The 230,686-nt window shown below is 51.3% G+C and carries 194 protein-coding genes, 1 pseudogene, 1 riboswitch and 1 other annotated feature (1 of these 197 running past the window's edge); of the genes and pseudogenes, 123 read left to right on the top strand and 72 right to left on the bottom strand.

Annotation, left to right across the window (positions count from 1 at the left end; all coding sequences use genetic code 11):
• Nucleotides 1-759: 759 nt before the first annotated feature.
• From ACFQ88_RS25725 to ACFQ88_RS25735, 3 genes are all read left to right on the top strand, one after another.
• A complete protein-coding gene (locus ACFQ88_RS25725) occupies nt 760-1,746 on the top strand; it encodes a LacI family DNA-binding transcriptional regulator (RefSeq protein WP_239628972.1) in 987 nt (328 codons plus the stop codon).
• 77 nt (nt 1,747-1,823) lie between these two features.
• Nucleotides 1,824-2,708 (top strand): glycerophosphodiester phosphodiesterase family protein, encoded by an 885-nt coding sequence (locus ACFQ88_RS25730; protein ID WP_379458476.1) that lies wholly within the window; start codon nt 1,824-1,826, stop codon nt 2,706-2,708.
• A 19-nt stretch (nt 2,709-2,727) separates the two neighbouring features.
• Nucleotides 2,728-4,050, top strand: a complete 1,323-nt coding sequence (locus ACFQ88_RS25735; protein WP_239628970.1) for an ABC transporter substrate-binding protein — start codon at nt 2,728-2,730, stop codon at nt 4,048-4,050.
• A gap of 37 nt (nt 4,051-4,087) precedes the next feature.
• Here the strand turns inward: ACFQ88_RS25735 and ACFQ88_RS25740 are convergent, their stop codons facing one another.
• The gene (locus ACFQ88_RS25740; protein WP_239628969.1) at nt 4,088-5,344 is read right to left on the bottom strand and encodes an ATP-binding protein; all 1,257 of its coding nucleotides are present in this window, start codon (nt 5,342-5,344) and stop codon (nt 4,088-4,090) included.
• Nucleotides 5,345-5,622: 278 nt separating this feature from the next.
• Between ACFQ88_RS25740 and ACFQ88_RS25745 the strand changes: the two genes are divergently transcribed.
• The 3 genes from ACFQ88_RS25745 (at nt 5,623) to ACFQ88_RS25755 (ending at nt 9,439) form a co-directional block, all read left to right on the top strand.
• Nucleotides 5,623-7,302 carry an RNA polymerase sigma factor gene (locus ACFQ88_RS25745; RefSeq protein ID WP_379458479.1) on the top strand — a complete coding sequence of 560 codons (1,680 nt, stop codon included), beginning with the start codon at nt 5,623-5,625 and terminating at the stop codon, nt 7,300-7,302.
• Between the two features lie 31 nt (nt 7,303-7,333).
• The gene (locus tag ACFQ88_RS25750; protein WP_379458482.1) at nt 7,334-8,359 is read left to right on the top strand and encodes a hypothetical protein; all 1,026 of its coding nucleotides are present in this window, start codon (nt 7,334-7,336) and stop codon (nt 8,357-8,359) included.
• A 141-nt stretch (nt 8,360-8,500) separates the two neighbouring features.
• A complete protein-coding gene (locus tag ACFQ88_RS25755; protein ID WP_379458484.1) occupies nt 8,501-9,439 on the top strand; it encodes a hypothetical protein in 939 nt (312 codons plus the stop codon).
• Nucleotides 9,440-9,498: 59 nt separating this feature from the next.
• Here the strand turns inward: ACFQ88_RS25755 and ACFQ88_RS25760 are convergent, their stop codons facing one another.
• Nucleotides 9,499-9,909: a cytochrome-c oxidase gene (locus ACFQ88_RS25760; RefSeq protein ID WP_239628968.1), complete on the bottom strand. Its 411-nt coding sequence runs from the start codon at nt 9,907-9,909 to the stop codon at nt 9,499-9,501.
• A gap of 170 nt (nt 9,910-10,079) precedes the next feature.
• Here ACFQ88_RS25760 and ACFQ88_RS25765 point away from each other — a divergent pair, with 170 nt between their 5' ends.
• The 3 genes from ACFQ88_RS25765 to ACFQ88_RS25775 are packed head-to-tail and all read left to right on the top strand — an operon-like array spanning nt 10,080 to nt 13,241.
• Nucleotides 10,080-12,149, top strand: coding sequence for a LuxR C-terminal-related transcriptional regulator (locus tag ACFQ88_RS25765; protein WP_379458486.1), 2,070 nt, complete (start codon nt 10,080-10,082; stop codon nt 12,147-12,149).
• A 48-nt stretch (nt 12,150-12,197) separates the two neighbouring features.
• Nucleotides 12,198-12,686 (top strand): hypothetical protein, encoded by a 489-nt coding sequence (locus ACFQ88_RS25770; RefSeq protein WP_379458488.1) that lies wholly within the window; start codon nt 12,198-12,200, stop codon nt 12,684-12,686.
• Between the two features lie 21 nt (nt 12,687-12,707).
• Nucleotides 12,708-13,241, top strand: coding sequence for an NUDIX hydrolase (locus ACFQ88_RS25775; protein ID WP_239635544.1), 534 nt, complete (start codon nt 12,708-12,710; stop codon nt 13,239-13,241).
• 81 nt (nt 13,242-13,322) lie between these two features.
• Here the strand turns inward: ACFQ88_RS25775 and ACFQ88_RS25780 are convergent, their stop codons facing one another.
• A complete protein-coding gene (locus ACFQ88_RS25780; RefSeq protein WP_379458490.1) occupies nt 13,323-14,234 on the bottom strand; it encodes a LysR family transcriptional regulator in 912 nt (303 codons plus the stop codon).
• 200 nt (nt 14,235-14,434) lie between these two features.
• Here ACFQ88_RS25780 and ACFQ88_RS25785 point away from each other — a divergent pair, with 200 nt between their 5' ends.
• The 4 genes from ACFQ88_RS25785 to ACFQ88_RS25800 all read left to right on the top strand — a co-directional run bounded on the left by ACFQ88_RS25785 (nt 14,435) and on the right by ACFQ88_RS25800 (nt 17,598).
• Nucleotides 14,435-14,896, top strand: a complete 462-nt coding sequence (locus ACFQ88_RS25785; protein ID WP_379458492.1) for a DinB family protein — start codon at nt 14,435-14,437, stop codon at nt 14,894-14,896.
• 44 nt (nt 14,897-14,940) lie between these two features.
• Nucleotides 14,941-15,333: a nuclear transport factor 2 family protein gene (locus ACFQ88_RS25790; RefSeq protein ID WP_239628963.1), complete on the top strand. Its 393-nt coding sequence runs from the start codon at nt 14,941-14,943 to the stop codon at nt 15,331-15,333.
• Nucleotides 15,334-15,649: 316 nt separating this feature from the next.
• Nucleotides 15,650-16,663, top strand: a complete 1,014-nt coding sequence (locus tag ACFQ88_RS25795) for an AraC family transcriptional regulator (protein ID WP_379458495.1) — start codon at nt 15,650-15,652, stop codon at nt 16,661-16,663.
• Nucleotides 16,664-16,803: 140 nt separating this feature from the next.
• Nucleotides 16,804-17,598 (top strand): SDR family NAD(P)-dependent oxidoreductase, encoded by a 795-nt coding sequence (locus ACFQ88_RS25800; protein ID WP_379458497.1) that lies wholly within the window; start codon nt 16,804-16,806, stop codon nt 17,596-17,598.
• Between the two features lie 78 nt (nt 17,599-17,676).
• On the opposite strand, the gene ACFQ88_RS25805 is transcribed toward ACFQ88_RS25800, so the two are convergent.
• Nucleotides 17,677-19,467: a cache domain-containing sensor histidine kinase gene (locus ACFQ88_RS25805; protein ID WP_239628959.1), complete on the bottom strand. Its 1,791-nt coding sequence runs from the start codon at nt 19,465-19,467 to the stop codon at nt 17,677-17,679.
• 153 nt (nt 19,468-19,620) lie between these two features.
• On the opposite strand from ACFQ88_RS25805, the gene ACFQ88_RS25810 reads away from it, so the two are divergent.
• The 9 genes from ACFQ88_RS25810 (at nt 19,621) to ACFQ88_RS25850 (ending at nt 27,553) form a co-directional block, all read left to right on the top strand.
• The gene (locus ACFQ88_RS25810; RefSeq protein ID WP_379458499.1) at nt 19,621-21,000 is read left to right on the top strand and encodes a response regulator transcription factor; all 1,380 of its coding nucleotides are present in this window, start codon (nt 19,621-19,623) and stop codon (nt 20,998-21,000) included.
• 104 nt (nt 21,001-21,104) lie between these two features.
• Nucleotides 21,105-22,601, top strand: coding sequence for an ABC transporter substrate-binding protein (locus tag ACFQ88_RS25815; protein ID WP_239628955.1), 1,497 nt, complete (start codon nt 21,105-21,107; stop codon nt 22,599-22,601).
• 40 nt (nt 22,602-22,641) lie between these two features.
• Nucleotides 22,642-23,643: a carbohydrate ABC transporter permease gene (locus tag ACFQ88_RS25820; protein ID WP_379458502.1), complete on the top strand. Its 1,002-nt coding sequence runs from the start codon at nt 22,642-22,644 to the stop codon at nt 23,641-23,643.
• The gene (locus ACFQ88_RS25825; RefSeq protein ID WP_379458504.1) at nt 23,640-24,470 is read left to right on the top strand and encodes a carbohydrate ABC transporter permease; all 831 of its coding nucleotides are present in this window, start codon (nt 23,640-23,642) and stop codon (nt 24,468-24,470) included. Before ACFQ88_RS25820 ends, ACFQ88_RS25825 begins: the two co-directional genes overlap by 4 nt.
• 25 nt (nt 24,471-24,495) lie before the next feature.
• Nucleotides 24,496-25,833 carry a sulfatase family protein gene (locus ACFQ88_RS25830; protein WP_379458506.1) on the top strand — a complete coding sequence of 446 codons (1,338 nt, stop codon included), beginning with the start codon at nt 24,496-24,498 and terminating at the stop codon, nt 25,831-25,833.
• Complete coding sequence (locus ACFQ88_RS25835; RefSeq protein ID WP_379458508.1) at nt 25,794-25,973, top strand: hypothetical protein; 180 nt, start codon at nt 25,794-25,796, stop codon at nt 25,971-25,973. The genes ACFQ88_RS25830 and ACFQ88_RS25835 overlap by 40 nt, the downstream gene beginning before the upstream one ends.
• 325 nt (nt 25,974-26,298) lie before the next feature.
• Nucleotides 26,299-26,721, top strand: coding sequence for a DoxX family protein (locus tag ACFQ88_RS25840; protein ID WP_239628945.1), 423 nt, complete (start codon nt 26,299-26,301; stop codon nt 26,719-26,721).
• Between the two features lie 80 nt (nt 26,722-26,801).
• Nucleotides 26,802-27,137, top strand: a complete 336-nt coding sequence (locus ACFQ88_RS25845) for an ArsR/SmtB family transcription factor (protein WP_379458510.1) — start codon at nt 26,802-26,804, stop codon at nt 27,135-27,137.
• Nucleotides 27,134-27,553, top strand: coding sequence for an SRPBCC family protein (locus ACFQ88_RS25850; protein ID WP_379458512.1), 420 nt, complete (start codon nt 27,134-27,136; stop codon nt 27,551-27,553). The genes ACFQ88_RS25845 and ACFQ88_RS25850 overlap by 4 nt, the downstream gene beginning before the upstream one ends.
• 78 nt (nt 27,554-27,631) lie before the next feature.
• Here the strand turns inward: ACFQ88_RS25850 and gap are convergent, their stop codons facing one another.
• On the bottom strand, nt 27,632-28,642 hold the full coding sequence (gene gap / locus ACFQ88_RS25855) for a type I glyceraldehyde-3-phosphate dehydrogenase (RefSeq protein ID WP_379458514.1): 1,011 nt from the start codon (nt 28,640-28,642) through the stop codon (nt 27,632-27,634).
• Nucleotides 28,643-29,073: 431 nt separating this feature from the next.
• Here gap and ACFQ88_RS25860 point away from each other — a divergent pair, with 431 nt between their 5' ends.
• Nucleotides 29,074-29,856 (top strand): alpha/beta fold hydrolase, encoded by a 783-nt coding sequence (locus tag ACFQ88_RS25860; RefSeq protein WP_379458516.1) that lies wholly within the window; start codon nt 29,074-29,076, stop codon nt 29,854-29,856.
• Nucleotides 29,857-30,311: 455 nt separating this feature from the next.
• A complete protein-coding gene (locus ACFQ88_RS25865; protein WP_379458518.1) occupies nt 30,312-31,619 on the top strand; it encodes an ABC transporter substrate-binding protein in 1,308 nt (435 codons plus the stop codon).
• Between the two features lie 69 nt (nt 31,620-31,688).
• Here ACFQ88_RS25865 and ACFQ88_RS25870 read toward each other — a convergent pair whose 3' ends face one another.
• A complete protein-coding gene (locus tag ACFQ88_RS25870; RefSeq protein ID WP_379458520.1) occupies nt 31,689-32,408 on the bottom strand; it encodes an SDR family NAD(P)-dependent oxidoreductase in 720 nt (239 codons plus the stop codon).
• A 314-nt stretch (nt 32,409-32,722) separates the two neighbouring features.
• Between ACFQ88_RS25870 and ACFQ88_RS25875 the strand changes: the two genes are divergently transcribed.
• Both ACFQ88_RS25875 and ACFQ88_RS25880 read left to right on the top strand, forming a co-directional pair.
• Nucleotides 32,723-33,013, top strand: a complete 291-nt coding sequence (locus tag ACFQ88_RS25875; protein ID WP_379458522.1) for a hypothetical protein — start codon at nt 32,723-32,725, stop codon at nt 33,011-33,013.
• Between the two features lie 62 nt (nt 33,014-33,075).
• On the top strand, nt 33,076-33,597 hold the full coding sequence (locus tag ACFQ88_RS25880) for a hypothetical protein (protein WP_379458524.1): 522 nt from the start codon (nt 33,076-33,078) through the stop codon (nt 33,595-33,597).
• A 94-nt stretch (nt 33,598-33,691) separates the two neighbouring features.
• Here the strand turns inward: ACFQ88_RS25880 and ACFQ88_RS25885 are convergent, their stop codons facing one another.
• Both ACFQ88_RS25885 and ACFQ88_RS25890 read right to left on the bottom strand, forming a co-directional pair.
• Entirely contained in the window at nt 33,692-34,504 is an 813-nt protein-coding gene (locus ACFQ88_RS25885) for an Ig-like domain-containing domain (RefSeq protein WP_379458526.1), read from the bottom strand.
• 657 nt (nt 34,505-35,161) lie between these two features.
• Nucleotides 35,162-36,019, bottom strand: coding sequence for a helix-turn-helix transcriptional regulator (locus ACFQ88_RS25890; protein ID WP_379458528.1), 858 nt, complete (start codon nt 36,017-36,019; stop codon nt 35,162-35,164).
• Nucleotides 36,020-36,144: 125 nt separating this feature from the next.
• On the opposite strand from ACFQ88_RS25890, the gene ACFQ88_RS25895 reads away from it, so the two are divergent.
• From ACFQ88_RS25895 to ACFQ88_RS25910, 4 genes are all read left to right on the top strand, one after another.
• Nucleotides 36,145-37,440 carry an ABC transporter substrate-binding protein gene (locus tag ACFQ88_RS25895; protein WP_379458530.1) on the top strand — a complete coding sequence of 432 codons (1,296 nt, stop codon included), beginning with the start codon at nt 36,145-36,147 and terminating at the stop codon, nt 37,438-37,440.
• Nucleotides 37,441-37,484: 44 nt separating this feature from the next.
• A complete protein-coding gene (locus ACFQ88_RS25900; RefSeq protein ID WP_379458532.1) occupies nt 37,485-40,070 on the top strand; it encodes a glycoside hydrolase domain-containing protein in 2,586 nt (861 codons plus the stop codon).
• Complete coding sequence (locus ACFQ88_RS25905) at nt 40,067-42,190, top strand: alpha-N-acetylglucosaminidase (RefSeq protein ID WP_379458534.1); 2,124 nt, start codon at nt 40,067-40,069, stop codon at nt 42,188-42,190. Before ACFQ88_RS25900 ends, ACFQ88_RS25905 begins: the two co-directional genes overlap by 4 nt.
• Before the next feature lie 415 nt (nt 42,191-42,605).
• Nucleotides 42,606-43,928: a PASTA domain-containing protein gene (locus tag ACFQ88_RS25910; protein WP_379458536.1), complete on the top strand. Its 1,323-nt coding sequence runs from the start codon at nt 42,606-42,608 to the stop codon at nt 43,926-43,928.
• A gap of 160 nt (nt 43,929-44,088) precedes the next feature.
• Here the strand turns inward: ACFQ88_RS25910 and ACFQ88_RS25915 are convergent, their stop codons facing one another.
• The 4 genes from ACFQ88_RS25915 to ACFQ88_RS25930 all read right to left on the bottom strand — a co-directional run bounded on the left by ACFQ88_RS25915 (nt 44,089) and on the right by ACFQ88_RS25930 (nt 48,562).
• The gene (locus ACFQ88_RS25915) at nt 44,089-44,553 is read right to left on the bottom strand and encodes a RidA family protein (RefSeq protein WP_239628900.1); all 465 of its coding nucleotides are present in this window, start codon (nt 44,551-44,553) and stop codon (nt 44,089-44,091) included.
• Nucleotides 44,554-44,899: 346 nt separating this feature from the next.
• On the bottom strand, nt 44,900-46,507 hold the full coding sequence (locus ACFQ88_RS25920) for an N-acyl-D-amino-acid deacylase family protein (protein WP_379458539.1): 1,608 nt from the start codon (nt 46,505-46,507) through the stop codon (nt 44,900-44,902).
• Nucleotides 46,508-46,774: 267 nt separating this feature from the next.
• Nucleotides 46,775-47,899: an alanine racemase gene (locus ACFQ88_RS25925; RefSeq protein WP_379458541.1), complete on the bottom strand. Its 1,125-nt coding sequence runs from the start codon at nt 47,897-47,899 to the stop codon at nt 46,775-46,777.
• Nucleotides 47,900-48,562, bottom strand: a complete 663-nt coding sequence (locus ACFQ88_RS25930) for a helix-turn-helix transcriptional regulator (protein ID WP_379458544.1) — start codon at nt 48,560-48,562, stop codon at nt 47,900-47,902.
• Between the two features lie 155 nt (nt 48,563-48,717).
• On the opposite strand from ACFQ88_RS25930, the gene ACFQ88_RS25935 reads away from it, so the two are divergent.
• From ACFQ88_RS25935 to ACFQ88_RS25970, 8 genes are all read left to right on the top strand, one after another.
• Nucleotides 48,718-50,487 (top strand): cache domain-containing sensor histidine kinase, encoded by a 1,770-nt coding sequence (locus ACFQ88_RS25935; RefSeq protein WP_379458546.1) that lies wholly within the window; start codon nt 48,718-48,720, stop codon nt 50,485-50,487.
• Nucleotides 50,484-52,058 (top strand): response regulator, encoded by a 1,575-nt coding sequence (locus ACFQ88_RS25940; protein ID WP_379458548.1) that lies wholly within the window; start codon nt 50,484-50,486, stop codon nt 52,056-52,058. The genes ACFQ88_RS25935 and ACFQ88_RS25940 overlap by 4 nt, the downstream gene beginning before the upstream one ends.
• A 105-nt stretch (nt 52,059-52,163) precedes the next feature.
• Nucleotides 52,164-53,504 (top strand): extracellular solute-binding protein, encoded by a 1,341-nt coding sequence (locus ACFQ88_RS25945; protein ID WP_379458550.1) that lies wholly within the window; start codon nt 52,164-52,166, stop codon nt 53,502-53,504.
• Between the two features lie 171 nt (nt 53,505-53,675).
• Complete coding sequence (locus ACFQ88_RS25950; RefSeq protein ID WP_239628886.1) at nt 53,676-54,551, top strand: carbohydrate ABC transporter permease; 876 nt, start codon at nt 53,676-53,678, stop codon at nt 54,549-54,551.
• 18 nt (nt 54,552-54,569) lie between these two features.
• Nucleotides 54,570-55,442, top strand: a complete 873-nt coding sequence (locus tag ACFQ88_RS25955; protein WP_379458553.1) for a carbohydrate ABC transporter permease — start codon at nt 54,570-54,572, stop codon at nt 55,440-55,442.
• 107 nt (nt 55,443-55,549) lie between these two features.
• Nucleotides 55,550-56,425, top strand: coding sequence for a sugar phosphate isomerase/epimerase family protein (locus tag ACFQ88_RS25960; protein WP_239628882.1), 876 nt, complete (start codon nt 55,550-55,552; stop codon nt 56,423-56,425).
• A 441-nt stretch (nt 56,426-56,866) separates the two neighbouring features.
• Complete coding sequence (locus ACFQ88_RS25965; protein WP_239628879.1) at nt 56,867-57,667, top strand: polysaccharide deacetylase family protein; 801 nt, start codon at nt 56,867-56,869, stop codon at nt 57,665-57,667.
• Nucleotides 57,668-57,747: 80 nt separating this feature from the next.
• On the top strand, nt 57,748-58,818 hold the full coding sequence (locus tag ACFQ88_RS25970) for a lactonase family protein (RefSeq protein ID WP_379458555.1): 1,071 nt from the start codon (nt 57,748-57,750) through the stop codon (nt 58,816-58,818).
• A 316-nt stretch (nt 58,819-59,134) separates the two neighbouring features.
• Here ACFQ88_RS25970 and ACFQ88_RS25975 read toward each other — a convergent pair whose 3' ends face one another.
• Entirely contained in the window at nt 59,135-59,299 is a 165-nt protein-coding gene (locus tag ACFQ88_RS25975) for a hypothetical protein (RefSeq protein WP_239628876.1), read from the bottom strand.
• Between the two features lie 80 nt (nt 59,300-59,379).
• A complete protein-coding gene (locus tag ACFQ88_RS25980; protein WP_379458558.1) occupies nt 59,380-59,700 on the bottom strand; it encodes an SPW repeat domain-containing protein in 321 nt (106 codons plus the stop codon).
• Nucleotides 59,701-59,944: 244 nt separating this feature from the next.
• Between ACFQ88_RS25980 and ACFQ88_RS25985 the strand changes: the two genes are divergently transcribed.
• The 3 genes from ACFQ88_RS25985 (at nt 59,945) to ACFQ88_RS25995 (ending at nt 63,166) form a co-directional block, all read left to right on the top strand.
• Nucleotides 59,945-60,718 carry an MgtC/SapB family protein gene (locus ACFQ88_RS25985; RefSeq protein ID WP_379458560.1) on the top strand — a complete coding sequence of 258 codons (774 nt, stop codon included), beginning with the start codon at nt 59,945-59,947 and terminating at the stop codon, nt 60,716-60,718.
• 186 nt (nt 60,719-60,904) lie between these two features.
• Nucleotides 60,905-61,007, top strand: a riboswitch (purine riboswitch).
• A gap of 259 nt (nt 61,008-61,266) precedes the next feature.
• Nucleotides 61,267-61,878, top strand: coding sequence for a xanthine phosphoribosyltransferase (locus ACFQ88_RS25990; RefSeq protein WP_379458562.1), 612 nt, complete (start codon nt 61,267-61,269; stop codon nt 61,876-61,878).
• A 1-nt stretch (nt 61,879) separates the two neighbouring features.
• Nucleotides 61,880-63,166: a nucleobase:cation symporter-2 family protein gene (locus tag ACFQ88_RS25995; protein WP_379458564.1), complete on the top strand. Its 1,287-nt coding sequence runs from the start codon at nt 61,880-61,882 to the stop codon at nt 63,164-63,166.
• 95 nt (nt 63,167-63,261) lie between these two features.
• On the opposite strand, the gene ACFQ88_RS26000 is transcribed toward ACFQ88_RS25995, so the two are convergent.
• On the bottom strand, nt 63,262-65,256 hold the full coding sequence (locus ACFQ88_RS26000; RefSeq protein WP_379458566.1) for a beta-galactosidase: 1,995 nt from the start codon (nt 65,254-65,256) through the stop codon (nt 63,262-63,264).
• Between the two features lie 1,269 nt (nt 65,257-66,525).
• Between ACFQ88_RS26000 and ACFQ88_RS26005 the strand changes: the two are divergent.
• From ACFQ88_RS26005 to yunB, 5 genes and pseudogenes are all read left to right on the top strand, one after another.
• Nucleotides 66,526-66,888: pseudogene (locus ACFQ88_RS26005) on the top strand (helix-turn-helix transcriptional regulator); the annotation flags it as partial.
• A 727-nt stretch (nt 66,889-67,615) separates the two neighbouring features.
• Nucleotides 67,616-69,928, top strand: coding sequence for a helix-turn-helix domain-containing protein (locus ACFQ88_RS26010; protein ID WP_379458568.1), 2,313 nt, complete (start codon nt 67,616-67,618; stop codon nt 69,926-69,928).
• A gap of 97 nt (nt 69,929-70,025) precedes the next feature.
• Nucleotides 70,026-71,534, top strand: coding sequence for an extracellular solute-binding protein (locus ACFQ88_RS26015; RefSeq protein ID WP_379458570.1), 1,509 nt, complete (start codon nt 70,026-70,028; stop codon nt 71,532-71,534).
• A 132-nt stretch (nt 71,535-71,666) separates the two neighbouring features.
• On the top strand, nt 71,667-72,485 hold the full coding sequence (locus tag ACFQ88_RS26020) for a sugar phosphate isomerase/epimerase family protein (RefSeq protein WP_379458572.1): 819 nt from the start codon (nt 71,667-71,669) through the stop codon (nt 72,483-72,485).
• 184 nt (nt 72,486-72,669) lie between these two features.
• Nucleotides 72,670-73,461 carry a sporulation protein YunB gene (gene yunB, locus ACFQ88_RS26025; RefSeq protein ID WP_239628858.1) on the top strand — a complete coding sequence of 264 codons (792 nt, stop codon included), beginning with the start codon at nt 72,670-72,672 and terminating at the stop codon, nt 73,459-73,461.
• Here yunB and ACFQ88_RS26030 read toward each other — a convergent pair.
• Nucleotides 73,381-73,650: a hypothetical protein gene (locus ACFQ88_RS26030; protein WP_379458575.1), complete on the bottom strand. Its 270-nt coding sequence runs from the start codon at nt 73,648-73,650 to the stop codon at nt 73,381-73,383. The genes yunB and ACFQ88_RS26030 overlap by 81 nt on opposite strands.
• 458 nt (nt 73,651-74,108) lie before the next feature.
• Nucleotides 74,109-76,403, bottom strand: a complete 2,295-nt coding sequence (locus ACFQ88_RS26035; protein WP_379458577.1) for a helix-turn-helix domain-containing protein — start codon at nt 76,401-76,403, stop codon at nt 74,109-74,111.
• A 290-nt stretch (nt 76,404-76,693) separates the two neighbouring features.
• Between ACFQ88_RS26035 and ACFQ88_RS26040 the strand changes: the two genes are divergently transcribed.
• The 4 genes from ACFQ88_RS26040 (at nt 76,694) to ACFQ88_RS26055 (ending at nt 81,195) form a co-directional block, all read left to right on the top strand.
• Complete coding sequence (locus ACFQ88_RS26040; RefSeq protein ID WP_379458579.1) at nt 76,694-77,656, top strand: ABC transporter permease; 963 nt, start codon at nt 76,694-76,696, stop codon at nt 77,654-77,656.
• A 48-nt stretch (nt 77,657-77,704) separates the two neighbouring features.
• Complete coding sequence (locus ACFQ88_RS26045) at nt 77,705-78,580, top strand: carbohydrate ABC transporter permease (RefSeq protein WP_379458581.1); 876 nt, start codon at nt 77,705-77,707, stop codon at nt 78,578-78,580.
• Nucleotides 78,581-78,614: 34 nt separating this feature from the next.
• Nucleotides 78,615-80,141 carry an extracellular solute-binding protein gene (locus ACFQ88_RS26050; RefSeq protein WP_379458583.1) on the top strand — a complete coding sequence of 509 codons (1,527 nt, stop codon included), beginning with the start codon at nt 78,615-78,617 and terminating at the stop codon, nt 80,139-80,141.
• A gap of 280 nt (nt 80,142-80,421) precedes the next feature.
• Entirely contained in the window at nt 80,422-81,195 is a 774-nt protein-coding gene (locus tag ACFQ88_RS26055; protein WP_239628851.1) for a transporter substrate-binding domain-containing protein, read from the top strand.
• A gap of 66 nt (nt 81,196-81,261) precedes the next feature.
• Here ACFQ88_RS26055 and ACFQ88_RS26060 read toward each other — a convergent pair whose 3' ends face one another.
• Complete coding sequence (locus ACFQ88_RS26060) at nt 81,262-82,296, bottom strand: M23 family metallopeptidase (RefSeq protein WP_379458585.1); 1,035 nt, start codon at nt 82,294-82,296, stop codon at nt 81,262-81,264.
• Nucleotides 82,297-82,484: 188 nt separating this feature from the next.
• Here ACFQ88_RS26060 and larC2 point away from each other — a divergent pair, with 188 nt between their 5' ends.
• Entirely contained in the window at nt 82,485-82,973 is a 489-nt protein-coding gene (gene larC2, locus ACFQ88_RS26065; protein ID WP_379458587.1) for a nickel pincer cofactor biosynthesis protein LarC2, read from the top strand.
• Between the two features lie 39 nt (nt 82,974-83,012).
• Here the strand turns inward: larC2 and larC are convergent, their stop codons facing one another.
• The gene (gene larC, locus ACFQ88_RS26070) at nt 83,013-84,173 is read right to left on the bottom strand and encodes a nickel pincer cofactor biosynthesis protein LarC (protein WP_379458589.1); all 1,161 of its coding nucleotides are present in this window, start codon (nt 84,171-84,173) and stop codon (nt 83,013-83,015) included.
• Nucleotides 84,174-84,175: 2 nt separating this feature from the next.
• On the bottom strand, nt 84,176-84,967 hold the full coding sequence (larB, locus tag ACFQ88_RS26075; protein ID WP_239628841.1) for a nickel pincer cofactor biosynthesis protein LarB: 792 nt from the start codon (nt 84,965-84,967) through the stop codon (nt 84,176-84,178).
• Nucleotides 84,968-85,133: 166 nt separating this feature from the next.
• Here larB and lipA point away from each other — a divergent pair, with 166 nt between their 5' ends.
• The gene (lipA, locus tag ACFQ88_RS26080) at nt 85,134-86,009 is read left to right on the top strand and encodes a lipoyl synthase (RefSeq protein WP_379458601.1); all 876 of its coding nucleotides are present in this window, start codon (nt 85,134-85,136) and stop codon (nt 86,007-86,009) included.
• Between the two features lie 100 nt (nt 86,010-86,109).
• Nucleotides 86,110-86,721 (top strand): YutD family protein, encoded by a 612-nt coding sequence (locus ACFQ88_RS26085; protein WP_379458603.1) that lies wholly within the window; start codon nt 86,110-86,112, stop codon nt 86,719-86,721.
• A gap of 130 nt (nt 86,722-86,851) precedes the next feature.
• Here the strand turns inward: ACFQ88_RS26085 and ACFQ88_RS26090 are convergent, their stop codons facing one another.
• The 4 genes from ACFQ88_RS26090 to ylbJ all read right to left on the bottom strand — a co-directional run bounded on the left by ACFQ88_RS26090 (nt 86,852) and on the right by ylbJ (nt 92,478).
• Entirely contained in the window at nt 86,852-87,679 is an 828-nt protein-coding gene (locus ACFQ88_RS26090) for an NAD kinase (protein WP_239628834.1), read from the bottom strand.
• Nucleotides 87,680-87,771: 92 nt separating this feature from the next.
• Nucleotides 87,772-88,446, bottom strand: a complete 675-nt coding sequence (locus ACFQ88_RS26095) for a flagellar brake protein (RefSeq protein WP_239628832.1) — start codon at nt 88,444-88,446, stop codon at nt 87,772-87,774.
• A 172-nt stretch (nt 88,447-88,618) separates the two neighbouring features.
• Nucleotides 88,619-91,180 (bottom strand): alpha-glucan family phosphorylase, encoded by a 2,562-nt coding sequence (glgP, locus tag ACFQ88_RS26100; protein WP_379458605.1) that lies wholly within the window; start codon nt 91,178-91,180, stop codon nt 88,619-88,621.
• 50 nt (nt 91,181-91,230) lie between these two features.
• Entirely contained in the window at nt 91,231-92,478 is a 1,248-nt protein-coding gene (gene ylbJ, locus ACFQ88_RS26105) for a sporulation integral membrane protein YlbJ (RefSeq protein WP_379458607.1), read from the bottom strand.
• Nucleotides 92,479-92,922: 444 nt separating this feature from the next.
• Between ylbJ and ACFQ88_RS26110 the strand changes: the two genes are divergently transcribed.
• Together ACFQ88_RS26110 and ACFQ88_RS26115 are read left to right on the top strand one after the other, a co-directional pair.
• Nucleotides 92,923-93,318 (top strand): globin domain-containing protein, encoded by a 396-nt coding sequence (locus ACFQ88_RS26110; RefSeq protein WP_239628826.1) that lies wholly within the window; start codon nt 92,923-92,925, stop codon nt 93,316-93,318.
• 18 nt (nt 93,319-93,336) lie between these two features.
• The gene (locus tag ACFQ88_RS26115; protein ID WP_379458610.1) at nt 93,337-94,038 is read left to right on the top strand and encodes a DUF2225 domain-containing protein; all 702 of its coding nucleotides are present in this window, start codon (nt 93,337-93,339) and stop codon (nt 94,036-94,038) included.
• Nucleotides 94,039-94,090: 52 nt separating this feature from the next.
• On the opposite strand, the gene ACFQ88_RS26120 is transcribed toward ACFQ88_RS26115, so the two are convergent.
• The 3 genes from ACFQ88_RS26120 to ACFQ88_RS26130 are packed head-to-tail and all read right to left on the bottom strand — an operon-like array spanning nt 94,091 to nt 95,662.
• Nucleotides 94,091-95,185, bottom strand: a complete 1,095-nt coding sequence (locus tag ACFQ88_RS26120; RefSeq protein ID WP_379458612.1) for a GGDEF domain-containing protein — start codon at nt 95,183-95,185, stop codon at nt 94,091-94,093.
• A 54-nt stretch (nt 95,186-95,239) separates the two neighbouring features.
• Nucleotides 95,240-95,479, bottom strand: a complete 240-nt coding sequence (locus ACFQ88_RS26125) for a hypothetical protein (protein WP_239628818.1) — start codon at nt 95,477-95,479, stop codon at nt 95,240-95,242.
• A gap of 3 nt (nt 95,480-95,482) precedes the next feature.
• Nucleotides 95,483-95,662: a YycC family protein gene (locus tag ACFQ88_RS26130; RefSeq protein WP_239628816.1), complete on the bottom strand. Its 180-nt coding sequence runs from the start codon at nt 95,660-95,662 to the stop codon at nt 95,483-95,485.
• Between the two features lie 157 nt (nt 95,663-95,819).
• On the opposite strand from ACFQ88_RS26130, the gene ACFQ88_RS26135 reads away from it, so the two are divergent.
• A complete protein-coding gene (locus ACFQ88_RS26135) occupies nt 95,820-97,607 on the top strand; it encodes a M3 family oligoendopeptidase (RefSeq protein WP_379458615.1) in 1,788 nt (595 codons plus the stop codon).
• Nucleotides 97,608-97,920: 313 nt separating this feature from the next.
• On the opposite strand, the gene ACFQ88_RS26140 is transcribed toward ACFQ88_RS26135, so the two are convergent.
• Entirely contained in the window at nt 97,921-99,180 is a 1,260-nt protein-coding gene (locus ACFQ88_RS26140; protein WP_379458617.1) for a methyl-accepting chemotaxis protein, read from the bottom strand.
• Nucleotides 99,181-99,387: 207 nt separating this feature from the next.
• Here ACFQ88_RS26140 and ACFQ88_RS26145 point away from each other — a divergent pair, with 207 nt between their 5' ends.
• Together ACFQ88_RS26145 and ACFQ88_RS26150 are read left to right on the top strand one after the other, a co-directional pair.
• Nucleotides 99,388-99,780: a VOC family protein gene (locus ACFQ88_RS26145; protein WP_379458619.1), complete on the top strand. Its 393-nt coding sequence runs from the start codon at nt 99,388-99,390 to the stop codon at nt 99,778-99,780.
• Nucleotides 99,781-99,991: 211 nt separating this feature from the next.
• Complete coding sequence (locus ACFQ88_RS26150; RefSeq protein ID WP_239628810.1) at nt 99,992-100,372, top strand: O-methyltransferase; 381 nt, start codon at nt 99,992-99,994, stop codon at nt 100,370-100,372.
• 191 nt (nt 100,373-100,563) lie between these two features.
• Here ACFQ88_RS26150 and ACFQ88_RS26155 read toward each other — a convergent pair whose 3' ends face one another.
• Nucleotides 100,564-100,791: an alpha/beta-type small acid-soluble spore protein gene (locus tag ACFQ88_RS26155; protein ID WP_239628808.1), complete on the bottom strand. Its 228-nt coding sequence runs from the start codon at nt 100,789-100,791 to the stop codon at nt 100,564-100,566.
• 180 nt (nt 100,792-100,971) lie between these two features.
• Here ACFQ88_RS26155 and ACFQ88_RS26160 point away from each other — a divergent pair, with 180 nt between their 5' ends.
• Complete coding sequence (locus ACFQ88_RS26160) at nt 100,972-101,448, top strand: hypothetical protein (RefSeq protein ID WP_379458622.1); 477 nt, start codon at nt 100,972-100,974, stop codon at nt 101,446-101,448.
• Between the two features lie 201 nt (nt 101,449-101,649).
• On the top strand, nt 101,650-102,900 hold the full coding sequence (locus tag ACFQ88_RS26165; RefSeq protein ID WP_379458624.1) for a hypothetical protein: 1,251 nt from the start codon (nt 101,650-101,652) through the stop codon (nt 102,898-102,900).
• Nucleotides 102,901-103,050: 150 nt separating this feature from the next.
• On the opposite strand, the gene ACFQ88_RS26170 is transcribed toward ACFQ88_RS26165, so the two are convergent.
• Nucleotides 103,051-103,908, bottom strand: a complete 858-nt coding sequence (locus tag ACFQ88_RS26170; RefSeq protein ID WP_379458626.1) for a helix-turn-helix domain-containing protein — start codon at nt 103,906-103,908, stop codon at nt 103,051-103,053.
• A 254-nt stretch (nt 103,909-104,162) separates the two neighbouring features.
• On the opposite strand from ACFQ88_RS26170, the gene ACFQ88_RS26175 reads away from it, so the two are divergent.
• Complete coding sequence (locus tag ACFQ88_RS26175) at nt 104,163-104,993, top strand: alkaline phosphatase family protein (RefSeq protein ID WP_379458628.1); 831 nt, start codon at nt 104,163-104,165, stop codon at nt 104,991-104,993.
• A 93-nt stretch (nt 104,994-105,086) separates the two neighbouring features.
• On the opposite strand, the gene ACFQ88_RS26180 is transcribed toward ACFQ88_RS26175, so the two are convergent.
• The gene (locus ACFQ88_RS26180; RefSeq protein WP_379458630.1) at nt 105,087-105,872 is read right to left on the bottom strand and encodes an AraC family transcriptional regulator; all 786 of its coding nucleotides are present in this window, start codon (nt 105,870-105,872) and stop codon (nt 105,087-105,089) included.
• 183 nt (nt 105,873-106,055) lie between these two features.
• On the opposite strand from ACFQ88_RS26180, the gene ACFQ88_RS26185 reads away from it, so the two are divergent.
• Complete coding sequence (locus ACFQ88_RS26185; protein ID WP_379458632.1) at nt 106,056-107,372, top strand: ABC transporter substrate-binding protein; 1,317 nt, start codon at nt 106,056-106,058, stop codon at nt 107,370-107,372.
• 14 nt (nt 107,373-107,386) lie between these two features.
• Here the strand turns inward: ACFQ88_RS26185 and ACFQ88_RS26190 are convergent, their stop codons facing one another.
• Nucleotides 107,387-108,277: an AraC family transcriptional regulator gene (locus tag ACFQ88_RS26190; RefSeq protein ID WP_239628783.1), complete on the bottom strand. Its 891-nt coding sequence runs from the start codon at nt 108,275-108,277 to the stop codon at nt 107,387-107,389.
• Nucleotides 108,278-108,513: 236 nt separating this feature from the next.
• On the opposite strand from ACFQ88_RS26190, the gene ACFQ88_RS26195 reads away from it, so the two are divergent.
• Entirely contained in the window at nt 108,514-109,410 is an 897-nt protein-coding gene (locus ACFQ88_RS26195) for a phytanoyl-CoA dioxygenase family protein (protein ID WP_379458634.1), read from the top strand.
• Nucleotides 109,411-109,492: 82 nt separating this feature from the next.
• Here ACFQ88_RS26195 and ACFQ88_RS26200 read toward each other — a convergent pair whose 3' ends face one another.
• From ACFQ88_RS26200 to ACFQ88_RS26210, 3 genes are all read right to left on the bottom strand, one after another.
• A complete protein-coding gene (locus ACFQ88_RS26200; protein WP_379458636.1) occupies nt 109,493-110,440 on the bottom strand; it encodes an aldose 1-epimerase in 948 nt (315 codons plus the stop codon).
• Between the two features lie 187 nt (nt 110,441-110,627).
• Nucleotides 110,628-111,557 carry a TIGR03943 family putative permease subunit gene (locus ACFQ88_RS26205; protein ID WP_379458638.1) on the bottom strand — a complete coding sequence of 310 codons (930 nt, stop codon included), beginning with the start codon at nt 111,555-111,557 and terminating at the stop codon, nt 110,628-110,630.
• Between the two features lie 19 nt (nt 111,558-111,576).
• Entirely contained in the window at nt 111,577-112,698 is a 1,122-nt protein-coding gene (locus ACFQ88_RS26210; protein WP_379458640.1) for a permease, read from the bottom strand.
• Between the two features lie 187 nt (nt 112,699-112,885).
• Nucleotides 112,886-113,159 (top strand) — a binding site (T-box leader).
• A gap of 187 nt (nt 113,160-113,346) precedes the next feature.
• Here ACFQ88_RS26210 and trpS point away from each other — a divergent pair.
• Complete coding sequence (gene trpS, locus ACFQ88_RS26215) at nt 113,347-114,330, top strand: tryptophan--tRNA ligase (RefSeq protein ID WP_379458642.1); 984 nt, start codon at nt 113,347-113,349, stop codon at nt 114,328-114,330.
• Here the strand turns inward: trpS and ACFQ88_RS26220 are convergent.
• Nucleotides 114,327-114,512: a DUF5325 family protein gene (locus ACFQ88_RS26220; RefSeq protein ID WP_379458644.1), complete on the bottom strand. Its 186-nt coding sequence runs from the start codon at nt 114,510-114,512 to the stop codon at nt 114,327-114,329. The two genes, trpS and ACFQ88_RS26220, sit on opposite strands and share 4 nt — an antisense overlap.
• Before the next feature lie 151 nt (nt 114,513-114,663).
• Between ACFQ88_RS26220 and ACFQ88_RS26225 the strand changes: the two genes are divergently transcribed.
• A complete protein-coding gene (locus ACFQ88_RS26225; RefSeq protein ID WP_239628766.1) occupies nt 114,664-114,888 on the top strand; it encodes an alpha/beta-type small acid-soluble spore protein in 225 nt (74 codons plus the stop codon).
• Nucleotides 114,889-115,088: 200 nt separating this feature from the next.
• Here ACFQ88_RS26225 and ACFQ88_RS26230 read toward each other — a convergent pair whose 3' ends face one another.
• On the bottom strand, nt 115,089-116,069 hold the full coding sequence (locus ACFQ88_RS26230; RefSeq protein ID WP_239628764.1) for a metal-dependent hydrolase: 981 nt from the start codon (nt 116,067-116,069) through the stop codon (nt 115,089-115,091).
• Nucleotides 116,070-116,325: 256 nt separating this feature from the next.
• Here ACFQ88_RS26230 and ACFQ88_RS26235 point away from each other — a divergent pair, with 256 nt between their 5' ends.
• From ACFQ88_RS26235 to ACFQ88_RS26275, 9 genes are all read left to right on the top strand, one after another.
• Nucleotides 116,326-116,652: a hypothetical protein gene (locus tag ACFQ88_RS26235; protein ID WP_379458647.1), complete on the top strand. Its 327-nt coding sequence runs from the start codon at nt 116,326-116,328 to the stop codon at nt 116,650-116,652.
• A 134-nt stretch (nt 116,653-116,786) separates the two neighbouring features.
• Complete coding sequence (locus ACFQ88_RS26240) at nt 116,787-118,595, top strand: ABC transporter ATP-binding protein (protein WP_379458649.1); 1,809 nt, start codon at nt 116,787-116,789, stop codon at nt 118,593-118,595.
• Nucleotides 118,592-120,706, top strand: coding sequence for an ABC transporter ATP-binding protein (locus tag ACFQ88_RS26245; protein ID WP_379458651.1), 2,115 nt, complete (start codon nt 118,592-118,594; stop codon nt 120,704-120,706). The genes ACFQ88_RS26240 and ACFQ88_RS26245 overlap by 4 nt, the downstream gene beginning before the upstream one ends.
• Before the next feature lie 264 nt (nt 120,707-120,970).
• Nucleotides 120,971-122,425 (top strand): PTS mannitol transporter subunit IIBC, encoded by a 1,455-nt coding sequence (locus ACFQ88_RS26250; RefSeq protein WP_379458653.1) that lies wholly within the window; start codon nt 120,971-120,973, stop codon nt 122,423-122,425.
• A 64-nt stretch (nt 122,426-122,489) separates the two neighbouring features.
• A complete protein-coding gene (locus tag ACFQ88_RS26255) occupies nt 122,490-124,532 on the top strand; it encodes a BglG family transcription antiterminator (protein ID WP_379458655.1) in 2,043 nt (680 codons plus the stop codon).
• 23 nt (nt 124,533-124,555) lie between these two features.
• Complete coding sequence (locus ACFQ88_RS26260; RefSeq protein WP_379458657.1) at nt 124,556-124,993, top strand: PTS mannitol transporter subunit IIA; 438 nt, start codon at nt 124,556-124,558, stop codon at nt 124,991-124,993.
• Nucleotides 124,990-126,144, top strand: a complete 1,155-nt coding sequence (locus ACFQ88_RS26265; protein ID WP_379458659.1) for a mannitol-1-phosphate 5-dehydrogenase — start codon at nt 124,990-124,992, stop codon at nt 126,142-126,144. The genes ACFQ88_RS26260 and ACFQ88_RS26265 overlap by 4 nt, the downstream gene beginning before the upstream one ends.
• Nucleotides 126,145-126,168: 24 nt before the next feature.
• Nucleotides 126,169-127,899, top strand: a complete 1,731-nt coding sequence (ptsP, locus tag ACFQ88_RS26270; protein WP_379458661.1) for a phosphoenolpyruvate--protein phosphotransferase — start codon at nt 126,169-126,171, stop codon at nt 127,897-127,899.
• Nucleotides 127,900-127,905: 6 nt separating this feature from the next.
• Nucleotides 127,906-128,169 carry an HPr family phosphocarrier protein gene (locus ACFQ88_RS26275; protein WP_379458663.1) on the top strand — a complete coding sequence of 88 codons (264 nt, stop codon included), beginning with the start codon at nt 127,906-127,908 and terminating at the stop codon, nt 128,167-128,169.
• Between the two features lie 430 nt (nt 128,170-128,599).
• On the opposite strand, the gene shc is transcribed toward ACFQ88_RS26275, so the two are convergent.
• The 6 genes from shc to ACFQ88_RS26305 all read right to left on the bottom strand — a co-directional run bounded on the left by shc (nt 128,600) and on the right by ACFQ88_RS26305 (nt 133,426).
• Complete coding sequence (gene shc / locus ACFQ88_RS26280) at nt 128,600-130,507, bottom strand: squalene--hopene cyclase (protein ID WP_379458665.1); 1,908 nt, start codon at nt 130,505-130,507, stop codon at nt 128,600-128,602.
• Nucleotides 130,508-130,615: 108 nt separating this feature from the next.
• Nucleotides 130,616-130,747 carry a hypothetical protein gene (locus ACFQ88_RS26285; protein ID WP_379458667.1) on the bottom strand — a complete coding sequence of 44 codons (132 nt, stop codon included), beginning with the start codon at nt 130,745-130,747 and terminating at the stop codon, nt 130,616-130,618.
• Nucleotides 130,748-130,818: 71 nt separating this feature from the next.
• Nucleotides 130,819-131,469 (bottom strand): DUF2306 domain-containing protein, encoded by a 651-nt coding sequence (locus ACFQ88_RS26290; protein ID WP_379458669.1) that lies wholly within the window; start codon nt 131,467-131,469, stop codon nt 130,819-130,821.
• 21 nt (nt 131,470-131,490) lie between these two features.
• Nucleotides 131,491-132,126 carry an NAD(P)-dependent oxidoreductase gene (locus tag ACFQ88_RS26295; RefSeq protein WP_379458671.1) on the bottom strand — a complete coding sequence of 212 codons (636 nt, stop codon included), beginning with the start codon at nt 132,124-132,126 and terminating at the stop codon, nt 131,491-131,493.
• Nucleotides 132,123-132,962, bottom strand: a complete 840-nt coding sequence (locus ACFQ88_RS26300) for an SGNH/GDSL hydrolase family protein (protein WP_379458673.1) — start codon at nt 132,960-132,962, stop codon at nt 132,123-132,125. The genes ACFQ88_RS26295 and ACFQ88_RS26300 overlap by 4 nt, the downstream gene beginning before the upstream one ends.
• 113 nt (nt 132,963-133,075) lie before the next feature.
• Nucleotides 133,076-133,426 carry a DUF6220 domain-containing protein gene (locus ACFQ88_RS26305; protein WP_379458675.1) on the bottom strand — a complete coding sequence of 117 codons (351 nt, stop codon included), beginning with the start codon at nt 133,424-133,426 and terminating at the stop codon, nt 133,076-133,078.
• Between the two features lie 193 nt (nt 133,427-133,619).
• On the opposite strand from ACFQ88_RS26305, the gene ACFQ88_RS26310 reads away from it, so the two are divergent.
• Entirely contained in the window at nt 133,620-134,312 is a 693-nt protein-coding gene (locus ACFQ88_RS26310; protein ID WP_379458867.1) for a response regulator transcription factor, read from the top strand.
• Nucleotides 134,309-135,646, top strand: coding sequence for a sensor histidine kinase (locus ACFQ88_RS26315; protein ID WP_379458677.1), 1,338 nt, complete (start codon nt 134,309-134,311; stop codon nt 135,644-135,646). Before ACFQ88_RS26310 ends, ACFQ88_RS26315 begins: the two co-directional genes overlap by 4 nt.
• A gap of 76 nt (nt 135,647-135,722) precedes the next feature.
• Here the strand turns inward: ACFQ88_RS26315 and ACFQ88_RS26320 are convergent, their stop codons facing one another.
• Both ACFQ88_RS26320 and ACFQ88_RS26325 read right to left on the bottom strand, forming a co-directional pair.
• On the bottom strand, nt 135,723-136,724 hold the full coding sequence (locus tag ACFQ88_RS26320; protein ID WP_379458679.1) for a pectinesterase family protein: 1,002 nt from the start codon (nt 136,722-136,724) through the stop codon (nt 135,723-135,725).
• A gap of 35 nt (nt 136,725-136,759) precedes the next feature.
• Nucleotides 136,760-137,194, bottom strand: coding sequence for an Lrp/AsnC family transcriptional regulator (locus ACFQ88_RS26325; RefSeq protein ID WP_379458681.1), 435 nt, complete (start codon nt 137,192-137,194; stop codon nt 136,760-136,762).
• Between the two features lie 160 nt (nt 137,195-137,354).
• On the opposite strand from ACFQ88_RS26325, the gene ACFQ88_RS26330 reads away from it, so the two are divergent.
• Both ACFQ88_RS26330 and ACFQ88_RS26335 read left to right on the top strand, forming a co-directional pair.
• Complete coding sequence (locus tag ACFQ88_RS26330) at nt 137,355-137,843, top strand: VOC family protein (protein ID WP_379458683.1); 489 nt, start codon at nt 137,355-137,357, stop codon at nt 137,841-137,843.
• Nucleotides 137,821-138,333 (top strand): GrpB family protein, encoded by a 513-nt coding sequence (locus ACFQ88_RS26335; protein ID WP_239628727.1) that lies wholly within the window; start codon nt 137,821-137,823, stop codon nt 138,331-138,333. The genes ACFQ88_RS26330 and ACFQ88_RS26335 overlap by 23 nt, the downstream gene beginning before the upstream one ends.
• A 138-nt stretch (nt 138,334-138,471) precedes the next feature.
• Here ACFQ88_RS26335 and ACFQ88_RS26340 read toward each other — a convergent pair whose 3' ends face one another.
• Entirely contained in the window at nt 138,472-139,854 is a 1,383-nt protein-coding gene (locus tag ACFQ88_RS26340; RefSeq protein ID WP_379458686.1) for an MFS transporter, read from the bottom strand.
• Nucleotides 139,855-139,967: 113 nt separating this feature from the next.
• Here ACFQ88_RS26340 and ACFQ88_RS26345 point away from each other — a divergent pair, with 113 nt between their 5' ends.
• The 3 genes from ACFQ88_RS26345 to ACFQ88_RS26355 all read left to right on the top strand — a co-directional run bounded on the left by ACFQ88_RS26345 (nt 139,968) and on the right by ACFQ88_RS26355 (nt 141,513).
• The gene (locus ACFQ88_RS26345) at nt 139,968-140,855 is read left to right on the top strand and encodes a LysR family transcriptional regulator (protein WP_379458688.1); all 888 of its coding nucleotides are present in this window, start codon (nt 139,968-139,970) and stop codon (nt 140,853-140,855) included.
• Entirely contained in the window at nt 140,822-141,022 is a 201-nt protein-coding gene (locus ACFQ88_RS26350) for a YciI family protein (RefSeq protein WP_379458869.1), read from the top strand. The genes ACFQ88_RS26345 and ACFQ88_RS26350 overlap by 34 nt, the downstream gene beginning before the upstream one ends.
• Before the next feature lie 137 nt (nt 141,023-141,159).
• Nucleotides 141,160-141,513: a nucleotidyltransferase domain-containing protein gene (locus ACFQ88_RS26355; protein ID WP_379458690.1), complete on the top strand. Its 354-nt coding sequence runs from the start codon at nt 141,160-141,162 to the stop codon at nt 141,511-141,513.
• Nucleotides 141,514-141,627: 114 nt separating this feature from the next.
• Here ACFQ88_RS26355 and ACFQ88_RS26360 read toward each other — a convergent pair whose 3' ends face one another.
• Nucleotides 141,628-142,779 (bottom strand): hypothetical protein, encoded by a 1,152-nt coding sequence (locus ACFQ88_RS26360; RefSeq protein ID WP_379458692.1) that lies wholly within the window; start codon nt 142,777-142,779, stop codon nt 141,628-141,630.
• Nucleotides 142,780-142,970: 191 nt separating this feature from the next.
• Between ACFQ88_RS26360 and ACFQ88_RS26365 the strand changes: the two genes are divergently transcribed.
• The 3 genes from ACFQ88_RS26365 (at nt 142,971) to ACFQ88_RS26375 (ending at nt 144,633) form a co-directional block, all read left to right on the top strand.
• Nucleotides 142,971-143,429 (top strand): GNAT family N-acetyltransferase, encoded by a 459-nt coding sequence (locus tag ACFQ88_RS26365; RefSeq protein WP_379458694.1) that lies wholly within the window; start codon nt 142,971-142,973, stop codon nt 143,427-143,429.
• A gap of 56 nt (nt 143,430-143,485) precedes the next feature.
• Nucleotides 143,486-143,935, top strand: a complete 450-nt coding sequence (locus ACFQ88_RS26370; RefSeq protein WP_379458696.1) for a hypothetical protein — start codon at nt 143,486-143,488, stop codon at nt 143,933-143,935.
• 188 nt (nt 143,936-144,123) lie between these two features.
• A complete protein-coding gene (locus ACFQ88_RS26375; RefSeq protein WP_379458698.1) occupies nt 144,124-144,633 on the top strand; it encodes a GNAT family N-acetyltransferase in 510 nt (169 codons plus the stop codon).
• A gap of 167 nt (nt 144,634-144,800) precedes the next feature.
• Here ACFQ88_RS26375 and ACFQ88_RS26380 read toward each other — a convergent pair whose 3' ends face one another.
• Entirely contained in the window at nt 144,801-145,241 is a 441-nt protein-coding gene (locus ACFQ88_RS26380) for a hypothetical protein (RefSeq protein WP_239628718.1), read from the bottom strand.
• A gap of 160 nt (nt 145,242-145,401) precedes the next feature.
• Here ACFQ88_RS26380 and ACFQ88_RS26385 point away from each other — a divergent pair, with 160 nt between their 5' ends.
• The 5 genes from ACFQ88_RS26385 (at nt 145,402) to ACFQ88_RS26405 (ending at nt 151,509) form a co-directional block, all read left to right on the top strand.
• Nucleotides 145,402-145,758 (top strand): VOC family protein, encoded by a 357-nt coding sequence (locus ACFQ88_RS26385; RefSeq protein ID WP_379458701.1) that lies wholly within the window; start codon nt 145,402-145,404, stop codon nt 145,756-145,758.
• A 658-nt stretch (nt 145,759-146,416) separates the two neighbouring features.
• Nucleotides 146,417-148,105, top strand: a complete 1,689-nt coding sequence (locus ACFQ88_RS26390) for a pectate lyase family protein (RefSeq protein ID WP_379458703.1) — start codon at nt 146,417-146,419, stop codon at nt 148,103-148,105.
• 181 nt (nt 148,106-148,286) lie between these two features.
• Nucleotides 148,287-149,264, top strand: coding sequence for a hypothetical protein (locus ACFQ88_RS26395; RefSeq protein ID WP_379458737.1), 978 nt, complete (start codon nt 148,287-148,289; stop codon nt 149,262-149,264).
• A gap of 231 nt (nt 149,265-149,495) precedes the next feature.
• On the top strand, nt 149,496-150,410 hold the full coding sequence (locus tag ACFQ88_RS26400; RefSeq protein ID WP_379458739.1) for a DMT family transporter: 915 nt from the start codon (nt 149,496-149,498) through the stop codon (nt 150,408-150,410).
• 229 nt (nt 150,411-150,639) lie between these two features.
• Nucleotides 150,640-151,509 (top strand): YitT family protein, encoded by an 870-nt coding sequence (locus ACFQ88_RS26405; RefSeq protein ID WP_239628705.1) that lies wholly within the window; start codon nt 150,640-150,642, stop codon nt 151,507-151,509.
• Between the two features lie 295 nt (nt 151,510-151,804).
• Here the strand turns inward: ACFQ88_RS26405 and ACFQ88_RS26410 are convergent, their stop codons facing one another.
• Nucleotides 151,805-152,677, bottom strand: a complete 873-nt coding sequence (locus ACFQ88_RS26410) for an aminoglycoside phosphotransferase family protein (RefSeq protein WP_379458742.1) — start codon at nt 152,675-152,677, stop codon at nt 151,805-151,807.
• Nucleotides 152,678-153,270: 593 nt separating this feature from the next.
• Here ACFQ88_RS26410 and ACFQ88_RS26415 point away from each other — a divergent pair.
• Nucleotides 153,271-153,963, top strand: coding sequence for an aspartate/glutamate racemase family protein (locus ACFQ88_RS26415; RefSeq protein WP_379458744.1), 693 nt, complete (start codon nt 153,271-153,273; stop codon nt 153,961-153,963).
• A 292-nt stretch (nt 153,964-154,255) separates the two neighbouring features.
• On the opposite strand, the gene ACFQ88_RS26420 is transcribed toward ACFQ88_RS26415, so the two are convergent.
• A complete protein-coding gene (locus ACFQ88_RS26420; protein WP_379458746.1) occupies nt 154,256-155,224 on the bottom strand; it encodes an AraC family transcriptional regulator N-terminal domain-containing protein in 969 nt (322 codons plus the stop codon).
• 192 nt (nt 155,225-155,416) lie between these two features.
• Here ACFQ88_RS26420 and ACFQ88_RS26425 point away from each other — a divergent pair, with 192 nt between their 5' ends.
• The 6 genes from ACFQ88_RS26425 to ACFQ88_RS26450 all read left to right on the top strand — a co-directional run bounded on the left by ACFQ88_RS26425 (nt 155,417) and on the right by ACFQ88_RS26450 (nt 160,411).
• Complete coding sequence (locus ACFQ88_RS26425; protein WP_379458748.1) at nt 155,417-156,823, top strand: MFS transporter; 1,407 nt, start codon at nt 155,417-155,419, stop codon at nt 156,821-156,823.
• A gap of 54 nt (nt 156,824-156,877) precedes the next feature.
• Nucleotides 156,878-157,039, top strand: coding sequence for a hypothetical protein (locus ACFQ88_RS26430; protein WP_239628694.1), 162 nt, complete (start codon nt 156,878-156,880; stop codon nt 157,037-157,039).
• Between the two features lie 111 nt (nt 157,040-157,150).
• Nucleotides 157,151-157,489 (top strand): antibiotic biosynthesis monooxygenase family protein, encoded by a 339-nt coding sequence (locus ACFQ88_RS26435; RefSeq protein WP_379458751.1) that lies wholly within the window; start codon nt 157,151-157,153, stop codon nt 157,487-157,489.
• Nucleotides 157,490-157,772: 283 nt separating this feature from the next.
• Nucleotides 157,773-158,375: a nucleotidyltransferase domain-containing protein gene (locus ACFQ88_RS26440; protein WP_379458753.1), complete on the top strand. Its 603-nt coding sequence runs from the start codon at nt 157,773-157,775 to the stop codon at nt 158,373-158,375.
• 175 nt (nt 158,376-158,550) lie between these two features.
• Nucleotides 158,551-159,456 carry an AraC family transcriptional regulator gene (locus ACFQ88_RS26445; RefSeq protein WP_379458755.1) on the top strand — a complete coding sequence of 302 codons (906 nt, stop codon included), beginning with the start codon at nt 158,551-158,553 and terminating at the stop codon, nt 159,454-159,456.
• 157 nt (nt 159,457-159,613) lie between these two features.
• Nucleotides 159,614-160,411 (top strand): phytanoyl-CoA dioxygenase family protein, encoded by a 798-nt coding sequence (locus ACFQ88_RS26450; RefSeq protein WP_379458757.1) that lies wholly within the window; start codon nt 159,614-159,616, stop codon nt 160,409-160,411.
• Nucleotides 160,412-160,518: 107 nt separating this feature from the next.
• On the opposite strand, the gene ACFQ88_RS26455 is transcribed toward ACFQ88_RS26450, so the two are convergent.
• Together ACFQ88_RS26455 and ACFQ88_RS26460 are read right to left on the bottom strand one after the other, a co-directional pair.
• Nucleotides 160,519-161,136 (bottom strand): TVP38/TMEM64 family protein, encoded by a 618-nt coding sequence (locus tag ACFQ88_RS26455; RefSeq protein WP_379458759.1) that lies wholly within the window; start codon nt 161,134-161,136, stop codon nt 160,519-160,521.
• 215 nt (nt 161,137-161,351) lie between these two features.
• A complete protein-coding gene (locus tag ACFQ88_RS26460; protein ID WP_239628688.1) occupies nt 161,352-162,125 on the bottom strand; it encodes a DUF817 domain-containing protein in 774 nt (257 codons plus the stop codon).
• Nucleotides 162,126-162,267: 142 nt separating this feature from the next.
• Here ACFQ88_RS26460 and ACFQ88_RS26465 point away from each other — a divergent pair, with 142 nt between their 5' ends.
• The 4 genes from ACFQ88_RS26465 (at nt 162,268) to nudK (ending at nt 166,531) form a co-directional block, all read left to right on the top strand.
• Nucleotides 162,268-163,608: a hypothetical protein gene (locus ACFQ88_RS26465; RefSeq protein WP_379458762.1), complete on the top strand. Its 1,341-nt coding sequence runs from the start codon at nt 162,268-162,270 to the stop codon at nt 163,606-163,608.
• A gap of 156 nt (nt 163,609-163,764) precedes the next feature.
• Nucleotides 163,765-164,229: a phage tail protein gene (locus ACFQ88_RS26470; protein WP_239628686.1), complete on the top strand. Its 465-nt coding sequence runs from the start codon at nt 163,765-163,767 to the stop codon at nt 164,227-164,229.
• Between the two features lie 143 nt (nt 164,230-164,372).
• The gene (locus ACFQ88_RS26475; RefSeq protein WP_379458764.1) at nt 164,373-165,560 is read left to right on the top strand and encodes a MerR family transcriptional regulator; all 1,188 of its coding nucleotides are present in this window, start codon (nt 164,373-164,375) and stop codon (nt 165,558-165,560) included.
• A 2-nt stretch (nt 165,561-165,562) separates the two neighbouring features.
• On the top strand, nt 165,563-166,531 hold the full coding sequence (nudK, locus tag ACFQ88_RS26480; protein ID WP_379458766.1) for a GDP-mannose pyrophosphatase NudK: 969 nt from the start codon (nt 165,563-165,565) through the stop codon (nt 166,529-166,531).
• A gap of 80 nt (nt 166,532-166,611) precedes the next feature.
• Here the strand turns inward: nudK and ACFQ88_RS26485 are convergent, their stop codons facing one another.
• The 3 genes from ACFQ88_RS26485 to ACFQ88_RS26495 all read right to left on the bottom strand — a co-directional run bounded on the left by ACFQ88_RS26485 (nt 166,612) and on the right by ACFQ88_RS26495 (nt 170,125).
• Nucleotides 166,612-167,397, bottom strand: a complete 786-nt coding sequence (locus ACFQ88_RS26485; protein WP_379458768.1) for a YheC/YheD family protein — start codon at nt 167,395-167,397, stop codon at nt 166,612-166,614.
• 283 nt (nt 167,398-167,680) lie between these two features.
• Complete coding sequence (locus ACFQ88_RS26490; protein WP_239628681.1) at nt 167,681-168,916, bottom strand: MFS transporter; 1,236 nt, start codon at nt 168,914-168,916, stop codon at nt 167,681-167,683.
• 252 nt (nt 168,917-169,168) lie between these two features.
• On the bottom strand, nt 169,169-170,125 hold the full coding sequence (locus ACFQ88_RS26495) for a helix-turn-helix transcriptional regulator (RefSeq protein WP_379458771.1): 957 nt from the start codon (nt 170,123-170,125) through the stop codon (nt 169,169-169,171).
• 135 nt (nt 170,126-170,260) lie between these two features.
• Between ACFQ88_RS26495 and ACFQ88_RS26500 the strand changes: the two genes are divergently transcribed.
• From ACFQ88_RS26500 to ACFQ88_RS26515, 4 genes are all read left to right on the top strand, one after another.
• Complete coding sequence (locus ACFQ88_RS26500; RefSeq protein WP_379458773.1) at nt 170,261-170,806, top strand: dihydrofolate reductase family protein; 546 nt, start codon at nt 170,261-170,263, stop codon at nt 170,804-170,806.
• A gap of 11 nt (nt 170,807-170,817) precedes the next feature.
• A complete protein-coding gene (gene uvrA, locus ACFQ88_RS26505) occupies nt 170,818-173,370 on the top strand; it encodes an excinuclease ABC subunit UvrA (protein WP_379458775.1) in 2,553 nt (850 codons plus the stop codon).
• 129 nt (nt 173,371-173,499) lie between these two features.
• Nucleotides 173,500-175,599 (top strand): ABC transporter transmembrane domain-containing protein, encoded by a 2,100-nt coding sequence (locus ACFQ88_RS26510; RefSeq protein WP_379458777.1) that lies wholly within the window; start codon nt 173,500-173,502, stop codon nt 175,597-175,599.
• A 304-nt stretch (nt 175,600-175,903) separates the two neighbouring features.
• Nucleotides 175,904-176,569 (top strand): pectate lyase, encoded by a 666-nt coding sequence (locus ACFQ88_RS26515; protein ID WP_379458779.1) that lies wholly within the window; start codon nt 175,904-175,906, stop codon nt 176,567-176,569.
• Between the two features lie 201 nt (nt 176,570-176,770).
• Here ACFQ88_RS26515 and ACFQ88_RS26520 read toward each other — a convergent pair whose 3' ends face one another.
• From ACFQ88_RS26520 to ACFQ88_RS26550, 7 genes are all read right to left on the bottom strand, one after another.
• Nucleotides 176,771-177,118 (bottom strand): hypothetical protein, encoded by a 348-nt coding sequence (locus tag ACFQ88_RS26520; RefSeq protein WP_379458781.1) that lies wholly within the window; start codon nt 177,116-177,118, stop codon nt 176,771-176,773.
• Between the two features lie 10 nt (nt 177,119-177,128).
• Nucleotides 177,129-178,334, bottom strand: a complete 1,206-nt coding sequence (locus tag ACFQ88_RS26525) for a conjugal transfer protein TrbL family protein (protein ID WP_239628667.1) — start codon at nt 178,332-178,334, stop codon at nt 177,129-177,131.
• Between the two features lie 26 nt (nt 178,335-178,360).
• A complete protein-coding gene (locus ACFQ88_RS26530; protein ID WP_379458783.1) occupies nt 178,361-178,918 on the bottom strand; it encodes a hypothetical protein in 558 nt (185 codons plus the stop codon).
• An 81-nt stretch (nt 178,919-178,999) separates the two neighbouring features.
• Complete coding sequence (locus tag ACFQ88_RS26535) at nt 179,000-180,079, bottom strand: bifunctional lytic transglycosylase/C40 family peptidase (RefSeq protein ID WP_239628664.1); 1,080 nt, start codon at nt 180,077-180,079, stop codon at nt 179,000-179,002.
• A complete protein-coding gene (locus ACFQ88_RS26540) occupies nt 180,079-182,010 on the bottom strand; it encodes a VirB4 family type IV secretion system protein (protein WP_379458786.1) in 1,932 nt (643 codons plus the stop codon). The genes ACFQ88_RS26535 and ACFQ88_RS26540 overlap by 1 nt, the downstream gene beginning before the upstream one ends.
• A gap of 160 nt (nt 182,011-182,170) precedes the next feature.
• Nucleotides 182,171-183,190 (bottom strand): hypothetical protein, encoded by a 1,020-nt coding sequence (locus ACFQ88_RS26545; protein ID WP_379458788.1) that lies wholly within the window; start codon nt 183,188-183,190, stop codon nt 182,171-182,173.
• A 19-nt stretch (nt 183,191-183,209) separates the two neighbouring features.
• On the bottom strand, nt 183,210-183,476 hold the full coding sequence (locus ACFQ88_RS26550; RefSeq protein WP_239628661.1) for a hypothetical protein: 267 nt from the start codon (nt 183,474-183,476) through the stop codon (nt 183,210-183,212).
• A gap of 277 nt (nt 183,477-183,753) precedes the next feature.
• Here ACFQ88_RS26550 and ACFQ88_RS26555 point away from each other — a divergent pair, with 277 nt between their 5' ends.
• From ACFQ88_RS26555 to ACFQ88_RS26575, 5 genes are all read left to right on the top strand, one after another.
• Nucleotides 183,754-185,592: a VirD4-like conjugal transfer protein, CD1115 family gene (locus tag ACFQ88_RS26555; protein ID WP_379458790.1), complete on the top strand. Its 1,839-nt coding sequence runs from the start codon at nt 183,754-183,756 to the stop codon at nt 185,590-185,592.
• A gap of 4 nt (nt 185,593-185,596) precedes the next feature.
• Complete coding sequence (locus tag ACFQ88_RS26560) at nt 185,597-187,189, top strand: type VII secretion protein EssB/YukC (protein WP_379458792.1); 1,593 nt, start codon at nt 185,597-185,599, stop codon at nt 187,187-187,189.
• Between the two features lie 24 nt (nt 187,190-187,213).
• Nucleotides 187,214-187,450: an antitoxin VbhA family protein gene (locus ACFQ88_RS26565; RefSeq protein ID WP_379458794.1), complete on the top strand. Its 237-nt coding sequence runs from the start codon at nt 187,214-187,216 to the stop codon at nt 187,448-187,450.
• Nucleotides 187,450-188,115, top strand: a complete 666-nt coding sequence (locus tag ACFQ88_RS26570) for a Fic/DOC family protein (protein ID WP_379458796.1) — start codon at nt 187,450-187,452, stop codon at nt 188,113-188,115. Before ACFQ88_RS26565 ends, ACFQ88_RS26570 begins: the two co-directional genes overlap by 1 nt.
• Before the next feature lie 181 nt (nt 188,116-188,296).
• On the top strand, nt 188,297-189,565 hold the full coding sequence (locus tag ACFQ88_RS26575) for an MFS transporter (protein WP_379458798.1): 1,269 nt from the start codon (nt 188,297-188,299) through the stop codon (nt 189,563-189,565).
• Between the two features lie 49 nt (nt 189,566-189,614).
• Here the strand turns inward: ACFQ88_RS26575 and ACFQ88_RS26580 are convergent, their stop codons facing one another.
• Nucleotides 189,615-190,154, bottom strand: coding sequence for a DUF2269 family protein (locus tag ACFQ88_RS26580; RefSeq protein WP_239628648.1), 540 nt, complete (start codon nt 190,152-190,154; stop codon nt 189,615-189,617).
• A 168-nt stretch (nt 190,155-190,322) separates the two neighbouring features.
• On the opposite strand from ACFQ88_RS26580, the gene ACFQ88_RS26585 reads away from it, so the two are divergent.
• The 3 genes from ACFQ88_RS26585 (at nt 190,323) to ACFQ88_RS26595 (ending at nt 194,905) form a co-directional block, all read left to right on the top strand.
• The gene (locus tag ACFQ88_RS26585; RefSeq protein ID WP_239635539.1) at nt 190,323-191,021 is read left to right on the top strand and encodes a response regulator; all 699 of its coding nucleotides are present in this window, start codon (nt 190,323-190,325) and stop codon (nt 191,019-191,021) included.
• A complete protein-coding gene (locus tag ACFQ88_RS26590; RefSeq protein WP_379458801.1) occupies nt 191,011-192,408 on the top strand; it encodes a sensor histidine kinase in 1,398 nt (465 codons plus the stop codon). The genes ACFQ88_RS26585 and ACFQ88_RS26590 overlap by 11 nt, the downstream gene beginning before the upstream one ends.
• 787 nt (nt 192,409-193,195) lie before the next feature.
• Complete coding sequence (locus tag ACFQ88_RS26595) at nt 193,196-194,905, top strand: arylsulfatase (RefSeq protein ID WP_379458803.1); 1,710 nt, start codon at nt 193,196-193,198, stop codon at nt 194,903-194,905.
• 149 nt (nt 194,906-195,054) lie between these two features.
• Here ACFQ88_RS26595 and ACFQ88_RS26600 read toward each other — a convergent pair whose 3' ends face one another.
• Entirely contained in the window at nt 195,055-195,960 is a 906-nt protein-coding gene (locus ACFQ88_RS26600) for a helix-turn-helix domain-containing protein (RefSeq protein ID WP_379458805.1), read from the bottom strand.
• Nucleotides 195,961-196,121: 161 nt separating this feature from the next.
• Between ACFQ88_RS26600 and ACFQ88_RS26605 the strand changes: the two genes are divergently transcribed.
• The 3 genes from ACFQ88_RS26605 to ACFQ88_RS26615 all read left to right on the top strand — a co-directional run bounded on the left by ACFQ88_RS26605 (nt 196,122) and on the right by ACFQ88_RS26615 (nt 199,898).
• Nucleotides 196,122-197,459, top strand: a complete 1,338-nt coding sequence (locus tag ACFQ88_RS26605) for an ABC transporter substrate-binding protein (protein ID WP_379458807.1) — start codon at nt 196,122-196,124, stop codon at nt 197,457-197,459.
• Nucleotides 197,460-197,483: 24 nt separating this feature from the next.
• Entirely contained in the window at nt 197,484-199,013 is a 1,530-nt protein-coding gene (locus ACFQ88_RS26610; RefSeq protein WP_379458809.1) for a sulfatase-like hydrolase/transferase, read from the top strand.
• A gap of 474 nt (nt 199,014-199,487) precedes the next feature.
• Complete coding sequence (locus ACFQ88_RS26615; protein ID WP_379458811.1) at nt 199,488-199,898, top strand: DUF2188 domain-containing protein; 411 nt, start codon at nt 199,488-199,490, stop codon at nt 199,896-199,898.
• 166 nt (nt 199,899-200,064) lie between these two features.
• On the opposite strand, the gene ACFQ88_RS26620 is transcribed toward ACFQ88_RS26615, so the two are convergent.
• Together ACFQ88_RS26620 and ACFQ88_RS26625 are read right to left on the bottom strand one after the other, a co-directional pair.
• The gene (locus ACFQ88_RS26620; RefSeq protein ID WP_379458813.1) at nt 200,065-200,379 is read right to left on the bottom strand and encodes a DMT family transporter; all 315 of its coding nucleotides are present in this window, start codon (nt 200,377-200,379) and stop codon (nt 200,065-200,067) included.
• Between the two features lie 5 nt (nt 200,380-200,384).
• The gene (locus ACFQ88_RS26625) at nt 200,385-200,723 is read right to left on the bottom strand and encodes a DMT family transporter (protein WP_379458815.1); all 339 of its coding nucleotides are present in this window, start codon (nt 200,721-200,723) and stop codon (nt 200,385-200,387) included.
• An 885-nt stretch (nt 200,724-201,608) separates the two neighbouring features.
• Between ACFQ88_RS26625 and ACFQ88_RS26630 the strand changes: the two genes are divergently transcribed.
• The gene (locus tag ACFQ88_RS26630; protein ID WP_379458817.1) at nt 201,609-201,878 is read left to right on the top strand and encodes a hypothetical protein; all 270 of its coding nucleotides are present in this window, start codon (nt 201,609-201,611) and stop codon (nt 201,876-201,878) included.
• Between the two features lie 206 nt (nt 201,879-202,084).
• Here ACFQ88_RS26630 and ACFQ88_RS26635 read toward each other — a convergent pair whose 3' ends face one another.
• The 4 genes from ACFQ88_RS26635 to ACFQ88_RS26650 all read right to left on the bottom strand — a co-directional run bounded on the left by ACFQ88_RS26635 (nt 202,085) and on the right by ACFQ88_RS26650 (nt 206,567).
• Nucleotides 202,085-203,173 carry a hypothetical protein gene (locus ACFQ88_RS26635; RefSeq protein WP_379458819.1) on the bottom strand — a complete coding sequence of 363 codons (1,089 nt, stop codon included), beginning with the start codon at nt 203,171-203,173 and terminating at the stop codon, nt 202,085-202,087.
• The gene (locus ACFQ88_RS26640; protein WP_379458821.1) at nt 203,170-204,633 is read right to left on the bottom strand and encodes a sensor histidine kinase; all 1,464 of its coding nucleotides are present in this window, start codon (nt 204,631-204,633) and stop codon (nt 203,170-203,172) included. The genes ACFQ88_RS26635 and ACFQ88_RS26640 overlap by 4 nt, the downstream gene beginning before the upstream one ends.
• Complete coding sequence (locus ACFQ88_RS26645; RefSeq protein WP_379458823.1) at nt 204,630-205,334, bottom strand: response regulator; 705 nt, start codon at nt 205,332-205,334, stop codon at nt 204,630-204,632. Before ACFQ88_RS26645 ends, ACFQ88_RS26640 begins: the two co-directional genes overlap by 4 nt.
• A 66-nt stretch (nt 205,335-205,400) precedes the next feature.
• Nucleotides 205,401-206,567, bottom strand: a complete 1,167-nt coding sequence (locus ACFQ88_RS26650; protein WP_379458825.1) for an MFS transporter — start codon at nt 206,565-206,567, stop codon at nt 205,401-205,403.
• 149 nt (nt 206,568-206,716) lie between these two features.
• On the opposite strand from ACFQ88_RS26650, the gene ACFQ88_RS26655 reads away from it, so the two are divergent.
• Nucleotides 206,717-207,064: a winged helix-turn-helix transcriptional regulator gene (locus ACFQ88_RS26655; RefSeq protein WP_379458827.1), complete on the top strand. Its 348-nt coding sequence runs from the start codon at nt 206,717-206,719 to the stop codon at nt 207,062-207,064.
• Nucleotides 207,065-207,200: 136 nt separating this feature from the next.
• Here the strand turns inward: ACFQ88_RS26655 and ACFQ88_RS26660 are convergent, their stop codons facing one another.
• Nucleotides 207,201-208,094: an AraC family transcriptional regulator gene (locus ACFQ88_RS26660; RefSeq protein WP_379458829.1), complete on the bottom strand. Its 894-nt coding sequence runs from the start codon at nt 208,092-208,094 to the stop codon at nt 207,201-207,203.
• Between the two features lie 250 nt (nt 208,095-208,344).
• Here ACFQ88_RS26660 and ACFQ88_RS26665 point away from each other — a divergent pair, with 250 nt between their 5' ends.
• Nucleotides 208,345-209,418 (top strand): glycoside hydrolase family 88/105 protein, encoded by a 1,074-nt coding sequence (locus tag ACFQ88_RS26665; protein ID WP_379458831.1) that lies wholly within the window; start codon nt 208,345-208,347, stop codon nt 209,416-209,418.
• A gap of 149 nt (nt 209,419-209,567) precedes the next feature.
• A complete protein-coding gene (locus ACFQ88_RS26670) occupies nt 209,568-212,144 on the top strand; it encodes a hypothetical protein (protein ID WP_379458833.1) in 2,577 nt (858 codons plus the stop codon).
• A 416-nt stretch (nt 212,145-212,560) separates the two neighbouring features.
• Here the strand turns inward: ACFQ88_RS26670 and ACFQ88_RS26675 are convergent, their stop codons facing one another.
• Entirely contained in the window at nt 212,561-214,021 is a 1,461-nt protein-coding gene (locus ACFQ88_RS26675; RefSeq protein WP_379458835.1) for an amidase, read from the bottom strand.
• Nucleotides 214,022-214,224: 203 nt separating this feature from the next.
• Here ACFQ88_RS26675 and ACFQ88_RS26680 point away from each other — a divergent pair, with 203 nt between their 5' ends.
• The 4 genes from ACFQ88_RS26680 to ACFQ88_RS26695 all read left to right on the top strand — a co-directional run.
• Nucleotides 214,225-217,263, top strand: coding sequence for a hybrid sensor histidine kinase/response regulator (locus ACFQ88_RS26680; RefSeq protein WP_379458837.1), 3,039 nt, complete (start codon nt 214,225-214,227; stop codon nt 217,261-217,263).
• On the top strand, nt 217,256-218,365 hold the full coding sequence (locus ACFQ88_RS26685; protein WP_379458839.1) for a response regulator: 1,110 nt from the start codon (nt 217,256-217,258) through the stop codon (nt 218,363-218,365). Before ACFQ88_RS26680 ends, ACFQ88_RS26685 begins: the two co-directional genes overlap by 8 nt.
• Before the next feature lie 284 nt (nt 218,366-218,649).
• Nucleotides 218,650-224,049, top strand: a complete 5,400-nt coding sequence (locus tag ACFQ88_RS26690; protein WP_379458841.1) for a hypothetical protein — start codon at nt 218,650-218,652, stop codon at nt 224,047-224,049.
• A gap of 72 nt (nt 224,050-224,121) precedes the next feature.
• Nucleotides 224,122-230,686: the 5' portion of an S-layer homology domain-containing protein gene (locus ACFQ88_RS26695; RefSeq protein ID WP_379458843.1), read on the top strand. It continues 1,052 nt past the right edge of the window; only the first 6,565 of its 7,617 coding nucleotides appear in the window; it begins with the start codon at nt 224,122-224,124; its stop codon lies beyond the right edge, outside the window.

The raw sequence follows: 230,686 nt of genomic DNA on the forward strand, positions 1-230,686 counted from the left end.
ACGGAGAGTGAGGTGAGAAGCGAGTAGGATTGTGTCCGGTTGGTGAGTTGAGTTGTAGAGCCGGAGGGATTGTGCGGTGGATAGCTGGGTGGAGACTGATATTGGAGGGGCAGGAGGGAGGTAAGTTGGATTGTTCGCGATTTATCGAGGTATAGCAGGAGTGAATTGCTGCGTTGTGTATTCAAGTAGAGAGCTGAGTGATGAGTGCCGGACAGTTTAGTGAAAACGAGCTAGGCATTGTCCACGTTGAGCCTAGTTGAAACACTTTGATATAGAAAATATCCTAACCTCGAGCTGATCTCCATACCGCCCTCACCAATTTCAATGATCTTGCGGACACCAGATCCGTTATACCCTAGAAAAAGTGTTAAAATGCCGATCTATCGGACACAGGATCCGTTATTGCTCTCTCCAGCACCCCAAAATCCCCAAATTTGAGCGAATAAGGGATTCTCTGTCCGAAAGGAAACAAAAAAGGCCCTGATTTGGCGAAATAGCGGAAGCTGTGTCCGATCAGCTAGTGATCAAGCTGCATGCTATTCCTGGAGCCCCGAAAAACGCAAAATGAGAATCAAGGGAGCTGCCGTACAAAATCCTGTGATAGTTTTACTAAACGGAGGAGCATCCGCAAGTGTAGCGGAAAATTAAAAAAAGATTTACAAGCGGTTGACGTTCCGATAACAATGTCCATTTAATCTAAAACTAGTTCACCGTATGCTTCATTTTGTAATCGATTATTTTTTTGTGAGGATGTCGCCTATGAGTTCAGTAAAAGAAGTCGCCCAGAGAGCCGACGTGTCCGTGGCTACCGTATCGAGGGTGTTAAACAACGATCCGACGGTCAAGACATTGAACCGCAACAAGGTGCTGAAGGCTATCGAGGAGCTGAATTACAAGCCCAACATGCTGGCCAAAAGCTTAAGGAAAAAAGCCAGCTTCACAATCGTGCTGGTTATGTCTTCGATGTCCAACCCTTTTTATGCAGGTATTGTGAAAGGGGCGAACGAAGCCGTACGCAACAGCGGCTATAAAGTCATCATCGGGACAACGGATGCCAACGAGCGGGAGTGGGAAACGTACGAAACGATGCTCAGCACGAGCCAAGCGGACGGAATTGTCATTATTTCATCCTGTGCCAATAAGAAGATCGTCAGCCAGCTGAACGACCGGTACCCCGTCGTCATGTGCAACGAGTATTTTGACGGCCTTAACCTTACCTATGTCTCTATAGATAACAAAAAGGCGGGCTACGATGCGGCCAAGGAGCTGCTGAGCCGGGGCTGCAGGCATATCGTTTACGTAGCGGGCTCAAAGGACTCAAGCTCGGTCAAGGACCGGATGGCGGGCTATAAAGAGGCGCTCGGCGAAGCGGGCATCCCGTTTCAGGACAAGCTTGTCCTGCAGCCGAAAAAAGGCTATGGACAAATGAAGGACATGATCAACGAGCTTGTTCAAGCAGGGGTACCCGTCGACGGGATTATCACTCATTCCGACATGCATGCGTCCTATATTTTAAAAGGAATCAAGGACGGCGCGGTTCTGCTCGACGAGAAGGTCGGGATCATCAGCTTCGACGGCACGTACGTCGCGGAAATTACGAATCCTGCTCTGACTTCAATTACCCAACCGGCCTATGAGCTCGGACATTCTGCGGTTCAGCTGCTGCTGCAAAAAATACAGCAGCAGGAAATCAACCAGAGCAAAAGACTCATAGTTGAGCATCGGCTGGTCAAAAGGGAAACCTGAGTTTCCTTTTTATATAAAAAGTAATCGATTACTTTTTTCGGTGAACCATTAAAAGAGAGAAATCGGAGATGGAGTTTATGACACAAAGCTCGTTTTTGGAGGAAGAATCATCGTGTTGCGATGCCCGCTGTTTTGATGATATTTATGCCGAGTTCAACGATCCGAACGGACGTACCTTAATCGTTGCCCACAGGGGCGATTGGCGCCGCTATCCCGAGAACTCGGTCGCCGCTGTTCAATCCTGCATCGAGATGGGGATCGACATGGTTGAGATCGATGTGCGCCAAACGAAGGACGGACATTTGGTGCTGATGCACGACAAAACCGTCGACCGGATGACGAACGGCAGCGGGAAGGTGGCTGAACTCACACTGGCCGAAATACAAACGTTCTATTTGCGCGACGGGAAAGGAGGCGGGGAATCCGGTCTGACGAGCATGAGAGTGGCGAGGCTGGAGGAAGTGATGATTCTGGCCAAAGGGAGCATCATGATCAATTTGGACAAATGCTGGGATGTTCGCGAAGCGGTCTACGAAGTTCTGGTGAAGACGGACACGCTTGCGCACGGTTTATTCAAAAGCAGCGCGCATTACGAAGAGGTGGCGGCCTTTTTACAGTCCAAAACGAACCCTCCCGAGTACATGCATGTGGTGGAGGAAGAGAACTTCCATGAGCTTCCGATGGTATTGAGCCAAGCTCAGCCCAAGGCGATAGAGCTCGTCTTTCCAGCGTTGGGAAGCCCGATGCTGACCGAAGAAAGCTTCGAACCGATGAGAGGGAAGCAGCGAATTTGGTGCAATTCCATCCAGGCGTCATTGTGCGGAGGGCACCCTGATGAGGAGCCGGGCTGGGAGTGGATGACCGGATACGGATTCAATATGATTCAGACGGATTGTCCGGAGCGTTTGAAGAGCTTTTTGGAGCTGCAGCACAGCATGCGAATCGTGAAACAAACCATATAGAAACAAGGAGTGGAGAGCGATGAATACAAGAAAACATACATATTGGAAAACCGCAGGACTGGCCGTTTGTGTAATGGTGACGTTATTAAGCGGCTGTTCATCGAAGACCGATTCTGCAGGCCAAGCGGATGCGGGGGAGAAGCCTGCCGAGCAGAAGCCCGTTACGATTCGCGTCGGCATCAAGAGCCAAGGCTATTTGACGGAAGACGAGTTCAAACGCTATATTACCGAGCCGGTAAAGAAGAAATACCCGTGGATTACGGTCGAAATGTCCATCTACAACGCCAAAGGCTCCAAGCTGTCCGAGCTGGTCGCGGCCGGCAACGTCCCGGATATCGTCATTACCAACAATGTCAACGGAATGCCGGAGTTTCTCGATCTGGACTTGGTGACCCCGCTCGATGAGCTGATTCAAAAGCACCGTCTCGATCTGTCGAGATTGGAGCCCCAGGCCGTTGAGGCCGTAAAGGCGGCGACGCAAAGGCAGGATATTACCGCCTTGCCTTATGCCAGAAATTTCCATGCGCTGTATTACAACAAAGATATTTTCGATAAATTCGCGGTACCCTATCCGAAGGACGGCATGACCTGGGATCAGGTGACGGAGCTGGCCAAGAAGCTGACGCGCGACGACAACGGAACGGCCTACCGCGGCCTCATGCCGAATGTGCCTGAAAGACTGGCGGCGCAGCTGTCCGCCCCGTTCGTCAATCCGGCCACGAATAAAGCGGGAATCGAGACGCCCGAGTGGAAGCGGGTGCTGGATATGACGACCGCGATCCATTCCATTCCGGGGAACAGTCCTATTTTGTTCAATAAAGAGGCCAGCGATCTGTTTTATAAAGAGCGTACGCTCGCGATGCTCGCGGATATCAACCTGTTGGGCGACTTGAGCGCGTTCCAGGACTTCCATTGGGACATGGTGTCTTTCCCGGTATGGCCGGAGCTGCCGGGCACGAGTCCCGGGATCGATGCACATCTCATGGTGCTGTCCAAAACAAGCAGCAACAAGGATGATGCGTTTCGGGTCATCTCCGCCGTGCTGTCCGACGAGGTGCAGATGGATATGTCCCGGCAAGGAAGGTACAGCGTATTGAAGGATTCGAAAATAAAAGATGCCTTCGGCTTGGACTTGACCTGGATGGCTGGAAAAAACCTGAAGGCGGTCAATATGACGCCGGCCAAGCCTTATGCCCAGACCGTGTACGACAAGGAGGGAATTACGGCGGTGCGCAATGCTTTGAAGGCTTCCGTCAAAGACGGGAAGGACACGAATACAGCCTTACGGGAAGCTGCGGAAGCGTTCAACAAAAAAATCGATGAAATCAATGCAGGCAAATAGCTTGTGCCTTTGCCCCCACACAAACGCAAACCCTGCACTAGTTCGGGGCTCCAAAGGGGATTGCAATCTTGAAGGTCGTCCCTGCCTTCGGCTTGCTCGATACGGTAATCATGCCGCCTAGAGCGTGTATGACATGATAGGAATACGTAAGCCCGAGTCCGGTTCCATTCGTTTTGTTGGAAAAATAAATCGATCCGAGCCTGTCGATCTGCTCTTGATTCATGCCGATGCCATTGTCTCTGATGAGGAGGATGGCATTTTTCTCTTCCGCCCTCAGCGTCAGGGTAACTTTGCCGTCCGATATGTCCGTGCAAGCTTCAACGGCATTTTTAATGAAGTTGACCAGCACCTGCTTGATTTCATCGGGATTGGCGGTGAGGCGTACGAGCGTATCGGCCGGCTGTACTTCCAGCTCCACATTATGCATAGTGGCGAACGGGGTCATGACATTGGAGACCAAATACAGCTGCTCCGAAAAATTGATCAGCTCGTGCCGGTTGGCCGGAGGCTTCGTAATGGACAAATATTCGGACAAGATGGCTTCCGTCCGCAGGATTTCATCCATGCAAATATCGATATACTGGCGTACCTTATGGTATTCCTTCGGGCTTTCCCGGATCAGCTTCAGGAACCCTTTGACAGCGGTTAACGGGTTTCGGACCTCATGGGCAAGGGAAGCGGCTACGTGGCTCATGGCTTCCATTTTTTCCATACGGGCGTGCTGAATGAACAGCTCCTTGTCCGATACGGATTTGCTGAATAGAGACATTAGCAGTACAAGGCCAAGGCAGTTCTGAGCTGGAATGATCAATAGATGAAAGGTCAGATGCTGTTTGACATAGTCGAGGAAAAAGATGCAGGTAAAGGTTAAGGGAATAATAGAGATGACGATCCCGGTAAGGACGGTCATCCATTTTTTGCGATGGCTTTTCCGGTACATAGTGCTTAACGGGATGGAGGCCAGGAACGAACACGCAACAATGATCATGGCAACCCAAGTGCCTTCCCCGCCAAGGTAAAAGCGGTATGCTACCAGCTCGGCAAGCAGAAGCAGTCCGATCCGGAACCCTCCGAATACTATTGCGAAAAACAAGATGACATACCGGATGTCAAAAATAATGCCTTCCACCACGCTGGCAGAAAAGGTCATGGAGGTCAACATGCAAATGGAGCTTGTAATGGCGATAAAAATGCGGCTGAAATTTTTCGTTTTTTTCTGATAATAAATATTGAAAATTATGAAAGGAATGATTGAAAAAAATAATTGCAGCATTAAATCTTTCAACAAATTCATCAATTCAACCCCACATTGATCAGGATCTATAGGACACACCTAGTTATTTCGACATCATCCTGCATTCCCCTCTTTAAATTTTGGGTGAAATAATAACCTTTTCTATGCCCGTTTCTCCCATCTTTCGCACTACTCTTTCATTCCGATATCTCGTCGCCATGTGCACCATCCATCCCCCGATACCGCATGATATAATGGAAAAAAATGAATATCCGCCGGATTTTACCATCAATTTGACACTTTTCATGCATCTTACTATATAGGGGAGGGGAAAAAGGATGGATAACCGGGGAACGGACGGCAATCTGATCGTACGCGCACGCAGCGGAGACCGCGACGCATTCGGCGAGCTGGTGCGGCGCCATCGGGCCACAGCGTTCGGATGGGCGAGACGTGTTGCGCGGGATCCTCATTTGGCGGAGGATATCGTCCAGGAGGCGCTGCTGCGCGCATTTATGCATCTGGGCACGCTGGCAGACATGGACCGCTTCCTGCCGTGGCTGCATCGGATTGTACGCAACGAAGCTCTGATGAAGCTGAGAAAAAGCGAGCATTCCGGGCGGGAACGAACCTTTACGTCGTTTGAGAGAGAGACGCGTATGACAGGCGGGATGGACTGGTCGGATCTGGACCGGATTTTGCATTACATGAGCGATGGCCGGGAAGCAACCTGCGAGAAGGGAGATCCGTCGGTCCGGCTTGCGGGCAAAGAGTTTCTCGAGACGATGCGACAGCTGCTCCGGTGCTTGACGGCCAAGGAGCGGGCCGTGTTTGAGGCACACTTCTTCAGGCAGCTGTCGCCCCACGAAATTGCCGGCTTGTTTCGCACGTCGACGGCCAGCGTCTATCAATCGCTAGCCCGAGCCAAGGATAAGGTGAAGGAGGAGCGCTTGCGGGTTCGGCTGACCGATTATGTCCGGGATCACAGGGATAACAGCAGCATGGTTAAAGCGGTGCTTCCGCTGCCGCAAGGGCCGGGATCGGCGAAGTGGAAACGCTGCAAAACGTCGTTTGCCGGTGCGGTATTCGCGGTGCTTCCTCATGTTAATAGGGGGCATTACTCCTTGACCGAAGTAATGGGTCTAACCGGGCAGGCGTTCCGGCTGACGGTGGAAGAGGAGACGATCGATGCGACGGGTCCGTCGATGTACTTCTGGGAATCGAAGTTTCGCGACGGATTGCTGAACCTGGGCCTTGTAAGCGAGCATGCCGGAGATGGCGGAGCTCCGCCGACGCCGTTCATGCTGAACAAAGGAATCGCGCTGATACGAAGCTCCATTGCGAACGGCAAGCCGGCGATAGCCTGGGATTTGTTCGCCCCGGAGTTCGGAGTCGTTTACGGCTACGACGATGAGGAGCTGCTGCTGTATGCGGAGGATGCGCAAGCGCGAAGGTCGATCCCGTATGACCGGTTCGGACGCGGGGAGTCGGGCGGTTTGTTCGTATTGGCCGTGACGGGGGAAGCGGAGACCGGCGAGTGGGAGGCGGTCCGCCATGCATTGAACATGGCGGTGCGTCATGCATACGGCGAATGGACATTCGTCGGCTATGTGTGCGGCTTGGCCGCTTACGACGCATGGCAGTCGGCCATGCTGCTGCGCAGAGCGGATCCGCTTGGCAACGCCTACACGGCCGAAGTAGCCGCCGATGCGAGAGGGCATGCCGCAGGCTTCCTCCGCGGGCTGGAACGGAAGCTCGCGGACGCGGGGCGGGCGGAAGCCGGAGCGGTGGCGGGAGAGGCTGCGGCGCATTATGAGTCGGGCGCAGAGGCGCTTGAGGAGCTGAGTGCGCTATTTCCGTTTCCGGCAGGCGGCTCACCGGACGATCCTGTTCTGCCGGAAGCGGCGATTGCACTGCTCGAGAGGGCGAAGGGCTCGGAGGAAGCCGGCGTGCTCGTTCTGGAGCGGCTGATCCGCTGCCTGGATGGGATAGAAGTTCCTCCTGCTATGGAATTGTGAGGTACATATTAAATGATTCGGAGGCCACGAGATGAATACCAATAATACGGATATGAATACAGGTATGAGTGAGACTGCACAAATGGCAAAAGTCATTGAAGGCTATAAGTACGACGGGAGCCGAAGCAACCTATCGATCATCAACGCTTACAGTGCAAGCTTCAAGTATTGGGGCCGCAGCTATTCACATTCTCCGTGGCTGTACGGGGCCATCGGGCTGCCGTTTCTGTTCCGCGTTGGGGATGAAGTGAACAGTGCTCCGGTGCTGAACGAGCTGCCGTACAGCCGGATGGTTGCGCTGCTGAACAATCTGGGCGTCCGCGTGCAGGGCATCAGCGAGACGGCGGAGGGCGCGAAGCTGCAGCAGCTTCGCGGGCAGGCCTGGGAAGCGGCGAAGCGGGCTATTGCTGCGGGCTATCCTTGCTTCGGCCGCGGCTTCGACTTCAACTACGGCGAAACCAGCGTCGTGCAAGGATACGATGAATCGGCCGCATGCTATATTATCAGCTGCTGGCATGATACCAAATCGGTCCCGGCGCAAATGCTAGGCGAGCGAGACGGCTTGATCGATCTGCATTGGATGATGCCGGACGGCGAGCCGGAGGATGACGTGCGCACGGTCAGGGAAGCGCTGCAGCTTGCCGTCGAGTTCGCCGACGGGCGGCTGACGGGGCCAGGGACCCGGGCAGGGTCGGCCGCTTACGAGCATTGGACTGCCAAGCTGCGGCAAGGAGCGGTGGACGGCTGGTTCTTTGCCTATCACACGCATGAATGGGATACATGCCGTACGAATGGGCTCAAGTTCCTTCAGAAAGCGAAGGAACGGCTCGGTGAAGCGGCGGAGGATGCAATTGATGATGCGATCCTGCGTTTTGGCCGTGTACGCGATCTGTTCCATCAAGTGTATGAGCTGTTTCCATGGGAGCAGCCCAGAGGACTCATAGAAGATACGGAGCGGCGGCTGCAGGCGGCCGGACTGCTGGACGAGGCGAAGCAAGCGGATGCGGCTGCAATCGAGTCTTTCCGGAACGTTGCGAATGTTTTACAGATTGATTGAAACTGAAGGGAGGGGACTACGATTCCAACGGCAGCTTTAACATCATACCGGTTTAGCGGTTTTCATAAATCCCATATCGGAGCGCTCAAGTCGTGCGCCGATTATTTGAGTCTGAACTGTTCGCCGGCCTGGGTGTACGGCATGACCGGAAATGCATTCACGGCCGTTATTGATGATACCATGACCGCTCCCAACATCGGGGAGCCGGAAGAAGATATGTTCCGGCTCGCCCGGCATTTGGGGCTGGATATTCAAGGCTTTCACACATTTGGGGATGCGGCGGAATTTCCGCAGCTTCAGCGCGAAGCCTGGGATGCGGCCCGTACGGCGCTCGACCGCGGGCTGCCGGTGTTCGCCAAGGAGCTCGACCTCGGCAACGAAACGTCGCTAATTTACGCGTATGACGCCGATGGCTATTATACGCACTCGTGGCACGGCGGCAAAGGACACGAAGGCTCGGATGCGGTCATTCCATGGACGGAATTGGGCCGCAACTATTGCCCGTGCTCCTCTTGCCGGGCTCGTGCAAGCAGTGGGGATCGGCCTAGCGATGGCGTGTATACCGGAGACCCTGGCTATGGCGGCTTCGTTTCCTTGCATTGGGCGTCCGCAGCGGAGCCATCTGATGCAAGACGGGCTCTTGGCGCAGCTTTGGACTTTGCCCTCTCTTTTTCACGGAGAGGGGCTTACGGGTGGGGAGGCCGCACGTTCTACTCCGGCCCCGCCGCCTACGGCAAATGGATCGGTTTGCTGCGCAGCAACGCGATCCAGAGCTTTTATATGGGCTATTTCATCGATTTGTTTCATGAAAGCCGTCTTTATGCTTATCGGTTTTTGCTGGAAGCAAGCGAGCATTTCGACGGCAGGCCGGGTGATGAGCTGCGTACTGCCGCCGAGCATTATGGCGTAATCGCGAAGAACTTTCAGTCGCTGAACAAGCTGTTTCCATGGATGCAGCCGCATGCGCCAATCGATGACCCTGACCGCCGCCGGGAAGCGGTGGAGCTATTGACCGGTATCCGGCAGCTCGAGGAAGAGGGGTGGGGGCTGCTGGAGCGGCTATTGACTTGGGTTAGGTAGCCGCACTGTACCGCAACATGCGGCATCAGTACAGAACAGGGATTTGTTCTAGGCGGGTTTTAACCTACCGTGTGATTCGCAGCCGATGGATCGGCCTGCACCTCTTTGACGGTATGCACATTTTTCACCATGTTGATGAAAAATACCAGAGTGCCAAGCACGATCAGAATGCCCCCGACAGGGATTAGCGGGGCGAGGGCGGCGAAGCCGAGAATGTATGCGGCAAGACCGCCCATCATAAGCGGGACGCCGACATTATGCATCCAGAAATGCACCTTGCCCAAGGTACGGGCCGCTGAAGGGAAACGGTCATATACGAGGCCGCCTATAGCCATAGATACCCAACCGATCAGGTTCAAATGGACGTGGACCGGGCTGAGGCCGTAGCTTTCGGTCATGGACATGCCCATCCCCATCACGACTCCGATCAGAAAATAAAACGATGCGATTTGTAACATACGAACTCCCATTTCATTCATCCTTTCTCGTTTCATCTGCAATATGCTTCTTTTGCACTAACCTTACCTTACCATCCGGTATGCGGGGCATGGTACTATCCCACCGTATAATTTGGTTGTATACTTTAGTTGAATTCAAGTTCGGAGAATCATTTTATTTGACAAATATGGGAGGATCTGAAATGAAAGGAGACGTTTTGCGATTCGAGGGGGGAAAAGCGAATACCGTGCAGCATGCTACTCCAAGCATAGACGAGCGCGAGGGGCAATTCCTGGTTGGCCGCGAGCAGGAGAGAGCGCTGTTTGAGAGGTTTTTGGCCGGCGAGCCGATGAGCAAGCACATTTGGAATCTATATGGAACAGGCGGCGTAGGCAAAAGTACATTGCTTGATGCGTTCCGCAGGCAAGCCAGAAGGAGCGACGCGGTGTTTCTACTGGTCGATAGCCGAGAGCTGGGAAGAACGGGTGACGATTTGTGCAGACAACTGCTCCATCAGCTTCCATCTCTTAAAGGAAAGGACAACGAAGATGAGGATCTGCCTGCTGTCTTACAAGGGAGACTGAACCGGCTGGCGCAGGAACGTCGAGTCATTGTGGCGCTGGATACCTTTGAGGATATGGCCGGTATGGAAGGGTGGCTTAGAGAGCGCTTATTGAGAGGGCTGGATTCAAGAATCCTGGTTCTTCTGGCGGGCAGGTACCCGCTTAAGGGGCAGTGGCTCGTATCGCCGGCTTGGAGAGAGAGGACACTTTGGCTTGCCATCGATCATTTGACCCGGACGGACGTCTTGGCCTATGCACGCAAATGCGGTTTAACGGAAGGGTCTCAAGGAGAACGGCTGTGGGAGCGTACGAGAGGACACGGGCTGTCGTTGTCGCTGGCCGTATCGACGGAGCTTCTTGAAGGGAGCGGTCCGCTGTATGACAAGGGATGGTCCTCGGAGCTCGCTTCATCGTGGCTTATTGAAGTGCCGGACGAAGAGCTCGGGCAGCTTGTCGAGGCGGCTTCGATGCTAAGGCAGTTCAATCAGGAGCTGCTCGCCTATGTCGTGGAGCGGGAAATAAGCGCAGATGCGTTCGGTAAGCTCACAGCGCTTTCTTTTGTGCGTAAGATCGACAGAGGGTGGATTCTGCATGACCTGATGCGGGAAAGCACGCGAAGCTATCTAAGGGAGCGACTCCCGGTTCAATACGGTAAGCTGATGGAGAGGTGCGTCCTCTATTATTCGTCTATTGTCAAAGCGGCGCATGGCAAACGGGACGTGTCCTGGGAAGTAGGGGAGCTGTTTCGTTATATTGGCGATGCGATGATTAGGGCGCATATGAACACCTCATGGAACAATGAATTAATTTGGGAGCCGTTGTCTGCATCTAATCTTGGGGAAGGGCAGCAGTACCTGCAGCAGCGCCGTAATGAGGCAAGAACCATTACTCAACGCGGCGTAGATCCTGAGACAGGCCATCTGCTGGAGCTGACGCTTTCCAAGGAGGAGATGCTGTACGCCATCGAGGGGCTGGATCTAGAGGAGCTGCTTGGCTTAGGACAGCCGTCGGTTATGCTGATGAAGTCGCGGGACGGAGCGGTGCTCGGGCTGTCAGCCATCATACCGATTAACCGGGGGACATTGGAGTATTTGGAGCACAATCCGTTCTCCGGCCCTTATATCCGAAGTATGACGGCAGCAGAGCGTAAGGCACTTGGCGTGCCTGAATCGGAGGCGGCCGGCTGGTTTATTAAAAGCATCGATGTCCTGGATTGGACCGATTCCGCACTTCTACTGGAAGCAAGCTCACAAATGTACAGCTACATGTGCTCAGGCAAACTGTTCTTTACTTCTCCGCCTCCGCTTCCGATGTTCTACGATTCACATATCGGTCTCGGCTTCGAAGCGGCTCCGGATGTGTTCCATTGCAGCTACGACGGCAAGACGCCTACGCCTACTTTTGTGCTGGATACGAGAGGGGATAAGCTGGACGCTTTTCTTGCGGCTCTGCTCCGTCGGATCGGTATTGTGCCGAAGTCTGAGGAAGCCGCCGAGGTGAGCCGGGTGAAAGAGGACCCGCTGGTCAAATTCGGGCTAACGGAACGCGAACGGGAAGTCGCCTTATGTGTCATTGAAGGTCATACCAACATCGAAATAGCGTCAAGGTTGTTTATAAGCGAGATTACGGTGAAGAAGCATTTGAGCTCTATTTATACGAAAATGCAGGTGAAGAAACGCAGTCAGCTGATCAAGCTGGTGCTCCAGTAAAAAAGACGGGGCGTGAGGGCCTGTTCGTGGAGAAGAAGGAGTACATAAATGAAGGAAATGACTTATTTTAGTTTAAAAGTAGTATCGATTTTACTTTTTGGTCAAGGATTGTTTCTCCTTGAAGAACTATATCACGGGGTTATGGCCACATATTTCGATACAAGTGAATTAGTTAGAATGACTTATCCATCCATAGTTTACATATTATCTAGCATCATATTATGGTTTTCGGCAAGATCGCTAACCTTTATTTTTAGTATTCCTCGGTTTAATGAACTGGAAGAAATCGGGCTCAACAGTGAAGAGCTTAAAAGTATGGTAATCCACGTTGTAGGAATATTTTATTTAATATTTATTATCCCGGATTTTGTTTTGTTTGTTGCTCAAAGCGTGGTTTATATAGATTTTATGGGTCTGGGCTATATGAGTAAAACGGACTTGGCAATAGTTCTGGCGGAGCTTGCAATCGGATTTACTATGGTGAAGAAAAGCGATCTGGTTTTAAAGGCTATTGCCAAGGTTATTAAACCATTGTGACAACGAGGCCACATGAATAAAATGAGATATCCATTCTGTCCTAAATGCGGGGGCAGGCTGCGTCTTAACGAAAACAACGAGACATCAAAGCCACCGATTTGTACCTCGTGCGGCTTTATTTTTTATAAGAATCCTACGGCAGGCGTTGCAGTACTTGTACTAAGGGACGGTAAAGTTTTGCTAGGTAAGAGGCGGAGAGGGTACAGCTATGAAGGGCTCTGGTGCGTTCCATGCGGCCACGTAGAGTGGGAGGAAGATGTGAACGATGCAGCTACAAGAGAGTTCAAGGAAGAAACAGGCTTAACCGTAGATATTACATCGGTTTATACGGTTACTTCCAACTATGGTGAACGGTTTATTGGCACCGGTTTTCACAAACCCGCAGCACAGAGTGTACTTATCTGGTATTTCGGCAAAATAATCGGTGGCCAGCTGGCTGCGGGAGACGATTTGGAGGAAGTGAAATTTTTTTCTTACAGCGAACTTCCGGTATTGGCATTTCCAACGCACGAATTCGTTTTGAACAAATTAAGAGACGACCATTTCCTCGAATGAAAATTTTCACAATAAAAAACGGTAGTCGGCAAACGCGGCTACCGTTTTGATTTTTTATATGCCGGGGCACAAAATTTATCCTTATCCTAACGAACGACTGTTATGATTCACGACACTCTGAAGGAAAGACTGCAATTCCTCGATAAACAGCTTCGCTGCTTGCCCCATAAACTTGTCCTTGCGATACAAGATACAAATGTCTTGACTGGGTGTCGGGTGAAGCAATTTTACGGAAACAATATTCTCATGGTCTATATAATCCAGCAGCATCTGGGGAAGAATGGAGGCTCCGATTCCTTGATCCACCAAAGACAGAAGCGTCGATAAGGTTGAGGTTACTATCGGATTGTCAATCGCAATTCCTTTGTCATGACAGCACGACTGGATGATCTTAGTAATCTGATGCTCAGAGCCGAACATGACCAGTTTTAGCTGCTGAAGCTGCTCGAACGGAATAGCCTTTAGCTTTGCCAGAGGGTGATCCGACCGGATGGCCAGTGCGAACTCCTCATGGAACATGGGAATAATCGCAATGCTTTCATCAGGCTTGAGAGGTACCGTAGTCACTCCGAGATCTCTGGTGCCGTTAAGGACCTGTTCATAGACATCCGTAGTCTCCGTAACGCTGATCGACAATTTGGGATAGGTCTTATGGAAATCGATAAGTAACGCATTAAACAGCAAATCCCCGTCACCCGGTAAAATGCCGATGTCCAGCCTGCCGCCTTCCATTCTCTTCAGATCCGATATCGCCCTTTTGGCGTAGTCAACGTGCTCAAAGATGTTCTGGCTTTGCTCGAGGAGAATCTTTCCTGCTTCCGTCAGCGTGATCCGCTTTCCAATACGATCGAAAAGAGGGAGTCCAAGCTCGTTCTCCAAAAACTTGATTTGCTGGCTTAGGTTCGACTGGGTGGTACAGAGGTTTTCGGCCGCCCTGGAGAAATGCATCTCCTTACAAATGGCAGCAAAGTATTCAAGCTGTCGAAGTTCCAATGCTCAATTCCCCTTTCGATGATCGATCTTTCTTCGTCATTATAATCGCTAACCCCCACTCCCATCAATTTCTAAAGAGAATCATTACTGAAACCGATCGATTGCATCGGAATTACGTGATTGTTGCGTTGCGGTGTGCAAAGGTAAGATAAGGGTGTGAAAGGGAACAACCACTAATGACTAATGAGGAGGATTCAATCATGGCACAATCGATCATCAATACAGGGAAAGTGTTGCGTCAAATCGTCATCGGCCAGCTGCAAGGGATATCGGAGGCACAGATGGACATCCAGCCGGAGGGCTTCCATAATACGATACGCTGGAATATCGGTCATATGGTTTATTGGTTGGATAAATACGCTACGCTAAGCTTCGGCTCCCCATCCGCGGTTCCGGCTCATTATGAAGCATTGTTCAACTCCGGTACGAAGCCTGCGGATTGGACGGTAACGCCTCCGTCGAAGGAGGAGCTGATAGGGATGTTAGCGGCACAGCTAACCCGTCTGTCCGAGCTGACACCGGAAATGCTTACGCAAAAGCTGCCGTCGCCGTTTGAAATGGGTCCGTTCCAGTTTGTTACAGCCGGAGAATTGTTTAATTTCGCTTTGCTGCATGAAGCAATTCACCTTGGAGTTATATCGAGCCAGCTTAAGCTCGTCTAATAAAGCTAACCTCATAATAAAAGCCAAATCAGGAGGCATTTACTATGACACAATCGATTTCCCGGATCCGTGAAGTATTTGATGCTTTTAAGAGGTCTTTTGAAACAGGGCATACGGCAGATTTCCTTAATAAGGTTACGGAGGACTTTCATTTCTTCGTCCCACTCCCGTTGGAGGGCTGGAATTACGAGCAGCAAGGCAGAGAACGGTTCGAGCAATTGATCCGGTTCGAGCGCTCCGTATTGCAGGTGCGGCTGACTCCGCTTATCGAGCTTGAGAATGATAGCTACGGGATGGTAGTATTTCGTGCGGAAGGAACTCTGAGCGGTTTGCCATACCGCAATGAGTTAACGGTTGTCTTCGAATTCGAAGCGGATAGGATCCGTTCCTTCCGCGAATATGTAGGCATGCCGCTCAAAAACTACGAGACCCCTTAAAGGGAGCTGCTGCCGCTGCATTAGCCTCTATAGTCTCTGGCCGTATTCCCAATAAAGGTATTCTGAAAAAATTGGTGTATCGCTGTCGATTCGGCTGCGGTACACCTTTGCTTTGCTGTTGAAGCCTTCGTAAAGCCTTGGTCTCCAGCTACCGGATCTCCGCGAGGCAGTCGGTTCGTCCGGAAGTAAAAATAATGTAATCTAATTCCAGTTACAGAGCAGTGGTGGTGAGGTACTATAGTACCTATCCCGGTTACAAAAGGACATCAAACAACTAACAGTTTTATATATAAGCAGCTGGAGGAGGCTGATGCAGTTGAAGTCTCACACCACAGACCGGATTAAAATTCCGCCGGGATTTTGGGAAGGATTGCGTCAGCTGGGGATTGCCCCCCACGATGTAGCGCGCAAAGCTCGACTTCCGCTCACCGTAATTACGGAACCGGCAGTGACTACCGCCCAATATTTCGCGATCTGGCAGGCTTATTCCGATCTCATTGGCGATACGGCTGAAGGAGTCATCCAGCTTGTGACTGCCTTTGAAACGGCAAAGTACCCGCCGACCGTCTTAGCGACTTATCACGCTCGTGACTACCGCGACGCATTGAACCGAATGGCGCGGTACAAGCAGCTGTGCCCGCCCGAGAGCTTACTTATCGCCGAAGAGGGTGAGAACTGCACCATCGAGTTGGAATGGCTCGATAGCGAGCAAGCCGGTCCCCCGCTGCTGGTTGGCATCACACTGGCATGTCTGCTGGAGCTGGGACGCCGGGGCACAGGTCAGGCTTTGACGGCGCGGCTCGTTGAATTCACACAATCCATGGGCGATGTGCAGGCCCTCGAAGCTTACTTCGGCTGCCCTGTCCGGATTGGTGCTGTAAGGAACCGGCTGACGCTGAAGCGAGCCGATTTGGACCGACCCTTCGTATCGTACAACGAAGAGCTGCTGGACATTCTGACCCCTGCTCTGGACCGGTCGCTGGATGAACAGCGGCAGCGCAGCCGCTCGATTGCCGATACGGTCAAATGGATCGTGAAACGCAGCCTCACAGGAGGGTGCCCCGACATCCAGGCTGTCGCAAAGGAACTGGGTATGAGCGACCGCACCTTGCAGCGCCGGCTTACTGACGAGAACACGAGCTTCAAGCATCTGTTGACACAAGCTAGACATGAGCAGGCACGAGAGTATTTGGCAGACCCTTCGCTTGATATTAAAGAAGTGGCATTCTTGATTGGCTATGAAGACCAGAATTCGTTCTACCGCGCATTCCGCCTTTGGGAAGGCGCTACCCCGTCCAATTGGCGAACGGAGCATTTAGGCACACGATAGAGAGCCGGTATTTTCGCAGCTGAAGGATTTGGCGTGTTATGCAAGAATTTTGGCACCGTGCGCTAGTTACCAATCCATCCGGACAAAGTAAGATAATCCTATGTTATTGGACAAATCGACTTTGTAAGGAGACACGTACTATGGATATGGGATTATATAATAAAACGGCTCTAGTCACAGGATCAACGAAAGGCATAGGTAAAGCCATTGCTATTGAGCTTGCCAAAGAAGGCGTTCATGTACTAATTAACGGAAGAAATGATGAAGAGGCAGAACGAACCGTAAATGAAATAAAGGAAGCTTTTCCGAATACCTCTCCTCAAAATGCTGCCGCCGATTTAGTGGATATTCAACAAAGAGAAGCGTTGTTTGAAAAATACCCTGAGGTGGATATTTTAGTTAACAGCATGGGAATCTATGAAATGATGCGATATGAGGATGTTGACGATGAGGTGTGGGAAACCTATTTCCGCACTAATGTTCTTGCTGCCAATGGATTATGTAAATTTTATTTGCCTAAAATGGTAAACAATAACTACGGCCGCATTATCTTCATTGCAAGTGAAGAAGCGGTGATGCCTTCAGGGCAGATGCCTCAATATTGTATGACCAAGTCCATGCTGTTATCTTTGTCCAAAAGCTTATCAAAATTAACAGCAGGAACCGAAGTTACAGTCAATACAATCATGCCGGGACCTACCCTCACTGAAAAGGTTTATCAAATCATTGACGGAATGTACCCTAACGAAGATATGACTTTTTCCGAAAAAGAAAAAACATTCATGACTGCCAACCTGCCTCAATCTGAAATTCAGCGATTTATTAAGCCTTTTGAAATCGGCAGACTGGCTGCGTTTGTATGCAGTCCCTATGCATCCGCATTGAAAGGCTCTCCGATCCGCATGGATGGGGGAATGGTACCGACGATTTTTTAACGTTGTAACGGCGGCAGCCCGGGACTTCATCATAACGTCCAGGGCTGCTGATTTCTTTTTACCGGACAATCTCACTCTCTACATCTTCCCGTAAGGCAGCCTGATTACAACCCTTGTGCCTTGCCCCTCCTTATCGTTGCGTTCAAGCTTCATGGAGAATTGATCACCATAAGCTAGCGCGTAGCGCCTGTATACATTCATAATCCCCGTGTGCTGCATGAAGTATGGATCGGAGCTCTCGCCGTCGCTTTCCGTGAGCGTCCTCAGCTTGTGCAGAATTTCATCCGGTATGCCGCGTCCGTTATCCGAAACAATAACTAACCATTGGTTATTATCTACCTGCACAGACAGGCGCAGAACGAAATCGGCATTGCCGCGAGCAGGGCTCCAGCCGTATTTCAAGGAGTTTTCCACAAATGGCTGCAGGCTAAGCTTCATGATCGGAGTATCCAGCAGCTCCGGCTCGATTTCAAATTCAGCCTGCACTTTCTCCCCGTAACGATAGGAATGGATATGCAAAAAGTCACGGATATATTTGATTTCCTCCGCTAGAGGAGCCAATCCGCGGTCTTGGCGCACGTTGTATCTCATCATCCGCGATACGCATCGGAGCATGTCGCTGACCGCCTCGCCATGGTTATGAAGCGAATACGATTCAATCGTCTCCAGCGTATTGAACAGGAAGTGCGGATTGATCTGGGCTTGAAGCTGCAGCAGCTCCTTTTCCTTTTCGCTAAGCCTGGTCCGAATCACTTCCTGCCTCAATATGTCCAGATCATCGAGCATCCGATTATACGTACGGATCAAAAATCCGATCTCATCCTGCACCGAATGATCGATCGGGACGGAAGTGCCGCGCCCAAGCATCTGCATGCCTGATTTCAGCCGGTATAACGGTCTCAGGACGACCCCCATAAAAGGAAAAGCTATCAGCAGCGCAATGATAAAGCTGATCGATGCAACGATAAAGGTAAGCGTCTGAGCCTGACGGATGCCTTGATTCATTTCACCCAGATCCGAGATACCGACCAATGTCCAATTGCCTAACGGAATCGGACTGTACATAACCTGGTAGCGTGTTCCTTCCACATTCATCAGAAACTGATCCGTACCGTCAGGCCGGAGCATTAGCTGCTCACGAAGCCCGTCTATCGTCGAGGAAGGCTGCCCGAAATGGATGAGCTCTCCCGATTCTCTGCTAAACAGCAGCATATGGCCGTTATGTCCCAGCCGTGTGTGGTCCATCAGCTTCTGGAACCATTCTGCGTCGATCTCGATGAGGATCCATCCGCCGATGGTTTGTTGTCTTAGATCAATGACAGGCTTGACGAAAGTGAGGACCTGCTGATTTTGTGCAGGGGAGATGGCATAGTTCATCGGATGGGGGACAAGCAGTCCTTCCTTCTCCATGGTGTACACTTTGCTTAGGACAGGATCTTGTTGAAACGGATATTCGAACTGGATATGCACTTTTTGAGATTCGGAATATACTTTACCCAAGTTATCCAAATAGAGCACGCTGAGAATTTCTTTCTTGGACTGGATGATCAGCTGAAGGAGCGGTCTGAAATTGATCGAATAATTCGCTTGCGCAGGTACATTATCTTTGGAAACCGATAGAAACTTTTGAAATTCGGAATGAATAACAACCGGATTGAGAGTTTCGTTAATCCCAATCAAGTAATTGTTGATTTCGGTAGCCATATACTCTACCAATTGGGAGGAGAGGGTTGCGGTGTAGTCGGTGCTGGAACGAACCAGGACAAACTGGGATATGAAGCTGACCGTCAAGGTAGGGACGAGGGAGATGGCAATCAGCAGCACAAACAGCTTGCTCTTCAGAGATAAGTTGCGGAATTTGCGATCCATCGTCATTACTCCTCGAAGCATTAGGCGCACCATCCTTAAGAACCAAATTATTCGCTCGCCAATCAGCCTGGTCTTGTGATTAACTAAGGTCAGGACCTTTCAAGAGAGTATTCGATTCATTGCAACCGATTTCCTTTCAGGGGAGTGGTAGGGGTGAGAATTTGCATCATTGACGATGAAAGCGCTGTCAGATCGGGGATCATTTTTAAATTGAACAGCTTAAACAAATCAATTGAAGTATTCGATGCAGGCTTCGGGCATGACGCATTGGACAAAGTGCGCAGTATCCGGCCCGAAATTATCATTACGGACATTATGATGCCGGGGCTCGACGGATTGGAGCTGCTCCAGATTGTTAAAGCGGAGCTGCCCGCAGCCCGCGTATACTTGCTGACTGGATACAGCGAATTTGAATACGCGCGGAAAGCCATACATCTTGGCGCGATGGGCTATTTGCTCAAGCCGGCCGATCCGGAGGAGCTGTTGAAGCTGGTGACCGCCGCTCAGCAGGAAGAGATGGCGAGAATACGGTCGGACTTTCTACGAATGAATGAGCTGTTGAAGGAGCGATCGATTCAATTGGAGCTTATTGAGCTGGTTGCACCGGGTGCCTGGTACGATGAGTCGGTTCCGAAGCGTATTGAATTCGTGAGCGATCCCGCCGCTGCGCCGCTTGAACATTCCGTACTTGTCTTCAAGTACAAGCGGAATTTATATGGCGTTGTCGTTCAAACCGGCTGGAACGAGAGCCGCTGCTTTAGCAGGGGAGACCAGTTTGTTTCTTATTTCCTTCGCGATGCGGAGCAGTGGGAGTCGGAGCAATTTTTTGCAGCATCCGAAATAAGAACCCGCAAAGCCGGCGAATGGCAGCTCAAGCAGTCCGCCGAACTACGGCTATCGATCCTGCAAGCGGTCAAGGATCAGCATATTCAGATGCTGGAGCAGCAGGTGAGCAGGTTCCTGCAGCATATCGGCTCCTTCGAGCTGAAACAGCTGCGCAAGGAATGCGCCTATCTCATGGCGGCGCTGGATGAAACGATGACGGCCAAACACGACATCGCTATTGTCGAGGAAGACAAGCTGGTGTACTGGACCTCATGGGTCACGAGCCATACAAGCTGGGCCGAGCTTAATAACCGGCTGGAGAGATTCGTACTTGGGGGGATCAAGGCGCTGGCGGAGCTGGAAGCGCACCAGCCCCCTTCAGATCTTGTAGAGAGGGCTATGCAGCTCGTACACCGCTATAAAGCTGCGGACATCAACCTGGAATCGGTAGCGGCCGCCTTGTCGATTCATTCCGTCACCTTAAGCCGCATATTCAAACAGCAGACGGGAGAGAACTTTGTACGTTACGCAGTCCGTCATAGATTGAAGCTGGCGGAACGTCTCCTTTTACAGAGTGACAAGAAGGTAGGAGATATAGCCGAGGAGGTCGGGTATACGGATTATCGTTATTTTAGCCATCTGTTCAAACAAGTGCATGGGGTAAGTCCAATGGAATTCCGGAAACGCCACAGCCGGTCCGAACATTAAAAAGTTCCTACCTGCTGTTAATTTATTCGCCTGTTTTCCCCGAAAAGCTTTGACTATACTTTGCTTGTAAGCGAAATCCGCATAATTGACAAGGGGGATACGGAATGAGGAAAGCAAGCTCGATCGGTCTATTATCTGTTCTTGCCATCAGCTCCATCGTTTCCGGCTGCAGCGGTGCAAATGACTCCGGGCAGGGGGACGAATCCAAAACAGGCGATAAGAAGCAGGTGACCCTTACCTTCTGGCATCGTTGGCCGGAATCTCAGCCGGTGTTTCAGAAAGCAATACAAGAATTTCAGCAGAAATACCCGCATATTAAAGTGGAGATGCCGCCAATTGCCTCAGCGCAATATTCGGCACAGCTTCAGGCGGCTGTGGCAAGCAACGATTTGCCCGACATCTTTTCCAACCAAAGCGCGGTGCCGACCGATCAATTGTATCAGCTTGGTTTGATTCACGATCTGGAGGATCTGTTTCCGCAGAAGAAAAAGGACGAGTTTTATGAGGGGACCTGGACGGACGGCTTCACAACCATGGATGGCAAAGTTTATGCGATGCCGCATTTTACCCCTCGCCGGTTTGCACACGTCATGTACTACAATCTGGACGTGCTGAAGAACGCCGGCTTGTCCGAGAAGGACGTTCCGAAATCATGGGACGAACTCATTGCCGTAGGCAAGAAGATCAGGGAGAAGAGCAGCGATGTATACCCTCTTATTCTGGGAGTGAAGACCGATTGGCTGATGGGCGGCTTCATAGGGCAGATGGCTTCCGCTATTTATCCCGATGTATTACCTAACGACGGCGCTTATGCCGGCTTTAATTACAAAAAAGGCGAGTATGAGCATAGTTCACCCGGCATTGTACAGACCATGAAATTTATCAAGCAGCTGCAGGACGATAAGCTGCTGCATCCCAACAGCCTGGTTATCGATTACCGCGAAGCATCGACGCTGTTTGCAGGCGGCAAGGCGGCTTTCGTGATTGACGGTACCTTCCTCACCTCCGAGCTGCAGACGAATAACAAATTCAATAACTTTGGTGTCGCTCCGCTTCCGACCAAGGACGGCAAGCCCCAGTACTACGCGTTCCAAGGGGAAACGAAAGCTTCCGTTCACGTGAGCAAGAATACGAAGCATTATGAGGAAGTGAAGCTGTTCCTGCAGTTTTATATGGACCGCATTTATCAAATGGAGCTGGAGATGGGAGTCGAGGGCTCGCCTATAATCGCTCACAATCAGAACACGAAGGTGGACAACGCGCAATTTATGCAGGCGCAAAAAATCCAGGATCAAACTTTCGTGCTGTCGCCGCACCAATATATCCGGAATTTGGCGGCAATCAAGGTCAATACCGAGCTCAACGGCAAGAAGCCTAAAGAAACCATCGGCAAGCTCCTTGAAGGCTATATGGCCGGCCAAATCAAGGATTTGGAGGGAAGCCTGCAAAAGCTGAGCGCAGATTACAACGCCGCTCTTCAGGACTCGATTAAGAAGGTGCAGGGAAGCGGGGGCAAAGTGACCCTAAACGACTACAAGTTCCCTAACTGGACGCCATTCCAGCCTTATTCCAAAAATCGGTACGAAGAGCTAGGGAAATAGAGGTTCATTCCCTTCATCACGCGCAAAGGGGTTGTATGTATTGAGCGCACCGACGTCCTCCATACAAGCTGGGCAGACCGTCACCGCCTCTTCCGCCAAACGAGAGCGGATCCGCTATGGCTGGGCCTACCTGTTCATTCTGCCTCAGCTTTTGTTCTTTATCGTATTCACGATTTATCCGATCATCATGAGCTATGTGTACGCCTTCTTTGACTGGAGCGGGTTCGGCCCGCTCACGAACTTTGTCGGTTGGGATAATGTCAAGAAGCTGCTGAAGGATGATCAGTTTTGGAATGCATTTCGCAACAGTCTGATTTTTATGAGCGCCAAAACCGTTATTTTAATGCCTGCCACGCTGATCATGGCGCTTATTCTGAACCAGGCGGCCTTCAAGGGCAAGGTGTTCTACCGGACTCTATACTTCCTGCCGGTCGTTACGACCACATCCATCGTCGGGATCATTATGAAATTCATCTTCGGCAACGACAAGGCTCTGGTCAACGAGCTATTAATACGCATAGGAATCTTGTCCGAACCCGTCCCATGGCTAGGTCAGGCAGATACGGCGATGATAGTGCTCATTCTTATTGGCTCGTGGAAATTTTTCGGGATGATGATGGTGTACTGGCTTGCAGGACTGCAGTCGCTGCCGGGTGATGTTTATGAAGCAGCGAAGGTAGACGGCGCCAGCTACTGGCAGACGTTCAGAAGCATTACCTTGCCATTGTTAACGCCGGTTGCTGCGGTCATTCTGCTTCTAACCGTCGTCAACAGCATGCATGTATTCGATCTTGTCAAAACGCTAACGAACGGCGGGCCCTTCTTCGCTACGGAAACCGTAGACTTGTACATCTATAACTATGCGTTCAGCACCAGCGGATTTCCGCAAATCGGCTACGCCTCGGCCGCAGGCATCGTTTTCGGGCTCACGATCTTCATTATAACTTTATTGCTCGGGTGGTTGGCTAAGCGGGCTAAAGACGGCAACGACGCCAAGAATGCGAATGCCCATAGCGCCAAAGGAGGGATCGGCAGCGTATGATCAAGCACAATACGATCAACGGTTTTCTTCATCTTCTTCTGCTCGCGTTCGGCGTCGTCTGGGTCTATCCGTTCGTCTGGATGCTGTTCTCATCGCTCAAGACCAATACCGAGTATATTAATGCCGGCTTCAAGCTGCTGCCGGACGTCGCGCAATGGGAGAACTACGCCAGAGCCTGGAAGGTAGGCCACTTCTCCACTTATTTCACCAATTCCGTCATCATCACATGCACGACGGTCGCCATTGTCATTGTGATGTGCGCATTGACCGGGTATGCGCTTGGGCGTGTTGCCTTTCCGGGACGCAAAGTGTTTGTTCTGGCGATCACAGCGACGATGTTCATTCCGAAAGGGTATACGATTATCCCGATTTATCAGATCATCAAAAGCTTGGGGCTGCTGAACACGCTGCCCGGTATTATTTTGGCCGAATCCTCGGGTGCGCACGTCTTGTTTATCCTGCTCTATATGACGTATTTTCACAACTTACCCAAAGAGCTCGAGGAGGCTTCGGAAATGGACGGCTGCGGATTTATCCGCACGTTCGTGCAGGTCATGCTTCCTTTATCCAAGCCGATCATTGCCACAACCGCGATTATGCAGTTCATATGGACATGGAACTCGTTCTTTGTTCCGCTCATTTTTAGCATCAATAAACCCGACCTTCGGACACTGGCTGTCGGGATGTATTCCTTCGTCGGCGAGCATACCGTCGATTGGTCGGGCATGGCTGCGGGGGCTTCCATCTCGCTAATTCCGGTCATTATTGTGTTTATCGTGTTTCAGCGGTTTTTTATCGAGGGCATTTCAGGATCCGTCAAAGGATAATTCCGAAAAAGGAGGCATTATTGCTATGGCTAAACAACCGCATATTATTATCTTTAATCCGGATCAATGGCGCAGCGATGTGATGGGACATATGGGCAATCCGGCAGCTGTTACACCGCATTTGGATCGGATGACGCAAACCGACGGGGTCTCGTTCCGCAATGCGTTCTGCCAAAATACGGTGTGTACGCCGAGCCGATGCTCATTCATGAGCGGCTGGTATCCGCATGTGCGGGGACATCGAACGATGTATCATATGATGCAGCCGGATGAACCGGTGCTGCTCAAGACGTTGAAGGACGCCGGCTATTTCGTCTGGTGGGGCGGCAAAAACGACCTCATCCCTGCCGAAACCGGATTCGACGATTACTGCGACGTAAAATTCAAACCGCCCGTGCAGCCGCGCCGGGAAACGAATTTGCATGCTCACGACGCTTGGCGCGGTGAACCGGACGGGGACAATTACTTTTCCTTCTACGCCGGCAAACTGGAGAAGGGAGCTCATGAGGAAGCCTATTATGACGGAGACTGGGCGAACGTTCTCGGAGCGATCGACATGATCCGCAATGCTCCGGCTGATAAGCCGCTGTGCATCTATTTGCCGCTGCTGTACCCCCATCCGCCGTATGGAGTCGAGGAGCCTTACTTCAGCATGATCGATCGTTCCAAGCTGCCGCCTCGGATTCCGGCTCCTGCCGATTGGGATGGCAAGCCCAGCCTGTTGAAAGGAATCTGCGAGAAGCAGAACTTACAGGGCTGGACGGAGGAACGCTGGGACGAGCTGCGCGCCACGTATTACGGCATGTGCGCCCGGGTCGACAAGCAGTTCGGGATGGTCATGGATGCGCTGCGTGAAGCAGGAATGTACGATGATACGGCAGTGTTCTTTTTCTCTGATCACGGGGATTTCACAGGCGATTACGGTCTCGTGGAAAAAACGCAGAATACGTTCGAGGATTGCTTGTCGAGAGTCCCGTTCGTCGTCAAGCCGCCGAAGGGCGTTCCCGTAAATCCGCGAGTATCCGATGCGATGGTGGAACTGATCGATTTTCCCGCTACGGTGGAGGCACTGCTCGGCATGACTCCTGGGCACAGCCACTTCGGCCGTTCGCTACTTCCGGTCATCGCAGGAGAAACGGATGATCATCGGGATCTGTATTTTGTGAAGGGGGACGTCTGCACGGAGAGGAGCAGTGCATGGAACGGGAGAGCACCTCGGTCGGCAGCGCTTCGGGACTGTACTGGCCCCGCATCCAGTGGCAGCTGCAGGAAGGACCCGAGCATACGAAAGCCGTTATGTGCCGGACGAAGGAGTATAAATATGTGCGGCGGATGTATGAGCAGGATGAGCTGTACGATATGACCCGTGACCCGGGGGAGACCGTGAATCGTATAGATGATCCGGCTCTTGCCGGTAGATTGGCGGAATTAAAAGACAGGCTGCTTACGTTTTATCAGGAAACCTGCGATAGCGTGCCGCATAAGACGAACCGTCGCATGTAAAAGTGGAGAGATCCTTTTGCGAAAGCTGTGATAAGGAAGCTTTTTTAAATAAGGAAAAGACGGTTGGTCAGCTGCGCAAAGAGCTTGATCTTCCAGTAAATTGAAAAAGCAGCTTCAATAAAACAGCGGCAATCCAGGACTTGTGTTCAGGTCCGGAACCGCTGCTTTTTTATTTTTAAGACGGTTCAATGGAAAATAGCTATTGACACGACACTAAATGGTGTCCTATAATCTAAATGACACCGAATAGTGTCCGATTAATCGATTGAATTAATCCAAAACCTGAATAAGGTTCTTTTAAAACAAATCATGAGGAGGTAACAAAATGAGTAGGATGATCGGCGCGGGATCAACCGCGATTGTAGAAACTCGAACCCGAGGGAAACTGATTGCTTACTGGTCAGTCACAATACTGCTCGCAGCTTCTGTAACGATGAGCGGGATCGGGCAGCTGATGCAATTGGGAGGAAACCTCGAGTTGGTGACGAAGCTTGGTTACCCGGTATACATCTTGACCATTCTCGGAATATGGAAAGTGCTCGGGGCCATCGCTCTCGTCATGCCAGGCTTTCCCCGGCTTAAAGAATGGGCTCACGCGGGGATCTTCTTTTTAATGACAGGTGCTGCTATATCTCACGTGTTTGCCAATGATTATGGAGATTCCGGGTTCTCTATTCTTCTTCCGCTCTTCTATGCTGCACTCAATATAGCCTCATGGGCGCTGCGTCCAATGAACCGTAAACTTTAAGGAGGTGGTGAATTAACGGCTGTCCCTTCGTACCGGCAATAGATTATAACTTTAGAAAATCTTATTTTGGAGGGGGCGTTGTGAACGAGAACAACCAACTGCGCGATGTGTTTGACGCGATTGCAGACCCGACCAGGCGCCGGCTGATTCGTCTATTGGCAGAGGCAAAGGAGAAGGAGGTACCGCTCCATGAATTGACGGAACAATTCCGAATGGGCCGGACAGCGGTATCCAAGCATTTGACAATCCTTAAAGAGGCCGGACTTGTCCTTGACCGAAAAGTCGGCAGAGAAACGCGATATAGGCTGAATGCCGCTCCACTCAGAGAAGTTCTGGATTGGGTGGCTTTTTACAGCGGCTTCTGGAATGCGAATATGCTGCGCTTAAACCAACTATTAGAGGAGGAAGAAGAATGAGTTTAACCTTATCCTTGGATTTTCAATATACGACATCGATCGAGAAGCTTTGGTCCGCTTTAACCGATTCAAGCAAGCTTGCCAAGTGGGTGGGCAACATCCACTCCGGCCAGGCGATGGATAATGATTTTAAAGCTGTCGTAGGACACCAATTTCAGTTTCGCACCCAGCCGACCGAATGGTGGGATGGAATTGTTGACGGAGAAGTGCTTATCGTAGAGGAGCCCAACCGGTTGTCCTATACATGGGGCAGCGGCGGGGAGACGCACACGGTCACCTGGACGCTGCAGGATCTAGGAGAAGGGAAGGTTAACCTTCATCTCGAGCAAACCGGAATCTCAAATGCACAAGCGCTCAATGGAGCAAAGTATGGCTGGAGTAAATGGTGCGGCGAGCTAGAAAAGGTTCTGAGTTAATAAAAAGTTTATGATGAAGCAGCAGCGAGACTAAGATGTACTTTCTTCTTAGTCCGCTTCCGCTTCATTTTTTGTGAGTTAGATGCCTTTTTGGGCGATGTATTGAGCTAGATCCACCACCCGGTTAGAAAAGCCCCATTCATTGTCATACCAAGAGAGGACTTTTACCATCGTGCCGTCAATGACGATCGTAGATAGTGCATCGACGATAGAGGAACGGTTATCTCCTTGGTAATCAACCGAAACCAATGGAAGCTCACTGTAACCGAGAATTCCCTTCATTGGACCTTCAGATGCTTCCCATAGCGCACGATTTACTTCTTCGACAGTAACTTCTCTGGATACTTCCACGTTCAAGTCAACGATACACACAACCGGAGTAGGTACACGCAGAGAGTAGCCGTTGAGCTTACCTCTGAGCTCTGGCAGTACGGAGCCGATAGCTTTAGCTGCACCCGTAGAAGTAGGGATCATGGAAACGGCTGCCGCGCGTGCGCGTCTTAAGTCTGAGTGGGGCTGATCCTGAACCTGCTGATCGTTCGTGTAGGCATGGACGGTTGTCATCAGACCGTGTTTAATTCCGAATTGATCTTGGAGCACTTTAGCGAGCGGAGCCAAGGCATTTGTCGTGCAAGACGCATTGGCAATGACATGATGCTGCTCGGGGATATACTTTTCTTCGTTTACACCCATGACAATGGTAATATCTTCGTTCGATGCAGGCGCCGAAATAATAACCTTTTTAGCCCCTCCCCCCGTAATATGCCCTTCTGCCTTTGCTTTATCAGTAAATCTTCCCGTCGATTCAATAACTAATTCAACACCGAGATCTTTCCAGGGGAGCTGCGAAGGTTCTCGTTCTGCCAATACCGTGATTTTGCGGCCATTTACATAAATATGACCATCCACAGCAGTTACCTGTGCCGCCAATTCACCCTGGTTGGAATCAAATTTCAGCAAGTGTGCCAAGGTTTCGGCGTTGGTCAAATCGTTTACGGCTACAACCTCTATTTCCGGATGATTTAATGCTGCTCGAAACACATTACGTCCAATACGGCCAAAACCATTAATACCTACTTTGATTGTCATGAGATTACCTCCACTTTTTTTATTTTATTTCAAGGCAAATGCAGGTGATTTACCGAGAAAACAATAAATTGGGACTTTTAATGTCCAATAGATGCAAAAAATGTCCCACAATGACATGAAGCATGGTTCTGTTTTATAACTTAGATGGATGGTAGTCGGTTTGTGTTAATGGGACCAATATTGTCCCTGTGAGACAATTTTTGTCCCAATTAGTCAAACGAAGTGAATGAATCATTTGCTTTACACAAATGTAACTCAAAAAATCCCTATTGTCTACTCCCATCTGCACTATTTTAAGTTCCTAGACCACTTTCTGGAGAACTTTCATTGGCATCAGAAGCCGAAACTCCATACCTGATCTATAGGTATTCACCCATGATTACTTAAGTGAATATCTTATTGCTGAAGACTTTTCAAAAGGGGGAAATGACGTGGGATACTTTGTTAGCGTAGAACCTGGCGTAAATTTATACGTTGAAGATATAAATCCCAAGGGCAGCAAGACGATTGTGTTTTTGCACGGCTGGCCGCTGAGCAGTAAACAGTTTGAGTACCAGTTTAATGTGCTTCCCGCAATGGGATACCGGGTTATAGGAATTGATTGGAGAGGCTTCGGAAAGTCGGATAAACCGTTCCATGGTTATAATTTCGACCGTTTGGCCGACGATATCCGAGCTGTCATTGGGGCGCTGCAGCTAGACAATGTCACCCTTGCTGGGCATTCCACTGGCGGAGCCATCGCTATTCGCTACATGACCAGGCATAACGGATACGGAGTATCCAAGCTTGTCCTTATTGATGCTGCGGCTCCTACCGGTTTTACTAAAGAAACGGCGGAGCATTTTCTAACCGTGGCGCAGAACGATCGGCCCAAGATGATGAGGGAAGTCATGGATACGTTTTTCTTTCAATACATTTCCGGCCCCTTCGCGGACTGGTTCATGCAAACGGGACTCGAGGCGGCGGGCTGGTCCACCTCAGCGATCATCGTCACGCTAAGAGATGAGAGGCTGGATGCCGATTTGCCCAAAATAGGGGTACCGACCTTAATCGTTCACGGCATTCATGACAAGGTGATCCCCTTTGCACAAGCGCAGGAAATGAACCGGCAAATCCGGAATTCACAGCTGGTTCCGTTCCATTACAGCGGTCATGGATCTTACTGGGAAGAACGTGACAAGTTTAATCATCTGCTAACGCAATTTATTGGCTGATCCTCCTCTTATGTAGGTAAAAGGAACGCGACTGCCCTTCATCATTCGGCGGCCGCGTTTTTTAATGAGAGCTGCCATCAAAAAGAGATTCGCTGTCGGTAAAGTAAAATCAATTGATTGTTTTAGTTATTTTATAGTGATTTTTAACTAAACTTTAGATTGACAGTCAAATCATCTCATTATAATATGGTGATGGAAGGGAAATGAAAGCGATTACTACATAAATATGAGTAAAGTGTTTTAGTTAAATTACTCGGAAATTTTAGTATCATTCACACGGCTTGGAATAATTGAACGCGCGTACTGTTCTGTATTTTCGTGTTATGAAAAGCTAACTGCATGTTGCACACAGCCAGAACCCTGCACCTTGAAGCCCTGCGACCTGTTTTACTAGGAGCATCCATCCATATCCGGACCGGATCAAATTCAAATGCATAAGGGGAGTGTCGATGTCAATGAAAATGAAAGCATGGTCAGCCATTGCAAGTGCAGCGGCAATCGTCTCGTTACTGGCGGGCTGCAGTCAGCAGCAGTCAAGCGGGACCGGAGGTACGGCGGAGGTTAACAATGAGCGTACGGAGCTGTTTTTTTACTCGGGTGGCGGGGATACTACGGAGGCATTCGATGCAAGATTCGGGGACGCGCTCCGCAAAAAGTTTCCGAACTACGATATTAAGTACATCGCGGTTGACCCGAATAACCGGCTGCAGCAGCTGGTAACGGCGGGACAGCGCATTGATTTTTATTACGGCTCCATCGGGGCGTACCCCGAGTTTACCCAAGTCGGGCTTCAATTAGACATTACGGAATTGGCCAAGAAGCACAACGTTGACCTGTCCAGCATTGAACCGACACTGATCGACGCTGCGAAAATGATATCGGACGGAAAGCTGTACGGCTTACCTGTCTTTAACAACATTATGGTGACGTATTATAATAAGGCTTTGTTCCAAAAGTTCGGGGTTGCCCTTCCAAAAGACGGTATGACCTGGGACGAGATGCACGAGCTTGCTCGAAAAATGACCCGTAACGACGCAGGAAAGCAATATCTCGGTCTCGTTGTGTCGCCGACCCACGTGCTCCGATTGAATCAGTTTTCTCAGCCCTATGTGGATGTGAAGGCGGAGACGTCTACGATTAACAGCGATGTTTGGAAGAAAATGTACGAAACCTATTATACGATCCCCGCACAAGATCAAGGCTACAAAGAGCGGATAGTCGCGCTAAATAACAAGCTGCCGTATAAGGACGACTTTCTGAAGGATCAGAATCTGGCGATGTTCGTGTATTTGTCGGATCTGCAATCGATTTTATCCAAAGAAATGTCAACCCTCGACTGGGATATCGTCTCCATGCCGACGTTTAAGGAGCTGCCCGGCATCGGTTCGCAGGCGTATCCGACCCTAATGAGCATCACTAATCAAGCCGTTAACAAAGATGCCGCAATGGAAGTGTTGAAATACTTGGTTTCGGAAGAATACCAAACCTTGGCGGCGAAGAAATCGACCATACCCGTGTTGAAGAGCACGTCGGTACAAAATGCGATTGGGGAAAGCGCGGAGTTCAAGGACAAGAACCTGAAAGCGATATTTTACAACAAGCTGGCGCCTATTTCGCCGAAGAGCAAATACGACGGTATCGCAGAGAAATCGTATACCAAGCCGCAGGTTGATCTTTCCCTGGGCAAAATCGATATCAATACCGCACTGCGGATGGCAGAAGAAGAGGCGAATAAGGCCATCGAACAGGAAAAACGGAAGTAGCTATACTGCTTCTTATATTGAAAAAAACGAGGCTGCCAGCGGCAGTCTCGTTTTTATGTAAGCGACGAATTACCATTCCATCGCTTCCCCTTTATAGTTCAGAAAAGCAGGACGATCCCCCATAAATTCCTTGTGTCTGCCCACCAAGCCCAAAATTTGGCCGGCAGATTCAGCAGGTGTCAAGCTGCCTTTCTCATCAAGAGCCCCTTGCATATAGCTTCGTACATGGCCGGGATGGACCACCATCACTTGACCGCCCAGCTTCTTCAGTTCGTTGTGGATTAACGCCGACTGCATGTTGAGGGCAGCCTTGGACATGCAATAAGCGAACCAGCTTTCCCTCCAGCAGGTGGCGATACTTCCGGCTTCCGATGAGATATTGACGATCAGCTTCGTCTCGCTCTGAAGTATCAAGGGAGTTAAGGCATTCGTTACTCGAAGCGTACCGAGAGTGTTAACATTAAACACTTCCTGGATCTCCTCGATATCCAGCGGCTCCGTCACCTTGGCTCGAATATCCCCCAGGATTGCAGCATTGTTGATCAGCAAATCCAAGCGGTCCGTCAATCCACGAGCCTTCTCAACCGCCGCCGTGACACTGTCACTGCTCGAAATATCCAGAGGAACAAGAGTCAACTGATCGGGATACTTTTCACCTAATTGTTCTAGATTACCCTTGTCAGCTAAGTATTTACCTGCAAAAACGGAATATCCCCGCTCCAGCAGCCCTTCCGCGAAGGCGTAGCCCAAACCGTGATCGGCTCCGGTCACAAATGCGAATCGATTCATCGTATTAGTCCTCTCTATCTGCATCAGTCTTTATGGTTCTGAGTCCCATTGTACCTTCCCTATCAACAGGAGAACAATATTATATAGTCATTTGCTTATGGTATGATGTCTGAAATTCGTTGATATATCAGGCAGGATAATTTAACCAGTAAACGAATATTTAGTTATGATTTATCGAGCTTGTAAGCTTTATGGAGGGGCAGATCGCGGAATTTAAAATACGGCAAACGCGGAAGACAGAAACTGCTTTTATGATCAAGGTGAATTGATAAACGGTCAGATGGTTGAAGGTATGGAGATTCATGTGTCTAGAATTGAGCAAGAATGGAGCGTGGCAAATCGTGCATGGTGAGTTTATATGGGGAATTTTTGTTGCTGATAATACGGGTCGATTTCCAAATTTCTTCCCAATAGCTCTATACACTACTCGTGATGAGGCGTTAGAAGATATTTATACATTGCCAAAAGATACAAATTATCAATTACTTAAACTTCCCCTGAACCGTAATTTCGCTTATTATCACAAAAAAAGTGGGAAATTGGTTGGTATGGATAATGTCTATCATGAGCACTTTCAATTTGAAAGCGATGAGAATGAAAAGTAATTTATCCAAGGATCGCCGATGAATGCACAGTAAAAATGGGTCTAAATGGAGTGATTGGTTTTATGATAGCTACTGCGTGGGATCTAGAAATAAAAATGATTGTACCCTACGATTCCATTATTTTTTATCCAGATGAATATAAAGATGAATATATAGAAGAACCTGCGTTCAAGAAACTGAGAGAATTTTTAAGTATTGAGATAAATGTTTCAGAAATAGTTGAGGATTTGAATAATAATAGATTAAGAAATTCACCGGTTTTCATTTATTATTCTGAAAGATCATTTGATAATTTCATTATTTTGGATACTGAAAGAGATCCCACGGATCAACTGGATCTTATAACTATATGTATAAGGTGTACAGCAAAGTCAGGGGGAGTTGTAAGACGTTACGCGCATGAATTTTATACTAGTCGATGCAACTACAATATTATTTATTATGAGGGTAATAATTTAATTAAAAGCTTATACAAGATAGACTTTAGTTTATATAATCAGTTCAATGAAGCTGAATATAAAGATGTATTAGCAAGGAGATATTTTAAGTTATTTAAGTCCGGTGAACCGTTAGTACATCAATGATCACCATTGGCCAGGCGGCGCATTAACGAATCCGCGGCTGTCGTGTAAGATCGGCAGCCGCTTTGTTGTATGCCGTTCACATCCTTTACACCCGTCACTGCTGCGCTGTCGTAAAGGCGAACGTATGGGAGCGCCTGCCCGCTTCAACCGTAACGACTACTTTGCGACCCGGCAAATAAGGCTGTTCTGGCGTGAAGCTAATGCCGTATTGCGAGCCGGCGGTTGTGCCCGGGGTGGGGAGATGCGGATCGTCCGCATAATCTATTTTCATACCCATGCTGTCATAGCTTCCTTTCCATGTCACAGACACCACCGCGTTGAGAGGCACATTCACCGCCTCGTCAGCAGGGCTTATCGATGCGATCCAGTGGCGGTTTTGATACACCTCCCAGCCCCATAGTGCTCCGAGCACCAGCAGCAGCACGCCGGCGAAGGAGAGCCATCCTCTGCGGCTTAGCTTAAATCCCGGCTCTATCCCACCGCGAAGTGCCTTACCGGCAGATACCATAGTGGTGAGAGCGGCAAGGCCGAGCCAAACATGCAGCGCCATGCCTATGGCCGTGCCAAGCACTGGCCAAGGCATCCAGTGGCGGGTGAATACTCCCCCGTAAAAGAGCCAACTAAACAATGCGGGTACTTGCGCTAAAATCAATAGAGCCAAGCCGACAAAGGACAAGAGGAGCAAAGCTTTTTGCACCCGGACAGAGGCCAAGTTAATGGCAGTGGCTCCGACAATGGATGCCGCTCCGCCGACCATGGATAGGAACCCCCAGCTCCCGATTTCCGATTCCTTCACATCACCGAGTATGTACCAGGGGAACACCGGATAGTACAGGCAGCCTATAAGGAAGCTGCTGATTCCAACAAGGTAAAACATGAAAATCGGCTTGTTAACGAATGATGGCAACACGGCACCCCTTTTCCACATATAGCAATTCATACCATATAGACGCGGTGTGCTGAGGGAAGGTTACGGTCAGTCGCGGGATTATCAGTATCCTATCATTACTGCATGAGTTTCTCCCAGGTCAGCCGGAGTAGCAAGCCGGCGCTGGGGAAGTGATCGGCTGATCCATCGATCGGACCGTAGATCCGTTATTTCATCAAAAAAGAGCCAAAATCAAGGTGTTTCGGACCGTAGTTCCGTTATTGAGTGCAAAATCAGTGAAAAACATGGATTTTATAACCAATAATGGATCCTGTGTCCGATAGCAGCAAAATTAGGGTGTTTTTTCCAAAATAACGTATCCTGTGTCCGATCGCATCGTTATCGGCAGGGCATCACAAGAGCATGATTTTTTCGGAGTACTTCAATGGGAAGCGTTCGGATTAATCGGGCCAAACGGGGCGACTGGAACAACAGCGCGATATGGACGCATGTCATCTCCAGGTCCTTCGGCAACGATCCGATCCCGAATCAACAAAGAAACCGTCTCCTTATGTATTGGCAGAGTGATACCTCCTCCCTTTACCGAAGAACGGTTTCTTTTACATTACAAAGAGGGCATTCCGCAGCCGTATTCGAGGCTTCAGGAATACCCTCTTTTTTATGCAGCCGACCGATTCAGGTCAGGTTCTCTTTCTTGGCAGGCGTGCCGGACATCATGCGAAACTGCAGGGGAGAGAAGCCATACTGGTTTTTGAACAGCCGGCTGAAATAGTGAAGCTGGATCCCTACGGCGGAAGCGATGTCCGTTACCGACAAGGAGGTGGTGGTCAGCAGTTTTTTGGCCTTCTGCATCCTGAGCTCGTGAATGTACTGGACCGGCGACAAGCCGAGCATCGACTTGAACAATTGGCTGAAGTATTGGGGGTTCATGTGAACCAGCGATACAAGCTCCTTCATCGTTATAGGCTCGGACAGATGCTCCTCGATATATTTCACCACAATCTCCATCTTCTCGTGGGACAGCGCCCCCGTCAAATTCACCTTCTCAATCCCCGCATGCCCGATAAAATAATGCAGCAGCTCGAACAGGATCGACTTTACTTTCCAGACGGCGATGAGATCGGGACTTTTAAAATAATCCATCAGGTCCTGGAACAGCTTTTTCACACGGTCCATGTCATCGTCGACTTCTATGAAATAAGGGGTCTGGAGGATGTCCAGCAGGCTCATATCGCCGACGGAGGCCGTGAAGTGGCAAAAATATTTTACATACGTATGATCGCTGATCGTTCCATGCCCTTGAGGAACACCGGCAGGAATCAAAAATAATTGACCGGGTCTGGGGCTGAATTCGTGACCGTTAATGTTGAGCCAGCCTTCTCCATCCAAAATAAAATAAAATTTATGAAGCTCGGGAACAAAGCTCATGTTGCCCCAGCTGCGCGGAACTTTCACAAAACTGGCGGAGGTCACCGTCGTTTGCATATTGGACAAATAGTGCTTCAGAAGCCGGTTTTGATGGATCAGACTCATAAGCCCCTCCAGAAAATGGGAAATTTGCGGGAACTTTGTTTAGTTTATGTAAAGCCATTATACAACAGAATCCTTAGAATGGGATTGCAAGGAGATGGAATTCGAACTAAAAGGGGAGATGGAGCATGATTCGATCGTTCAGGCTGTTAATGATTATGGCGGTTATGGCTGTACTAACGGTTGCAGGATGTACTTCAACAGGAGGCAAGGGGGACACGGAGAAAAGCGCCGGTGAGGACAGCCCCCCTAAACCCGTCACTTTGAAGGTGCTAGGCGTTATTACGTTTTCCGATGAGCAGTGGGACAACATCTTCGTCAAGCCGATCCAAAAGAAGTTCCCTCACGTAACCTTGGAACGATTGAACGAAAAAAAATACCAGGAACGGCTGACCTCAGGATATGTTCCGGATCTTATTGTGACCTCTTACTCTTCCATCCCGAGCTTGATCGATCTGAAGGTAGTCGGCGATATCGGGCCCATGATGCAAAAGGAAAAGTTCGATGAAACGAAATTCGATAAGCCGATTATGGATATGTTCAAAAGCTTCCCTTCTCTCCAATTCGCCGGTTTGCCGATGTACAAAAACCCGAAGGTGCTGTTTTATAACAAGGATGTGTTCGACCGGTTCGGCGTTCCTTACCCTAAGGACGATATGACTTGGGAGCAGGCGGTGGAATTGTCCCGCAAGCTGACGATTTCTAACGACGGAGTGCAGTATATGGGGCTTCAGCCGGGATCGCTGGGACATCTGGCAGGGCAATTATCCTTGCTGCAGGTCGATCCGAAAACGAACAAAGCGGCGGTGAACTCCGACGGGTACCAGCGGCTGTTTCAGTTTTTGAAGCAGATTCAGACCATTCCGGGCATGGATTTGACGAAGGCGAATTCGGATGCTTTTTTCAAAAACCGCTCGCTCGCCATGTACGACTATTGGACGACGGACGGCTTGATTCCGCTGGAGGAAGCGCATAAGGCGGGCAATCCGATGAACTGGGATCTCGTTACTTCGCCCGTATTCGCTGACAAGCCGGGTGTTCATTCGATGCCGGATGTTCACGTCATGGTCATGTCCGACATGAGCGAGCACAAGGATTTGGTGTACCAAATTATGTCCTATGTCGCCTCTTCCGAGGAAGTCCAATCCGAATTCGCCAAAATCGGCAGAGCGCCGGTCTTACGCAGCGATAAAGTGTTTCAGCACTTCGGAGAAAGCTTCGAGAGTGTAAAAGGGAAGCATCTGGAAGCTATTTTCAAGACCGGCTTTGCCCAAAGACCCGCCCCTTCGGCTAACGAAGGATTGGCAAGCAAGCCGGTGAATGATGCTCTGACGCGCGTTCTGTCCGAAAGCGAAGACATCAACACCGCATTGAGGAAGGCTGAGGAGGAAGCCAACAAAGCTATCGAATCAGCCTCCAAATAAAATGGCGCTGCAAAGAATGACTCAGGTTAGGAGTGAATATTCAAGTGGTACAAAAGGAAAACGGCTTAGGAGATCAGCAGCTTATCGGGCAAGAAGCACAAGCCGATTTGTATTGGGTTGCGGTGGAGAGCGACCGGCCTGTACTGACACTCCAGGATATGCCGGAGGATTGGATGGAGCGTTCCGGCCGGAAAGAGTTTGCCGCCACTGCTCGGCCGGGCGAGTGCTACGCGCTGCAACTGGTGCTGTACGCGGCCCGTTGTTCCGTGGACTGCGTACAGGCTGACTTTTCGGACCTGGTGTCCGGACAAGGAACGCGTATTGACGCTTCGGGGGTTGAATGCTACGCGCTGGAAGGAAGAGATGCCTATGGACAGCCGTTCAAGAAGACGGTTGCCGTCGGGCAGGGCGGCGTGCAGTCATTGTGGATCGGCATCACCGTCCCGATTGATGCGTCTGCGGACCGATACACCGGAGAATGGACTTTTACGGCAGGCGGCATAAGCAAGCGGCTTACCGTTAAGCTCACTGTGGCAGGGGAGCCGTTGGACGATGCAGGGGACAGCGAGATGTGGAGACATTCCCGTCTGCGGTGGCTGAACTCGGATGCAGCGATAGACGAGGAGGTTACGGTGCCGTATACTCCGGTAACTTGGGAAGGGCGGACGGCAGGGTGTCTCGGCAGGGAAATGACGCTTGACGAGCAAGGCTTTCCCGAATCGATCGTAAGCCGGTTCAACAGCGCTGTAGACGGGCTCGTAGAAGCCGGGCGCCCGGTTCTCGCGGAGCGGATCCGGCTTGTAGTCGAAAGCGATGACGGGGAGGCCGGTTGGAGCGGCAATGAATTTCGAATCGAACGGCAAACGGACAGCCGTGTCGGATGGGCTGCGCAAAGCGGCAGCGAGTTGTGGGAGATGAGCTGCCGTGGCGAGCTCGATTTCGACGGATTCGCCCGCTTTGAAGTGACCCTGAAGGCGAAAGAGGACGTTCGTGTCCGTGATATTCGCCTTGACATCCCTTTCGCTCCGAAAACGGCCCGCTACGGGATGGGATTGGGGCACAAGGGCGGATTCCTTCCGGAAGCGTTCGATTGGAAATGGGACGCTTCCAAGCATCAGCATGCCATGTGGATCGGCGACGTCAATGCCGGACTTCGCTGCCGCCTCCTCGATCCGGAGGGACGCAGGCCGTTCGTCAATATTTATTATAAGCACCGCCCGCTCACGGTCCCGGACAGCTGGCATAATCAGGGCAAAGGGGGCGTCAGGCTCCTCCGCCAAGACGGCGCCGTACTATTCCGGGCGTATAGCGGAGAACGGACGGTCGGGAAGGGAGAAGAGCTCCGCTTTCACTTCGACCTGATGATCACGCCGCTGAAGCCGATCGATATGTCCGCTCATTGGAGCAACCGGTATTACCATCGGCTGGAGGGCAAGGCGTTAATGAACGCCTGGCAGGAGGAAGCGCTGGCGAGCGGAGCCAATATCATCAACGTTCATCATGGAGCGGATGCTCATCCTTTCATTAATTATCCGTTCCTGGAGACGGAGAGCCTTACCCGCTTCGTTGAGGAAGCGCATGATAAAGAGCTTAAAGTAAAGCTGTATTACACGGTTCGGGAAATGAGCGATCATATGACCGAATTAAAAGCTCTCCGGAGCTTAGGCGACGAAGTGTTCCCGCGTCCGAATCCGGATGTGACCACTTCCTTATGGCAGGGCGACGCCGCTGAATGGGTTCGAAAGCATCTGGGCGACGATGTCATTCCCGCATGGAAGCACGAATTTAAGGTAGGAAAGCATGCCGGAATCATCGATGCGGCTATTCTTACGGACGGTACTTCCCGGCTGGCCAATTACTACGTGGAAGGTCTCAAATGGCTGACGGAGCATGTCGGAATCGACGGTATATACATCGACGATACCGCATACGACCGCTTCACCATGCGCCGCGCCCGCAAAGTGCTGGATCGGGCGAAGCCCGGCTCCCTTATCGATTTCCACACATGGAACCATATGAACGAACGGGCGGGCTTTGTCAACAACGCCAATTTGTATATGGAGCTGTTTCCTTATCTCGACAGCCTGTGGATCGGAGAGGGCTTCAAATACAACGAGGTTAGCCCCGATTACTGGCTCGTGGAAATCAGCGGCATTCCATTCGGCTTAATGGGAGAAATGCTCGGTCAGGGCAATCCGTGGCGCGGTATGGTATTCGGCATGTCGAACCGGCTCGGCTGGATCGGCCAAAGTCCGGAGTATCTCTGGAAGCTGTGGGATCAGCTAGGGATTGCGGAAGCGCAAATGCTCGGCTACTGGCATCCGGACAATCCGGTGCACCCGGATCGGGACGATGTAGCGGCCACGGTATACCGCAAGCCGGAGCAAATGCTAGTCGCGCTGGCGAGCTGGGCGGAGGAGCCCGTCGAATGCTCGCTGCAAATCGATTGGGAGCAGCTCGGCTGGAGCCGCGAGCTGGTATCGTTCGAAGCGCCGGCGATTCAACATATTCAAGAGTCATTGCCGCTTGAATCGCTGCAAGCGATACCGCTGCAGCCGAAGCAAGGATTATTGATCGTATTGCGGTCTAATCGCTCTAATGCAAACCAACAGGAGGAGAAACGTTCATGACGGAAGCTGTAACAAAGAATTCATTCCATAAAGAGGTTGTAAGCGGACTGGTCAGCCGGCTGCTCGGGCCGGCGTACCGGGAGCAGTTCGATTTGGAGGAGATCGGCCAGGAACAAGGACGCGATGTGTTTGAAATCGAAAACAGGGGCAAGCGGATTGTTCTTAGAGGCTCTAACGGCATCAGCCTTGCCTCCGCGCTCCACTGGTATTTGAAATACAGCTGCAACGCGCACATATCGTGGTCGGGCGATCAGTTGTCGCTGCCTGACCGGCTGCCGCAGGCGGAAGCGGTTCGGAAAGCGACGCCTTACCGCCACCGCTATATGTACAATTTTTGCACATTTAATTACTCGATGACTTGGTGGGACTGGAAGCGGTGGGAGCGCGAGATCGACTGGATGGCTCTGCACGGGATCAATATGCCTCTTGCCGTAACCGGACAGGAAGCGGTCTGGATGGCGGCCGGGAACAGAATGGGGCTGTCGGATGAGGAAATGCTCAAGCATTTGACAGGACCTGCTTATTTGGCCTGGCATTATATGGGGAACGTAGACGGTATGGCAGGCCCGCTTCCGCAAAGCTGGATCGACGGGCAGAAGGAGCTCCAGCTCCAGATTCTTGAACGCGAGCGGGAATTCGGCATGACGCCGGTGCTCGCCGGGTTCTACGGTCATGTTCCGGCGGCCTTGCGGCAGAAGCGTCCCGAAGCGAACATTATGCAGCTGAAGTCGTGGTTCGGCATGAGGGGCGTCCATTTCCTCGATCCGCGCGATCCGTTGTTTGACGAAGCTGCATCAATATTTTACGAGGAACAGGAAAAGCTCTACGGCACGGATCATTTGTATGCGATGGACCTGTTCCATGAGGGCAGCTCTCCCGACTCTTCGACGGAATATGTGACGGAGTCTGCAAAGGCAGTCTGCCAATCGATGCTGAACCACGATCCGGACGGGGTCTGGGTTATGCAGAGCTGGTCGATGTCCGAGCCGATTGTGACCTCGCTCCCTAGGGAGCATCTCCTGATGCTGGACTTATATGCTGAGAATAACGCCAAGTGGAAGCAGACCCATGCCTTCTACGGCAAGCCGTGGGTATGGTGCATGCTGCATAATTTCGGCGGCCGCAACGGGATGTTCGGCGATTTGGAGATGGTGGCGCAAGGTCCGGCGCAGGCGCTTCACGATCCGGGGAAGGGCGATATGGCAGGGATCGGATTTGCTCCCGAAGCGATTGAGGAAAACCCGGTATTTTACGATTTGTTGAGCGAAATGGTATGGCGGACGGAAGCGCCTGACCTGGATGAGTGGGTGGAGGACTATTTGCTGCGCCGTTATGGAAACGGCAGTGAATCGGCAGTGGAAGCGTGGCAGCTGCTCCGGCGGTCGGTCTACTCCAAAAATTCGAACTATGAAACCGTCGTGTGCGCCAGACCGAAGCTGGAAATCCGGCGGACGTGCAACGGAACGGTAGTCCCTTTTTACGATGTGCGGGTGCTGCTTCGTGCGTGGGAGCGGTTGTTGGCAGGCGGAGATGAATTGGCGGAATCCAAAAATTACCAGTACGACCTGGTAAACGTGGGCCGTCAGGTGCTGTCCGACATCTCGAGGCCGCTGCACTTGAACATGATCAAGTCGTTCCGCGCTGGCGACCGCGAGCAGTTCAACGAGTATTGGAGCGCATTCGAAGCGCTGATGATCGATATGGAGGAGCTGCTCGCGACGAACGTTCATTTTCTTACCGGGCCATGGGTGAACCGGGCGAAGAAGTGGGGAACCAATAAGGAGGAGACGGCGCTGCATGAATTCAACGCCCGTACGATCATCTCCACCTGGTGGCCGGAGGTTACTTTTGACGATTACGCGCACAAGCAGTGGTCCGGTATCATGACAAGCTACTATCTGGAACGGTGGAGACAATTCGCCGCCAAGCTGGAGGCCGCTATCGATAATCCGGATACGTTCAGCCAAAAGGATTTTGACAGCGATATCCGCAAATGGGAGTTCAGCTGGATGAAAGGAACGGAGGATTTCTCCCTGGACCCTTCAGGGGATGCCGCAGCCGTATCGCGCAAAATGTATGAGAAATACGCGCCTATGGTTGACCGTTTCTGGAACCTGTAAAATTAGTTAAATAGTGCAAGCCGATGGTCGCTTTTCGCGAAAATCGGCTTTTTTGCCGTTTCGTATTATAATGATAAGGGTAAATATTTAAGATGACCTTCTTTGCAAGGGCGTGTTGAAAGGGGGGGAATGGGGAATAAAGGAGATAACGGGAGCCCCGCCGACTGTTGAGTCTAGCCCCTAACGGGATGCATCCGAAGCTGGAAACGTTTGTTGTGATTCAGGTAGAGCGGGCTGGCGGAGTATTATTTTTTGGATGATTTCACCCTATATCAGCAAAAATCCGGACTAAAGTCCGAACTATATGAGTAAGAATGGTTAGGGTTGGCCTGAATGCCGCGGTGTCGATCGGTATGGATTCGATTTGACCGGTATTGCAAAGCATTCGGGATAGAGATACAAGGGGGAAGGCTTGATGGAAGACCGTATGGAGCAGAGATATTTGCCGGAGAAACCGATTTTGCCGCTGGCAAGCGGAATGGTTTATATGGGGAAGGATTTGTCGCTGAATCGCAAAGTGATCCTGTACGCCGTGGATAGCCAGGATGACGCGTTCACTAAGGCGTATACGGAAATGCTGGGAGAGGCATCCCAGTTCACCGACCGGAGCTTCATTCATATATTGGACATGGGGTTTAATCATTCGTCGAACCGGCTGGTCGCTGTGTTGAAGCCGTGCAACGGCACGCTGTTATATGAGGTCATAGCAGGCGGAATGCTCTCTTTCCAGGAGAAGCTGACCATCGTCTATAAGCTTGCTTTGGGGATGCAGAAGGCGTTGGAGGAAGGTATCGTCGGATTCTCCATCAGCGCGGACAACATATGGATCGATCCGGAAGGGCATCCGGTCATTATGAATTATTGGGAGCAAGGACAAGCGGCGCAGCGCGGAACAAAGGGGCTCGTCGGCCTGCTGCTGCAGCTGATCGCCGGTAAAAGTACGGGGCCGGTAGTAACAATGGACGATCCGGCCGCGCAGGAAGCGCTGCGGCAAATTCCAGGCGAGCAAAGAGATGTGCTCGTCTCCCTGATCCGTCAAGTAGCGGCAGAAGATGTGCCGCTCAAATTGTTTATCGCACAGCTCGCACGCATTGTGATCGTACGGGGCACGAGGGAGCCTGTACGGGTACAGGAGCCGGAAGCGGTGAGAAGGCCTGTCTCCGCTATGACGAAATCCGCTCCTTCCTTTTCGGAGGAACCCGTGCAGCCGAGGAAGCAGGCGGCGCCTCCGCCTCCGCCAGAGCCGGACGAAGAGGATGAGGAGGAAGAAGACGAGCCGAGACGGTTTACGGTCGGGGGCATGATGAAAAGGCTGCTGCTGATCGGCGGTGCCGTCGTCGTCATCGGGGTATGCTCCGTGCTCATTCTCATGGGGCTGTTCGAGGTGCTAAGGCCGGATAAAGGGTATGTTCCGAGCGCTCCGGCTACGGAGACCAGTCCGCCAGTTGCCGATGCCAAGCCGACACCGAGTGCTACGCCTGTGCCGGATAAGCCGAAGGAAACGCCGAAGCCGGATAACGGAGCGGCCACCGATCAGGGGCCGACTCAGGTTCCGAACCTGATCGGTATGACGCAGGCCGAGGCGGATAAAGCAGCGCGTGCGGCCGGATTGCGATACGACTTTTTTCTGGAACCCAACGAGATGGAGCAAGGCAAAGTGTTCAAGCAGGATCTTCAGCCGAATGCGACGGCCGAGAGAGGCTCGCGTATTACGTTCTGGATAAGCAAAGGGCAGTAAAAGAAGAGCCCGGCTAGCCGTTAAATAGACGGCTGGCCGGGCTTTTTTGCCAATTAGGTAAGTTAAACCACGGTATCGGTAAAGCGAAAAGATAAGCATATCGAAGCTATTCCTTTTGGCGGTTCTCATGCTGAGGCATGCAGCGGCGCAGGGGGATAGATTAATCGCGGATTTCAGCGATAATTTCGATTTCCACCGGCGTGTGGAACGGCAGGTCGCTTGTTCCGATGGCGGAACGGGCATGCTTGCCGTTCTCGCCGAATACCTGCACAAGCAGGTCGGAGGCGCCGTTCATCACGTAAGGCTGGTCGCCGAATCCCGGCGCGCTGTTGACGAAGCCGAGCAGCTTGACGATTTTGACCACGCGGTCCAGATCGCCCAAGTATCCCTTCATGACGGCCAGACAGTTAATAATGACTTGCCGAGCGGCTTCTTGTCCCTGCTCGATCGTAAGGTCGCTGCCTACTTTGCCTTCGTACATAAGCTCTCCGTTAATGCGGCAGTCCTGACCGGACAAATAAATCAGATTGCCGGTACGGTTGCACGGAATATAAGTGAAGCGCGGCTCCGGCGATGGGGGAAGGACGATGCCCAGCTCTTGCAGTCTTTGCTCGATTTTGCTCATGGTTTATTACCTCCGTATACATATAGGATTAAGCAGGGATAAAGTTATAGTAATGGTTAAGGTTAGGATCGAATCTGCCGTGCGGTTTGTGAATGTATATGTTGCGAAAAAGCTTTCGGTCGACTGTTCAGACGGTTAAGACGTTCCAATGGCAGGGCAATGCTTGAGTTTGATAACATCGGCAGGGCAGGCATAGATCGAATGATGTGACTACACACGTCTACGCGAGCGAATCCCAAGCGAACGCTGCGCGCGCTGCGTGGCGATCGATCAATTCCAAGCAAGTTCTTCCCGGCTGGCGGCAACCCGCCGGATCGGAACCATTGCAAGGTGCCAGCCTGGCGCCTTATCCGTGGCTGCAGCAATGATGCGCGCGGATCAGGCTGCCTTCGCGCGCCTGCGTATGGCGTTCACCGGCCAGGGTCGACTTGCCTCCGACCCATACATGCAGCATCCCGGAAGGATATTGCCGAGGGTTCTCGAAGGTGGCGTGATCCCGGATCGTATCCGGATCGAACACGGCAATATCCGCCGCATACCCCGGCACAAGCAGGCCGCGCTTGCCGAGCTTGAACCGCTGCACGGGGAACGAGGTCAGCTTGCGCACGGCCTGTTCCAGCGTGAGCACCTTGTCTTCGCGCACATATTTGGCGAAGACGCGGGGGAAGGTGCCGTACAAGCGCGGGTGCGGCTTGCCGGTTTCGCACGTCAGGCTGTCGGATGCGATCAGCGATCGCTCGTAGCCGACAACCTGCTTCACGTCATCGTCGGACATATGGAAGTAGACGATGGAGATGCGTCCCTGCTCCTCCAGAAGCAGGTCCATCATGCAGTCCGCCGGATGCTGACCGCGCTCCTCGCTGATCTCGGCGAGATGCTTGCCTTCCAAATGGCGGTTCGCTTCATTATGCACGGCGGAAATGTAGACGCTCTGCCAGCCGGTGGAGCAGACGAGGTTGTCCCAATCCTTCTGCTCCTGCCCGAGCTCCTCGCGGATCCGTTTGCGCAAGCCTGCATCCCGGAACCGCTCCAGCACGGCTTCGATGCCGCCTTCCAGCGCCCATGGCGGCAGCACTGTTGTAAGCGTCGTCGACCCGGCGTTGTACGGGTAGACGTCGCACGTCACATCGAGTCCGCGCGAACGGGCTTCCTCGATGAGCTCCATCGCCTCGAGCACTTTGCCCCAGTTGATTTTGCCCGCCGCCTTCAAGTGGCTGATGTGCAGCGAGACGCCGGCTTTCTCGGCGATCCAGATCACTTCCTTAACGGAAGGGATCAGGTTGTTGCCCTCGCCGCGAATATGGGTGGAGAACAGCCCGTTGTACTTGGGCAGCACGGAGCTCAGCTCGGCGATCTCTTCCTTGGAAGTGTAGCTCCCCGGAGCGTACAGCAGACCAATGGAGAAGCCGATCGCTCCGGCTTTGAGCCCTTGATCGAGCAAATGCTTCATCCGGATCAACTCCTGAGACGTCGCAGGACGGTTGGCGAAGCCCATGACCGCGATGCGCAGCGCGCCGTGGGCCACATAAGTGGCGATGTTCTCTGAAGGGCGGGAGCTGGCGAGCGAGTCCATATACTGCTCCACCGTCTCCCACGGCCATTCCCACGAGGTTTTGCCCAGCACCGGCTGGACGTAGCTTTGCAGCAGCTCCGCTTTTTCTTTGACAAAAGGCGCGGGAGCCAGGCCGCAGTTGCCGACCACCTCGGTGGTGACCCCTTGGCGCAGTTTAATCTCGCTCAGCGGATGGTCGAAGATCATCAGATCGGAATGACAATGACCGTCGATAAAGCCGGGGGAAATGACCTGATGATGGACGTCCAGCGTTTCGCGGGCTTCCTGATGAATTTGGCCGACGGCGGCAATGTGCCCGTCCTTGACGCCGACATCGCCGATAAACCACGGATTGCCGGTACCGTCGACGATGCGCCCGTTTTTCAATAGCAGATCGAGCATGACGTAGGAACCCTCCTTGAGGTTAAGTATCAATGCACGTTGATTAGGCATGGTTAAAAAAGATGCCGGAAGCGGTGACTGAGAATGAAAAAATGAGAATGAGATCACAGCCAGAGTCAGAGTCGGAGCTGAAGCAGGATTGAAGCCAGAGTAAGGACGAAGCCAGAGTCAGGACCAAGACGGAAGTCGCAGCCGAAGCCAGAGCCAAGACCGTGATCAAAACCGGTACCGATGCCGAAGCTGACGGCGCAGCCTTCCGGCCCGCTCTTATTCCAGCTTGCCCCGGCCCAGAACCGGTACGGGCTCGAAGGCTTCGCCCCGCAGGAACAGCACCTGATTATGCAGATTGATCGTGCTGCAAATATGATTCGGAATAATATAAAGCCGGTCGCCTACCTTCAAATTGGCGGCTTGCGCTTCAGGGCCGAGGCGCATCATGCCGTGCTCCTCGGACAGCCGCTCCAGCACGGCGTCCTCGAGGCCGACGACATGGCCAAAGCCCTGAAGCAGCAGCGGCTCTGTGTTCGGCTGCACGTCGGTGGCGAACGTCTTGCTGCCGCCGTCGACAACAGCCAAGTCCGCCGCAGGGCGGCTGACAACGGTTACAAGAACGCTGCCTGCGCAATCCTCCAGGCCGCACACGCCGAACTTCGCCTGCATCCGGTCCTGGAACACGTACGTTCCCGGTCGGATTTCGGTGACGCCCTTCACGGTCGCGGCGTATGCTCCCGTTGGGGTGGAGCCGACGCTCACGTCCGCGATGGGAATCCCCAGCGCGCGCATCCGGTCGGCCAGCTCCACCATGATGCGGCCTTCCTCGACGCCTGCCGCCTCTAGATCGAGAGTCGGCTTCTTGTTCATCAGCGCGCCGCGGAACGTATAGATCCCGGTCAGCCGCAAATGCTCCATCGCGTGGATGCGCGATGCGAGGGCCAATGCGTCGTCGTACGGGACCCCCGTACGCCGCAGCCCGGTATCGATTTCGAGCCGCACCTTCAGCGTGTGGCCGTGCTGGCCGGCCAGCTGCGACAAGCGGCTCGCACCTTCGTCGCTGTCGACCGCGAGAATCAGGTCGATCTGCCGGCTTAAAGCGATGGCCCGCTCGATTTTGGATGGAGTCACGAGCGGATAAGCAATGAAAATATTCGAGATGCCGTGCTGCGCCATCACTTCGGCCTCGGATACTTTGGCCACGGTTATGCCCGAGGCTCCGGCTCCTAGCTGCCGCTTGGCGACGTGAGGCATCTTGTGCGTCTTGGCGTGAGGCCGCAGCTGCACCTGATTACGCTGCGCGGTTTCCGCCATCGCTTCGATGTTGCGCTCCATGATGGCTTCATGGATGATAATACAAGGAGTTTCCGGTACGAAAAGCGGTGCTGAACCGTTGTTCATCTACTCTTCATTCCCTTCGGCTTCGGATAATGTTTTGCCTTCTTCCAAATAGTTATAGAGGGTGTATTTCGATATATTCAAATAGGCGCAAATTTTCTCGCCGCCCTTCTTGATCAGGAAAGCGCCTTTGCGGTCCAGCAGCTGAATCATCCGCATCTTGTCCTCCTTGGTCATGACGGCGACCGGCTTGCCTACCTGCTCCTGAGCCTCCTGAATAAGCGCGTCGAGCAGATCGCTCACATTGCTGACGAACGATTCCTTCACTTCCGTCTGAAGTCCCGTGGATGTAAGCGAATGAAGCGTCTTCTCGGCGACCATCAGCTCCGTTATGTCGAAGTTGATGCATAGCGCGCCGATAGTTTTGCCCTCGCTATTTTTCATATAGATCGAAGTAGAGCGGAGAATGCGGCCGTCCTTCGTTTGCGTGACATAGTTGAATTTGTTGCCGTCCACATGATTGCCCCGCAGCAGCTCCAAGCCAAGGTTCGTCCCCGGATCGCCTACCTTTCTGCCTGTAATATGACCGTTCTCGATTGCCCGAATCGTGCTTTCGTAAGAGCCGGTCAAGTCGTGCAGCACGACCTCGCAGTTGTCGCCGAACTGGGCGGCAATGCCTTTCACCAGGCTGTTCAGAAACTCCGATTCGTCCCGGATGTTCTCCATGTTCGAGTGGCCCTCCCTTTCCGCGATAAGTTGGTGTCGTTATGAGAACGATAGTAACATAAACCAACGGATTGTCAAACAAAAAGTTTGTTCGAATAAAAAAAAGTATGTTAGTATATGTGAAGCGTTTACTTTATATGCAGGGGAGCCTAAGAATGAAGCGTTGGTTCGGAAAATCGTTAAAACGAAAGCTGTCCATGCTGCTGCTGTTCGCTATTTTACTGCCGCTTGTGCTGACCGGCGTTGCCTCTTACCAGATCGCCATTTCCTTAACGGAGGAAAAGGCCAAGCAAGCGGGCATGAACACGCTGCGCCAAATTGCTGACAAGCTGGAATTCATCATTCAGGATGCGGAAAATATGTCGTTGTTTTTAATCGGGCAGCGCGATATTCAGGCGTATCTCGATGACGAACAGGAGGATGTGGTCCGCTTTACGCTTAATGTGGGCTTTTTGACGAACCTGGCTTTTTCCAAAAAATATATATCCAACATTACGATCACGCATGATAAAGGAAAGCCGCCGCTTTCCAACACGACGGTATTGAAGTCCGGCTTGCCCGAGGTGCTGAAGGCAAACGAGCAGGCATACCGCAGCAGCACGAGGTGGTGGTCGCCGCTCTACGAGAATCAGACGACGGAGGGGCTGAAGCGGGTCGTTTCGCTTGTCCGGCCTGTCCGCAGCATTAACAATTTCAAGCCGCTCGGGACGGTATCGATCAGCGTCGACGAAGCCGAAATCTCCCGTTATTTGACCGGGGCCGGCTGGGAGAAGACCGGGTTCGTCCTGCTGCTGGATCAGAACAACCGCGTTTTGTCCAGCGGCCGGCAGGAATGGCTGAATCAGACGGTGAGCGATATTTTTCCGGGCTTCGGGGAGCTCGAAGGAGACAGCGGCATGCTGAATTACGGGACCGGCAAAGAGCAGACAACGATTCTGTATCACACGGTTCCGAGTCTGCAATGGAAGCTGGTCGGCTTCATTCCGACGCAAATCTATACGGCGCAAAGCGGCTACGTGCTGATGGTCACGGCGCTTGCGGTAGGTCTCGGGCTGCTGCTCGCGGCAGGCTTGGTGCTTTATTTCGTGCAATGGGTGACGAAGCCGCTGACCCGGCTGACGCAAAACATGAAGGACATTAATCCCGACGAGCCGATTCCTCATTTCGAGGTGAGGAGCACGGACGAGGTCGGTCTGCTGCTGCGCAGCTACAATAAGCTGAGCGACCGGATCCAGCGGCTGAAGGAGCAGGTGCAGAAGAACGAGGCGATGAAAAAGGAAGCCGATATTCAAGCGCTGCAGGCGCAAATCAATCCGCACTTTTTATATAACACGTTATCTTCGATACACTGGATCGCCTTGATGAACAAGGATAAGCAGATTGCGGAAATGGTGGGGGCGCTCAGCGATTTCTTGCGGTTCAGCTTGAACAAGGGGGAGGAATTTTGCCCTGTCCAGCAGGAGGTGGCGCACGCGCAAAATTATGTATACATTCAAGCGATCCGGTTCCCGGGACAATTCGAGGTGGAGTTTTATATCGATCCGGCGATGATGCAGCTCCCGATGCTGAAGCTCCTGCTGCAGCCCTTGATCGAGAACAGCATTATTCACGGCATTCAGAAAAAGCAAGGAAAAGGCAATGTCTATGTCCACGGTGAATTGGCGGGGACGTTAGGGATGAAGTTTATCGTGGAGGATACGGGAATCGGCATCGAGCCGGCCAGACTGCGTGAGATCCGTCGAAGCTTGACCGTGCATGAGGGGGCGTCTCGCGGCAAAGGAACGAAGTTCAGCTACGGCCTGCGCAATGTGCATCAGAGGCTGCAGCTTCATTACGGGCACGAATCCGGTCTTGTTATTGAGAGCGAGCCGGGCAAAGGAACGGCGATATCATTCATCATTCCGTTAACGGAGGAAACGACATGAGAATTTTGATAGTAGACGACGAAGTGATCATCCGCACCGGACTGTGTACGGTTATCGATTGGAAGGAGCTGGGGATGGAGCTGCTTCCACCTGCGGCATCGGCTGAAGAAGCGCTGGCGCGTGTGCCGGAGGAGAAGCCGCATATCATTTTGACGGATATCCGCATGTCCGGCATGGACGGAATCGAGCTCGCGAAGAAGGTGAAGGAGCTGCTGCCGGACACGGAGATCGTCATTTTAACGGGATACGATGATTTTACGTATGCACAGCAGGCGCTGCGGGAAGGCGTGACCGATTATTTGCTCAAGACCAGCCGTCCCGATGAAATAATAAAAGCGGCGATGAAAGCGAAGCAGCGCATATTGGAGAAGTGGGAGGCATTGAAGCAGGAAAACTTCCAGACGGCTGCTTTCCGCAGCCAGCTTCTGGAGCGGCTCGTCACCCAAGGGCTCGATCAGGAGCCTGCCTCGGTCAAAGAACAGCTGTACATCTGGTTTCGCAAGCACGGGGTGCAAGCCGCTGAAGCGGAGCTCTCCCCGATGCAAGTGCTGCTGGTTTCCGCTTCGGGCTGGGGCGATAACCCGCTGGCCCGTCTCCTGTTAGGCGCAGCCGATAATATGCTGTTCGAGCTGCTTCCTGCCGTTACGCTGCTGAAGAAGGACCGGATTGTGCTGGTCGCCCGCTACGTGCCCGGCGTCACGGACAAGGCATCGCTGGAGGCGGCCCTGGGCCGGGTGGAGCAGACGCTAAAATGCACCGCCTATGCCGCTCTCGGCTCCATCGCCGCAGGCTGGGACGAGCTTCCAGTCTCCTTCCGCGAGGCGGAGCACGTATTTTCTTTCCGCGGCTTGGTAGCGGCCAGAGGGCTTTTTGCCATGGAGGACGTAAAGGACCGCCGAGGGGGAAGAACCGTATGCTCCCAGAAGGAGGAGGCGGAGCTCTCGGCTATCCTGTTGAGCAACAATTTGACGGAGCTGCGGCACTGGGTGAATCAAAAGGTTCGCACGCAGATGGAGGACGCTTCGGTCACACCGGCATCGCTGCAGGCTTATTTGCAATCGCTTGTTTTGTCCGCGCATCGATGGCTGGAGCGGGCGGGGTCCGGTACGGGAGCCTCTCAGGAAGGAACGGGTCCGGATAACGAGCGGAGGGAGTTCACGCTGGAGTTGGCAGGCCAGCCCGAGGAAGAGCTGTTCCGGCTGCTGTCTTCCGTCATGTCCGTTTTTCATGAATCGATCGCGGAAACCAAGTTCTCGTATATTCATAAATCGATTGCCTATATTAAAGAAAATCTGGATCAAAATCTAACGCTCCAGCAGGTGGCGAAGTTCGTTCATCTGAACCCGAATCATTTCAGCGAGGTGTTCAAACGGGAAACGGGGCTCAACTATATCGAATTCGTAACGAAGGAACGGATGCGGCAAGCGGCCGAGCTGCTGCAGGGCTCACAGGCCAAAATCAGCGAGGTGGCCAATCGCGTCGGCTACGAGGACATCAAATATTTTAGCCAGCAATTCAAAAAATTCAGCGGGCAAACGCCGTCGGAATTCCGCCAATCGCCAAAAGGCTGAAAAATTTCCCCCCTGCCTCCGAAGTCTCTCCCGTTTTGCGTCCGACCGTTGTCCCCTATACTAAGGCTTGTAAAGAGAAGAGATGAACGAGGAGGGTACTACAAGATGAAAAAAGCGACGACGATAGCGCTCACCGCGGTAATGGCAACGACTTTGCTGTCCGCCTGCGGTACCGGCGCAAGTACCGACAGCAAGGCTGCCGGCGAGGGCGGGGGTAAAGATAACGCTCAACAAAAAGTAAAGCTTTCCATATGGCATAACTATACAGGCGACGACCTTCGCGCCAAAACGATGAGAAGCATCATGGAGCAGTACAAGAAAGACCACCCGAATGTGGAGCTGGATATTCAGGGCATCCCGCCCGATGGTTATCGCGCCCGTTTGAAAACGGTTGCCGCAGCCAATGAAATGCCGGATCTGTTCGTGATGTGGCCTGGCGTTATGACCAAGGAGTTCGTGGGCGGAGATTTGCTTCAGCCGATTAACCAGCTGCTCGACAGCAAACCGGATTGGAAAAACGGCTTCCTGCCGAACTCGTTCGACGATTTCACCATCGACGGCAAAACGTACAGCGCGCCGATGGGCTTGTCCCCGACTTCGATTCTTTATTATAACAAAACGATTTTCGATAAATACGGCGTGAAGCCTCCGAAAACATGGGATGAAATGATGAGTCTCGTGGAAACGTTCAAGAAGGACAAAATGACGCCGATCGCGCTTGGAAACAAGGCCGCTTGGCTGGCGCAATCGAGTATTTTGAGCTCTTTGGCGGACCGTGTGACTGGCACGGAATGGTTCCTGAACGCGGCTAACCAAAAAGGAGCGAAGTTTACCGATCCTGAATTCGTACAAGCGTTGACTTACCTGCAGCAGATAGGCAAGGCGGGAGCGTTCCAGGAGGGCTTCAACAGCATCGACAATACGCAAATGGAGCAAATGTTCGCGCAAGGCAAAGCGGCGATGATGATAGACGGCGGCTGGGCGCTGACGAACCTTGCGGCCAATGCGTCGAAGGAAGTGCTGGACAACATCGGCGTGACGGTGCTGCCTTCCGTGCCTAACGGCAAAGGCGATCCGAATTCGCTGTCCGGCGTAGTCGGAACCGGTCTCGGCATGAGCAAGAAAACAAGCGGCGCGGCTAAGGATGCGGCGTATGAGCTGATCTATGCGCTGTCCGGCCCTGCGGCTCAAAAGGCGACGCTCGAGAGCAACCAGCTCGTCAGCTATAAAGTGGAGCTCGACAAAACGAAAGTGTCTTCCTTATTCGCGCAAGTGTATGAAATGGTCGGCAAAGTGAAAAGAACGCCGGTATATGACGGCGTCCTCAGCTCCGCGGCCAGCGATGTGGTCAACAACGGCCTGCAAGAGCTGCTGATGGGCGGCAAGCCGGAGGATATCGCGAAGAAGATTCAGGACGCGCAAGCCAAATCGCTCGGCGTCAAGTAACCGAACTTAAAGCTTGGAGCGGTTCCAGTCTTTGAACAAGAGACTGGAATTGCTTTTTCAAGAGCCTGAGGGGAACTCAGTTTACGTTTACGAAGTCAGTTTCGCTTCGCGAAACTCAGTTAATGCTTACGAAGTAACTTTGCTAAAGCAAAGTTTTCAGGAGGGGAAGCCATGTCAACAGCGGCACGTATAAGAGGATTCATAACGGTTGGTCTTCTTCCGGCCTTTCTGCTGTACGCCTTTTTTGTGATCATTCCGGTGTTCTGGTCCGCTTACTACGGTTTTTTCGATTGGAAAGGGATCGGCGCCGCCAAATATATCGGCTTCGACAACTATGTGGAAGTCGTGAAGGATCCGCTTTTTTGGAAATCGTTCAAAAATAACATGCTGATCGTAGCCGCCTCCGTCTTCGGACAAGTGCCGATCGCTCTGGTGCTCGCGCTTTTGCTTATGAAGAGCACGCTGTTTCAAAGAATGATCCGCGCTTCGGTGTTCATGCCGATGGTGCTGTCTTCGGTCGTTGTCGGTATTATTTGGGGCTACATTTATCATCCGCAAATCGGGATCCTCAACTTCCTGCTGGAGACGGTAGGCTTGGAATCCTGGAAAAAAGCATGGCTGTCCGATCCGAAAATCTCGATGTACGCGATCATGGTGCCGATTATTTGGAACTATATCGGTCCGTATATGATTATGTTTATCGCGGCGCTGCAAAATATTTCTCCGGAAATCGACGACGCCTCGCAAATCGACGGAGTCGGACCGGTGCGCAAGCTGTTCGTCATTACGCTGCCGATGATTTGGGATACGATTAAGGTAGCGGTTGTGCTGTGTATTTCCGGCAGCCTTAAGGCGTTCGACCTGATCTATGTCATGACCGGCGGCGGACCCGCGCATTCCACGGAGCTGCTCGCTTCGTACATGTATAATAATACGTTCAACGTATTCCGCTACGGCTACGGAAGTGCGGTATCGACCGCAATCATTATTCTCAGCATGGTGCTGATCGTAGGAAGCCAATATTTAATGAAGCGGGACGTTCGCTAATAACGGGAGGGGATTAGGATGGAACAGGTTTATCAAGTGAAGACGGCCGCTCTCCCGCAGGGACAAAAGAAGGTGAAATGGAGCAGAGGCCTTATCAATATGCTGCTCACGCTCTATGCCCTGGTTACGCTATACCCGCTGATTTGGCTGTTCATCAGTGCGTTCAAGTCGAACGAGGAGTTTTACTCGCGGCCTTTTGCTCAGCCTACCGTATGGCATTGGGATAATTTCGTGCGCGCCTGGAAAGTATCCGAGATGGGAATTTCGCTCATCAATTCGAGCATTGTGACGATTGTTTCTTTGGTGCTGACATTGATTTTGGGGGCGCTGGCCGCCTATGTATTGGCTCGGTTCGAGTTTAAGCTGAAGCCGCTGATGATGGGGTTGTTTTTGCTCGGAATGCTCATTCCGATTCATAGCACTTTGGTGCCGCTGTTCATTATTATGAAAAAAATCGGTCTGCTCGACTCCTACGGGGCGCTGATCTTGCCATACACGGCGTTCGAGCTGCCGCTTGCGATATTCGTTGCCGCCGCTTATCTGACTTCGGTTCCCAAAGAAATCGAGGAGGCAGCTTTAATCGATGGCACAGGCTATTGGGGGATTTTCTTCCGGATTATGCTGCCGTTAAGCATTCCTGCTCTATCGACAGTAGCGATTCTAGCCTTTTTGCGGTTTTGGAATGACTTTGCGTTTGCGCTTGTATTTATAAGTAAGCCTGCGTTAAAAACGCTGCCGCTCAGCCTCTCCGTATTCGCCACGGGCTATTCGACGGATTATGCGCTTACGATGGCCGCTCTTTCGATTGCGGTGCTGCCTACGATTGCCGTGTTCCTGCTGTTCCAGGAGCAGATTATGAAAGGAATGACGGCTGGCGCGGTAAAAGGGTAAGCGCTTGCTCCTGAACGAATTATCCGGTGAGAAAAGGAATCGGTCGCCCGTTCTAGAATTATTACCATGATGTTCCTGACATGTGATGTTTAAAGGAGGAAATGAGGATGAAATTGACGAACCGCATCGGCGTTATCGTCGACAGCTTCGGCCTGGGTGTCCGTGAAGGATTGAGAAAGGCCAAAGATGTGGGAGCGGACGGGGTGCAAATTTACGCGGTTAGCGGCGAAATGGATCCGGCTGCGCTGTCGGCCGATGCCCGTAAGGAGCTCAAAGCGTATATCGCCTCGCTCGGTCTCGAAATATCCGCCTTGTGCGGCGATCTGGGCGGACACGGCTTTCAGGATAAGACCGTGAACGCGGCTAAAGTCGAGAAGTCCAAGCGCATTCTGGATCTCGCTATGGATCTCGGCACCAATATCGTGACGACGCATATCGGCATCGTGCCGGAAGATGAGCAGAGCGAAGTGTTCCACAGCATGCAGTCCGCATGTGAGGAGCTCGGTCAGTATGCGAAGAGCATGAACGCTTACTTCGCTATCGAAACCGGACCGGAGCGTGCCGCTCATTTGAAGCATTTCCTCGATACGCTCAGTACGAACGGCGTATCGGTCAACTTCGATCCGGCGAACATGGTCATGGTAACCGGCGATGATCCGGTCGAGGGCGTCCGCCTGCTGAAGGACTACATCGTTCACACGCATGTGAAGGACGGTATCCGCTACCGCGAGGTCGATCCTCGCGAAGTGTACGGCGCGCTTGGCTTCGAGCCGATGGATCACGGGAAAATTGCGCAGATGGTCTCGTCCGGCGAAATTTTCAAGGAGGTTCCGCTCGGCGAAGGGAAAGTGCCGTTCGACGCTTATTTTGCTGCGCTGCAGGAGATCGGCTACACAGGCTATTTGACGATCGAGCGCGAAGTGGGCGATCAGCCCGAGACAGATATCCGCAAGGCGGTCGAGTTCATCCGCCGCTATAAATAGAAGCAACAAAGCCTTCCGTTGTCATTTCGGAAGGCTTTGTTTGCTTATACAGAGCTGCGATATCTAGCAGCTCTAAGGTACTTGAGCATCGCGCCTCTATGAAGGGGGCGCTTCCGCAAGCCAGGCGCGCCGGTTCCGCGCGCTGTAAGCATGAAAAACCGCGTTACAGCGCAGCGTAACGCAAAAGCGACAGCCCTAACGCGGAAAAACCGCGTTACGGAGCTGCTGCAAGCCCCCCAGCGCTGAATCCGCGCGCTGTAAGCATGAAAAACCGCGTTACAGCGCAGCGTAACGCAAAAGCAACAGCCGTAACGCGGAAAAACCGCGTTACAGAGCTGCCGCTACCCTCATCGCGCCGAATCCGCGCCATCTGTTTTCACATTTTCCCATCAATGGTACACTATTCATTAGATCATCCATTTATAGGAGGCGTTTGTTCACATGGGCAAAATTTTGATGACTTATCCGGAAGGCAAATTTAAAGCGCTCACCATGAGCTACGACGACGGAAGAGCGGCGGACCGCCGTCTCGTCGACATTTTTAATACATACGGCATCAAGGGCGCATTCCACCTGAACTCCGGGCTGCTCGGTACGGGCGACCGCATCGCGGAAGGCGAAATCGCCGAGCTGTACAAAGGACATGAGGTTTCGGCCCACACCGTAACCCATCCGACGATAGCGAGATCACCCCGGGAGCAGCTGATTCATGAGGTGCTTGAAGACCGCAAAGCATTGGAGCGCCTTGTAGGTTATACCGTACGGGGTATGTCGTATCCTAACGGATCGTTCAACAGCCAAATCAAAGAGCTGCTGCCTCATCTTGGGCTAGAATATGCGAGAGTGGTGCAAGCTACCGGAGGCTTCGGGCTGCCGGACGATTTGATGGAGTGGAAGCCTACGTGCCATCATAACAAAAACCTGATGGGCTTGGCCGAAGCTTTCGTCGAGCTTCATAAAAAGCAATATTTGTACATGATGTACGTTTGGGGACACAGCTACGAGTTCGATAACGACAACAATTGGGATTTGATCGAGCGGTTCTGCGAATATATCGGCAAACGGGACGATATCTGGTACGCGACCAATATTGAAATCGTCGATTACATCAAAGCGTTCCGCCAGCTCCAATTTTCCGCTTCCAGCGAGTTCGTGTACAACCCGTCGGCCCAATCCGTATGGATCAGCGTCGATGGCAATATCGTCGAAATCGCCGGCGGCAGCCAGGTTGCGCTGGATTAAGACGCAATGGCGTCGCATGGAATATTCGGATACAATATAGGCAATGCTTCACTATTGATCAGATGAATGGAGAGGGAACAATGGAATCCAACCAATATATAACGTATTTCGGATCGTATTCGGACAAGCAATCTCCCGGTGTTCATGTATACCGGTTCGACGAGCAATCCGGGGAGCTGAGCTATATCGATCAGGTGGCCGGTATGCTGAATCCTACGTTCATGACGATCAGCCAAGATAAAGGATTGCTGTATACATATACTCAAGCGGATGAGGGGCAAGATAGCGGCGCCATCCTTACTTTCCGCATCGATGCGGAAACAGGAAAGCTGGCGCTGGCGGGCCAGCAGCCTTCTTTGGACAAATCGGCTACGCATATTAATCTCGACGGCAGCGAGAGCTTCGCGATGACGGTCAGCTACTCCGAAGGTACGATCAATCTGTTTCCCGTTCTGGAGAACGGAGAAGTGGGAGCCTTGGCCGACAAAGTACGGCACGAAGGCGCAAGCGTTGTCGCGAAGCGCCAGGATAGCGCGCATCCGCACTCGATCTATACGGATCCGTCTGATCAATTCGTAATCGTTCCGGATCTGGGCATGGACAAAGTGATGGTATACCGTTTGGATAGGGCAAACGGCAAGTTTGAGCCGCACGACGAAGTTAAGCTGGCTCCAGGGGCTGGACCTCGGCATTTCGCTTTCCAACCTGACCGCAAGCATGCCTATGTGATCAATGAGCTCGACTCCACCATGACGGTGTTTGCCTTCGACGAGCAGGCAGGCAAGCTCGAAGCGGTTCAGACGATATCCACGCTGCCGGAAGACTTCGACGGCACAAGCAGCTGCGCGGAAGTACAGGTATCGCCTGACGGTTCTTACCTGTACGGGTCCAACCGGGGACACGACAGCATCGTGGTGTATGCCATCGATTCCGCGAGCGGCAAGCTGACTCTGGTACAGCATATGTCTACCGGAGGATCGCATCCGAGACATTTCAGCCTGACGCCGAGCGGCCAATATTTGCTCGCGGCCAATAAGGATTCCGATTCCGTTCATGTATTCAAGGTTGATCGCGATAGCGGGAAGCTGGCACCGACCGGACATTCCGTTACGCTTCCTCAACCGACTTGCGTGCGCTTTTATAAGCTATAGCTAACATAGAAAAAACGGCCCTTTCTTCATTTGGAAGGGCCGTTCGCTATGTCCAGAAACCTTTTTCTTCGAAATATTGTAGTACGTAGGTGGGGATATGCCTTGGAAGAGTTTACGTCCGCCTTTGAAATCTGTGAAAATACCACACAATTCTAATCAGATTCACAGGTTTCAACAGCGGCTGGAGAGGCATATCCCACCGGAGTATACAATTATATTTCGAATTTTCAGTGGTTTCTCCAAATAGTACGGCCCTTTCTTAATAGAAGGAGCCGTTTTTTCATGCGTATGGAATGGGCTGTCGCGAAAATTATGTTCAAGGGAACTTCTTATAATCCGGATCGTCGCTTACCGATTCATACTCCCACTCCGCTAACCGGAAGTACGAATAATGCCCGTATTCGTCATAATAATGGAAAGGATTGTCGCTCTGCTTCGGAATAAAGTAGTCCTTCAGGAGCGCTAGGATGCTGCTGAACATGCTCTACACCTCTTCTTTTTATTGTTAAGTATTTGCTGTCGGCTGGAAAATGATGCATGGTGTCGAGGGAGAGACCCAAGCTATTTTCTGGCACCCAAATTTGCGAAGCTGAATAACATGGTGACGATACCCAAAATAATACTGATCCCGCCAATAGGCAGCGGTAAACTCCATCCGGTAAATGGAATGACAACCATCGCGATACCCGTGATCAGTGTAAGCAAGTTTGGCGGCGAGTCCCCTTTCTTCATGCAGAGTGCAGCCGAAGCGGCGATAGCTTGAACAGCCCCAACAATTCCATAAATCCAAATGACGGACGGCGGATCCGTATAACCGCTAAGCCAGGGTGTGAAGAGAAACCATAGGCCAAAGAGTGCATTAAGAACGCTTCTTATTTTCATAGCGAACCTCCCTTGCTCCATCATATGTAAAGGCAGGTGTCCCTGGTTCCACCGATTATGCAGGGTATTGCGAATCAATTATGGAAAGGCCTTAAATCTCATTGCCCCAGGCAGTATTCATGGATATAATAGGGTTTAATATTCAAAACGGAGACGCTTTCACTGCGTCTGAAATCATACTTACCGAATACCTTCGCATAGAATGGGAATTCATCAATTTACGAAAGCTGGGAGAGATCGTGCAGTGGATACGGTTAGTACAAGTGTATGGGAAATAACGCATTGGGAGCTGGTGCTCCGGATGATTTTGGCCGTCGTTCTGGGCGGGCTGATCGGTATCGAACGGGAGTGGAGCAATCATGCGGCGGGGTTTCGGACTCATATTCTCGTTTGTCTCGGATCGACGACGATTATGCTTTTATCCGCCTACGGCTTTTCCCAATTTGTCAATGAGGCCAACGTCAGGATGGACCCCGCCCGATTGGCGGCCCAGGTTATTAGCGGGATCGGTTTCTTGGGAGCGGGAGCGATTTTGCGCAACGGCAACATGATTAAGGGATTGACGACGGCGGCCTCGGTATGGGTAGTCGCAGCCATCGGGCTTAGCGTTGGAGCGGGCTTTTATACGGGAGCGATGGTATGTACGCTGCTTGTGCTGGTCAGCTTGTTTTTGCTTAATAAGTGGGAGAAGCATCTGATGAGAAACCGCCGTTTCCACGAGGTGGACATCCAAATTATTGACAAGCCGGGCTCGCTCGGCAAAATAGCCTCGGTATTCGGGGATCACGACGTACAGATCGCGAATTTGAAAATGATGCCGGATGACGAGCAAGCGGGAGGCAGTCCGGCGGTGCTGCCTTCCATGCATTTGCATTTCAGTCTCAAAATTAAAAAGCAGGAGCATGTCATTTCCGCGTTGGAAAAAATTGCGTCCATGGATATGGTGCTGTCGCTGGAATCGCAGCTCGTATCGGGCCTGAGAACCGGAGGGAGCAAAGAAAGCTCTGTCTCGATGTAATTCTGTCTGCGTAGTCCGGTGCTGTGCCGGACTTTTTTTATTCTCTGTAGGGAAACAAGCGCGATTACGCCGCTCAACTTACGGCTATATTTTCCAATGGAAGAGCCTTGCCTGACAAGCGCGCGAAGAGAGAGGAGCCTTGAAAAATTTCCTCTTGAAACCGCGGGGAAGAGTGTGTACTATAGACAAGTAAAACTTCAAACGACTCGTATAATTTGGGAATATGGCCCATAAGTTTCTACCGGACAACCATTGCAATTGTCTGACTATGAGTGATAGCGCATCTAGGGTTCCGTTTCCTCCTGATTGGGGGAAAGGCTGGTCCGAGCGATGCAGACACTTTTCGTGTTACACCATGAGGGATAAAAGCCCAGAGGGACAGGCTTCACTTGAGAAACAGCTCAAGGAACCTGTCTTTTTTTGTTGCCGAATATTGCCGTGAACAAGCGGGTTCATTCGGATGGAATGGCTTGAACGGTGAGGGCATTGCGGGTTTTTAACCGTGTGAGGGCACGCAGATAAGTTAACAAAGGGGCGGAAAACTAAACATGAAATTACTGGAAGAGCGCATTCGTCAAGAAGGGTTAATTTTATCCGATACGGTGCTGAAGGTCGATTCGTTCCTGAATCATCAGGTGGACACGCAGCTGGCGTTGGAGATTGGCCGGGAGCTTGCGCGGATTTTTGCCGATCAGCCTGTTACGAAGGTACTTACGATTGAAGCAAGCGGCATTCAATTTGCGATGGCGGCAGGTATTGCTCTCGGGGTTCCTTTTGTATATGCAAAGAAAAAGAAAGCGGTCACGCTCACCGAGCAAGTATATGCTGCTCCGGTTCATTCGTTTACGCGTCAAGAGACGTATCAGGTCAGCGTATCTCAGAAATACTTGAATCCGGGAGATAAAGTGCTGATTGTAGATGATTTCCTGGCTACGGGCGCTGCGCTGGTCGGACTCGTCGATATCGTGAAGCAGTCGGGCGCGGAGCTTGTGGGTGTCGGCTGTGTCATTGAGAAAAGCTTTCAGGAAGGGCGCAGCCTGCTGGAGGAGCAGGGAATTCGAGTTCACTCGCTGGCCCGAATTGCCTCCATGGCGCCGGGCGTCGTCAACTTTGTCGAAGAAGAAGCATCCATTCGTAAGATCGAGGAGAGTGTAGTGTAGGATGTTAAGCAAACAAAAGGTAGTAACGCTCGGCTTTCAGCACGTGCTTGCTATGTATGCGGGTGCCGTTATCGTACCGTTGATCGTAGGCGGTGCGCTTAAGCTGAGCCCTGCCCAAATGGCTTATCTGATTGCGGCCGATTTGTTCACTTGCGGTCTGGCGACCATTTTGCAGGTTATGGGCACCAAATATTTCGGCAGCCGATTGCCGGTCATCTTGGGCTGTACGTTTACTGCGGTCGGTCCGATCATTGCGATAGCCTCGACCTCGAATTTGGCTACCGCCTACGGAGCCATTATTATTTCCGGCTTGTTCGTCGTTCTGGCAGCGCCGCTGTACGGCAAAATGCTGAAGTTTTTCCCTACGATCGTCACCGGATCGGTTGTAACGATTATCGGTTTGTCCCTCATTCCCGTTGCCATGAACAATGCGGCCGGCGGACAAGGAAGTCCGGACTTCGGACAAGGTCATAATCTGCTGCTTGCTATCGGCACGCTCGTTGTCATTCTATTAGTAAACCGGTTCGCGACCGGATTTCTGCGTTCGATTTCGGTTCTAGTAGGCTTGGTTGCAGGGACGGTTGCCGGTTACGCGATGGGGATCGTGAACTTCTCCTCGGTAGGACAAGCTTCCTGGTTCAGCGTTGCTCAGCCTTTCTACTTCGGTATTCCGCAGATCAGCATCACGGCAATCATTACTATGATCATCGTGAACATTGTCAGTATGGTGGAGTCCACAGGCGTATATTTTGCCGTAGGCAAAGCTACGGATCAGAAGGTCGAGTCCAAGCAGATCGTCAATGGCTTGCGTTCAGAGGGACTTGCTATCATGCTGGGCGGTATTTTTAACGCATTCCCTTATACGGCTTTTTCGCAAAACGTCGGCTTGATCACGTTAACCCGCGTCAAAACCCGCGACGTTATCTTCGCAGCCGGCGGCATTATGATCATTCTCGGTCTTTTGCCGAAGCTGGCCGCATTGACGACCGTTATTCCTAATGCGGTGCTTGGCGGAGCGATGATCGTCATGTTCGGCTCCGTCGCTGCCTCCGGCATTTCCATCTTGTCCGAGGTCGATCTGCGCAAGGAGAGCAACTTGCTGATCGCAGCAACCAGCATCGCCGTTGGATTAGGCTCCGCCACATTGCCGCAAATGTTCGATCAGCTTCCGGACTTTGCCAAAATGCTGCTGCAAAACGGCATCGTATCCGGGTCGTTGACGGCGATTCTGCTGAACTTGTTCTTATCGAATAAGCGAGAGGCGGCGCACGCACAGGAAAGCCACTAAGCTCTTATAGCAAAAGAACCTCTATCTCCACAAAGGAAATTGTGGTGGGAAGAGGTTCTTTTTTGGTTTATCGAGGAGGTGTCGCCCTCGAATGATTATTTTCCGGGAAATTGGATGACGCGATATTCGTACGCGTCGATGTTCAGCTTGCCGGCCGCGAGGGATGCTTGCGTCAATACATCGGTGCCTTCCTGCGGAAGGGTGACGCTGCCGCCGATGCCGTCCATGTTCACGATAACCCACAGTCGGTAGCCGTCTGCTTCTCTAGGTGCTACGATAGTGCCTGACGTAACGTCCGTTTGAAGCGTTACGCCTGCTTCCGCGGCGTAGTGGCGGATGAGCTTATCCAGCAGGGCGTTTCCTTCGTCGCCGGCCGGTAGTGAGCCTAGCATGACGATCTTGCCTTTTCCGTGCCGCTTCTCGGTTATGAAGGCTTTACCGGGAGCCAAACCGCCTTCGAGCAAGCCGACCGCCGTCGCTTCCTTCGGCTCGAATACGGCGCTCCAGAGACTTAATGGAGCGGTCATGCCGAATGCTCGTCCTACGGTATCGGTGCCTTCCATAGGGTAGGTGTACAGCGTCTCCACTCCGGCAAGTGTCTCCAGCTCAGCTCCCAGCGCAGCATCGGTATGAATCGTATGCTGCTCGGTCCTTCCTCCGCTTAGAGGCCCGACAACCCAAACGCCGCCATTGCTCACGAAGGCTTTGGCACGTTCCAGGTATTCTGCCGAGATATAATGAAGGAACGGGGTGAATAACAGCTTGTACCCGTCGAGCTGCGCTTCCTCCGGTATCAAATCCCGATGAATGCCCGTGGTCAAAATCCGCTCGTAGAACGAAGTGACGAGCCCCCGGTGATTCAGCTTGCGGTGCGGCTCGGTTTTCAAAAACGCCTTGGACCGGTCCGAATACGTCATGGCCACTTCAGCTTGCGCCGGTCTCGACGATACCATGGCCGGTTCGATCGCTTGGCGAGCCTGCTCAACCTCGATCACGCTTTGGTAGCCGATGGTCGGCTTGCCCCAGGCGCTGATCACGGAGCCGTGAGGCTGCTCGCAGCCCGCTCTTTGCTGGCGCCACAGCCAGTAGCAGAACGCCTCCGCGCCCAATGCGTAAGCGGCGACCGCTTCGGAGCGCAGGTAGCCGTTCGGATGAGGCTTCGCATAGCTTTCCAGCGACGCGCTGAACGACGTGCTCGTCTCCATGATCCAGAAATCCTTGCCCTGCTTGAAATTGCGGAACAAATCGCAATTGATCAAGTAAGCCGGCGTATTGTCGAAATTAGCGTACGTATCGAACGAAGCGAAGTCCAAATGCTTGAACAGGCGTTCATTATCGACGTGAAAAGCGATGCTGCTGTTATGGGTAATCGGAGCATCGGAATACTCCCGGATGATGGCCGCTTGCTCGTCCGCAAACTCCGCGATTTTCTCATAGGAAAATAGCTGATACATCGTCCGCAGCGAGGAATTGTGCAGGAACGGCGCCGCACCCGGCTGCGGTACCTGGTCGAAGCGGTGATAATATTCGCTCCAAATGTCGGTGCCCCAGGCATCGTTCAGCTTTTCAACGGTTCCGTAACGCCCCTCGAGCCATTGATGCCACAGCCCTTTGCACGTCTCGCACATGCATTCGGCCACGTGAGCCTTGAATTCATTGTCGAGCTGCCAGCCGATGATACCGGGCAAGCCGCCCAATGCCTCAGCTATATGCTTAGTGATAATCGCAGCCCGCTCACGGAAATAAGGGTTGTTCGTGCAGGCATGCTGCCTTGACCCGTGTCCCATAACGGTTCCGTGCTCGTCGACATACATACGCTCCGGGTGACCGTGTGTGAACCAGATCGGGGGTGTCGGCGTCGGTGTGCACATTACCGTCTGGATGCCGTTATCATGCAGCTTCTCAATGACTTTTACAAAAAAGCTCATATCGATCTGCCCTTCCTCGGGCTCCATTCTTGACCATGCGAATTCTCCGATTCGCGCAACATTGATGCCTGCTTCCTTCATCATCCGAATATCTTGCTCAACGACTTCCTCGCTCCAAAGCTCAGGGTAAAAAGCCGCGCCGTGGTATAACCTTTTTGTCATGTTCATCTCTCCAGCCCGTTTATGTTCTATTTAAAGTTTGTCCACGCTTTAGCGCAGTCATATCCATCATTGATAACATCATATCCAATACGGGAAGGGCAAACAATTGCATATTCTTGTTCCTGCGATCCGGTTGGCTTACACTTTCTTGAACGGTTTGCACTTTCTTGAACATCAAGAGGGACGCCTGCTGCAGCGGCATTAGGGTCCGTTACGACGAGGCTCGCGGTTCAGCCAGGGTAGAGACAAGGACTAGCGTTGATGCTTACAAGTTAAATCAGGACGATGCTTGCAATGGAAATAAAAGGTACAATACATGGTGTTGTAGGACTTTTCCATAACAATCAATTTCTTCGGGAGGCTGGTCCATTGCAGCGAGTAAAACATACCGGTAAGCATCAGGTTATAACAGGTGCGGCAATCAGTATAGCAGTTGTTGCCCTATTAGGTTTTGGCTTGGCTGCTGCATGGAGAGGATGCGTGTACTTGTGCGGTGCGGTAGGCTTGCTGTCCCTGGTCCTGTTCGGGGTAAGAAAGGTGCAGAAGGTTCAGAAGGTGCAGAAGGTTCAGCGGCCTGTGAAAGGCGAGGGCTCCTTGGACTCGTGCACCGTACAAGATGAAAGCCTTCAGCTTCAGCAAATGGAATCGCAGCTTGAGTATTTGAACTTGATGAAATGGCGGTTGGAGCATCAGCTGCACAGCCAGACAACCGTAATTCAAGCTTATTTCCTGCAAAGGCTGTTCCGGGAAGGGTGCACGCAATCCGAGCTCGTCAGACGGTGGCCGGAGCGCAAAGACCTGCTGGAGCAATCGAAGCTTTTCGCCGTGATGGCCTTGCGGGTTGAGCCGATGGAAGGCGACGCTGGCGACAAGGAGCTGCTGGAGTTCGCTGTCTGCAATATGACGGAAGAGCTGATACCGAAAGGCTCCCGGCTCGGTTCCGTGTGGATCGACCGCAAGTTGATGATCTTGGTTGCGAGTTCAAGCGAGGACAGAGATCTCTTCAAAAGAAGTATAACCGCATGGACGATGAGCATTCAGGCTGCCGTTTATACCCGCTTATCCTTGCGGGCGTCGACGGGGGTAAGCAGTCTGTACTCCGATATCGCGGATACCCCAACTGCTTATCGCGAGTGTATGCAGACTTCCCCGTTCCGGGACAATTCCGAGGAGGCTGCACGCGCTTGTTTCTTTGATGAGCAGCCTACCGCGGATTCGGAGCACGGGCAGCCTAACTCGAAGTCGTATAGAAGAAAGGTACTGAACCAAATCATTGCGATCGTGCATGATGAATATAATTCTGCTTTGACTCTTGAGTCTGTGGCCGCGCGGCTGCATTACAACTCCAACTATTTAAGCGGCTTATTCAATAAGGAGATGCGCATTACGTTCAGCGAATACTTGGCCCGGCACCGGCAGAAGATGGCTTGCCAATGGCTTGTTGAAACCGACATGCCCGTAAAAGAGATTGCGTACAAGCTGCAGTACACCAATTCGCAAAATTTTATCCGCTCGTTCCGGAAGCGCCAAGGCATGACGCCGGGGGAGTATCGGCTGATGCACGGGAGAAAGCCGTCGCCCGACAGCGTAGCGTCGGTGACATTGCCGATAAGGGAGCGGGTGATCGATTGATGGTGCTGCGAGTGTGTTCGACTGCAGCACAAATTCTTTGTGGGGAGTGCTAGAGGGATCGCACACTAGAACGCGTAGTGCAGGAGCCAGCCGGGCTATGCCGGGTGCCTGCGGCTGGAGGTAATCAGTAAGACGGATTTTCCGTCTTACAAATTGCAAAAACGCGAAACCCCTGTCTGTAAGAAGGTTTTTCCGTCTTACAGCCGCGTTTTGCAGGGCGCCCGAGGCTGTGGCTTCCTGTAAGGCGGATTTTCCGTCTTACAGAATGCGCAAACGCGAGCCCCCCCGGTTGTAAGACGGTTTTTCCGTCTTACAGCCAGGCTCTGCCGGCTGCCCGCGGCTGGAGTTTCCTGTATGCTTCAATCCTTTAGCGGAACGTGAGCAATGTCATCACCTGTGCCTTGATGCCAATCTATCTGATTTTTCTCGCTGCAAATAATCGCAGCTTCCACCGCAATCGCAATAAAGTTAAATTCGGACTATAGCGTGAAACGGGATCCTCCTTCAAGATAATAAGTAAGCCTGTAAGTATAACGTTAGGCGGCGCGGTCCTCGGGAAAACGTTTGCAGGAACATAAGCGTTCCTGTATAATGTAGCCGAAACTGGGCTGCTTTGACGTTTATATGCAAAGGGCAGCGTGGGAGAAAGGGACTTGCCTCCTTCCCCGCGTTGCGCATAAAGCGGTTCAAGCCTCGTACCATACCGATTACAGGAGGGAATCGCTTGTTGCCGAAATACTTATTGCGCCTGCTGGGCTACAGCTTTATTCTCGCGGCGGTTCCTGTGATTTCTATAGGGCTCATCTCGTATTTTATTGCCTCGGGCGATATCGAGGACAAGGTCAAGGACGGCAATATGCAGGTGTTGACGCAAACCCAAATGGGCGTGGAGCAAGTGCTGAAGACACTGGAGCTGACCTCGCTGCAGTTCGTCAATTCGCCGACCGTCGCTTCCTCCTTGAACGAGGATTTGGATTATAACGATTTTGCCAAGCTGCGCGATTTGTCCAAGGGTCTGTACAACCTACAGACGTTCACCAGCGTCCGCGAGGCTTATCTGATCAACCTGAATAAGGACTGGATGGTCAGCTTCTCCATGTTCAGCAAATTCAGCACGTTTGCAGACCATGACATCATTTCCTCCTACGCGAAGCAGCCCAACAGCTTGTTCTGGGTGACCGGTCAATGGGGGGCGAACGGGGATTCATCCGATGCAGAGGACAGTGCCGGAGAGGCGGCAGGCCATCCCGAGGTCATACGTCTTGTGTACAAAATACCTGTGATCCCGATGACCACGCAGCCCAAAGGGCTGTTGATCGTTGAAATTGAAAACCGGCAAATCAGCAACCTGCTGTCCAAAAATAAAAAGCTCGGCGAAGTGTACGTGCTCGACCGTGAAGGCAGCGATTTTCTCGGGGACAACCATGAGACCGGCGGCAACAAGGCCATTTACGGCTTGGTGACGGATAAGCTTCGGGCATCCGGGGAGGATTCCGGCTTTTTCAATGCGTATGCTGACGGCAAGGAGCTGGGCATATCGTACCGTTCTTCTCCGTATAACGGATGGATTTATGTGTCGGCTGCATCGATAGAGGAAATTACGAAGCAATCGAAGAAGATTGCCTGGGTTACTTTTATAGCATGCTCGGCCATTTTTATCCTCGTGGCGCTCTTTGCCTTATATGCAAGCCGGCGCATGTATTCGCCTATCAAGAGGCTGTTTGAAGTCACCAAAGACATCGAGGTGGAGGGAAAGTCGCACAACGACGAATTCGTCTGGATCGAGGAGCGGTTCCGTACGCTGTTCAGCACCGAGAAGCAGCTGCAGCAGCAGGTGGTCGGGCAGTTTACGCAGCTTAAGGAATTTTTTATGCTGAAGCTGTTTACAGGACAGCTGTCAGACAGCGATTTTGCCTATCGCTCGGAGCAGTTTGGCTTTCCGGCCGGATGGGCGAAATTAGGCGTCATCACGGTTCAGATCGATACGCTGCAGGAGAGCCGTTTTCAGGAGAACGACAAGGAGCTTTTGCTGTTTGCGATCAACAATATGGTGGGAGAGCTTGTATCCCAGCAGGAGCGGTTCAGTCCGGTGCTGCTTGAGCAATCCCAGGTTACGCTCTTGGCATGCCGCTTTGAAGACGAAACGGAATGTAAAGCGTACTTTTTCCGGATGGCGGAAACGATCAAGCGGACGATTCACAGCTATTTGCAGCTGCCAATCAGCATAGGGATCAGCCGCCCGTTCGATCGGCCTGTCGATGCGGTTCGCGCCTACCGCGAATGTCTTGAGGCTTTAAAAAGCAGGATGAGCCTTGGCAATGAGATTATCGTTCACTACGAGGACATCGATGCCGGCAGAAGAGAGCTGGAAATCACGGTCTATACGCAGCTGAAGCTGCTTGAGGATCAGCTCATCCAGGCGCTCAAGCTCGGCGATATGGATCATGTCCATCAGTCGTTCGACAAGTATATTGCCGTTATTGTGGACAAGGGCATTCATGTTAACGAATATCCGGTGCTCATGATGCAGCTGATAGCCAAGGCATTTCAACTCATTCAGGAGCAGGGCGGGATGGTCAAGAAGGTGCTGGGGCCGCGGGCTACGATGGACTATTTCCTGAAGCTGAACACGCTCGAGAACATTGTCCGCTGGTTCAAGGCCGAGTTATTCGAGCCGATCACCCGTTACTTGAACGAGCAAGCCGAGTCGCAATATGTGAATATCGCCGATCGGATGGTCAAGCTGGTTCACGAACGGTTCGATCAGGATATTTCACTGGAAGGATGCGCATCGATCCTCAATTTTCACCCGGTTTATTTGAGCAGGGTGTTCAAGAAGGAAATGGGCATTAACTTCAGCGAATATTTGACGGATTACCGGATGTCCATGGCGAAGACGTGGCTGGAGACGACGAGCTTGAAAATATCCGAGATCGCAGAAAAGCTCAACTACACGAATACGACGGCATTTATCCGTACGTTCCGCAAACTGGTCGGCATGACTCCCGGCCAATACCGCGATGAGTTTCTCAAGCAGTAAGCGCAGGCGGCCAAGAAAGCGGCGGGAAAGGGTCCGCTAGCATACTTGGGGCCGTTGGGATGGATATCAGCCTACAAGACAGGGGGCTTCAGCAGACATGGCAAGCAACGTGACGGGTTTTCGCTGGTCAGCCGGGATCTTGGCGATAGCGGTCGTTTCGGGCTGTACCGGCAGCCCTACCGAAGGCTCCGAACCGGGGACAGCGCCGAAGCCGTCATTCGCCATCACGATCGGGACTTCTCAAGTCGGCGACGTACCGGGGAAAGACAATGAAGTGGTGCGCGCGATAGAGAGCTATACCGGTACCAAGCTGGATATCCAATGGATTCAGAATGCCGCCTACGACGATAAAGTCAACATCATGATCGCATCCAACGATATGCCGATGCTGCTCCGGGTCAAGTATATCCCGACTGCGATCAGCGCGATGAGATCCGGCGTTTTTTGGGAGCTCGGCCCTTACTTGAACCAATACAAGCATTTATCGGCGCAGGATGCTCCGTTCTACGATAACATCAAGGTGGACGGCAAATTATACGGTCTCCCTATTTTCCGCGATATTGCGCGAGGGGCTGTCATCTATCGCACCGACTGGCTTCAGTCTCTCGGTATCAAGCCTCCGACCACACCGGAGGAGTGGTATCAGGCATTCAAAGCGATCGCCGCGGGAGATCCGGATCACAACGGCAAAGCGGATACGTACGGCATGATTTTATCCAACCGGTACAATGACGGCTCGTCGGCCTTGACGACGCGGCTGGCCACCAGCTTCGGCGCTCCGAACAAATGGGGGGTTCATAACGGCAAGTTTATGCCGGAATTCATGACGGAGCCGTTTATGGACATGCTGAAGCTGTTCCGGAGGGCATACAGTGAGAAGCTGATCAATCCGGATTTTGCCATATTGGATGAGAGCGAAGCGGAGAAGGCGTATGATCTGGGGTTAGGGGGCATACGAATCGCGGTAGCCGCCAATGCGAAGAGCATGCAGGACCGCCTTGTCAAACTCAATCCGTTCGGGCAGTACGATGTGATGCCGCTTACGGGACCTGCGGGAATCAGGGTGGCCGGGGAGATCGGTAACAACGGGCTGTATGTCATACCCAAAGCGGCGGTAAAAACCGAAGACCAGCTGAGGAAGGTGCTGGAGTTCGCGGATAAACTGATGGATGAGCCGATGTCCACCCTCCAGCTGAGAGGAATAGAGAACAAGCATTATGTGAAGGCGCAGGACGGGAAAACCGAAATGAAAGATTTCACGGCCTTTCAAAGGGAAGTGAAGCCTTACAGGGACAGCCTGTTTAATAGAGAAGGCTATCAGGTCGCGCCATTGAAGGACACGCCGTTAGGGGAGAAAGCGACCCGGATTACCAATGATAGCTTGTCCGCCGCCGTCCCGAACCCTGCATTGAATCTGGATTCCGCCGTCTATACGGAGAAGGGCAAGGAGCTCGAAACGTTGATCATGGATGCGCAGACGCTGTATATTATGGGGAAAATCGACGATGCGGGCTGGGAGGCCGAGGTTCAGAAATGGCGAAAGGCCGGGGGAGACGAAATGATCAGGCAGTACGAGCAGGCCTATGCTCTCATGAATCCCAAATGAGGAAAGATAGAACAATAAGGGATGGAGCTTGGCAGATGCGGATGGACCGTTTTATCCCTTTACAGCTATAATGGTCCTGTTACGATAAACGAACATTAGACGATGAAGTAACCAGAGGAGATGAGTGGAAAGATGTCAATCGGTATTTTAGCTCACAATGTAGGTACGCTCCCTTATGCAGAATTGGCTGCCAGGGTAGCCTCCTATCGGTTTAACTATGTTCAGCTTGCATTATCCAAAGCGATATCGGACGTTGACTGCAGTCTGGGCAAGCTGAGTCCGGGACTTGCGAACAGCATTGCCGAAGCGTTCGACAGAAACGGCGTGGGCATTCCTGTACTGGGCTGCTACGTTAGCTTGATCGAGCTTGATGACGAGAAATTCAGGCACAATGTAGACCGGTTCAAGGAGCATCTCCGGATGGCCCGTCACTTCGGTACGGCGATTGTAGCTACGGAGACCGGTGTGCCGGATACGGATCAGCACGACCGCTATTCTAAGCGTCTGAAATCGGCAGTGGAGGAATTGGTCGAGGAAGCGGAGAAGTGGGGCGTATTGATTGGGCTGGAAGCGGCGAACCGCCACTTGATAAGCACTGCTCCACAGCTGGCCGAGCTGATTGAAGAGTTTCCATCGTCGAATATCGGGGTGGTTCTGGATCCGTGCAATTTGATGACCCAGAACAATTACGAGCGTCAGCACGAAGTGATGCAGGAGGCTTTCCGTCTACTCGGAAACCGCGTCGTCAGCATTCACGCCAAAGACATTCAGGTAGATGCGAGAGGAAAGCTCGAAACCGTGTCCTCCGGCAGAGGCATGCTGGATTACCGCATGTTCATGGAGCTGGTGAAGCAGTACAAACCTATGGTACATATGACATTGGAAGGCGTAGATATCGAGCATATGAAGTTCTCCCGCGACTTTGTTCTGCAGCGCCGATTGGATATATAAGCAAGCTTCAATGAGAGTATACGCAGACTCGATCCGGTATGGATCGGGTCTTTTTTGTGCGGAAACAGGGCCAGGCACAGGCTTGCTCTTCTTTTTTGGCATGGCTCAGCATAAGCTGTAAAGTACATGCCGGGTATCACGTACGACAAGACAAGCGCAAAACTCTGAGGAGGTCTCTATGAGGGTGCTAAGAAGAAGATGGAGAAGCAGCCCTACCGGAGTCAGGAAGATCAAACGCAATATAGCGCTGCTGCTCATTATTGTCATTCTGTTCACGATCCAGTCGTTCATATACATCGAGAAAAATGTGTGGCCGCCATTGACCAATCTGGCCAAAGTCCGGATCAAGCAAATTGCTACGCAGGCGATCAATACGGCCATTTCCGACCGGATCGCGCGCGGCACCACCTTCGACCAGCTCATTGATTGGCGGACGGACAAGAACGGCAAGACGACCGGGTTTATGCTGAACTACTCGGAGCATATGAGAATTACCGCCGATACGATCTCCACCGTACAAAATCAGCTGTCCGACCTGCAGGACATTCCGGAGCATATTCCGCTCGGGCAGGCGATGCACAGCTCCTTGCTCGCTTCCTTCGGCCCCATGATCCCGGTGAGGCTTGTACCGGCCGGAAATGTGAAGGTGGAGCTGAATACCAGATATCAGAACGCAGGCATCAATATGATTCTTGTAGAGGTCTACATTCATATTATCGCGGAAGTCAGCGTCATCATTCCTTTCGACTCCGAGCCCGAGGTGGTGGAGACGGAGGTGCCGATATCGTACGCGCTCGTTGTCGGCGATGTGCCTACCTACTACTTTGATGGAAAAGGGAATCCGACGGGCAATACGACGCCACCGCCGAATTTATCGATCCCATCGCTTAACAGCTCAGCCCCCGCCTCCGGTAATGGAGCGGTTCAGGGCGGCACAAGCGGCAAGACGAATCAGGAGCCTGCCGTCAAAAAATAGCAGCGTCAATTCAGGACTGCCGGGAAACCGAGCAGTCTTTTTTCTCGTCCGGTGCCTCTGAACCATGTCGAACAGCTCGCGGAGCATGGAACGAATCGCTTCGGCATTCCTTGCCTGCAGCACCAGCTGCTCGTCGCAACCCGGCATTACGAAATAGTCGCGGCATGGCTGCCTCCAAAGCAAATTCATAGCAGCTCCTGCGGGTCGTCAGGGTGGGGATAATAGCAATGCGCAAGAATGTTATAAAAATTGAGCAAGGTTACTCCAAATGCCAAACAGTAGATGGCTTATACTTTAGGATATGGCGCGTTGTACATCCAAGCTTGCCGGGAGATGTGAAAGGCGATGAACCAAAACCAGCTGACAAGAATTTGCTCAAATGCATCAGATTTCATAAGGATCGCCGCTTCAATTAATGGATTCCTTCGCTGCGCGAGAAGAGGGCCGCATCATATGAATGTGCAGCCATGGAGGTTGTGACCTCGGAAATCAACCAGAAGCTTCCTGAGTAAAGTGCTCGATTATAACGGTGAGAAACGCTCGACTTCCGCAAGCGCCTCGGTTCGACCGGATCATCCAACGGATAGGCTCACTGGGATACATAATGGCAGGGAGCTCCTCGCGCCGAACTGCAAGCGGCACGCAGCTCAAGCCGTGTGATGCTCCCGGTATTGGCCGGGCGTCATCTGCTCGAATTTCTTGAAGATGCGGATTAAGTAAGCCGGCTGGTAGCGCAGCATGTCCGCGATCTCATGGATCTTCAAATCGGTCGTAACGAGCAGCTCTTTACACCGCTCCAGCCGAAGCCGGATCAAATAATCCGTATAAGTGGCTCCCGTAGCTTGCTTGAACGCTCTGCTCAGTTTGGACATTCCGATCCCGTAAGCATCGGCAATGGCTTCGAACGTCAGATCGTCCATATAGTGCTGCTCCAGGTGCTGGATGACCTGCTGCACGATATTCGCCACCTGCAGCTCCTGGGACGAATGAACCGCGGTCAGGAACGGGGCGAACACGCAGCTTTTGAACCACTCAAGGACCTCGGACGGTTCCGTCATCTGCATGATGTCCTCATATAGATTGGCTCCCTCATAGAGCTCCATCATATTCACTCCTGATTTCAAGACGGCTTCGTGAACGGAGCCCAGCAGCTTCATCGAAGCCTGCTGAATAAGGAGCGGCGAGCCCGATTGAGCCTGGACCGTATTCATGAACAACTGCAGACTGTTGAAGGCTTCTTCTTCATTTCCGGTTCGCAGGGCGAAGATGATGCTCTTTTCGATCTCAAACGGATAGGTGATGGAGCTTCCGCCTGCCGGGTTCAGCTCATGGACGAGCAGGATTTGATGGCTTACATTTAAATCTCTGTATTTCAACGCATTCTTCGTTTCCTCCAGGTAATCCGGGGCCTCTACCAAGGTATCCGCCGTTTTACCGATGACCACGGTCACCTGCATCTTCAAGACGGAGGAGAGCATAGCGGAAGCCGTCTCCGCCAGTTCCAAGAGCTGCTTATGCGCATCCTCGTCCGTAACATCCCATGGAAGGGCAATCATAGCTCCGACGGTGACGTCGTGATAATTTTGGACATAGACCCTGTCGAATTTGGCTGAGCACAGCTCCTGAATAATGTTCAGGTGGGCGGTGGAGATCATAGGTTCGTCTTCATTGGAGACACTTTCCTTGCCGATCATGCTGCTTAATTGAAATACGATAAAAGAGAAGCGGCGATTTTCCACATCCCAATCAAGCACCTTCAATTTGTGCAGCAGCTCTTCCTCGTTCAAATAAAAGAGATGCCCCATCAGAAACTGCATGAGCAAGCTGTCCCGAAGCGAAGGGATCGATTCCTTTACTTTGGTCTCCAGCGATTGCTGCTGCTTGAGCAGCATGGTCCATTGCCGCTCGATATAGACGGCCTCATCGCTTGCATCCATTTCCGAATCTTTGTGGAACAGCCCTATAAGCCGTCGAAGCGGCTTGTACATGCTTTTCGAGGCGAACCAAGAGAGGGGCAGCGCCGTCATCAGACCGGCCAAGCTAATTCCCGCAATCATCGTAAAAATGAAATCGACGGGCTTCATGATCGAGGATACCGGTGTAGCGGACAAATACGTCCATTGGTTGCCTAAGCGCGACATGGTTCCATAGGAGACGGAATAGCTGCGATCGTTCAGCTTGTACGTTTGGCTAACTTGCTTCTGTCTCGATGTAACCGCTTCCTTAATGAGGGTCGGAGAAAGCTGACCGCTGCGAATCATAGACGAGCTGGCGACTACGGAGCCTGTCGGGTCCAATAAGACGGCAAATCCATCCTCGGCAGCCATGTTGTACAGAAATTGATTCAAAAATTTGTTGTTGATATAAACGATGACAGCCCCATAGGCATGTACATCGTAAATGCTTTGCTTTAGCTTGACAATCATCGCCTGTCTGGGGGGAGAAGCCGTTGTGCTGCGAACCGCGTCGTTCCAGAAAATGTCTTTGTCTTCAGACAGCAGTTTCTCGAACGGCTCCCGGTCTTGTGGCGACTGGACTTGACGGAAGCCTGCTTCACTGCTCAGCAGCGTGCCGGAGCTGCGGACGTATAAGGCGACTTCCTGTATGAGCGGATTGGAGTTTTGCATTAGAGACAGGGAACGGTCGATTTCTTTCGTTTTTTCGAAATTTTGAACGAAGTCCGTGCTTTCGAGGGAATAATTCAGTGCCGGCTCCAACGTTAGCCGACCTAGAAACAGCTCCAGCTGGGATAAATAATCATCGAAACGCTGCGTCGTTTGGTTCAGCTGCTTTTTATGGGAAGAATTCATTTCTTCGACCATTCGATTGGTCAATATGGCGTATAAGAGAGTTCCCATTAAAAGAATCGGTACGCAAGCAGCCAATAAGACGGTTATCAGGTATTTGCGGTATAAAGAGCCTTTTTTGGGTGTGAATCGCATGGCGTGACCTCCCGGGTATTTCTGTTGTCTGTGCCAATCGAGGTGTGCGGAAATAAGAGCTCGAGGGATTCAATAGATAGTAATTATACGTAAAAGTAAGATTTATGTAAATATATAGTTAGAATTAATTTCATAAATTGTTAATTTCATGTTAGTTGGAAACGGATTCATTAACAGGCTGGAAAGCGCGCTGTGGCACGGAATTCAGCGTTCTGCAAGAAGTTATTATTGCCGGAAATGGCATCGGCCGCTATCGTTGGACTCAACTCGAAATGGTTAGGAGGTTGCTTATGGCATCACCGTCCGTACAGAATGCACAGGCCGCTCTGAATAAAAAAACGCTGCGGCGAAGCACTCTTCTTGCAGACTTGATCAGGGACAAATATTTGTATTTGCTTGCGCTGCCCGGTTTGCTTTATTTACTGATTTTCAAGTATATTCCGATCGGCGGCCTCGTTATTGCTTTTCAAAACTACTCGCCCTATATGGGGATGTGGAATAGCGAATGGGTCGGGCTCGAGCATTTTCAGAGGCTGTTTGCGGAAGAAGAGTTTTGGATGCTGTTTCGCAACACGATGGCGATCAGCTTGTTGAATTTACTGTTCTTCTTCCCGTTTCCCATTCTGTTATCCCTATTGCTCAATGAACTGCGAAGCATGCTGTTCAAAAGAATCGTGCAGACCATTATCTATTTGCCGCACTTTCTGTCCTGGGTTATTATTATCGGCTTAACCTTTTTGATGATGTCTCAATCCGAAGGCTTGATTAATAAGATCATTCAATCGGCAGGGGGAGAAGCGGTTCCGTTTTTGACCAATCCGGACTATTTCTGGATTCTGCTCACGCTTCAGTCTATGTGGAAGGAAGCAGGCTGGGGGACGATCATTTTTCTAGCGGCTATGGCTGCCGTCGATCCTCAGCTGTATGAAGCCGCCCGAGTGGATGGGGCAGGGAGATTGCGCCAGGCATGGCATATTACATTGCCCGCGATCCGCAACGTCATTGCCATTCTGCTCATCCTGAGGCTCGGTCATGTCATGGATGTCGGCTTCGAGCAGATTTACCTGATGATGAACGGCGCCGTCGCCGACGTAGCCGATGTGTTCGACACCTATGTGTACCGCAAGGGAATCCAGCAGGGAGAATTCAGCTACAGCACTGCCGTCGGACTGTTCAAATCGATTGTCGGCTTCATTCTTGTATTATTGGCTAACAAAGCGGCCAAACGGCTTGGGGAAGAAGGAGTCTTCTGATTGCGTCTGAAAGAAAAGTCATGCCTTGAATACGAAGAGGGGGGTACTATGCAGCAGACTTGGAAAGACCGCGTGTTTAACAGCTTGAACATTACATTCCTGCTTGTCCTCAGCCTGGTTTGTCTGTTCCCGTTTTACTACATTACGGTCGTATCGTTTACCGACCCGACGGAGTATTACCAAAAGCCGTTCATTTTGTTCCCCGAGAAATGGTCGCTTGGAGCTTACAAATATCTCATGTCGACCGGCTCGTTTGTCAAATCGATCGAAATCAGTACCGTGCTGGCCACGCTCGGAACAATTCTTAGCCTGATCGTCAGCTCGGGGCTGGCCTACGCCGTCTCGCGCCGGCGGCTCCGGTTTCGCCGGACGCTGATGCTGCTCATCTTTTTAACGACGATTTTGCAAGCGGGAATGATTCCGTCCTATATGGTCGTCAAAGGTCTCGGTATGCTAAACAGCGTATGGGCGATGATCATTCCGGCGTTAACCGGCGGGTGGTACATCCTCCTGATGAAAGGGTTCTTCGACAGTATACCGGACAGCCTCGAGGAAGCGGCCCGAATCGACGGCTGCAATGAACTGGGCGTGTTCTTCCGCATTATAATTCCACTGTCACTGCCTGCGCTTGTCGCCTTCGGCCTTTTCTTCGCCGTCGGGTACTGGAACACATTCTTCAACGCAGTGATCTATATCAACGACCATACGAAGTGGCCACTTCAGGTGCTGCTCCAGCAAATGCTTATCGACCCGATGACAGCCGTCGGAGGGGCTTCCACTCAGATCGTTTCCGAAGTAAGGATGCCGTCGGAAACCTTGAAGATGGCGGCCGTCATCATAGCGACCGTTCCGATTATGATTGTGTACCCTTTTCTTCAGAAGCACTTTGCCAAGGGGGCTATGGTGGGCTCTATAAAAGGATAATACCAATAATTTATTTTACGGGAGGAGCACTAAAATGATCAAACAGGGAAAACGGGTTACAGTTACACTTGCGGCCTTCGGGCTTATGACTTCCGCTTTGCTTAGCGGCTGCGGGGCATCCAATCCCGGCAGTTCGGCCAACTCCGGAAGCAGTGCCGGCGGTAAAACGACGGATATCAGTATTATGGTCATCAATTACGGCAAACAATTCGCCGACGAGAATAACGTCATGTGGAAGGAAATCGAGAAGAGGACCAATACCAAATTGCATGTCACTTGGGTTTCGCCGAACAATATTTTGGAGAAAACGAACGTGACGCTGGCATCCGGGGATATTCCCGATCTGATGTTTCTGGAATCTCTTGAAACTCCTCAGTTCCGCAGCATGATCTCGCAAGGGGCTTTCTGGGATTTGACCCCATTCCTTAAAGATTATCCGAATTTTAAAAATGTGCCGGATTATGCTTGGGAGAACAGCAAAATCAACGGCAAGGCGTACGTCGTTCCGCGGCCTTACCCGGTTGTAGGCGGCGGCCTGTTCCCGCTCATCCGCAAAGACTGGCTGGATAAATTGAATTTGAAAATGCCGGAAACCCTGGACGATTTCAAGAAGACGCTCCATGCCTTCGTCAACAACGATCCCGACGGCAACGGACAGAAGGATACGACCGGTTACTCGGCGATGACCAGCTCCTTAGGCTTCATCTACAATGTTTATAACAACACGAACGGGGAATGGAAGGAAAAAGACGGGAAGCTCGTGCCGATCATTACCGAGCCGGAGTCGAAGGAAGCGCTGCTGTACATCAAGAGCTTGTATGATGAAAATCTCATCAGCAAGGATTTCCCGGTGCTGAAGCTGTCCAATATCGGGGATGCCGTCAACAGCGGCAAAGCGGGCTCCGCCGGTTATGCGATGAACAACGGATGGACGTTTACAGCCGAGCTGCGCAAGACGAATCCGCAGGCCGCCATGGTGCCCGTTCCTTTCTTGAAGGGGCCTCAGGGCAACAAGTTCACCATTTCCACTGACGGTTACTATGGAGCTTTCGCCATACCGAAGAAGGTGCCTGAGGATAAGGTAAAGAAAATTCTCGCGTTCATGGATTACGGCTACAGCAAGGAAGGCAATGATTTGGCCAACTACGGGATCAAGGACGTTCATTATACGGAAAAAGACGGGATGAAGGTGACGACGGATAAGTTTGAGACGGACTTGATCGACGGCAACTTCAAAGGGGTATACATCTTGAACAGCAACGATCTGGTGACGCTTGTGCCCGGCATTACCCCCGAGTTTTATGATATCAACAAGAAAGTATACGCGGAGAGGGAGCAGGCTGCGCCGAAAAACCCGTCTGTCGGTGTGTACTCCGAAACCCGAACCAAATTGTGGACCGATCTTAAGAAAAAGGTCGACGATATGAGAGTGAAGATCATTATGGGGCAGGAGAAAATCGAAGTATATGACGCTTTTATCGAGAAGCTGAAGCAGGACGCGGAGCTGCAGAAGATGATCAAGGAAATGAACGAATCTTATGCTCAGAAGACCAAGAAATAAGATTTTGGACGCGCTCCACAACAAAAGGAGGCCGCCCGGATAGGTGGTCTCAATAAGACGCAAGCTTGGCAGCGGTATGCCAGGCTTGTTGTTGTATGTGCTGCAAATGAGAGTCATCTTTTGGGGGTGAGTCCCGGGCGGAGCTGGCGAACTCCTGCCGCTGTTACCCGAGAGCAAGAGCGGTTGTTACCCCGCACAGAGGGCTTGGTCAGGCTGAATAGCCGGGCGCCCGTTTACAAATAATAGCATCGATGATCTAATACGAAGGGAGTCTAAGTCGATGCGCGTTACAAAGGCAGGCAAGCGAGGATTGCTGCTGACACTTTTGCTGACGCTGGCGGTCACGGCAGGCTGTACGGCTGACAAAAGAACCGTCAAAGTCGGCATCGAGAGCAATTTCCGGCCGTTTACGTATACGGAAGGAGGAGAAAATAAAGGCTTCGAGGTCGAATTATGGAAGGTGCTCGCCAAAAAAGCGAACCTCGAATACGAATTGGTGCCGATGGACTCCGGAGAGATAACCCGGGCGCTGAGTAAGGGAGATATCGATCTCGCCGTGGCAGGAATGACGGTGAACAAAGCGCGCAAGGACAACTTTGCCTTTTCCGATCCTTACTTTCAGACGGGACTGGTCATTCTCACTGCCGCAGATAACAATCAAATTAAAGGAAAAGACGATTTGGCGCAAAAAGTGATCGCAACCAAGAACGGAACGACGGCATATACCTACGCCGGCAATATACAAGGAGCGAAGGAAATCCGTGGCTACCCCGATATTACGGAAGCCTACGATGCATTGGTGAACAAGAACGTGGACGCCGTCATTTTTGATGAACGGAACGTTCATGATTACTTGCAAAACTCCGGCAAAGGCAAGGCGAAGATGGTCGGCGAAGTATTGAACAAGGAAAGCTACGCTGTCGTTGCGAAAAAGAAAAACAACTACATGGGCAGAATCAACGGCGCCATCGAAACCGTCTCCAAGGACGGAACCTACGAAGCCTTGTATAAGCAGTGGTTCGGAGGACAGCCGAAGAAGCTGCCGGGAGAATAAATGTTCATATAAAAAAGCCGGGATTCCGAAGAATCTGCCGGCTTTTTTTCTTACCCGCGAAACGCCTCATTTCTTCTTCCGCATGCGTTCCTCGCGCTCCCACTTTTTCAAATGGGGAAAAGGATCGAAGGACCAATCGGTCAGACCGTTATCACGATACAATCCGTAGTGAAGATGCGGAGGAAATTTCCCTGAAGTCCCCGGTTTACCGTACCCTGAGCTGCCGACGTAACCGATGACCTGGCCTGGGGTCACAATATCCCCTTCTTTGACTTCCTTATTGAATCCGGATAGATGAGCGTAATAATGATATACGTTGTTCAGGTCACGGATTCCGACTCTCCAGCCGCCGTAAGGATTCCATCCCATGACTTCAATCATGCCGTATGCCGCGCTTCGTACAGGGACGCCGTACCCTGCGAACAGATCGGTGCCTTCGTGAATACGGTAGCCGCCCCATCCCCGGCTAGCGCCCCATGTGCTGCGATATGAATAATCGGCTTTGAGCGGCATGACGAAGGTATGCTCGTGAAGATCAAGCGTATCGAACTTGGCATAAATTTGCGCGAATTGCTGGATGCGTTCAACGCTTCTCGTGTTTTGGTAATACTCCCAGAGCCCGATCCTCAAGTCTTCCTCAGCGGTACCAAACTTCAACAGCAGCGTCGCCATCGAATTCAGCACATCCAGATCGTTGGTCCGTTCGGCTTTGCCGTCGCCCGAGCCGTCTCTGCCGACGCCGTCAAACAGTGCGATGCTGTTTTCATTCGTATCCTCGTTGTCCGGATTCATCATTCCGCACCATTGCAGCTCTGAGAAATAGATGCCGACAAGTCCGTTGCTTACCGGTCTTTTGCGTGCCAGATTAATCGTCCGTTCGTATTGATCAATTGCCGCCAAGTAGTTCCATGGAATGCCTGTTACTGCGCCAACCTTCTCGAACACATCTTTGCGTTCGGCAAAGACGGCTTTCATATTGGTGCCCGGTGCTCCCGGCTTTGGAGCAGCGGCATGTGCTGCTTTTGCAGGGAAAGCCGCTCCGATAAGCAGGCCCCCGCATATCGATAATGCAAGAATTGGGCGCTTCCATCTCGCTGCCATAAACTTTTGACCTCCACCATGTACTTTCAGAGCAGATTTTGATACGTATAGGATGTGAACCGCGGCCTGTTTTTATCCAGAGAAAGGGTAGCGGCGGTTTCAAGAGAATCATTTTTCAGGTATATAAAATTTTGGTATAATGTTGGAATTTAATAGCTCGGCAGCTGCCTGGCAGGGAGGAATTCAAAATGGGCTTTCAGCATAGGGAAGAGCATGTGGACGAAGGAATGATCGTGCTTCAGGCTAACATTGACGATATGAACCCGGAGCTTTGTTCTTATGTAAGCGATCTGCTGTTCGACGCGGGTGCGAACGATGTGTATTGGATACCGATCATTATGAAAAAAGGCCGCCCCGGCGTCATGCTGAACGTATTGGTTGACGAGAAGCTGCTGGAGGCGATGGAAGCCGTAATTTTCCGCGAAACGACTACGATAGGGCTTCGCTATATGCGCGCATCGGTTCATAGGCTAGGAAGAGAGTTCGAGGCGGTATCCACCCCTTGGGGAGAGATTCATGTAAAAGTCGGCTACCACCGCGGCGCGATGGTGCAATTTGCTCCAGAATTCAAGGAGTGCGAGCAAGCGGCCAAGCAGCACGGCGTGCCGTTGAAGCAAGTGTACGATGAAGTGAAGCGGCGGTTTTTTAACAATGACAAGCAGCAGCCGCTGGATTAAGGCAAAAGCAAAAGGACACCGGTCAGGTGTCCTTTTGAATTAGTTGCACGAAGTGCTGGCATTGTGCCCATGAGAGTGCGATTCGTGCTCATGGTGGCTATGCTTATGGATATGGCGCCGATCATCGTGCTCATGTTCATGTTCGTGGTCATGATCATGCGAATGACTGTGATCATGGGAATGGCCGTGATCGTGAGAATGACTGTGATCGTGAGAATGACTGTGATCGTGAGAATGGCTATGATCGTGCGAATGGCCGTGATCATGGGAATGGCTATGATCGTGCGAATGGCCGTGATCGTGCGAATGGCCGTGATCGTGCGAATGGCCGTGATCATGGGAATGGCCATGTTCATGCGAATGATCGTGATCGTGCGAATGATGATGCTCATGCTCATGCGCATGGTGATGATGGTGGTGCACAGGGGTGTGAACCGCCTCGGGATGAATTTGATATTTATGAATAAATGGATCGGCTTGGCCGATCACGACACGCAGCACGTTCGGCTGATTCGGCAAATCACGGGTTCCGGCACCGTAACCAATAGATTCAACGATCATCGGAGGGTAGCTTTTGGCGAACTCGTCAACCAGTCCGGAAATAATACCGGCCCCTGTAGGCGTCGTCATTTCCATCGAATAGGAAGTAGGCGCAATAGGCAAACCGCGCATCATTTCGAGCGTAGCCGGAGCCGGTACTGGATAAATGCCGTGATCGCAGCGGACCGTTCCCGAACCGAGAGGTACCGGGGAAGCGTAAATTTTTTCCACATCCAGGGAGTCCATAGCCAGAGCGACGCCGATGACATCCACGATGGAATCGATGGCTCCTACTTCATGGAAATGAACCTTTTCCACTGGAATGTCGTGAATTTTCGCTTCAGCAACGCCGATTTTTTCGAAAATAGCCAGGCTCAGCTTCACGACCCGTTCGTTGAATCCTGCACGGTGAATGAGCTGTACGATTTCCGAGTAATGGCGGTGGTGAGAAGGCGGAGTATCAGGGTCCAGCACGACGTCCATTTTCAAGGCGGAAATTCCCTTTTTGTTGACCCGTTTCCAGTCGAGAGAGAACGGTTCAATTGTTATTTTGCTTAACTCTTCTTCGATATAATTACGGTCCGCACCCGCATCCACCAAGGCAGCCAGGGTCATATCGCCGCTAATGCCGGAGAAACAATCCAAATAAGCTATTTTCATCGTTAATCCCTCTTTATCGTAGTTTTGTAAATCAATGCGGCGTTATAGCCTGCGCCAAAGCCGTTGTCGATGTTAACCACCGATACGCCGGATGAGCAGGAATTCAGCATCGCGAGCAGCGCCGCGAGACCTTGAAAGCTTGCGCCGTAGCCTACGCTGGTCGGTACCGCGATAACAGGCTTGGAGACCAGTCCGCCGACTACGCTCGTCAGCGCGCCTTCCATGCCGGCTGCTACAACAATGGAAGTAGCTCCACGGATGACTTCCAGCCTGCGGAACAGGCGGTGAATGCCGGCAACGCCTACATCGTAAATCCGCTCTACGCGGCAGCCCATGATTTCCGCTGTGAGCGCCGCTTCCTCGGCAACAGGTAGATCCGAAGTGCCTGCACAGACGACAGCTATGTAACCCGAGCCTTCCGGCTTGCGCGCCGCATCGTTCTGGTACCAGGTCAGCACGCGCGCTTCCTCGTGATAAGTGACTCCTTCAATCCTGCTCTGCACGTGATCTGCTTTATCTTTGCTGATACGAGTCGCCAGCACACGGTCGGAGTGCTGCATAAGCCTTTCGAATATGGCGGCGATTTGCTCCGCGGTCTTGTGCTCACCGTAAATTACTTCCGGGAAGCCGGTGCGCCGCGCCCGGTCGGTGTCCAGCTGGGCGAATCCGAGATCTTCGACTCCATCGGACTTGATCTGCGTCCCTTTGACGATTTCGTCAAGCTGCTCCTTTGCTTCCGCAACATCCAAATCTCCTGAGCGAACGAGCTTTAATATCGATTCCAAATTTATCATGAAAAACACATTCCTCCGGACACAAAAGGTATTGGGTTATAACGAAAATAATATCGCTTTTAGTTTATCATAAATGAAATGGAAAGTGGATTGTTCGAGCGTTCGTTGATATAATAGCTTCAAGAGTAAGGACTAAGGACAATGAACTAGAAAGCAGGGACAGGATATGTCTACTCGTCAAATAGAGCGCAAACCCGATTGGCTGAAAATAAAATTAACGACCGGAGATAACTTCAAGGAATTAAAAAATATGATGCGCGGCAAGACGCTGCATACGGTATGCGAGGAAGCCAAATGCCCGAATATTCATGAATGCTGGGCTAACCGTACCGCTACCTTTATGATTTTAGGCGATATCTGCACCCGGGCATGCCGCTTTTGCGCCGTGAAGACAGGGCTGCCAACCGAGCTGGATCTTCAGGAGCCGGAGCGCGTAGCGGAAGCGGCCGAGCAGATGGGACTTAAGCATGTCGTCGTGACATCCGTTGCGAGAGACGACTTGGCAGACGGAGGAGCCTCGATTTTTGCTGCGACGATTTTGGCTATCCGCAAACGGCTTCCTATGTGCAGTGTCGAGGTGCTCATCCCCGACTTTTTAGGCAGCGAAGAATCCCTTCGTACCGTGCTGGAGGCCAAGCCGGACATTTTGAATCATAATATTGAAACGGTAGAGCGTCTTTCCGATAAAGTGCGTGCAAAAGCGAAATACGAGCGTTCGATGGAGCTTTTGAAGCGTTCTAAACACATTGCGCCCAAAATTCCTACCAAATCAAGCATTATGCTTGGCGTTGGGGAGGAATGGAACGAAATTTTGCAGGCGATGGACGATTTAAGAGCGGTGGACTGTGATATTATGACGATAGGCCAATATTTGCAGCCTTCCTTGAATCATTTGCCGGTATCGAAATATTATACGCCCGAGCAATTTGCCGAGCTCAAAACCGAAGGAATGAAACGCGGCTTCAGCCACGTCGAATCCGGTCCGCTGGTACGCAGCTCGTATCATGCGCATGAGCAGGTTAAATCCGCCAAGCAAGCATAAAGGCGGCCAGTTATTGAATGAGTTTCACCTCGTGAAACTCAGCCAAATGCTTTCGTAGCCAGTTTCACTTCGTGAAACTTTTTAGGAGGGACCCAAACTAGTGATCCACATAGCCAATAAAACGTACGAAGTGGTGGTAGACCACAAGAACGGCTGGAAACCCGAGGCGTTCCGCGACCGATATAGCGAAGTGCTCGAAAGGTATGATTTTATCGTCGGCGATTGGGGCTATAATCAGCTGCGCTTGCGGGGCTTTTTCAAGGACAACCACCCGAAAGCAACGAAAGACTCCTCCATTGCAACGCTTCAGGACTATTTGAACGAATACTGCAATTTTGGCTGCGCTTATTTTATTATTGAGAAAGTGCCGTCCAAGCATGCGAACCTCCCGCAAGAGACGGGAAGCGCTATGGATGTCGAGGAGGCACAAGCGCAATCCGAGACAGCGGCGGATTCAGAGCCGGTAGCCAGGCTGCATGCGGAGCCGGAGCGCCAACGTGAGCCGCAGCAGCCTCAACAAAGCCAGCAGCAAAATACGAATCAGCACAACAGCAATCAACAGCAGCACAACCCGAATCACCAGCATAGAAAGAATCACCAAAACGGCTCCGGGCACAAAAACCGGAATCATCATCATAAACATGCGCAGCGCCAGTCCCAATCCAAGGAGCAGCAGGCGCCGGTAAAAGAGCAGCAAGTGAAGCAAACTTAACGAATGAACCAAGCCAGCCCTGATGGGCTGGCTTTTTTGACCACATTGGGAAGTTTAAAATCGAGAAAGTGTATCGGAGATCCTTCCAATTGGCGATCTTCGTGCATGAAAAAAAGAAGCCTCGTATGAATCAAGGCTTCTTCTCCGGAATCGGCTCATAGCCGATAAAGGCTTCACGGACCCGGCTCCAAAACGGGAAGGGGCGGAAGCGGGCGAATTTCACTTTTTTGCCTGCCGCGACCATGCTGCGAATGGATATAATATCGTTCCGCTGCATAATGACGTGATCCAGCGACAAAATGATATTCTGATTGCTTCGCGGATAAATATCGCAATGATGATGCTTCGGAAGCAAAATCGGCGATCCGAGCGTTCGGAACACCCGGTTGTTGATCGAGGCGATCTCCGCAATCTGGATGGAATCGAGCGTCGGATGTACGATGGCGCCGCCGAGACTTTTGTTATAGGCGGTGCTGCCGGCCGGCGTCGAAATGCAAATTCCGTCGCCGCGGAACGTCTCGAACGGCTCGTCATTGATATGCAGCTCCGCCATCAGCGTTACATCCACGCCTTTGAGTGTAAACTCGTTCAGAGCCAGCTGCGTTTCGATACCTTGATTCGTCGTGATTTGAATCTCGACGAGTGGATATTTTACGACGCGCAGGTCGTTTTGACGAGAGCTTTCTACCATCAGGTCGGCGAGCAGCTCGACTTCATCCGGCTTCCAGTCAGCAAAAAATCCAAGTCTCCCGGTGTGGATACCGACGAAAGCGATCGTCTCCAGCTGTTCTTTGTATTGATGGAACGCATGCAGCATCGTACCGTCGCCGCCGATAGACAAGACCACATCGGGATGCTTCTCATCGTGGACAAGGCCGTGCTGTCCGACGAGCCGGTGGAATGTTTGCATGAGTTGGAAGGACACTTCGTCTCCGCGGTGAACAACATTATACTTCAATCGGGTATCCTCCTAAGAGTTTTGCGAAGCAAAACTTACTTCGTAAGCATAAGCCTTGAGTTTTGTAATGCAAAGTTTGCTTCGCTCGCGAATTACTCGCTCGTACGTGTACAATATTCGTCAATCTGATGAGTCAGGCTTTCCGGCACATTCCGGAATTCCACAGCGATCCGGTACGAATCGTTGCTGAAATGGGTGACGCGGACAATCTCTCCGTTCACGACAAATTTGTTAGGATGATCCGGCAGGACGAAGCTCAGCTCCAAAAATAACGGATAAAAAATACGTGTATTCGTTACAAACGAGAGCCCGCCGGCGGAAATATCCTGAATTTGTCCGGAAAAAGCAATTCCTTGATGCGTGGACGCCTTGCGCACGCCGATAATCCGGCAGGTGAGCGGAGTCCTGACCGGCAGGTGGATACGCTGGAACCTGCGGTTTTGAAACGTGCTCAGCTCCTGCGGAGCCGTGAGAGTTAGCGTGCAGACATTGCGCTTGGATTCTATTTCGAGCAGGTCTACAAAAGCGTAATATAGAATTCCCCGCTCGCGGAATGAAAATTCGATAAAGCATACGTGGTGCAGCTTTTCCAAAGGGTTCATCTGAAACTCCATGGTAGCGACCAGCTGCTGTTCATCCACTTTTTGCAGAACGAAGCTGTCCTCGTAGCAGAACGGCATTCCTTCTTTAGTCTCACCGACAATAATAAGGTTGGCGCTCATTCGAGGCACAATCATTTCGTAACCTAAAGCTTGGTTCCAATTCATAGGATCACCATAGAGTAATAGTAGTAAACATATAACTCCATAATAATCAATATTTCCAGATAACACAATGGCAGAGCCTATGCGAAATGCAAAACGCTCCCTACTAAAGACCTAAATGGCCTTTGATAGAGAGCGAGAAGGGCTGTTCTTTGGTGTTGAAAAATGTCGAAACTTACAAGGTCGTTACGAGCGGCAGCTCGAACGATGTAGCAAAATTAGAGCTGATCGGATGCACGCGGACAGAGAAATGTGCCCGATGACGAAGATGCGAAGGAACAAGGGCACGGTACTGGACGACCCGGTCTTCAAGCTCCTTTACCGCCTCCATCGTAACGACGACCTGATGCCAGCCGTCGCTCCGCTCCTCGTAGTAAATAAGCTCCACCGCCGTATCTTTGTACCAAATGGGACCAAACCGGATCGTAGCTCTCACTTCCTTGAGCGGCTGTCTGGTATCCGTCAAGCCGGATGCGGCACCCGTCTTAGCGGCTGAAGCGGCGCTGCCCCCGTCATTGACCTCCAGAATACGGACATAATGCCAGTTGGACAGTACAAACTGCTTGAAATCCGCAACCTTCGTCACTGTATCGTAATTATTGGCAATAAACGAGAGCGTGCGTCTCAAGGTTGGGATGTAAGTGAGATTCGTATAGTCCATTACCATGCGGTCCGTATTATAGGCGGGTGTCAACGATTGGATGGAACGCTTCATGCGGGAGACCCATTGCACCGGCAGCTGGCCCTGATTGTAATACAAAGGGATGATTTCCTGCTCCAGCTTCCGGTAAATGGACTCCGTATTTTCCCGATGCTGCGTGCTGCTGTCGGCATTGTTGTTTCCATCGATACTCCAGCCGTTACTGCCGTCGAAGCCTTCCTCCCACCAGCCATCGAGGACGCTGAAGTTGATGGCGCCGTTCATTGCGGCTTTTTGGCCGCTCGTTCCGCTCGCCTCGTAAGGCCTCTGAGGATTGTTAAGCCACACGTCGACTCCTTGCACGAGATGCCTCGCCAGATGGATGTCGTAGTTTTCCAGCAGCACGATTTTGCCTTTAAAACGGTCCATTTGCGATACCCGGTAAATTTCCCGGATTACTTCCTGTCCCGGATGGTCGGCAGGGTGGGCTTTGCCCGCAAACAAAAATTGTACAGGCCGGTCAGGGTTATTAACAATGCGGTCCAGCCGGTTCAAATCGTTAAAAATCAGATTGGCGCGCTTATAGGTCGCGAATCTTCTGGCGAATCCGATAGTCAGCGCGCGGGCTGACAAAAAGCCGCGCACTTCCTCGACCTTCTCGGCGGGCAGATCGTTGCGTCTTCTTTGCTCTCGAAGATTCGCTCTCGCATAGCGAAGCAGCCGTTCCTTCAGCTGCATGTGAACCTCCCACAAAGATTCCGGCGGTATAATATCGATCGCGCGCCACAGGTCGCTGTTGGTCTGATTGCTGACCCAGGTTCCGGGCAAAAAGCGGTCGAACAGCTCCTTCAGCTCGGGAGCGAGCCATGATTTCATATGAACGCCGTTCGTAATATGGCTGATCGGAACTTCCTTTTCGTCAATGCTGCCGTGGAAGGAGCGGAACATATTGCGTGAAACCCGGCCGTGCAGCTTGCTAACCCCATTGCGCAGCGCAGCCGTATTCAGCGCGAGATGCGTCATGTTGAACAGCGGCTTGGCGTTGTCCAGACCGAGCTTCATCCACGCTTGCTTATGCTCCTTCCATTTGGAGAACATCGAGCTGAAGTAATACTCCACCATGGAAGGGGGAAACGCGTCATGACCGGCAGGGACGGGAGTATGGGTAGTAAAGACGGAGCTCGCCCGGATCACTTCCACCGCTACGTGAAACGGTACTCCGCTCTCCAGCTGCTCGCGAATGCGTTCTATCCCCTGGAAGGCGGCATGCCCTTCATTGATATGATAAACGGCTGTAGGCAGCTCAAGCGCACGCAGAGCGCGGACGCCTCCGACTCCGAGCAAAATTTCCTGAGCGATCCGAATATCCTGATTGCCTCCGTACAGCTGAGCCGTAAGCTCCCGGTCCCAGGAGCTGTTGGCTTCATGGTCAGCGTCGAGCAAGTAGAGCTTGTTGCGTCCTATGAGAACCTGCCATAGATTCAGCTTGACGGTGCGGTCGGCCATCGGGACGTCAACGATTAGCGGGTCTCCTTGGTCCGTGACGACCTGTAAAATAGGGAGCCTTGAGAAATCGTAGCTCATCGCCTCCGCATGCTGCCAGCCTTCTGCATTGATTTTCTGATTGAAATAGCCTTTCTTGTACAGCAGCCCGATCCCTACGAGCGGAATGCCCAAATCGCTTGCCGATTTGCAATGGTCACCGGCAAGAATCCCGAGTCCGCCCGAATACATCGGCAGCGATTCATGAAAGCCGAATTCTGCGGAGAAGTAGGCGATTGTATGCTGGAGATGGTCCGGATACGTCTTCTGGAACCAGGTGGCTTCGTTATTGTAGGCGTCCCAATGCTTCATTACGCGTTGATAATGCTGAATGAAGTCTTCGTCCCGGCTCATGGATTCCCATACCGCAGGGTCGGTTTCCAACAGAAGGCGTACGGGATTGTGCAGAATTTGATCCCAACGCTCCCTGTCGATCCGGGCGAACAGATCCAGCGCGTCGTCGTTCCAGCTAAACCATAAATTATAAGCCAATTCCGGCAATCGTTCTATTTCCAGCGGCAGCTTCAGGAACGCATAAGGAAATTTCGTATTCATGCCATCACCAACCTTCGCTTCGTACGTCGTTTGACGGTCTTATTATCTTGTTATACAAACCGCTTCATACATTGTTTAACCACGAAATGCAGGAGGAATAACAAGATCAGTACAACAATAACGGAACTGAAAGCTGTAATTCCCCAAGGCAGCGAATAACGCCATAACGTTGTCAGCGGTGATTCCACATCAATGGCAGGGATAAAAGCGGCTACGGTGCCGCGATACGGCTGCAGTGGCTCCCATAACACAAATACGGCGGCAAAGGCCATAAGCCCATGAAGTAAGCGTGCCGTGATAAACGGAATATAACGCAAATTGGTACGGTGGAGCAGACTGACTACCTGTGCGTGGACCGACAAGCCGGCCCAGGAAAGAACAAACGCGGCTATCGCCACTTTATATACAAGCGGAATTTGCGAGCCGGCTCCTCCGGCAGCCTTGGCCCCCAAAGTCACCTCGAAGAATCCGTTCGCTACCGCCTGGGTCAGCGATACGGGGACGTCAAACAGCTGAAGCACCGCATTAATCCCTATGTAGAAAATGTTCATGATATGCGCGGATGTGAGCACTTCCATGACGGCGGAGAAGAAGACAACCAGTCCCCCTACGACAAAAATAAGCTGCAGTGACGATGCTACGGCCATGCGAAGCATTTCTCCCAAAGCTCTCCCGTCCTTCATCCGCGCCTCATGCATGGCATCGAAGGCACGTACCCATATCGAAGCCGCCGGACCGGCTGAAGTCGCATCAGCTGCCAATGCCGGGGTAGCAGGCTGTTTGCGTCCGTGATACCGCATCATCAAGCCAAGCAGCATCGCCGAACCGTAATGGGCTGCCGCCAAAATTCCGGCCAGGCTCGCATCATGGAAAAAACCGACGGACACCGCTCCGATCAGAAAGATCGGGTCGGAGGATGTAGTGAACGAAACGAGCCGTTCTCCTTCTTCGCGATTGACGAGCTTTTGATCCCAGAGCTGGGCCGTCAGCTTGGCTCCAACCGGATAGCCGGAGGCAAAGCCCATCGCTACGACAAACCCTCCAATGCCCGGAATCCGGAACACAGGACGCATCATCGGGTCCAGCAGCGTTCCGAAGAAATGGACGATCCCCACTCCAAGCATTAGCTCCGATATAACAAAAAAAGGAAAAAGCGCAGGGAACAAAACGTCCCACCAGATTCCTACGCCTCGGATGGAAGCGCGGAACACTTCGGCTGGGAAGACAAGCATCAAGGACATAAGGCCCAATATCAACAAGGCGATAAAGTAAAAGGGAGACAATTTCTTGAACGTCATGGCAATATCCTCCTAATAGGGAATCCATCGGATCCTCAAGAACACCATCATTTACTTATATGTACAAGGGGTAGGAGACATGCCTGTATCCGCATTGGACAAACTGTCAGAAAAATATGATAGTTTATCGTAAAATTGCTGAATGTTTTGAATAATTATGGTACAATAGTACCAAACCAATATGAGAATAGGGGTTGATCCGGATGACGGCTGTGATTGCTGGAATTCTCGTATGTGCGTTTGTGTATGTCATTAGGGAAACCTTGATGACTTCCGGTGAAGAGGATCTGGAAAGCTAGTACAGTGAGTGCGGTTTCTTCTAAGGTTTGGATGCTAATCGCGAAATCGATTGGCATCTTTTTTGTTGATTCTAAGATTGTCTTCACTTTTGGGGATTTTTTATTGTTGAGCGCACAATTCCATAGAACAGGCGAGGAAACGTAAATGTCCGATAAACATGAATCTGAGCAGCTCACGCCGTTTGAGGCGTTGGGAGGGGCGGAGACGATCCGCCGGATCGTGGATGCATTTTATCCATTGGTACAGGCGAATCCGGTTATCGGCCCGTTATTCCCAGAAGATATTGATCCGGTCAGGGAAAAGCAGTATTTATTTCTGACCCAGTTTTTTGGAGGACCTCCGCTGTATTCGAGTCTGTACGGCCATCCGATGATGAGGGCCCGGCATTTGCCGTTCGAGATTACTCCGGAGCGGGCTGAGGCTTGGCTAGGCTGTATGAGGCAGGCTTTGGACAAGGTAGGGCTGGAGCCGGAGCTGAAAGCGTTCGTGCTTGAGAGACTGAAAGGCCCTGCTTACCATTTTATTAACAAGAATGCCTAACTAAAAGGATGTGAATTTGTGGTCGAGCCTTTATTTCAAGTAAAGGTGGAGTGCGCTTGCTGCGAATCCGCTTTTCAAACATCCAGAGTGAGGCCAAGCTTCAAGAAGGCGACACATACGGATACCGATTTTTGCATTCATTATAAAGAGACGAACCCGGATTATTACGTAGTCAGAATCTGTCCTTATTGCGGCTACGCAAGTACGGAGAACACGTCGAATGTCTTCACGCCCGCCCAAAAAGAAGCGTTCTATAATAAGGTGGCGGTGAACTGGCAGTTTAAAGATTACGGCGGAGAACGCAGCTGGGACGATGCGATGTACGCGTACAAGCTTGCGCTCTTGTGCGCCCAGATCAAGAATGAAAAAGGGCGTGTCGTCGCCGGACTTCTGCATCATATTGCCTGGCTGTACAGGTACAAGCAGGACACGGAGCAGGAAAGACGGTTTTTACAGTTTGCCCTGGATGCGTACACTAACGTATTCGAAACCGAAGGCGCCGATCTGAATAATGCCCGGCTCATGTATTTAATGGGGGAATTGCACCGCAGGCTGAACCAGTACAAGGAAGCGGTCAAATGGTTCGGAAGAGTTATCAATGACAAGAGCATTATGGATTCGGCGATGATCCGCGCTTGCCGCGAGCAATGGGCGGCGACAAGGGAGCAGATGATTTCGGAAAAAATCGATATGCCTGAGGAAATGATTCAAGAAGGATAAATGCGTGACCAAACAAATAACGCATAGTGCACAGTCCGTCCGGAATGCTGCATTATGCGTTATTTGCCGTAAAAGGGATATCGTCGGAGTAAATGGTAAACCGGTTCTTCCCTTCGCGTTTCGATACATAGAGCGCTTCGTCGGCCTCGGAAATAACCCTAAGCAGCTCGTCCTGATAGCCGAAGGCAACCGAGATGCCAATGGATATCGTGATAACCGCCGAATCCGATCTTACCTGGCTGTGATGCCTTGCTATCGTATCGCAGAGCTGCAGGGCATACTGCTTCAGGCGGTCCGTATCGACGGTGTGGCTCATGATGATGAATTCCTCGCCGCCGTAGCGGGCTGCATAGTCCGACTCGTGGATCGTGGTCCGGAGCAGCTGTCCGACCTCGCATAGCAGCAAATCTCCTTGCAAATGGCCGTACGTATCGTTGTAATGCTTGAAATTGTCAATGTCGATCATCATGATGGACAACGGCCGCTGCCGAATCGTATTCTGGGCGATCGACATGAAGCTTCTTAAATTCGGCAGTCCGGTGAGGCCGTCCTGATTCGCCTGAAGCTCGAATCGCCGCTGCAGTATCCAGGAACGATTGTCGTCGTTATACATAACGATAAGAACCAGCACGGCCAGAATAGACAGAACGAGCGTAATCAAGTGGGATGCAATCGCCAGCAAAGAAAAATCCAGCTTCATGTACGTTTGGATGATAAAACGGATGGCAGCCAGCATGACGCATACCTTGATCCCGTCGATAAAAGGTATCATGGCATAGCCGCTCTCATTCTCCTTGCGATGGAAAAGCGAGCTGACGATTGCAGGCAAAATCAATTCCTGCGCTATCCGGACGAACCCGTGGACTTCGCCTATCTGTATAATGTAGAAGGACGGCAACAAGGTCGAAAGCAGGGATACGATCGGACCGAACCTCAAACCGGCCATAACGATCGGAGCGAATCGAAGATCCGTCACCAATCCATCGGTCGGGAACGGTTGAAGCATAATAATGATGCAAGCCAAGCCGGTCAACAGAGAGGCGCTGAGAGTTTCATACCGTTCCATAAACAGCCGGTTTTTGAGCTTCAATGCAATATAGCTTAAGGCAATCAAGGTGCAGGCGTGCGTAAAGGAAATATAATACATTTGCGTTGTTCCACTCCTGATCCGAGCCGGCGTTTGCTTATTTTTAACCTTAGGTCAGCGGCGGTTTCTTATAGGCTGGCTGGCGAGCAAGTAATCGCGGTCAGCGTCTACAATCGTGATTTTGTTGTGACAGCACGGAAATACAAGCAGCTTCTTGGCGCCTTGCTGGATTCCCGGAATATCTTTCTTTTTCAAAGGGAGTAGGACGTTAGACTCACTGCAAAAAGGACATTCATGAACGTATACATCTTGCTGGATCAGCTCGTAAGGCCAACTGTTCTCAAAAGGGATCATCGGTCAGGACTCCTGCTTGGTGCCGTCGGATTCCTTCTGTTCGCTGCTGGAAGCGCTTTTAGCAAGCTCGGCAAGCTTTTGCATTAAAATATGCTGAGGCATGTGCATGAGATGCTCCAGCGGAACGTTCAGTTGTTTAGCGAGCTTTTGTGCCGTTTCGGGCGAGATCTGTAATGGTTTCATGTTGACTTCCACTCCTGTCAATAGATCTATAGTCACCATTTAAACATACCCGTGATAACAATTCAACCAAAATTTGGTGGGTTGCTTATTTTGGCTTGGGCATGATTTATGGTTTAATAGTATTGTAACTAATTTTTAGGAAAGGTGCGATGTTTGCATGAAAACACCTTTGCAGCAAACATGGAATCTGGAACGATTTTTTCCGGGCGGCAGCACATCTACGGCGTTTCAGGCTTTTTTGGATACGCTGGAGAAGCAGGTAGCGCAGCTCACTGCATTGCTGAATGAACTGAAAGCGCCGCAGGCTCCCGATGCCGCCGTGTTGAAGCCGGCACTGGATTTGCTTCAGTCGATAGCTATGAAAATAAGAGAAGCGGACTCATTCGTAGGATGCCTGGCAGCCGAAAATCAGGCGGACAAGAAAGCAATCATTTTGGCCGGCAAAATTAAAACGGTATCGGCCTCCTATGCGTCGGCTCTGACCGTATTTGATCAGATGCTGACGGAGATTCCGGATGAGGTGTGGAAGCAGCTCGCAGCCAGTCCCGGGCTTGCCGAAATCGCATTTCCTTTGACGGAACGGCGCGAGCAGGCGGCCGAGAAGCTGCCGCCGGAGCAGGAGGCGCTCGTCAACGACCTCGCGATCGACGGCTATCACGGGTGGGGTGAAGCTTACAACACCACCGTAAGCAAGTTCAAGGTATTGTGGGAAGAGGACGGGAAGACGAGCGAGCTATCGGCAGGGCAGGCGGCCAACCGGATGCACAGTCCCGACCGCTCCGTACGCCAAAGGCTGTTCAAGCTGTGGGAGGAGCAATGGGGCGAGCATGCGGATTATTGCTCCGACGCTTTGAATCATTTGGCCGGCTTCCGCTTGAAGCTGTATGAACGGCGCGGATGGGATACGATACATAAGGAACCGCTCTCCATTAACCGGATGTCCAAAGAAACGCTGGACGCGATGTGGGGAGTCATTGAACGGGGCAAAGACGTCTTCGTTCAATATTTGAACCGCAAAGCGAAGCTGCTCGGTATTGATAAGCTGAGCTGGTACGACGTCGATGCGCCTGTAGGGCAAGGCAGCAAGCATTTCAGCTACGACGAGGGCGCGCAGCTGATCGTCGAGCAGTTCCGCCGCTTCAGCCCGAAAATGGCCGATTTCTCCGTCATGGCCTTCGAAAACGGCTGGATTGAAGCGGAGGATCGTCCGGGCAAAAGACCCGGAGGCTTTTGCACGTCGTTCCCGATCGCGAAAGAGACGCGCATCTTCATGACCTACGCCGGCACAGCCTCCAATGTGGCTACGCTGGCGCACGAGCTCGGTCACGGCTACCATCAGCACGTGATGAACGATCTGCCGGCGCTGGCGCAGGATTACGCGATGAACGTCGCGGAGACGGCCTCCACGTTCGCCGAGATGGTCGTTGCCGACGCAGCGGTCAAAGGGGCGGCTACGGAAGAGGAACGGCTAACGCTGCTGGAGGACAAAATCCAGCGTTCGGTCGCTTTCTACATGAACATTCACGCGCGCTTCCTGTTCGAAACGCGGTTCTACGAAGAGCGGGTCAAAGGCATCGTGAGCGTCGAGCGGTTAAACGAGCTGATGGTGGAAGCACAGAAGGAAGGCTACCGCGATGCGCTGGCGGAATATCATCCGCATTTCTGGGCGTCGAAGCTGCACTTCTATATTACGGAGGTGCCGTTCTACAACTTCCCGTACACGTTCGGCTACATGTTCAGCGCCGGCATTTATGCCGAGGCGCTGCGGCAAGGCGCCGCGTTCGAGGATAAATATATCGCCATGCTGCGAGACACGGGCAGCATGACCGTAGAGGAGCTCGCCCAGAAGCATTTGGGCGTCGACCTGCGCAAGCCGGACTTCTGGCAGCAGGCTATGGATTTGTCCGTTGAGGACGTCAAAGCTTTCATGAGCTTGACGGAGTAAACCAAAGGAGGCTGCAGGCGCAGCCTCCTTCCATGTCCTGGGGCTGATCATTAGCCCCGGGCTTTTCCAACTAAGCCGGGGGCTGATTCCAAGCCCCCGATCTTCCTAGCCCAAAGAAATGGGCGCGGCTTTGTATTTAGAAAACAAGCGTCAGCGGGTAAGGGAATGTACCGGAGAGTTTACGCGTCCCCTTTGAAATCGTGTTCCCACAGCTTTAGTCTAATTAAAGGAACACGATTTCAACAGGGACCGGAGGTATATCCCTTCCTGCGAAGTCCATGTTTTCATCCGTTGCAGCCGCGCCCATTTCCCCCTACAATTTAAACAGCTGCATCATCTGCTGAAGCTTCGTAGCGAGTTTGGTCATCTCTTCGGACTGCGCAACAATCGCCTGCACCGCGGTGATCTGCTCGTTCATCGAAGCGGATACTTCCTGAGTGCCTGCAGCCGACTGCTGGGTGATGGCGGAAATGCTCTCCATCGTCGCCGAGATGCGCTGCGCGCTGTCGAGCATATACTCGCTTTCCCGGGCGAAGGAAGTGATCTGCTCGGAAATGAATTTGACGCTCGTGACGATTTCGGCGAATACCGATTCCGTCTCATGGATCAATTGCGTTTGCTTATGTACGATTTGCTCATTCTCGGTAATGTGGGTCAGCGCTTCGCGGATCCCTTCCTCGATATTGCGGACGAGGAGAAACACTTCCTTGGTAGAAGTGGTGGATTCTTCAGCCAGCTTGCGCACCTCCTGGGCAACGACGGCAAAGCCTTTGCCGTGCTCTCCCGCCCGGGCTGCTTCAATCGAGGCGTTCAGCGAGAGAAGATTCGTCTGCTCAGCAATGTCGGATATCGACCGCGTGATCTGGGAAATGCCGTTCGCCTGCTGAGCCAGCCGATCGATCGTTTGCGAGACGTTGGCGGTCGACTCGACGTTGCGCTTCATGCCGTCGCCTTGCGTTTCGACGGCTTGCAGTCCTTTTTCCACCAGTGCGATCATTTGGCCGGAACGGGAGTCCATCTCCTTGGTCGACGCGGTATAGGCGGTCACTTTTTGCTCGATATCCTTGGTGGCGATGGAGATGGCCGCGAGCTCTTCGGATATTTGGTTTGCTCCGGCCGCAAGCTCGTTCGACGATATGGCGACTTGGTCCAATACACTTTTCAAGCCTTCGTTTTTATAGTAAATATCTCGGCTGGAGTCGAATACATGTTTCGACATATTGCCGGAATCCTGCAAAATTTCGCGAAGCTTGTCCGTCATTTTGTTGAAAGCATTGCCGAGCTCACCCAGAGCGTCGTTCGATTGGACGATGACCTTTTGCGAAAAGTCTCCCTTGGAGATGTTCAGGGCCGCTCGGGAAATGTCGCTGATAGGCTCTGTAAGCGCTCTCTCAAACCAGCTTACAAAAGGAAAGCTGAGTCCGATCATCACGACCAGAAACACGGATCCCAATACAACATGGATGGAGTTCTGGAGAATCAAAAGGAGAAGTGCAATGGAATAAACAGCTACTAGCGTGTAGCAGCCAAACTGCAATTTTCTTTTAAACGACAAGCCCTGGACCCAATTCATCAGCAAATCCCCTTTACATGATTGTTAATTTCTTACTATGGAAAATTATATCATCCAATAGTACCATGGTCTATAGTATTTATCCTGATCTCCCATTGCTTGGCAGTTCATATCGGGTCATAAGTACTAGCTGGACGGAGGCGCGGAATGCACGTGATCCTTAAGTCGTGCTTCGAAATAAAATTAACATGACAGGAGAGATAGACGATGTTACCCATCGAAGGAATTCACCACGTCAGTATTTGCGTACGCGATTTGGAGCGATCCAAGCTTTTTTATGAGAACGTCATTGGGCTGAAGGAGATTGAGCGTCCGCCGTTCGATTTCGCGGGAGCGTGGTATGCCGTAGGGAATACGGGACAGCAGCTTCATCTGATTGTCCATGAAGGGGAGACGCTGCGGCAGGGAGAAATCCATACTCGGGACGGTCATTTTGCCGTGCGTGTATCGAGCTACAAGGCTGCAAGAAAATGGTTGGATGAGCAGGGAGTACCATATGAGGCAAGACCTCATGCGAAAGCGGGCTTCCCGCAAATTTACGTGCTCGACCCGGACAGAAACGTCATTGAATTTAACGCGGAGGTTCTTGACGAAGCGTAAATAAAATACGAGACACCCCGTACGGGATGGGATTATAATGGGCAGCTTCCTTGAGGAAGTTGTCTATTTTTGTAGGAAAATGGTGAAAAATAGGAAGTTTCCTGCAAAATGTAATTTATTGTTGAAATACGGATTGTATTTACATATAATGGGGCTACAGCACTAGAAATGCATAATATTACCTATAAAAGAACTAGACAGGAGGATGTTGATGATTTTGGAAAATGTGCCTTTGGCCAGGCAGCTGGACTTTGTATTTCGCGAAATTAAGGATGAGCTGGCTCAACTGACCTCAGGGACGGTTTTCGTGCAAATCCGCAATAATGTGATTGGAAAGTTCGGGGTCAGAGCGTTCCCAGTCGAAAGCAGAGGGGGCGAAATACAACTGATGGGCCCGGGGTTATCCGAGCTGCATGTCCAGTCTTTCCGGCAAACCGCTGTAGAATCGTTAAAGCTGAAGCGGTGGACGCATGGAGAAATTTTGTTTGAATTTGCTATGAGGAAGAACACTTTGTGCACAAGCGTGGCGTTTGAATCGAACTACAACATGGCAAGCATTGTTGCCGATACCGACAAAAAGAGAAAGATTTAATGCAGCTCACAAGACTTACAATGTAAGCCGGTTCTTTATATTGTTGTGTCCTTATATTTTCATTTCTATTTTAAACTAATATTGGAGAATCGGTTCCCTGCTGACCTATTGGTTGGCGGGGCTTTTTGTATAGATGAAAAAGGAGCGGCTCTCGAAAGAACCGCCCCTCGGTTAAGTATAGAAGTGAATCATTATCTTGTAAACTTGCCTGCCAATTGTTGCTCAGCGATTTGAACCAGACGACGAGTGATGTGGCCCCCGATTGCACCTGTATCACGAGTTGCCATGAAGCCATAGTAACCGTCTTGCGGGATTTGAATGCCCAGCTCTTGTGCTACCTCATATTTCAGCTGATCCAAAGCTTGGTTAGCTTGAGGTACAACCAGTTGGTTACTGCTGCGGGATTGTCCTTGTGCCATTGTAGTCACCTCCGTTCATAAGGTAGTATGTACCAAAAATGAAATTATACGCATGAAGAAAACTGGAAATTATAACCATGGATTTCGATCCGGAAACGGGTTCTATACAAGCCTCATGTCATTTCCTATAATGAAAAGACCAAATACGTTATATCGGTTGTTAGAGGGGAGAGTCGCTTTATGTTCGAACTAATCTGCAAAGGATGGTCCTGGGATTCGGACCTGCAAATTATACACGCCGACGTCAGACTGGAGCTCGATGGTGAGGTGGTGATCGATGAGCCTTTATGCATAGATGTAGGGCTTCCTGCCATGCTGTACAGCATTAGGCACGATGTGGAGCCCCATCGTTGGGCGGACGCCAAGGAATGGCAGCGAATGCCTTTCTTTTGCTGCGGATGCGGCGATCCCGAATGCAGAGGGTATTCATTCCGCGTCAGGCACGATGAACCCGGTATGCTCCAATTAACCGAGCTGGAAGAAAGGGAGCAGGGAGAGGCGAGGGAGCTTGGCACCTACCAGGTGCCGGTGGCTGTATACCGAGAGCAAGTCCATGCTGTCGCGCAGCAGTATGTTGAATTCATTGAAGGCCTGGACTACCGGCCTTATTTCTCGGACACGGTCAAGGTAGTGAAAGAGCTGCTTGCAAAAGGGTGAAGCGACCGCGGGTCTGCTTATAAAAAAAGCAGAATATCAAAGGAAAAGAGCAGCATCGTGTATGGTTCCTCCTGCGAATTCGTGTTATTTTGGCAAAAGCGTAAAGCTTGAGCAGCGCTTACGAAGAAAGTTTTCTAACGAAAACTCAGTAACGCTTACGAAGCAAGTTTTGCTAACGCAAAACTCTTAGGAGGAATCAACATGTCAACGGCCGTATCACAGCCTGTCTTATTGGGACAAATCGATATTCAGGCGGCAGGACTGCGCAATAAAGTACTCGTAGGAGATCTGAACGGCGACGGACGGATGGAGCTGCTGCTGGTCCAGCCTGACGGTGGCATCGACGACCGCTATGTGCCGCATCAAGTTCAATGTCTGACAGCGATGGACCTGCTCGGCAACGTTCTGTGGCAAGTAGGGGAGCCGAGCGAAAACCCGGGCGGGCCGGGATCCGACTACCCCGCGCAAATATGCGATATCGATGGCGACGGCAGGATGGAAGTGCTGTGCGTAATGGAGAAGCGATTCTACATCTTGGACGGTTCGACCGGTTCTGTGAAGGCGAATTACGAGCTGCCTGATCCGCTAGCCCATGACTGCATCATTATAGCCAATCTAAGTGGAAATGCAATTCCGCAGGACATTATATTGAAGGACCGCTACAAGCGGATGTGGGCGCTGGACAAGGATTTCAATCTGCTGTGGAAGCATGAAGGCAACTTGGGTCACTTCCCGTGGGTGTATGATTTCGACGGGGATGGCCGTGACGAAGTGATGGCCGGCTACGATTTCCTTGACGCGGACGGCCGTATCGTATGGTCGTGCCGAGACCTGGACGATCACGCCGACTGTATTTGGGTCGGAGACGTCAACGGGGACGGCGTTCCGGAGCTGGTGATCGGCGGCAGCGTAACCGTGATGTACGACCGGCACGGCAATGAGCTGTGGCGCTATGAGGATTCCATCGAATCCCAGCATGTCGCGCTGGGTAAATTCCGCGGCGATATGCCGGGTCTGCAAATCGCCGGACTGGACCGTATCGTCCGAGGCAACGAGAACGGTAAGGACGGGATGTTCCTGCTTGATGCCCAAGGCAAGGAAGTATGGAAAGAGAACCGGACGAGCAAAGGCTGGCTCACCATCATCGAGACGATGAGCGGCTGGGACGAGTCGCCTCTCGACTACATATTGGCCTATCGCCGAGGGGGAGGCATTAACCCTACCTTGTATGACGGCGAGATGAATGCAGTCGTCGAGTTTCCGGTAGACGGCTATGTCGTGCATGCGGACTTACTTGGTGAGGGGCACGAGCAGGTGATTATTTATAACAGCGAGTACGCGTACATTTACTCCTCGCGTCCCGCGGATTTAACGAAGAAGCCGGCTGGAAAGGCGCTGCCGCAAACGAAAAGACTGTACAGCTCGACTTTGTATCCGGGCGGACAAATTTAATATGCCGATAGCCTCCTGAGAAGCTTTTATAAGCTTGCCGGGAGGCTTTTTTTGATATTACAAATCGCGTTTCCCAGTGAAGAAAAGGTCTTGCGTGACTTCGAAGCCGAAAGCTGTGCTCGTTAGGCAGGCTTATAAAGGCCGCTGCTGCTATTGGGGTGTTTTCCCGGCGTGAGAGGATTGCAGGCTTCTTCGGAAGGCAGCCGGAGGACAGCCGTAAAAGGAAGCGAACTGGCGGGTGAAGTAGAACGGGTTGTTGAATCCGACCTCTGCGGCGATTTCCGCGATGGACAAGGAGGTGTACTCCAGCCTTTTTTTGGCATGTCTTAACCGGACTTTAATGAGCATATCCATGACCGATTCACCGGTTTGCAGCTTGAACAAATGGGCGAACCGGGAAGGTGATAAATTAACTTGGGCGGCCAACGATGCGACGGTGAACGGCTGATGGTACCGGTTGGAGATCAGGTTGAGAGCCTCCTGGATCCGGGGGTCGATGTTCTGGATTTCTGCCGCATGGCTGCTGGCGATAAGGAGCAGCACCTCTTCCAAGGCATTGGACGCAAGCCGCTCCGAGAACGGACCGGATTCAAGATTGTACTGGAGCAGCTGGGCAAACGCCGAGCTTACCCGCGAGTTCATCGCAGCACTATCGATCCGCAGCCACTTGATGCCTTGTACGCCATCGGGAAGCAGCAGCAGCGGGGCCCAATCCTCGCGCGGGACGAAATGGCACCAGTAGAACCTCCATATGTGCCGCTCGCTGGTAGCATAGTAGTGCGGGGTTCCGGGAGTAATGATGGTCACTTCCCCCTCCGAGCATTCCAGCGCTTCTTTGCCATTGTGGAACAAACCTTTGCCCGAGACGGTGTACGTTAAATAGAAGTCCTGGGTTCCCTTGGAGCGCTTGACCATATAGCCATGGGATCTTGTGTAAAAATCGGAGAGCAAAATTCCGGGAATCGTGGTCGAATTCTCTACAGCAGTATCGTGCAAAAAGCTAGCCATTTCCGTCATTTCCCACCTTTTTCCTGTAGTTTATAATGAATCCAAAAACAAAGCAAATGATTCAAAATAAAACGGTCGTCTTGAATCCGTTTACCTTGGTGAAGGAATGATGCAAATCCGATGCAGTATGTTGATTTTGTTGTTATTGGTTGTATTTAATTGCATTTTGTATTGACTAATTCGAAAATCCCCCTACAATGAACATTAGGTAACAAGTTCTCATAACGAAAATTATCGGGCTGGGAGAGATGATGATGAAGGCTTCACAGAGCAATACAATCAATCGGGTCATAGTGATCGGCTGGGACGGCGCAGGCAGCTTCGTGCAGCATACTCCGACGCCTCATTTGGACGAATGGATGGCCAAAGGGGCTTCTACCATGTCCGCACAGACCGTGTCGCCGACGATCAGCGCTGAGTGCTGGGGCGCTTTGCTGCACGGGGTAGGGCCGGAGAAGCACGGATTGGACAACGAGAGGGCGGCAAGACATACGTATCCCGGCGATTCGCCGTATCCGTCCTTTTTTCGCGTGGCGCATGAAGCGCATCCGGATCGGAAGCTGGCTGCATTTACATGCTGGAAGCCGATCATGGACGGCATTGTCGAAGACGGGATAGGCGTGCATAAAGTATCCATGCCGGATGCGGAGCTCGCGGTAGCTTGCGCAGAATATATCCGGAGCAACCCGGACTTGTATGTGCTGTTCGTCCAATTCGATTATCCGGATGCGGCCGGGCATAAGTATGGCTACGGGACTGCGGATTACTTGCAGGCCATTACCGAGACCGACCGCTGGAGCGGGATCATTCTCCAGGCAGTGAAGGATGCCGGCTGGGCGGACGATAGCCTGATCATCCTGACGACGGACCATGGCGGAGGAGGAGACAATCCCAAAGGGCACGGCAGCGACCATCCGCTCGATAAGACGGTATTCTGGATGTGCTCCGGCCCTGGCATCGCCGTTGGCTCCGACGTACCCGAGGCGCTGGGTTTGATCGATACGGCCGCGGTAGTATGCCGCGCTCTGGGGTTGAAGCAGCCGGAACGGTGGGATGCAAAGGTGCCGGAGGGGCTATTTTCTTAAGTAGGCCAGTGAGTGTATTCTTGTGGGATTGCGGGTTGGAGAGCGGAAGAAGCCTCCTTCCGGAGATCCCTTTTTCATTATTGGAGCCTCATGTCAGCGGAACGATCTTTCCAGCTTGCGGAAATGGGAAGGGGGAATGCCGAATTTGTGCCGGAACACGCGGTGGAAATACGTATAGCTCCCAAAGCCGCAGCTCTCCGCTATAAGCTCCATTGATATATTCGTGTGCCGCATTCGCTCTACGGCAATGGAAAGGCGAAATTCCAATGCGTACTCTATGATCGTCTTCCCGTAGCACTCCTTGAAAAAATGTGACGCACGCGAAATGCTCAGCTGTACATGCTTCGCCACATCCTCCACCTTGAATGGCTGGTGAGCATGCTCCTCAATGAACTGCTTCATGCGGATGGCGGTCATGGATCGGCTGTAAGAAGCCGTCGTATCGGTAACAGCCCTGTCCAGCGACAAGCATAACACCCGCAGCAAATAATCCGTTAATTCCCTGTTTTCTTCATTTAACCGGCGCGATTCCTTAATAATCTGTCTCCATGGATGCAAGATCGATTCTCCGAGCTTGATGCGGGATAGACTCGGCTTCTCGTACCGGCTCCACCATTCGTCCATCCAGGCTCCTTGGCAAAATAAATAATAGTCTCCGCTGCCGGTCACTCCTTCTATCCTCATTTCATACGAGCTGCCCGGCCTCAGCATGATCAAATCGCCGGGTTCGATGACAAGGTCCTTTCCTTCCATAGTTACGATACAGCTTCCATGAGTTTGCAACCGAAGCAGATAGCTTCCTAATCCTACCTTCTTGTTTCCTCTTCGCAGCTTCTGAAGATGGTATGAATAGCCGCATAGGAGTATGCTTTTTTCCATCGAATCACCCGTTATCAGGAATAGCAGAATAGTTTATGTTTTAATTATATTGCTCATTCATTTCTTAGGCAATCTGCGTTAGGATTATTACGTCACCGGATGACATTTTACAAGTGGCAAACTTGCCTGTTCAGTGAGAAAAGGGTACAAGTCCTTGATTTGCAAGCAATTGGAGGGGTGAAAATGAGTATTCATAAAGGATTTCAAAGCGGTATCGGAGTCGTTCTGTCGGCTTTACTGCTGCTGACCGGATGCGGAGGCAAGGAGACCTCCTCAGCACCCAATAACGAAAATGTGTATAATAATGAGCCGGTTACTTTAACTTTTTATAACCATAATGCTGGAATTTTAAGTCAAGCCGATCTGGATGCGCTAGTCGCTAAACCGGTCAAAGCGAAATATCCGAACATTGAAGTTCAGTATGTTTCCGGAACATCCCTGGACAAGCTCATCACCGCAAATCAGCTTCCGGATGTTATTTTGACAAGCAATTACTACTTGCATGACCTGCTTCAGCAAAATTTGGGGATCGATCTGAACGACCGGATCAAGCGGCAGAACATCGACATGAATGCCTTGGAGCCGGAGGCGGTCAACCTGCTTAAGAAATTTGGGAAGAACGGTGAAATTTACGGCATCCCGTACGCAATGAACTATGGAGTTATGGCTTATAACAAAGATATTTTCGATAAATTCGCCGTACCGTATCCGAAGGATAAAATGACTTGGAACGAAGTGATGGAGCTGGCGCGCAAAGTGACGCGAATGGATCAGGGAACCCAGTATATCGGATTGGATATAGGAGATCCTCAGGTGCTGAGCAGAGCCTACTCCTTGCCCGTGGTCGACGATAAACAGGAAAAAGCCGCACTGACCGGCGATCCATATAAAAAGGTGTTCGGGTTGTACGACCAGCTGTATACGATTCCGGGAATTGTCGACGGCAATAAGAAATACACGTACGGGATCGATTACTTCCTGAAGGATCAAAAGCTGGCGATGTACCCGTATTGGATTGCGAACTTGACGACACGTCTGCCGCAATTGAAAGAAGCGGGCAAAGATTTTAACTGGGATGTCGTTTCTTTCCCTTCTTTTGACGATAAGCGGGGGCTTGGCCGGGAGATCGATTTCCACATGGCGATGATCACACCGACGAGCTCTAACAAAGATGCGGCCTTCGCAGCTATCCAAACGCTGATCAACGAGGAAGTCCAGAAATCGATGAACAAGGGAATTAGGCTGACGATTCTAAAGGACCAGAACTTGAAAAAGCAATTTGCAAGCGAAACGAAGCTGTATGAAGGGAAAAATCTAGCGGGTATTTTCGCGGTGAAACCGGCTCCGCTGCCGGAGGCGACCCGGTATGATACGAAAATGTATTCGTTCTTGAAGGAAGCGGCCAAAGCAATGGTAACCGAGAACAAGGATATCAACACCGTGCTGCGGGAAGCGGAAGAAAAGGGGAACATGCATATTCTTGAAATAAGCAAGCAATAATTCGCAGTCGTCCGCTAGGCTCTTCTATTATGAGTCCGGAATTGCTGGGGAGACATGCCTGACATCGACCGGAACGTACGGCTGAAATGACTCGTTGACGAGAAGTGGAGCCTGCTGCCGATTTCCTCGATGCTCAGGCTTGTTTTTTGCAGCAGCTGCCGGGCTTCGTTGATTCTTTTACGCTGCCAATAAGCGGAAGGCGACAAACCGTATACATGCTTGAAGCAGGAATGCAAATAGGTGCGGTGAACATTCAGCTGCCGCGACAGTTCGGATATGGAGGGAGCCTTCTCAGGCTGCTGCTCCATAAGATAGGCGGCTTCCCTCGCCAGCTTGATCTGGGACGGCTTGACGCTGGCAGATAGAAGCCAATCGTTGCCGGCACTAAGAATATGAGAGGCGATCATGCTGATGAACTGCACGATGGTCGAATGAATCTGCAGCAAAATAACCGACTGCCTTATGGACCCGGACACATCGTGAGTCCGTTCATTCGGCTGAATCGACATCATGGACAGCGGCTCGCCAAAACGGGTCAAAAACTGCTTCACCCAGTCCTCCATAGCAAAATCATCGGAAGAACGAAGCAGCGTATGGCGGGACAGCTGAAAAACAAGATTGATCTCATCGGCCTCCACATGAAAATGAAAGTCGAAGTAGCTGCTGTCGATGGAAGTGCTCGTCGAGTGATAGGAATCGGATGGAATAATAACGGCTTCGCCAGGCTGCAGCAGCACCATCTGACCGTCCACCCACTGCTCAATTTCCCCTTGAACGCAGTAAATAAACTCGAAGTAAGGATGGCGGTGATTCGGATAGGACCATCCTGCAGGCCGGAGCGCGTATTCCATCCCCGGCACTTGAATGGCGCTGTACAGCTTGGGTAAGGTGAATCGATGCTCCATAGAAGTGGCTCCTTATCAATTAAGGGATTTGCATGAAACGATCATGATAGGGCTCTTTGACTTAAACATTACTCTACAAGGATGCAAATTGTAAAGACGATTAGCCATGGTGAACGTATGCGCCCGATGGTAAGCTGAACTCAAGATATGCTTGGGAGCTTGAGGCTGGGACGAACAACGGCTGATGGCGCCGGCATCTTAGTGAAGCATTCCAAACCGTTCGGGGAGGCAAGAGCATGAGCATTCAAATGGGCAAGGTTTCATTGGAGATGGGCAGCCGCTATTTAACCGAGCTGCAGGATTCGAACGCTATTTTGCATGATACGGCGGCATTGCGCAAACGGCTGGAGGATGACGGTTATTTGTTGATCCGCGGGTTTCACGACCGGAAGAAGGTGCTGGAGGCGCGAACGGGCCTACTGCGAAAGCTCGACAAGCAGGCGCGGCTCGACCATAGCTATCCTTTGGAGGAAGGGGTCATCGCGGAAGGCGCGAAAGGAACCATGTTCGGCGGTCCGGCCCAGCCGGATGACGAAGATATGAGGCCGTTTTACGAGCTTGTAACAGGGCAAGCAGTGATGGAATTTTTCGATCGACTGCTCGGCGGAGAGAGCATGACCTATGACTATAAATGGCCGCGTGCGGTAGGGCAGGGAGGAAATACGGGCGCGCATTACGATATCGTCTATATGGGGCGGGGGACGAAGCAGGTGTACACGATGTGGACGCCGCTCGGCGATATACCGATTGAGCAGGGAACGTTGACGGTATGTCTCGGATCGCATCGCTTCGAGCAAATGAAGCAGACGTACGGTCAAGTGGATGTAGACCGCGATCAGCACGAGAACGGTTGGTTCTCGACGGATCCGATCGAGATGGTGGACCGATTCGGCGGCCAATGGGCCACAACCTCGTTCTCTGCAGGAGACGTGATGATCTTCGGCATGTATTTGCTGCATGGCTCGACGGACAACATGACGAACCGGTTCCGGCTTAGCGCCGATACAAGGTATCAGCTGAAGAGCGAGCCGATCGATGAGCGCTGGGTGGGCAAGCAGCCGAAGGGCCATTACGCCTGGGGCAAGGGGCAAATGAAAACGATGGAGGAAGCAAGACGGGAGTGGAATCTGTAAGCTGAAATGAAAAAAAGGGATCGTTCTCTCGACTCGAGCAATTCGTGCTGAGTGAACAATCCCTTTTTATATTTGTGATCCCTTACTTGTACACGACTTCCAGCGTGACTTCGAGCTCCAGCGATTCGCCTGGTTCAATACCGCGCAATCCGGTAACTTCGGCAGGAAGATCGATGTTCGGCGCGTTGGTCACCCAAGTGTAAGGCTCGAGGCAGATGAAATCATGAGCTTCGCCTTTGGTGAAAATAACCCACTGCTTGAACAAATCGGATCCGCTATAACGGATTTCCACCGTATCTTTGGACAGAACGGCAATACACGGATGATCCCCGATTTGGAACACGGTATCCATGTTGTGTCCTTTCAGCACATCGCCTTCAAGGAGCGCGTCATACGTTCCAAGCGGAACGAGGTCCCCCGTCGGAACGTTCAGCTCGTCAAGCTCCCAGATCGAGCTGACAGGGAGCTGCAGCTTCCAGCTTTCCGGCTCGCCGTCCAATAGAAACCAGGTGTGCAGCCCGTAGCCGAACGGAGCGGCAGTCGTTCCATTGTTCGCGACCTTCAGCTTGTGGCTCAAGCGGCTGCCTTCCAGGACATACGTGAGCTCAAGCTCCAGCGCATGCGGGTATTGCCGCTGTACATTCGCATCATGGGCCAGACGGATCGAGGAGGTGATGAACAGCTTGCCGTCCCGTTCGCCGGAAGCGACGACTGTCCAGGACTGGCTTCTTAGCATGCCGTGAATGTGATTGCCGGTCGCATGGTTAATGTCGAACTGGTACGACCTTCCGTCGAATTGGAAGCGTCCTTCCCGAATCCGGTTCGGCGGCATCAGGATCGGCGTGCCGTACTGAACCGGCTGTTCCGCCAAATCCGATGGAGCTGCAGGAACTCGCAGCATTTCGCGCTGGAGCGTTTTGTCCCAAATGCTATAAACGTTGTTGCCGATCGCAGGACAGATGGAGACGATCAGTTTGTCATTCTCCAATGTATAAGCGGGAGTGCCTTGCCAGTCGATTTGCTTGATCATAAGAAAAAGTCTCCTTTGCCGGATAAAAGTGCATAGAGTGGTTGCTACTGCATTTCATTGTATCAAAAGCGGACGCCCGCTGTCATGATGTCAAAACAAAACACCTGGACATATGCCAGGTGAACTTTTGAGAAACCAAGGAAACTGAATTTTTGTTTGTCTATTCCGGTGGTATCCCTTCCAGCCGCTATGTGCCGAAATCGAAATTAGGGTAGACATACTGGGCTTTGGACGGTTCGGCTGCGGCGATTTTCTCTACCTTCAGCATCATGATGTCCATGTCATTGAACCTTGTTTTCTGGATCGTTCCGGTTACGGTAACCCAAGAGTCATCGACGAAGTTTTTGGCACGGTCGTACTCGACGAGAACACCGAACGGAGCGGCGTCGGCCGAGCAGCATTGAATCGAGAAGCGTCCGACAACGAACTGATTGTCTTTCATCTCTTCCTGGCGGTAGACGAATCCGGTCAGCTCCATTTTTTTGCCGACAAAACGATCCATATACAAATCCACCGTAGTCAGCGTTTCCATGTACAGCTCTTCTTTCACTTTGATGAGATCGGACTTGTAAATTTGTTTGGCGTATTTGGCGTATTGCTCCGTAAATTTATCCGATGGAAAGAGCTCCTCTGAAGAACCGGCGGCTGCTGTCGATCCAGCATTGGCGCTTTGTGCCGGTGGGGTGCTAGACGGCGATGCTGGCGCCGCGGCGGCTCCCGAATCTTTCTTGACACTGCTTGAGCTGCTCAGGTTCATACCTTTTTTGGCGGCGAGACTGCTTCCCATCGACAGATCGGGCAGGAGAAAGCCGAGCAGCAGCGGAATGATGAACATGCCGTACAGCACCGTATTTTTCATAATGGACCGGGACGGCGTATGGTCGTGATCGCAATCGCAGGCGTCGGCGCTGCCCCAGAAGGAGCGAAATGCCTGGTACACCTGATACACGGCTATCGCATAGAAACCGACGGCGGACCATTTGACGTAGTCGACCATGCGCGGGGCTATGTAATATAAAATGTTTTCCGTCTTGACCAAAGAGACGATATACATGGCGAAGCCGAACAGGATCGCGGCTTTGATGAAATGATGAAGACTGATAATTCGCGGACTCAAGCTTCCACGCTCCTTTCGATCAGGTGAAGAAGATTCGCTCGAACACAAGTGAGCAAACCAATACGACAACGACAATTAATGCGGATAACGCTATGACGAAGCGGGCTTTAAAGGCGGACAGCATCATCAGCAGGCTTTTGATATCGAGCATCGGCCCGAAGACGAGAAACGTCAGCAGCGAGCCTGTCGAGAACGTCGTATTGAAGGAGGAGGCCACGAACGCGTCCGAGGTGGAGCAGAGCGACAGGACAAAAGCAAAAGCCATCATGAACAGATGGGATTGAACGTCTCCCTGCCCGATGGAAACGAGGCTTTCTCTCGAAACGACCGTCTGTATTGCCGCGGTCAGCATGGCTCCGAACATCAAATATTTGCCCATTTCGAAAAACTCATCGGACGCGTGTCCGAGAATGCCGAACAGCTTGCCTGTAACCCCGGTATGTCCAGCATGGGTATGGCTGCCGTGATCATGGTGGTGATGCTCATGTGTATTGTGATGTTCATGAGCATGATGGTGCGCGTGATAATGATCGTGATCGTGATGATGGCTGTTCTCATGTGCATGATGGTTATGTATCGCTGCCGAAGCAGTAGTGCCGCGAAGCGGATTCGACCGGACAAATTTGTAAACAATCAGGCCGATCGCCAAGGCCACGATGAATGCCAGTCCCATGCGGGAGTAAGCAATCTCGGGGCGGCTTCGGAACGCCATGAAGGTGGAGGCATAGACGACCGGGTTAATGATAGGGCCGACCAAGATGAATACGATGGCGACATATACGGGCATGCCTTTTTTCATCAAACGGCGAATGACAGGAATCATCCCGCACTCGCACAGCGGAAAAATAATCCCAACAACGCAAGCGAACAGAATGCCCAGCACCGGATTTTTCGGGACAAGCCGGCGGATCGTTTGCTCGGAGACGAACATTTGCAGCAGGGCCGAAACGAGTACGCCAAGCAGTACGAAGGGGAACGCCTCCAGAATGATGCTCAGGAACAACGTTTTGAAGTTCTGCATGTCGTTGCTCTGGAGAAAGCTCCAATCGATCGGATGCTTTTGGGTAAAAATAAGAATCAGCATGATAAGGCAGGCTAAAGTGAGCACATTCGTACTCCAACGCATGATCATTGGCCGCATTGGACATTTCTCCCTTTCTAATTCGTAAATATTATTATTATATAATATGCGGGACGTACGGTATATAGGACAGGCAAATAACAAAATATGAAGGGGATCGGGATAAAAAATTGCCCGTTGGGGAAGGATTGACATGGTGTGGATGTTATGTATATGATAACAAGAAGCAATCAGAACCTAATGATAGAAATAAGCAATGACAGGAGCAAGTAGGCGGCAATGAGCCTTTCAGAGAGCCGGTGGGTGCTGTGAACCGGTAGGCAGTGGCGTTGAATGGGTCCTGGAGCTGACGGCTGAACGAAATGATGCGGACAGGCTTCTTACCTGGTATTGGTGCATCATAATCAAAGGCTGGTCCGGATACTCTCCGTTACAAGAGCTTAAGGCTTATAAGTGCTGGGCGTTGTTGTCCCTGCGAATGTAAGCAAAATAGGGTGGCACCACGGTCCTTCGTCCCTTGCGGCGGAGGGCCTTTTTGTGTTGAGGAGTATTATTGTATGGGACGTGTGGGACAGACTGATGTGAAGGTGAGATGGCTGCCGCTGCGCTGTGCATTCCACAAGCGGGTGAAGCGGGATATCGTTCCTTACAAAATCGGAACACCACCCATAAAACAACATCATAAAGAAAATCAAGGAGGAACATCAAATGAAAAGAGTATTATCCGGCATGCAGCCGAGCGGACAATTGACATTGGGCAACTACATCGGAGCGCTGAAAAACTACGTGGCTTTGCAGCATACGCACGACTGCTACTTCATGGCGGTCGATTTGCACGCCATCACCGTGCCGCAGGAGCCGGCCGCGCTGCGCGAGCAGAGCGAGGCGGTAGCCGCGCTGTATATCGCGGCGGGGATCGACCCGTCCAAGGCAACGGTATTCCTGCAATCCCATGTGCGCCAGCATGCGGAGCTCGGATGGTTGTTGACGACGTTGACTTATATGGGCGAGCTGGAGCGGATGACGCAGTTCAAGGACAAAGCGGCGGGCAAGGAATCCGTAGGCGCCGGATTGTTCACGTACCCGTCTCTGATGGCCGCCGATATTTTGCTATATAATGCGGACCTCGTACCGGTAGGCGACGATCAGAAGCAGCATCTAGAGCTGACACGCGATTTGGCGCAGCGGTTCAACCAAAGATATGGCGATACATTCACGATTCCGGAGCCGTACATTCCGCAAGTCGGAGCGCGCATCATGTCGCTCGACGACGCCTCGAAGAAAATGAGCAAAAGCAGCGCCAACCAAGGCAGCTTCATCGCCATGCTGGATGCGCCGGACGTCATCCGCAAAAAAATAAGCCGAGCCGTAACCGACTCGGGCCGTGAAGTGAAATTTGACCCTCAGAACAAGCCGGAGGTCAGCAATTTGATCAGCATTTACGCGCAATGCTCGAATAAGTCCATAGCGGACATCGAAGCCCAGTATGAAGGACAAGGATACGGTCCGTTCAAAAAAGAATTGGCCGAGCAGGTCGTTGCCTTGCTGGAGCCGATTCAGCAGCGCTATCAGGACATCCGCAAGTCCGGCGAGCTCCATGATATATTGCGTCAAGGCGCTGAAAGGGCATCCGCGGAAGCCGAGAACATATTGCGGATCACGAAAGAGAGAATGGGCTTTCTCGTTCTTTAATTGCCCTCTCCATTGCGCCGTCTGAGTCGGGCTTTGACCACAAAGCCGAATCCGATAAAGCCGATGGACAATACGGAGAACAGCAATGCGAGCCATCCGTTTCCGATGCTGAGAGAGAAGCTGATGCCGGCCAGCAGCAGCGTTCCGACAATAGCGAATAAGAGTGCTAGTCCTTTGTTCATGCGGGTAGTACCGCCTTTCTGATGAGTATTTGAAAATCGAAAAGATTTTTTCAAATTGTGCGTATACTTTTTGACGTGCGTCACATAATAAGTTTGCAAGCTTGCAAATACATCAAAGATATCATTCAGATTGAAAGGAGTGCTGATCATCATGGCACAAGGACAATCCCGAAGCAGTAACCAATTAGTCGTACCTCAAGCAAACCAAGCTTTGGATCAATTAAAGTATGAGGTAGCTCAAGAGTTGGGTATTCAAATCCCACAAGACGGGTACTACGGTTACATGGCATCCCGTGACACGGGTGCAATCGGTGGTCACATCACTCGTCGTCTGGTTCAAATCGCCGAGCAATCGCTGGCTGGCCAAACTCGTTAATCGACACTGGCTTCGAATCAACGTATCATCATAGAAGCTCAGGGAGCAATCCCTGGGCTTTTTTGTATTATATAAGATACGACTCCCTCAGGCAAAAGAAAAGGGCTGTTTTGCAACAGCCCAAGATTTTAACGGTGCATGTGCGAAAGTGGCCTCTCCTGCCATTTTTCATCGAATGTCGAGCAGCATCGGTACCCGAGCTACGTATTGACCCGCAATTTTTTGCCGAGACGCGTCTCGCTGACCCATCCTACATAAGAATCGAGGGGGTTCAACTCCTTATCCAGCATCATGACGGCTACGAACGGATACTGCTTCCGGTGGCGGTACCGGACATCGGCCCATCGTACCTCATATCCCCACTCATGAAAGTGAAGATCCGCGCAGGCGAAAGAGGTAAAGTACAGGAAAGCGGCTATATCTTTGTTGTTTTTGGAAGCTTCCACGGCCGGATGAGCATCGCAAGACACTTCATCGACCCACTTGATCCGGTTGTTCCTGTATTCTCCAAGGGCAAAATGGCCGTTAGGCATCTTCTTCACCACTTGCCATACATACAAATGAAAGGTCGGTATCAAATAATAGCGTTCGCCCTGCTTATAGCGGGGATCTTTCTGGAACAGATTGGACTCCAGATAATGATGATACCACGATCTCCAGACGTAATACACTGCCAATATCATGTACAAAATGGGAAAGAGAACCTCCGGACGAACCAGATGAACCGACCACATGAAGATAGCAATGAGGTGGGATATAAAAATGACGGGATCGAATATATGAATAATGTTCCACGAGACCCACTTTTCCGAAAATGGCCGGAACGCCTGCGTACCGTACGTATTGAACAAATCGGTGAACACATGGAATGCTACAGCGATAAATACCCACATGGTCACGTGCCAGAATGGCAGGTTGTCGAAGGCCATCATTAGGCCTAAGGTGATTAATGCCGTCCATATGATGAGGGCGGGCAGCGAATGCGATCGGCCGCGATGGTTTTTAATGTAGGTAGCGTTGTCTTTCAGCCGCAGCAATGTATCTGCATCGGGCGCTTGCGATCCGAGTACGGTCCCGATTAAAACGGCGGTGGAAACGCTGGGATCCGCTGCAACTACGGGATCGATGTAAGCCAATCCGGCTAGTCCGAAGCCGATTACAAGGTGTGTTCCGCTGTCCATGTTGTGGTCTCCTCCTAAGAGCTTTCCGAAGGAAAGCTTGCATCGTAAGCGTGTGCCGAGCTTTCCTTCGGAAAGCTTGCATCGTAAGCATGTGCCGAGCTTTCCGGAGGAAAGCTTGCATCGTAAGCATAAACCTGGCTTTCCGCAGGAAAGCAAATGCGCCAGCTCCGGCTTCCTTTCTTGAGAAATGAAGGCGGAAGGGCATATTATTAGTGTATCATTTTCTACCTTAAAATAAAGCTAAAGGGGTTAAAAAATGTCTATAGCATTTGTCGAATATCAAATCTTACCCAATTACAGGCCAGATTATTCAAAGTGGATGGACGGTGTGAGGGCTAATTACCCGGAGCTCGAATGGCTGGAGGGGACGGACCAGCCCGGTTTGTTCGTCGAGCTGTGGCACGTGTCGTACGAAGAGTATGAATCGCTGAAAAAAGCCAGACAGCTGACGGTAAACGACGAGAATGAGCAAGCCCTACCGGCAAGCAGCAAATACAGCATGACGGACTGGGAGCAGCTTGGCCAATGGGTCAAAGGAGGAGCGGCCAAAATCCATATTTGGCATTTCGGAAAAGTAAAATAGTCCATAATTTGAAGCAAGTATATCCATGGTATCTTCCTTCCAATCAAGGTAATCTTAACATTAGCCTTATACTAGATACGGCAAGGACTCGTAAAAAGTAGGCATCAATGCGGAAAGCCGTGGGGGGAAAACGGATGGAGAGGCACAATATTTTTTGGAACCATGTTAAGAGGAATCGCTGGCCTTACTTGATTGGATTTGCATTATTGTCCATATCCAGCTTGCTTCAGCTGTTAATACCGCTGCTGCTTGGTGATTTTACGGACAAATTGCAGGATTCGGCATTAACGTACCAGGAAACGATCAAGTTCGCGCTGTGGATGACGGCGGTAGGGCTTGGGATAGCATTTTTCCGTTCGACGAGCCGGATTTATTTGTTCCGACTGTCAAGAATGCTCGAAATGCGTGTAAGAGGGAATTTGTTCAAGCATTGGGAGAGGCTATCCGCGCAATATTTCAACAACCAGCGGATCGGCGATTTAATGTCCCACGCGATTAGTGACGTTGGCGTCGTCCGCGAGGTGACGATGCAAGGATATTTCAATATTATGGAATCGCTCATGCTGATCGTCATTTCGGTTATCGCGATGGTGACATCGGTAAATCCGTGGCTGACGCTGATAACCATGCTCCCGCTGCCGCTGTTAAGCCTCTTGGCTTATCGCTTCAACAGCCGGATTCAGCAGCAATCCGTCGATATGCAAAAGGCCATTTCCGATTTGACCAGCAGAGTGCAGGAATTCACCGCGGGGATTCGTGTCGTGAAAGCGTTTGTACAGGAAAAGGCGGAGCGCGAGCTGTTCACCAAGGATAATCAGCATGCGGTTGACATGAACCGCAGGTTCGTCCGCTCGAACTCGCTGTTCGGCGCATTGAGCTCCGGTATCGTCGGATTCAGTTTTCTCGTATCCGTCGTGCTCGGGGGCATTATGGTGCTTAAAAACATTATTACGCTAGGAGAATTCGTAGCGTTCAATACGTATTTATCCTTGCTGATGGGACCGATTGAAAACTTGGGCAAGGTCGTCAATTTGATGCAGCGCGGCCGAGCGTCGGAGCTTCGCTTGATGGAAATTTTCAACACGCAGCCTGATATCGTCGACGACGAGATGGCCAAGCAGCACATCGATAACATCGACGGGGATATCGAAATTCGCAATCTGACCTTCTCTTACCCGGAGGCAAGCAGACCGACGCTGAAAAACATTTCGCTCAAAGTGAAAAAAGGAAGCAGCCTCGCCATCGTCGGCCGTGTCGGCAGCGGGAAGAGCACGCTCGTGCATCTGCTTGTCCGCCTTTATAATCCGCCGGCGGGAACGGTATTCATCGACGGCAACGACATCCATGAAATTCCGCTGCAGACGCTGCGCGGGCAGATTGGCATCGTGCCGCAGGATCAGTTCCTGTTCTCGTCGACCATTCGCGACAACATCGGCTTCGACCCGAAGCCGTATACCGATGAACAGGTTGTCGAAGCGTCCAAGGTAGCCCAAGTGTACGATAACATTGTAGAGTTTCCCGAACAATTCGATACGGCGCTCGGCGAACGCGGCATTTCGTTATCCGGCGGACAGCGCCAGCGTGTGAGCATTGCCCGGGCAATTATTAAGAAGCCTTCCATTCTCATCTTCGATGATAGCTTGTCGGCCGTAGATACGATAACCGAGGATTTGATTCTCGAAGGGCTGAAATCGGTTATGAACAAAAGAACGACCATTATTATCGGACACCGGATCTCTTCGGTTCAGTCCGCCGATCAAATCGTCGTTATGGATGAAGGCGAAATCGTAGAGCAAGGATCGCATGAGAAGCTTCTTCGGCAAAACGGTATTTATGCGGATATGTACCATAAGCAGCTGTTGGATCAAGAGGCCGAAAGACAGGAAGGCCAAGAGCTTGATTTGACTCAGGGCGGGCTTATTCGGAAGGGAGCAGGCGCATGAATATTCATACGGAGAAAGAGATCAAGAATTTTAAAGACAGCCAGCTGATCTCGCGGCTTATGTCTTACGCCAAGCCTTATTGGAAGATGATCCTTCTGTGTATCGCCCTTTCGTTTTTGATCGTGGTGGCGGACTTGGCAAGACCCTACTTAATGAAAATCGCAATCGACGGCCATATCAACGGGATGCACAAGCCCATGCTCGCTGTCAGCAGCGATCAAGCCGGGAAGCTGAAGCCTTACGGCGGTTCAGCTGCCTCCTGGAATGGCCGGGACTTTGTCCGCTTGGAGCCCGATGAGACGGAGAACGGAACGATTCCTGCAGGGACCGAAAAGAAGCAGATCGTGAACGTCGACGGCCGTGAGTACATGATCAACGGCTGGCTGCCTGCGCAGCAATCCGAATTGAAGGTTGCGGAGCAGGGCGGAGCGGTGAAGCTGACGACGGCGGAGAACAGCGTATATGATGCCGTTGTATTGGATGAACCGGCTTTGGATGCATTTAAGAAGCAGGATTACAGCGGGTTTACTACGCTTGGAATTTTGTTCCTGCTCACAGTTGTGACAGGTGCGATACTCAACTATTTGCAAAGCAATCTGCTGCAATATACGGGCCAGACGATCATTTTCAATATTCGGCAGCAGCTGTTCAGCCATTTGAACCGGATGTCGATGTCGTACTTTGACCGTAATCCGGTCGGACGATTGGTCGTTAGGGTAACCCAGGACACCGAATCGTTGAACCAATTATATTCGCAGGTTGTCGTCAACCTGGTGAAGGACGTAATTTTCCTGATCGGAACGATCGTTATCATGATGCAAATGAGCATGAAGCTCGCGCTGCTGTCGTTTGCGGTCATCCCGTTTCTTGCGGTGCTTACGTTCTGGTACCGGTCTGTCATCAGAGAGGCGCAGCGTAAATCGAGAATCATTTTGTCGCGGTTGAACTCCTTTTTGGCGGAAAACTTGTCCGGCATCCGGATTACGCAATTGTTTATTCGGGAGCAAAGACAATGGGAGCAGTTCGATCACCACAATACGGAATTTTACCGTGCGGGGATGCGGGGTACCGTTATTAACTCGATCTTCCAGCCGGCTATCGGCTTTTTCGGCAACCTGGCGATTGCACTCCTGCTCTGGTATGGCGGGGCCAGCGTTATCGAAGGCAGCATCACGTTCGGTATCGTATATGCTTTTACGCATTACGTAAGACAGTTTTTCCAGCCGCTGATGAGCTTGGCGGAGAAATACAATCAGATTCAGACCGCGATGGTCGGAGCGGAGCGTATATTCGAAATGCTGGACGAGAAGCCGTCCATCGTCGATTCGGAGGTTACCAAGAGCCTGCCGAAGCCGATCCGCGGCGAAATTACGTTCGACCATGTATGGTTCGCTTACAATAAAGAAGATTGGGTGCTGAAGGATGTCAGCTTCACCATTCAGCCTGGACAGACGATAGCCTTCGTAGGAGCGACGGGTGCCGGCAAAAGCTCGATCATCCAGCTGATCAACCGCTTTTATGATATTCAAAAAGGCAGCATTCGCCTCGACGGCGTCGATATCCGCGATATCCCGCTCGACGAGCTGCGGCGCAGCATCAGTATCGTGCAGCAGGACGTCTTCCTGTTCACCGGCGATATTGCATCCAACATTCGCTTGAATAACACCGAAATCACGGATGAGGAAGTGTTCGATGCGGCCAAAATGGTGCATATCGACGAGTTCGTCCGCGACCTGCCGCAAGGCTATAACACGCTGCTCGGCGAGCGGGGCATCAACCTGTCGCTCGGTCAGCGGCAGCTGCTTTCCTTCGCGCGGGCGATCGCGTTCCGCCCGGAAATTCTTATTCTCGACGAGGCGACGTCGAACATCGACACCGAGACCGAGATTGTCGTTCAGGACGCGCTGCACAACATTTCGGCGGGCCGAACGACGCTTATCGTAGCCCACCGGCTGTCGACGATTCAGCATGCCGACCAGATCATCGTCATGCACAAGGGCAAAGTGCGCGAAATCGGCAACCATTACCAGCTGCTGGCGCAGCGGGGCTACTACTACCGCTTGTATGAGCTGCAGTATAAGGAGCAGAAGCCGATGCCTGCGGCGAAGTAAAAGAGTGTTTTCCAACGGCTTCACTGGCAACATTAGGTTCTGACCCTATCAACGTAAACCCGGATCCTCCAATGGATCCGGGTTTTTTTGTCATCCGTAGCAACTAGTTTTCTCCATGGAAGCAGTTCCCTCGCCGGGCCCAAGACTTGGGTAAAAAAATGTTGTCAACAATGTTCATGACGAAACAGGATTTTGATTTCATTGAACCTGAAAGCGCTTTTGCATTACGATTAGATCATGAAATAGTTAAAGGGGGTTATCCTAATGGATACTATCGCAGCACAAAAACAAGCGTCCTCCGGCGGAGTCCGGGTCAAAGTGCAAAGCTTCGGGCGTTTTTTAAGCGGCATGGTCATGCCCAATATCGGTGCTTTTATCGCGTGGGGGCTGATTACCGCCTTATTTATTCCGACAGGCTGGTTTCCCAATGAGTATTTGGCTAAGCTAGTCGGCCCCATGATTACGTACCTGCTGCCAGTATTGATCGGGTACACGGGCGGATCGATGATTCACGGAACGCGCGGCGGTGTCATCGGCGCGGTAGCGACGATGGGGGTTATCGTCGGCACGGATATCCCGATGTTTATGGGAGCGATGATAGTCGGTCCTTTCGCTGCCTGGGTGTTGAAGCGTTTTGACAAGTCGATTGAAGGCAAAGTGAAATCCGGCTTCGAGATGCTCGTCAACAACTTCTCATCCGGTATTATCGGCGGTATTTTGGCGGTTCTTGCCTACACCGTAGTCGGCCCAGCCGTCCAAATCGTGAGCAAAGCGCTCGCAGCCGGAGTTCAGTTCCTGGTGAATGCAGGGCTTCTGCCGCTGGCCAACGTGCTGATCGAGCCGGGCAAGATTTTGTTCCTGAACAATGCCATTAACCATGGCGTTCTGAGTCCTATCGCTTTGGAGCAGGCCTCCAATACAGGACGTTCCATCCTGTTCATGCTGGAGTCCAATCCAGGTCCGGGGCTTGGAATATTGATGGCCTACTGGCTGGTCGGACGCGGTTCGGCAAAGCTGTCGGCTCCCGGTGCCGCCATTATTCACTTCTTCGGCGGTATTCATGAAATTTATTTCCCTTATATATTGATGAACCCTCGCTTACTCTTGGCGGTTATCGCGGGCGGAGTAACCGGTACCTTTACGTTCTCCTTGTTCGGAGCCGGTTTGGTCGCTCCACCGTCGCCGGGAAGTATTTTCGCCTACATCGCTATGGCGCCTAAGGGCGGTCTGCTCTCCATTTTCACTGGGGTCATCACTGCGACTATCGTTTCGTTCCTCGTTGCCGCACTGCTGCTCAAAACGACCAAGCAATCGGGTGAAGAGGATGAGCTTGAACAAGCAACGGCGAAAATGAAACAAATGAAGCAAGCGCCAAGCGCAGCGGGAGCAGCGGCTGCTGCTAATGCACCGGCTGCAGCTGAAGCGGTAGTGAAGCCGGCTTCCGCAGTCAACAAAATCGTATTCTCATGCGATGCCGGTATGGGCTCCAGTGCGATGGGAGCTTCGATATTAAGAAAGAAAATGAAAGAGGCCGAGGTCGACGTCACCGTGGTAAACACCGCAATCAGCGAAATACCGAAGGACGCCGATATCGTAATCACTCACAAATCGTTGACGGATCGGGCGCGCAATCAAGCGCCGCAAGCCGAGCATATTTCCATTGATAATTTCATGAAAAGCCCGGAATACGACGATCTCGTCAAACGATTGCGGGGTTAAGAATCATGGCTAACGCTGGCTTACGGCCGGCGTTATCTCCATTATGTTATCGAGGAGCATGCATATGACCCTCTCTCATAGGCACCGTCAAATCCTTGAGCTGCTGCTGAGCCGTAATGTCGATGTGACAGCCGGGGAAATTGCCGCAGAAATCAACGTGAGCACGCGAACCGTTCACAGGGAGCTGACGGAGCTGGAGGCGATAATATCGTCTTCCGGCTTATCGCTGCAAAAAAAGTCCGGCAAAGGCATCCAGCTTCAAGGCGATTTGCAGGACATAGAGGCTTTCAAAAGAAAGCTGCATGATGCGGCAGCGATCGAACATTCGTCGCAGGACCGCAAGCTGTTCATTTTGTGCACTTTGCTTGACGAGGATGAGCCGGTGAAGCTGTTCGCTTTAGCCCACTCTCTCCGTGTGACCATCCCGACGATTACTAACGATTTGGATGAGCTGGAGAGCTGGATCCAAAAGTCCAACCTTACTCTTATCCGAAGAAGAGGGTACGGCGTCGGCTTGAACGGCACGGAGATGAACAAACGGAAGCTGATCGCACGGCTGGCGAGAAACTATCTGGATGAATCCGACCTGTATGGAAAATCGGCACGCTCTCCATCGCCGCTTGTCATGAAGCTGCTACAGCTCATCGGCAAATCGTATTTTGCGGACGTCGAAGCGGCGCTTTGGGATGCGGAGGACGAAGGCTTAAATAAGCTGTCGGAAAGTGAATATACCCGTCTCTTGATCGACATCTCTATTTTGATAGCAAGAATGAAGCAGGGAAAGGTTATTGAGGCAAATGTAGAAACCGAAACCATACGTCGAAGTGATTTGCTCACTCATACGATAGAACAATTGTCCAAGATCGTTCCCATGGAATGGCCGGAGGCTGAAATACGCTATCTGGCGGAGCTGCTTCAACCGGAGGAGCCTCACCCGAACCAGCTGCTTCCTTTTGATGAATTAAGCTATATGGAAATTGTCTGGAAGCTGATCCGTCGAATGGAAGAGCGCAGCGGTGTATCGTACAGTGAGGACCGCTCCCTAAGGGACGGCCTGCTAAGCCACCTTGAATCCGCACTGAAACGGCTTCAAGCCGGAGCAACGATCCGCAACCCGCTGCTAACGCAAATCAAGAGAGACTACGAAGAGCTGTTTGAAGCCATACGTTTGTCGGTTAACGAGACAATAACGGAGCCGGCGGTTCCCGACGAAGAGATCGGCTTTCTGGTCATGCATTTCGGCGCTTCATTGGAAAGGCAAAAGCAGCTGCGCCGCAACGTCAGAGCGATCATCGTCTGCACCAGCGGAATAGGTACCTCGAAGATGCTTGCGGTTCGGCTCACAAAGGAGCTCCCGCAAATTGAAATTCTCGGTCACGTCTCCTGGTTTGAGGCGGTCCATATTCCGGAGGCTGAATACGATTTGATCATCTCGACGGTAGATTTGCCTTTGGATGACGACCAATATATCAAGCTCAGCCCGCTGCTAACGAAGGATGAAGCCGAACGGCTCCGGTTATTTATCCAAAACGTCACCTTGCAAAAGGACAACGGCAGGGACCAGGGAGCCGTAGTACGGAACCTCAAGCATTCAACCGAAAGCCTTCACCGGATCCGGCTGTACGTCAATGAAATCGTCCGGATTGTGGACGGCTTCTCGGTGTATCCTCTGGATCAATCGTTTCATAGCTTGCGCGAGACGCTTCAAGTCATGTGCGAATACGCGCGGCAATCGGGTTATATCGAGGATGTGGAATCAATCGTCGAGCTGCTGCTGGAACGGGAGCGGTTAAGCAGCCAAGTCATTCCCGATACGGAGCTGGCGCTGTTTCATATCCGAAGCGGGCGGGTGTTGGAGCCTACCCTGACGCTGTTTCAGTTGAAGGAGGATTTACTGCTGGATCAGCCCGTATCGCCTGGCGTCAGGCATGTGCTGCTCATGCTGGGTTCGCAAGAGCTTCCCAAGGAAAGCTTGGAGGTGCTGAGCGAAATCAGCTCCTACCTGCTGCTTCCGGAAATGATTGAGCTTCTGAGAACAGGGGAGCAGAGCGAGATCAAGCAATTTTTATCGCGAGAGCTTACGGCTTTTTTAGAAAATAAAAAATAATTCGGATAGGGAGAGAACCTGCTATGAGTATTTTATCTGTGAACAAAATCAAAATGAACGCTCAGCCTAAAGATAAATTGGAAGCTATCCGCATGGCGGGACAACTGCTGGTCGATGCGGGTCACGCGTCCCCGGCTTATATCGAGAAAATGATCGAGCGTGAACAAACACTGTCTACTTATATGGGAAATGGGCTGGCGATCCCTCACGGAACACAGGATTCCAAGTCGCTGATTGTCTCCACAGGGCTGTCTATCGTACAAATTCCGCAAGGCGTAGACTTCGGGGACGGCGAAAGAGCCAACCTGGTGATCGGCATCGCTGCCGCGGGCAATGAGCATCTGGATATTTTGACCAATGTGGCCATGATTTGCTCCGAGGACGAGAATATCGAACGCATTATGGCGGCGAAGACGCCGGAGGATATGCTGAACATCTTCGAAAGCGGTATGGAGCTATGAAGGCGGTACATTTCGGTGCCGGCAATATAGGCAGAGGCTTCATCGGGCTGATATTATCTCAAGCGGGCTACCAAGTCTGTTTCTCCGATGTGAACGACAGCTTGGTGGAGCTGCTCCAGGAGAGAAAGGCGTATACGGTCCGCCTGGCGAATGAGAGCCAGGATACCTTCTTGGTGGAGGGCGTGACGGCTATTAACGGCAAGCATCTGGACGGCGTTGCCGAAGCCGTATCCCAAGCCGATCTGATCACAACCGCCGTCGGAGTGAACATTCTTAAGCATATTGCTCCCGGTATTGCAAAAGGCCTGGAGAAGCGGGCGGAGAGGGAAGCGGCGCCGCTGCACATAATCGCTTGTGAGAATGCGATTGGCGGCAGTACCCAGCTCAAAGAGCACGTATACAGCCATTTGAGCCCGGAGGTCAGGGAGAAGGTGAGCCGGACCGTCGCATTCCCTGATGCAGCGGTTGACCGCATCGTACCGATTCAGCACAACGAGGATCCTCTGGAAGTGAAGGTGGAGCCATTCTACGAATGGGTCGTCGATGAATCGCAGATGATCCCTGGCTTTCATCGCATCGAGGGCGTTCATTATGTGAACCGGCTGCAGCCGTATATTGAGCGCAAGCTTTTTACCGTTAACACAGGACACTGCGTTGCCGCTTATTTGGGATATATCGAAGGATTTGCTACGATACAAGAAGCTATGGCGGATTCCTCGATTGCGGAGCGGGTACGGCGTGTCATGGAGGAAACGGGAGCGGTTCTGGTTCGCCAGTATGGATTCCAGCTTGAGGAGCATGCGCAATACATTAGCAAAATTATCAGCCGTTTCGTGAATCCTTATTTGACGGATGAAGTCACGCGAGTGGGAAGATCACCGATTCGCAAGCTGTCGCGTAACGACCGCCTTGTCCGTCCGGCTCTGCAAGCATATGAGCTGGGGATGATGCCGAACTATTTGACCATGGGCATCGCGGCGGCACTATTATTCCAGGACGAAGCGGATCCGGAAGCGGTAGAGCTGCAATCCGAGCTTGCCAAGCTTGGCGCCGCTCAAACGATCGCCAAATATACGTCAATTGGCGAGGGTCACCCGCTACATGCTGCCATTATGAAGCATTACGAGCAATTTCTGCAATCTCATTCCTGATAAGAAAGAAAGGGGAGTTCTTCTATGGCGAAACTGAGTTCCATACGTCTATCCGGTATTACCGCATCCCCCGGTATTGCCATTGCCAAAGCATTCCGACTGAATAACGCACATTACGAGCCGTCACCTGACAAGGTGGCTGACGTTTCTATAGAGATTGAGCGCTTCCGTCAAGCGGTAGAGGAAGCAAGACTGGAGCTGGAGCAGATCAGAGCGATGACGGAGGAGCGGCTCGGAGCGGCTAAAGCGGAGATTTTCGAAGCGCATCTGATGCTCCTGGACGATCCGGATTTGATCGATCCCATTATCGAGAACATTGAGAATGAAAGCATTAACGCCGAATTTGCCCTCTATGACATAGCGAGGAGCTTCATCGAGATGCTGAGCTCGATGGATAACGAGCTGCTGCGGGAGCGGGCTGCCGACGTGCAGGACGTCTCCGGACGAATTATGAGCCGTCTTCGCGGCGTATCCTATGCTGCGGTAACGGCGATCAATGAGCCCTGTGTCCTCATAGCCGAAGATTTGACCCCTTCGGATACGGCGCAGCTCAATCTCGATTATGTGCTGGGCTTTGTAACAGAGATCGGCAGCCGTACATCGCACTCGGCCATTATGGCGAGATCTCTCGAAGTGCCTGCCATTGTCGGAGCGGGCAAGGACGCTTCCGGAATCGAGACCGGCACGATGGTCATTATGGATGCCGTCGAGGGTACCGTTATCATTGATCCGACCGATGCAGAGCTCACAATGTATCAAGCTCGTAAACAAGCGTACGATGAAAAGAGAAGAGAGCTGCGGAAGCTTCTGGATCAGCCGACGATCTCGCAGGACGGCCATCGCGTTGAACTGGCGGCGAATATCGGCAGCGTGGAAGATTTGCAGAAGGTCATCGAGAACGGCGCGGAAGGCATCGGCTTGTTCCGGACCGAATTTCTTTATATGGGACGCAATGCGCTTCCTAACGAAGAAGAGCAGTTCCAGGTTTACAAGCATGTACTGGAGCGGATGAACAACAAGCCGGTTGTCATCCGTACGCTCGACATCGGCGGCGATAAGGAGCTTCCGTATATGAAGCTGCCGGTCGAAAGCAATCCTTTCCTTGGGCTGCGTGCCGTTCGGCTGACGCTCAGCAGGCAGGATTTGTTCCGTACGCAGCTTAGAGCCTTGCTCAGAGCGAGCGTGTACGGCCAGCTGAAGATCATGTTCCCGATGATCGCCGTAGCGGAGGAGCTTCGTGAGGCTAAGCGCCTGCTTCAGGAAGAACAAGAGAAGCTGGTTCAGGAAGGCATTCCCGTATCCGGCTCCATAGAGGTAGGGATTATGATTGAGATCCCGGCCGCGGCGCTTGCCGCCGATTTCTTGGCCAAGGAAGTCGATTTCTTCAGCATCGGGACGAACGACCTGATTCAATATACGATGGCGGCGGATCGGATGAACGAAAATGTTTCCTACCTGTATCAACCGTGTCATCCTTCCGTCCTGCGGCTTATCCATATGGTCATCCAGGCTGCGAGGAAGGAAGGCAAATGGGTTGGTATGTGCGGTGAAATGGCAGGTGACGAAAACGCCATTCCGATTTTGCTCGGTATGGGCCTCCATGAATTTAGCATGAGCGCGAGCTCCATTTTGCCGGCAAGAGCATTGATCCGCAAAACCTCGCAGGCCGAATGGGCCGGATATATAGAGCAAGTTCTCTCGATAGGCAATCAAGCGAGCATTCAACAATTCGTGAAACAAAAGAACAAGGAGTGACCTGATATGATATCTCAAACGTATACGATACTCAATCCTTCGGGCTTTCATGCGCGTCCGACCAAAGCGTTCGTACAGGCGGCCAGCGCATTTCCGTGCAAGGTGAGTGTGATCAAGGGCGGGAGAAAAGTGAACGGCAAAAGCTCCTTAAGCATGCTGACGCTCGGTATCCAGCACAACGATGAAGTGACTTTGGAAGTGGACGGCGAGCAGGAGGAGCAGGCGCAAAATACGCTGAGCGAGCTGCTGACCAAAATTTACGAGGAATAGATTGAGCTTGCAGTCTTGGGGAGCTGCAGTCCCGAATCATTGAGTTCAAGCATAATCACTCGTATGGGAGTATGCAAAGATACTGACCCTCTTTATGTATAGACCAGCTATTCCGTCTCTTCGGACATTTACGGAGCTTTTTAAGCGAAAAAATGCCAAATAAAGGATCCATTGTCCGATTGTACTTAAGCAGAGCCGGTATTTTGGTAAATAACGGATCTCCTGTCCGCCAAGGCGCGGGTCCGATTGTAAAAGGCGCAATCCGCAAAGGAGAGCACAGGTTTGAGTAAGCCCGTCCCAAAGTGTCAGCATAAAAGCCTCCAAAACCACTATTGCAGTTGCAGTGGGGATTGGAGGCTTTTGCATATTGTGGAAGCATACAAAGTGGAGGTTGAAGCATCATTGAGGCAGCATTAGTTTGAAATGATTATCATTGCGCCGCGTACTTCCCGACATAATGGCTGAGGGCGAGCAGCGGCCAAATATACCGGTAGCTATGATAGTTGCTGTAAAAAATGCCCGGCAAGCCTGCGCCTGTCGGATAGCGGGTCGTCCAGTCGTGCTTGTGGAGCTGAGCGATCAATTGCCGGATGCCTTTATCCACCGAGGGCAAGGGCTTGTCGTGCACTGCGATTAAGGCGTCCAGTGCCCACGCGGTTTGCGAAGGCGTGCTCGCATGGAGCGGCGTATAGCGACTCAATCGGTCGCTGGCGCAGGATTCTCCCCAGCCTCCGTCTGCATTCTGAATGCTGAAGAGCCACGCAATCGCTCTATGGACGGAAGGATGCTCATGCGGAATGCCGACAGCCGTCATGCCGGTTAAGGCAGCCCATGTGCCGTACAAGTAACAAACGCCCCATCGGCCGTACCACGAGCCGTCCTCCTCCTGATTGTCGATCAGCCAATCGACCCCGCGCCTCACAAAAGCGTGGCCTCGGCCAAGTCCCGCCGCCGTGCCCAAAAATTCCAGCGTCCTGCCGGTCAAATCGGCAGTAGAAGGATCGATTGCGGCTGCGCGGGCACCATCGATGGGAAGCAGCGCAAGCAGCTCTTTGTTCGAGCCGCGTTCAAATGCCGGCCAGCCTCCGTCTTTATTTTGCATGGATAATACCCATTGGAGCCCCCGGTTCCATGCATCCCGGTAAGCCGGATCACGCAGCGCGTGCTGACGGATCGATCTTAAAGCAGCCGTGGAGTCGTCCACGTCCGGGTTGATCGTATTGGACTCCGAGAAGCCCCAGCCGCCGGGTACGGGATGAGCGACTCGAAGGCTCCAATCTCCGAGCTTATGCTGCTGTTTGGTGAGCAAAAAAGCGTTCGCTCTGCGAATGGTTGGGCTGTCGGGCGATGTCCCCGCTCTTTGCAGAGCGTCGGATAACAGAGCCGTATCCCAGATAGTGGACGGCGAGTTCTGCAGATGGCTTCGCCCGTCGAAGCTCCACACCATCGTCATGAGTCCCTGTACGGCGGCGGTAATCACCGGATGGCGCTTCTCGTAGCCGAGGGCCAACAAAGCCATGATCATAAGCAATGTGCTGGTAGCATAGCTGTACAGGGTACCGTCCTGCTCGAGACGCTGGAGCATATAGCGCTCGGCTTCCGCTACAGCACGCTCGTGAAGCATCCCCGGGAGTCCGGCCAGCTGCTGAAGGCCGGATTGAATTTCGTCCAGAAGCCTTTGATGGGAAATACGGGATGACGAGTTCGTACCGTCTTCCGTCCTATCGTGAACAAGACCGCTCCCGCTCAAATCGGACAGATCCGGCGTGGTATCCGTCCGGATCGTGAACCGGCGGTCAGCCATAAGAAGCATAGGAACCAGATGTACCCGCCCGAAGCCGGAAAAATCGTAAAAGCTGATGGGAAACGATGGAGGGAGAAGCAGTACTTCCAGCGGAATTATCAGCGAAGATGGCCAAGGATATTGTCCTGTCGCCGCCAGGAACACCTTGGTCAGTACGCCGCGCACCTGCTTGAGTCCGCCTTTGGAACGGATGAACCGCGCTGCTTTTCGCAGCGATTCATCGCTTTTCGTACTGTAGCCGGAATACAGCAGGGCATAGTACGCGTCGACGGTGGTGGATAAGTTGCCCTCCTCCTCGTCGGCATACACCTTCCATGCCCCGTTGTCCTGCTGCTCCGAGGCGATCCGGTCGTGCAGCCGCCGTATTAACGCTTCATAGGGAAGCTCCAATGTCCGGAGCACAATGATCATATAGGCATCGGTCAATATACCGTTCTCAAAGCAAAACCGCCAGCTGCCGTCCCCATGCTGCAGCCCTTCAAGCTCGTTCCGCAGGCGGCGAATTTCTTCATCCGCTTCATGCCACACGCTCATGCTTCATCCCCTGCCTTCATCCGAACAATTTCCGGTTATCTCTACATCATATGAGGAGGGAGGCATGCAGATACCCGCGGGTGCTTCGTATCCGGCATTCGGTCGGTATCAGGATAACGATTTGTCCTGGGCATCCAGCGTCCGAAGCTGCAGACGAATCCATTCATAAACATCGTTTCCGTCGGAGAATACATCCGTCATTGCATAAAACAGATGGATCATGCCCGGATACCGTTTCAACGAAACTTTGACGCTTCCTCCAGAAATGCTCTTGTTTGCTCAGGCATAGTCACAAGTCTCAGCATCCTTTCTTATTTGGTGTTGAACCTATTTACAATCATCCACTCCGTGATGACAAGATTTACCGCAAGACCGACCCATATGTTGATCTCCAGCACCTGCTTCACTATCTCTGCAACGCCCCCGGCCGGCGGACCTCCATGCAATGCCAAATAGAGCAGGATGCAGAACGGAGTCAGCAGGCGCGCGCTTGCCGCAACGAGGGTTAGTGCGTAATTTCTCGCCATCCACACGCCATGCTCGCCGAATCGTCCGAGCCTTGCTTTCCGGTAGCCTTTCCAGCCTGTAAACAGCCACAGCAGCCCTAAGAGCAGGAAAGCCATCTGTCTTACATAGCTAGCTGAAAAAGCTCCAACGACAAGTCCGGTTACGGCGCCGATCGCAACACACCCCAAATATACCCTTCCTGTCCATCGATGAAGGACCGGCCGCCGCTTTCTAAGGCCAGGCAAAAATTGCAGCCAGCCAATGATGACGGCGATAAAGGCGAAGCCAATATGTGTGATTAGGAGCGGATAGTGCAGAGGAATTGCTGGATTCAGCTCCACACGGCTAAGGCTTGGATCAAGAGTAAGATAAGGCAGGATGGCAAAACAAACCGCTCCTAACCCAAGTGCTGCGATGATGACGTAAAGGCCGCGTACTATGCGTTTACCAGCCATCTTGGTACTCCTCCTGTAGCTTTAGTCAGATATCTCAACAACTGCCTGATAAGTGGCCGGATCCGCAATCGATCGGATCATGAAGTCCGCCAAGTCGGCGCGCGATATCCCCTTCGCTTGAGACAGCGGCCTATTTACAGCCGTACGGTAAGCCTGGGTGTGCGGCCCGTTTGTCAATCGCGGAGGACGAATAACGGTCCAGGTGAACCCGGAGGATTCCCGGAGTTCCGTCTCCATGCGCGACATGTCCTGATAAGCGTGTCGATACATCCGCTGAATGACAAGCCGGATGACAAGCCGCTGCAAAAGCGGTGTATCGGCGGGGACCTCAAGCCCTGCCGACGAAAGGCAGACGAGACGTTGCACGCCTGCCGTCCGCATCGCCTCCATGACATTAGCCGTTCCGGCGGAATATACGGTTGTCGGATTCCGGTGCGTGACGCCAAGCGCAGACAGCACTGCATCCTTCCCGCTTATTGCCTCCCTTATGGAAGGCGGATGGAGAACGTCCCCCTGGATAACTTCCAGATTATCATGGCGAAGATCCAACGCCTCAGGTTTACGAACGACCGCCGTGACCTTATGTTCCTTCTCCAAGGCTTGAACGGCGACCTGGCGTCCGGTGCCGCCGGTAGCACCGAATATGACGAGCTTCATGCCGTTATCCCTCCGGCAAGAGCTTCAACAAGCTGTGTCACAATCGCTTGATGGCCTTCCAGGGTAGGATGAACGCCATCGGGACCGAGCGGCGGTTGATCAACATATGCCTTAAATACGGACTGCATATCAACGACAGGATCCGGGAGGCTGCGGATCGTTTCGCTAACGCGCGCGATATCCTTGCTGCGCCAGGCAAGCTGGCCGAACTGAAAGTAAGGATAAGCCGCTGCCTGCTCTTCATTAATCGGCGGGGGAGTCAGCCAGACCCAGCGGGCTTTCGTCCGGGAAGCGGCGATGTGTCTGATCGCACTCAGATTTTTCGCCGTTTCCTCTGGATCGACCTGTGTTTTGGCAGGCTCCGGGCCGATTCTTAACGCGTCATTGCCACCGATCATACACATGATCCAGTCCGGGTTCATGGCGGTCACGCTGCTCATCCTTCGTAGCGTTTGAGTCGATGTGTAGCCTGAAATGCCTTCATTAATAAACCGGATTCCATCCTGAGGCCTTCTCAGTCCGATAAGATGACGAAGCAGCTCAAACCAGGAAAGCAGATCGTCCGTCGTGCTTTCGCCGACTGCAATAATCGTCTGTCCCGCTTGAAACGGAATACGATCCAGCTTATTGGCAAACGCCGCATCGTTCAACATCTCCCGAGCCGTGTCCTGAGCCAACTGTGTCAAGTGACGAATAATCGATCTGTAAGTATCGGCATCCGTGCCGTAAATAGCGGCAAGCGTCCGATCATTCATATTGCGGACAAAGGGAAGCAGCTTCTCCGGATGTTGAGATTGCACCAGCTTTACCAAATGGGGATCTATATTTGTTTTCAAATTGATCAATCTCCTTCCTTTTCAGCTCATCGACATGCTTATGTTCCAGATAACAGTTTCATTGTGTGCCTCCCTGGATGAGTCGTTGTCCGGCAGACACGACACGATACAGCTCATGCTTTTCGCGCTGCCGCCATCGAGCCCCAGAACAGAACCATCGCGATAAGCGGATGAAGCGCTGCAATGATGAATACGGAGGAAAATACCTGAACCGTAAGAAACTGCATGACCACGAGAAGAAACAGCCCGAGGCTCAGTAACCGGTCACGCCCCTTTATCCCTCCGATAAATGTGACAAGGAACATAGCCAAAGGCAGCATGGCGAAAAGCTGCACGAACAATGCGTGGGCCTGCCATTTGGACGGATCACCGAACGTCGCCATTCCCGCAAGAAACACTTGAACCACAATACAGCCGAAAAAAATCCATGCCAATATCCTGTAAGCGAGTCGGCCAATGTACATGCGGATACCCTCCTTTCTTAGCAGATTTGACGTCACGACTCATCATAGCGGATTAATCTCACGAAAGGCTGTGCGAAAAAGTCACAAAACAATCACAAACTATCTCAAATCATTCAAAATGAGCCGAATGCACCAAGCGGTATGTTACAATAATTGCAAATTATTAGAATAAGCGAGGCGAGCTTAATTGAGCTTGAACGGCAAACGAACCGTCCTCATTGTCGATGATGATGCAGAAATCGTAGAGTTAATGCGGGATTATCTCGAAGACGAACAGTTTGAAGCGATAGAAGCGTTCAGCGCTGCGGAGGCGCTGGAAATATTGGATCGCAGACCGGTCGACTGCATGCTGCTGGACGTTATGATGCAGGGGCAAAACGGCCTGGACCTGTGCCGGCATATTCGGAAAACGCGTGATCTCCCGATTTTATTCCTGAGCGCGCGCGGTGAGGATATGGATAAAATTCGCGGTCTCAGCTTGGGCGGTGACGATTATATTGTCAAATCAGTCACTCCGGAAGAGGTGGTTGCACGGGTCAAAGCTGTTTTAAGGCGGTACGACAAAAGCGAAAAAGAGCCGAAATGGGAGTGGAGGTTCGGCAGGCTCATCCTGGATGTGAAAGCGCATGAAGCCGTATTGGACGGACGGCCTTTGTCCTTGACGCCGAAGGAATTCGACACGCTGTGCCTGTTTGCGGAGTACCCTCGCCAAGTATTCACCTATGACCAGCTGCTGCAGCGGTTCTGGGACGGTGTTGGCGACAAGCACGCGGTAACCGTACACATCGGGAGAATTCGGGAAAAAATCGAAGAGGACCCGCGACGCCCGAAAATCATTACGAATGTATGGGGCGTCGGCTATCGGTTCGAAGGGGTACGGGAATGAAGGGCCGGCTTCGCATCCGCCAGTGGATGATCATCGGCATGCTGATCGTTCTGCTGCTGCCGAGACTATTGTTTGAAGTATCGGATTTGCTTGACCGATCCATTTTTGCAAGCCATCTGCATGCACGGCAGCAGTCCGGCCTAACATCGGCAATTCATGCCGTGAGCGAAGCGGATGCGCGGCGATGGGAGGAACCGCAGTGGCAGGACTCGCTCCAAAATATCGCCAAGCTGTCAGACTTCGGTATCATCCTGCTGGATGCCGCCGGGCGTGAGATCATGCACGCCGGCCCGACCGGTGCAGGGGATAATGCGACGAGGCAGCTAAGCATCATTGAGCAGGGCGAGATGCGCGGCCAGGCGCTGTTCTTTGTTCCGGAACGAAGCAGCGGGCTGGCTACTGTTAGCGCCATTCTTGCAACGCTCATTGCCATCTTTTTCATCGGCATGAAAATGGGGCGTGTGGTCATTAAACCGCTTGAAGCCATGGGGGCGGCAGCGAGGCGGATTGCCAGCGGGGATCTGGATTTTTATTTGCCCGAATCCACCGTGCTTGAAGTAGCGGATGTGCGATCGGCCTTTCAAGCGATGGGCAGCAGCTTGCGGGAATCGTTAACCCGCCAGTCCGAGCTGGAGGAGGAGCGGCGATTCTTTATTCAGGCGATCGCGCACGATTTAAGATCGCCGTTGTTTACGCTGCGCGGATTTCTGCTGAGGCTGGAGCGGGGAATGTACGATAACCGGGATAAAGCGGCCCGTTATCTCTCGATATGCAGCCAGAAAGCCGAACAGCTCGAACGGCTTATCTCTGATTTGTTTGCCTACACGAAGCTCGAATCGCTGGAACAAACGCTTCGGCCGGAGCCATTGGAGGCTTCTCCCTTTTTTGCGGGGATCGCTGAAGAATTTCGTCCCATAGCCAACGAGAAGAGCATTGAGCTTAGCTATATCGAGGAAGAGCCGCTGGAACAGGTTGCCTTTACCGGCGATTCCCATTTGTTACGGCGAGCCCTGGGCAATCTGATAGATAATGCCGTAAGGCATACTCCGGTTGGCGGAAGGATTGAGCTTGGCTGGCGCAAGGAAAGCGAACGCCTCGTCTTCACGGTGGAGGACACCGGGCCAGGAATTGCTGAACAAGATCGGATGGTTGTATTCGAACCGTTTTATCGCGGAGACCATTCCAGAAATCCTGCGTATGGCGGCGCCGGGCTCGGGCTTACGATAGCGCGCCGGATTGTTCGAGCGCACAACGGCGAGCTCTTCGTTCAGAACAAGAGCCCGTCCGGCGGCGCCTTGTTCACGGGCTGGATTCCTTTGCGAAATCGTGCGTAAAAGGGACGGGCTGCCGTATCGATCGGCTGTCGGGAGAACGTCAAAAGACCGGCCCGAGAGCCGGTCCTTCCATCCTTTACGCGGTAACCGGGTTCCACCCGTCGATTCCCGCAAGCACGCTAATCGGGGAATACGCTTCAGCCTCGTCGTCGCTTAGTTGAGCCGACCAAGGCACGCGGCCTTCCACTGCTGCGCCCGGACCCGTATTACGGTACTCGCAAAAGACCGTGGTGCGCTCGCTCTCCGGCTTGTTCCAATTGTCCCAGCCCGCTGCGGCGATATGCTCGCCCATCCAGCAAAGGAGAAAGGCGGACTTGGCGTAGTTTCTCCAAGGCCTGCCCAGGTAGACGGACTGCGAGGGAGCATCGCTTGTAAGGCGGCATTGATGGAAGACATAGCCGAAGCGGATCTCTTCCGGCGTCGACGGGGCGGTCAGCCAGCCATGGATGCGCTCGGACGGAAATTCCCCGGGATCTTCTTCCCCGAGACGCCGTTTGGAAAAGATCTCGCACTGGTTGAACACGGCGGTTGCCGACCCGAATATAAAGTCGACATCTCCCTCTATGTAGCAGTGCTCGTAATATTGCCGTACGTTCCTGCGCGGCATTCCCTCCCGCGGTCCGCCGAAGGTGGTTCTTTGCATGGGGGCTGGCGGCAGCGGACCTGTAAACAGGGTGTCTTGATGTCCAAGAAACCGGCAGTGCTTGAACGATACCCGGTCTCCGTCCACGTAAGCGGCCAACGCTTGGCCGACGGCTTCCCCTCGGCCCGCCGTATTGCGGAAGGTGATCCGTTCCGCGCTGAAATCATCCGCGCCAATAAACACGGTATAAGAGTGGAACGTCTCATAGGCTTCGCCGTTAGGGAATGTCTTCCTGGCGTAATCGTCATACGTAATGATCGTAAGCTCCGCGTTCTCTCCGACGAGGCTTACGAGCGGCTTCACGACGTGAAGCTTCTCCTTGTATACCCCGTTACGTATATAAATGACGGTTCTTACATTGGTATCGTCTGCTATCTGGTCGAGCGCTTCCTGAATGGTGCGGTAATCACCGCTGCCGTCGGCGGCTACTATCATAGGTAGGTCTCCTTTTGCATGGTTATAGCATCATTTTATAGCAAAATTCGGTTTTCCAATATGTTTTTCATACTGACAAGAGACTTCGATGGCCCTAGCTTGAGTAGGGAATCTTGAAACTCAGCAAGCTCCTCAACGGTTGCCGTTTGTATTTTAATCAAATAATTGTATTCCCCGCTGATGCGGAACAAGTCGGTGACTTCCTTGGAGCTCCGGCAAAAATCCACCATCTCTTGGCAATGCTCTGTTTTTACTAGAATAAAAGCAGTTGTGCCACGGTTCAAATCCGGCAAATGAAAGACCGCAGTATAACCGGAAATGATCCCTTTCTCCTCTAATTTGATAATCCGCTCTTTAACGGACGGTTGAGACATGGACACTTCTTTGCTGATTTGAGAAATCGTCATTCGTGCATTCTGCTGCAGCAATCTCATAATCTTGTTATCAATGTCGTCGATTAGTTGTTCCACATAAGCCCTCCCTAACAGAACCTTAAAAAACCTAATATGTACGTCCAAAATTCCTTACTTTTAATAATGATTGTACTATAATAACCTCATTGTTTGTATATATTTAACTTGATTTTATTTATATAATAAGCTCATATTTTTTATAAGGGAGCGATGTTTCGTGGTTGTAAAAGGCCTTTCTCATGTAGCAATACAAGCCAAAGATTATCAAGCTACCATAGCGTTTTATACGGAAGCTTTAGGATTTAAGGTTGGGCACCATTGGAGTCTGCCTTCCTTCCGGATTACAGAAGCTGCCATGCTGATTTCACCCGACCGGAGAACTTGTATTGAAATCTTTGATTCTGAAGCGGTCATTCCAGCTCAAGGCAGGAAAGCGTCATCGGAACAAGAGATAGCTCACGGGGCATTATTGCACTTAGCCTTTTATGTAGACAATGTGGAGGAAATGTACCAACATGCAATTGCTAATGGGGCAGAAGCTTATATCGAACCGGGCTGCCTTTCTCTCGGCGAACCGCAGCTCACCGTCAAAAACGCTGTCGTTCACAGTCCCAACGGAGAAGTGATAGAATTTATTGAGGAAGTGGATTTTGATATGACTGCCAATGCCAGGAGGGATTCGAGTGCTGGGACTGCCGAAAGGTGAAGTATTTTTGGTACCTTGGTGCGAGGAATGGGAGAGAGAATTTATATCGGAAAGAGAAAGCATTCTTGCGGCTGCCGGTCAATACATTCTAGACGTGCATCACATCGGAAGTACGGCGGTGAAACACTTGAGTGCGAAGCCGATTATTGATATCGCTATTGAGATTAATGAGTTTCAGGATGGTACAAAATGTGCTGCGCCGTTGGAAAAGCTGGGTTATGCATATAAAGGGACGGATGTGTTACCGGATCGACATTACTTTAACAAGGGGGAGCCGCGAACGCATCAAATTCATATGTACCGACGAGGAAGCAACTATTTGCTGGAGCAGCTGGCTTTCAGAGATTATTTGAGAGGTAACGAGGCGGCGAGAATGCAATACGAGCAACTGAAAAAACAACTATCAGCCGCACATAAAGGCGATAAGCATAATTATGCTGATTCTAAAACGGATTTTGTTAAAACGATCTTAGCTATCACCGAGAAATAATGCTGTACGGTTGATCATTATTAAAAAAGGGAACGCACGGGGGCAACGCCTCGCCAGAAGAGACATGCTGCCCCTGCTTCCTGTAGCTATTGTTGCTCCATTCGTTGCAATGGGGAAACCGGTTTGAGCTTGATGAGCCTAAGATTCTTGCAGCTGCCCTGACTCCCGACGCCAGTTCATGATGACCAATGACAATGCAATTACCGTAAGGATAACCCCAAGCCATCGAAATCCCCCGAAGCTGAACTCCCCTCCCATGACGACACCTATCAGCAATGAAGAGAGAATGGTCCCCAAATATCTGGATGTATTGAATAATCCGGATGCTACGCCGATGATTTCCTTTGGAGAGCTGTTGAACAAAGCCGCTTGCATTCCGACACTGTTCAGCCCGTTGCTGATGCCGAATGCCGCTAACGCCAAGCATACGCTGATAACCGGTGAAGTTGGACTCAAAGTCACGATCCACACGGACCCGAAGGTCATCAATATCGTAGACAAGAGCATAGCTGGTCGAGGTCCGGACTTATCGATCCATCGCCCTGCCAGGGGAGATGCAAGCAGCGAGCACATGCCCAAGCTCAGCATAAGAATCCCTGTATGGAACTCGCTGACATGCCGCACCATTTGCAAGTAGGATGGGAATCCGAAAAAGAGCGAGTAAAAAAGCACGTTTACGAGAATGAATTGGACATTGACCCAAGTCATGGCGGGATATTTGGCAAAGGTACGCAATGGTATGAAGGGTGACTTCGCTTGTAGCTCATATCGTACGAAAACACCAAGTGTAACGAGGCCCGCCAGACCAATGACGACATAAGGTAATGAGATATGTCCAGATGATTTTGCTGACATTAATCCAATGAGCAGGGCAATCAGTCCTGCCGTAAAGAGCAGGATCCCCGGCACATCAATCACAGCAAACCATTGGCGAAAGGACATGTTTCGCGCAGCGGATGCCGGCGATTCGTCCTGAGGGATGGTTCTCCAAGCCAAGAAGAAGCTCGCCAACGCAAACGGAATATTGACGAAAAAGATCGCAGGCCAATCCCACCAATGAATCAAAACCCCTCCAATGAAAGGTCCAATTGCTGCCGCTCCGGATAGGAATACGGACAGCACAGACAGTGCAATGGCTTGTTTCTCGGTAATATAAATTCGCACAATGGCCATTCCGACGGCAACCATCATGCTCGTTCCGATCGATTGCACAACGCGGAAAACGATGAGCCATCCAAAGCTTGGCGATAGCGGAGCTAGCAGGGAGGCAATGAAGGCCACAACCAGCCCGATAAGAAATATGTTTCGGCGACCGAATAAATCGCTGGCCCGACCCATGACGGGTTGAGCGATAGCACTCGCAATGTAGAAAGAAAAAATGATCCAGGATACGGCTGTAAAATCAAGCTGGTACACATTTTGAAATCTTGCAATAGCCACAGAAATCATCGAAGAATTTAATGGATTCAAGAGTATCCCGAGGCCTACGGAAATCATCAGCCATCTGCTGCGAGCATTCATTTGCGGTCATCCCTTCTTTTGTCATGATTTTATCGTACTGGATATCAATTATTTATTCCAACGCATTTCATGCTATAATTTCATTGACTAGAAGGAATGAATGGTGGAGGCATATGGAACTTCTTCAACTGCAATATTTCTTAACGGTAGCCCGATTGGAGCATGTGACCGAAGCAGCACGAAGCTTGCACGTTACTCAGTCGTCATTAAGTAAAACAATTCAACGCTTGGAGGAGGATCTAGGGGTCCCTCTATTCGATAGGGTAGGGAGAAGGCTGCGATTGAATGAATTCGGAAGCCGGTTCCTGCGCCGTGCAGAAAGGGCTTTGTTTGAGTTAGAGCAGGGGAAGCAGGAGCTTAGCGATTTATCCAGCCCTGATCACGGCACATTGGAGCTGGCGGTCAATACGGCAAGCACGCTGCCCCATATCCTTCGGGAATTTCGGAAAAAGCAGCCTTATATCCATTTTCATGTACAAATGCTGACTACGAAGGAAATGATCGCGCATCTTCATAGAGGAGAGGTCGATTACTGCTTGGCCTCACCTCCTATAGAAGGGGATGACATTGAATGTCAAATCGTCTTCGTCGATCCTATCCTTGTAGCCGTTCCCAAGACGCACCGGCTGGCAGACCGAAGCAGCGTATCCTTGGACGAGCTAAGGGATGAATGGTTTGTCGGCGTGAAGAAAGGCTACGGCACTCGCGATTTAGTCGACTCCGTATGCCATTCGGTTGGCTTTGCCCCTAAATATGTGTATGAGGGGGATGAACCTGCAAGGATAACAACTCTAGTGGAAGCCGAAATTGGCATCGCCTTCATCCCGAGCACGGCGAGGCATTCACGGGAGCATATCCGATGTCTGCAAGTAGAGAATGACGAATTGGTTCGGGAGATTGCTTTGCAATGGCACAAGAGCCGGTACATTTCGCGGGCTGCGCTGGAATTTCGTGAGGTCGTTGTAGAATATTTCCGGGCGTTACCCGAACGGGGGGGTTAAGGCTATTATCCGGAGGGCCTTTTTCAAATCATACAGGAGGTATGATCATTATTGATACTGACGATGAGGCTGAACTTAAAACAATCATTAGTAAAGACCCCACAGTAGTGAATCTGTTATTAATACCAACCGTGTATCCGTGGCAGCCAGTTGTAAGTAATTCTTGATTTAAGTTGAGAGGGGGAGGGCACTTGATTAAGCCCTGCTTTATAGAAATATTGAAATTGTTAGATAGCAGATTATCAATTGCAAATATTCATTGGGCTTTGACAGGAAGTACAAGTTTTGCTCTGCAAGGGTTGAAGTGCGAGCCAGCAGATATAGTATCCAAACAGACAAGAACGGGGCGTTTGAAATTCAATCCTTGTTCAAAGAGCACCTAAAGAGAGAGGTTACTTTTTCAACCACTAACAATATACGCTCCTATTTTGGAGAATTGAATATTAATGGAGTATCTGTTGAAGTTATAGGGGATATTCAGAAATTAGTTGATGGGGAATGGGAACTGGCACCTATCCTTAACGAAATAATACGCTATATCAGCGTGGATAATATTGTCCTTCCGGTTCTATCACTAGAATATGAAGCCGAAGCATATCGAAAGCTTGGTAGAGAAGAAAAGGCTAATATTATCAAAGAACATTTGAAGGATCAATGAACTCACGAGCAGGATAGCTCAACGATGAAGGCAGCCAAGTTTGGCTGCCTTTCTCATTAGATAGTATGAATTGGATCACATGTGTTGGTTGTAACCAGATTTTTCGGTGCCGAACTATTTTTTAATCGTAGAGAGCAAGCCTTTTGCGTAAAGTACATCGACTTTATTAGAAGGGATGCTTTTGGCCAGATCGCCTTTTTTTACATTCAGCGCCTCTTCGTCAACGTAGATCACAAAATCGTCGGTAATAGGAAGAATACCGCTCCAATCTTGAAGATTTAACTCTTGTACTACATCATACCAGAGCCGTTTCCCTTCTTTCCACCAGTTGTTTTTCATCTGCCAGTATTGTACGAGGCGCTCAAGTTTCCGTCCCAGTTCCTCGTTTTGAATAGATTCCTGATAATCACTCGGATGCTCCCCTGAGCTCCAAAGGATATCTGGAGTGAGCTTTTGTTCCAACTGCTCTGTTCGAATTCGTTCGAGTCCAGGGTGATATACAGGGTCATAAATGTAACTAGAAGATTGATGAAGGTAAATCGCTACGAAACATAGACGTTCACTCCCCGTCTTTCTATGAATCTCTTGAAATACGTCTTTCGCATCCTCGACTAATCCGGTTTTTACTTCTTCTCTCAGGGCAATAACTTTCTGTTTGCTCATACGAACATATATAATTTTTTGATGGTTGTCATGTATTTGTGATAGTGACCCGTCTTCATCATAAGAAATATGGAACTCGTAATTGTACTGGACTTGATACTGCCTTCCGCGCGGTCCTAAGTTTGACCAATATTCCCGAGAAATATGATTCAGCATCCGATCCTCATATTTGTAATGTTCTTCATAATGCCAAACGGTATCCAGAGTGCTCCCCATTCTTACAATAAATTCGACATAATGGGTTGGAAGACCATTGATGATAGTCATGTGTTGGATAGAGTCGAGGCGGCCATCGCTTCGATATAGTCGGTTTATGATACCTTGTTCATCTTGAGAACGGTATCCGATAATATCGGTAGAAGAATCGAATGCCGCCACCCATACATTTCCGCTTTCATCTAAACCATATTTTGAGGAAGTTTCTTGTTTTCTGACCTTAGCAACCGGCTCTTGATTTCTTTCAAACCAGAATGGAGTTATGTCGTATCTTTTGCCGCTTGTATATTCCCATTTGATTACCTTCCGTTCCGCTTCTGTTTTGTAATATTCAAGGTTTTTTTGTGCATCGATACATAGTGAAAGATAATAATCTCGATCAATCAACGAAATCCCCCATAACTAAAATTATTTTTATGGAAATATATCATATTTTATCGGTATAAATCACTAAATTTATTAAAAAAGGAAAATGAAGTTAACGAGCGGGATAATTTAATAAAGAACCGTTTTTTACCATGAACTGATTCGTCAGATTTGTCATTATGAATAGGAAGGTGCAAAAATAAGGAGGAGAAATGGAACTGGTAAATGTAACGATTCGATCAGAACAACCTGGTGATTACCATGCAATTGCAGCAGTAAATGCGATTGCCTTTTCATACGGTTACGGTATGGGCGAAGTATCCTTGGTTAGTGCCTTAAGAAATCGGATGACTTTCGATCCTGAGCTGTCAATAATAGCAGAACATAATGGAAATATTATTGGTCATGCTCTTTTTACACCGCAAAAAGTCCTTGTTAAAGGCGAAACATTGGATGCAGTCATTCTTGGACCTATTGCAGTACGCCCAAAATTCCAAAAGCTTGGAATTGGATCAATGCTTATTGAAGAAGGCCATAAACGGTCAACTCATAAGGGATATCATTTCTCATTACTTCTCGGTCATTCCACATATTACCCTCGCTTTGGTTACAAAACTAAAATGTTCGGGAGCTCTCATATACAAATTCATGTAACGATATACCCAAATTAGACCGTTCCATTACTGAACGAAGGATTAGGAGATCAGATATTGAAGAGCTAACCTTTATGTGGGAGAAATGGTTTGGTGATAGTAATTTGGCTTTTTCACCAGGCAGCACATTAATAGACTGGATAAGTTATGGAAGAGGGATGCAAACATCCGCTATTTGCGTAGATGGAAATTTATGCGGATACGTTCGATACGATCTCAACAATCCCCGAAAGATTGATAGTTTTCTTGCTAATAGTCCTGAAGCAGTAGTCGCCATCTGCAGTTATATGAAGGCAAAAATGAGACCAGATGATTCCGAGCTGCTTTTACCTTTATCCCCTTATTCGAGCAGCATCAAGGAATTTGTTACACTACCTTATAAGTCAGAAGTAAATGTTGGGAAAGCTAGTATGATTAAAGTATTAAGCTCTAATCCAGTGATCACATCTTATTGTGATGGCGTGGAGGCAGGCACTCTCTTTCCAGGTACTGTAATATGGCCTGTAGAGTTTGATGTGGTTTAAGACATTTCAATAAAAGGGTTATGGGAAGCTCTGGTGCTTTGATACGTCTGCGGAATGGCCGATTCACGCTGCTCGTGAGGTGCGATAAACATTAGGATTCGATAATTGAAATCACTCACTCGCTGCTGAATTTTATGATATTGTAGTGGAAGGTAAGACAAGAGATCTGGGAAAGGCAGGCACATGTCATGAAACTTATGCTTACACTCGTGAATACAGCCGAACAAATTGCAGAGGTTGCTCGTCTAGCGGCGGAAATATGGCGAGAATACTATGTATCCCTTATTACAATGGAGCAGATCGATTACATGATTGGTAAATATCAATCGGTTTCAGCGATTGCGGATCAGATTCATCATCAAGGGTATGAATATTACTTAATCCATCACGAAGGTGCCTCCCCGATTGGATATATATCGGTCAGACAAGAAGAGCAGAAGCTATTTCTAAGCAAGTTTTATATAGGCAAGGAGCACCGGGGGCAAGGCTACGCCAGTCAAGCGTTTGCATTTCTTGAGCATCTTTGCAAGGAACGAAACTTAAGCCATATTTGGCTTACGGTTAATAGACATAACGAACCCAGTATTGCGGTGTATGAGAAAAAAGGCTTCCGGACCGTACGGGAGCAAATTGCGGATATCGGGAATGGATTCGTAATGGATGATTATATTATGGAAAAAGAAATTCCGATTCCATGACATGCGAGGACGGGACCTGTTCCATTAAGGGGAACACAAAAAAAATACGGCGATATTATTTGTAAAAGTATAGTCTTTTAAAATGGAATTTGATTCAGATAATGATACTTCTTTGCCCTATTTGTGATTATTACCAATTAGCGACAATGGAGTGTTTTATCGTGCTTTTAATTACATATCTCAAGCTTGCTCCTAATTTTTGCGATTCCTTTTTTAAGTTCTTCACGATTCTTTCCGCTCTTGATCCAAATAGGAAGCCTGCTTGCCAAACTTTGATTCATATTCGGAAGTACTTCACGTAAAGAAGCAGTGATATATCTATCCATAAAGTCTAAATGCTCTTTATTATATGCCCAAAGCAATTTCCCGCAGCAATTAGTCCTCAACCACAGATTCAAGCCCATAAATGTTCCGTTTCCCCATGTACCAACTGTAGGACTAGTCAGAACTCCACAATGTTTGCATTGCATGATATAACCAAATTTCCCATCTATTCTCCTTAATCCTTTGGCACATTTCATGCAATGAGGGCACTCAATGAGAATATTATGGTTGAATATAAAATCATAAATTCTTTCACCTTGATCTCTAAATCTTGAGTCAGTCATTTCAATAAGTTCTTCCTTTGCAGAGTAAAATGATCCGAGGCTTACAGGTTTCCCCAATAACAGTACACTATAGCTTAATAAATATAAACCTTATTTTTCCATTCCGTGATAAAATAATCTTAAATCCTTGTACTTAGATTAATTAGGGAGTGTGAGAAGCATGAGTATTATATTAAGTAAAGTAGGAGCCGTTTTTATCCCAGTCCGTGATATTAAAGAAGCAAGGGAATGGTATTGCTCCATTCTAGGACTAGAACCTACGTTTGAAATTATTGCAGGCCATCTTTGTTGTATACCTTTGGATAATAATGGACTAAATCTAGTGTTAGACAGCAAAATATACGATGAGGATTCATACTTTAGACATCCTGCCTTCCATTTTAATACGAACGATATACATAAAGCATACCAATTCTTGAAGGACCTTAAAGTTGAACTTGTTACTGATATTGAGCATGGTCATTGGTTCAATTTTAAAGATCCCGATGGGAACATGTTGATGATTTGTAAATGTTAGAGGCGTTCCGAGCAACGAAAAGGATTAATTGACAAGGAGATCGAGATATTTCATTACCCGATTATTCCGCATACAGGTAAAGACCATCCGTTACGCTAATGGGTACTGGTGGAGCTGACATGAGCTCAGCTCCTTTTTGATATGCGTACAACCATATTTAGTTTTTAAACATGTATTTGCCTGGCACAAATAGCAGCATGGAATGATTATCACTTTTACACTAATTTGGAATGTGAGTGAGATATAAATAGATTTAACATATACCGCTTGTCTGATTTGCTTAGGTCTCATTGTGTTTATTATACATCCCATTTTTTTTGATGATACAATCGGTCCGTGTAATGTAAACGATATTTGTGCTGACAGTTTACTGTGCAAGATTTGAAGTTGATGTAGACACTAAGACAGATTTTCAGAGAGTTAATTTAGGAGAAACAGGATGAGCGTTTCCCCCCATAGATTCACACCATACCCCATGCTATAATCCCAGTAATCATTACCTTTTTCTTATTGATGTAAATAACACCGATGAATCGATTCACCTTGACGGACAATTTTCGAAAATATGGAAGCGCTTTATATGAGGAGGAGGAGGAAGCGGAAATGACAATGGCCGATTTGCGTGGGTGTAGTAACTATTTGAAAGAGGGGGTTTATTATGATGAAAAAAGTCTTAAGTAGTTTGGTGATAGGAAGTTTATTGGTAACTTCATCTTATATTGTCACAAGCAGTAAAGCAGAGGCTGCAGTGATTACTTCCATACCAAATACGACAAAAGTTGAAAAACGCTATGACTCCAGCTTTTTATCCGTGACCGGCTATGCTTCTTTGGGAGTAAACGATAGAAGCAGCTATGTGGGAACATCGTATTATCGTACTGTTAGTAATGGAAGAGAGTTTTTACAAGCAGTCCTGGACGCGAGTAATGGTACTGTTAAAGTAATTGAAGTTACGGACAATATTAACTTAGGATGGACTGAGTTGGCTCTAGACTCGACAGAAAGATCAAAGTACAGCTTCGTTACCAATTATCCGAAACCATCGAACGGATTCACGAATCCACTGCTAATCGCTTCCGGCGTATCTAAATTAAACATTTCAAATGTAGATGGGTTAACCATCTTCTCCAAGACAGGCAAGACCATTAAGCATGCGGAAATAAAACTGCAGGGTTCAGCTAACGATATTGTTATTAGAAATCTCAGATTTGATGAAATGTGGCAATGGGACGACTCTGGAAAGCATAAAGAGGTCGGTTGGTCATTTATCAAGGTGAATGGAGCTAACAATGTATGGATTGACCATTGCAAGTTTTCCATAGCGGCAGATGGAATGATTGATATGGAAAACGGTGCATCCAATGTAACGCTTTCTTGGAATGAATTCGGATTAGAAGCAACGGAGAATCCAGATGAGAGCAGTTCCATCTACCAGTCCATCGAATATATGGAGCAGCAATATGCTGCAGGTGCATTGGCCCCGTCAACAAGCGTTTACTATAAAATGCGTAACGAGGGCGCTACCAAAAAACAGATTATGGCATATGCAGCCTATCACTCTAAAGTTCATTTGGTAGGCTCCGGCGATAAGGATTATACGAATTATGTTAGTCCTGCCGGTGTCGAGGTCAAAGACGGGAATCAAAGACTCCGATTGACCATGGCGTACAATCGTTATACGAATGTTGGACAGCGTTTGCCGATGATTCGTCAAGGAACCGGCCATATATTTAATAACTATTTTGATAATTCGTCGCATCAGAGTGTATTGGATAATGTATACGCTATCTCAAAATATGGCGGAGATACATTAGCACGCGGAGTGAATTCAAGAAACGGCGCTTCGATAGCAGCAGATACCAATGTGTATAATGCTTTTAATGAACCACTGATAGGTGCAGAACGTCAGGGTGACGATACAGGAAATATGAGCGCGCCATTTAATGAGCTATTTAAAGATGCGCTTAACCATAGTTTAATTGTAAATTCAAAAGTATCAAATAAAAGCGGATCTTATATAGGAAGCAGCTGGGATAATAATGGTGATAACCTGTTTACCAAAGGAATCACTTGGTATGACAAATCAACAATCGGAAAATGGGCTTGGTCTTCACATATCGTCGGGGTAGAAAATATGAGTAAATCGAACCCGCCAAGCATACCGTTTACTTTCACCTATGATTACGATGAGCAATTGCCTTATGCGTATAAAACCGTCCCGCTAAACAGCGTTGTACCAACAGTAGCAAAATACGCCGGAATATCAAAAAAAGTTAAATTTAGTACTGCTGACTGGTTAAAAACAAACTATATGAATGCACATTCAGCTGTTGAAGTAGAAAATTGACGATCTGATATGAAGAATTCTCCTTGCTAGGGCTGCTTAGGCAGTCCTTTTTCTTATGCTCAACACCGCAGCGGTTCCAAACTTATGCTTCCCTCCTTAAGATTAACCAGGAATACACGGGTATAATAATAAATAAGTGTGTATACATACAGGTAAGCTGTGGAAAAGGAGCGGTGAACAAATGACTACATCAGGGTTAACTTTCGGGATTTACCCTCTAAGTGTTGCCGGTACCCCAACCGGTTTGGCAGTCGGTCCGAAAGATGACTACGACAAGATCGGGAAGGCGCTTCAACTACTTCGAGGAGACTCGAATAGGTTAGTCCCGCGAAACTACCTTGTTTATACGAAGCCTGATTCAGAGCCTGGCCTAATCTCATTTGTTGAACGGCTTCTTCATTCCGGATTGTTAGGTGATCTTGCTATTGGGTGGCTTCAGACGGCAGATATCGTAATGGATGAATGGCTGGCGTTTATCCGCAAAATCGTGAGGGAATACGGCCCCCACATGACTTCTCTTCAAATTACAAACGAACCGAATTTGTCGTTTATGGAAGGTTCGAAGCCTTACACGCGTCAAGCCTTGGTAGAGGGGGTGATCGCAGCCAAAGAGGAAGTCCTGAAATGCGGTCTTCAGATGAAAATCGGGTTCGGGTCCGTGCCTGAAAGTCCCGTGTCGGTTCCCCGTTTCTGGGCAGGACTTGCTGAGATTGGAGGCAGCAGGTTTGTAAACTCTCTCGATTTCGTCGGCCATAACTTCTATGTGGACGTATTCGAGGAGCCGCTTGTCTTAAGCGACATCCCTGCTTCTGTGGAACGAATACTTCGAGATTTGAGGCAAAACCATCTGGTTGAGGCTGGGATACCCGCCTCAGTTCCAATCCGGGTGACCGAGAACGGATGGCCTACTGGACAGAATCCTTTTACTAATGAGGAAAGAACGTATGATCATCAATCGGCTGTTCTCGACAAGGTGATCCGTACGGTTTATCAGTTACGCGAAGAGCTCCACATTACCCACTATGTGTTTTTCGGTTTGCGAGATGCAGATAGCTCGAAGCCGGATTTGTTTCATCAGTTCGGCATGATGAGGGACGATTATACACCAAAACCGGCATTTTCCGTGTACCAAAGGTTGATACAGGAACTGGGCAATTAAGTCTTCGTTTGACATAAAAAAGGGATTCAACATATTATACATGACTACAGTGTGGAGTCTCTCGTTTCTGATTTTCCCTGATTTTAAGTTTTAATAAACTGAGAAAAATACGGTAACAGATGTCCACTATTATGTTATAATCTCACACGATGGTAGGTTACTGCGTGCGGACGCGCTGAAGCGGCGGGCGTGGCGGCCGTCGCGATTATCTGTCAAGGAGATTACAATTTCATGCCAAATCGTACGGTACTGCTTAAATTATGGGGCGTCTCCCTGCTCTGGGGAGGCAACTACGTGGCGAGCGCATACATGCTGCGCGATTTCTCGCCGATATTTCTTTCCTTTGCCCGCTTGGTTGTCATGTCGCTGTTCCTCCTTTCATTGGCGATCATCAATAAATCGATGCGATGGCCGAAAAAACACGAGTGGGGCTTGCTGCTTATGGCCGGCATCACGGGTACGCTGATTAATCAGCTGTTTTATTTTACCGGCTTGCAGGAGTCTACGGCAGGGAATGCGGCGCTGATTATCGCGCTGGCCCCGATAGCGACAACGCTGCTGTCGCGTATGTTCTTGAAGGAGGTCATCACCGGGCAAAAGCTGACCGGGGCCATCGTGGCTCTAATCGGTGTCGTTTGCATCGTCTTGCTCGGGGGCAAACAGCTGGGCATCTCCCACGGCGACGTGTATTTGCTTGTCGCGATGCTCGGCATGTCGGTCAGCCTGCTGTTCATCCGCAAGCTGACGACGGTAATGACTTCGTACGAGGTGACAATCTACTCTACGGTGATTGGCACGATCCTCATGTCACCGGCCGTCGCGGTAGAAGCGCTGAACGGCGACCTGCACGCCAGCCATAGGGTGTTCACATGGGTGCTGCTCGTTTGCGTCGCCGTCATCGGCCAAGGGCTGGCGGGCTTTTGGTGGAACCAGGGCATCGCGGTCGCCGGGGCATCCATGAGCGCGATGTTCATGAACATTCCGCCGTTCATTGCCATCGTTGTCAGCCATTTTGTGCTGGGCGACCCGATCCTGCCTGCGCAGATCGGCGGCGGGGTACTGATTTTGGCCGGCGTTGCGATCACGAACATGAAGCGGCGGCTGCCGCGAGAGCCGAAAGCGGGATTGGGCGTCAAGGGCGCCTAATGGCCAACGGCAGCCGCGAGCCGGCAATCAGATCACTGCTCTAGAAGGAATGAAATGGATACTCTAATAAAACCAGGACGGCAGCCGCTAAACGGTCGGGTGCCGTTTTTATGTTAAACAGGCATTCGACAGGAAGTGATATTTTTTTCGATTTCAGGTAAAATTAATCCAGGTTTGTTTATTGGGTAAAATAATCAGGCTGGACTAAATAACGAAACGAGGTCAAAGAATGAAGACAGAGCACAAACAATCCCCCATGTTAAAGAAAAGTTTACGGGCACTAGCCGTAATCATTGGGGGATTCATCACAGCCTATGGACTTGAGGCGGTTTTAATTCCGAACAGCGTATCCGACGGCGGGGTAACGGGGTTAAGCATCGTTGGATTCGAGCTTACCGGAGTGCCTCTCGGATTGTTAATTGCGATTCTTAATATTCCGTTTATATTTTTAGGATATAAGCAGATTGGAAAAAGCTTTGCAATTTATTCCGTGATAGGTATAGTTTCGCTAGCAGCTGGTACTTCAGTGTTACATCACATTTCGCCCATCATCAAAGGCGATACGCTGCTGGTGACTGTTGTCGGCGGTATTATTATCGGTTTTGGTATGGGTTTGGCACTTCGAAATGGCGGGGCGCTGGATGGTATCGATATGTTAGCCGTATTGCTTTCCCGAAAATTGCCCTTCGGTACTAGCGATCTGATCTTATTTTTAAATACGTTCGTATTTATTGTCGTTTCGACCGTATTCGGTCTTCAAGGGGCTATTATGTCAGCTATCGCTTATTATATTGCCTCCAAAGTGATACATATCGTAGAAGAAGGTTTAAGCGGCGCCAAAACGTTCAAAATTATTAGCAAGCATCCAGAAGAACTGGTGGAGACGATACGCGACCGCTTAGGCCGCAGTGCTACATATAATCTCGTGCAAGGCGCATATTCACACGAGCAGTTCAAAGAAATTACTTGCGTCATTAACCGGCTGGAAGAAAGCAAAATGAAAGAGATCATTTATGAAATTGACTCGAGTGCTTTTGTTATGGTATATGACGTTGCCGAAGTGAAGGGCGGAAACTTTAAGAAACACGATATCCACTAGCAAGCAAGGTAATAAACGTGAATGTGCAGCAAACCTGCTAAAGACAGAACGGCAGCCGATCCTTAAGATTGGCTGCTTTTTTGTTACTCTAGAAGGGCTAATTGCACACATCAGTAAAACCATGATTTTACTTGCTCGCTTGAACGAAATGCAAAGATTATGGGATAATTTAACAAAGTGGAATAGAGTTGGAATAACCCATTCGGAAAAAGGGAAGACGGACGCCAGAGATGCTTATGAAGATACAATACGTTCGTTGAGCTGACGGTAAGATAGTGAGCGTCCGCTATTCTAGTTAATGCTTTTTATAGTCTCGGATAATTACGTCAATCACATCCTTGCCCCAATTCGAGGCTTCCGAGCCTTGCTCATTCCAAGCGAAGGTGATGAGTGCTTTCCACAATGCCCATCCGCGTGCACGATGGACGGTGGCCTCATCAAAATTCATGCGGGTGAGGAATATGCTGCGGCTGACGTCGTCAAAAAAGTTCCAAGCCATCACAAGGTCGCTCGAAGGGTCTCCTACACCCATAGTTCCGAAATCGATGACGCCGCACAGTTTTCCTTCTTTCACGAGAAGATTGCCTACCGCTACGTCGCCGTGCAGCCATAGCGGGGCTGATTGGTATGTTGTCGCAAGGGAGAGCTCCCATATTTCCGTTAAAAGCTGCTGATCGTATTGAAGCGTCTCGATAACGGATCTTGTATCATTGTCGTAAACGGCAAGGTTTCCTCCGCGATGAAAATTTTGCGTACCCGCGGGAACGCCCCGGCTTGCATCGATTGCTTCCAGCTCTAGCAAAAATCCGGCGAGATCTTCGGCAAATTCGTTTTGATCACGAATATTGGAACGCTTGACGGTATCGCCGTCAATCCATCTGTTGACCGACCATGGAAGGGGATATTCATCCGTAGGCTCACCTTTGGCAATAGGAGCTGGAATCGGCAAGGATAGGAAGGGCTTGAATACAGGCAGCCAGGTCAACTCTTTTTCAACAGCTGAAGCGTAGCGTTCATGACTTGGCAGACGAACAGTCAGCTCGTTACCTAGCCGAAAAGTGCGATTATCATGTCCGCTTTTTTCTACTGGCCTTACCGATAAATCCTTCCACTGGGGAAATTGGCTATTGATTAATCGACGTACTAATTCGGTGGTAATTTCAATCATGTTCTCACCGCTTCCTCTGTATTTGTCCATCCGTTTTTCTGGAACATCCACCTGATGCATCATTACAATAACTATAAGTGTTGGTTCCGGAGGGATTCAAGGGAGAGAATGGGTATAAGTAAGCTGTTGAACTCTAGTGGAAGGAGATTGATCAATTATGCTCTTAGAAGAGGAAGTTCCCCAATTGTTGCGGGTGGGTTTACTTGTTGTAATGCTCCCTGTATTTGGAATGTTAATTAGCTTCTGTGTTAAATACAAAAAGCATGGATACGGGTGGATTCTTAGCCATTTGCTGCTTTTCACGATGTGCGCGTTCTTTTTAACTAGAATACTGGAAACGAGAGCGTTCACTAGCTCTGCATATAATTCTTTGGCATTTGCGTCGATAGGGATAGTCTGGGCTATAAGCATATCCTTTTTGGTTAAGGGCCTTCTCGAAATAAGCAAGAGGAGTAGAAGCTAGAGTAATGTTTGAGGTAAACGCTGGTCGTAGCGCAGATGCGGTAATCTCGCTGGATACAATATTCTCGATTTATTGAATCCATAATCTACATGTGAGAAAATGAAGTTACCAATTCATGAGGTGCTTAATAATGAAAACTATAGGTCTTATTGGTGGAATGAGCTGGGAGTCATCTCTTCTCTATTATCAAATAATTAATCAGCATGTAAAAAAACGACTAGGTGGACATCATTCTGCTAAAAGTCTGATGTATTCGGTAGATTTTCATGAAATTAAGACTCTACAGCATCAGGGAAACTGGGCTGAGGCTACAAAAATTATGATTGAGTCAGCACAAAAGCTTGAAAAGAGCGGAGCAGACTTAATCGTCATCTGCACTAATACCATGCACAAAATGGCACATGAAGTAGAAGAAGCGGTGTCCATTCCATTAATTCATATTGCTGACTCTACGGCAAATGAAATTGTTAAAGACGGCATCCAGAAGGTTGCCTTACTGGGAACTGCCTTTACGATGGAACAAGATTTTTACAAGGGCAGACTCAGTGAAAAGTTTGGACTTGAGGTTATTGTGCCAAATGAAGTAGATCGCTCGGTTGTGCATGACATCATCTATCAAGAACTTTGTCTGGGGATTATAAATGAGGAGTCTAAGCAAATGTACTTAAAGATCATTAATGATCTTATACAGCAAGGAGCGGAAGCCGTTATTCTGGGATGTACGGAAATAACTCTACTCATCTCGCAAGACGATTGCGTCATACCCGTATATGATACTACAAGACTCCATGCGGTAAGTGCTGTTGACTTCGCTCTGAACTAGATGGAATTATAGCGAAGAAGACAACCATCATTTCAATAGTTGTCCCTTCGCTTTTATTAAATGGAAATTTTCGATGGATCAAGGCCTGGAGGGAAGATTTCTTCAAAGCGGTCCTTTTGTTCATACATGTTATACCAAACATCAGCAATGACATCCGGATCTCCAGCCGTTCCGGACTGTATCATGGTTCCTATGGAAAGATGTCCTACAAATATGCCCAAAACGGAGCTCGCTAATAAGCGCAGCTCCGTTATTTTTGCTTAATATGAAAATGACCCTCTGACCGCCTTCGTTAACTTTCTTCGAATCCCCAAGTATAAGAAGATTTTCGCATGGCTTTAATATCCTGCAGAGGAGGCAGACCAAAAAGCCTTCGATATTCCCGGTTGAATTGTGACGGGCTTTCATAGCCTACTGTCAGCGCGGCCGTCGTTGCCCCTATAGGACCACTCATCATCAAACGCCTGGCTTCTTGAAGGCGAAGCTGCTTCTGGTACTGCAAAGGCCCCATTGTTGTGATCGCTTTGAATTTATGATGCAGCCCGGAAGTACTCATGTTGCAGGATTTGGCGAGTTCCTCCACAGTAAAAGAACGTGTGTAATTTTCTTTAATCCACTGGATCGCCATACCGACTCCATCCGATCTTTGATCAAAAAGAACCCTTTGGAAAAACAAGTGTCCATAACCACCTGAAAGTAAGTTAAAAATCATTTCCTTCTTGATCAACTCGGACAGAAATCGAGCTTCTTTTGGCTTATCGACTAGCTTCAGTAACCGGAAAAATAGATCCAGCAGCCCGGCATCCGATTTACCGATGAAGGCTCCTGCACTCAGATCGTTCTCTCTAGGCTCTGTGTTAATTTCCGCCTCCATGGCCACAGAAGCGATTTCTTGCGTCGTAAAATCAATGCGCAACCCCAAATATGGCAATTCTTTCGTAGCTCCGGTCACTTGGGCGGAAGCGGGCATATCGATCAGCGATGCCAAATAATCCCCCTCTGAGTATTGAAAGATATCTTGGCCAAGGTAAAGCTTCTTTGTCCCTTGCAGAATCAGACAAAAGGATGGAGTCAAGACACCGATACTTCGAGGTATATCGCGACTGTGTTTAATAATGGATAGAAACGGAACTATGGTTGGCGTCCGCCCATCTGCCAGAGGAATTCGATCCGTCATGGCAATTAGCTGATCCAGCGCTTTCTTATGAATAGAAACACTCAGTCCATTGTTAATTCGGTTATCAAGGTGTTGCTCTGGCATGGATTCGCCACCTCCCATCCTTCTCTAAAATTATATAAGCAATGAAATAGATTGCAATACAGAACACATGTAATAACTAACGGATTGCAGTATTAGGCAATTTTTAAGCAGGAACGCTCTACTTCCTTCTGCCGATTCCATCCATAATATTTTTCAGGGATATTATCTTTAAACAAGGAAAGGAGCATGTGTATGCATCAGTCAAAATGGATCATATTAACCATTATCATCGCTTGTCAACTTATCGTTGTGCTTGACGCCTCCATTATGGTAACGGCTATACCTGAAATTGGCCGTTCACTTCAAATGTCGACAACCAGCTTGACTTGGGTCCAAAACAGCTATATTTTGGCTTTTGGAGGTTTCTTGCTGCTTGGTGCACGGGCAGGGGATCTCTTGGGGCGCAGAAAAATGCTTGCTGCCGGTATTGGACTATTTTCGTTTACCTCTCTGCTAGCCGGTTTGGCGCCAACAGCCGAGTTTTTGCTTGTTTCCCGTGCATTCCAAGGCTTTGCAGCTGCATTGGCGACACCTGCTGCGCTTGCATTGCTGTCAGCGAGCTTTGTGGAGGCCAAGGAACGTTCTAGAGCGATCGCTATGTACAGTGCGGTTTCAGCTGCAGGCGGCAGCATCGGTCTCATTCTTGGCGGATTCTTCACCGATTTTATTTCTTGGCGCCTCGGTATGTTTATTAATGTGCCTATCGGGATTGTATTGCTGTATTTAGTTCAAAGGTTTATACAGCAATCAGCAACGAGGAACGGACGTTTTGATCTTTGGGGTGCGTTGACCTCCGTAGTCGGCATGACTGCGTTAGTATTCGGCTTTGTTCAAGCCGCGGATTATGGATGGGGGAAACCGGAAACATGGATTCCGCTTGCACTTGGGATGGTTTCGTTAACAGCATTCGTACTGATTGAAGCTCGAGCGGCCGAGCCGATCATCCCACTCCGATTGTTTGCAAGCCGCCAGAGGTCCGGAGCTTATCTTGGAAGGTTCCTCATGGTGTGCGGAAATTTTTCACTCTTTTTCTTTGTCCCTCAATATCTGCAAAATGTCCTCGGCTTCAGCTCATTTGAAGCAGGTTTAGCTTTCCTGCCATTTACAGGCGCCCAGTTTGGGATGATGTTCCTGATGCATAGATTGGTGCACCGTTATGGAAATATGAAAGTCCTGGTGACCGGGATGTTACTCGCAATCATTGGTACACTCTGGTTGAGCCGCCTTGCCTCCGTGCAAGCTCCGTTCTTCCCGCATATGTTCATTCTGCTGGCCATCATGGGTATTGGCGGTGGAATGGTGTTCCAACCGCTCACAGCGTTAGGGCTCTCAGATGTAGATCCTCGAGATACAGGAGCAGCTTCGGGTCTAATTAATGTCGCGCATCAAAGCGGTTCCTCGTTAGGTTTGGCTGTTCTTATAACTGTGTTTAATGTAACTATGCGTTCGGATCCATCTTCAACAATGCAATTCGCCCATGCGGTATCGAACTCCATATTGGGATCCGTCGTATTTATTATATCTGCCCTTGTTGCGACGCTTCTATGCCTACTTCCAACACGCCAGCCTGCTGGAAAACAAGTTATTTCAAACTCTTGACGGACAGAGAGCTGGTGTCATACCTCTTCGGGAAAGGAGAACCCGCCGCTGCGCTTGCTGCTCGGCAGTGATGCCGTTGCGATTGCCAATGCTGTGGATGCAGGCAAACTGGCGGAAACGAAGCGATGGGAGAAGCTCAGCGTCTCGACCGACTTTGAGGCGAAAGAGATGGACCCGAATGTAACACGTAGGTATGACGAATTTAACGATCAATAAGAGAGAGGTACGTTTGAAGGATGGGATAGAATCTTGATACGAAGTTCATGATAAATTAGGGTGAAGCATTACTTAGGATGTTATAGTAACCTACGATAAGGAGATCATGTTATGACTCAAATTGCTATGAATAGCGATGTTCTTACTTTCATTAACGTCTTCACCGTGGCTCCGGAAAATCAGCAGCGTCTAGTTGAACTGTTGACCAGTGCAACGGACGTTTCGGTTAAATATGCGCCGGGATTTATATCCTGCAGTCTTCATAAGAGTATAGATGGAACGAAAGTAACCATGTATGCGCAATGGAGAAGCATGGAGGATTATCAGGCGATGCGAGATGATCCGAAGCCGCTGCCGTATTTTCAAGAGGCACTGAAGATAGCTAGCTTTGAACCGGGTATGTATAAGGTCGTCCAAACCTATGAACAGACTCAGGTTGGGCAGGCTTAAGCTGCAGAACAGCCTATAAACAGAGTCATTGGATCACGAGTGAGGCGAATTATTGGAATACGCCAAAAAAGAAACAGACATCGAGTGGTGTCTGTTTCTTTTATTGGGTTTAACTAAATAGAAGCTGCATCATCGTGGCTTCTTAATAATGATATTATAATTTACTCTCCATTATCAGTCTATACTTTAGAGGATAATTCTTGTATGTTATTTCATACCGGCCGGTAAAAAGTCTAATTGTATTCAATGGATTCGGTTATGAAACGGGATTGGAGGGAAAGGTTTGAGGACGGATATAAGTAATTGGATGCCGCTAACGGTTTCGGAAATACATAAACTATTTTCTGACATTCCAATCCGATGGTGTATTGCCGGGGGCTGGGCTTTAGACTTGCATCTGCGTAAACAAACCAGGGAGCATAGTGATATTGATATTATTATTACTCGTGAAGAACAATTGATAGCTTATCAATATTTAAATCGCGATTGGATGCTGTACAGAGCTGAGGATGGCAAGCTTAGTCTTTGGGAAAATGGAGAGTATTTGAACTCGACCCATGATGTGTGGGTTACTAAGAACGATGAGTCGCCTTGGGCTTATCAACTTATGATCATAGATACCGAAGATGATTATTGGATCTATAAGAGGGATAAATCAATTAGAAAGCCAATGGCTGAAATGATATTGAAAACGGTAGAGGGCATTCCTTATTTGAGACCCGAAATTCAGCTTCTCCATAAAGCAGGAAGTTCGAAAGTAAGGGAGAAAGATTATATTGATTTCCAAACAATGCTGCCGTCGCTTCTGCATCAAGAAAAAGCATGGCTGAAATCATCTTTAAACCGGCAGTTTCCGGAAGGTCATGACTGGGTCGATTTTTTGTAAATAGCCTGGGAGGGCCATCTCAGCAGCGGGATTTCCGTAACGCTCGATATAAATAAAGCAGCCTTGATCCGAATAACGTATTGCCGGACATAGGCTGTTTGTTTTTTAACTCGCTCTCGCTTCCGCGAAAAAAAATTATCGATGAAATGAATACGTGGCATTGGGGGGCTCCGTGTTGACAAGGATCAGCAATTCCCGGTATTTCGAAAGCGCCGACTTTCCGTTCCATATCGCTCAGTATGCATTCCGAGCAGAGGAGATGGTGGAGCCGCACTCCCATGAATTCGTCGAGCTCGTCTATGTAGCGGAAGGGTCGGGCAGGCACGACTACCGCGGTGATTCGTACCGGATCTGCGAGGGTGACGTGTTCGTCATTGAGCCGGACGCCGAGCATTCCTACAAAGGCGGGAAGGATCCAAATCTGACGGTATACAATGTGCTGTTCGCGCCGTCGATTATATCGAATGAGCTGCAGATGTTATCTACGGTGGATTCGTTCGTTGATTTCTTTTATGTGGAGCCGTTTCTGCGGCAGTCGGTCCGTTTTCAGTCGCGCCTGAATGTGGAGCCGCACGATCAGCTGGAAATGAAGCATTTGCTGGATCGTATCCTTTCCGAGTACACATTAAAAAAACCGGGCTATCGGCTTCTCGTCAAAACGCGGTTGATCGAGTTGTTCGTTTTCCTGAGCCGCTGCTACGATAGGTCGCTGCACCGTCCGATGACGGCGCTCGCTCCCGAGCGGGAAGTGATGAAGCGGATGGCTGAATTCATCGAAACGCATCATGCCCGCCCGCTATCGCTCGAACAGGTCAGCAGATTGTGCGGCATGAGCCAGTCGTCGTTCACCGCCAAATTCAAGCAGCATATCGGCAAAACATTCATCGAATACCGCAACGAAGCGCGCATCGCCATGGCGAAAAAGCTGCTGCTTGCCTCAGACGCCGGCACCTTACAGATCGCCGGACAGGTCGGCTTCGACGATCTAAGCTTTTTCAACAAAGTGTTCAAGCAGCTGGTAGGCGTTACGCCTGGGCAATTTCGCAGGGCGGCTAAAGTAGAGGGAGAAGACGGCGGCTAATCGGCTGGCGAAGTCAATTTGTCCTCGCGCCCGGTGCTGCCTCTTTGGGAGAGGTGGCCGCTTGGGATGGCGTATCGTCCTGTTTTTTTGGCAAATTAGCCAAGATGCGCTGCACTTCTGTATTGTACATTGGTTTCAATCGAAAGGAGTGATTCCGATGTACAACACACTTGAACCGAAGAGCTTGCTTCCGCAGGACAAAATCGAGTTTTACCGCAAAAACGGCTTCGTTCAAATCGACAACGTGCTCACGGCTGACGAGCTGGAGGAATTGCGCGATTACATGGACGAAGCGATGAATTCCGCCCAAGGTATGTCCACGCAGACGGATCAACAAGGGGGAGCCTACTACCGTGTGCTGAATCAGCGGGTTAATATTTGGCGAGATCATGCCGGCATGGCCAAATATACGGCACATCCGCGGTTTGCGGAAATGGCCAGGCAATTGGTCGGTGCAAGCGGGATCAGGCTGTTTCATGATCACGCTCTGCTGAAAATGCCCGGAGATTCGAAGCCAACCCCATGGCACCAGGATTTGACGTATTGGCCGATGAACGAAACCGGCGCGTTGTCGGTCTGGATTACGCTCGATGACGTGGATGAGCATAACGGCTGCATGATGTTCGTTCCGGGCTCGCGCAGCATCGGCAAGCTGAATCCGATCAGTCTCGTCGATCCTCAGGACATCTTCGAATTTACGAAAGGGACCGAGCATGAGCATTCGAAGCCGGTCATCGTCCGCATGAAGGCGGGAAGCTGCACGTTCCATGACGGCCTGACGTTCCACTACGCCCATGCGAACGTCACCGACAAGCCGCGCCGGGTGCTCGCCATCATCTACATGACCGACGGCACGACGTACAGCGGCAAGTCGCATACGATTACGAACGGTCTCGGTCTCACCGTAGGTGAGCCGATCCGCGGCGGTTTGTTTCCGCTGCTCGCGCGGGCTTAAGTCGAAGGTTGAACAACGACAGGAGCAGCTGCCGCGGCAGTAGCTCCTTTTTGACATTGTGAAAACACAAACAGGCAGGATACTTTTACCGCTCGAAGCATGGCTGCTTAAAGCCATCGCTTCTTGAGCCAGACGCGGTAGACGACGTAGACGGCTCCCAAAAAAAGCACATATACGCCGACGGACAAAACGAGCTTGCTGGTGCCGGCAAACAGATTGCTCCCGATGAACGCAAACAGGAGCATAGCAGGAATTTTGCCCAATGCGGACGCTACGGCGAATGTAATGACCGAAATGGAAGTAATGGCAGGAAGGACATTGACGACAGCCTGAGGGATAACCGGGATCAGTCGAGCCAATAAAATAGTCAGGAACGGACTTTTTTCAATCGCGGCTTGGAGCTTTTCCAGCTTCTCATACTTGGACAAGTAAGCTTGGCCCTGCTTTTGAAACAAGTAGCGTGCCAGCCAAAAAACAATGACAGACGCGACGGAAGCAGCGGTCCAACTGATCAAAGCGCCCAGCAAAGGACCGTACATAAACCCGAGCAAGCCGATTACTATTTTGTAAGGGATGACCGGTACGATAATAAAACCGAGCGCAGCTGCGAAAATAAGCAAAACAGGCGCATCCCCATACTGCATCCAATGTAAAATTTCATCCTTGTATACATAAACAACGAATATGAGCACGAGATACATGCCGATGGTGTACCATTTCTTCATTTGGCAGGGTGTCTCCTTGGTCGGAGTCTTTTTTCTGGCGTGTTTATCATCCTTAGTGTACTATGTTCTAACAAAAAAAGCTCGTTTCCCGGGCTACCTGGTCAGGGAGGGGCTAGGGAACGAGCCTTGTAGCAATTGCGACTTTTAGGTACCACTAAACAGCCGCAACCGGCTTTGAACCGGCTGCGGCTTTTATTATTTTGCCATACTCCTGATCACTTTCGAAGACCTTCCTTTACATGCTTTAATTGGGCGACAATAATAAAACTGACGATCACGAGCAGAAACCAAGAGCTGAATTTGCTCCATGACACCATGCTCCAGCCTGCTTGTTGATGAGGGTATCGCCATGCCCCGAGCCATGTGCCGATATTTTCGGCGATCCAGATAAAAAAGCCGACAAGCGCGAAGCCAAGAGTGAGCGGCATCTTATACACGCTATCGCCTACTCGGAAATACAGCATCGTACGGAAAAACAATATAAACAGCAGTGCAGTCAATACCCAGCGCAAATCGGGAATAAAGTGGTGAGTCATAAAATTCAAGTAAATCGCCGCACCGAGCGTCGTCGTCCAGACGGAAGATGGCCATCGATCCAGCCGGATGTGGAGCCTGCGCCACGCCTGGCATAAGTAGCTGGCTACACTTGCATACATGAATCCGCTGTACAGCGGTACCCCTCCGATTTTGGTCCATCCCGCCTGCGGATAATCCCAGGAGCCCATATGTACTTTGAACAGTTCAAGCGCGAGACCAATGATATGAAACATGCAAATGACCTTTAGCTCATCGATGGTTTCCAGTCCTGCCCGCAGCATCACGATTTGCACGATAATACAGATGACGAGCATCCAGTCGTAAACCGGAATGCCGGGAAGAGGTGCGATTTTCAACAGCGCCAGCGAAAGAAAGATGCACACGGGAAACACGCAGGACATCGCTTCCTCGTAGCCAAACAGCAGCAGTTGTTTACCCCATTTCAAATTCATTCCAGATCCTCCTCCAAGAATTACGCCGGTAAAATAGATGTATGACACTACGTTCATTGTAATTCGAAAAACAAGAACTAAAAGAGAGATGTAGAAATTCAAAATTTCATATTTTTCAGGGAGCGCTGTTCAAGGTGGCATTTTGCTATATACTAGGGAGAGAATGTGGGATGAAGAGGGGACAGAGGTGGACGTATTGGGCGCAATGGACGATGATCAGCGGAGACAAGACCGCCGGGCGGAATCGGTAGAACGAGCCGCAGACGATGCAGTAAGCCGTTATTTGGAGAAAAAACGACGCGCTGAGCAAGCAGCTAACAAGGCGTTCGAACGGCATATCGAGAAAAAAGAAGAGGCTCTCCAAAGGGCTGATGATGTCGTTCAACGAGTCGTTGAGGCTCGCCGCGGCGCTTATGAGCATATGGAACGGCAGGCGGACCGCATATTTGAACAGCGGGAAGCGGAGGCAATGGCCCGCGAGCAGCGCATGGAGCAGTTAATCGCGCGCGTTCGCGAGGCGGAGCTGCGGCTCAAGGAAGAGATTGAGCAGAGGGCGTCGCTTACGCTGGATACCGTTCAGCTGGCCAAGCGGCTAACATTGGAGCGAATCGAGCGTGAAGCCGAACAAGCGGCGGCGCGTTATATCGAAGCGAAGAAGTCATCGGGCGGCAAGGAGACGACCTGGATCGATGAGGCGATGGACCGGCTCGAACAGAAACGGCAGCAGGCCAAGGCGGAAGCGGATCGTATTGCCGGTGAGATGGCCGCCCGAGTCCGGCAACTGGAGCGATTGACTCAGCTTGATGTTCGCGATCGATCCGCCTTTTTGCAAGGAAGAGCGGGAGGGACGCTCAATGATGCGGACATAGCGCAGTATGAACCGGGGATTATTGAACGGTTTGGCACCTTTTTGAGTGAAATATTGGGAAGCTTGATTCGTGTGCCGTTCGAAATTGTAGAAGCGTTGACTGGAAGCGAAATGATCGGCAGGATCGGTATGGCGGTAGGCGGATCTGTAGAGCGTTCCGGTATAACGACGGCCAAGGCGGTCCAAGGCGCGGTTGACGTCGTTCACGGCATCGTCGCCGACGATAATGAGAAGATGAAGCAAGGCGCGCACAACCTGAAAGAAGCAGGATCACGCGTTATTAGAGGAGCTGCTAATACGATCGAATATACAGCCCGCAGCGTGGGAGATGTTGTCAGCGGCGATTCTTCCCGCATGGGCCGCGGTGTAGAAGGATTGCTTACGGCAGCGGCCGTTATGGCGATTCCGGCGGGATTGGCGCTGGATTTGGGCGGCTTGGATATCGAGCTCGGAGGCGACGATTCCAGTGAGGTAGGGATGCATCACGTGAACCCGCATGAGGTAGGAGGCTATACGAGAGCTGACGGAACGGAGGTCGGTCCGTATCACCGCGGCGGAGATGACGGATATGACAGAACGAACCCTGATGGGAATCCGGATAATAATTTAAGTTGAAGGATTTTGACGTAACTACGTCGTATATTTGTTGTATATTTAAAGAGGCGTTGGTTAATACCAGTTTATGAGAATTCAGTTTCAGTTATAAACCCAATACATACGCCAAATGTGGATTTCTGTATCAGGGATGATAGAGAGAGTAGGAGGGATAGAATGTCTTATACCGTTGATTTTAATCATGTGTCTACGGTTGGTTTGGAGTCTTCACCTGTAGCGGAAGCGCTTGCTGGTTTACGTGCGAATGAGGCCCGTTACTTTATGAACAAATACAAGCATGAATTTACGGTTGTACCCGCTAGTGAAAGCCAGGAGAGCCTTGATTATGTGAACCGCATTTTGAAAGAAGAACGTAGTATTGAGTTTGCGGCCAAGCCTTTGGAAACGTCGCGTTTTCAAGTGGAAAATATCCAGTTTACCTACGTCTTTTATGAGGATGGCCTTGGGCTTAATGTCATGTATACGGTTGATGACCCTAAGAAGCGGGCCGTTGGCTTTAAGCTTTCCGAGGGGATGGAGGTACCCGCGGAGTTAGAAGGGAAGTTTAAGTTCGCCAGGCAGAAGTCTAAATTAGCCGGAACCATCCGGGGTTCGTTTTTTGTAATTAAAGGACAATATTAAAAATTGGCATACGGCTAGAGCCCGCTCCATTTAGGAGAAAGGGCTTTTTTGTTTGCACAAAAATCTCTTGCAGGTGACGTAACGTAACCAGTTATACTGGGTTTAACGTTGATTAAGGCTCAAACGGAAGGAGGAGAGAGGACTTGAAAGACACCAGATACTTCACGACGGGACAATTGGCCAAGCGGACGGGATTAACCATTCGAACCTTGAGATATTACGACCAGATAGGACTGCTGATACCGGACAAGGAGCAGACGGGATCGGTGCGAAGGTACGGCGTGGATGACCTAAGGCGGCTGCAGCAAATTCAGACGTTGAAGTACGTGGGGTTGTCGCTGGAGGAGATCGGCCATCTTATGGCTGCGGAAGCGGGGGCAGGCTGGAAGATTCGGGAATCGCTTCTTGCTCAGCTGGATGTGCTGCGGCAGAAGATGACCCATACGGGAAACGTCGTGCGGGCGATCCGAAGGGCGTTGGAGGATGCCGACGGGCTGAACGATGGAGGATGGAACCGTCTGGCCGATATTATTCAGGCGGTGCAGACGGAGCAGAGGTGGGGGGAACAGTATCGGAATGCGTCTCGGCTGCAATCCCGAATACACCTCTATGACCGGTTCTGTACCAATCCGTACGGATGGCACAGATGGGTATTGGAACGGCTTGGGCAGGAACCTGATGTTTCTGTGCTGGAGCTGGGCTGCGGGGATGGAGCTTTGTGGTTACGAAATGCCGATCGTATTCCGAAAAGCTGGCGCATCACGTTAACGGATCTATCTGACGGGATGCTGGATGAAGCACGAAGCCGTCTCAAAGGCCTGCCCCAGTTTAAGTTCCTGGTCGTGGACGCGCAAGAAATCCCCTTCCATGACGGACAATTCGACAAGGTGATCGCCAACAACATGCTCTACCACGTAGAGAACATCCCGCAGGCTATCGGGGAAATGCACCGTGTCTTAAAAGAAGGCGGCCGCCTCTACACCACGACGATGAGCCTGGAGCATTTGCAGGAGGTGGAGCATCTGGGGGCGTCCTTTGACCCGGAAATGCAGGTGCTGGACCGTGTCATTGAAAGATTTCATCTCGGGAACGCGCCCGAGCTGCTCTCGCCCTTCTTCCGCGAGATTGCCCCGTATTTATACGAGGACAGCCTCAGGATCACCGAGGTCAAACCTCTGATTGACTATATGACCTCTACTCCCATGAATGCGAGGTTACGACTGCAAGGAGATGCTTTTGACCGCTTCCGGGGTTATGTCGAAGCTATTTTGGAACGTGAGGGAGCGCTGCTGGTTACGAAAGAAAACGGAATGTACATAGGGAGGAAGTAAGGATGGAGACGGCTCAAATTAGGATTAGAAATGTTACAGAGGAAACTTTGTCGGATAACTGGTATGTGCTGAAGAAGGTCACCTTTGAGTACCAAAACGATCACGGGGTTTGGGAGAAGCAATCGCGTGAAGTGTACGATCGCGGCAACGGTGCCACCATCCTCCTCTACAATCGGAAGCATCAAACCGTGGTACTGACCCGCCAATTTCGGATGCCAACCTATAAGAATCAGAATCCTACGGGCATGCTGATTGAAACCTGCGCCGGATTGTTGGATCAAGAGACGCCGGAAGCATCCATCCTGCGCGAGACGGAGGAAGAGACAGGCTATAAGCTCACGATGGTGCAAAAGGTCGGAGAAGCTTACATGTCACCGGGGTCTGTGACGGAGCTTGTGCATTTTTATGTAGCGGAGTATGACGCAGCCATGGCAACGGGAGGCGGAGGCGGTCTGGATGAGGAGCAGGAACACATCGAAGTGCTGGAATTGCCGTTCAACCAAGCATTAGAGATGATACGGACCGGCGAAATCCGGGATGGGAAGACGATCCTGCTGCTTCAATACGCTGAGCTGCACGGGCTGCTTGCCCGAGGTCCGGAACCCAAACCGCTGCATATTCTTGTCGCTGGACCCTATCGGTCGGGAACCGGCGATGACCCGGAGAAGATCGAGCAGAACCTTCGTTTCATGAACGAGATCGCCTTACACATCTACGAAGCCGGTCATATGCCGGTTCTCGGGGAATGGTATGCGCTTCCGTTGATCACGACCGCAGGGTCTTCTGAAATGGGCGATGAGACATTCAACCGGATGTTTCACCCGTCATCGGTCCGGCTCCTTAACCATTGTGATGCTGTATTGAGGATAGGAGGGCCGTCGACAGGAGCCGATGAGATGGTAAAAGCCGCAAAGGAAAAAGGAAAGCTAATCTTTGAGAGGCTCGAGGATATTCCCGTGCTGAATGCGTAACATTTCAATCCAGCCGCATTGTTCAAAAACAACGCCTCCAAAACCACTGAATAAGTGGAGATAGAGGCGTTTGTTTTTGATTATAAGCGTCCTCGCTTCGCTTTCGTGCAATGCAGGCTGTACCTTTTGCCGTAACCTCTGGCAACAGAGAGAATCCGTCTAATCATTTTTTTGCTCGGTAGCTTGGTGAACGGACAAGGATCCGGGCGGGTATTCACCTCAAGAATCCAAGGCTTCAACTTGTGATCGACGGCGATATCGATTCCGAGTCCTCTCGAAGGATACACGCGGCCGAATTGAACGGCGGTTCGTTTCGCCATACGCTTCATTTTGTATAAAAGCCTCTTGGCTCCACGCTTTCCTGCAATTCGGCGCATGAGTCCATATGCCGGGTAAATGGTGCCGCCTTGACTTCCGTTCGTCACGGCTTTTCGAGGATGCGCCAGCCTGGCGAGCGTTCCCGTTACAACCCATGGTCCGCGGCGCTTTTTTTGGATCATAACGCGAAAATCGAACGGGCGCCTGCGGTACTTGAGCATACGGATTCCTTTTTGAACGACGTAGCTCCGCTGCCCTCTACGCTTCTTCAAGGCGCGGTACATAGCTTGAAACGTATGGAATGAGTATGTTTTTACCCCGCTGCGGAAAGAATACCCCCCGCCTCGCTTCTCCACGCGGATAACCCCGACGCCTTGTTGTCCTCTGGTAGGCTTTACATAAACCATTTCATACTGATTTAGCATGTCATTCAGCAGACTTTTCCTTAACTTCCGTGTGATCGGAACGTACCTGGCTAGCCTCGGATCCCGCAGCACGATTCTGGAGCTTTTCAGCTTGCTGCGAATATAATGCCGACTGTAAACCATAAATTAGCAGCCCTCTTTTCCGCGATAGCGTTTGTTTTATGCAGTACTAATATACGAGTCGGCGGGTGCACATGTGTTGGGTGATTATCATTAATACGAATCCAATGTTACTATGTAGTTAGAACGCGACCAGAGATGATTCCAAATGTATTACTCTCCATTATTTATTGGTGATTAAGGAGCAATAAATCGAAATCAAAAACACCCCTTCAGCAACAATGGAAGGGGTGAAGTTAGCGGTAGTCAGGGACTTCAGTCCAGGATAGCCGCTTTTTTCTTATATTCACGCAGCATCTGTTGACTGCCCACCGGCCATCTGTTTAGCGCGTCGTGCGGTCATCCACTGAACCAGGCTGTACACTACTAGAAACAGCATCATGCATCCCGCCGAGTAGCGGTACATAACGGCATAGCCAGTGACTGAGGAGATCGCCCCGAGCAGCAGAGCGCCTATCGCTACGCCGAGGTCCGTCGAGTTATAAAACATACTGTTGGCCATACTATGCTGCTCTTGGGCCGTCGAACGCAGCATCCACGCTTGAATCGTCGGCTGAATGGCGCCGAATCCGAGTCCGTATAGGAGTGCGGACGCAATGAGCATCGGAAGGTTCGTCGTGAAAGATAGCACCACCATGCTGGCTACAACGCAAGCGGCTGCGGGCAGAAGAACGGCGGCATGCCCCCTGCTGTCGAACAATCTCCCTGAGATAGGCCGGATGATAATAATGGTGATCGCATTAAACAGGAAAAAGAGGCCGACCTGCTCCAAATGCACCGATTGGCCGAATAGCGCGATAAAGCTCAGCAGACCGCTGTAGGTGACGGACAAGAGGACGTTTAGCAGCGCGGGAAACAGCAGTTGCTTGTTAAAAGGCTGCTTGGCCTTATGGGATGGGCCGGCGCCGCTAACGTCACTCGCGGCGGTTCGTTTGTGAGCCTCCGGCGGGATGGATCGGGAAAACAGAAGGATGGGAAATATAAAAAGAGCCGTAGCCGCGCCGACAACAGCAAGGGTGTTGAATCCATATTGGTTCATGACATTAAGGCCGATCATAGGCCCAATAGACATGGCAAGGCTGGTGGACAGCCCGAAATAACCGATGCCTTCCCCCATTCTATGGACCGGAATAATTTGCGAGACCAGTGTCGGAATAATCGTGCTTGCCATGCCGAAGCCGATCCCGTACCCAACCCTCATGGCAAGCAGCGACCCGATGGAGCCGGCTCCGATATAGCTAGCCGTAATGAAAGCCGCCAATGCCAACCCGATGAATAAGAGCACGTTGCGGTGTACTTTGCGGATCAGACCTGCCGTTAAAAAACGAGTCGCAATCGCAGCTAACGCGAATACGCTCGTTACAAGACTTACGATGAGGTCGTTGGTTTGAAAATGTCCCTTTACATAAGCGGGGAAGGAAGACAGCAGCATTTGCAAATTCAAAAATAACAGAAAAGAACCTAACGTTAAGCAGATGAACGATTTCGTCCATAGCCGGTTGGATTGCTCGATATTGTTCATGCTTCTCTTGGACCTACTCTCTATCCATTAATTTGTGCTTTCAGGCATGCCTCTTATACCTGAAATTTATTTGTTGTTATAACAACTATTTATAAAACAACTATAATGAAAATTCATGAAAATGTCAATGATGGACCGTTGACCGTTTCGGTGCAAATCACAAAAAGACATGCTGCTCAAGCCGGATATTGGGTGAGAGGCACATCTTTTTGCGGATACTATTCTCAAACGATCGTATGTGAAAAAGAACTTCTACTCCCGAATGCCGTACAAGGCGGCCATGGCTTTAACCTCATGCGTCACCTTCAACAGCAGCTCGGAAGGAGCAAGCACCTCGATGTTCGACCCGTAGAAGAGAACAATCTCCACGGCGGAATCCAATGTTTGAAACTGAACGGCAGCTTCCAGCCAGCCGTCGCTCCGGGGCGCACTGCGCAGGATCCGTGCGTATCTCTCCTGGGCGAATCGGGAGCGCAGCGGCTCACGGATCTTCAGCAGGGCGGGAAACAGGGGCAAGCTGGTCTTAAATTCACTCTTCGACTGCTCCCAGTAAGACTCCAGATCGAAGCCCGCGGGGCGCTCGAACGTTTCCTCGAGCATTTGCGCACTCTGAAGCCGCGAGATGCGGTATGTGCGCAAATCGCCATCGACTTGAGCGACGAGGTACCAGACGCTTCGTTTGGCTACGACACCGAGCGGATGCACCAGCCGTTCGACGGTCCCGTCGTCACGCCGGTATTGCACGACCAGCTTCCGTTCGCCCCAAACCGCCTCCTGAACGGCTGACAAGAGCGGGTACGACTCGTCCAGCTGATGCCAGCCGGCTCCATCGATATGAATACGCTGGCGTACGATTTCGGCATTGCTGCGGATGGTCGAGGGGGAGGCCGCGAGCAGCTTTTGATAAGCGGCTTCAAAGTCGGTCCGCAATCCTAAGTCATCCAGCAGATGCGACGGATTCGACAGCAGCAGCGATAGGATCTCCTCGGTTTTCATTCCCGTTAGCTGGGTCCGGTACCCTTCGGACAACACCCAGCCCCCTTTGGCCCCGCGCTCTGCATATACGGGAATCCCGGACATGCTTAACGCTTCCATATCGCGGAAGATGGTTCGCTCCGATACCTCCAATTTGTCGGCAAGCTCCCGCGAAGACATTCTTCCATGGTTTTGCAGCAGCAGCAAAATAGACAGCAGCCGATCCGCTTTCAAATCGGTTTTCCTCCTTTTGGACTCTTTCGGCATTATCGAATATGTGTTCATTTTACCATAATAATATGACAGTAGTTGTCATATATCGAATGATATTCTAATCGTAGAAGATATCAATCAGGAGGAGATGAAGGAATGGAAACCATAGTCAAGCAGCGAAAAGTGATTCTTTATATTGCCATATCGATGGACGGGTTCATTGCCCGGGAAAACGGAGATATCGAGTGGTTGACCGCTATAGAAGGAGAAGGCGACAACGGTTACGGAGACTTTATTCAAGGTATCGATACGGTCATAATGGGCCGTTCGACATATAAGCAGCTGGGGACATTATCCGACGAGTTTCCGTATCCCGAGCAAACATGCTACGTCTTTACAAGCTCCGCAATGAAGGAGGATCCGAATGTTGAATTCGTTCGTGAGGATATCCCGGCTTTTGTCCGGAAGCTGCAGCAGCAGGAAGGAAGCGATATTTGGCTTGTCGGCGGAGCGGGCTTGGCTGAGCATTTCATGAAGGCGGACTTGATCGACGAGTACATCATTTCCACGGTTCCGATTGTGCTTGGACAAGGGATTCCGCTGTTCAAAGGAAATTTGCCTGAAATCCCGTTCGTCCTCAAGGAAGTGCGGAGATACGGACAAATTGCGCAGTGCCATTACGTCAGACCGGCATCCGAATAAAGGGAGGGGCCATGAACGATTATATCGAAATCAAGGGTGCGCGGGAGCATAACCTGAAGAACATCTCTCTACGCATACCGAAATACAAGCTGGTCGTGTTGACCGGAATGTCCGGTTCGGGCAAATCCTCACTTGCGATGCGTACACTGCAGCAGGAGTGTCAAAGGCAATACATGGAATCGATGGGGATGGTAACGGATTACTTGAGCAAGCCTGATGTAGATTCGATTACAGGCTTGTCTCCCTCCATCAGCATCGGTCAGCACAACAACAACCGGAATCCCCGCTCAACCGTAGGGACCGTAACCGAGATTTACACTTACTTGAGAGTCTTGTTTGCGAGATTGGGGGAACGGTCCTGTCCTTCCTGCGGGCATAGAGTGAAGCCGGCTTTTGAACAAGAAAGTCCGGCGGCTGCCTTAGATAAGGAAAGCGAGCAGCTGGAGGAGGGGGAGCGTTCGGAGGGGCAGACCGTAGAGTGCCCGGCGTGCGGACACAGGCTCGAGCAGCTGACGATGGCGCATTTCTCCTTCAACAAATGGCAAGGAGCTTGTCCAACCTGCTCCGGGCTCGGGTTCACCAGCCAGCTGCGGATGGAGGCCATATTCGACATGGAGCTTAGCGTTAGCCAAGGCGGAGTCAAAATGTGGGACGGGGACAGCTTTCTGCTGCCGTATTACACGGAATCGCTGCAGGCCGCCGCGCACCATTACGGCTTCGAATTCGATGCGGAGCTGCCGATTAAGTCGTACAACGAAGCCCAACGCACACTGCTGTTCGACGGCGTGTCAAGCGACGCCTTCCAAGCGTTGTTTCCAGGACGGAAGCCGCCGAAATCCGTAGGTAAAGGGAAGTTCGAAGGCGTCGTGACCACCTTTACCAAGAAATATAACGAGAGCCTGAACGATGAGGAAGCACAAAAAAAGTGGAGCAAATATTTCGCGACGAAACGGTGTACGGATTGCGGCGGCACACGGCTGCGCCAAGAAAGCCGGCAGGTTACGCTCCGTAACGCATCGATCGTCGACATTGCAGAGTACGATCTGGATGAGCTGTGGCATTGGCTGCAGCGGCTGCAATACGGTCTCGGCCCCGAGGCGAAGGCAATCCTGCAGCCCATCCTGAGCGATCTGACGGAGCGTATCCGGCGCTTGCTCGATATCGGCCTCTCGTACTTGACGCTGTCCCGTCCGGCTGTGACGCTGTCGGGCGGCGAAGCGCAGCGGCTTCGAATCGCGGCACTGCTCGGTTCGGGATTGACCGGCGTGCTCTACATTTTGGATGAGCCAACGACCGGCCTTCATCCGCAGGACTCGCTCAAGCTCATTCAAGCGCTGCAGCGGCTGCGGAATTTGGGCAACACGGTGCTGCTGATCGAGCATGATACGGACGTGATGGAGATGGCGGATCATCTTATCGATATGGGGCCGGGAGCAGGCAGGGACGGCGGATATATCGTAGCGGAAGGAACGCCGCAAGAGCTGCGGCATAGGGCTGACTCCGTCACGGCTCCCTATTTAGGAGCGCGCCCGCTGGCTGATCGTCCGAAGAGACGGACGGGAAGCGGCCGGCAGCTTGTGGTTCGGGATGCCTCCGAGCATAACCTGAAGCAGATATCCGTGTCCGTTCCGCTTAACCGGCTTATCGCGATAACCGGCGTATCGGGCTCGGGCAAATCGACCTTCCTGTTCGAGGTAATAGAAAAGGCGATTCAGGACGGATATAAGGCCGATCGTATCCAGGGAACGGAGCAAATCGACAAGCTGATCACAGTGCATCAGGAGCCGGTCGGCAAAATTTCGCGATCTAACATCGCTACCTACACTGATTTGTTCACGGCCATCCGCAGCTTATACGCCGGGCTGCCGGAAGCAAGGAAACGAGGGCTTACGCCGAAGCACTTCTCCTTCAATACGGCCGGCGGAAGATGCGAGAAATGCAAAGGGCTGGGCGTTTTGCATATGGACATGCATTTTTTGCCCGATGTGGATGTGCCTTGTCCCGTGTGCGGAGGCAAACGGTTCCGTAAGGACATTCTTGAGGTGAAATATGGCGGTTACAGTATATCGGACGTTCTGGACCGCACGGCTGAAGAGGGCATCGCTATTTTCGAAGCCCATCGTGACATCAAGAAAAAGCTTGAGCTGCTGGCCGAGGTAGGGCTCGGCTACGTCAAGCTGGGCCAGCCGACCAGCACGCTGTCCGGCGGCGAAGCCCAGAGAATGAAGCTGTCCAGGGAGCTCGGCAGGAGCGGGGCCGGCCATGCGCTGTTTTTGCTGGATGAGCCGACGACAGGCTTGCATCCGGCGGATGTGGAGCGATTGATCCGTTTCCTGAACAAGCTGGTCGATGCGGGCCATTCGGTCATCGTCATCGAGCATAACCTGGATGTGATCTGCGCGGCGGATTGGATCCTCGATTTCGGTCCGGAGGGAGGCAAGGCCGGAGGGCGGATCATTGCACAAGGGACGCCGGAGGAGGTTCAGTATGCGGAAGGGTCTTATACAGCGGCTTTTGTGAAGCAGCGGTTGAGTCCTGCTGGCCGGGAGCAGCAAGTGCAGTGATCCCGGCCCATTCCGACGTTTACAGTCTGTGGAAACTGCTGTAAGCTAAAGAATGGAAAGGCGGGCGATACGTTGCACTCTGTTCGAACATTGCTACGATATGTTGCACCCTATAAATGGCTTTTCGGCGTGTTTCTTCTAACCATCATTCTCGAAATCATCTATTCCATAGCGGCTCCTCTCAGCTTGAAATATTTGGTGGACGAGGCGTTCGCGCCGAAAAATATACAGGCTTTTGTCACAATCCTGATCGTTCTGCTTGCTGGAGGGACGCTCAGTATCGCCGCCGGAACGTATGGAGACTATACGCTTAGCAAGCTGAGCGGCAAGGTGGTTCAGAGGCTGCGGACGGAGCTGTTCCTTCATACTCAGAAGCAATCGATGCCTTTTTACCAGCAATTTCGGATCGGCGATATCATTACCCGGTTTTCCTCGGATATGGCTTCCATAGAAAGAGTGATCAGCGGTTCGCTTCCTCTTTTTCTGAAGGAGGCGCTGAGCGTGGTCCTGGGGCTTGTCATGCTCTGTATATTGGAATGGAAGCTGACCTTGGCGATGGTAGTCGGCTCCGTACTGATGTATGTCGGTCCCCGATTGCTGCAAGGAAGAGCGGAGGAGGCGAACATTCATTACAGGGAGGCGCAGGAGCGGTTCTCCAATCAGATCGACGAGACGGTCAAAGGGCATAGAACGATCAAAGCGCTGCACCAGCAGGAGGCATTTCTTGAGCGTGCCCGCAAACAGGTGGAGCAGTTATTCCGCCTAGGGCTCAATATGCACTGGATTAATTCGCTTCTCGAAAGGCTTCCGCTGACGGGGTTATTACTATTGAACGGGATTATGATCGGCTTCGGAGGCTTTTTGATCTTCCGCGATGAGCTGACCGTAGGAAGCTTTATGGCCTTTTTTACATTATTCCTAAGCGTCGGGCAATCCGCATCGAACTTGTCGTTCATCGTTCCGAATCTCATCGAGTCTGGCGTCAGCTTCCGGCGGATTGGGGAAATCCTCGATTACCGTCCTGACGTTCCGGAGGCTGCAGATTCGTTGGAGCTTCCGTCCATGAGCCGGGATATAACTATGGAGAACGTCACGTTCGGTTACACGGAAGCAGCCGAGCAATTGAAGAATGTCAGCTTGCGCATCCCTGCCGGGAGCTACGCCGCATTCGTCGGACCGAGCGGTTCGGGCAAAAGCACTGCATTGCAGCTGCTCTCGCGCTTCTATGATCCGAGAGAGGGCGCGGTCAAGATGGACGGCTGCGATCTGCGCGCCGTAAGCGAGGCTTCGCTTCGCCGGCGGACGGGAATCGTGTTCCAGGACACGTTCTTGTTCCATGCGACGATCCGGGACAATCTGCTGCTGGATCGGACTGGGGATGCCGTTACGAAAGAGCAAGCCATGACGGATGCGGCCCGGCAGGCTCAAATTCATGATACGATCCTGAGTTGGCCGGATGGCTATGACACGGTCATCTTGAACGAAGGAGCGAGCCTGTCCGGCGGGCAACGCCAGCGGATCGCCATTGCGAGAGCGCTGCTGAGAGATCCGGAGCTGCTCCTGCTGGACGAAGTGACCTCCGCCCTGGATCCTGCCTCCGAGGCGGATATTAACCGGACGATTCAAGAGCTGAGGCGGCGGAAGACGATCATTTCCGTCACGCACCGGCTATCGTCGATTGTCCATGCCGACGTCATCTTTGTATTCCGGGACGGCCGGATCGTCGAATCGGGTACGCATTCAGAGCTTCTGCAGCAAGAGGGCCTGTACTACGAGATGTGGGAGAAGCAGCACGGCTTCGTCCTGTCACCCGATGGCCTGCACGCCACAGTGGACGAGCAGCGGCTCGGGAAGCTGCCGTTTTTCAGCGGCATCGATCCGTCACATTTGCGCGATATGACCTCGTTGTTCACAACCGAAACATTCAAGGACGGGGAGGATGCTGTGCGTGAGGGTGAGCAGGGCGACAAGCTGTACATCATCGTGCGCGGCAGGTTTGAAATATTGAAAACTACGGCAGACGCGAAGGAACAGCGGGTAGCGGTACTACAGGACGGGGATCATTTCGGTGAGATCGCTCTCTTGAGAGGAATTCCCCGGACGGCGACGGTACGGGCTATGGGGCCATCGGTCTTGCTTTCCGTAAGGCGCGATGTGTTCCTCGATCTGACCCGCAAGCATCCGCATATTTATCAGACGGTGGAACGTACGCTTAAGGAACGGCTGTAGAAAAGGTGCTTCAACTTCACGTTTAGCAGCGGAACAAACGACGGGCAGCGCCCGCACAGTATAGAAGCTAGCGCGCAGAGGCGGCATTCACGGGACACCCGAAAGGGTGTTCTTTGTCGTTGCTGCATGAACAGGGAGGTATGATCGGGGGAGAGGAATAATCAATATCTCACATATAACCCTAATATTGACAAATGATCATTTCGGTAATGAATCTCCTTTGGTACTGTAAGCATCAGATACAGGCGGAGGTGCACATCCGACCAAGTATCTGAAGCCCATACACGAAAGGATGATCCATGATATGAGAAAAGCACTCGGTCTATTTTTATCCCTGGGACTCACGGTATCTTTATTCGCAGCCATTCCCGCACAAGCGGCTACTACAGTCAATGAGACCATCATCGTCCCGGCAGGCACTACGTTCGACGGCGGAGGCCAAACCTATGTAGCTAACGCGAGCACATTAGGAGACGGCAGTCAGGCGGAAAATCAAAAGCCGGTATTCCGTCTGGAAGCCGGAGCGACCTTGAAGAATGTCATTCTTGGAGCGCCCGCCGCTGACGGAGTACACTGCTATGGAAGCTGCAACATCACGAATGTCACCTGGCAGGATGTCGGCGAGGATGCGCTGACGCTTAAATCGTCCGGCACGGTGAACATTACGGGCGGCGGTGCGTATAAGGCTTACGATAAAGTGTTCCAGATGAACGCAGCCGGAACGATCAATATTAAAAACTTCAAAGCCAACGATATCGGAAAGCTCGTTCGGCAAAACGGCGGAACGACGTTCAAGGTCGTGATGACCGTAGACAGCTCGGACATTTCGAATGTGAAGGATTCGATCCTTCGCACGGATAGCAGCACCAGCACAGGCAAAATTACGAACACGAGATATTCCGGCGTGCCGACCTTATTCAAGGGCTTCGCGTCGGGCAATACGAGCCAATCCGGCAACACGCAGTACTAGGGGTGCGGGCTGGCAGCTGCGTTGTATGAAGAACAAGGACGGCTGTTGAAATAGGCAACCGCATCCGTCCGGCGGTAAGAGCCCGGCACCGAACTAACGGGTGCCGGGCTCATTGTGTCGGCTTTTTCAGTTCCTGCGCAGGCAAGCTCAGAAGCATACGAATCAGAATTTCGCAAGGGAATTTCGCAGCCTGATTTTGAGCTACGGCTGCTTTTTCATATAAGTGCAGGCTTTGGAGTCTGCATTGCCGAATTTCGTCGTAAGCGTATTTCCTTCGGCTTTCAGCTCGATCGTATCCGAGCCTGCGCTGCCGTAGTCAATGCGGTACGTATCTCCATTCACCTGCTTGTATGTTCCTGTCGTAGTTTGACCACCGGTTCTGGAGTACGAGACGGTGCCGTCCTTGTAGAAGGAGAAAAAGTCATGGCAGCGGCCTTTATCCGCTGCAGCCACTTCCCAGTCTCCGACAAAGGGAGGCTCCTTCGGCTTGGAGGAACACGCGCCGAGGAACAACAAGACGGACATGAGGATGATGAGCGTTCGTTTCATGAACGGCCTCCTATTTGATCAATTTGATAAGGCTTCTGCCGGCGCTGCTGACCGTATTGGCAGCCATTCCGGCCGCCTTGCTCCCTGCGCCGGTGGAGTACATAAATTCGCGGATAAAGGCGGGAGATTTGATCACAAGCACCATGCATCCTATCGAGCCGAAAATGCCCATGTACTCGCCCTTGAACGGATTGGTGCCGGTCGCCAGCTTGATCGCCATCATAATAAGCAGATACTGAACGCTTTGTGTGAAAGCGACGGACAGCAGATGACGCCACCAGCTTGGAAACAGATTGAACTCCTGGTTCAAAATCGACATGATCGCTATCGGCCCCGATACGACCAGAAAGGCCAGCTCGGCAAACCGCAAGCACTGCTGAAAGGCGAACACGGCGAGAAGCGCCAGAAACACCAGCGCCAGAATGACGATAAACAAGCTGCTCGTAGCGCCCATGAACAGCAAATAGATGGCGGCGAATCCGACGACGGCGGCTCCGTCCTGATCTACGCTGGGGACAGCGAGAAACCCCCGGCTGAATTCACCGGACAGCGTCAGGATGGCTTCTACACCCCAAGGAAGACTCATCATGAAAACCGGGATGAGGAAGATTTTGGGCAGCAGCTTTCTCAGCTCGCTCCGGTCCCCGTCCGCCAAGGACAGCACATAAATCCGCAGGCACTGGTAGATCAAGAACACGGTTGCAAGCGACCAGCTAACCCCTTTGATCAGATTGAAAAACGTATTGATCGTAGCGTTCTGCAGCAGATCTCCCGGCTTCAGAATAAAAATTTCAAGCATGTCCTTCATCACGTCGAATGCCTGATTGGCCAGATCGATCAGGATGTTCTGGAATTTGCAGTCGATCTCGGTCCAGCCGCACTCTTTTTTATCGATTTTCTTAGCATTGCTTTTTCCGGAGGGCTCGGCAGGAGGAGCTTGAGGTGAAGGACTCGGCGTCGCTGTCGGCTCGGGAGCTTCCGTTGTCGTGCTTGGCGCAGGAGCTGTTGTAGTCGGACCTGGAGCGGGAGTTGGATCGGCAACGACGTGGCTAGTAGGCGCATTGGCAAACAGCAGAAGAACGACGAGCAGCAGAATCACCGGTCTCGATAGCTTTCCGTAATAGAAGCGAACGGTTTCTTGGTCCGGCAGTTTTTTTTGGCGTAAGGCTGCCCGCATCGATTGGAACTTTTGTACAAAAAGCTGCAGCAGGCTCATGAGAACTCCTCCTTTTCGGCAGGACGTTACAGTTTTTGCTGATGAACGATTTCCACACGATCGATCAAGTAGGCTTGCTTGTCGGCGGACCGGACTAACGCCAGTCTGACGTAGGTTATCGAAGTAGAGACAACGTTGTTGATTGTCAAATGATGCCTGAGCACCAGCATCCCGGTTCCGTGCGTTTCATCCACCCGGTGAAAATAAGGCTCCACATCACTCACCGTACCCGAGATCGTCAGCGTGCTTTTCGGGATTTCGTCCGCAGGGCCGGATGGGAACAGGCTTTTGTAGCCATTCTCCGTCAGCAGCGGCTTCGCTTTAGTGTAACGATCGGTAATTTGGTCAAAAACGAAAAAGGCTTGAGCAAATCCGGCAATTGTCGGAATACCGTCACCGGCCAGGGCTGCCTTGGCCTGATCGCGCTCCTTCTTGAGCTCGGAAAGCTGCGATGTAAGAGACGCATTGCGGGCCTGCTCGTCAGACCATGCTCTTTTGGCAGACAAAGCCCATAACGAGACGCTTGCGAGCAAAAAGAACAGCACGCCGATGGCGATCCATTTTATTTTCTCATCGAACTCCACGGCTGGAATCGCCTCCTTATCGGCTTGCTTTACGGAATTTCTTGCGCACCACGATTTCTCTGATGAAAGGGTCGAGCGTTGTCATCGGCGGACAATCCGGCCATAGCCGTAAAGATGGCTTCTCCAGTAGCCGGATGTGAAGGAATCGATGCTCACTCCCGAGCTGTTGGAATTGATCATTTTGCCGCCGCCTATATACATGCCGACGTGGGTGACCGGGACACCGGCATCGTAGGTGCCGGTAAAGAACACAAGATCCCCGGGCTTCAAATCGCTTGCCTTCACCCGTACGGTGGCACGGTATTGATCCTGGGCGACACGGGGGAGATTAATGCCGGCGGCATGCTTGAAATTCCATTGCATTAAGGAGGAGCAGTCGAAGCCCTCCTTCGGCGAATTGCCCCCGAAGTTATACGGGAGTCCCAGATAGCCCCGCATGCTCTGATAGACCGAGTTAAAATCGAAAATTTGCCCTCCGGCCGCTGTGACGGCGTAAGAGTCCATACCGCCAAGATTGCGCATCACTTTCTCGACGTACGTGTAATCGCCGTAGCAGGCATTCACCTTGCCGCGAAAATCGTCCGGGTCGGGACAGCTCCACGACAAGAGACGGGTCTGCTCCTGGGAAAACTTCAAAGCCAGCTCCTTTGTATAGCTGCCTCCGTTGCGCTTCACATAGTCGATGAACCCGGAACCGTAGTTGTATGATTGCAGGGCCAGCGGGAGATCGCCTCCAGCTTGCTTGAGCACGAGTGCGAAGTTCTCCACACCGGCGCGTATGGAGTACTCGGGATCCGTAATGCAATTCGGCCTCTTGCAGTATTTGCGGTTGGCCGGACTCTCGGAAGCCTGCATCGGATCCAGACCGGCGCCGCCGCTTTCCTGCTGCATGATGGCCAGAATGACCTGCACGTAGTCAGCCACTCCGAACTGCTGTGCATATTGGGTGACGACCGGTTCGTACCGGAGCACCTCCCGGCTCACATTGGCCATGCCGGGAGGATACGCGCCGTCTCCTCCTCCGCCGTCCGACGAGCCCCCGCCGAAGATGAGAATGATTACCATCATGACAAAGACACAAATGCCGAGCACCATATAGGCAATCGGCTTACGGAAATGCCATAGCTTGGATAAAATGAGATACAACGTACCCGGATCCATCAGCCGAACACTTCCTCACGCTTCAAGCCGTACAGCGGCTGCTCCTCCGGATCTTCCCCGTATTTTTGCCGGTACCAGCGGCTGTCCCACAGCCGCAGCTCCTCCTGGGTCAGCTCGACTTGAATGTGCACCTTTTTGGAGCCGACGACATAAATGCCTTTTCCGGCATTCTTATGCTTCTCCGCATCCTCTACGACGAGAAGCCGCTGCTCGGCCTCCGAAAACTTTTCCGATGTTTTGTTCATAATGTCCTGAATCTCCTGAGCGGTCATCGGCAAATACAGCTTGGTGACGGAATTCAAAATAACGGCTTCCCCGTGATTTCGGGAACCGTCAACGGCTGACAGGAAGTCTCCGACCTGCTGGGTAGCGGAGGTGACGCCGCCCTGGAACGAGCGGATCAACTTGTACATCGAGCTGAGAAACTCCATGGCGGTCGGGTTTTTCGGATCGGCGAGAATGTGAGCTTCGTCCACGTAAATCTGTTTCACTTTCGTTCTGTCCATCGTAGCGTCGTCGGTCAAAAATGTCAGGATGTTGTACATCGCCACTTGCCGCAGGTCGGACTCCGACCGTAAATCGTAAATATCGAAATTAATCAGATCATTGGATAAGTCCACATTCGTGTACCCGTTGAACGCTTTGGAATAGGAGCCTTCCACGTAAGGGTACAGCACCTGGTAAAATCCGCTCAGCGTCTCATAGGTCCGGTCCGTTTCGATCAGATGGCCGATCGTCCGGTACAAATCGCTCATGATCGGGAAATCGGTGCTTTTCAGCCGGGAGAAATCGGTACCCCACTCGATCCCTTTGCGGCGGTACGTTTCCACTATGGCTTTCTCCAGCAGGGCCAGCTCGACTTGCTGATTGACCAGCGATTTATACATTAGAGTGAACATGGTCTTTAACCGAGCGATTTTTTGATGAAGCAGCGAGACGGCGACCGGATTCCCGTCTTCATCAAGCATGATGGAGGAATTCATGATTTCAAACGGATTGATGATATCGCCGGAGGTTGGGGAGATCTTGACCCATATGCCCCCTAGCCGCTCGAATTTGCGTCCGAATTCCGCTTTCGGGTCGATGGTCCGGATGATCGTGCCTTGAATCCAACGGCGCATCATATCTCCCCAAATGTAGGTCGACTTCCCTCCGCCGGAAGTTGCGATGACCACCTCGTTGCGGTTGATCAGCTGATCGTGGTCTACGACGACGACCGAATGCGTCTTCAGGTTTTTGCCTTTCACTACCCCTCGATCCGCAAAAATCTCCGCTTCGTCAAAAGGAAACAGGCTCGAGAGCGCTTCGCCGTCAAAATTGCGGTACGTCATTTCTGGCAGGTCGTTAGACCGGATCGGGAGCGCGGATGTAAATGCGTCGAGCATCCGGGTGTTCGGTATGATCGCCTTCAGATTCCGTCCGCACTTCGCCTTGACCGTGCTCGTTAACCGCTCCAGCTCCTTCAGCGACCGCGCTTGCAGCAGGATGTACATATGCTGATCGAAAATTTTCTGATTCCGTCCCGAGGTCAGATTATCCAGCAGCACTTCCGCATCCTCCAGCTCCTTCTGCAGACGGATCGCGTCCTTCGGCTGGATTTTCGGCTCGTTCATCCGTGCCTTCAGCTCGATGATAGCCCGGTTCAGGGAGGTGATCATCCCTTCCGAGGAGCGGGGAGCGATATGATGCGACAGCGAGATGTTGCCGCTCGTTTCGTGCAGCCCCGACAGCCAGTTGATGAGCACATCGTTCGCATAATGGGCGACCGCCAGCACCCTGACATAGTTGCGCCCGAGGCGGAGATGATCGAGCTCCTCCTGGATGCTGTCCGGTGCGAGCATATCGAGAAAAGCGGAGTTGTCGTCCATCAGCTGCTCGAGATGCGGGCGATCGTCCGTTTGCTTCTTTTTCCTTCTGAATATGGAAATCACCTCCTAAGAGTTTTTGCGTTAGCAAAAACTTGCTGCGTAAGGATAGGCTGAGTTTCGCGATAGCGAAACTTGCTACGTAAGGATAGGCTGAGTTTCGCGTTAGCAAAAACTTGCTGCGTAAGGATAGGCTGCGATAGCGAAACTTGCTGCAAAAGCATAGCTAAAAATCGTTCGCGAGCCGTTCCCGTTCCTCAATCCGTTTGACGGCCGACACCAGGTTGCGGCGTCCGATCAAATATTCCATTTCCGTTTCATCGGTAACCGTATGGAGCTGCGCGTTCTCATAATCATAGAAAATTTGCAGTGCCTTCTTGAGCTCCTCGTTCGTAAGCTCCGCCGCATCCAGCCGATGGCGGAACAGCATATCCTCCAGCCGCTCGATATAGTGATCCCGGCGAACGCGCAAGCGGATCATCGCCTGCTCCAGCGAGCCTTCCTTGCTTGGCTCATACTTCTCGTCGAATACGAGGAACCGGTTGCGCCGGATCATCTCGCGGTTTTGCTGTATGCTCTGAGCGTAATCGATATAGGAGCTGAGAAGTATTTTTTTGTGCAGATTGCCGGTGGCGTTTCGTTTCAGGCGCAGCTCCTCTACGTACCTGCTCATGTTGATCGGCTCGGAAACGCGCAGAATTTGGACCGGGTCATCCAAATTAGTAAGAAATTGCTCATATCCTTCCATCACCTGAATTTGCTCGTTCAGCGACATCAGGCTTAAGTTCACGGCGGATATCGCGATCATTTTGACAAGCCGGTGGTCGGCCGTTTCGATCGTTTCGCTGAACACCCGGCGGATAGGAATGAGGTCCTGAGCGCTGCGTTCGCGGGGGATCGACGGTTTCTTTTTGCTCACCTCGCTTCCCTCCTCCTTACGGATCGCTTTTTTCATGAACAAATATGTGCGCTGGCGGCGGTTGTAAGCCACCTTCCACCGGAAAAACCGGAATGCCCGAATATTCGGCCGTTCCTTGATGGGGCGTATAAAAACCGCGACAGAGGTCAATACGACGGGCAGCAGCCCTACGATAAGCTTCATTTCCAGCATGCCGTCCGCGAGCCAAATGACTGCTATGCAGAAAGCGACGGACGGAGCAAGAATAACGACGTCGATCAGCGTAATGAATTTCCACACATGAAACGTGCTGTCGACTTGGTTAGGAATTTTGTAACGTCGTTCCATTACAGATCATCACCTTTGGTTAGCGGATGTTAAACTTCAGCCACCCGATAATGACGCGCGACAGCAGCAGGACAATAGTAACGCCGCACACATAGAACAGCCCCGATTTGAATTTGGCCTTGGAATGGTCGTCATGGGACATATAGGCGGCCAGCACTAGTCCGATAATGGACAAAACGGCGATGGGAATCGCTAAATTGAGAAATCCGGTTACGACTTGTTTATCCAGAAAATCCGTAATTTTTTTAAAAGGATCGTCTGCAAGCGTCATGGATCTGAATTTCATACCCGGTGTATCCTCCTTACGCACATTGTGCAGTGGCTATCGGTTGCCTCTTAACTTTTCCACTCTAGCTTACGGTCCAAGAAGCGCGCAATCGTACGATATTTCCATATTTTTGTGTCCAATGTACCTTTTTGTGGAACCAATTCCGGAAGGTGGGACCATGTATCCAAAAAAACACCGCTTACGTTCGATATTACGAACGAATGTTGGGTGATACGATAAAGAAATCCATGGGTATTTTTGTAAACCAGATGCCTGTGCGGACTGGAGGTGTTGCATGCAGAAACAGATTCAAAAAAGGCTGATCGGCTCCTTACTGCTCGGCCTGGTGGCGGCAGCCGTCGTCGAATGGTTCGTTATAACTACCCTGACCTGGATATCCAGACCGGCGGAGGAACGGGATTTCGAGCGGATTACCCAATCCATGTGGCAGCCGCTTAAGCTGTTGAAGGAAGCCGGGCTGCACCCCTCTTTTTGGGAAAGCCAGCTCATTCCGCTAGGTATATGGCTCCTTGCCGCCATTGCGGTTTTTGTCAAGTTCGGCCAGACCCGGTCGTTTCAGGAGGCTTCCCAATACGGGGCGTACGGTACGGCCAAGTGGGCGAGTACGGCAGAGGTGTTTAATGACCGGACCTTTGTGAAAAGGACGTGGAACAAACGCTCATCCGGTTCGTCAGACCAGGCTGCGAATTCGTTGGAGCATCCGAATCTCGGCAATCCGGCCGGACTGCTGTTCGGGACGCTGCAGGGCAAGCCGGTGATTTTGCCTGAGGATACGGCGATTCCGAACCGGAACGTGTTTGGTGTCGGGGGACCGGGGTCGGGCAAGACGCAGTCGTATATCTTGACCAATATCATTCACGAACGGAATCGTTCCATTGTCGTGACGGATCCGAAGGGCGAGATTTATGAAAGCACGGCCTCTATTAAAAGAGAGCAGGGCTACGAGGTCCGCCTGATCAATTTCAAGGAGATGGATGTCAGCGACAGATACAACCCGATTGACTACATTGAGCGCGAGGTCGACGCGGAGCAGATTGCCACCGCATTGTTCCTTAACTCCCAGAACGGCGACAAGAAGATGGACTTCTGGGGAAAAGCCGAGATCGCTCTGCTGACGACGCTGCTGCTGTACGTCAAATACGAATGCGATCCGGCGGACGCCAATATGGACATGGTCCGCTACATATTGACCACTTATGGCCGGACGCCGGAGGATATGGATTTGTTTTTCGGCGGACTCGAGACGGATCATCCCGCCAGCATGGCGTATCAGATTGTCCGGATGGCGGAGGACAAGGTACGCTCGAGCATCTTCATCTCCCTTGCCGTCACGATGTCGAAGTGGAATTCGAAGACGGTGCAGTCGTTTACCGCAGCATCCGATTTCCGCCTGGAGCATATCGGTGAGAAGAAGATGATCGTCTACGTCATCCTTCCCGTAGCCGATTCGACCTGGGAGATGCTGACGTCGAACTTCTTCACCCAGCTGTTCCAGCAGCTCTACCGCCTGGCCGACCGGCACTATAACCGGCTTCCTCGAGCCGTCAACATCATGCTGGACGAATTCCCGAACATCGGCAAAATCCCCAATTACGAGGAGCTGCTAGCAACGTGCCGGTCCTACGGAATTTCGTGCAGTACGATTGTCCAGTCGGTAGGACAGCTGATCGATAAGTATTCCAAGGAAAAGGCGGAAGCGATTATCGGCAATCATTCGATCCGCTTCCTGCTTGGTGCGGGCGATCATTTGACCGCCAAAACCTTTTCCGAGCTGCTCGGGGACACCACAATCCGTACGGATTCCCGTTCCGTCTCGAAAAGTCATAAAGCGGGAGGAGGCTCCGACTCTACTTCCCAAAGCTATGCCAAGCGCTCTTTGATGACGCCGGATGAAATTATGCGCATGCCGCGGGAGGAAGGGCTGCTGCTCGTATCCGGAATGAACCCGATCCGGATGCGCAAAGCGTTCCAGTTCGAATTTTTCCAGGGCGTTCTTCACGAAAGGGAAAGCCGGTTCCGCTATCCGGAGTTTTCGGGCAATATCCGACGGCCTTACATTCCTCCGTATGCAAGAATCGCAAGCGACTACGAAGCAGAAAACACAGGGAAGTGAAGGAATGGCCAAACATTTCGATTTTAACGGCGGAACCTTGATCATTACGAAGGATGTAGTGAAATACCGGCTGCCCAAAAAGGTGACGCTCGCAGAATCGCCTGAGCAGCTGGCCGATTTGAAAGAGCTGCCGGGTGATTTTCTGTTCCCGCTTAAAACGGTGGAGTTCGAGGATGATTCCCGCCAGGATTTTATTTTCTATTACAGCATAGAGGACGGCTTCAATCCGTTCGAAAAGACGAGGACGAATAAACTGGATTCGAAGCTGCACATCGTGGATTCGTTGATACGTCTCGGCGAGTATACGGAGGAGCTGTATCGGACGAAGGGAATTACGATTCTGCTGGAGCCTGTCAACATCTATATCGACTCCTTGAACAGGACCAAAGCGTTGTTTGCCGGGATCGATACGATACTGCCCTCATCGGGATTTCACGACGACGATCTTCTGGAGCAGGTGAAGCGGCTTATTCTGATGCTGTTCAGCTCGGTGCCGTATGCCGCTATGAAAAGCAAAGGCATCGGTGCAGCGAGAGAGAAGCCGGCGCCGGGAGCGCAAGAATTTCTGATGACGATACTGCGCTGCAAATCGTTCGATGATTTGCGCCTTGCAGCGGCTCAGCAGAGAGACCGGATGGACCTCGTGGAGAAAGAGATCGCGGCGATGAAGAAGGAGCAAATTCATACCGGGCTTCGCGAATACCGGAAATGGATTTGGATGGGCGCTTCGCTTCTCCTGGTCGTTTTGGCGGGACTCATGCTGGTTGTTTACACGTCGGGATACAACAGCGGAAAAGACGCGGCCCATGCCGCCGTATTGGCCGGAGCGTCCCCCGAGCCCGCCCCTATCGTACAGGAGGACGTCCTGAAGGCGCTTCGGCTCGGTGCGGGAGCCAAATACAAGGATGCCATCCTGCTCTTTCAGAAGATCGATCCGAAGCAGCTGACGGATGAGGACAAATACGCCTATGCCATTGCTTTGTTGAAGCGGGGAGCGGGACTGATGGCGCTCGACGTGTTCCCGGACAAGGAAATCATCGATCTGGTCGTGCAGGATTTCGTCGACAAGAAAAACAACCTGGCGATCAAGCAGATCAAAGTGGACGCTCCGGTCGTCAAGTTCGAAAAGGCCGTTATCGACGGAAATACGAAAGCCATAGTGGAGCTGCACAAAGGGTTAGAGCTGGATAAACGGCGGAGCAGGATTGTAGCGGAAGCGTACATGAAAGAAAACAATCTGGATGAGGCCGGAACGTATGCTTTGAAAAGCGGCGACGACAAGCTGGTGGCGAAGGTCCGATTCGAGAAAGCCGTCGCTGCCAAAGACCCCAAGAAGATCATTGAGCAAAAGGACTTATTTACTCTCAAGCCCGCGGATGAAGCGCAGGTTGCCATAGCCTACGCCGATCTGGGCGATACGGCTAACGGCTGGACGCACGCAGAGAAAAGCGGCGATGTGAAAGCGATGATTTATGTGAAGAAAGCGATTGTAGGCGAGCTGTACGTGAATACGGCTTTGAGCTACCAGCAGCGCGACGCGCAGATTGAGAAGCTGAGAGTCGAAATCGAAGCGCTCGAAGCGAAGCTCCCTAAATAAGAGAATCCATGAGGAGGATGAATGATGGGTAATCATTTTGAAGAAATGGAGAAAAAAAGGCTGGAGCAAAACCGGAAGAAGCAGCAGGATAAGGAAACGGATGCGGTCAGGGCGGTAAACAATGCGAAGGCAAGCCTTGAAATAGACGGCATGAAGGTGAGTGAGGAGACGGAGGCCATCATGCTGAAATATGCGAAGGGTGAGCTGACGGAGCAGCAGGTACTGGAGCTGATCAAACCAAAGCCGGGGAAAACGGACTAATGGCGGGGGAATTCAGAGATCCGTACTTGTATCCGGATATCGATGTGATGCGCAACAAGTTCGGAATCCGGGATCAAGCGAGCCTGCACAAAGCGGAAGTGGATCATGTGATGTTCCGTCTCGTTCAGCTGGAGCAGAAGCCGATCCCCGGCGATATGGATGCCAAGCATCTTCAGGCCATCCATAAGCATATATTCCAGGATGTATACGACTGGGCCGGGGAATATCGCGTCGTGGACATGACGAAGTACTACGATAACTTGGGGATGCGTATGGGATATTGGCACCATCGGGATATCGGAGATGCGCTCGGCAAAGTGACCGGCAGCTTAAGGGAGGAGGGCTTCCTGAAGGAGCTGCCGAACAGCGAGGCGTTTGCGCAGAGAGCGTCACGCTACATGGCGGCGATCAATCAGGTGCATCCTTTCCGCGAAGGGAACGGACGGTCGCAGCGCGAGTTCATCCGCACGCTTGCTCTGAACGCCGGCTACCGGCTCGATTGGGCTAGGGTACCGGAGCGGGAGCTCACTAACGTGCGGGCCAATTCTCTCGTCGATCATGGAGAAAGACTTGCGCCGGTTATGAAGCAGTGCATCGTCAACTCCAGACCGGACCCGCAAATCGCGAGGTCTATTCCGAAGCCAGGGAGGACGATGGAACGATAGTACACGGGCTGCTGAGGAAGCAGTCGGGACTGTCTACGAGAGCAAGATAGTACATGTTTCGCAGCATGGAAATCCATGGTTTCTTCCATTAGTACGGAGTAATCTTAACTATAGTCGTTGCGACGGCTGCTGTTTTCTATGCGATCATCGCACATACTACTAGTAAAGAAGGTTACTCCAGATGGAAGCATGGAAGCGCAATTTGTTCATTTTATGGTTCGGTTCGTTTTTCAGCTCGGCCGGAATCGGCATGATCATTCCCTTCTTGCCCTTATACGTCCAGGAGCTCGGCATTCACGACGTGAAGCAGGCTGCACTCTGGGCGTCGATGATTTTCGGGATCAATCATTTGATGATTGCGCTGGTGTCGCCCTTCTGGGGCAGATTCTCGGATATGTACGGGCAAAAGCTGACGATGATCCGCTCCGGCATCGGTCTGTCGATCATCATCGCGGCGATGGGGCTGGTGCATACGCCGCTCCAGCTGCTGCTGCTAAGGGCTTTGTTCGGGACGATGGGCGGATTCGCCGTGTGTGCGGTCGCCTTGATGGCGATCGAAGCGCCCAAGGAGCAGGTGGGCAAAGCGCTCGGGACGCTCCAGACGGGGCAGGTCGCAGGGCAGCTGCTTGGTCCGCTGCTTGGAGGCATAATGGCCGAATGGCTGGGAATGCGAAATTCGTTCTTTTTTACAGGCTTATTTATTATGATTGCCACAGTGCTGGTCATCGTCGGCGTGAAGGAAACGCGCAAATATCCGAAGTTCCGGTTCGAGCATTTGAAGCGGAAGGAAGCGGACGTTCCGAAGCCGGAGAAGCTTCGTCTGAAGGAGATTGTGCAGGAGAAGCCTGCTCTGTTGACGCTGTTTGTGTCCACATTCTTGATTGCAGCCAGCTTTCAAAGCATTAGCCCCATCATCACGCTCTATGTCAAAAGCATGCATGTCGAGAACCATATAGAGCTGATGGCCGGACTCATCTTTGCTTCGAGCGCCCTCGGAACCGTTATCTCGGCTCCGATTCTCGGCAAGCTGGGCGACAAGCACGGGCATATGAAGGTGCTGCTCATTTCGCTCTTATTGATTTCGATATTGTATATCCCGCAGGCGCTAATTACGGATCCGTGGGTCTTGATGGGAGCGCGGTTCTTGTCCGGCTTGTGTGTCGGCGGATTGATTCCGTCCATCAGCTCGCTCTTGCGCAGCTTGACGCCTACGTCCATTCAAGGCAGCGTCTTCTCTTACAACGCAAGCGCCAATTCGCTCGGCAACGTGTCAGGCTCCTTGTTCGGCGGAGTTGTAGCCAGCAATATGGGCATACCGGTCGTTTTTTATATTATTGCCGGAGTGTTCTTCGTACACTTTCTTATGCTCGGCCTGCAGACGAGAAGGATTCATCATACGAAAAGCATGGAGCAGCAACAGTCAGCGGCAACCCACCCGCATTCGTCATAAAAAAACGTTTCTCGAAAAGCAAAGCGGCCCTAGCGGCCGCTTTCTTTGTTCATCGGGTCGTAAGGCTGCCTGAAGCCCGGTCCTTCTTTTTGCGCAGCTTGCCGAATGGCTTCAAGTAGGAGATCGCCGTCATGAAGACGAGTGCAGCGATGTTGGCAATGGAGCCTCCGATCAGATTGTAGCTCGTCTGTAAAAAGACCGGATTGCTCAACGCTTCGAACCTCGTCCGATCCGCCTCATGAAAGATCTGCGAAAGCCAATCCCCCATATAGACGATACCAAAAGCTATGAATGCCACCGTCAATGCCAGCTTAATCACGATCCAGTAGTATTTGAACAACCCCCACTGCGACCAAACGGACAACGCCAGCCCAGTAAGCAAAGCGACGAGCGCCGTATAACGGATCATGATGTGATCGACCAGATTCATATTGTCCAATGTGTAATACAGCTGCTCCCCGTTATCCGCACGAAGCATGGACAAGCCGAGCATCAGCATGACTACGGCTCCTCCCAGCCAGAACAGCGCCGCCAATACGTGAATCGTCACCAGTGATTGTTTTTGCGGTTGAGTTAGTTTGTAGGCCATGATTTTCCCTCCAAAATGAATTTTATCTTGGTATGTACATGATCCTATCAGCCGAATGTTGCGATCTTGTGGAGAAAGTATCGAGAGGCTGTGGCGTTTCCCGAATATTCCATCAAGTGGTGTATAATGAGGACACACGAAAAGGACAGGAAGGCAGGGCGATACGGCATGGCCGTCAAAATATTGATCGTAGAAGATGAAGACAAGATCGCTTCGTTGATGGAAACGTACCTTCAGTCGGAAGGATATGAGACGGCGGTTGCCAGGGACGGAGCTGCCGCCATCCGGCTGTTTGCCGAAAAGAAACCGGAGCTCGTCGTTCTCGACTGGATGCTGCCGGGAACGAACGGCTTGGATGTGTGCCGTCACCTTCGCAGTATCGGTGCGCCGGGCATTATTATGGTTACGGCCAAAACCGAGGAAACGGACAAAATTATCGGCTTGGAAATGGGCGCAGACGATTATTTGACGAAGCCCTTCAGTTTAAGGGAGCTTTCGGCACGCATCCGGTCGCTCCTGCGGCGGATGAACCGTACGGACAGCCGCGGGCAGGACAGCGTGCTCCGGCGAGGGAATCTGACCATCCATGAGGAAAGCCTGCAAGTGTTCAAAGGAGATAGGGAGCTGCGGTTAACGCCGACCGAATTCAAGCTGCTTCATTTGCTGGCGTCGAAGCCTGGCCGTGTATACAGCCGGATGCAGCTGCTTCAGCACGCGTTCGAAGAGGAGTTCGTGATCGACGAGCGGACGGTGGATTCCCATATCAGTAAGCTGCGCAAAAAAATCGAGGACGATACCGACGCCGCGGCCTATATTCAAACGGTATACGGGTTCGGGTACCGGTTCGGGGCAGATCATGAAAATTAGAACGAAGCTGATGCTTTCGATGAGTATCCTCATCGTATTTATCGTGATGTGTTTGTTCTTCGTAACTCACGTTCAATTTTATATTGTGCGGGATCTTGCTTATTGGGATGAGAAGGAAGTTTTTACCGGACTGAGCCAACAATTCGAGGAATACTATGCAGCGCACGGCGATTCATGGGAAGGCTTGGACAGGGGGATGGGGGTAAGCACGGATAGGGATGCCGGTGCCGCTGCAGCGGCGGGAACCTTCGGAAATGAGCGGTTTTTTCCGGAAATCGCCTTGGTGCATAACGAACAGCTCTTTTACAAGAAAGGGCGGCTTGAACTGAGGGAAATGCGGGATGAGGCTTTTCCCCTGTTTCTTAAAGCGGACGGGAAGCCGATAGGCCATCTGTATGTCATGAGCGACAGACAGCTCAAAACGTACGAATTCAAGACGATGTGGTACGGCATTATACCGAGTATCGCCCGGGTATCGCTATTGCTGACCGGATTGGTCGCCATGATTATCATCTTCCTCTTGTCATGGAGGCTGACTTCGCCGATCCGCAAAATGATTAAAGGAATTGATGCGATCAAAAGGGGAGACTCCGAAGCCGCTGTGTTTCCCGTCCGCAGAAAGGACGAATTCGGCGCCATATCGAGAGCGCTCCGGGATATGCACGAGAGCATTGAAAGCTTGGAGCGCTCGCGGAAGCAGCTTATGTCGGACGTGGCGCATGAATTGAAAACCCCGCTGATGATCATACAGGGGGAGCTGGAATTGGCCCAGGAATTGGACCGGCCCGTGGATCAAGCCCGTATCGCGTCGCTGCTGGATGAAGTGCTTCGGCTCACACGTCTCATTCATGAGGTGCTGGAGCTGTCCAAGCTTGAGGCGGGAAGGATGGAGCTCCGATCTGCAGCCGAAAACTTGGCGGACGTGGCGGAAGGTGTTATCGACAAGGTCCGTTACTTGGCGGAAGATAAGCAAATCGACATCTCCTTGCACAGTCCGGACGAGCCGGTCCTCGCGGAGATAGAGAAGCACCGGATCGTCCAAGCGCTTTATAATATCGTTTCCAATGCGATCCATTATACAGAGCCCGGCGGCAGGGTAAGGATCGGGGTAGAACGACAGTACCGGGCCGACAGCAGGAAAGAATACGCTCTGCTGACTATCGAGGATACGGGAATCGGAATCCCTGCCGGGGACCTTCCGCATATTTTCAACCGGTTTTACCGGGTGGACGATTCTAGAACCCGCCACGGCGGGGGGACAGGACTGGGTCTCGCCATTGCTCAGCAAAACATTATGCTGCATAAGGGTTGGATCGACGTTCACAGCGAAGTAGGCCGGGGGACGACGTTTCTCGTTTATTTGCCGATGGATCGTGTGATGGACTGAGTTTGTGTTAATCCCGCATCAATCTACCCTGTAGAATTTTAAGATATGTCCGTAAATATCGAAGGCTTCCAATCATTCAACTAGTTTATAATAGGATCAGAACCTCAATGGGACGTCCGAGGACATCCCCAATGGTGTATCGGCAGCCTGTGGAACTCATAACGCTCCCGACCATCATTTATTGTATGATATCGAAAAAGATCCTGAGCAGGTGACGCCAATACAGAATCATGCTCTGGAAGAGCATTACGCCTCCAAGCTCCTCCAGTTACTGAAACAGTACCAGGCGCCGGAATGGCAATACGCGAGGATGGGCTACAAGGATGTTTCATTATAACATGAGCTTGAAGAAGAGGACGGCATCCTATTGCAAGGGGTACCGTTCTTCTCTTTTAGGTTACTCCTACTTGAGTGAATAACTAGCGTAAACGTATCGTCACCATTTTCCTCTTAAACTATATGGACAAAGGCTTTATACTGAAAAAGCAAAATAATAGGTATGGATGGGGGAAGCTCCTACATCCTGTTTTTGTTGTATAAGAATACGAAGACAAAAAGAATAAGGCCGTGGCGGTTACGGTAACCGAGGATTCTTGCGATAGCGAGAGTCTTTTTGTCGTTGCGGCTCCCCGCTGCTTCCAACAAATTAATCGAATCGGCAAAGTGCTTAATCGATCCTGCCGTAGGCTCGAATAACGCATGCTGATATAATTTCCCTGTACATGATTGCAGGTGTCCGGCTGCACAAGGCGGCTGATTCAAGAAAATCTATCGGAGGCATATGGGGATGAATAAAAAAATATCGCGGAGGGATTTCATGATCGGACTCGGAGCGCTGGGCGGAACCATTCTTGCGGCTTCGGCAGGAGGCGGGCTGCTTAGTCCGTCGAACCCGAATGGCGAAGCAATGCCTGCAGGAAGCGGGAGCGTTCCGCAGCTTCCTTCAGCCATGAAAAAAAAGCCTAATTTCGTCCTTATTTTGGCGGATGATCTCGGATATTCAGATATCGGCTGCTACGGGGGCCATATCGAAACGCCGAATTTGGATAAGCTGGCCGCAGGAGGAATCCGGCTGACCCAATTTACGAATACGGCCCGTTGTTCGCCTTCCCGAGCCTCGCTTCTGACGGGGCTTCATCCTCATCAGGCAGGAATGGCGCATCTGCAGGGCTACTATGGACCTTACACGCTGAAGCTGAATGACAGCTGCGTGACGATCGCCGAGGTGTTGAGGGAGAACGGCTACGGGACATACATGTCGGGCAAATGGCATTTGGGTCCCGGGCTGCCGCATCAGAGAGGCTTTGACAAAGCATACCATTATCTCGGCGTCGACTATTTCGCCACTGAACGTATTACGCTTAACGGGGTGAAGATCGATCCTTCGTCAATCGGCAAAAACTATTATTCAACGGACGATATGACGGATAAGGCGATCGGTCTTCTGGAGGGGCATATGAGCGCGACGCCGGAAAAGCCTTTTTTCCTGTACATGACTTATACGGCTCCGCATTTCCCGCTTCAGGCTAAGGACAAGGATATAACCAAGTATAAGGGCCGGTTCGACCGGGGATGGGACGCTCTGCAGCAAGAGAAATTCGCCCGGATGAAGGAGATGGGCATTATCGACCCGGATTGGGAGCTGCCCGCAATGGACGATTCAGGAGCCGACGCTTGGGAGAAAGAGATCTCCAAGTCATGGAGGCTTCGGGCGATGGAGGTTTATGCCGCGATGGTCGATAGTATGGATCAAAATATCGGCAGACTTGTCCAAACGCTGGAGAAGTCCGGCGAGCTCGACAATACGTTCCTCGTATTTCTATCCGACAATGGCGGGAACGCGGAATTTCTCCATATTAAAGATACGACGAAGCTGCCCGGCGGGCTGGGCTACACGGAGGGCAACGGTCATTACGGTGCCGGTTGGGCCGGCTTATCCAATACCCCCTTTCGTATGTATAAGCATTATATTCATCAGGGAGGCATCGCGTCTCCTTTGATCGTCCACTGGCCTGCCGGCTTGAACGAGAAAGGAGTACTGAGGAAGATGCCTGCTCAGCTTACCGATATCATGGCAACCGTTCTCGAAGTGAGCGGCTCTAAGTATCCGGAGGAATATAAAGGGCATAAGATTATCCCTGCCGAAGGAACGAGTCTTCTCTCCATTCTCGAGAACGACACGACGAGCAAGCAATATTTATTTTGGGAGCATGAGGGGAATTGCGGCGTCAGGAACAACAACTGGAAGCTGGTTAAATTCGAGGATTACCCATGGGAGCTGTACGATTTGGAGAAGGACGGGACGGAGATGCACGATGTGGCCGGAAGTCAGCCCGAGATCGTGAAGCAGCTTAGCGACGAATATGAGAAATGGACGAAAAGGGCGAACGTCATGAACAAACAGGAGTACCTTAAATACTGGAAGGGAAACAACGACGGGAAAGGGCCGACCGGTCCTATCGATTTACGGAAGATTAAAGGGGTACCGACTGCCTAGTGACAGAATAGACGGCAGACGATGATGAGGCGGACAAGCTTAACTGTTCGCAGGATAAGACAGCAGCAAGCGCAGCCGTCGTACACCAAGCCCGCTCGCATGACAGGTGCGAAGCGGGCTTGGTTCCGTTGCTGAGCCTTGCTCCCAAGCTACCCTTGAACGCTGCCATAATAACGCTTCCGGTATTGGTTGGCCGGAAGGGATTCGTACGCGCTGAACACCCGGCTGAAATGATTCAGCGTCTCGAAGCCGGAAAGCTCTGCAATTTCCTTAAGCGAATAGGATGTATTGACGAGCAGGTCCTTCGCGCGCTGAAGGCGAAGCTGCCGCAAATACTCCGAAGGCGAAACGCCCAATGTTTTGCGGAACAAAAGGCGCAGGTGGCTTTCGCTTATATACGAATATTGGGCCAAATCAGGCAGCGTCAGCTTCCTGTCCAGATTCATCTGCATATAGGTGCACAGCCTGCGGATACGGGGGTCGATCTCCTGGGGCTCGTCAGGCAAATAGCACCGCATCATGTCGAGGAAACGGGCAAACCAGACGTGGAACGAGGCGTTTACGGCTAGCAAAGCGGCCGTCTCGTCGGTATTGACCCTAGCTATGACCAGCTGCGGCTGATTCAGCGCATTAAGCTCTTTAATCACTTGCAGAGATTGCACCAGAAGCTTCGCAGTCAGACTCGAAAGCTCCTTAAAGGCGGACGTATCCGCCACTCTCGTTAGCAGTGGGAGCTTGTACAGCTCCGCAAAGTTTAAGGAACCGATCTTTATATCGCAGCCTATCGTATAGAAGTGAAACGGGACTGAATTCGGATCGCTAGACAGAACGGTTCTAGGGGTTTGAGGCGGAATGACAACGATGTCCCCGGCCTGCACTTCATGAAGAAAGCCGTTCACCTCGATCGTTCTTTTTCCTTCCACGACGACCCATATAATCGTTTTTGCGTAACTCGCCCGAGGAAACTCCGTTTCGGCGTTCACAACATTTTCGATTACCCAGGCCATTCGTATAAATAGGTCCTCGACAAATTTGATTCTGCTTAGTATGGCCACCCGAGCCGTCCTCCTCCTTAATTCATATCAACATAATCGAAAATGCATAATGTATAATCGGTTTCTCAACATACCCGTATGCTACTATTTTATTGTAGCACATTCGCTCATCGGAAGTGTGCAAGCGTTTACGGGAATCGAAAAATGGGAGGTAAGCATCGTTGAAAAAGAGAAAGTACTTGACGGCGTTGATGACGGTTATTCTCGCAATTGCACTCGCCGGGTGCAGCTCTGGAGGGCCGAAGGATGGCGCGGGAAACAAGCAGAACGAGAACGTTCAACCGGCAGAGAAGGCGGATGTCATCGAGAAGCCGGTTACGTTAAAAATCTATTTTCCTTTTACCGACGACGTTTACAACCGATTCGTAAAGGAACCGATCGAGAAAAAGTTTCCTAACGTTACTTTGGAGCGGCTGGTACCGGAAAAAAGCGGTCCCGAGGGGATGGACATTCTACTGTCTGCCGGCAACGCTCCCGACCTGTTCTATGCGGTGCCTGGATGGTACGGGAAACTTCAAATGAGCCATGTGTTCGAGGATCTGACACCGCTTATCCAAAAGTATCATTTCGATATGGGCAGACTCCATCCACAAGTGCTTGAAACGATCAAAAGCTACTCCAAGGACGGCAAAATCGAAGTCATGCCCGAAAGTATGGCCACGCTCGTTCTCGTGTACAACAAAGCGATATTCGACAAATTCGGGGTTCCCTATCCGAAGGATGGCATGACATGGGAGCAGATTATGACGGTTGCGCGCGACGTCAGCAAGACCGATAACGGCACTGCTTTCAGAGGGCTCGATTTTGACCGGCATTTCCCGATTAACAATAGCCAGATGTCGCTGCCGTTCGTCGATTCGAAGACGAATAAAGCGATCACAGCCTCGGACGGATGGCAAAAGTTTTTTTCGACGCTGAAGGCGGTATACGACATCCCCGGCAATAAGCCGGACAAGACGATCGGCAACGGACTTCTGTTTTACAAGGACAAAACGCTTGCCATGTATGTCAGCCATATCAACTATTTGAACAATTTGATGACGATTCCGGATTCGGAGCTGCAATGGGATATGGTGACGATGCCGAGCTTCAGCGATGTGCCGGGTACGGGTACACAGGTGAATACCCCCTACTACGGCATTACGCCTACATCGGCCTATAAGGACGAGGCTTTCAAGGTGATCGCTTACTTGCTGTCGGATGAAATGCAAACGTTTTACAATAAAGAAGGACGTCTGACGGTCCTGGACGATAAAGCGATCCGCGATCAGTACGGGGCCAATCTGAAGCAGCTGTCCGACAAAAACGTGAAGGCGGTAACGACGCTCCAGCCGGCTAAGCCAAGACCTTTTACTCTTTATGACGATTATGTCGTCATTCAGTTGTCTAACGCGCTACAGAAGATGGCTATCGACAACGTTGATTTGAACACCGCTTTGAGAGAAGCCGGAGAATTGGCTGACAAAGAGATAGAAAATCATATCCAAATGATGAAATAGCAAAATAGACAAGGAGTGAGCCAGATGTTCAGACCTAACATTCTACTTATTCAAACCGACCAGCAAACGGCGGAAACGTTAAGCTTGTACGGCAATCCGGTACTGCAAACCCCAGCTTTGGAGCGTCTTGCGGAGAAGGGGGTCGTGTTCGAGCTTGCGTTCTGCAACTATCCGGCATGCTCGCCCTCGCGTTCATCCATGTTTACGGGACGTTACGCATCGACTATCGGCGTGCATGCGAATCATATGCTGATCAATCCGAACGAAACGACGCTGCCTCAGGTGTTGAAGGAGAACGGCTACCAGACAGCGATTATCGGGAAAAATCACGCGTTCATGAACAACGCGGCCCAATCGTACTATCCGGGCTCCGTTCCCGAGAAGGCGAGTCTGCTGCGGCAAGTATTCGATCATGTCCGTCTTGCCGATCACGGCCATATGGTCGACGGGCATCGCAACGATCCCGAATGTATCACGGCTCATGAATGGGCACAGCGCAACTGCTGGAACAGCCCGCTCGGACATGGCGCAAATCCGGCCAGGCCGGAGCATTGCGGTACCTACCTCCTCGGCCAAGCGATGGTTGACTACTTGGAGAAGGGGAGAGATCCCGAGAAGCCGTTCTTCACGTGGCTGTCGTTCCCGGATCCGCATACTCCGTACCAGGTGTCGGAGCCTTACGCCAGTATGATCGACCCGGCCGATGTGCCTTTGCCGCCAAAGGACAATCTGGATGGCAAGCCGGAGAGGCAGAAGGTCATGCACGTGATGGACGCGATGGATCGCGCCGACGACGAATTGATCCGCAAGGTACGGGCCATTCACTACGGCATGATCCGGTTTATCGACGACACGCTCGCGACTATTTTCGCCAAGATGGAATCGCTCGGTTTAATGGAACATACGATGATCATCTTCACCTCCGATCACGGGGATTCCATGGGGGCGCACGGGCTCATCCAGAAGCATAACGGGTTCTATGATTCGTTTACGCATGTTCCGTTTATCGTCTATACCCCGGGTTACAAAGGACCGAAGCGAACCGGCCATATGGTCGAGCTAGTTGACGTCATGCCGACTTTGCTGGATATGGCGGGTGTACCGGTTCCATACGGATGCCAGGGCAGGAGCCTCGCACCCTTCCTTCGCTCGGAGCAGGATTACGTCCCTCGGGAGTATGTGGTCATGGAAAGCGGGGAAGAGGGAGAGCCGCCGAAGCTGTCTGATATTACGGGCCGGCCGGAGCATCCGCTCGACGAGCGGTACTTTGTTTGGTGCGCTTACCGGGATGCCTGGCTGGGCAAAGGGAAAAGCATCCGCACCCGCGACTGGAAGCTGAACGTCTACGCGAACGGAGAAGGGGAGCTGTACGACTTGAAGAACGACCCCCACGAGCTGACGAACCGGTTCGGCGATCCTGCCTATGACGCTATCGTCCGCGAGCTCGAACGAAAGCTGCTCCTGTGGTCGATGGCCAAAGAGGATCGCCTCCCGATGAATACAACCGTAAAATTGAATTACGAGGATAAGAGGAAAGAAAACGCGAATACGTGATGATCCCTGAGCACCGGATGGATTTGTAAACGGTCCGGACTTACGGTCCGCTATTTGGCGAAAAAAGCCCCCAAGCGGGGAGTGATCGGACTTGAGAGCCGTTATTCGTTCATAACGCATTGATTTTCGACGAAAATGAGGGGAATAACGGATCTTATGTCCGCAGGCAGGGGGGACTGCAAGATTTTAGAAAAATAGCGGATGTACGGTCCGCATCGATGTTCGTAGTCAAGTGATCGGACCTACGTTCCGCTATTTGGTGAAAAAGGCCTACAATTCGGAGCGTCTTCCTTCACAAAAAGTAAAGAAATAAGCCCAAGACCACCGAGCTTTTCTACGGCGAATCGCTCCAATACTCCCTATCCCTTGTCCGCCGCTGGTTCTGTCCTACCGGATTGGTTTGTTTCGATATGTAAGGAACAGGCTAAGTAATGGTAGGACAACCATCACCCAACATCAGAGGAGGGACAGACTATGCCGTGGAGAAAAAACGATTACCCCGTTTCCATGAAAAATTTGGAGCCGCGAGTAAGAAACAAAGCAATCGAGATTGCTAACGCCTTATTGGAAGAAGGCTATGAGGAGGGCCGTGCAATTGCGATAGCTACGGCAAAGGCAAAAGAATGGAATGACGATCATCCGCTTCACCATAGCCATGGTGACGAGCACCGGCTGAAGCGAGAGGGGGGCGCCTCCAACCTCCATGTCGTTCCTTGCAAGGACGGATGGGCTGTGAAGGAAGAAGGCGCCGTCCGCGCGCGGCTTACTGCGGAAACAAAGGCAGAGGCGGTAGAGCAAGCGAGAGCCTGGGCATCCGACAGCAACAAGTCGGCGATCATTCACCGCAAAGACGGTACGGTGGAGACAGCGTACAATTACACATAAGGAACAGGCACTCTCTCACGAAAGCGAAGAAACCGGAGGTCTTGATGCATAAGGATATTGGAAAAAACAGGTCAGCACCAGAATAGGGTACTGACCTTGTTTTATGCTTTATGAAGTTATTAAAATTGGTTACAATAAGTTCGATAATCAATTGATGCTCGATAATTTAAGATACGAGCTTCAAGCCGACCGCGGCAACGAGAACCATCGCAATGAACAATATGCGCTTAATATCTTTGGATTCGCGATATATCACCATGCTCAAAATTGCGCCCCCGGAAGCGCCAATTCCTGTCCAGACAGCGTAAGCCGTTCCCATCGGCAGTGATTTCATTGCGAGAGCAAGGAACAGGAAGCTGGCGCCGAATGCGCCGAGCAACAATGCTAACGATTGAAAATTTCGCTCTTGATTCAGTTTGTTAATGGTAGTAACACCGAACATTTCAAAAATACCGGCCAACACAAGATAAACCCATGGCATCAGAATCAGCCTCCTTCCACGGTTTCTTTACTTTTCGTTACAAGCTTCAATCCGACAACACCGGCGAGCAGAAGCAGAATGAGCACGATTTTGACCGCTTTGACCGGCTCATCGAACAGAACAATTTCCGCGAGCACCGTTCCGGCAGTTCCAAGCCCGACGAAAACGGCATATACCGTGCTGACCGGCAGTTGTCGGCTGGTGACAATCATCAGGTAAAAGCTCACGTAAATAGCGATAGCCGTACCGATCCAAGTCCACACATTGTAAGAGTGCTTTAGTCCGATAACCCAGAATACTTCGAAAACAGCCGCAATAACTACTTTAAGCCAGTTGTTGTTCATGACCCCGTTCCTCCTTAGGCTCTTTGTATATTTTGCGAGTCTGCGCCAATAAATATCCTATCATTCAAAACATTATTTCCTTTACTGGCTGCTTTTGCACGCAAGAAAAGAGTTACCTAACTAATATTAGTTAGGAACCATTCTTACACATTTTCTAACGGGTGTCAATCGTTTTAATACAAAAGTTAGTAGGAAAAAGAACCAACTCAAAAAAAGTATCGAGCAAGGCGGATGGCCTTATTCGATACTTTTTTCATTCCGAAGAGGATGATAAAGCGCTGGGGGCTATGAAAAGGCAGGGAGAACCGCAATGATGCGGACTTGCTGCCCCGCTAGCCCCCGTTCGCGGACGGGATGGCGGAAGGAACCGTCGGCGGAGTATCCGGCGCGACCGGCTGCGGCTCAGCGGAGCCGGCCGCCCGAGAGGCGCTGTCGCGCTGCGAGGCCTCGGGAGCGACGGGCCGAGGCTCAGCGGAGCCAGCCGCCTGAGAGGCGCTGTCGCGCTGCGAGGCTGCAGGAACCGGCTGCGGAGCATCGGCAGAAGCTGCAGCGCGAAAAGCGCCATCGCGCGTCGAGGCCTCGGGAGCGACGGGCCGAGGCTCGCTGGAGCCAGCGTCACGAGAGGCGCCATCGCGCTGCGCAGCCACGGGAGCGACGGGGCGAGGCTCGCTGGAGCCAGCGTCGCGAGAAGCGCCATCGCGCTGCGAAGCCGCGGGAGCGACGGGCCTGGGCGCGCTGGAGCCAGCGTCGCGAGAGGCGCCATCGCGCTGCGAAGCCGCGGGAGCGACTGGGCGAGGTGCGCTGGAGCCAGCCGCCTGAGAGGCGCCATCGCGCGGCGAGGCCTCAGTCGCGCCCTGCGGCGGCTCGCCGGAGCTTGCAGCCGCCGTGCCGCCGTCCGCCGAAGAAGCCGACTGCGATCCGGCTCCCTGGATTGCGGACGAAGTGCCCGCCGGCGCACCGCTATCGGTGCTTCCAGCGTCAGCCGGCTTGTCGGCGGCTTCCTTGCTGCCCGGCTCCTGCTGTTTGGAGCCGGTATCTGCGCTTTTGCTACGGTCGGTCGAAGCCGCCGTACCATTGGTATTCGTTGCGCTTTCGCTGCTGCTGCAAGCAGCCGATGTCAATAGAAGGGCGAAGCTTAACAGAAGGATAGCTTGACGTTTCATTTGCATAGGGGTGTACTCTCCTTTGCGTCATCAGAGGATCATGAACGACTCCTATCCTAAAGCAAAGATGTGTACAGCATGTCTCCAACTTGTAAACAAAGTGTAACAGCGGCCGGCGATACCAGCGCGTTAAACCCTATCCATCCCTGCATAACAAACGCATCCCCGTCTAACGCCGCGGCGATAAACGGGGATGTCTTATTTCAATTCCAGTATGAGCGGATCCGTTACAACGACCTGAGCGGAAGCCACGGGGCGCGGCTCATAGGCTTTATTGCCGTTGAGCACAATTTTTTTATTGTCGGGACTCCATTCCAGCTGGAACGGCACAATCCCTTTATAAACCTCTTTTTCGTTTAACAAGCTGTTTCCTTGCACCTTGGCGACATAGAGAGAGTCGCGGCCTCTGGAATAAACGATCATCTTTCGGTCGGGCGAAAGCCGGAAGCTCCCGATTTGCTCCGTCACGACGCTCGTTGTGTTATTACGGCGGTCAAACACGATAAGAGCTCCGCTGGAACCGACGAGCATCACTTGATCGTCGTTCATAAAATCAAACGTTCCGAAGTCGCCGGCAATATCATGCTCGTATAAGCTTGCGAAGCCGGTTTCGTCCAGCTTGCCGTAAACGAGGGAATACTGTCTGCCGGACGATCGTACGAGAAGAGCGCTTGATCCGTCGTTCGATATTTTAACCGCCAACACATTCCAATCGGGAGTGGGATATTCCTTCATCTTATTGGCTGCAGTATCATAAACGGCGATAGCCCTTCCCGCTTGCCCCGTCTTTTGCTCGCTATAAGCCGCATAGCGGCTGTTATTCGACCAGGTCAGCATACTGACCCGTATCGCTTCCGTAGATAATTCACCGATTTCCACGGGCTGGGAGCCGGTTAGCCGAAGCAGCTTCATCGTTTCTTTCCTATCGGCCTGAACGCTGGAGACGGCGAACGATCCATCCGGCGATAAGCCTTGAATCTCCGTACTTCCTTCCAGATTGATCCACGTTTCGTAGGAATTATGCTTATAATCGATTCGGTCGAGGCTTCGGCTCCGGCTTGTTTTCCAGATCGTCCCTAGCAATTCATCCTTCGATTGCCAGCCAAGAATATTCCCGTTTTCCGACAGTTTATAAATGGCGCTCAATTCTATCGCTTCGCTCGCCGCCGGAGAGCTGCCGCTATCCCCGGTTTCGGGGATGATGATTGTTTTGGATTTCAGAGATGGCGCGCATCCCGCCAAAACCAGGCTTAGCAACACGATACAGACAAGCATCCGGTTCATCATGCAGGTTCCCCCGTGCTTTCGTGATGAGGCAGTACAATCGTTACCGTTGTCTCCTGATTTACACTCTCGATAGAGATCGTTCCTTGAAACTCGTCAACAATAGCTTTGCATATGCTGAGTCCGAGCCCGCGGCTTCCGGATTCATCTCCATTCCGCGGACCGGCACGATAAAACGGCTCGAACAGCTTGCTCCATTGATCGGGCGGGATCGTATCGCCCTGATTCGTAACGGTGAATCGGATCCCGTCCGCAGCAGGAATGCCTGAGACGGCAATCACCGTATGAGCTGCTCCGTATTTTACCGCATTGTCGATAAGGTTAATGAACAGCTGCTTCAGCTTTTCCGAATTGGCGTAAACCCACAGGTCATGGCCTGCTGAGCATTCAATGGTTTTTTTATACCGCTCGGCTTTAAAAGCCATCCCCTCGCACACCCCGTGCAGCAAGGAACCGGCCTCGACGAGCTGCGGCGCTTCTTCCATGGAGGCTTCCTTGGACAGCTCCAACAGCTTCACCACCATCCCGTGAAGACGGTCGCTCTCTTCAATAATGTGGTTCATCCCTTTGCGGAAAAAGGCTTCGTCGCTCTGCCCGTTCTCCTTAATCAGCTGTGCATAGCCAAGGATGGAGGTCAAAGGCGTTTTCAACTCATGTGTGACATTGTCGTAAAATTGCTTGCGATGAAGGTTCAGCTCATTCAAGCGATCGCGGTCGCGCTCTATGGTACGGATTTGCCGGTTGATTTTTTCAATCATCAGATTGAAGTTATGCGCCAGCTTTCCGATTTCATCCCTGCGGCGAATGCCGATGCGGGTATCCAAATTCCCGTTCGTCACGTCCGTGGACGCTTTGGTAAGCTGAACAATGGGGATCGATATATTTCGCGATAAAATATACGAGAACAGAAAGGCGGCGGCAAAGATGGCGATCGTAACATAGAAAATAAAGTCCAAAATGTGCCTGCTTTGCTCATAAAGCAAAGAGAAATCTTTGACGAACCGCAGTATACCGACCTTTTTGCCGTCGATTTCCACCGGATACGAGTAATAAACTTCGGCGGCACGGTTGGAATACTGGACGGTAAAAGACGTTTGCCCGTTCAAAGCGTTGCGAAGGTCTTCATCGCCTTCACGCGACAACGGGAAGCCTGCGGACGATTGCAGCTTGTCGCCCTGGACGGAATAGGCGCTGACGTGACTGGAGCTTACGTGGCGAAGCTCGTCGACCAGCTCTTTGGCCATTTGCTGAAAATATATTTCATCACTGGCATAGTGATTGATCATAAACATCTGCTTAACGTACACATTGCTGTTCTTTTTCAAGGCGATAAGGTCTTGGGTAATGATGTTCTCATTGCTAGATTCGACGATACGGACGACAAAATGGTTCAACAGCAGCAAGGACACGGAAAAGATGATCAGGAAGCCGACCAGAAATTTCGCTTTGATCGAGCGGATCATGAGCGGGACACCGTCTGCTTCTTGAATTTATAACCGACGCCGAATACGGTTGTAATCAGATCGTTCGCGTCAAGCTTTTTGCGCAGCCGTTGAATATGAATATCGACCGTACGGGTGTCTCCGAAGTAATCATACCCCCACACAAAGTCAAGCAGCTCGGTTCGTGTGAATACTTTGCCTCTGTAATTGTACAGCGTCATCAGGAGATCGAACTCTTTGGGGGTGAGCTCTACGACGGTATCGTTTTTGGTAACCAGCCGCTCCGTTGGCACGATCTTGATGTCCATAAATCGGATTGTCTCATCCCCTGCACTATCCGCCGGACGGTTCGTTTGGGACCATCTCCGGAGAATCGTGCGAATTCTCGCTATGACCTCTCTCATATCGAACGGCTTCGTAATATAATCGTCGGCTCCGAATTCCAGCCCGGAAATTTTATCGGATATATCGGATTTGGCCGTCAGCATAATGATGGGGATGTTGTAGATTTCCGTTACCATTTTGCATATGTCAAGGCCGCTCACATCAGGCAGCATCCAATCCAGCAGCAGCAAATCCGGGCGGAATTGCCCGATCTGCTCAAGCCCCTCCGAGCCTTTGCTGGCCGTTCGGGTTTCAAAGCCTTCCTTGGTCAGCCCGTAGGCGAGCAAATCGGCAATCGCCGTCTCATCTTCGATGATCATGATTTTGGCTTGTTCCATGGGCTCCACTCCAATCTAACTGAATGGTAGCACAATCCGCTATCCGCTTGCCAGCTTGCCGGCCGATCAGACGGTTCCGGCCACTTTTCTCCTGCTCCTGGAAAAAGATACCGCAGCAATCGCAAGGCCGACCGCTACCGTCAAACTAGCAATCCACGGGTTGTACAGAACGGTGGAGGTAGCGTCTACGACGATGCCGCCAAGCCCGGCGCCCACAGCCACTCCCAAATGAAGCACCGAAGTGTTCAGCCCGAGAACCAGATTGGACGATTCAGGAGCCTGTTGAATAAAATACATTTGGATCGCCGGGATGATCAAAGACATGGCGAACATCCAAATGAGCAGCAGCCCCACCCCGGCAACGAGATAGGAGCTGAGCAGAGGCAGCAAGAAGAGCGATACGGCCAGCACCGTCAAGCCGAATGAGATCACTTTGGAAGAGCCCCAAGCGTCCGCAAGCGTTCCGCCTGCGCGAGTGCCCAGCACGCCGGCAATCCCGAGAGCAAACATCGTTAAGCCGGTATAGGAAGCGTTCATATGAAGAATTTGCTGCAGGTACGGCGCCAAATACGTATTCATCATGGAGCTGCTCGATGTAAACAGCAACGATAACCCTAGCCCGCTGACGATAACGGAGCTGCCGAGAACATGGAACTGCTTTCGGAAAGGAACCGGTGCATCACCTGCAATTTGCGGCAGCAGCCGGATCGTCCCGAGCAGCAGAAGGAACGTAATGACGCCAAGCGCGGCAAAAATGGTCTGCCAGCTCCACCATTTGGCTACGGTGACGCCGATAGGCGCGCCCAGTACCAAAGCGGCGCTGAATCCCATGGCGACCATGCCGATCGCCCGGCCCGTTTTCTCCGGCGAGACCAGCTTGGCGACCGAGCTGAAGGCAACGACGGTGTATACGCCGCCGCTCAAGCCGAGCATAATGCGGGACGCCATCAAGGCGGCAAAGCTGGTGCTTGCGTAGGACGCCAAGCTGCCCAGGATGAACATCGCAAGAGCGCCGATCAGAAGATGCTTGCGCCGTACACGGGACGTTAGTGTAACGATAATAGGGGTGCCGATAGCAAAAGAGAGCGAAAAGGCGGTTATGATTTGTCCGGCGAGGGCAATGGAAATATGCAAATCATCCGCGATAACAGGGAGAATGCCGATGACGATAAGCTCCGCGACCCCTGTCACGAAAGCTCCTAAGGTGAGAAGATATACAGCAAGACGGTTCATAGGTATCTGTCCTTTCCTGTCGATAAGATAGGGAGTACTCCGTTGATTGACATTATAAACAGCCGAGTTACATAATGTAAGAAGGCAAAGTATTTGGACATTATCCTGATAAATGGACTTACTAACAAAATGTAAGTGAGGTGGCGAATATGAAGCAACAACGGGATAACGAAACGGATTCGAAATCGAGCATTTGCGAGGTGCTGGAAATTCTCGGAGCGAAGTGGGCGTTTCTGGTGATCGCTGAACTGGCCAAAGGACCGAGGCGATTCAAGCAGCTGCAGCGGGATGTTGTTGTTATCAAGACACAGTCGTTAACGGATACGCTGCGGCATTTGGAGCAAACGGGGGTTGTGCACCGGGAGGTATATCCAACCGTCCCTGTCACCGTGGAATATTCATTGACGGAGAAGGGAATGGATTTTCAGGCGGCCTTGCGGGAAATGGATAAATGGGTCATGAAGTGGGGGAATAAGCAAGCGGGCAGCACCTCTTGATGCTCTTTCGTAGCATAGCCATTAAAAAAAAGGAGCAGCTGCCCCGGCGGTCTGCTCCTTTCTATATGAACTTCAGCTTCCATATAGTTGTCTGCTCTAGGATTGTAATCCAGCAGATCTTCTAATGGCCCCGAAGCTATTCGCTAGGGCCTGTTTGCTGCTGCTTTTTCCGGAAATCCCGCGGCGTTGCGCCGACCAGCTGCTTGAACGTTTGGCCGAAATAGGAAAAGCTGTTGAAGCCGACGTTGGCGGAAATTTCCGATATGGGCAGCTCGGTATGAACAAGCATTCGTTTCGCATGGTGGATTCTCGTTTGCAGCAAAAACTCCGTAATGGTAATTCCGATCGTTTTTTTGAATAAATGGCACAAGTAATACTGGTTTAAATACAGCTCCTGGGATATTTGCTCCAGCGTCAACGGTTCCGCGAAATGATTGGAAATAAATTTGACCGCTTGCTCCACCTTCGGATTGACTCCGCGATGGCTGGCCATCCGGTCTTCATTGACGGAATCGTTCGATAAGAACCGGCTAAGCTCCAGCAGCAGCTCGCTTAAATAGATGCGAATCGCCAGCAGATGATCCAGGGAGCGGCTCGTATATTCCTCATGCAGCCGGTCCAGCAAGTACTGGCAGCGGCTCATTCTTTCTTCGTTCAGCCTCATATGCCGGCGGTTCAGTCCTTGTCGAAAAATATCCAGCAAAATATCTCTGGATTGGCTATCCATCAGCTCGGGGAGAAAATGGAGGACGCTGCGTGTATTCGGCTTTTCGATTTTGGGCGAGCTTTTGTGAGACTCATGGGCGCTGATAAGGATCAAATCGTTTCCTTCCAGCGGATAAATGTGATCCTCGATCAGGAAGCAGCCGCTGCCTTCATGGAAAAAATACACTTCGAACCCTTCATGCGAGTGGAAATCCATATAGAAATTCGTTTCCGTTTCTTTGTATTTCATCGAAAGCGGAAGATCCTTCAGCTGACTGTTTATGAAATCGTCCGTTCGTATGACCGGGTTAGCTTGCATGTCCATTCACCGTCCTCGTTGTAAAAAGCGCTTACATTTAATGTACTCCTCCTTCGAAAAAAACACAATCCTCTTTAGAGTTCTTTTTTTCTAGCGAGAAAACAACAGCAATTTTGTTATATTTTTAAACAATGGAGAGAGAGAAGGAGCCTGTCATTTTCCTTATAATTTAATGGCAATCGAGGATGCAGGGACATGTTATTTCAATTCGATAATGGAATATAGGGAAGACGCGAAAGGAAGGGACAAGGACATCATGTTGAAATCGGCTCTTTGGCAAGGAACAGCGGCAGAGGAAGTGAAGGAGGCTGCAGGCAAGGTTTACCGCAGGATGATCGGCTCCGATACACAAGACTGGGGCATGAATATGAACCAATGGGACTGGACGCCCGGCGTGGGCCTGATCGCCATTCTTCATTATGCCGAAGCTTTGGGGGAGAAGGATGCGATAGGGTATTTGGAGAATTGGATCGAGAGGAACAAGGAAAAGGCGGTGCAGGCCAAAGTCATTAATTCCATGGCTCCCTACGGGATATTTCCTGAACTGTACCGGCTCACGAACCGCGATTATTACCTGGAAACGGCAGGGGACATCGCCGAATGGATGGTTCACGAGGCTCCCCGTACCCGGGAGAGGGCTTTCGAGCATACGGTGACGGAGAAGGCCAGCTTTCCGGAGCAAGTGTGGGCGGATACGATCTTTATGGCCGTCTTGTTTCTGGCAAGACAAGCGTCTTTGACCAAGCGCGCGGATCTCGCGCAGGAAGCGCTTCGCCAGGTTGAGCTTCATTTCCGCCTGCTGCAGGATGGGGAGACGGGCGTCTTGTACCATGGCTGGGACTGCCAGTCGGGCAATCATATGTCCGCAGCCCGATGGACGCGGGCCAACGCCTGGATCGTCATCGGATTCCCGCTCATTGTCAAGGAGCTGAAGCATGTGACGGAAGTACCGTCCGAGCTGCTGAAGCGGTACCGGGCGCTTGTGGACGGCCTTATCCAATACCGTAATGCGCGGGGCTTGTGGCATACGGTTATGGACCGCAGCGAATTTTATGAGGAAACCTCAGGCAGTGCGGGAATCGCAGCCGGAATCCTGTGTGCCGTGCGTTTGGGCTTGCTCGATGAAGGCTATGCGGAGGAAGCGGCCGGAACATGCCGGGCGGCTCTTGCCATGATCGACGCGGACGGCACGGTGCTCGGGGTGTCGGGAGGTACTCCGGTCATGAAGACGATTGATGATTATAACCGGATTCCGTTGATCGCATCGCTGTACGGCCAAGGGCTCACTTTGATGATGCTTGCCGAATGGATTCAAGCGGACCCGCGATAGCGCGTGCTTCATCCGATCCAAGCCGCCATGACTATAAGAACGCGGGCGCGATGCTTTATACTAAGAGCGTCAATGATTTTTTGGGCCATAGGGCGGCCGTTACCATAAAGTACCGCAAATCAAGCTAATGCAAGGGGGCTGAACTACTAATGCAGGAAACGATTGAGGCTGCGATTCGAAAAGAACTGAAGCCGACGCTGCAAGTACGGCAGTTTATAGCAGTCGTATTGGAGCTGTTGAATCAGGGAACGCCGGAGGGAGACAAAGAAGCGCTGCTGCGTCTGAAATTGCTTACAGAGGCATGGAACCAGGACCGGTCCGGACGGATGCCGGAGCAGGAAAGCGCCCCCTCTTCAGCCCCTCTGTCGGCTCATACGGGCTCTTCGATCCGGCAGACGATGATGAGCTGCTTTTTCTCACAAGGCAACTACTTCAAGGCGTTCAGCGAGCTTGCGAGCCGGGGGCTGATCGAGGAGACGTTTTGGCATTCGGCGGCAAGCCTAGCGCAGGATATTTTGAGGCCGGCGGAGCGGGATGCGAACAACCGCTCCTTCTTTTTCGCCATAGGGATGGCGCTTGCGTCCGGGCTGTTTCCGGCGCTGCCGGAGGCCAAGGGCTGGAGCCACTACGCCGAAGGCGTGTGGAATGACTGGTACGGCCCGGGCGATTGCTATGAGCCGGGATATGTAGCGCACAATATTATGCAGGTGATCGAGCTGGGGCTTATTCTCGGCAAAGCGGAGGAGCTCCGGAGCGACAAGGCGCTCGCAGCATATCGCCGCTACCGCGATCACATCAGTCCGTCAGGGCTTGCCATTCAGCCGGGCGACGGCGGCACCCAGGCAGCGTATGTCGATGCGCTTGCCTTGATGGCAAAAGTAACGGGCGACGGTACGTTCCTATGGGCGGCGCAGCAAGCATTTTTGGCCGGTGAATACGGGGGCTACTATAATGCGGTGCGGGGGCGTATTCCGGCGGAAGAAGCCGAGCAATCGCTGGAAGCCAGATTCGCACAGAATCATTTCGAGGGGATCAAGCCGGAACTGCCGGACACCGGAAGCGAGGTTCAGACGATGTACCCCGCTACCTACCGTATACCGGACCGGCTGCTGCTGTCGCCTTCCAAGAAGGAAGGAAAGCCGTACGCCGCATTCTACATCAACGACAGGATGGAAACGCTGCATCATGCCCACGAGGATAACCGGGGAGATTTGTACCATTATGAAGTGAACGGTGTGATGGTGCTGCAGCGCTCCGGATGGCACAAATGGGCAGGACAAAGCAACACGCTCGTCGTAGGCGATGCCCTCTCGGAGTTTCCTTTCAATTATACGCAGGGACTGCTGTCGGGCCATTGGTACAAGGCGTCCTCGAATCTCCGTCTGCTTCGCGACTTTATGGCGTCGGACCGGTACGAGCAGCTGTACCGGACCCCCGAAGGATTCCGGCATACCGGAGTTCCTGTCGAGGGCGACGAGACGATGATGCCGCTGCCGCATTTTTTCCGGGACAAGGAAAGTCCGTATGGCGTATTTCTATGCAATCCGGAAGGGATGGCCGGGAAGAACGAGAGCTTGAGGCTGGAAAGCTTCACCATTTCGCTGAACACGTTCCTGAGAGGCGGTAACCACTCGTTCCCGAAAAGCTTGGAATGGTACAGGGATTACAGGGAGGTCGCCCCGGCAGACGGACCCGTCGAGATGCTGATCCGGAACATTCATTTGGGAGGCCCCGCAGGCAAAAGAATGCTGGTCGATCTACGCGAATTTGCGGAGTACCTGGAGGTGGCGTTCTACGAGGACGGCAAAAAAGGGACCATGCAGGAAAAGCGGATTCTAACGCCGGAAGAGGTGCGGGAACGCGTCAGCCTTACGTTCGATGAGCTGTCCGGTGCCCCGGCTCTCAAGATCGTATGCCATCCGGGCCGCACGGATTTGACCTGGAGAGGCTTCGGCGGCGAGAGCATTCACTTGACGGAGCAATACCAGCGCATCGGCTTTGATTATTTGTACATCAGCGACGCAAGAGATTTCTTGCGCACGCCGGTCCGATTGTTCGTGAACGGCATGACGTGCCGCAGCATGTATGTGGACGGACAGCAAGGAGGCGTGCTGAAGGATGCGAGAGCAGAACAGCGCGGGGAAGACAGCTTCGGCTCCATGGAATACGAAGGCGTGTATACGTTCGATTCTCACTGGAAACGCCAGACCGTACTGACGCAGGAAGGCTATTTGCTTGTTGTCGACCGGTTCCTGCCGGGAGCGGAAGCGGACAGGATGACGGGAGGACCGGTATGGCAGGTGAAGGATCCGTTACAGCAGGGTCTGTTCTGGTTCGATTCTGCAGCCGACAGGCAGCATAATACCAACGTGCTCGTGTATTTCCATCCGCAGCGGGGACATCAATACGGCGCCAAGTTTCAGCCGAAGCTGTGGAACGACCAGGGCTATGCCCTATATGACAGGACGGTGTTCACAGCCGGCAGGGAGGAAGTATTCGTATCCGTCATCCTGCCCCATGACAGCGCTCTGTCCGGCTCCGACGTGAGCGGGAAGAAGCACTTTCATTCGCTCGCCGTCAACCGCGGGGAAGAGAACAAAGGCGTTGCGACCGAAATTAGACCGGATGGAACAGCGGTAGTGGAGCTGCTTCCTACGGAGAAATGGAAGCCGGGCCGAATCCGTATTTCAGTTCAGGCGGACGGCGGCTGGAGCGTAGAACGGTAGCGGTAACTTATAGCGCTCGGTTGCCTCTGTAAGTCTGTTGTGAACATGGCAATCGATGTTCCTGACGTATGTTTGCGTAACGCAATGGGGTGATGTTTACAGCTACAAGAACTCGGACAACGAAATCGCATATCATGAAAAACCTTGCTGCAACGCCTCCTTTGGGAGGCTGGCAGCAAGGTTTTTTGTGCTTTGGAATGGTGTAAGCCAAACTGAAGGTGCGGCGGTAAGGCGTGGAGAAGGCTAGATAGGCAATGCCATGCAGAGGGTAAGCGCGGTGAATACCCGCCGCAAATAAACGGGACAGCTCTGCGAAAGGCAAGCGTGACGGGGTGAAGCCAGCAGAACGGAATGTGGTGCTCCCGCAGTCAGCACAGCTCCCCAGGGAAGTACACAGTGCCAAGACGCCTGCCGGCTTACTCCGTCGCCGCCAATTCAGGCGGAACTCGGCGCGGGCTCAGCTGCTCGAACGCGTAGGCAAGCCGGATCAGCGCCGGCTCGGAGAAGGCTCCGCCGGTGAACATGACGCCGAACGGCTTGCCGTCCCGGAGATAGCCTCCTGGAACCGCTATGGACGGATAGCCGGCTTTGGCGGCAATTTCTTCTCCGCTGTCGTGGGGGAACAGCAGCGCATCCAGGCGATGCTCCTTCATCACACGATCGATTCCTTCGGTGCGGGACAGCCGGATATCTTTCAACCGGTCCATAATATATTGCGGCTCGGTCAGCGTACCCGACTTGCTCTCGGCATAAACGAGAATCTTTTGCCCGTAGGCTAACGCCTTGTCGGCATGCGCCTCATTAAAGGCGATGAGCTCCTTCAGAGAGTGAACGGGCTGATCCGGCGGCAGCTTGCTCAAATAAGCGTTCAAATCGGCTTTGAACTCATGGATAAGCACGCTGGAGTGGAGCTGGGACAGCTCCCCGGCCGACGGGATGTCGGCCGGATCGATGAGCACGGCTCCGGCATCGGCGATTTCCCGGAGCAGCTCCTCAAACAATATTCGCTCCTCTTCGGTGAGCGAATCGTGGAATACCCGGCGCGGGACGCCGATCCGCGCCCCCTGCAAGCCGGCGCGATCCAGCTGCGCCGTGTAGTTGGGCTGCTCCATGCCGATGGAGCAGCCGGTGACGGGATCGCGCGGGTCGTGACCGCGCATCACGCCGAGCAGCAGAGCGGCGTCGGCGACGGTGCGGGCCATGGGACCCGCGGTGTCCTGGCTGTGCGCCAGCGGAATGATGCCGCTGCGGCTGATAAGCCCGACCGTCGGCTTGATGCCGACGATCGATTGGTACACGGCCGGGCACAGTATCGAGCCCGACGTTTCGGTGCCGACGGCAGCCGCCGTGAAGCTGGCGGCGACCGCGGCCGCAGAGCCCGTACTGGACCCGCCGGCATAGAAGCGGCCGGGTCCGTACGGGTTCAGCACTTGGCCTCCCCGGGAGCTGTAGCCGCCGGGCATGCCTTCGGTCATGAAGTTGGCCCACTCGGTCATGTTGGCCTTCCCCAGAATCACCGCCCCGGCTTCCCGGAGCCGGGTGACGAGGAACGCGTCATGCTGGGCGTAATGGTTCGCCAAGGCAATCGAGCCGGCACTCGTGTGCATCCGGTCGGCCGTGTCGATGTTGTCCTTCAGCAGCACGGGGACTCCGTGCAAAGGGCCGATGGCAGCGCCCCTCAGCCTAGCCGCATCGGCTGCTTCGGCCTGATGCAGCGCATCGGGGTTCAGCTCTAGCACGGAGTTGATCCTCGGTCCTTGCCGGTCATGGAGGGCGATTCGCTCCATATAGCGCTGGACAAGCTCGAAGGAGGAGGTCTTGCCGCACTCCATCGCTTGCTGCATGCCGGTTATGGTCGCTTCTTCGATTCGTATCATAGGGACACTCTGCCTCTCTGCTCCGCTGGAGCTTTCTTCTTTCTTTCTATTTTGTTGGAGGAATCCAGCCGATGCAAGATTGTAAATGATTAAAATCAATATATTCCCAATTGTTTTTAGAATTTGTTGAGTATTTTTTTGCTATAATCGAGAAGTACACTGGAAACAGAACCAATTTACTACATAGAGGCGCAAATCAGATCATGAAAAAACCGACCGCAACGATGCTTAGTATGCTTTTTATTTTTTTGGCCATTGTTCTGTTTTTTCTATACCAATGGCTGAATCCAGCCGCCACTTATCCTGCTGCTGTCCAAGGACAGCTGGATGCAAGAGGCTGGGATTTCGCCAAGCAAGGAATCATCCCGCTGAGAGGGGAGTGGGAATTTTATCCGGACAAGCTGCTGCAGCCGGCCGATTTCAAGAACAACCCGGCACTGCAGTCCGAGAAGCGGCTTTTGCAGGTTCCTCATGGATGGAAGGGAGTGGTCGCAACCGATGGCAGGGACGGCTACGGTGTCGGCACTTACCGGCTGCTCATTCAGGTAGATAAAACGGACATCTACGCCCTCCGTTCCAAAAAAGTGCGGATGTCAAGCCATATTTACTTAAACGGCACAGATCTTGGGGGCAATGGCCGGACATCGCTAGACAAAGAAGGTTTTGTAGCCAGCAATTTGCCTTTCTTTGGAGCGGAGAAGGCTGAATCGGGCACGGTTGAGCTCATTATTCAAGTTGCCAGTTTTAATTATATTGCAGGCGGCTTGGTCCAGGCTCCCGAGTTCGGGTCCTATCAGGCTGTGACCGACCGTGCGGACAACTCCAAGCTTGCCGATATGGTGCAAATTTCAGCCATGCTGCTGTTCGCCCTGTTCTACGGCGGCATGTTCAGGCGCTGGCGCCAGGATCCGCATTTGATGTATTTCAGCTTGTTTTGCTTGGCAACGGGATTGTTTTTTACTGTCGACAATGAGATTTTGCTCTCCACCTTGTTCCCGTCGATCTCCTTTGTCATGATTCAAAAAATCGTGTTTGTCTCGGTTTACCTTTCGTTCCTGTGGTTCAATTATTATATTTTTACCTATTTGGGTGAAAAGGAAAATACGCTGTTCGTATGGATCCGACGGCTTACCTATGTCTACTTAATCGTCATCATTCTCCCTAACGATCATCTGGCGTACACGCTGGTATTGAATTTAACGCTGCAAACGGCGGCATTCATCAATATTTTTTTGATGCTGATCCGCAGCCGGAACAAGGGAGTTCCCGGTACGGGATATTTGGCTCTAGGGGTGTTTTTTCTTATTGCCAGTTGGATTTTCGCACAAATCCGCTATGAGCTGGCGCTGGACAACCCGTATTTCATGATCGTTACTCCGCTGCTGCTTGTGTTCTCCCAAGCGTTCTTGATGTCGAACCGAATGCAGCAGGCGTTCTACAAGAACGAGAAATTATCACAGCAGCTGCTCGAATATGACCGGCAAAAAGACGAGTTTTTGGCCAAAACGTCGCATGAGCTCCGGACGCCGCTTCACGGGCTCATTAATCTGTCGCAGTCCATCCTCGATGACCGGGGCAGAGGGCTGCAATCCGAGTATAAGGAAAATGTGAGACTAATGAATCTGATCAGCCGCAGGCTGGCGGGGCTCGTTCACGACATTTTGGATATGTCGCTCATTAAACACGGGCAGCTTCGCATCCATCAAACCGCGGTTGACTTGCGGATGACGGTCCGTTTTGTGCTCGATACGCTATCCATTACACCGATGAACAAGCAGGTTCAGATGGTTAACGAGCTGGCCACCGATCTTCCTCTTGTCCATGCCGATGAGAACCGGCTGAAGCAAATTTTGCACAATTTGATTGAAAACGGCTTGAAATTTACGGACAAAGGCAGTGTCCGCGTAACGGCGGAGCTCAGAGCCAATGAAATTGCGGTTTCCGTCATCGACTCGGGGATAGGCATACCGCCGGAGCGTATCGAGGCGATATTCGAGCCGTTCGAGCATTATTCGGAGACGGGGGCACAGTCGCGGAGCGGTATCGGGCTCGGACTCAGTATTACGAAGCAGCTCGTGGAGCTGCAGGGAGGGACGCTTGAGGTCCATTCGGAGGTCGGAAGCGGTACCCGCTTCACATTTACATTGCCCGTCGCAGAAGGGGCTGCCCGCACGGACTCGGATCTAGATGACGCTGCTGAACCTGTTAACGGGTTGGCGTACACAGTCCAATCGGCCAGCGAGGAAGGTGACGAATTCACCGTACTCATTGTCGATGATGAGCCGTCGAATGTAAAAGTGCTGATCGATGCAGTCACATCCTTGAAGTTCGGCTACACGGCGGTATACAGCGGAAAAGAAGCGATAGAGCTGCTGAACCGGCATTTTCAGCCGGATCTGGTGCTGCTGGATTTGATGATGCCCGGCGTGTCCGGCTTGGACGTGTGCGGGGAAATCCGGCGCAAGCACGGCTTGGCGGAGCTTCCGGTTCTGATGCTTACGGCATCCGGTCAAAAAGGGGACGTCATTGCGGCATTTGCCGCCGGTGCTAACGATATCCTGCAAAAGCCGTTCGAATTGGAGGTGCTCAAGGCGAGAATGCAGTCGCTGCTTTCCATGAAACGATCCTCGGAATACGCTGTACGGCGGGAGATCGATTATTTGCAGGCGCAGATTACGCCGCATTTTCTGTACAACAGCTTGAATGCGCTGGTCGGTCTCAGCTATAAGGATACGGACAGGCTGAGGGAGATGATTCATCATCTGACCACGTATTTAAGAGGAAAGTTTACGCTCACCTTCCAAAGCCAGCTCGTCTCGTTTGATAGAGAAATGGAGCTGGTGAAAGCTTACCTGGCTATCGAACAGCTTCGCTTCGGAAGCAGGCTGCAGGTCAAGTACACTATCGAACCGGATCTTCACTGCATGATGCCTCCGCTCCTTCTCCAGCCGCTCGTGGAAAATGCGGTCCGCCACGGCATAGGGCAGAAGCCTAATGGCGGGACGGTCGAAATCCGTGCTTGCCGGGTTCCCGGCGGTGTGGAATTTACGGTCGAGGACGACGGCATAGGGATGGGAGAGGAGCTGCTCTTCAAGCTTAACGAGGATCAAGGAAGCGGTGTCGGTACCGGCAATGTGAACCGTCGGTTGAAAATGCTCTACAACCAGACATTGCGAATCGACAGCGAGCCGGACCGTGGAACGATCATCACATTTTATTTACCGGAGGAATCGGATGCTTAAGGCCGTATTAATAGATGATGAAGAAATTGCTTTGGACGTACTGGAAATTGTGCTGCAGGAGGTCGGCGGCGTATCCGTAGAAGGCAAGTTTTTCCGGGTGGACGAAGCGTTGGCTTATTTGGAGCATTCTGCCGTCGATTTAATCTTTCTCGATATCGAAATGCCCGGAATGAACGGGCTTGCGGTAGCCGAGCGGTTGTCGCAGCGGTGGCCCGGCATGCAGATTATTTTCGTGACGGCTTATCAGGAGTATGCGGTAGAAGCCTTCGAAGTGAACGCGTTCGGTTACCTGCTGAAGCCGGTGTCCAAGGAGCGGCTGGCCAAAACGTTGGACCGGTACCGTAACCAATACCAAAATAATAATGGGATATCCCGGGCTGGCCAAGCCGTAGGTATCGCCGCTGAAAAGCTTCATACGGAGGAGCCGGAGCGCCGATTATTTTTGAATGCGCTGGGAAGCATGGAGCTATACGACAGCCATCGCAAGCTGGTAACATGGCGGACGAAAAAGGCGAAGGAAATGTTCGCCTACTTGTGGCATTATAATGGAACGCCTGTACAGCGCGACCGGATTCTGGACGATTTGTGGCCGGAGCTGCCCTTCGACCGAGCGCAGGCGCTGCTTCATACAACGCTGTATCATGTGCGCAATACGCTGAAGCAGGCCGGATTTCCCGATATGATCGTATATGGGGATGAGCGCTATTGGATGAAGACGGAATACACCGTGAGCGATACGGAGCACATCACCGGGCTGATTCAATCGCAAGAGACGGATGTAGGGACCGTGGAGCAAATTATTGGAATGTACCGGGGCGATTATTTTGAAGCGGAGCATTATATTTGGGCGGAAGTCCGGCGCAGCGAGCTGCGCTCGTGCTATCTGACGAGTCTCGACCGGCTGCTGGGATACGTGGACAGAGCGAGACGGGAAGAAATTTTGCGTAAGATGATCAAGCTGGAGCCTTATACGGAAGCTTATTATAAGCTGCTTCTGCAGGATTTGAAGTCTGCGGGGAATACGTCTGCTGCTCAGACGCTAAAGGGGCAGATGGTGCAAAAATTTCAAAGTGAGCTCGGGATTGAGCTTGCATTGGACTGATTTTTACATACTTGCTGAAGCCTGGCGGAGCAGTTGCCGTCAGGTTTTTTTATTTTTTTGTAAATGAGGACAAAGTCCTAGTAATTAATGAAGAGTGGATAGTGGTTTTGGGGTATTTTGTACTAATTTGACGAAGATGTTCAGAATTTGTTAAGACCTTTAGATCTAAAATGGCATTAAACAGGGTAAATGGGGGTAGCCGTGGAGAAATTTGGAATATGGTGTCGAATGAGCAAGGTGAATTGGAGCTGTATATTTCAACATGTTTAGGATGGGGGAGAACGATGTATAAGAAGTGGCTAAGGAGCCGTTGGATTGCGGCTGCTTTAACGCTGAGCATGCTGTTTTCAATGCTGCCTCAGCTGGGAGTAAGCTCTGTGCAGGCCGCTGGCGGCGATCTGGAAGTAAGGTTTGGCGCAGGGACGAGGATAGGGAATGAAACGTTCTCTGCGGACAATGCTTTTCTCAATTTTTACAACAACCAGACGCCGGGCTTTGCGCAGACAGAGACGGATAAAGATGCGAACTATGACTGGGCGAGCGGACATGTTCTCCCGAAAAACGATGATGGCTTAACAGTACAATTTCAAATTAAAGTTGCAGACAACCCAGCTCTCCGTGCGCTTGCGCAGAGCAAGGATGCCGAAGTGTTTGTCGGTTGGGATAAACTGGATTACGATGAGGATTGCATTTTAGCATGGTGCAAGACAAGGGTTACTTCGGCATCCATTACCGTAGACGGTCAAGAATTGTCGGGAAGCTCTCACGGAGGAGATACGTTTTACCGAAGCATGACCAAACAGATCAAGGATAATTCGGTGATCAATATCTCCGTGTGGGTGGAAGGAGAAGGTGCAGGCGCATACGGAATTTTTATCAAGTTCCAGGATAAGCATCGGCCTGTACTGGAAAATTATACGTTCAGAGGCAACGGGGCGGAAAGAACAAATGGAATCATTAATCAAGAAGAGCTGTATGCCAAACAAAACGAATACATAAGCCTTGCCTACAATTTCAACGAGCCGGTTAAGCCGACCGCGTTGAGCTCAGCGTTCTACGAGCATTTTCTCAAGCATCCATTGTTTGTAAACCCGGACGGGACCGGATTGCCGGCGGCCGGACAGCAGCAATATATGCAGAATACAAGCTTTGCTCCCGGAGATTTCAGCTTAGGCTATTTCGATGCTCCGCTGAGACAAAGCATTGAATACAAATACATAACGACAAAGTATCATCATAGCGGAAACCTTCCGCTGGAGCCTAAAATAACCGGTACTGCATCTGGGGCGCCAATCGATCAAACGTTGGAGCAAAAGCTTAAAGGAGCGGTGCTCGCGGATGCGGCGGGTAACGTTGCCGTGATCGACAGTAACAAGTTCATTAAGGTTAGCGATTCGAGCAACAATCATTTGAAAGGCAAGACGGTCAACCCCTTCGATTACAACCATGGCGGTTATCGGGTTATCGTGGATGCGGTAGCGCCCAAATATTCGAAGACGGGTAACGGAATTCAGCCGGAGATTTTAACCGGGGTCGTGTTGAGCAAAGACGACCATACGCTCGAGTTCACGGTCCAATTAACCGAAGAAGCGGTGGTTAAGTCAGAATGGAAGAATGAAGAGGAGCAGACGTTTCTGCTGTTCAACAATGGAATGAAGGCCTACTATGACTCCGGATTCAATTCATCCAAGCTAACTTTCAAGACGAATGTTAAAGACGTCGAGAAATGGCTAGAAACTCCGCTTCTTAAAGTCATCTCTTTGTCTCATGATTTGAAGAATCCAGCAGACTCCGACACGAGTGTCATTCAGGATTATGCCGGAAATATGCTGATCCAGCCGGCCAATTTCGAAGGCATTCATGTAGATGGTGATGAATCGAACGTCAATTCCAAAATCGATTGGGCGAAGCTATCGGTTGACTACACGAAACCATGGATCGCTTATCGGTATGAAGCGGGAGGGGCGACCGACGCAACCTACCGGAGAAACGGGAAAGTAACGATCGATGCGAACGATCCGCCTCTGATCATCCCGCCTCTTGATCCGTCGCCTGATCGTGGGGCGGAGCGGCCAAGCAAGGGCATTTACCGTCCTTCCAATATGACGGGAGAAGCATCGCCGGCGGTCGGCCTTGTGTACTACTATTGGAGCCGCAATCCGGAGGATCCGTTCGCTTCTGTGAGCGAGCATAACTTTGCAGCCGTTAAGCGCTATGCTCTTGCCGGGAAGCAGCCTGAAGAAGAACTGTACCCGAAATCAAAATTCGGGGGGATGCAGCTCAAGGTCGTCAATAACAAGACGAACATGATTGCTCCACCGGCCGAAGCGTTGACCGATGAGGGAAGCGGCGTATGGTATTTGCATACGTGGACGGCGGATATGACCTGGGATTCGGCGAGAGAGCTGATGCAGCATAAGAAAAAGGATGAGTACGTTACAAACCATCCTGATGAATACGAGCGTTGGAAAAATGAAGCAACAGGGTCGGAAGCCGACAAAGAATTTTATGCGACCAATAAAGCTTTGGCGGCAGTTGGAGATTACGGCAATTTAGGCGAGTGGACGTTCGATGATTACAAACAAAACGATTCGAATTGGACGTACAACGCAGCCTCCATGAAGCTGGACAACCGCGCGCCGGTTATTACTATAGACGTCAATAATGCGGAGGACAAGAAGACGGGGAATGTCAAGGTTCCGGTAACGATCGTGGACGAACACAGCGGAGTTCAGACTGGCAGCAGCAGCGGTTTAAGCCAATTTGCCTACCAATGGGTGAAGAAGGGCGAGGAGCTGCAAGAGATTGAATGGAAAACGGCGGAGTTTGCCGGCAATGGCGTCACTCTAGCCACTCAAAACGACATTATGGAGGATGGCACCTACGCTTTAGCCATCAAGGCTGCGGACCAAGCAGGAAACGAACGGGTAGTGAAATCGGAGGAAGCGATCGAGGTCGATTCGACCAACCGTGTCGTCGGACAGCTATCTGACGCGAATCCGGAATTTGTTCAAAGCCACGATATTGAGTTCCGCCTGCAAGGTCTTGCCCCGGCAACCGTTACCTTCGCCGCATACGGGAAGAGCGTAACCGAAGCGACCTATAAATCCAAAGGGCTGGTTACGAACGCCGTCTACGGAGGGATATCCGTGACAAGCTCAGCCTACGGCATGCTGGGGTCGTTCGTCACTAACGTAGGATACGCATTCAGCGGCAGCGTCGCCCGTCCGGGGGATGGAGCCTATGCACCTCTTGTATTGCAGCAGATCAATCCGGCCAACGGGGAACTGCTTTACCGCATTCCTGCGGACCGGACGAAGAACGGCGAGCAGTTTGTCCATATCCGCGTGATGGAGTCGGATGGGCGGCAGCATTATTTTACGAAAATGTATAAATTCGATAATTTGCCTCCCGCAGTTACGTTCAGTAAAAGCGGCGTGGAATATCCGCTGGCAAAACAGACGGTAACGATATCAATTGAAGACACAAGTAAAAATGTTCTGCTGAGACAGTACCAATGGGTAAAAGCAGGGATGCCGGAACCGGATGAACAGTCGGCAGGCTGGGTGGATATTCCGGCAAATGGCGAAGTCGGGATTGATAATAACGGGTTGCAACCGGGAGAAACGGCGGACTACCGCTTGTTTGTGAAAGCCGTCGACGGAGCCAATAATAGCGTTGTAGTAAGAACGACAGGCATATTTAAAGTATCCAAGGCTGGTCCGGGAACTCCCGCTGCTGATGCCGAAGCGGCATTGATCTATTTGTACGGGGACGCACAGGACGGATATACGGCGATTATGAAGCTGAATCTCGACAGGGAGGATAAGAACGGATACGAATATTCCCTTTCTGCCGACAATGGCATAAGCTGGGTCAAATGGCACCCATACACAAATTTTACCTCGATGAAAGTTCCGACGAACAAAGCTGCGGAGCTGCATATTCAGGTGAAATATAGAGCGCCTGGCGGTGCCATAGGGAAGCCAGCGGCGTTGGATACGAGCAACGTCAAATTGGGGATCGAGCCGGTTTATGCGTTGGCGGCAGTAAGCTCCAAACCGGCGAATCCACAGACGGGAGTCGATATAGATATTACGGTACCGATTGGAATCAAAATCGTTCCGTCCGATGTAAACCCGTCTCCACCTATTCGAAGCGGAAACAGGTTTAATGTGAAGGAGAATGGTTTTTATTCCTTCGACCTTACAGATGCGTCCGATATATCGAGGAAAGATACGCTGTATGTTTCTATCGGCAATATTGACACGACCGAACCCAATGGAACGGTGACCAATATGCGTCCGGCTACGACGAACGGCAACGTGTCTGTGATGCTGGAGGATCTATCCGAGCCAGTGACGATTACGAACAATAACGGCAAGGCGGTCTATACGTTCGAAAATAACGGATCGTTTGCCTTTGAATTCTCGGATGAAGCAGGCAACAAGGGAACGGCGGAAATTACCGTAAGCAATATCGATAAGGAAGAACCGGATGTTAAAATCGTTCGTTCCTATGCTTACGGGGAGAATTACAGCCAGACGTTCGAAACGATAAAGGATGAGAACGGCAGCATACTGTATTCCTCGGGAGTGACGCTTGAAGTGCAAAAGGCGAACGCACAGGCCAAAGATTTCGTCGTGCTCAGCGGCAAATCGGTTATTACAATGGAGGAAAACGGCGTAGCATCCTTTGTGGTGTCCGACCGGTTAGGCAATACGTCCGTTGTAAGAGAGGAAGTGACCAACATTATTTCCGCTGCGCCGGTTCCTGAGTCCGTCACATATACATTCGTTGATGAAAAAGGGAATCCGCTGCCGGAAGAACGGATCGTCACGATTGACGGAAAGAAATATGCGCGTGGGCAAGTTCAAGTGTCTGTAAGCGGCAAGACGAAGTCGCCGAATAAGGTATTCTCTGGCATGGCGCCAATCATGCAGAACGGAGCTTATACGAATCAAATTAGCGCTCCGGACGGTACGTACTCCTATTCGAGAGTGTACTCGGCCGACGGCTCTACCATGCTCGCGATTTCGGATTTGCTTGGAAATATTAAGAAAGTGCCGGTAACGATTGCGGGCTTGGATAATAAGGCACCGGAGATCGCGTTGAATACGGCTGCAGTAAGTATCGTGCAAAACAAGCCTGATTTTGATTTCGGCAAAGATTTGGGCGGCTACACGGTGTCCGACAATGTATCGAAGCCGGAACAAATCCGGGTGGAGATCAGCGGTCTCGACTTGACGAAGCTCGGGCGCCAGCGCGTGACGTATACGGCGTTCGATCAGGTTGGCAATATGGCCACAGCGTACCAGGATGTTGTCGTTGTAAGTGCTGAAGGCATGCTGATTTTTGCCGACGATGTACTTATTTCGGGCGGCAGCACTGAGTCCGCATTGTTTGACCACAATACGCTCGACTTCCATATTACGAAATACAACCTGATGGATGTGGAGGGCTGGTCCCAGGTGAATGAGTGGGGAACTTATGATGTGCTGTACTACTCGGGTTTGTATCGTGAAGGTCAAATGAAGTACATTGCCGAGAAGCTCACTTACGATGAATTGGTGAACAAGCAATTTGCCATTGAATTCGATAAAGTCGGCTGGTACACCATGATTGTCCGTACTCAGGAACGGGAGCGCGAATACGCCATGTTCTTCATAGGTAATGTCGATTAATCCGCAGTAAAAAACAGGTAAGGGAGCGTCGCTGCTCCCTTACCGCATGAGCAAAGGATAGGAGGTACGAATGTGAAGCTTGTCAGAAAAACGGCGGCCTTATGCCTCGCGTTTCTATTGATATGGACCTCGATGACCGGAATTACGTCGGCCTTGGCGAACGCAGCAAGCGCACCTGAGGTAACGGAGCTGCAAAACGATTTTATCAAGGTGACGGTAGATAATGCCACAGGCCGGTTCGGCATCCGAACCATCGAAGGGCAGCCGATCCGCAAGAAGGACCAGAATGTGAATCTGCTGTTCGGCGGGGACGACCCGGAAACGTCCTTCACGACTTTCCGCATCGACGGTACCGATTATATATTCGGCAATCCGTATAAGTTTGCACCGGGTTTTTTCTCGGAAATTACGGAGCCACGAATCGTTAACAATACGAACGGTACAAAACAGATCGAGACCGTCTGGTCCATTAAAGGCGTGTATATTAAACAGATCATTATGCTGTATGCCTCGGCGTCAGACAAGAAGAACGCGGGGAATGTCAACGTCCGCTATGAGGTAAACAATCGAAGCGGCGCTCAGGTCGAGCTGGGCTCGCGGATTTTGCTGGATACGATGGTTGCAGGCAATGACGGACCGCAGTTCCAGATCGGAACAGCGTACAAAGCGCCTCTGACTGTAGAAAGAACGCTGGTTCACGACCCGGAGAATAACCCCGATATTTCCGAGGAAGACCGGGCGTACTATAAAATTCCGCCTTATTGGGTGATGAGAGACAAGCTCGATTTGACCAATCCGCTTGCCACCAATGTCATTGCCTACGGCTTTAACAACTTTGCGGAAAACAACGTCCACATCGTGGACAAAATGATCGTAGGCCATTGGAACGGCTTGGCCAATACGAAATGGGATTACAAGCCTAACGGCAACCTTGACTTTACAAGAGATACGAACGATTACGGCAGCGCGGATTCCGCTGTAGCTTTTTATTGGGAACCGGAGGCTCTTGCGAATGAAGGGTTGCAATCGTTTGAAACGGTGTACGGCTTGGGCGAAATCGTAGAGCCGGACAAGATTTTCTCAATCCGCTATATGGACCCGGTTCAGCAGCTGGCGACGCTGGAGGACGGCAGCGCTTATGTTGACGAGGGAGTATTCGATATTACGGCGGAGATCGAGAACCTGGATATGTTCCATATGGAGCATACCAACATCGAAGTGGAAATGACGCTGGAGAGCGGGCTGAGCTTCGTCAAGCTGGACGAGAAGGGCGGCATCGTACGAACCCCCGACGGGAAAGTAGCGACGGAAGCTTTTCGCAGCAAGAAGCTGGAATTCCGTAAGACGGCGACGCCGGAGGAAGCGGCTCAAGGGATCAAGCCCAAGTACAAGCCCGGCGATTATGTAACGGCTTCCTACAAGGTGCTGGCCAAAGGAAGACCGTGGCCGACGACCAAAGAATACATTTTGACGGCAAAAAGTCCGGAAACCCAAGCGAAGCTGGACGGGGTTGAGGATGAAGGAATCAAGGCTCAGTATGAGTCGAGCAAAGCAAACTTTATTTTGCTGCCGCCCGTTGGGCAAGCTGCAGCTACGTACGCCTACGGGATGTCACCCAAGGAGCTGTACAGCAGCGATGTGAAATATGTGACGGTCAACCTTACGAACATCGACGCTTACAATACGGGGAATCAGAACGGCGACCCGAACTTTGATCTGTATTTACGAAACAAGATGAGCGGCGAACGGTATAAAGTACCGGTCAAAAGCTCGGTCATTTTGCAGCCGACCGACGACGGCTTTTCGGGAGATATGCGGATCACTTACCGTGGCGGCGCGTTGGTCGATTCAACGGGAAAAGTGATTCAAGACGGAATCGGACCGGAGCTGCCTCTTGGCGAATATCAAGTGGAAATTGATTACAAGGGAGATACCGGAGGCGACGAGGACATCGCAGCGCTGTACGATATTACGACGGCACAGACCTTCCTTGTAACGGACAATGAAGAGTCGCGGATCCGCGAAGCGGGCATATTGGCGATTTACAAGCAAATGGTCGATTTGAGTCATGCTCCGATATCGCTGAATGGAAAGCTGCTGGAAGAGATTAACGAAGCGTATCCGAGAGAGCCTTTCAAAGCAGGCACCGATTTGTTCAGTGTCGTAACGGCTTATAAGGATCTTAAGCAGTATGTCGGTATGGCGAGTAAGGCCGTCGATCCGAACTTTGATCTTTCGGAATATTTGGGCGAAGAAGCATTGGCAGAGACGCCTGCTTATAATTACCGGATGTTTGCTTCCGACGGAGAGATGGAAGAGTTTTTCGAGGATGAGGACCGCGAGCAGCTGGTTGTCGTGCGCGGGATGATCAAAGAAGTTGGCACCGGCAATGATATGCAGGTGATCGTCGATACGAAGACCGAGCCGGCGATCATTAACGATTCGGTTGCTTACAAGGGCAAAGATATGGTGTTTGTCCGGGGCAAGCTCGACCTGTTCGGCTCGCAGCAGCGGATGAACGGATATACAATACCGTTTTTTGACACTTTGTTCGTCAAGGGAGACGGAAAGCTGAGTGTGGCGAACAGCGGATTTGTATTCCATCAAGGAGAATGGACGCTGGACTTCTTCAACGGCTTCGATAAGTCGCTTGGTGAAGGCTACGTCATCGAGAACGAAGCGTTCCCGGACAGCGGGGACAATGAGGAGGACGACAGTCTGAACGGCTCGATCAGCTGGGCGGTAGGATCACTCGGCGACAGGCTGAATCCGATGCGTCAGCTTATGATTCCTCATGTTTATTTCAACAAGCACAGCTTGTTTGCACCGCCGAACTTTATTTTTTCCGGATTCGGTTTTTCCTTCAACGATTTTATTTTGCGGGAGGGCGGCATTTCCTTCGGCGGTAAAATCTCCATGAAAGTCGTGGAGGCGGAAGTACGCAACGTTATTTTTAACGATAAGGGATTCGTCGGCGTTGACGCCGGATTGAAATTCGATTTGAACGAGGAGCTGGGACTGTTCGAGCCCAAAGACAAGAAGCCCGAAGGCGAAGCGGAGAAGGAAGACGGACCGAAAAAGCCGAGCGGGGAAATCAACATCGTTCATTATGTTCAACCGGTCGAGGGTGTATCGAACCGATATGGACTGAAATTCGATGCACAGCTGAAAAATATGCTCGAAATCAAGGCGGAGCTTTCCTTGAAAAAGGTGGACGACGGCCGTATTTTGCCTGACGTTATCGCGTTCGGTACGACACTTGGCAAGCCGGGCGTGCTCGTTACCGGGGCTACGTACTTGACCGCCGTTCGCGGGGCCGTACGTGAGCTGGCCGATACCATCGCAGGCGGCACGAAGGACGATCCGTTCCCTCTGGTCATTCAGGCGGGAGTCAGCACGAGATTCGGTATTGCACCGGCGTATCATTTTGGCGACATCGATTTGACGCTGAAGCGTACGGGCATTGCCCTGCAAGGCAAAATGGATTTCTCCACCGTTCCAGAGCCAGAGGATGGTCAGTTAATGGAAATGATCAGCATGGCGCTGCTGGAAGCGCAGTGGGTCACTCCATGGTTCGTCCGTGTAGAAGCGGAAGTGAATATCGGCGGCTGGAATATCATCATGGGGAAAGCCGGCATATTCGTCGGACAAAATCTGGAGAAGAAGCGGACCGACTTCGAGGGATATATCGGCGCGAGACTGCAAATTCCGAACGATGTGCCTGTGGTAGGCGGCATGCCGCTTTCGAGCGTGTTCCTCGGGCTTAACAACGATAAGCTGTGGGGCAGCATCGGGATTTTGTTCATATCCTTGGGAATCACCTACTATTGGGGCGGCGGAGTCGAATTCGGCACCTCGGATGAGAATTTGCCGGATGGATTAGTTCATTTGCTGATCGAGGATCCGGAGCGCGGGCCAAAGCTGCTCGTCATCGGGCAAGGGATGCAGACGGTAGCCACGTCTTGGATCGATTCCGAACAAGCCAGCCATGAAATCGAGTATCACAAAGTCGATGAAGGCATGAGTGTGATGAGCTCGGGCGTTATGAGTGCCGGTATCGGCGGCATCACGTCCAAGAACAGTGGCAGAGTGCACGAAATTCCTATGACCGGCGTTTCCGGCAATGCGATCGTTGAAGTGGAATATACGGAGAATGACGTGCCCGCACTTGCTATGAAGGACGCGTCAGGCATGTCATATCCGATCGTTTTCGACAACACGAATACGAATCCTTCGGCCAATGCGTTTACGCAGTTTTTGCCGGCTTCAAGCAATGAGAAGGATCAAGTTGATGTAAGAAAAGCATATATCATTATCCCGCACGAGCAGACGAAAAAAGGAGGCAACTGGACGCTGACCTCGGCATCGTCGATAGAAACCCGTTTGATGAACATTCCGATGGCACCGCAGCTGAAGGATGTTCGTCTTGAGAAAAGCAGCTCAAACGTTAACGAGTTCCAAGCGTCATGGACCGTAGACAATGCAAAACCGGGGGACAAGATCAATCTGTTTCTTGCCAAAGATGCTGTTACAAACGACACGACGAAGCTTGAAAACGGGCAGGATGTACTGCAACCGGGCGATCCGGGTCTGCTCATTGCCAAAGATGTGGCTGTGGGCGAAGCAACCGGCGGTGCAGCAAGCGGCAGTATAACAATAGATGTAACGAATGTGGAGCTGCTTGGCGGTAAGGAAGACATTCGAGGCTTGCTGCAGCAGGGTGACTATTATTTGCGTGCCGAGCTGAAGTCGGACAATACGTTCGATACGAAGACATCGGCGGAGAAGTTCGAAATCATCGATCCGCTTGCTCCTCAGGAAGTAAGTGATGTCGAGATTGAGCCTGCGGGCAATGGCTTGTTCGCACTCTCCTTCAAGCCGTCGCCGAAGAAGGCGGGGCAGGAGCAGTTCGAGCACAGCTACAAAATTGAAGCTCTGCAGGAACGGGACGGCCGTCTGGATATATACCGGAACTTTGGGGATACGCTGTTGACCGAGAAGGAGCTGGAAAAGAACTGGAATTCGGCTACTGGCAAATATGAGGGCATTCTTGTGGGAGGCTGGACAGCGATGTCGACCTCGAACGAGATTCATACAAACAGCCTGGGAGGCCAAACCGTTGACACTGAGAACGTAAAATATACGGGACTGCAGGTCGGTCAGGAATATGTACTGGGAGTTTCCGCCACAGTCAAAGCAACGAAGGAAGCTGACAAAAACGAAAATTACCATTTTGCAGCCAGAGCGGACAGTGTGAATAAGCTGCTGCCGATACCGGTCAAGCCGAGCTTGTCCGCATCCAAGGAAGGACCATATGCGTCCCATATGGAAGTGCTGACGAACCAGGCGAAGCAGTCGATTGAATTGTTCTCGGATCAGCAGGATATGGAATTGGAAGCATTCAATTCCGATCAATCGCTCGGCAAAGTAAGCTTCGTTAATGAAGACGGAGGCAGTCGCGGGACGTTGGAGCTGGATAAGTTCGATGTCGACGGGCCTTATGCGATTGAGTTGAAAGCCAGAAATAAGAAGACGAAAGATATGTCATTAACCATGCTCTATTTGACCGTCGATAAGATCGCTCCGACATTGTATATCGACGAGCCGTTAACCGGACAGCGTACGAGCAGCGGCAAAGTACAGGTGGCCGGAAAAACGTCCAACGATGCAAGTGTAACGATTCAGGAAGCCGTAATGAAGGACGGACAAAAGCAAGTGGTGAAGGAAACACCGCTTACGGTATCGGACAACGGAAGCTTCCAAGGGCAAGTGGAACTGGTATCCGCTGCAAGTCCTGAATCAGAGCTGACGTTCGTCGCCCGGGACAAGGCAGGTAATGGCAATAAAGCTGTCGTCTCGGTAACGAACGACCAGTTCGAAGTGCCGGTAGCGCTCGTCCTGAAAAAGATGGACTCTTTAGAGCCGGGGGAACAAAAAGCTATTGAGGCGTCGCTCCGCTATCCGGACGGCAAGGACGCGGCAGGAAAGCCGAAATTCAAAGAGCTTCCTCTCAGCGCCGAGGACCGCAACAAATTGAGCTTTACCGTGTATGCGGGAGATACGGTCAAGCTGGATAACGAGCAGGTCTTAGCCACAGCAGAAGGGTCGAACATCATTCAAGCGGAATACCATGTGTCCGATAATGTTACGCTCCAATCAATGATGGTCGTATCCGCAGCGGGTAGAATGGAGAGCATCACCGCCCATACGGAGCAAATCATTGGCAAAAGGGGAATAACCAAGGTCGTCGTAACAGCGGCTGGAGATATGACCGATCAAGAATTGGCTTACAAGGTCTTTTCCCAAAATACAGCTGTCACGATGCCAACGTACAAGCAGAGTTTAATTGATTGGAATGTACTTCCAAATAACGGCGAGGTTGCGGCTGTGTCCGGCGATACGGTAGTTGTCGCCAAAAGAACGGTAGACCGAAGCAAGCAGGCTATGGCTGTCATCTCCAAGCCTTTGACCGCCAACGTATTCAAAGGATCAAGCGGAGGTGGAGGCGGTGGCGGCTTCATCAGCTTGCCGGTAGGATCCGAAGGCGTCACGGTCAACGACAAGTCTCTGATTGTAGATAAAGTCAACAATAAAGTAACGGCGCTTGTTACGGCAAAAGATGTGGAAGCTGCCGGCA

The sequence above is a fragment of the Paenibacillus sp. NPDC056579 genome, from assembly GCF_042793215.1.
Taxonomy (GTDB): Bacteria; Bacillota; Bacilli; order Paenibacillales; family NBRC-103111; genus Paenibacillus_S.

Bases quoted from the DNA above. Each gene is read 5' to 3' on its own strand.
- ACFQ88_RS26595 (WP_379458803.1), top strand. From the start codon at position 193,196: ATGAATAAAAAAATATCGCGGAGGGATTTCATGATCGGACTCGGAGCG.
- ACFQ88_RS25945 (WP_379458550.1), top strand. From the start codon at position 52,164: ATGAAAAAAGCGACGACGATAGCGCTCACCGCGGTAATGGCAACGACT.
- ACFQ88_RS25825 (WP_379458504.1), top strand. From the start codon at position 23,640: ATGATCAAGCACAATACGATCAACGGTTTTCTTCATCTTCTTCTGCTC.
- ACFQ88_RS26620 (WP_379458813.1), bottom strand. From the start codon at position 200,379: ATGCCATGGGTTTATCTTGTGTTGGCCGGTATTTTTGAAATGTTCGGT.
- ACFQ88_RS25815 (WP_239628955.1), top strand. From the start codon at position 21,105: ATGAGGAAAGCAAGCTCGATCGGTCTATTATCTGTTCTTGCCATCAGC.
- ACFQ88_RS26450 (WP_379458757.1), top strand. From the start codon at position 159,614: ATGTACAACACACTTGAACCGAAGAGCTTGCTTCCGCAGGACAAAATC.
- ACFQ88_RS25770 (WP_379458488.1), top strand. From the start codon at position 12,198: ATGAAGGAAATGACTTATTTTAGTTTAAAAGTAGTATCGATTTTACTT.
- larB (WP_239628841.1), bottom strand. From the start codon at position 84,967: ATGATAAATTTGGAATCGATATTAAAGCTCGTTCGCTCAGGAGATTTG.
- ACFQ88_RS25840 (WP_239628945.1), top strand. From the start codon at position 26,299: ATGAGTAGGATGATCGGCGCGGGATCAACCGCGATTGTAGAAACTCGA.
- ACFQ88_RS26225 (WP_239628766.1), top strand. From the start codon at position 114,664: ATGGCACAAGGACAATCCCGAAGCAGTAACCAATTAGTCGTACCTCAA.
- ACFQ88_RS26135 (WP_379458615.1), top strand. From the start codon at position 95,820: ATGAAAACACCTTTGCAGCAAACATGGAATCTGGAACGATTTTTTCCG.
- ACFQ88_RS26395 (WP_379458737.1), top strand. From the start codon at position 148,287: ATGACTACATCAGGGTTAACTTTCGGGATTTACCCTCTAAGTGTTGCC.
- ACFQ88_RS26680 (WP_379458837.1), top strand. From the start codon at position 214,225: ATGAAAAAACCGACCGCAACGATGCTTAGTATGCTTTTTATTTTTTTG.
- ACFQ88_RS25970 (WP_379458555.1), top strand. From the start codon at position 57,748: ATGGAATCCAACCAATATATAACGTATTTCGGATCGTATTCGGACAAG.
- ACFQ88_RS26520 (WP_379458781.1), bottom strand. From the start codon at position 177,118: ATGAAACGAACGCTCATCATCCTCATGTCCGTCTTGTTGTTCCTCGGC.
- ACFQ88_RS26455 (WP_379458759.1), bottom strand. From the start codon at position 161,136: ATGAAGAAATGGTACACCATCGGCATGTATCTCGTGCTCATATTCGTT.
- ACFQ88_RS26545 (WP_379458788.1), bottom strand. From the start codon at position 183,190: ATGGAACGACGTTACAAAATTCCTAACCAAGTCGACAGCACGTTTCAT.
- ACFQ88_RS25850 (WP_379458512.1), top strand. From the start codon at position 27,134: ATGAGTTTAACCTTATCCTTGGATTTTCAATATACGACATCGATCGAG.
- ACFQ88_RS26045 (WP_379458581.1), top strand. From the start codon at position 77,705: ATGCAGCAGACTTGGAAAGACCGCGTGTTTAACAGCTTGAACATTACA.
- ACFQ88_RS26490 (WP_239628681.1), bottom strand. From the start codon at position 168,916: ATGAACAATATCGAGCAATCCAACCGGCTATGGACGAAATCGTTCATC.
- ACFQ88_RS26165 (WP_379458624.1), top strand. From the start codon at position 101,650: ATGTCAACGGCCGTATCACAGCCTGTCTTATTGGGACAAATCGATATT.
- ACFQ88_RS26180 (WP_379458630.1), bottom strand. From the start codon at position 105,872: ATGGAAAAAAGCATACTCCTATGCGGCTATTCATACCATCTTCAGAAG.
- ACFQ88_RS26235 (WP_379458647.1), top strand. From the start codon at position 116,326: ATGTCTATAGCATTTGTCGAATATCAAATCTTACCCAATTACAGGCCA.
- ACFQ88_RS26305 (WP_379458675.1), bottom strand. From the start codon at position 133,426: ATGTACATTGGCCGACTCGCTTACAGGATATTGGCATGGATTTTTTTC.
- ACFQ88_RS26485 (WP_379458768.1), bottom strand. From the start codon at position 167,397: ATGGTTTACAGTCGGCATTATATTCGCAGCAAGCTGAAAAGCTCCAGA.
- larC2 (WP_379458587.1), top strand. From the start codon at position 82,485: ATGGGCTTTCAGCATAGGGAAGAGCATGTGGACGAAGGAATGATCGTG.
- ACFQ88_RS26640 (WP_379458821.1), bottom strand. From the start codon at position 204,633: ATGATCCGCTCGATCAAAGCGAAATTTCTGGTCGGCTTCCTGATCATC.
- ACFQ88_RS26160 (WP_379458622.1), top strand. From the start codon at position 100,972: ATGTTCGAACTAATCTGCAAAGGATGGTCCTGGGATTCGGACCTGCAA.
- ACFQ88_RS25955 (WP_379458553.1), top strand. From the start codon at position 54,570: ATGGAACAGGTTTATCAAGTGAAGACGGCCGCTCTCCCGCAGGGACAA.
- ACFQ88_RS26670 (WP_379458833.1), top strand. From the start codon at position 209,568: ATGCAGGAAACGATTGAGGCTGCGATTCGAAAAGAACTGAAGCCGACG.
- ptsP (WP_379458661.1), top strand. From the start codon at position 126,169: ATGGCGAAACTGAGTTCCATACGTCTATCCGGTATTACCGCATCCCCC.
- ACFQ88_RS25880 (WP_379458524.1), top strand. From the start codon at position 33,076: ATGATAGCTACTGCGTGGGATCTAGAAATAAAAATGATTGTACCCTAC.
- ACFQ88_RS26610 (WP_379458809.1), top strand. From the start codon at position 197,484: ATGTTCAGACCTAACATTCTACTTATTCAAACCGACCAGCAAACGGCG.
- ACFQ88_RS25980 (WP_379458558.1), bottom strand. From the start codon at position 59,700: ATGAAAATAAGAAGCGTTCTTAATGCACTCTTTGGCCTATGGTTTCTC.
- ACFQ88_RS26555 (WP_379458790.1), top strand. From the start codon at position 183,754: ATGCAGAAACAGATTCAAAAAAGGCTGATCGGCTCCTTACTGCTCGGC.
- ACFQ88_RS25990 (WP_379458562.1), top strand. From the start codon at position 61,267: ATGAAATTACTGGAAGAGCGCATTCGTCAAGAAGGGTTAATTTTATCC.
- glgP (WP_379458605.1), bottom strand. From the start codon at position 91,180: ATGAATACGAAATTTCCTTATGCGTTCCTGAAGCTGCCGCTGGAAATA.
- ACFQ88_RS26210 (WP_379458640.1), bottom strand. From the start codon at position 112,698: ATGCGGCCAATGATCATGCGTTGGAGTACGAATGTGCTCACTTTAGCC.
- ACFQ88_RS26380 (WP_239628718.1), bottom strand. From the start codon at position 145,241: ATGACTGACTCAAGATTTAGAGATCAAGGTGAAAGAATTTATGATTTT.
- ACFQ88_RS25805 (WP_239628959.1), bottom strand. From the start codon at position 19,467: ATGGATCGCAAATTCCGCAACTTATCTCTGAAGAGCAAGCTGTTTGTG.
- ACFQ88_RS26145 (WP_379458619.1), top strand. From the start codon at position 99,388: ATGTTACCCATCGAAGGAATTCACCACGTCAGTATTTGCGTACGCGAT.
- ACFQ88_RS26385 (WP_379458701.1), top strand. From the start codon at position 145,402: ATGAGTATTATATTAAGTAAAGTAGGAGCCGTTTTTATCCCAGTCCGT.
- ACFQ88_RS26055 (WP_239628851.1), top strand. From the start codon at position 80,422: ATGCGCGTTACAAAGGCAGGCAAGCGAGGATTGCTGCTGACACTTTTG.
- ACFQ88_RS26470 (WP_239628686.1), top strand. From the start codon at position 163,765: ATGTCTTATACCGTTGATTTTAATCATGTGTCTACGGTTGGTTTGGAG.
- ACFQ88_RS25920 (WP_379458539.1), bottom strand. From the start codon at position 46,507: ATGCTCGATCTGCTATTGAAAAACGGGCGCATCGTCGACGGTACCGGC.
- gap (WP_379458514.1), bottom strand. From the start codon at position 28,642: ATGACAATCAAAGTAGGTATTAATGGTTTTGGCCGTATTGGACGTAAT.
- ACFQ88_RS26370 (WP_379458696.1), top strand. From the start codon at position 143,486: ATGTGGGAGAAATGGTTTGGTGATAGTAATTTGGCTTTTTCACCAGGC.
- ACFQ88_RS25925 (WP_379458541.1), bottom strand. From the start codon at position 47,899: ATGAACAACGGTTCAGCACCGCTTTTCGTACCGGAAACTCCTTGTATT.
- ACFQ88_RS26515 (WP_379458779.1), top strand. From the start codon at position 175,904: ATGAGAAAAGCACTCGGTCTATTTTTATCCCTGGGACTCACGGTATCT.
- ACFQ88_RS26155 (WP_239628808.1), bottom strand. From the start codon at position 100,791: ATGGCACAAGGACAATCCCGCAGCAGTAACCAACTGGTTGTACCTCAA.
- ACFQ88_RS25870 (WP_379458520.1), bottom strand. From the start codon at position 32,408: ATGAATCGATTCGCATTTGTGACCGGAGCCGATCACGGTTTGGGCTAC.
- ACFQ88_RS25915 (WP_239628900.1), bottom strand. From the start codon at position 44,553: ATGAGCAAAATCGAGCAAAGACTGCAAGAGCTGGGCATCGTCCTTCCC.
- ACFQ88_RS26405 (WP_239628705.1), top strand. From the start codon at position 150,640: ATGAAGACAGAGCACAAACAATCCCCCATGTTAAAGAAAAGTTTACGG.
- ACFQ88_RS25730 (WP_379458476.1), top strand. From the start codon at position 1,824: ATGACACAAAGCTCGTTTTTGGAGGAAGAATCATCGTGTTGCGATGCC.
- ACFQ88_RS26685 (WP_379458839.1), top strand. From the start codon at position 217,256: ATGCTTAAGGCCGTATTAATAGATGATGAAGAAATTGCTTTGGACGTA.
- trpS (WP_379458642.1), top strand. From the start codon at position 113,347: ATGAAAAGAGTATTATCCGGCATGCAGCCGAGCGGACAATTGACATTG.
- ACFQ88_RS26375 (WP_379458698.1), top strand. From the start codon at position 144,124: ATGAAACTTATGCTTACACTCGTGAATACAGCCGAACAAATTGCAGAG.
- ACFQ88_RS26320 (WP_379458679.1), bottom strand. From the start codon at position 136,724: ATGATAGTAGCCGCCGACGGCAGCGGTGATTACCGCACCATTCAGGAA.
- ACFQ88_RS26645 (WP_379458823.1), bottom strand. From the start codon at position 205,334: ATGGAACAAGCCAAAATCATGATCATCGAAGATGAGACGGCGATTGCC.
- ACFQ88_RS26150 (WP_239628810.1), top strand. From the start codon at position 99,992: ATGATTTTGGAAAATGTGCCTTTGGCCAGGCAGCTGGACTTTGTATTT.
- ACFQ88_RS25830 (WP_379458506.1), top strand. From the start codon at position 24,496: ATGGCTAAACAACCGCATATTATTATCTTTAATCCGGATCAATGGCGC.
- ACFQ88_RS25740 (WP_239628969.1), bottom strand. From the start codon at position 5,344: ATGAATTTGTTGAAAGATTTAATGCTGCAATTATTTTTTTCAATCATT.
- ACFQ88_RS26175 (WP_379458628.1), top strand. From the start codon at position 104,163: ATGAAGGCTTCACAGAGCAATACAATCAATCGGGTCATAGTGATCGGC.
- ACFQ88_RS26240 (WP_379458649.1), top strand. From the start codon at position 116,787: ATGGAGAGGCACAATATTTTTTGGAACCATGTTAAGAGGAATCGCTGG.
- ACFQ88_RS26400 (WP_379458739.1), top strand. From the start codon at position 149,496: ATGCCAAATCGTACGGTACTGCTTAAATTATGGGGCGTCTCCCTGCTC.
- ACFQ88_RS26615 (WP_379458811.1), top strand. From the start codon at position 199,488: ATGCCGTGGAGAAAAAACGATTACCCCGTTTCCATGAAAAATTTGGAG.
- ACFQ88_RS25935 (WP_379458546.1), top strand. From the start codon at position 48,718: ATGAAGCGTTGGTTCGGAAAATCGTTAAAACGAAAGCTGTCCATGCTG.
- ACFQ88_RS25910 (WP_379458536.1), top strand. From the start codon at position 42,606: ATGGAAGACCGTATGGAGCAGAGATATTTGCCGGAGAAACCGATTTTG.
- ACFQ88_RS26015 (WP_379458570.1), top strand. From the start codon at position 70,026: ATGGCAAGCAACGTGACGGGTTTTCGCTGGTCAGCCGGGATCTTGGCG.
- ACFQ88_RS26560 (WP_379458792.1), top strand. From the start codon at position 185,597: ATGGCCAAACATTTCGATTTTAACGGCGGAACCTTGATCATTACGAAG.
- ACFQ88_RS26460 (WP_239628688.1), bottom strand. From the start codon at position 162,125: ATGAATTTGAAATGGGGTAAACAACTGCTGCTGTTTGGCTACGAGGAA.
- ACFQ88_RS25775 (WP_239635544.1), top strand. From the start codon at position 12,708: ATGAGATATCCATTCTGTCCTAAATGCGGGGGCAGGCTGCGTCTTAAC.
- ACFQ88_RS26420 (WP_379458746.1), bottom strand. From the start codon at position 155,224: ATGCCAGAGCAACACCTTGATAACCGAATTAACAATGGACTGAGTGTT.
- ACFQ88_RS25760 (WP_239628968.1), bottom strand. From the start codon at position 9,909: ATGGGAGTTCGTATGTTACAAATCGCATCGTTTTATTTTCTGATCGGA.
- ACFQ88_RS25735 (WP_239628970.1), top strand. From the start codon at position 2,728: ATGAATACAAGAAAACATACATATTGGAAAACCGCAGGACTGGCCGTT.
- ACFQ88_RS26500 (WP_379458773.1), top strand. From the start codon at position 170,261: ATGGAAACCATAGTCAAGCAGCGAAAAGTGATTCTTTATATTGCCATA.
- ACFQ88_RS26000 (WP_379458566.1), bottom strand. From the start codon at position 65,256: ATGACAAAAAGGTTATACCACGGCGCGGCTTTTTACCCTGAGCTTTGG.
- ACFQ88_RS25890 (WP_379458528.1), bottom strand. From the start codon at position 36,019: ATGAGTCTGATCCATCAAAACCGGCTTCTGAAGCACTATTTGTCCAAT.
- ACFQ88_RS25745 (WP_379458479.1), top strand. From the start codon at position 5,623: ATGGATAACCGGGGAACGGACGGCAATCTGATCGTACGCGCACGCAGC.
- ACFQ88_RS26185 (WP_379458632.1), top strand. From the start codon at position 106,056: ATGAGTATTCATAAAGGATTTCAAAGCGGTATCGGAGTCGTTCTGTCG.
- ACFQ88_RS25895 (WP_379458530.1), top strand. From the start codon at position 36,145: ATGATTCGATCGTTCAGGCTGTTAATGATTATGGCGGTTATGGCTGTA.
- ACFQ88_RS26125 (WP_239628818.1), bottom strand. From the start codon at position 95,479: ATGATCCCTTTTGAGAACAGTTGGCCTTACGAGCTGATCCAGCAAGAT.
- ACFQ88_RS26035 (WP_379458577.1), bottom strand. From the start codon at position 76,403: ATGCGATTCACACCCAAAAAAGGCTCTTTATACCGCAAATACCTGATA.
- ACFQ88_RS26060 (WP_379458585.1), bottom strand. From the start codon at position 82,296: ATGGCAGCGAGATGGAAGCGCCCAATTCTTGCATTATCGATATGCGGG.
- ACFQ88_RS26570 (WP_379458796.1), top strand. From the start codon at position 187,450: ATGGCGGGGGAATTCAGAGATCCGTACTTGTATCCGGATATCGATGTG.
- ACFQ88_RS26410 (WP_379458742.1), bottom strand. From the start codon at position 152,677: ATGATTGAAATTACCACCGAATTAGTACGTCGATTAATCAATAGCCAA.
- ACFQ88_RS26660 (WP_379458829.1), bottom strand. From the start codon at position 208,094: ATGGACATGCAAGCTAACCCGGTCATACGAACGGACGATTTCATAAAC.
- ACFQ88_RS26020 (WP_379458572.1), top strand. From the start codon at position 71,667: ATGTCAATCGGTATTTTAGCTCACAATGTAGGTACGCTCCCTTATGCA.
- ACFQ88_RS26590 (WP_379458801.1), top strand. From the start codon at position 191,011: ATGAAAATTAGAACGAAGCTGATGCTTTCGATGAGTATCCTCATCGTA.
- ACFQ88_RS26575 (WP_379458798.1), top strand. From the start codon at position 188,297: ATGGAAGCATGGAAGCGCAATTTGTTCATTTTATGGTTCGGTTCGTTT.
- ACFQ88_RS25725 (WP_239628972.1), top strand. From the start codon at position 760: ATGAGTTCAGTAAAAGAAGTCGCCCAGAGAGCCGACGTGTCCGTGGCT.
- ACFQ88_RS26290 (WP_379458669.1), bottom strand. From the start codon at position 131,469: ATGGCTGGTAAACGCATAGTACGCGGCCTTTACGTCATCATCGCAGCA.
- ACFQ88_RS26565 (WP_379458794.1), top strand. From the start codon at position 187,214: ATGGGTAATCATTTTGAAGAAATGGAGAAAAAAAGGCTGGAGCAAAAC.
- ACFQ88_RS25755 (WP_379458484.1), top strand. From the start codon at position 8,501: ATGACCGGAAATGCATTCACGGCCGTTATTGATGATACCATGACCGCT.
- ACFQ88_RS25765 (WP_379458486.1), top strand. From the start codon at position 10,080: ATGAAAGGAGACGTTTTGCGATTCGAGGGGGGAAAAGCGAATACCGTG.
- ACFQ88_RS26220 (WP_379458644.1), bottom strand. From the start codon at position 114,512: ATGAACAAAGGACTAGCACTCTTATTCGCTATTGTCGGAACGCTGCTG.
- ACFQ88_RS25905 (WP_379458534.1), top strand. From the start codon at position 40,067: ATGACGGAAGCTGTAACAAAGAATTCATTCCATAAAGAGGTTGTAAGC.
- ACFQ88_RS26525 (WP_239628667.1), bottom strand. From the start codon at position 178,334: ATGAGCCTGCTGCAGCTTTTTGTACAAAAGTTCCAATCGATGCGGGCA.
- ACFQ88_RS26030 (WP_379458575.1), bottom strand. From the start codon at position 73,650: ATGAATTTGCTTTGGAGGCAGCCATGCCGCGACTATTTCGTAATGCCG.
- ACFQ88_RS26095 (WP_239628832.1), bottom strand. From the start codon at position 88,446: ATGAATTGGAACCAAGCTTTAGGTTACGAAATGATTGTGCCTCGAATG.
- nudK (WP_379458766.1), top strand. From the start codon at position 165,563: ATGGAGACGGCTCAAATTAGGATTAGAAATGTTACAGAGGAAACTTTG.
- ACFQ88_RS26340 (WP_379458686.1), bottom strand. From the start codon at position 139,854: ATGAATGCTCGCAGCAGATGGCTGATGATTTCCGTAGGCCTCGGGATA.
- ACFQ88_RS26200 (WP_379458636.1), bottom strand. From the start codon at position 110,440: ATGATCAAGCAAATCGACTGGCAAGGCACTCCCGCTTATACATTGGAG.
- ACFQ88_RS25800 (WP_379458497.1), top strand. From the start codon at position 16,804: ATGGATATGGGATTATATAATAAAACGGCTCTAGTCACAGGATCAACG.
- ACFQ88_RS26315 (WP_379458677.1), top strand. From the start codon at position 134,309: ATGAAGGGCCGGCTTCGCATCCGCCAGTGGATGATCATCGGCATGCTG.
- ACFQ88_RS26415 (WP_379458744.1), top strand. From the start codon at position 153,271: ATGAAAACTATAGGTCTTATTGGTGGAATGAGCTGGGAGTCATCTCTT.
- ACFQ88_RS26655 (WP_379458827.1), top strand. From the start codon at position 206,717: ATGAAGCAACAACGGGATAACGAAACGGATTCGAAATCGAGCATTTGC.
- ACFQ88_RS25750 (WP_379458482.1), top strand. From the start codon at position 7,334: ATGAATACCAATAATACGGATATGAATACAGGTATGAGTGAGACTGCA.
- ACFQ88_RS26250 (WP_379458653.1), top strand. From the start codon at position 120,971: ATGGATACTATCGCAGCACAAAAACAAGCGTCCTCCGGCGGAGTCCGG.
- ACFQ88_RS25950 (WP_239628886.1), top strand. From the start codon at position 53,676: ATGTCAACAGCGGCACGTATAAGAGGATTCATAACGGTTGGTCTTCTT.
- ACFQ88_RS26550 (WP_239628661.1), bottom strand. From the start codon at position 183,476: ATGAAATTCAGATCCATGACGCTTGCAGACGATCCTTTTAAAAAAATT.
- ACFQ88_RS26585 (WP_239635539.1), top strand. From the start codon at position 190,323: ATGGCCGTCAAAATATTGATCGTAGAAGATGAAGACAAGATCGCTTCG.
- ACFQ88_RS26665 (WP_379458831.1), top strand. From the start codon at position 208,345: ATGTTGAAATCGGCTCTTTGGCAAGGAACAGCGGCAGAGGAAGTGAAG.
- ACFQ88_RS26650 (WP_379458825.1), bottom strand. From the start codon at position 206,567: ATGAACCGTCTTGCTGTATATCTTCTCACCTTAGGAGCTTTCGTGACA.
- ACFQ88_RS26110 (WP_239628826.1), top strand. From the start codon at position 92,923: ATGTCCGATAAACATGAATCTGAGCAGCTCACGCCGTTTGAGGCGTTG.
- ACFQ88_RS25785 (WP_379458492.1), top strand. From the start codon at position 14,435: ATGGCACAATCGATCATCAATACAGGGAAAGTGTTGCGTCAAATCGTC.
- ACFQ88_RS25975 (WP_239628876.1), bottom strand. From the start codon at position 59,299: ATGTTCAGCAGCATCCTAGCGCTCCTGAAGGACTACTTTATTCCGAAG.
- ACFQ88_RS26190 (WP_239628783.1), bottom strand. From the start codon at position 108,277: ATGGAGCATCGATTCACCTTACCCAAGCTGTACAGCGCCATTCAAGTG.
- ACFQ88_RS26260 (WP_379458657.1), top strand. From the start codon at position 124,556: ATGAGTATTTTATCTGTGAACAAAATCAAAATGAACGCTCAGCCTAAA.
- ylbJ (WP_379458607.1), bottom strand. From the start codon at position 92,478: ATGACGTTCAAGAAATTGTCTCCCTTTTACTTTATCGCCTTGTTGATA.
- larC (WP_379458589.1), bottom strand. From the start codon at position 84,173: ATGAAAATAGCTTATTTGGATTGTTTCTCCGGCATTAGCGGCGATATG.
- ACFQ88_RS26195 (WP_379458634.1), top strand. From the start codon at position 108,514: ATGAGCATTCAAATGGGCAAGGTTTCATTGGAGATGGGCAGCCGCTAT.
- ACFQ88_RS25865 (WP_379458518.1), top strand. From the start codon at position 30,312: ATGAAAATGAAAGCATGGTCAGCCATTGCAAGTGCAGCGGCAATCGTC.
- ACFQ88_RS26040 (WP_379458579.1), top strand. From the start codon at position 76,694: ATGGCATCACCGTCCGTACAGAATGCACAGGCCGCTCTGAATAAAAAA.
- ACFQ88_RS25995 (WP_379458564.1), top strand. From the start codon at position 61,880: ATGTTAAGCAAACAAAAGGTAGTAACGCTCGGCTTTCAGCACGTGCTT.
- ACFQ88_RS26265 (WP_379458659.1), top strand. From the start codon at position 124,990: ATGAAGGCGGTACATTTCGGTGCCGGCAATATAGGCAGAGGCTTCATC.
- ACFQ88_RS26130 (WP_239628816.1), bottom strand. From the start codon at position 95,662: ATGAAACCATTACAGATCTCGCCCGAAACGGCACAAAAGCTCGCTAAA.
- ACFQ88_RS26425 (WP_379458748.1), top strand. From the start codon at position 155,417: ATGCATCAGTCAAAATGGATCATATTAACCATTATCATCGCTTGTCAA.
- ACFQ88_RS25930 (WP_379458544.1), bottom strand. From the start codon at position 48,562: ATGGAGAACATCCGGGACGAATCGGAGTTTCTGAACAGCCTGGTGAAA.
- ACFQ88_RS26230 (WP_239628764.1), bottom strand. From the start codon at position 116,069: ATGGACAGCGGAACACACCTTGTAATCGGCTTCGGACTAGCCGGATTG.
- uvrA (WP_379458775.1), top strand. From the start codon at position 170,818: ATGAACGATTATATCGAAATCAAGGGTGCGCGGGAGCATAACCTGAAG.
- ACFQ88_RS26675 (WP_379458835.1), bottom strand. From the start codon at position 214,021: ATGATACGAATCGAAGAAGCGACCATAACCGGCATGCAGCAAGCGATG.
- ACFQ88_RS26690 (WP_379458841.1), top strand. From the start codon at position 218,650: ATGTATAAGAAGTGGCTAAGGAGCCGTTGGATTGCGGCTGCTTTAACG.
- ACFQ88_RS26435 (WP_379458751.1), top strand. From the start codon at position 157,151: ATGACTCAAATTGCTATGAATAGCGATGTTCTTACTTTCATTAACGTC.
- ACFQ88_RS26255 (WP_379458655.1), top strand. From the start codon at position 122,490: ATGACCCTCTCTCATAGGCACCGTCAAATCCTTGAGCTGCTGCTGAGC.
- ACFQ88_RS26120 (WP_379458612.1), bottom strand. From the start codon at position 95,185: ATGTATTATATTTCCTTTACGCACGCCTGCACCTTGATTGCCTTAAGC.
- ACFQ88_RS26245 (WP_379458651.1), top strand. From the start codon at position 118,592: ATGAATATTCATACGGAGAAAGAGATCAAGAATTTTAAAGACAGCCAG.
- ACFQ88_RS26170 (WP_379458626.1), bottom strand. From the start codon at position 103,908: ATGGCTAGCTTTTTGCACGATACTGCTGTAGAGAATTCGACCACGATT.
- ACFQ88_RS26535 (WP_239628664.1), bottom strand. From the start codon at position 180,079: ATGGATCCGGGTACGTTGTATCTCATTTTATCCAAGCTATGGCATTTC.
- ACFQ88_RS26580 (WP_239628648.1), bottom strand. From the start codon at position 190,154: ATGGCCTACAAACTAACTCAACCGCAAAAACAATCACTGGTGACGATT.
- ACFQ88_RS25965 (WP_239628879.1), top strand. From the start codon at position 56,867: ATGGGCAAAATTTTGATGACTTATCCGGAAGGCAAATTTAAAGCGCTC.
- ACFQ88_RS26275 (WP_379458663.1), top strand. From the start codon at position 127,906: ATGATATCTCAAACGTATACGATACTCAATCCTTCGGGCTTTCATGCG.
- ACFQ88_RS26295 (WP_379458671.1), bottom strand. From the start codon at position 132,126: ATGAAGCTCGTCATATTCGGTGCTACCGGCGGCACCGGACGCCAGGTC.
- shc (WP_379458665.1), bottom strand. From the start codon at position 130,507: ATGAGCGTGTGGCATGAAGCGGATGAAGAAATTCGCCGCCTGCGGAAC.
- ACFQ88_RS25790 (WP_239628963.1), top strand. From the start codon at position 14,941: ATGACACAATCGATTTCCCGGATCCGTGAAGTATTTGATGCTTTTAAG.
- ACFQ88_RS25940 (WP_379458548.1), top strand. From the start codon at position 50,484: ATGAGAATTTTGATAGTAGACGACGAAGTGATCATCCGCACCGGACTG.
- ACFQ88_RS26050 (WP_379458583.1), top strand. From the start codon at position 78,615: ATGATCAAACAGGGAAAACGGGTTACAGTTACACTTGCGGCCTTCGGG.
- ACFQ88_RS25960 (WP_239628882.1), top strand. From the start codon at position 55,550: ATGAAATTGACGAACCGCATCGGCGTTATCGTCGACAGCTTCGGCCTG.
- ACFQ88_RS26365 (WP_379458694.1), top strand. From the start codon at position 142,971: ATGGAACTGGTAAATGTAACGATTCGATCAGAACAACCTGGTGATTAC.
- ACFQ88_RS26625 (WP_379458815.1), bottom strand. From the start codon at position 200,723: ATGAACAACAACTGGCTTAAAGTAGTTATTGCGGCTGTTTTCGAAGTA.
- ACFQ88_RS26635 (WP_379458819.1), bottom strand. From the start codon at position 203,173: ATGATGAACCGGATGCTTGTCTGTATCGTGTTGCTAAGCCTGGTTTTG.
- ACFQ88_RS26345 (WP_379458688.1), top strand. From the start codon at position 139,968: ATGGAACTTCTTCAACTGCAATATTTCTTAACGGTAGCCCGATTGGAG.
- ACFQ88_RS26140 (WP_379458617.1), bottom strand. From the start codon at position 99,180: ATGAATTGGGTCCAGGGCTTGTCGTTTAAAAGAAAATTGCAGTTTGGC.
- lipA (WP_379458601.1), top strand. From the start codon at position 85,134: ATGTCTACTCGTCAAATAGAGCGCAAACCCGATTGGCTGAAAATAAAA.
- ACFQ88_RS26390 (WP_379458703.1), top strand. From the start codon at position 146,417: ATGATGAAAAAAGTCTTAAGTAGTTTGGTGATAGGAAGTTTATTGGTA.